This window comes from Acinetobacter sp. ANC 4910, assembly GCF_004331035.1.
Classification (GTDB): Bacteria; Pseudomonadota; Gammaproteobacteria; order Pseudomonadales; family Moraxellaceae; genus Acinetobacter.
This window is the reverse complement of the sequence record NZ_SJNT01000001.1, coordinates 115,344-346,029: the sequence shown is the minus strand read 5'-3', so window position 1 is coordinate 346,029 and position 230,686 is coordinate 115,344. Positions and strand designations below refer to the sequence as shown.

Sequence of the window (230,686 nt, the reverse complement as noted above, 5' to 3'; positions counted from 1 at the left end):
TTTGTATCACGACTTAATAATGTAACTTTAAAGCCATCTAACATTGCAAGCTTATTCGCTAATTCAATAGCTACACGTTCAGATCCAGATTTATTTTTTAGGGAATTAATTACAAAAAGTAAATTCATATTAAGTGAGCCTCAAAAATAAAATACAAATTAGCATAAAAGCTAAGGTTCCAATTGAAAATACATCAGGAATTGATCCCACCAGTAAAATAGCTTGAATTTTGTATAAAATTTGAAAGAAATGAAGCTAAATAACCCGAATCGCGGATAAGCAATTGACTTGAAAAATAGAAGAACTAGAGCCATCAGTTGAGTTACCACACCAAACCTAAAGCTCTAGTCCTAATGTTCAATAGTACCGAATTATTCTGCGTAATCGATGTCGATGATTTCTTTCTTAAATTTGAAGCAACTTATTGGAAATTTCTCAAACAAAGTCGTCACTCCGTAAGAATTCGACCAGCTCAATTGAGCCTCTCAGAAATCAATTTTATCACCATTTGGTATAAGTGTTCTCATATCAACAATTTCAAAGCATTCTTTTCATGGTTGAAACAGGATAAAAATCATTTATTTAAAAGCTTACCCTGCTACCAACGGATGATTCACCTCATCAATATGCATCAATTGGCACTACATGCGTTACATGTCGCCTTAATGAAAGGCCAACGTAGCCAATATTTATGGGTTGATTCAACCACTCTACCGGTCTGTAAAAATCAACGGATTCAACGCCATAAATCATTAGCCAAAATTGCATCACGTGGTAAAAGCTCGATGGGCTGGTTTTATGGCTGTAAATTACATATCGCGATGAATCAATTGGGTGAAATAGCATGTTCTGCTTTATCTAATGGACATGTGGCGGACATAAAAATGGTTGAGCATTTAGTTGATGGTTTAGAAGCAAAGCTTTATGCGGATCGTGGCTATATCAGCCAAGAATTAAAAAGCAAGTTAAAGAATCAAGGTATTGATTTGATTACCTATCATCGAAAGAATATGCAGTCTGTTCAACTCTGTGCATCAGATGAATATCACTTAAAACAGCGTAATAAAATAGAAACGTTATTCAGCTTATTGAAAGGTCAATACAATTTAGTGACGAGTAAAGCTCGTAGTATTCATGGATTTCTAAGAGGGATTTACGCATCGTTATGCACATATCAATTAACCCAACGAAATAAGCCAAAAATTCAAATTATGGAGTCATTGGCTTAAACAGGATTCAGGTTAAATAATAGATAACTTGCATAACTCATAAACCGAACAATCATTTGCTGTAATTCTGCACTGATATTTTTTGATATTTCATGCGTAATTTATGCATGAAATATATTGATATACAGAAACTGACTGATCCTCAGTTCAAACGCCTAACGGGAATATCTTGGTCTACTTATAAAGTGATGATTGATGTACTCAATCTTCATTTATCATCAACAGGGCGACCCTCTAAATTATCCATAGAAGACCAATTGCTTCTCTGTTTGAGCTATTGGCGTGAGTACCGTACTTTATTCCATGTTGGAATGACTTATGGTGTGTCAGAAGCAACAGCTTCAAGAATTGTTCGCTATACAGAAGACTGTTTAATCCGCTCTAAGAAATTTAATTTACCGAAAAAATTACCTGTTGGTGGAGGTTTAGATTGGGATGTTGTTATCGTAGATGCAACAGAAATAGTCGTACAACGTCCTAAAAAAACAGAAGAAAAGCTATAGCGGCAAGCAAAAGGCACATACGTTTAAAGTACAAGCGATCATTCACTATAAAACACAGCAAATCCTAAGTTTATGTATGTGCAAAGGTGCAGTACACGACTTTGAATTATTTAAAAGAAATCAGCATTTAATTCCAAAAGAATCGTTTGTATTAGCGGATAAAGGTTATCAAGGGATCTATGCGATTTATGAAAAAAGTTTAATACCAATAAAAGCAAAACGAGGATGTAAATTAGATCCTGTATTAAAACAACACAACCGTGAAATCAATAAAAGAAGAATAGGAATTGAACATGTATTTGGTGTACTCAAGACCTTCAAAATACTTTCAGAGCGCTATCGAAATAGAGGGAAAAGGCTCGGTTTAAGATTCAATTTAATTGCTGGAATTTACAACTTAGAATTGAATGAAAAATGAGTTATGAAAGAGATCTACTATTTTTGGCGGAACCTCTGAATTGGTTGCATTACAGTTCAAAAATATTGGACATGAAAACTTCTACTTTATCTATGTAACTGTTCTATGTGCCGTGTGTTTGATCTATTTTATTCGAATGAAAGATCAGCAAAAGAATAGTCGTATTCTCGAAGATTAAGATTTTTAATAAGCAAAATCATTCCAGTGGTAATGATTTTGCTTATATTTGAGCATTAATAAATGCCATTTTGTTGCATGGCTTATCTCAAACAAGTTTGTCCAGCAATATAATTACTCTAATGAATAAACTTAAATCTAAAAACCTATAATACTAAAAATAATTTTTCCCATGAATAAATTTTTAAATTTAGAATAAGTCTTAAAATAGATATTAATCCTCAAGCTTGTTAATTTGATTGAAATACAGCGGCTTAAAGCCTTATTTAGTCATTGTTTTGTAATAGCTAAGTCATAATTTCCCCTTCAATAAATTATCAATGGATATATAGCTCGTATTTAGATGCTTTAAATATTCTATTAAATTTTAAAAATTTAAATTGTGTATTGGTTCCTCAATTTAGGTTGCTTAAGCATCCTTAAGCTTTTAAATATTCGAAAAATTGCTGATCAATGCATTTCACTATGAATGGCAAACCGATCTGTTTAGTTTTTTTTTTCATTTCATAAAAAAATAATCAATTTTTTTTCCAATCGTCTTGTTTACATAATGGGCCTTTCCAAAAGTTAAGAGATTACTCTTCAGAAGAGGCGAGGATAAGGATATGAAACCATTAGAAGGATTATTAATCGTTGCGGTAGAACAAGCTTTAGCAGCACCTTTATGCACATCACGATTAGCTGATGCAGGTGCAAGAGTGATTAAAATCGAGCGGAAAGAAGGGGATTTCGCACGCGGTTATGATGAGGCTGCAAAAGGTGCTAGTTCATATTTCACTTGGACGAATCAAGGCAAAGAATCCATCATTCTTAATTTCAGAGAAGATGAGGATGTAGCCGTCCTCGAAAGTCTTATCTCTCAAGCAGATGTTTTTATCCAAAACCTAGCACCAGGTGCAATGAGTCGTGCTGGATTTGGATTTGACCGATTGCGTACAGATTATCCAAAGTTAATTACTGTTGATATTTCAGGCTACGGTGAGAGTGAATCGGTAAAGCACCTTAAAGCTTATGATTTTCTGATTCAAGCTGAAGCTGGCCTAACTGGAATTAGTGGCGGTGAAAATGAAATGGGTCGTATTGGAGTCTCAATTTGTGATATTGGTGCTGGTATGACGGCTCATGCAGCAGTACTTGAAGCACTTATAAAGCGTTCAAGAACGGGACAAGGTTCTGCATTAGCAATTTCATTATTTGATGTTGCTGCAGATTGGATGAGTGTGCCACTGATTCATCAAGAGTATGGGAATGGTGCACCTAAACGTGTTGGATTAAAACATCCAAGCATGGCGCCATATGGTGCTTTCCCAAGTTCAGATCAAGCTTTGACTTTAATCTCAGTGCAAAATGAACGTGAATGGGCACGATTTTGCGAGATTGTTCTAGGTGATCAGAATATTGCTGTTGATCATCGTTTTTCATCTAATAACCTGCGAGTTCAAAATCGAGACGCATTAGAACAGCTCATCACTTCAATAACTCAAGTCTTGACACAAGATGTTTTGAAACAACGCTTAGTGACTGCTGAAATTGCTTTTGGAGCAGTGAATAGTGTCGAGGATTTAGCAAAACATCCTGCATTGGTCCGTCGTCGTGTTTTGAATGAATTTGGAGATGAGGTTAGCATTCCACGATTACCGATTCGTTGGTTGGAAGAAGAAAAAAATCTGGTGAGTGAGCAACAAGTCCCTAAGCTTGGTGAACATACTCAAAAAATTAAACATGAGTTCAACTATGAGTTAGAGGTTTAAGGAAGAATTATGAATACACTCAATGTTATGGATTGGCTTGGGCGCGAAGAGATTTTTGAAGATACGCTTCGCTTACAACCAGCGCACTTTATGCAAGCAACTTTAGATCAAGATCCTAGTTTAAAATCAGGGGATACACTTCCTGCACTCTGGCATTGGATTTATTTTTTAGAAGCAAAACCAGCAAGTCAACTTGGTCGTGATGGTCATCCTAACAAAGGAGGGTTTCTACCTCCTGTAAGGTTACCGCGTCGCATGTGGGCAGGGGGACGATTTTCATTTATTGCGCCTATTTCCCTAGGAAGTGAAGTAAGAAAAGTTTCATCAATCAAAGATATTGCTTATAAGCATGGTCGCACAGGGGAATTGTGTTTTGTAACGGTACTTCACGAATTCTATGTTAATGACGTATTGGCTCTTACTGAGGAACAAGATATTGTTTATCGAGAAGATCCTCAACCCAATGTGAAACAGCCTGAACCTTTAGTCGCTCCAGATCATGCCGAGTTTTCTGAGACGATCTCACCAAACCAAGTTCTACTTTATCGTTATTCAGCATTAACTTTTAATGGGCATCGAATTCATTATGATGTGGACTATGCTAGAGATGTTGAAGGCTATGAAGGGCTGGTTTTTCATGGGCCATTAACAGCAACCTTACTTGTAGATTTAGCCACGAGAACATTTGGCCGCCAACCAATCGAATTTTCATTTAAAGGATTAGCACCGATTACTGCAAATCACGATTTTAAAATTGAAGGTATTCGAGAAGGGAATGTCATGCATTTATGGGCTCGACGCCACGATGGTGCGTTAGCGATGAAGGCGCAAGCCATCTTTTCCTAATGGAAAACTGCTACAACTTATTGAATGAGAGCTTAAAAGATGAATGTATTGCTACCTAGATCTTGGTTATATGTGCCTGGTAACAAGAGTGATTTAATCAAAAAAGCCAGTAACGGGACTGCTGATGCGATCGTAATTGATTTTGAAGATGCTGTCTTAGCAGCAGATAAACCTGTTGCTCGCAGCCAACTGATCCATCATGTTGAATTATTGAAAGCTCAAAAGAAATTGATTGCAGTACGAGTCAATGGACCTAAGGCGCTATTGGATCAGGATATTGAGGTACTACGAACTTGCGTACCAGATTATCTGATTCTGCCTAAAGTAGAAAGCCCTGAACAAATTCAATATGTTATTGATAAAATGAAAGATTTTGATATTCACATTATTGGTTTGATTGAAAGTCCAATAGGCGTATTGAATGCACATTTGATTGCTCAATCACATAAAAATTTAGTCGCACTGAGTATCGGCAGTGAAGATTTATCCTTTGAAATGCAGATGCAACCGTGTTGGGACAGCCTTTATGTTCCGAGTATGCAAGTAAATATTGCTTGTAAAGCTGCGGGTATTAGCTGTATCGGGTATATCGGAAGTATCGCAGAATTTCGAGAGCTAGATCGATTCAAAGCCACAGTAGAACGATCTGTTCCACTTGGTTTTTTGGGTGGTTTTGCAATTCATCCGGTGCAAATTGCGATATTGAATGAAGCATTTACGCCTTCATACGAGGAGCTTAAGCAAGCGAAACGTATTGTAATGGAGTTTTCAGCAGCTCAAAATGAATCTAAAGGGGTGATTGCCGTTAATGGGAAAATGGTTGATCTACCAGTTGCTCGACGAGCAGAGCAACTAATTGATCGATTTAGTTATTTGTTAGAGTAAAAAATGAAAACTGCCATGTTCAATACATGGCAGTTGTTTATTGTGTTTTTTATGGATCTAACATTCCATTTTTGATGAATAACAAGAAGTAAAGCAATGATAGAAAGCATCATTCCTATAAGCATGGACTGAATAGCCACCAAAACTCTAGCCACACATAACCAACTTTTTGGACTGCTACAGTTATCCTAAACAAATTTCATCTATTCTTGATGAGGCTTTTTATAATTGAATGCAGGGCCCTGATCATTCGAATTATGCTGGCGAACAATAGTAATGAATTTGCTGAAGTGGCGATGAATAGGCAAGATACTGTACAAAATAAGAACTTAAAATTGATTAATAAACGTTTTTTTAAATAATTTGGATGAAATAGCAAAGATATTTAAGGCTTATTCACCTTATTATGAAAATACATATTATTTTTTAAATTAAACTCTTTATAAATTATACGAATATATAATCATTGATTTGCTATAAATATATTAACGTTGAAAAAATATAAAGGGTTGCTAATAAAAATAGATAAGGAAAAGTTAAGTTGGAAGGTGGAGTAATTGAAATTATTGGCAGGTATTGAGCCGTAACAAAAATAGAGTAATTTAAAGATAATTAATATCATTTTATGAAACTAATCAGTGAAAAGTTTGTGTATAAGTTTGAGTATGATTTAATAGCTATAATTTAAATTTTGTTGTTGAAATTTTGTGGAAGTAATTATTTTTCTGGCAATTGGTGCTTTAGCAGGTTTTACTGCGGGACTCTTCGGTGTTGGTGGGGGCTTAATCATAGTTCCTATTTTATATGTCGTTTTTACCAAGATGGGCTATGAACCTTCAATTATTATGCACATGGCATTGGGAACCTCTTTGGCGACCATTATTGTGACCTCATTTAGTTCGGTGTCCGCACATCATAAGCAAGGTGCAGTGCTGTGGTCAGTGTTTCGTAACTTGGCGCCTGGGTTAATTTTAGGGTCATTTTTAGGTGCGGGAATTGCAGATTTATTTCCTGGGCAGGGCTTACAACTGATCATTGGTTTTTTTGCACTTTGGGTGGCTTATCGCATGTTTAAAGGGGCAAAAGTCCAAGTGGATACCTCTCAACAGCTTCCATCGACAGCAAAACAAATGCTGGTAGGAGGAGGCATTGGCATTGCTTCCGCCATTTTTGGGATTGGCGGTGGTAGCTTAACTGTGCCTTACTTAAACCGTCATGGGGTGGTCATGCAAAAAGCTGTAGCGACATCGGCAGCTTGTGGTTTACCGATTGCTGTGGCAGGCGCTTTAGGCTTTATGTGGTTTGGTGCCAAAGCGCAGGTGTCTGTGCCGAATAGCATTGGTTATATTCATGTTTATGCATTTTTAGGCATCAGTTTAATGAGCTTTATTACGGCTAAATTTGGTGCGAAAGTTGCACATCAATTGTCTGCTACCATGCTGAAAAGATGTTTTTCAGGATTATTAACCACAGTCGGACTTTATTTTATTTATCAAGGTTTTTCAAAATTATTCTAAAGATTTGTGATGACTTTTACTGTTTAAATTGGCTTTTTAGACATAATATTGTCAGACAATGACATGGTGCGGAATGGTTGAAATCAGTTAAAACTGTTGCGTGAGTCATGTGAAGTATCGTGAATTGCATCTTATAAAAACAAGATAGGAAAAGTATGCAACAAGAAGAAATAGAGAGCCTCTCGGAGCAAATTGCCAAACACATTAGTGAGCAGATCATTAGTGGCGAATTGGTCGAAGGTGAGCGAATTCAGGAATTAAGAATTGCCAAAGAACTCGATGTTAGTCGTGGTTCGGTGCGTGAAGCTTTGCTGCTGTTAGAGCGTACGCATTTAATTCAGATTTTCCCACGGCGTGGTGCGATTGTTTCTGAAATGTCAGCACAACAGGTGCGAGCATTATTTGACAGTTGTGCCATGCTGTCTGGGCAAATTGTGCAACGCATTGCGGAAACGTGGCGTCAGCATGAAGCAGAGCAATTCCAGCGTTTGATGGAGCAAATTCAAGAAGAATGCCGTCAGGGGCATACTGAAAAGTTTTATGATTTAATTTTTCAATATTTGGCGCGACAGCAAGATATGGTGGCAAATCCGTATCTGATGAATTTTTATCAGGAGCTGTTACCTTCCATGCGCCGTAGTTACTTCTTAACCCTAAATACTTCGCGTAGAGAGTTACAAGAGTCATTTGAGTTGTTTAAACTGGTGAGTGATGCAATTTTAATCCGAAAATCACAACAAGCCACTTTATTTATGGACGATTTTTGTCGACACTTGCGTAACTTGGTGTTGGAATCTCTAACACGTATGAAACAAATCGAATTAGCATGGGCGCGTCGTTCAAGACGTTAACAGGACATTATGCGTTTAAGCAGTTTAAAACTTTCAGGCTTCAAATCTTTTGCCGATAGCACGACTTTACAATTCAAAGCCAACCGTAGTGCGGTGGTGGGACCGAACGGCTGTGGTAAATCCAATGTGATTGATGCCATTCGCTGGGTCATGGGTGAATCCAATGCGCGCCAACTCCGTGGCGGTAGCATGCAGGATGTCATTTTCACTGGTACAGCCAAGCGTAAACCTGTGGGCGTTGCTAGTGTCGAACTCCGTTTTGAAAATACTTATGGCAAATTAGGAGGCGCTTATAATGCCTATAATGAATTGGCGGTTCGCCGTCAGGTCAATCGAGATGGCAAGTCTGAATATTTTTTAAACGGGACCAAATGTCGTCGTCGAGATATTACGGATATTTTCTTGGGGACAGGTTTAGGTCCGCGTTCGTATGCCATTATTGAACAAGGCATGATTAACCGTCTGATTGATGCCAAACCAGAAGAAATGCGGGTGTTTCTTGAAGAGGCGGCTGGCGTATCTCGTTATCAGGCGCGCCGTCGTGAAACCTTATTACACTTAGATCACACCACCCAAAATTTATCTCGTTTAGATGATATTGCCCAAGAGCTCAAATCTCAGTTAAAAACTTTAAAGCGTCAGTCAGAAACTGCAATTCAATATAAAGCATTAGAAAAAACCATTCGGACCATTAAAGTGGAAGTGCTGTCTTTCCAATGCGAACAAAGCAGTCGTTTGCAGCAGGAATATACGGTGCAAATGAATGAATTGGGTGATCAGTTTAAATTGGTACGCTCAGATTTAACCACTTTGGAACATGATTTAAGTTCGACCAGTGAGTTATTTCAGCGTCTGATTCAACAATCGACACCATTGCAAAATGAATGGCAGCAAGCTGAGAAAAAACTGGCTGAGCTGAAGATGACTTTAGAACAGAAGCAGTCACTTTTTCAGCAAAATACCTCAACGTTGGCACAACTCGAACAGCAAAAGGCACAAACCAAAGAGCGTTTGCAACTGATTGAATTACAGCTTGAAACCTTACTGCAACAACAGGAAGATCAAACTGAACAATTGCAGCAACAAGACGTTTTAAATCAGCAACAAAGTCAAAGTTATCAAGATTTAAAAGAGCAACAGCAGCAAGTGCAGCAGCAGTTTGAGCAGCTCAAAGTACAAGTGGAAAAGCAGCAACAGCAGAAAATGCAAATGCTGGCACAGTCTGAGCAATTAACTAAAAATATGGTGCGTATAGAACAACAAAAACAAACTTTGCAACAGCAAGCCGCTCAGATTCAAAACCAAACTCAGCATGAAGATATGCAACAACTGGAGCAAGATAAACAATTGCTTCAGACCCAGATTGCACAATCCGAGCAAATGATTCAGCAGCAGCGTCAGCAGTTAGAACAATTACAGGAACAATCTGCTCTGCAAAAGAGTCAGGTGCTGCAATTAAAATCTGAGATGCAGGTGTTGCAGTCTGAACAGAAAAACTTAACCCAACTCTTGGTCAAGCAAAGTCCTGAATCACACAATGCCAATGTACAATTGATGCAGACCTTGAAGCTGACAGAACAGGGCAAACCACATGCCCAGTTGATCGAGAAATTCCTTGCCAAGTGGCTGTCGGCGGAAGTGCTAGATGCAGAGACTGAATTTCAAGCGAGCATTGCACGTCAGCTTAAAATGAGCGTCGGTCGTAGTAAACTTGCAGTGGCTGAATTGCCATGTTTGGCCGATTGGATTGCATCTGCACAACATTCGTTGTGGAATCAGGTTGCTATTGCAACGACACTAAGTGAAGCTTTGTCTTATCAATCTCAGCTTCAGCATGGGCAGTCCATCTTAAGTTTAGATGGCTATCAGGTTGCGGCGGATTGGGTCATTGGCTTGCTTTATGATGAAAGTAGCCAAGCAGGACAAGGTGCACTGAGCCATCGGATTCGTTTAGAAAGCATTGAGATTGAGCTGAGTAATTTACAGGCACAGTATGAGCTGGCGGATCAGCAATTACCGAGTCTACAACAACAGATTCAGCAGCTTCAAACGCAGTTTAAAGAACAGCAAGTATTACTGAAACAGCAGCAACAGTCTTTACAACAGTTGGATGTAAATATTGCCAAGTTACAGAGTAGTGCACAGGCTTTTGCCATTCAGCAACAACAATTGCGTGACCAGTTACAACAGTTGGATGAGCAGCTTGAAGAAGATGCCATGCAAAAGGATGATCTGGAAATTGATTTGCATGCACTGACTTTAAAGCTGGAACAGGTCTTACCCCACTATAAAACCACGCAATTCCAACTCGATGAATTGACAGAACAATTAGAGTTGGCACAGCAACAGAGTTTACAGTCGCAACAAGAGCTCGAAGTGTTGCGCCGTCAAAATACACAAACGCAGCAACAGATTGAACTGTTGGGAAAAGATCGTTCTTTCCTGAAAACACAAAATCAGCAAATTGCTCAGCAAATGGAGCAGGCAAAGAAGTTTGTGGATCCTGTTCAGTTAGAACTTCCGAGTTTGGAGTCACAATTTGCCGAGCAATCTCAGCAAACCGAGAAACTACAAAAAACATGGCATGCATGGCAGCTTGAGTTGAACAGTGTGCAACAAAAGCAACAGCAAGTGACCGAGCAGCGCCATCAACAGCAACAGCAAGATGAACGTTTACGAACAGAACTGGAAGAAAAGCGTTTGTCATGGCAAGCAGCCAAGTCTGACTTCCAACACTATTCTGAACAGTTGAAAGCGATGGACAGTGAATTAATCACGGGCTTAAACATTGATTTAGTTGCACATCAGGCACAATTGGAAAAAGCTCAACAACAATTTGCTAAATTGGGCGCAGTCAATTTAGCGGCTTCAGAAGAATATGAAGAAGTGTCCAAGCGCTTTGATGAACTGAGTCATCAAATTGAAGACTTAGAAAAAACAGTTGCACAACTTCAAGCAGCAATGAAAAGTATTGATCAGGAAACACGTAAGTTATTTATGACCACGTTTGATCAGGTCAATACGGAGTTGCAGGAATTATTTCCCAAAGTTTTTAATGGCGGAGAAGCTTGCCTCACGTTAGAAGATGATTGGCAATCTGGGGTTAAACTCATGGCGCGCCCACCGGGTAAGCGCAATAGTTCCTTGGCTTTGTTGTCTGGAGGAGAGAAGGCACTGACTGCATTGGCATTGGTTTTTGCCATCTTCCGTTTAAACCCAGCACCGTTCTGTGTATTGGATGAAGTTGATGCCCCTTTGGATGATGCCAATGTTGGTCGTTTTTGTAATTTGGTAAAAGAGCTTTCTGAACAAGTGCAATTCATTTACATTACACATAATAAGCTAGCAATGACGATGGCAACTGATTTATTGGGGGTAACGATGCCAGAGCCGGGGACATCAAAACTTGTTAGCGTAAATTTGGAACAGGCAAAAGAATACGGTTTAGTCGCGGAGTCATAATATGGAAGTCACAACAATAGTCGGTATTGTTATTGCCGTTATCATTATTTTAATCGGTTTTCGCATGTTGTTTAAAAAAAATGCGAATGCAACACCTTCACTTGAGAGCGAATTGCAGGTGAACTCAGATAGTCAGCTTCCAATTATTCCGCGTCATGTACGCGATCAATTGCAGACCTCAACAGAAGGAACAGAACGAGTTGAGCCAACGCTGAATGATGCTGAAGTGGTTGCAGATCTCACAGAAAAGCAGAACCCTAAAGTTGCCAAAGAAAAACAACAAGCTACAGATTCAGTAGTCCATACAGATGTCAAAACCACGACAGAAGCGGCACAAACAGAGACTGTGATTGAGGCAAATATAACAGCCAAAGTAGAAGAAAATGCACCAGTTGAAAATGCAGATGAAGGTTTACATTTAAATGCACATCATATTGAAAAAGCAGAAATTGTTGAATTTAATGAAGAAAGTAGCATTTTAGATGAACATTTACACGAACAACAACGTGTCGATGAAGAAAGTGTTTTACAAACAGCTGAAGAGTTTATTGTTTTTAATATTTATCCAGAACGTCGTGTATTGACGGGTGACAAGACTTTAAAGGTGTTGCTTAAATACGGTCTACGCTATGGTGAAATGGCATGTTTCCATCGTTATGATGAAGAACATGAAAAGCTTTCATTCTCGGTTTTACAAATTACCGATGAGGGGCCTGCTGGGTTTGACTTAGAAACTTTAGCCAATGAGCAAGTCAAAGGTTTGGCATTTTTCTTGGCGTTACCACATCATGATGTGCAAAATGCGTTTGATACCATGGTCAGTATTTCCAACCTGATTGCACGTGAAATTGATGGCACGATTTATGATCAAAATCAGCAGGAAATGACCGCACAATTGCGTGAATTTTGGCGTCATCAAGCCATTGATTATCGTTCTGGTCAACAAGCAACGGTATAATCAAATTGAAAATGAGAGTCTGACTTTTATAATAGTTAGACAAGATTGTTGAAGGGCGGAGAAACCGCCCTTTTTTATGGTGAAACTATGACTCAGCAAAACACTGTTGTCGCACAAATGCGTCAACTGATTCAGATTCTGGCACAGCATAATCATGCCTATTATGTGATGGATCAGCCCACCATTGCCGACAGTGAGTATGACCAGTTATTTCACCAACTGAAGGCATTAGAACAACAATATCCAGAATGGGTTCAGACCGATACCCCGACCAATAAAGTCGGTGCTAAACCATTGGCAAAATTTGAATCGGTGACACACGTTGTGCCCATGCTGTCGTTGGGCAATGTGTTTAATCAAGAAGAACTATTTGCTTTCGCACGACGCATTGAAGAACGTTTACCGAATCAGAAGATTGAATACGATGTCGAATTAAAGTTCGATGGTTTGGCAATTTCATTGTGGTATGAAAATGGGGTACTCGTTCGTGGCGTAACTCGTGGTGATGGCGAAACAGGTGAAGATATTACCCAGAATGTTAAAACCATTCGTAACTTACCGAAAGTTTTAACGCATGCCTCTGGTGTGGTTCCGACGTTACTGGAAGTCCGTGGCGAAGTGCTCATGCCAAAGTCTGGTTTTGAAAAGTTAAATGCTGAAAATGAAGCCAAAGGTGAAAAAACCTTTGCCAACCCACGTAATGCTGCGGCAGGTAGTTTAAGACAGTTAGATCCGAATGTGGCTGCTGCACGTCCACTGGCGTTTTATGCCTATGGTATTGCACAGTGTGAACCAAGTCATGGCTTAGCCACTATGTCGGCAAGTTTAGATTGGTTGACTGGGTTTGGCTTTGCCGTCGGTGAGCGCCATTTCATTTGCGACAGCATTCAAGCGGTACAGCAAGCGTATGAAAAAATTAACCTTGAGCGTCCGAATTTAAGCGTCGAAATTGACGGCATGGTGGTTAAGGTTAACGATTTAAAACAGCAACAGCAGTTGGGTTTTTTAAGTCGGGAACCCCGTTGGGCTACCGCTTATAAATTTCCTGCGGTGGCGGCATTGACTACGGTAGACCATATTGACTGGCAGGTTGGACGAACAGGGACGTTAACCCCAGTTGCACGTTTGAACCCAGTCGCTGTGGGAGGGGTTACGGTTTCCAATGTGACCTTACATAATATTGGGGAAATTCATCGTCTAGATGTGCGTATTGGCGATACGGTCAGTGTCTATCGTAGTGGTGATGTGATTCCAAAGGTGGAAAAAGTCTGGCCCGAATTCCGTCCTGAAAATACCATTCAAGTTGAACTGCCTAGCCAATGTCCTGTATGTGAATCACCTGTGGTCATGCCTGAAGGTGAAGCTTTAGCGCGTTGCTCAGGCGGCTTATATTGTTCTGCACAACGGATTGAGGCAATTCGCCACTTTGTATCACGTAAGGCTTTGGACATTGAAGGTTTGGGAGATCGTTGGGTAGAATCTTTATTACATTTGGATTTACTTCAAGACGTCGCAGACATTTACCACTTACACGAACACCGCGAAAAAATGCTCACCATTGAAAAAATGGGTGAGAAATCGGTTCAAAACCTGATTGATTCAATTGAAAATAGTAAAAAAACCACCTTGGCTGCATTTATTTATGCACTTGGTATTCGCGGGGTGGGTGAAACCACGGCACGAATGTTGGCCAATACCTTCCAAACCCTTGATGCGCTCAGGGTCGCCGATATTGAGGCTTTAAAGAAAACGCCCGATGTTGGTGATATTACGGCAGAGTGGATTGTCGATTTCTTCCAAGCACCCCATAACCTTGAAGTGCTAGATCGATTGTTGGCTGCGGGTATTCATTGGGATGCGCCAGTCGCACCGACGCGCCAACCTTTAAATGGTGAAAGCTGGGTGATTACGGGTACGCTCAGCCAAATGGGGCGTGATGATGCAACCCAGATGTTACAAGCATTGGGTGCGCGTGTTAGTGGCAGTGTTTCAAGCAAAACCAAATGCTTGGTCGCAGGTGAAAAAGCTGGCTCAAAATTAGAAAAAGCTGAAAAGCTCGGTATTCATGTGATGAATGAAAGCGAGTTTATTCAACTGATGCAAGATTATGGTCAGTTAGAGGCTTAGATTTTTGATTTGGATCAAAAATATACTGTTCAGAGAATAGCGTTCAGTTAAAGCACGACTAAAACGACTTTTAATGATGAGTGGCTCACAGCAGAGTCTTACCGTATTAGCATCAAATACTTGAAGTTCGTAGGTTACTTTGGATTAGCCCAAAGTAACCAAAGGCATTAGTCATCAGCAAAACTCGTTCATTGCCATCAATGAGTAAAATTGTCGCAGAAACAATTTTTTTCGAATGTAGTGTTGTCGCGAATAGTTGCTGATGATATTTCGTGTCTCATATGCCCTCATCAATTTAGAAAAAGCATAATGCTCGTCAGCTATGAAATTGACTAGCATTATGCTTTTTATTTATTTTTAAGGAATATATTGTTTGATCACACCATCGTTGAGCAATTGTTGAAAGTGCTCAATCAAGCTTTCTTTGACATCGCGATACTGTAAACCTAATTCTTTTTGGCTCTTGCTCGCATCAAAATAAATAGGGTAACCCATATTCAGTTCAACAAATTCACGGCTAAAACCAATGAGCGGACCAATCACTTTAAAGGCCGCTTTGGGCAGTTCATTGCGTGGAAATGGAAATTTCCAACCAAAATGTGCTTTAAGTAATTGACCAATTTCAAGCAAACTTAAAGTATCGCCACTGACGATGTAACGGCCTGTTGCTTTTGGGTTAAATGCAGCCTGTAGGTGTGCTTCAGCGACATCTTGAACATCGACCACACCATTCCACATGGGTGGAACACCAGCGAGAGTTAAGCCATTGGTAAATTGTTGTAAGACCTCAATTGAACCTGACTGCGTATTTGGCGTTAATGAATGACCAAAGACCAACGCTGGGTTAATGCAAACCAATTGCCAACTGTTTTGTGCATCTGCCATTTCCCAAGCTTTACGTTCAGCCATCACTTTAGAATATGGATAAGGCTGATGGGTCTCTGAGCTGCTGGTATTCCAGTGACTTTCATCAAAAGTATTATGATCAGTTTTTAAAATATCCACGGCATCGCCATAGGTCGATGCAATGCTCGAAGTGAGAATGACGCGTTTGACTGACTCAGTTTCATTCACGGTGTTTAAAACATTTTCTGTACCTAAAACAGCAGGTTCAATGATGTCTTTCACCGCATCTTTATAGTTGGTAACGACAAAAGGTGACGCCATATGAAATACAATTTCACAACCCTGCATTGCCTCTCTAAATGAATTTGGTTCGAGCAAATTCGCTTTAAATAGTTTGAGTGTTCCTGTGCTGCTTTCTGCAATTTTAGATAAATGCGCGAAGCTTTGAGTTTTGTTCAGGTCACGGACAGTGGCATGTACGGTATAGCCTTGGGTTAATAATTTTTGAATTACCCAACTGGCAATATAACCCGAGGCACCTGTGACCAGTACTGGTGCTTGTGTTGCTAAGTTTGTCATAGATCAACCATTGTTGTTTTAAGTATTGGCATAGTGTAAGCGCGAATGTGATGAAAGTCTTTGCTTATGGGAAACAGGTATCTAACTTATGCGTCATTTCAACGTAGATGTTGATGCACGTTATAAAACCAAGTTGGTCGAGGTAAATACGATTTTATGAGTCAACATAGACAACGTTATCAATAAAAAATATTGGGAGGTGTATTTAACTCCTACTATGCAACAGTGGGGACTCGCAGCTCTAAATTGAGTGTAACTTTTTATTTTTAATAATAAAAAATGATGGTGTGATAATTTTAACTTCGTGATGTTTTAAAGATGTAGTGAAATAAGGATCATTTTAAATAGTTACAAATTTTAAAATAAGCAGAATTTTGAATGAAATAGCCTTTGTCCTAAGATGCAAAATACTGCAAAGGCTTATTTTATATGCGGAAAATGGCTTAAATTAAACTGCAAATGCGTATATTTCTCATTTTAATTTTATAAAAATCATAAACTTACAAAATTTAAATTTTGCAATCTTTTTCAAATGTCGCCATAATATTTGAAAAAGGTAGGGGTATAACGAGATGCGCGGCAATCCAGAAGTAGTAGACTATTTAAATATGTTGATTGGTGGGGAACTTGCAGCTCGCGATCAATATCTTATTCATTCACGTATGTATGAAGATTGGGGTTTAAGTAAAATCTTTGAACGTATTGATCATGAAATGCAAGAAGAAGCAGCACATGCAGATGCCTTGATTCGTCGTGTACTTTTCCTAGAAGGTACACCGAATATGCACCGTGATGATATCGATGTGGGACAAGATGTCGTGACCTGTTTAAAGGCAGACTTGGCACTGGAATATCATGTACGTGAGAAATTGGCACAAGGCGTGAAACTGGCAGAAGAAAAAGGTGATTATGTCACGCGTGAAATGTTACGTCAGCAAATGTCAGATACTGAAGAAGACCATACTTACTGGTTAGAAAAGCAAATTCGCTTAATTGAATTGATTGGCTTACAAAACTATATTCAGTCGCAAATGTAAGATTCAAATAAAAAAAACCCAGTAAATACTGGGTTTTTTCTAGTTTAAATTTCTTTTGATATCAAATTACAGCTTATTCTTGATGTTCAATCGTTGGATCAAGTTGCCATGATTGTGCCAATGTTTGAATGATTCGATCTTTCTGTTTTTTTGAAAAAAGAGATAAAGGGATTCTTTCTAAAGGGTTTGGATCTACTGCACTAACTAATTGTTTAAAATAAATATCTGTTTTATACAGCCAAAAATCTTGGAAAGTTTGTTTTAATAATTTACGTTGCCATTCATATTGTCTGAATTTTTTAGGATCAATCGTGAGACAAGGTGGTTGTTGCAATGTAGAAAGTTGAACTGTACGCTGGCGTAAAAACAGATGTGAAATGATACGTTGGTTGGTAATAATGATAGAGTCAAAAAATCTGAAAAAACTCAACAAGCATAATATAGCCAACATTATAAAATGTTTAGACTGCAACGGAAGTGCAAAAGAAACATATATTGCTATGATCATACATAGGAGAAATAGGTAAATAGAATTTATAGGCTTTGTTTTATATAAAATTTTTTCATTGTTTTGTAATTGCATTAGTGATTACCATTTTATTTTTTGAATATCTGCTAAAACCTGATTGGCATGGGTTTGTGTGTTTACACTGCTATAGTGATAGACGATTGTGCCTCGCGGGTCGACTAAGAAAGTTTCACGCTTGGCAATTTGTGCCACACCAAAATTACGGACTATGCCGAACTGACCTGCAAGTTGCTGTTTTTGATCGGCCAAAATTGGAAAAGGGAGTCCCAATTTGTTGGAAAATTTTTGATGAGATTTGACATCATCTAGGCTCACACCCAACACCACAGCATTTGCTTTTAAGAATTTTGGATAAAGTGCTTTAAATTGATTGGCTTCTTGAGTACACCCTGGCGAATCATCCTTTGGGTAAAAGTAGAGTACCACCCATTGTCCACGATATTGTTTGGACTCATGCCATTTGCCATTTTGATCTTGTAACTTAAAGTTAGGCGCTGCCTGTCCAACCCATTGTTTTTGGCTTGAGGTGGAAGAAGAAAAAATCGAAGTTTCGGCATGAGTTAAATGATAAGTCCCGAAACTACAGGTCATACCTATTAAGCTAACACGGAGCAATTGATTCAAAGTCATTTTCTTCTTTTTCGATGCTATGGAAGATTTATCTTAGCAAACTATGACCATCATCAGTGCAACAAAATCATAGAATGGCTGTATATGGTTTTTGATGCTCTGACCAAAATGTGATCTTAATGTGGAGTTGATTTATCAGGGAAACCGTGTGACTTTTCAGTTTTAGAATGATAGGAAATGCAGCTCAGTCGTAAAATAAAAGCCGTTATACTGCTGTACAAAGTTTAATTTTTAGAGCAAAACGTTGAACGCGAGTATTTTACTGATTACGGGTTGGGGTGGTGGAACACAGTTGTTGGAACCTTTACAGCACAAACTACAACAACAAGGACATCATGTTGAACTGATCAATATTTTTAATGCCTTGGATGCGGATATTCTGCAACACCATGTTGAACTGGCCCATCGCTTTGATGTGATTATGGGCTGGTCGTTGGGTGGACAACTGGCAACGCTATTGACGCAGCAACTACAACAACAATATCAAGAACAAAAAACCTTGATTACTTTGGCATCAAACCCATGTTTTGTTGCACAATCGAACTGGTCAACAGCGATGCCACAAGAAACATTTGAGCAATTCAAACTGTCTTTTCAGCAGGATGCGATTACGACTTTAAAGCGTTTTGGCTTTCTGGTTTGTCAGGGTGCAGATTCTGCCAAGAAAGATTTTATTCAAATGCAAAAACTGATTAAGCCACAACCAATTTCACTGTTACAACACGGTTTAGTCTTGCTAGAGCAGTTGAATTTAACCGAAACTTTGGCGCATTATACAGGACAGCAATTGCATGTGTTTGCACAGCATGATGCACTGGTTCCCGGCGAAATTATTCAAAATATGCCACAATTACTTGCAGAGAATGTAAAAGTTGTATGTATTGAACATGCCTCGCATGGTTTTCCTTGCTTCGAAGTTGAGCAGAGTGTGCAAATTATAGAAGATTTTATCAATACAACTTTTCAAGCTGTCTAGGAATGACCATTCTCGCAATGTTTTTTAGAAACTTGCAGGTTTAAGATAGCCCACATTGTAAAAAAGAGTACGCCACAGGAGTTATGGATGACCGATTTATTTGACCTTGAACATATCTGGCATCCTTATACCTCTATGACCAATCCACTGCCGACGTTCAAAGTAAAGAAAGCTTATGGGGCAGTAATTGAACTAGATGATGGACGCCAACTGATTGATGGTATGTCTTCATGGTGGTGTGCGATTCATGGTTATAACCACCCAGATTTGAATCAGGCGGTGACCGATCAGTTGCAAAATATGTCGCATATTATGTTTGGCGGTTTTACCCATGACCCAGCCATTGAACTGGGCAAACTGTTATTAAAGATTACTCCGCCTAGTTTAGACAAAATTTTCTATGCCGATTCTGGTTCAGTTGCAGTCGAAGTCGCTTTAAAAATGGCAGTGCAATATTGGACGGCACAGGGCAATACAGGGAAGACCAATTTTGTCACGCCACGCTCGGGCTATCACGGGGATACGTGGAATGCGATGTCGGTATGTGATCCTGTAACGGGCATGCATCAGATTTTTGGCAGCAGTTTACCCAATCGAATTTTTGTTCCTGCACCACAAGTCGGTTTTGATCAGACTTGGGACCCAGCGGATATTGCTGAACTCGCACAAACCTTGGAACAGCATCACCACAGCATTGCAGGTCTGATTATTGAGCCGATTGTGCAGGGTGCAGGTGGCATGCGTTTCTACCATCCTGAGTATTTGCGCCAAGCCAAATTGCTCTGTGAAAAATACCAAATTCTGTTAATTTTTGATGAGATTGCGACAGGTTTTGGACGTACAGGCAAACTCTTTGCTTGGGAACATGCACAAGTTGAACCCGATATTATGTGTCTAGGCAAAGGCTTAACAGGTGGTTATATGACGCTGTCTGCAACCTTAACCTCGAAGCATGTGGCTGAAACCATTTCTAAAGGTGAAGCAGGCGTGTTTATGCATGGTCCAACCTTTATGGCAAACCCACTGGCTTGTGCAGTGGCATTACGCAGCACACAACTTTTAGTGTCTCAAGACTGGCAAAGTATCATCCAGCGTATTGGCAACCAATTGCAGCAACATCTTGCACCATTAGCACAACTCAATTATGTGCAGGATGTACGCGTGTTGGGGGCGATTGGTGTGGTTGAGCTGAACTTTAATGTCGATATGAAAACGCTACAACAAGAATTTGTAAAACGTGGCATTTGGATTCGTCCATTTGGTAAGCTGGTCTACGTGATGCCACCGTATGTCATTTCAGAAACGCAGTTAGATATTTTATTGACTGAACTAGTAGATGTAGTTCGCCATATGCAAGAGGAAGCGGCATGAATTTGTTAGACCATTATGCTGCACAGTTGGATGAACTGAAACAGCAGGGTAATTTACGTCAATTTACCTCTAACACCCAGCAGGGGAAATGGATTGAAATTCAGCAACGCCGGATGTTGAATTTAGCTTCAAATGACTATTTGGGCTTGGCTTCCGATCTGAGCTTACGCGAACAGTTTTTTGATGAAACCCCGAATGCACGTCGTCTGATGAGCTCATCTTCTTCGCGTTTATTGACAGGGAATTTCCCTGAATATGAACAGCTCGAAGCCAGTTTAAGTCAGGCTTTTGCTGGACGTGCCGCGCTGTTATTTAACAGTGGTTACCACATGAACATTGGGATTTTACCTGCGGTCAGCGATGCCAAAACCCTGATTCTGGCGGATAAACTGGTGCATGCCAGTATGATTGACGGGATTCGTCTTTCCTCTGCCAAGTATGTACGTTATCGCCACAATGACTTACAGCATTTATCGCAATTGTTGCAGAAATATCATGACGATGAGGCTTTTGAGCGCATTATTGTGGTGACTGAATCCATTTTTAGTATGGATGGCGATGAAACTGATTTGGCAGAATTAGCTCGCATTAAGTCCCAATTTGCCAAAGTGATGCTGTATGTGGATGAAGCGCATGCGATAGGCGTGCGTGGTGAACAAGGTCTAGGTTGTGCCGAACAATATCAAGTGATTGAGCAGATTGACTTCTTGGTAGGGACATTTGGTAAGGCGATGGCCTCAGTCGGTGGCTACTTAATTTGCCATCCGATTATCCGTGAATTTCTGATTAATCGTATGCGTTCTTTGATTTTCAGTACCGCACAGCCGCCAATCTGTATGGCGTGGACCAACTTCATTTTCCAAAAAGTGTTGAGCATGAATGCCAGTCGTCAGCATTTACAACAATTAAGCAGTTATTTACAACAAGCGATACAGGCAAAAGGCTATGCTTGTCCATCAACCAGTCATATTGTGCCAGTGATTATTGGCGAATCACAAAAAACGGTAGATACTGCGGCACAATTACAGCAAGCAGGCTTTTATATTATGCCTGTTCGTCCACCGACGGTTCCTGTACAAAGTTCGCGTTTACGTATTTGTTTAAATACCCAATTTCAGCAAGATGAACTGGATCAGTTTGTCGTTTTGTTATGAGTTTTAGTGTTGAATCCATCTCAAATAGATAAATTTCGTGTTGCTCAGCGTTTTGCACAAGCGGGACAAAGCTATACTGAACATGCCATTGTGCAAAAGCAAATTTGCCAACATTTAATGCAATTGATGCTAGATTTTCTGCCTACATGTCATCAGGCGCGGGTCTTTGAAATTGGCTGTGGTTCTGGAAATTTGAGTCACCTTTTATTGCAAAATTTGCAAATGGATCACCTGATTCTGAATGATCTATATGTTGAGGTTGCACGCCATTTTCCGCAACTGCAACAGATTGAATGGCGAATCGGAGATATTGAGCAACTTGAGTTTCCAAAACAATTAAACGTGGTGACTTCCAGTTCTGCTTTGCAGTGGATGACAGATTTACAGGCAATTTTTACTAAAGTCGCCCATGCTTTAGTGCAAGACGGTTTCTTCTGTTTTTCCATTTTTGGACAGCAGAATTTAAAAGAAATTAAAACCTTAACCGGGCAGGGGTTGGAATATCACAGCATGCCTGAACTTGAGCAAAGCTTGATTCAATCGGGGTTCGAGGTTTTACACCTAAGTGAACAACTGACCACGCTGTACTTTACCCATCCCAAGCAGGTGTTACAGCATTTAAAAGCTACGGGTGTTACGGCGACCAATGCAGCGCATCGTTGGACCAAGCATTCGTTACAACAATTTTATCAAAATTATCAGCAATTTTCGGAGATGGATCAGCAAGGGCAAGTGCAGTACACACTCAGCTATCACCCGATTTATTGTATTGCACGGAGAATAACATGAGCGCAGACATCTATTTTATCAGTGGGATTGATACAGGCATTGGCAAGACCTATACCACAGGATACCTGGCAAAGTTATGGAATGAGCAAGGTCAGCATGTCATTACCCAGAAACTGATTCAAACGGGCAATGTCGATGTATCTGAAGATATTCAACAACACCGTGAAATTATGGGTACAGGTTGGTTGCCAGAAGATGAAAGTAAACTGACCATGCCAGAAATTTTTACCTATCCTGCTTCACCACATTTAGCCACCAAACTGGACGGTCGTGACATTGATTTTGCCAAAATTGAAGCTGCAACACAGCAATTGGCAGAAAAATTTGAGGTGGTTTTACTGGAAGGTGCTGGCGGTTTAATGGTGCCTCTCACGACAGAAATGTTGACCATTGATTATCTAGAACAGAAAAAGTTTCCTGTGATTTTAGTCAGTTCTGGGCGTTTGGGCAGTATTAACCATACTTTATTGAGTTTGGAAGCATTAAAAGCACGTGGTTTGTCTTTATATGCTTTGGCTTATAATTTAAATGATGAGTCACAAGATCCGTTAATTTCCAAAGATACTTCTGAATATCTGAAAGCTTATTTAGCCAAGCATTTTCCTGATGCGTTATGGATTGATATTCCTGTGTTGTAAATGTAAAAAGAGGAGTTATTTTTAAATAACTCCTCTTTTATTATTGGCTTAAAATTTAATTAATGCTTGGATAGTTGTTTTTAATCTGTTGAGCGATAAAATCAAAACTTGATTTATTAAATAGCGTATAACTTCCTTTGGAATCGTAGTTGACTAATTCGCCATTAAAAATCATGCCATATTCTGGAGAAAGTATGTCGCCTTTGACATCCCATTCTCCATCATAAATTTTTCCATCTTTGCTAATTGCAGGATCAGCACCAGCTTCATATAGAGGATTACCACTACTATCTACACTATATGCCACATCGAGATTAGAAACTTTACCAATCTTATAGGTATAATTTAATTGGCCATAATGTTTTTGAATCCAGTCATTTAAACTAGTTGCATCTGTTACTGTAGATTCGGAAAAGTAAAATTGATAATCATCATTAACAATAGATTTGGGAATATAAACATAAGAACCAGCTGGGAATGTCGCAGTGCTTGAAAGTAAGGCAGCTAAAGCATCTTTATTCCCTTTTAAAATCATGCCAACTTGATTGTGTAGGTAAATATAATCCTGAGTTTTAGGATATCCTGTGAGTATATTGGTCGGGAAAATATCTGCTATCGTTTTACCTGACAGATCAATCTTTTCAAAATTAAAATTTTGCTTTCCTGCATTTAGGCTACATTCATCATTAAATAATGCTGTTGAAACTTGTAGCCCTTGAGATGAAGATAGGTAATAGTAAGGCCATCCACTAGATTGTTTTTGAAGTGTTTTTTGAGTATAAAGCCCCTGACTATTTAATATGTAACCTTCGTAAATTTCTTCATTTTCTGCGGTACTTTTATCTAATTCTTCTGCACTAACATTATAAATGGGTGCATAGTTCACATAGAGCATTTGTCCATTTCTTTGAATCACGTCTGCATATAGTTGAGTTACATAATTTGGAGTATTTACACTACTTTTATATTCATAATCCAAATTGTATAAAGGCTCATCAAAAATAGTAGTTCCGGTAATTTGGGAATTCAAAAGAATTCCTCGATTACATGTTAACGTGGTCGATCCTCCAGAACTTGAATTTGAAGCTGATGGAGTTGTCGAGGAGGTGGAACCACCTGATCCTCCTCCACATCCACTTAAAACTGTAATAGATATAGAGAATGCTAAAGTTGTAAGTTTTTTCATTTGTGCCACTCTAGGTTTTAAATTATTGAATTATTAAGTTTTAAAGTTAGAAGCGGATTATATACAGAATGGTCTGTTCGGTGAATATTTTTTATTCTTACATGTGATGACTTATAAAATGCATCATGATGTTAAGGCGTGCATTTAAATGCCGAGCGTTTTCACACTGGATTTTAATGGCTAATTGACCAGTGAGTAAGTCGATTTTACAAACAAAAAAATCCGCATTTTATAGAGAGTGAAATGCGGATTTTTTTCGACAAGATTAAAGTGAAGCGTTACTCTCAATTCCAATTTTAGTGATATTTAGACGTTGTGCCATCGCCATGACCATCGTGACTTGTTTGTATTCGGTCATGCGGTCAGGTTGCAGTTTAATTTGATCTTGTTCAGACTTTTTTGCCACCGTCATAAATAAACTTTCTAAAGCCTGCTTATTTTCTACAGACTGACCATTCCAGAAGATTTTTCCTTGTGCATCTAATTTGAGATTGATGATTTCAGGTGGTTTTTCATTGCTTTGTGGTGGCGGAGCACCATTTGGCAAATTAATATTGATGGCATTATTGGGAATTGGAATGGTGATAATAAACATAATAATCAACACCAACATGACATCAATTAATGGTGTCATATTGACATCGAGTAGTACATCATCGTCATCATGTGAGCCAATATTCATACCCATAACTTGCTCCTTCTGAGTCGATTATGGTGAAGCTGGGGGAGTGGTCACAAACGCAATTTTGCCAATCCCAGCGTGTTTGGTTGCATTAATTACCTGATCAATCGCTTCAAAGTGAGTCTGCTGATCGCCACGAATATGCACTTCAGGTTGCGGACGTTTTTGCGCCTCGACTTGTAGGCGTGTCATCAGCGTGGCTTTATCTGCAATATATTTTTCATTCCAGAACACATCCCCATTTTTATTGACTGCAAGTTGAATATTTTCGGGTTTATTGGCATAAGGCGTATTTTTCTCTTCAGGTAATTTTACGGGTACTGTATGGATGGCGACAGGCACCGTAATGAGAAAAATAATCAGCAGAACCAGCATAATATCCACTAGCGGAGTTGTATTAATGGTTCCAATTACATCATCTTCACTGTCATCTGAACTGACCATCATGCCCATGGTTGATGTCCTCTTTTATTTATTCACGACTTTTTTATGATTTGGATTGCTGCTGATTTCACCACTGAGTAAAACTGTGTGTAAATCAGAACCAAAGCTACGCACATTTTCCATTACCGCTTTATTGCGACGGGTTAACCAGTTGTAACCAAGTACCGCTGGTACTGCTACAGCCAGACCAATCGCCGTCATAATGAGGGCTTCACCAACAGGACCTGCAACTTTATCAATTGATGCTTGACCCGACATACCAATGGCGGTGAGTGCGTGATAAATTCCCCAAACCGTCCCAAATAGACCCACAAATGGTGCCGTTGAGCCAACAGTGGCAAGGAAAGCCAGTCCGCCACTTAAATGACTTTGAATTTTGTCGATGGCGCGTTGAATGGAAATGGTCACCCAAGTATTAAAGTCGATACGTTCTAATAACGTTCCTTCGTGGTTTTTGGTCGAGTGAATGCCCTTTTCCGCAATAAAGCGGAAGACACTTTCTTTATCTAAGCTATCTGTTGCGCTTTCGAGTGTACTGGCATCCCAAAACTCAGCATCCGCTTTACGACCTTGCCCTTTGATTTTCGATTGTTGCAGCAGTTTGGTAATCATGATGTACCATGTGCCAATCGACATCATGACCAAAATAAACAGCGTGGTTTTGGCGACCATGTCACCTTCTTTCCACATGGCTTCTAAGCCATAAGGGTTGTATGCAGGGGCTTCTGATTTGGCCGGTGGTTGCGGTGCAGTGGTGGTGTTACTCGGAGTTACTGCTGTAGTCGTTACAGGGGCAGTATCTTCAGCAAATGCAGAATGAATCGGGAGAAAGGTACTTGCTACAACTAAGCCAGCAGTAGCCATTTTTTTTACAGGATTGATCATTTTATTCATCTATATGCTCCAATTTTTGTTTAATTCATTAGTCCAGTGCAAATTCATAAGGAATTTCAAACCAAGTTTCTTGCGGTTCACCATTTTTTAATGCGGGATTAAAGGTGCATAAGCTATAAGCTTTAGAGGCTGCTTTATCTAAACTCTTCACACCGCTGGATTTTTTCACTTTGACTTGTTTGGCTTTCCCATCTGTACCCACCAGTACCGAAATGGTCACTGCACCAAATTCACCATTCATTTGCGCTTCACGTGGCATTTCTGGTTGTTTACAGCCGCCGTCACCTTGCGATGCTCCGCGAGTTGCACCCGCTGGTTTAGATGCAGGGGCGGGTGCCGCTGCTGCCGCAACAGGTGTAGGAGCGGGCACTGGACTTGGTGAAGGCGCTACAGTAGGTGTCGGTGTGACAGCTTTTACAGGTTGAGTTGGGCTAACTGGTGCTGTTTTTTGCACACGTTCGACTTTTTCCACTGGTTTTTCGGGTACATGGTTTTTTACGACCTCTTTAACCATTTTGGGTGGTTCGGGTGGAATTTCTTTGGGTTTGGGTTTTTCGGGTTCAGGTGGTTTATCTTGAATAATCATCAATTCCACAATGGGTTCTTCTGGCTTATGTATGGTTTTGGATAAACCTGCCATAAGGGCATAGAAAATAATAAGATGCAGAAAAATGACTGCCCCAATACCAATCAGGCGTTTGGCTGAATTGTTCTCTAATGCTGTGAAACTCGTGCCCATGGTTACTCCTGAAATTTGAGACAAACAATAAATCGTTCACGCATCACTGCTTATGAAAGATGGACGGATTGACAGTATTTGTTGTTTGGCTAAATGAAGGATTAAATGTTTTGCCCATACTGTCTCGCTGGAGGATTTCAAGACAGAATGGGCAGAACGCCAATTAGAACTTGTAAGTCCCCCGCAAGAAGTAAGCGCGTCCAGTTGGGTCGCTATAGCGTGGGTCATAACCGTATTGGAAGTTATCCATCACATTCGAAGCAGCAGGCTCAGCATCAAACAGGTTTTTAATCCCCGCAGTCAGCTCTAGGTTTTTAAAGCCTTTATAGGTTCCTGACACGTTATAGAGGGTGTAGTCACTGACTTTGTGGTGGTCATAAGCATCATCGCCAATGGCATTTTGGTCGTCGTAGCCACGGTAGAATTCTTGCTCAAATATCATCTTCCAGTTTTCATAACTCCAATTAATGTTGGCAACGTGTTTCCAACGAAGAATTGCAGGGTCATCATAAGTTCCGACTTTGCCTTCCCATGCTCCGCCAGCTTCTTCTTGTTTGTCATATTTGATGATATAGGTGCCATCGATGCCGAAACCAAAACGACCTGTTGCGGTCATTGGAGTCAAATAGTTTAGGGTTAGATCGATCCCTTCGGTTTTAATCCCGCCCATATTCACCAGTGTGGTGTTGACGTATTTAATCCGACCTTCATTATCACGCACAAAACGGTCTGCATATTTGGTTGGATTTTCAAAAATCATGGCATCACTAATGGTGTCGATCAGACCATCAATTTCAATATTGTAATAATCGGCTGTGAACACTAAATTCTTGATGGGTTCGAGCACAAAACCCGCAGTATATGAGGTGGATTCTTCTGGTTGTAAATCGGGTGAACCACCTTGCATACGTTTGAACTGCACATTACATTCGGTTTGGTATTGTGTAGAAGTCGCTTTACCCCCTGGACAAAGCACAGGGTCATCATATCTTGCCCCAGTGTAGGTTTCACTTTGTGGTGCATTGATGTCATATAAGCTTGGTGCGCGGAAACCTGTACTGTAGGAGGTACGGAACATCAGTTGTTTGAGTGGTTCCCAACGGAAAGCAATTTTGGGGTTAAAGGTATCGCCAAAATCACTATAATCGTCGTAACGAGCAGCCAGTTGAGCCTCTAAAGTTTTGGTGATTGGAATATGTAACTCACCAAAGAAGGCGGTAATATCTCGGTCACCTTCGCTCAGCGGTTTATTCGGGTCTATACCACTACTCGGGACTTGACTCACAATGTCTGAATTAACTTTAGCTTCCCATTCTTGTTTACTGAAACTGCCACCGAGTGCTAAACCAACATCACCTGCGGGTAAGGTATAAATAGGTCGGCTCACAGTAAGGTCAACCGTGGTGGAATCTAATGAAGCAACATTCGACTCACCTGTGACCGAAAAAGAATTCCATAAATTTGAGTCTGGACTGGCACCAAAGGGATTGATCAAACCATCATTTAAAGCGGCTTGTAATTTGCTGCGGTTCAAATAACCACTAACAAAACTGTCGGTTGCTTCACTTTTTGCATAGGTCACGCCACCGTTCATGTCCCATCCGTAGGCTTCACCCTCAATACCAACAAAAGCACGGTGCGACTCATTGACAGATTGAGAAACACGGTTGCCCGCTTGTGAACGTAAATACAGTTGTAATGGCACACCGCTTAAACCATCTACAGACGGTGTAACTCCTTTACCAGGATAATAAGGACTGGTCTCAGGGAGAGTTACTGAGCGACTGTAGACATCGGGTGCAATGGAAGTGGTGACTTCATTGTGGGAATAGATATATTCACCGATCGCATTGAACGTGTCGCTAAGTTTGAATGTACCGCGACCCATTGCCGAAATGGTTTCTGTTTCAGGGGCAATGCCAATCAATGCTTGGGTGTTGAGATAACACAGCCCACCATCTGCGACAACATTTGGAGTGTTATTACAGTTACTATTGCCATAAGGATTGCCCAAAGTTCCTGTGGTCGGGTCATAAAAGTTGGCGGGGAAACCATTGGCTGAACTGGCATCAATGCCGAGTTCAGGTATTAAGCCACCGCGTTTACTGACTTTACGGTCTTTGGCCATAATGTCATTAGAACGACGGTAATCGACCACACCAAAGACGTTAAAACCTTGTTCATCTAAATCGCCGTAGCCACCAAAAATTTGGACGTCTTGTTTATCTCCGCCTGACTGCTCAGGTTGAAGAAAGCCACCACTGATGCTGAATCCCTCGTAGCTTTTTTTGGTAATTAAGTTAATGACCCCTGCAATTGCATCGGCACCATACACGGCAGAGGCACCATCACGTAGAATTTCAATACGCTCAATCATTGCCAATGGAATGATATTTAGGTTGGTGGTGGAGGTGCTAAATGCACTATAGGCCAGACGGCGTCCATTCAGTAGAACGAGAGTTTTGTCGGTTCCTAAGGCACGCAGGTTGGCAGATGAACCTTCGGTATTGCTTGCCCCGACGTTCTGTGAGGTCGAAAAGCCCGCTTGGTTGGCACTGACCTTGGTCAATGCTTCTTCGACGGTGGTAATCCCTTGATTGGTTAAGTCTTCGCCCTTAATAATTGTAATTGGAGAGGTACTTTGCGCGGCCACCCCCTTAATTGAAGATCCCGTTACTGTGACTTTGGCAACTTTTACGGGTTGCTCTTGTATTTCTGTGTTTTCTGTATCTTCGGCATGAGCTAAAGACAAGCACATCATACTTAAACTCAGCGTACTTAATTTAAGAATTGCTTTGCTAACCGATGGCTTGTCCATCGCCTTAGCAGATTTGTTCTTTATCATCGTAAAAGTAATCCTTTTTTTGTATTTAGCGAGATTGCTGTGTAGGTTTAAGCAAATCAGATGCCAATTTGATTTTTTATGCATAGCTAAAACTTAAATATTTGAAATATATCTAGTTATTAAATTTAAAATGTGAATTTACTCACAACTTTTATTGGCTATATAAGTAGAAATGTTGAAATGAATAGGGTGGGTGAAAATGCGTCAATTTGGAACTTAAAGTCATGTGCTATTTTGTGTATTTTAAATTTTTGTTTAAAAAATAAACTAAATTAACTATTTTCAATTGAATTATAAATTATTTTTATGAAATGTATAAATGTTAAAATATATATAAAACAACAAACTAAATATATTTTTTGTTATAAAAAAATGAGTCATGAGCCATTATGAATCATGTGTGTATTTTTTTTGTGCGTTATGTAAGTGTATGTTGTAGGCTTGGTTTATGTATTTTTTGGCCAATAAGATGGTGCAATGAGTTAGATAAAAATACGATAAATATCTAATAAAAAATAACTTTAAATAATGTGATTTTTTTAAATACTGGCAAGTTTTTCAGGATGGCACGAAATTCGCTTTAGCCTCAAATCATTGTAGATTCATGATTTAAGCAGAGGACGAATGACAAAGAATTTGCTTAAATGGAACATGAATAACAATAAACACTCAGTTTAAAAACAATGAATGACGCAGCGCTTAAGCGTGCAGCACAGGAAAGGTAAAAATTGGAAGCCAAAAAATTAAGAATAGCCATTTTAACCCTGTTGATTTCATCGGGCTGTATGCTGCAAGCCAATGCTGCGGCACAGCCCAACAAGATTTTACACGTGGCGATAGAAGCGCCTGATGATGGTTTTGATATGGTCAAAACCTACAATTTTTACAGTGGAAAAATCGCCGAAGTTATTTTTGAACCTTTGCTGAAATACGATTATTTAGCTCGCCCTGTGCAATTGGTGCCGAATACGGTACAGGCTTTGCCGCGTATCGAGCAAAATGGCAAGGTTTACACGTTTCAGATTAAGCCAGGGATTTATTTTTCACCCGATCCTGCGTTTAAAGGGCAGCGTCGTGAACTCAAAGCACAAGATTATATTTACAGTATCCAGCGTATTTTAGATCCGAAAAACCGTTCAACCACCTATTCATTCATTGATGGAAAAATTGTGGGGGGTAATCAAGCCAATGCACTGGCCAAGAAAACGGGAAAGTTTAATTACGATGCGCCGATTGCAGGCTTAAAAGCCCTTGATCCCTATACTTTACAAATTACTCTAACCCGTCCTGATTATAATTTTCAGTATATTCTGGCGTATGTCACCTTTGGTGCTACAGCACGTGAAGTAGTTGAATATTATGCTGATCGTATTGCACAGCATCCTGTTGGGACTGGGCCGTATCAACTGAGTAAGTATGTTCCGCGTAGCAAAATTGAATTGACCGCCAACCCGTATTACCGTGGTTTTGTCTGGAATTTTAAATCGACAGGTAGCGCTTGGGATAACAGATTAGTAAAAGAAATGTCAGGCAAACAGATGCCGCAAATTGGCAAAGTTGAGGTCAGTATTATTGAAGAAGAACAATCGCGTTGGTTAGCATTTAAAACAGGGCAACTCGATTTCGACAAATTAACTTCGAATGCTGTGCCGCAAGCACTGGATGGTCAGAAGCTCAAACCTGAATTGGTGAAGCAAGGGATTCAGCACTATCCCAATAAAGACCCCGAAATTACTTACACCATGTTCAATATGAAAGATCCTACTGTTGGTGGATTCAGTCTAGAGAAAATTGCCTTACGTCGTGCAATCACTTTGTCATTTAATCAAGACGAAGCGATTAAACAACTCTATAAGGGACAGGCGGTTCGGTCTGAAATGCTGGTTCCAGACGGTGTGCAGGGCTTCAATCCGAATTATCGCAGTAGCCTCGCCTATAACCCTATCTTAGCCAATAAATTACTGGATCGTTTCGGTTATAAAAAAGGTGCAGATGGTTATCGGACTTTACCCAATGGCAAAGCACTCACTTTAAAGTTTATGACGGAAAATAGTTCCAGTTCCGTGGTGCAATCTGAACTGTGGAAAAAGAATCTGGATGCAATAGGTATCCGCGTTGATTTTCAAGTGAGTAATTTTGCCGATAATTTAAAAGCCGCAACGCAATGCAAATATATGCTGTGGGGTGGTGCTTGGATTGCAGATTATCCAGAAGGAGAAAATTTTGCGCAGTTGCTGTATGGGCCGAATTCAGCACAGGGCAATTTAAGTTGTTATCAATCCAAAAGTTATGATGCACTGTATCAGCAAATGTTAGGTTTACCACCACAGCAACGCTTACCATATTATGAAAAATTAAGCCGTCAAATCGAAGCTGATAATCCATGGATTATTCATAGTAGCCGTATTCGCAACTGGTTGTTGCATCCACAGGTTCAGGGTTTTAAAGCTCATCCGATGATGAATAGCAACTGGCAATATTTAGATATACAGCCTGTAAAAAATAAATAAGTTTGGACGAAGAATGAAACAGTTGAATAAAAAAAATCACTATTGGCTCAAAGGGATATGGGCAGGTGGACTTTTAATCTCAAGCTCTATGAGTTTATTGGCACAAAGCCCTGCCGACCCGCACAAAGTCTTACGTTATGTGTTCCCTGTGGCTGAAACGGGTTTTGACCCCGCAGGCGTACATGATTTGTATTCGGCACATGTCAACGGTTCAATCTTTGAAACTTTGTTTACCTACGATTATTTAGCATCGCCTGCAAAGTTGGTTCCACGTACCGCAGTCGCCTTACCTGAAGTCAGTGCTGATGGTTTGACTTATACCATCCACATTCAAAAGGGCATTTATTTTGCCGCAGATCCAGTCTTTAAGGGCAAAAAGCGTGAGCTGACCTCGGCAGATTATGTGTATACCTTTAAACGCCTACTCGATCCAAACTTGCGTTCTCCGAACAGTTGGTTGCTGGATGGACGTATTTTAGGGATGGACGCCATGTTGAAGCAGGCGACTCAAACAGGTAAGTTTAATTACGATCAAGCTGTTGCAGGTTTGCAAACGCCTGACCGATATACCTTGGTGATACGTTTAACCAGTCCTGATCAAAACTTTCCGATGTTACTGGCACATCAACCTGCGGGTGCCGTGGCACGTGAAGTCATCGAAAAATATCGAGATAAAGCTGGATTTGTGATGGGACATCCTGTGGGTACGGGGCCGTATTTGCTAACTCGCTGGACGCCTGGTTCCCGCATTATTTTAAAAGCCAATCCTGATTTTCGTAGTTTTGTTTGGAACTTTAAGGCTTCTACGGCAGAAGATCAGAAAATTGTCAAAGCCATGCAAGGCAAAAAAATGCCGCAAATTGGCATGATTGATATTCAGGTGATGGAAGAAGGACAATCACGTTGGTTATCTTTTATTAAGGATGAAATTGATCTGTTTGCTTTGGATGGAGAATTAACCGTTCAAGCTTTGCAAAATGGCAAACTCAAACCTGAGCTGGCAAAAAAAGGCGTACACCTGTCGCGGATTACTGACCCTTCGATTGATTATCATTATTGGAATATGCAAAACCCAGTCGTGGGCGGTATGAGTAAAGACAAAATCGCTTTACGTCGTGCCATGGCGATGGCCTTTTCAGCCGATAACTACATTACTATTTTACAAAAAGGCGATGCACAACGCTTACAAGCCCCGATCCCAAATGGCGTGGTGGGTTATGATCCGAATTATAAAAGCAGTATTCCTTATTCGGTTAAAGCCGCCAATCTGCTGTTAGACCGCTATCACTATAAAGTCGGTGCAGATGGTTGGCGCACTTTGCCGAATGGGAAACCTTTGCAAATTGATATGACGATCTCGGGTAATAGTGCGCGGAGTCAACAACAGGCAGAATTTTGGAAGAAAACGCTGGATAGTATCAAAATTAAAATGAGCACCCAGTCCTTGCCATTTGCCGAAGCACTCAAGTTGGAAAAGCAATGCAAGACCATGTTTAAAAGCTCAGCTTGGATTGCCGATTATCCAGATGCCGACAACTTTATGCAGTTGTTCTATGGCAAAAATATCAATGTGACCAACAATGCTTGCGTAAAAATTCCTGAATATGACCGTTTGTATGAACAAACTCAAAAAATGCCGCCTGGTCCAGAACGAGATGCATTGTATCGGAAAATGTCACGCTTGCTCGAAGTGTATATGCCCGTACAAATTATTGGTGCGCGTTATCGCAACGTCTTGGCTCAGCCCCGCGTGATTGGTTTTAAAAAGCATCCGATTTTGCCTGCGGAATGGATGTACATCGATATTGATATGAAGAAATAGAAATTAAATAAAACTGGAGTAATGATGAATCACCCAACCTTCAAATTGACCGTACTCAGTGTTTTGACTTTTGCAGTACAGCAGTTCACTTTTGCAGATTCTCCCGCGCGTCAGACCTTGCCGCAATTTCAAGCCCAAGATATTCCTGCCTTGTGTGATACCAAAATTCAGGATATTCAACAGCAGCTTAAGCGTTTTGAAGCCAAGCCTATGACGGCACAGAATAATGCTGCACCTGTATTGGCGGAATGGGATCGTATTTTTGCCTCGTTTGAAGATTTTTATGGGCCTATTGGCTTATACAGCAATGTTTCTCCAGATGCAGCTTTGCGTAAAGCGGCAGAAGATTGTGAAATCAAGATTAGTCAGTTCCAAACCGATATTTATCAAAATCCAAAACTGTATCAACAAATTAAGAACACCCAAGCCAGTGATGCGATTGATAGCAAGTTTCGGGAAGATTTACTCAATGATTTTGAAAAAACAGGGATTCAGTTAAGTGCCGAAAAGCAAGCACGTTTAAAAGTGATTTTGGCAGAACTGGCAAAGATTGAGCAGGAATATGCACGTAATGTACGTGATAATCCGCAAAAGTTGGAATTTACGCCTGCCGAATTAACAGGATTGCCGCAAAGCTATATCGATGCCTTAAAGAAAAATGACCAAGGCAATTATTTACTCGGTTTTGAATATCCAGAATATCGTCCTTTCATGGAGTTGGCAGACAACGATGCTGCACGCCAGCGTTATCAAATTGCCTATACCCGCCGTGGGGGTGAGCGGAATTTGATCTTGCTGAAACAAGCCATGGATTTACGTTATGAATTGGCAAAATTGTTTGGTAAATCCAGTTATGCGGAGTGGGCGCTACATAAACGTATGGCAGAAACCCCTGAAATGGTAAACAAGTTTCTGTCAGAGGTGCATGCAACGGTTGCGCCGTTAGAGCAAAAAGAAGTGGACACACTACGTGAGTTTCAAGCGAAAACCTTAAATATCCCCTTAGCGCAAGCCAAGATTGAGCGTTGGAGTGAGGCGTATTGGAGCGAAAAGCTGCGTAAAGCCAAGTATCAGATTGACCAAGAAAAAATGCGGGAATACTTCCCAACGCAAGCGGCACAGGACTGGTTATTTGCCATTTCATCTAACCTGTATGGCATTGAGTTTAAACCTGCCAAAGTCGATGTCTGGCAAAACGAAGTTGAATATTACGATGTGACCGATCAGAAAACAGGACAGCTTTTGGGTGGGCTATATGTCGATAAATTCCCACGTGAAGGCAAATACGGACATGCTGCGGTATGGGGGGTATATGGGGGTAGCAGCTTAACGGGGCGTAAACCGATTTCAGCATTGGTGACTAACTTTAACCGCAAAGGCTTAAATAGTGATGAACTGGAAACCTTTGTACATGAGTTTGGACATGCCTTACACGGTATTTTGTCGACTACCCGCTATTCAGCCCAATCAGGCACATCGGTAGAACGTGATTTTGTTGAAGCCCCTTCGCAAATGTATGAGGAATGGGCAAGACGTCAAGAAACATTATCGAAAGTGGCAGATTATTGCCAACCTGCATGTCCACGAGTTGACGATAAGTTGATTGCCAAACTGAATGCAGTACACAGTTATGGTCGTGGCTTGCATTATGCCCGTCAAACTTTGTATGCCCAATATGATATGGCACTACATGGCAATAATGCTTTGAAGGTGCAGCCCTTAGATGTCTGGAAGAAAATGGAAGGTGCAACCGCACTGGGCTATGTACCCAACACAGAATTCCCTGGGCAGTTTGGACACATCATGGGCGGCTATCAAGTTGGGTATTATGGCTATATGTGGTCTGAAGTGTTGGCTTTAGACATGCTGTCTGCTTTTGGCAAGAATTTGAATAATCCAGAAGTGGGGCAACGTTATCGCCAAACCATTTTATCTCAAGGCGGCCAGAAACCCGCGGAAGACTTGGTGAAAGATTTCTTGGGTCGTAAACCTGACAATAAAGCCTTTTTTGATGAAATTACAGGCCAACGGGTTAAATAGGGGGGCATCAAGATGCTGGCATATATCATACGTCGCTTATGGCAAATGATTCCGACCATGCTCGGAGTTGTACTGTTAATCTTCTTTTTGTTTAACTGGGTCGGGGGAGATCCTGCTTATATTCTGGCAGGCAAAATGTCCAATCCAGAACAGATTGAAAATATTCGCCAACAGTTGGGCGTCGATCAACCCTACTATGTACAGTTGTGGATTTTCATCAAGCAGATTTTAACCTTTGATTATGGACTCAGTTGGAGTACAGGGGAGTCTGTTTCACAAATTATCACCACACGTTTAGGTCCATCGCTGACCTTACTTATTCCCCTCACGATTTTACAAACTGTGATCTCGATTATTTTGGCATTGGCGGTTTCTGCGGTGCGCGGCACTCTAACGGATCGTATGGTCATGATGATGTGTACCATTGGCATGTCGATCAGTATTTTGGTGTATATCATTGTTTTTCAGTATGTATTTGCTTATCAACTCAGTTGGTTCCCCGTGCAAGGTTGGAGTGATCGTTTTAGTGAAAACCTATTTAAATACGCCTTACTACCGATTTTAATCATGTTGGTGGTCAGTATTGCGCCAACCTTAAGACTCTACCGCAGCTTTGTCCTCGATGAAGTGAATCAGGATTATGTGCGTACAGCACGTGCCAAAGGGGTGGGAGAACGTCGTATTCTTGGCGTGCATGTGCTGCGGAATGCTTCTATTCCGATTATTACCGATGTTATGGCGACCTTACCTGCGTTGTTGATTGGGGCATTTTTGATTGAGCGTTTTTTTGGTATTCCGGGCATTGGACGGGAAGTGATTATTGCGGTCGAACGCAGTGATTTCCCTGTAATTAAAGCCATCACAGTTTATGTGGCAGCAGCCACCATGATTTTTAACCTGATTGCCGATCTGGTGTATAAGCTGGTCGATCCTCGCGTACAGTTGAAGTAGGTGAACTATGCTAAGTGTGATATTTAAAAGAAAAGCACTGGATACAACAGACACCACTTCTTCTGGACTTTGGCAACTGGCCATGCGTCGGTTAAAGGCAGATCGTATCGCGATGATCTCGTTGTTCGTGGTGCTGTGTTATTTCGTGATGTTGCTGCTGTCCATGACAGGGGTGATTGCCTCGAATTGGAATAAAGAAGTTGCTGTCAGCTATGCGCCACCCACCTTTATGGGGGCAGATTCTGTCCGCGATACAACTGAAAAAGTCGCTACTCAACCACAGGCTTTGCCTGAAAATCCTGTTGATCCTTTAAAAGATGTGATTCATGAACTGAATGCCGAAATTGCCAAAGAACAAAGTACTAGTGGCGCGATAGATTATTACGGCGTGGTTGATCCCTTAGCGGAGGACATGAAAGCGATCGATCAGCAATTGGATGGGCATTTGCTCGATCAACAGGCTGAATTAAAACAAACTCTTCCTTTTGGTGCGGATAAATGGGGACAAGATGTCCTGCAAAAAACCATTAAAGGTGCAGAAACATCCATTATTGTCGGGGTTGTGGCTGCGTTATTGGCAGTGTTGATTGGGACGGTACTTGGGGCAATTTCAGGTTACTTTGGTGGTTGGATCGATGATGTCCTGAACTGGTTTTATAACATCTTTACTTCTATTCCTTATCTGTTACTGATTTTAGCCATCGCAGCGGTACTACAGCAAAAAGGGATTGTCTCGATTGTATTGATTCTGGGTTTAACAGGTTGGACGGGTGTTTATCGTTTAATTCGTGCTGAGTATATGAAACATACCTCGCGTGAGTATGTACTGGCTGCCAAAGCCATTGGGGTCAGTCATTTTAGACGTATGTTTGTCCATATTTTTCCGAATGTTAGTCATATTGCTTTGGTGCAAATCTCGATTCTTGTGGTGGCCTTTATTAAGTCCGAAGTCATTCTCAGCTTTTTGGGTTTTGGCGTACCCGTAGGGGTTGTGTCTTGGGGCAGTATGCTGAATGAGGCACAAAGTGAATTGATTTTAGGTAAATGGTGGCAACTGGCGGCAGCTTCCGTCGCGATGGCAGTCTTGGTCACTGCATTTTCCATGTTTACCGATGCATTGCGTGATGCATTAGACCCAAAACTAAAATAAGAGGTACATGACATGACTGAACAGCATAGTGATCCAATATTGTTGAAAGTTGAAAATCTTAAAGTCAGTTTTAAAGACGAAAACAAGCAATATATTGAAACAGTTAAAGGCATTTCGTTCTCGATTCCAGCAAATACGACAGTGGCTTTGGTTGGTGAGTCGGGTAGTGGTAAATCAGTAACTTCTTTGGCAACCATGGGGTTGTTGCCACCAGAGCAAAGTCGAATTTCGGCAGAAAGTAAAATCATGTTTGAAGGCGTGAATTTACTAACCTTGTCACGTGCAGAGATGCGAAAAATTTGTGGCAAAGACATCGCCATGATTTTTCAGGAACCGATGTCTTCGCTAAATCCTGTATTTACTGTGGGGGATCAGATTGCAGAAGTGCTTAGATTGCATTTGGCTATGGGGCGCAAGCAAGCCAGAACGCGTACTTTGGAGTTACTCAAAGAGGTGGGGATTCCTACACCTGAAACCAAAATTGATGCTTATCCCAGTCAGCTTTCAGGTGGGCAGCAACAACGGGTGATGATTGCGATGGCAATTGCCTGTGAACCGAAGTTATTAATTGCGGATGAACCGACCACGGCACTAGATGTAACCATTCAAAAGCAAATTCTGGATTTATTACAAGACTTACAGCGACGCCGTAACATGTCGATGCTGTTTATTACCCATGACTTGGCTTTGGTGGGTGAAATTGCCGATGAAGTGATTGTAATGCGGCATGGGGAAATTCGTGAGCAGGGTGCAGTAAAATCAGTCTTGGAGCAGCCACAAGATATTTATACCCGTGCCCTATTACAATGTCGTCCACAACTTTCTCAGCGGCCATTTCGGCTGCCAATGATCAGTGATTTTATGCAGCAACAAGGTCAGATTTGGGTAGAAAAACAAGCTGCAACTGAACTGCATCGAGCACAGCGACAACGCGGACTGAAGGGCAATGAAGAAATTATTCTGGATGTTCGAGATTTAAAAAAATCATTTTATAGTCGTAAGGGACTGTTTGGAAAAGATGAGTTTCAAGCGGTAAAAGGGGTTTCATTTCAATTGGCGAAAGGCAAAACCTTAGGCTTGGTGGGGGAGTCAGGTTCGGGTAAAACCACGATCGGATTATTGCTCATGCGTTTACAGGATGCGACAGGCGGAAAAGCTCTGTTCGAGGGACAAGATATTTTAGCAATGTCAGAAAAAGAGTTTGTTCGGTATCAACGTAAGATCCAGATCATTTTTCAAAATCCTTATGCATCGCTCAATCCGCGCTTTACGGTAGGACAAATTCTACTGGAGCCGATGCAGGTACATGGCATCGGTGCCAATGATGCAGAACGGAAAAAAATTGCCTTGGATCTGTTAGAGCGAGTCAGTTTACCTGCATCTGCCTATCATCGTTATCCACATGAGTTTTCGGGTGGACAGCGACAGCGCATTGCGATTGCACGTTGCCTTACCTTAAAGCCTGAAATCTTGATCTGTGATGAATCGGTATCGGCACTGGATGTTTCTGTGCAGGCACAGGTGCTCAATCTTCTGCAAGATTTACAGGATGAGTTTGGCTTGAGTTATATTTTTATCTCACATGATTTGTCAGTAGTGAAATATATTTCAGATCAGATTATGGTTATGAATCATGGGGATATTGTCGAAATAGCCAATTCAGATGATTTGTATCAGTCACCACAGCATGAATATACCAAACGCTTACTCAGTGCTATTCCGCAGGGTGTGTAATCAATCGTTGAGTTTGGATAACTAAAACGCGCTTATTAAACTGCATCCACATCATATATAAAAAGAGCCACTCGAAAGTGGCTCAAATTTGAACGTCAATGATTAAAACTTTTTAAAGCTTTTATTTCCAAAAGGTTTACGTGGCGCATTTTCATCACGAGCATCGCGTTGACCATATGAGCCTTTGTTACCAAAGTTTTCTGGGCGACTGTCACGTTGTGCATAGCCAGAGTTTTGGCGTGGTTCACGTTGACCATAACCTGTTTGTGCATTGTCTTGACGACGTTGGCTATGACCATTTGGGTTTTCACGGCGTTCACGGTTGAAGGCTGGCTTCGCTTGTTGTTGACCTTCATCTTCATTGTCACGACGTTGCTGACGTAAGAAACCGCCACGACGTGCTACCAGTGGTTTTTCTTGCATACGTTCAGTACGGCGTTTTGCCATGCCGAATAAACCTGTACCTTGACGTGGCTTAAGTTCAACCGATTTGGTTAAATTGTCGATGTCGTTTTTGTCTAACTCCATCCAACGGCCAGTGCGGAGTTCGCGCGGTAAAATCACGGTGCCATAACGGGTACGTAATAGGCGGCTCACTTTTAAACCTTGAGATTCAAAAATACGACGCACTTCGCGGTTACGACCTTCTTTTACTACCACTTGGAACCAACGGTTAATTCCTTCACCGCCAATCTCAGAGAATGATTCAAATTTTGCAGGGCCATCGTCTAACACCACACCACGCAACATATTGTTTTTAATTTGCGGCGTTACTTCACCCATAACACGCACTGCGTATTCACGCTCAATTTCATTCGATGGGTGCATTAAGCGGTTTGCTAGTTCACCATCATTTGTGAACAGCAACAAGCCTGTAGAGTTAATATCCAGACGACCCACCATCACCCAACGATCATTGGTAATGCTCGGTAAGTTATCAAACACAGTTGGGCGTTGTTCAGGATCGTTACGTGAACAAATTTCACCTTCTGGTTTGTAGTAAATTAAAACACGACGGCGAATTTCATCTTCAATTTGGAACTGCACTTTACGACCATCGATGCGAAGCTCATCGCCTGGCTCAATACGTTCGCCCACTTGGGCAACTTGACCATTGACACTCACGCGACCAGCAGCAATCACTTCTTCCATATAACGGCGAGAACCGAGACCAACTCGTGCGAGCACCTTTTGCAATTTTTCACTCATGACAGCATAACCTTAGAAATTATCATCAACAGTTCACCTATTTAAGACCTCGGTGCTTGCGCGTCGAGAGCCATAAAAGCTTCCTTGGCATCCTGTAGGGGAGGCAATTGACCAACTGATGTTAGGCCAAAAGCATTTAAAAACTGTGGCGTTGTAACTAACAACGCGGGTCTTCCAGGGAGTTCCCTAAAACCAGATTCTTTAATCCAGTTCCAGTCGAACAAAGTTCTTAATATTTGACTATTATTCGAGACTCCGCGAATTTGTTCAATGTCCGCACGAGTCACGGGTTGATGGTAAGCCACCACCGCTAGAATTTCGAGCAGAGAAGGCGATAAGCGTGTTGGACGCTCAGGCCATGTTTGACTAATAATTTGACGATACTTAGCGCGTACTTGAAAGCGGAAACCTTGTGCAGTTTCTACCAGTTCAATCGAGCGACCATGTTGTAAAACCATGAGTTGTTGTATCAGTTGGCGCAGTTCAGATTTAGAATATTGATCTTGAAATGCTTCTTTCAGACGTGCCAAAGAAACTGGTGCATCACTCGCAAAAATAATGGCTTCCAGTTGCATCAACATTTCATGTTGAATTTCTGATTGAGAAAACAGATCCGCTTCACTCATAGGTGTGCTCCTTGGACACTAAGAGGCGCCTCTATACCTGAACCAATAATTTGAATACGCTGTTGACGGGTCAGTTCCAGCACGGCCATAAAAGTGACGACCACGCCCATACGACCCTGACTTGGTTTGAGTAATTCAATAAAATCTAAAATTTCACCGGCTTGCAGCTTTTCTTCAATAAATGCAATTCGTTCTTCAAGCAATACTGGTTCTTGCTCAATTTTATGGGTTACTGGCTCTGGGCGGTTAAACACGCAAAATAAAGCGTCATGCAAAAGATTGACGGAAAAGCCATCATGACGGGCAGCAACATCCCCAAGGCTGACATTGGTCTGAAAAGTATCTCGTTCTAAAATACTCATTTGGCCCAAACGCTCAGCCGCTTGTTTCACGCGAAGATAAGTTTCTAGCCGATCAATCAGTTCTTGTTTCGGGTCTTTTTCAACGGCAATACTGGTAGGCTTTGGCAGTAATAAACGGGATTTTAAATCAGCCAATAAGGCCGCCATCACCATATAGTCAGCAGTCAGCTCAATATTTAGTGACTTCATGGCATCCATGTAAGAAAGATATTGGGCTGCAATCGGGGCAATATCTAACTGTAATAAGTCGAAGCCATTTTTTTGAATTAAGTAAATTAAAAAGTCGAGTGGTCCTTCGAAATGCTCCAAGAGAATTTCAAATGCAGCAGGAGGAATATATAAATCCTCAGGGATGGAGTCTTGCCATTCATCTAGAACACGGATGTGCGGCGTTTCTTCCATAGCATTAGGGACGGATTGATTCATTACAGTTATTGGCCACGCGAATTTTCAAAGGCATGATTATGTGTTTTCGAATCAGTACTTAGGGGAGAAAGTAGAGGTGATTAAAAAATACATAATTTTAATAGGCCTTAGTGTAATGCATATTAGGAGATGAATAAATTACTTGGGGGTTCAAATAACAAAAAAGTATTAAATAAATATGGGGTATTTATTTGCGTGATACTCTGGATCCGCTTATGTTGTGGCTAAGCCTTTGTAAAAACGCCAGTTTTCAGAGATCATGGCATACTTAGGGCAGAGTCCTATCGTGTTAAAAAAAACGATGTATTGCAAATGGATGACTTGAGGATACTGGATTTACCTCAAAACAGTCTGTAATAGGCATGTAGTGAATGCTGAGAAGTGAAGCGCTGAAAGCTTGAAGCATTCAGCACTTCCTTAAACAGGAGACGCTGACGCCTCTTTGTTTGTCCTGTTGATCCCACTCAAATCATTGATTTAAAACCACAGGTATTTAGTCTTTCAGGTCGATCGTGACTTTGTCGATTTGACCTGTAAAAGGATAAGGCGCTTGTTTGCTGTAACGCGGTGAAACTGTTGAGCCTAAATCCATACCAATATCTAAGGTTTCAGTTGCTGAAAAACGATAAGGAACCACTTTTTCTACCTGACCTTGAGCAACCGTGTCGCCATTAACGCTGATGCTCACAGGCCCGCCAATACCACTTCGCCCTGTATTCGGAGTCTGTTGGTAGTCTACGACGATGGTATGTTTACCTGGTGGCAAGGCTTTTGTCGCAGCAATACGGTAGTAAGATTGAGTAAAAAAGTTGTATTCATACACAGGAATGCCATTTTCCAAATACAAGGAGAAGCCGCCTCCAGAACCGCCTTCAGCCATAATCACACCATTGGCACCGCCTGTAGGAATCGTAACTTCCGCAGTAATGCTATGTGAGCGTTGGTAAATTGGTGGAGCACTACCCTCAGGCAGACGCGTGGTACCTGAGGAATATGTAAATTGCTTCCGACCACGAATAAACGATGGCCGTTCTGGGTTAAAGGCACGCTCCACAAAACGGTCATCTAGAGGATAGACCCCAAATTTACCAGCTTCTTGATCAAATAATTTTTGCAAGCTGGCTAAACGTTCTGGTTCTTGGGCTGCTAAATCATGTGCTTGAGAAAAGTCTTTTTGAATATTGTATAGCTGCCATGGGTTATTTTTAAAGCCCATTGAACCACTCAGTTTCCATGGCACACCATGGAACGATGAGGCAACCCAACCATCGTGATAGATAGCGCGATGACCACCTGTTTCAAAGTATTGCGTATGACGTTGATCTTTGGCTTTTGCGTCATTAAAAGTGTAGGTCATGCTAATACCCGACATTGGCGTTTGTTTCACACCATCGACCATGTTGGGCTGAGGAATATTGGCTGCTTCTAAAATAGTTGGTGTGATATCAGACACATGATGGAATTGGTTACGGATGCCATGCGTGGCTTTAATTTTTGCAGGCCAAGAAACGATCATGCCATTACGTGTTCCGCCAAAATGCGAAGGCACTCGTTTCATCCATTGAAACGGCGAAGAACCTGCCCATGCCCAGCCTACAGGGTAGTGGTTTTCGTGTTTTGGCCCACCAATTTCATCAATATGCGGCAATTGGTTGGCAACGGTGTCAGGGAAACCATTTTGAGTCATCAGGCTATTTATTGTCCCCGTGATACTTCCCTCAGCACTGGCACCATTATCTCCTGCAATATAAATAATTAAGGTATTGTCTGCATCGGGAAGTTTATGGATAGCCTTAATCAAACGTCCCATTTCATGATCTGTTTGCGCGAGGAAGCCCGCAAAGACTTCTTGATGCTTTGCAAACAAACGCTTTTCATCTGCACTGAGTGCTGACCAAGCTTGGATACTGTCTGGACGAGGCGTTAAATCGGTATTTTTAGGTACAATCCCCATTTTTTTCTGACGGGCTAAGGTTTCTTCACGGACTTTGTCCCAACCTTGATTAAACTGATCTTTAAATTTATCAATCCATTCTTGATTCACATGTAATGGGGTATGGACAGCACCAGGCGCCATATAGACAAAATATGGTTTATCTGGAGAAACTGAGCGTTGGCGATTAATCCAGCCAATTGCATCATCGACCAAGTCAACATTCAGATTATAGCCTTGCTCTGGACGTTTAGACGGCTCTACAGGTGTCACCCCTCGGATCAGTTGTGGTTCCCATTGGCTGGTTTCACCCCCAAAAAAGCCATAGAAATATTCAAAGCCGAGTCCAGTCGGCCAACGTTCAAAAGGTCCAACGGGTGATGTTTCCCAGTCTGGGGTGTTATGCCATTTACCAAAAGCTGCTGTTGCATAACCATTGTCTTTAAGGATTCTTGCCACACTGGCACTTTCTTTCGGCCATATGGTGCTATAACCAGGGTAGCCTGTTGAAAGTTCAGTAATTGTACCTGCCCCAACTTGATGTTGGTTTTGTCCTGTTAAAAGGGCAGCACGTGATGGTGAACTAATTCCTGTGGTATGGAAGCGGTTATAAATCACACCATCATCTGCAAGTTTATCCATTTCAGGCGTCGGTACAGGTCCTCCGAATGTACCTGCCTGCCCAAAACCTAAATCATCTAGCAAAATCACCACCACATTCGGTGCATCTTTGGGGGCTTTGACGGCTTGTGGAAAATCTTGTTTAGAGCCTTCAAAGGTTTCTTTAATCACACCTTTAAATGCTGGTGTAGGTTGCGGTAAGACTAAACCCACTTGTTCTTCAGCCTGCGGAGAATTGCTTTGTGGTTCAGTTGCAGCTAAAGCTGCATGTGAAGATGCGATGGCTGCGGTCAAGGTAAGGATGCGTGTCAGTGGTTTGGTTGTTGGGCTAATTAGCCTGTTCTTATTCATAGATAATCCCTTTTAAGAGTTTCCTTGATGTGATGTTGAAAACAAAGTTGAAATTTAGAAAATGTGCAAAAAAGTACTCAGTAGGAAAAAGCAACCTACAGTTAAAAAGAGAAAGTTTTATGGTATTGGGGTGTGGTTTTAAGGGGCAGAAAGAGATCACTTCCATCCACTCAGTTTGATCACCGATAGGGGGTAAATTAGCTCTAAACTAATCAAAGCGATCCGCTTTGGTTATTGCGCCTAGTTATAAAAGTGCAATGCTCTTGATCTTTTGAAATGACCAACAGATGTCGTTTTTTTATAGTCACAGGATGTGGCATTTTTCTTCCTTTATTGATTCTGATTATTCAAGTGTTATTTCGCATGTGCTCACGACTATCCATAGCCAATGAGTGAAAAGTATATTTTTTGTTCTGGCTGTACAGTACCAAACTGCTTGGAATGATGAACCACTCAAAAGAATGGTCTTGGATATTTTTTCCACACTTTAAGTTTGGGGTGCTGTGCTGAGCGCGCGTATGGGCGATGTAAAAAAGCATTGTTTTAAAATGATTACTTTGTCGCGCAGAAGAGATGATATGGAGCTGGGCTCTAGTTCAAAAGTACAAAAACAATCATTCATGCGGATGAACGGAAGATTTATTGGTTTTTTTGTGCAAATTCGATGATGCGCTGACAGCTGTCTTGTAGGCAAACATTCTTGACTTCAAGGTATTTGAAATATTGTTGGATGGTAGAGATCGGTAGGAAATAGCTGTACCGATCTTCTCCCATCGTAATGCAGTTGATTGAAGTATGGCTTTGCACCAAGGTCTCGGACTCAAGCGTCCAAGGATGCAGCACGTATAAACTATGCTGCTTAGGAAATTGATCGAGATTGAGCAAAACCATAAACAGCGTCATGTTGATCTCTTAAGCATGTGAGATTTAGTTTCTAGTGAATAAATGCAGTTGCATCACTCAAATGCACTCACATCACCTACGCCTTTACGAATCACAACAGGACTCTCTCCTGATAAATCCACAATACTGGTGGTGCTTAAAGTCCCTAAACCGCCATCAATAAAGACATCAATGCGTTTTTCAAGTTGCATCTCAATTTCATAGGGGTCATCTAAAGGATCGTCAATACCCGGTAAAATTAGCGTACTGGTCAGTAGCGGCTCACCTAATTCTTTCAGTAGCATCTGACAAATTGGGTTGCTTGGAATGCGTAGACCAATGGTTTTCTTTTTCGGGTGCATGAGTCGACGCGGTACTTCGCTAGTGGCAGGTAAAATAAAGGTGGTTACAGCAGGCGTATTATTTTTAAGTAAGCGATACATGGCATTGTCGACTTTGGCATAAGTGGCAATGTCAGATAAATCTGAACAAATAATCGCGTACTGATGCTTTGGTCCTAAGCCACGGATCTGAGAAATACGCTCCATGGCATTCTTATTTCCAATCTGACATCCAATCGCATAAGCAGCATCAGTCGGATAAACCACCACGTCACCCGCACGAATGCGTTCCACTGCCTGACTGATTAAGCGCGGTTGTGGATTATCAGGATGTATTCTTAAGTGCAACATATTTTTCTCCTGATTTTTTATATATTATCTGCTGAAATTACAACATCTTGTCATGTAACTTTGATGAATTTCTGTAATTAGTCCAGCATTTCGCGTTGAAACTCGCCACTTTGTAATCTTTTGCCACCTCGTGTACACGTACAGACACAGTCAATAAAGTATTGGGCATCTCGTGGTAGCACCATTTCTCCAGAGCAATATCGCTGAACTTGTGCATATACATGATCTTTAAAAGTCGAACCATCACCCCCATCACCCGTCAGGTTATCTAGCGAGACACGGAATTTTCGACCAAAAGCTTTGGCAAACATCCATTCAATGGCTTGAGGCTTAATTTCCACTTGCTCAAATAAAGCTTGTTGTTCTTGTGTGCGACCATCAGGGGCATACCAATAGCCTAAATCGGGGAGTAGGCGGCGTTGTTCACCCGCAATGCTCCAATGACTAATTTCATGTAATGCACTATTAAAGAAACCGTGAGCAAATTGAATACGTGCAGGCTGTTGCTGCGTCGCTGGAAAATATTCAGGCTCGTGTTCGCCGCGAATCAAATTCACATTAAGGTGGGAAAACCAGTAATTAAAGTGTAAGATGAGCCAATCAACTTGTTCAGTTTCTGTCTGTAAATTCGCCCATTCCAAACGTTGCACTTGGTCTGGTGAAATGTCAAAATGAACAGTTGAAAGTGTGCTAATAAGTGATTTTTTATTCACTTCTGTTTGCGGCTGCAACAGATGCATGACTGTGTTACCCAAAATGGTCTGTCTAAATAAGTACAAAATTGTATCTTAATCTTTGACAGAGTACTGATGAATTTGTAGAATTGCCGCCTTAATTATGTCAGCAAATACCTTTCCGGCACAGATTGAGCCGTTTAAATGGGCTGAACAAGGCTTTACATGGTCAGGTACCCTGCCATTGTCTCGCTTTGCTCGTATCGCTCGTGAAGCTGTTGGATCAATTGATGATCAATTGATTAACATAGACTGTAAGCTATCAATGGATGCGTATCATCGCATTGTATGGCTAGATGGTCGCGTTGAAACGCAGGTTCCAATGGAATGCCAACGCTGTTTAGGCACGGTAACCATTGAACTCGTTTCAGATTTTCATCTAGCTCTAGTGGATGATGAGTCACTGATAGAGCGCTTGGATGAGGATGCTGATTTCATCGTCTTAGGTGAAAGTGAAGCAACGACGAAAGGTAGCTATGATGCGCCTGCGACGGCTGATTTACTTTCTCTCATAGAAGATGAATTGTTATTGTTGATGCCTTTGTCTCCTAAGCATGATGCTTGTGAACATAAGCACCAACCTGCCATTGAAGAGCTTGTTGAAGAGAAGCGGGATAACCCGTTTGATGTTTTGGCAAGTTTGAAGGGTAAACTTAACTAATTTTTGTGTTATACTCTTCCGTATAAGACAACTGAATTTGTTCTGATCCATATTTTTCGATTTGTAAGGAGCCATCATGGCCGTTCAGCAAAACCGTAAAAGTCGCTCTCGCCGTGACATGCGCCGTTCACATGACGCTTTAACCGAGAATGCATTAACTGTAGACCAAGCTACTGGCGAGACTCACCGTCGTCACCACGTATCTAAAGATGGTATCTACCGTGGTCGTCAATTATTCGCTAAAGCATCTGCTGAATAATTGATGAAGCATTAAGTGATAAGCTTAGTGAAAAAATTGGGAGCGTAAGCTCCCTTTTTTTGTCTTCGATTTTTGTTGTATTTCGCAATTACCAAAAACAAAATTAAGTGTTAAATTTCCGCTCCATGAATGAGCAGTGACTACATAAAGGATTTTTTATATGTCTGCTAGACCACTTGAACAAGCAGCTCAAGCAACAAAAACTGCATTTGTGTTTCCAGGTCAAGGTTCGCAAAAAGTCGGCATGCTGACTGAACTTGCTGAACAGTTTAGTGGTGTTCGTGACACTTTCGCGGAAGCTTCTGAAGCCCTGGGTTTTGATTTGTGGCATATTGCCCAAAGCGGTGAAGGCTTAGACCAAACTGAATTTACTCAACCTGTATTACTAACAGCCAGTATTGCTTTATGGCGTGTTTGGTTGGAGTTGGGCGGTGTGGTGCCTAAATATCTTGCTGGTCACTCATTAGGTGAATACAGTGCTTTGGTTGCTGCGGGTGCAATGTCCTTGGGCGATGCTGTTAAGTTAGTTAACTTACGTGGCAAGCTTATGCAAAGTGCTGTACCGCAAGGTCAGGGTGCAATGGCGGCTATTTTGGGTCTAGAAGATGCCAAAGTCCTTGAGCTATGTGCTGAAGTTTCAGCGCAGGGTCAGGGTTCAGTAGAAGCTGCGAACTATAATGCACAAGGTCAGGTGGTGATTGCGGGTGATAAGGCCGCAGTAGAAGCAGTCATGGCTATTGCAAAAGAACAATCTGGCAAGGCAATTGCACTTCCAGTATCAGTTCCATCACATTGTTCGCTGATGAAACCTGCTGCTGAGCAATTCGCGCATGCTTTGGAACAAACTGCCATTGAGCTACCTAGCATTCCTGTAATACAAAATGTCAACGCGGAAATCGCGACGGATGTAGCGCAATTACGTCAGGCATTGACTGCACAACTGTACCAGTCGGTGCAGTGGACAAAGACAATGCAGACTGTGCAAGATCAGGGCATACAATATATTGTTGAATGTGGTCCTGGTAATGTGCTTGCCAATCTTGCGAAACGTTTGCCAAATATAGAAAAAGCATTCCCAATCGATACGAAAGGTCGTGTGGAGGATGCGCTGAATGCCATTTTAGTGGCGGAAGGGAAAATTGCATGACACAAGAACGCAAAGTCGCATTAGTGACAGGCGCGAGTCGAGGGATTGGCGCTGCCATCGCTCAACAACTCATTCAAGACGGTTATTTTGTAGTAGGTACAGCGACTTCTGAGTCTGGTGCAGAAAAATTATCAGCAGCATTTGGTGAAAATGGTGCAGGTAAAGTGCTAGATGTACGTGATGGTACTGCAATTGATGCTTTGGTTACAGATATCGAACAAAATTATGGTCCAGTTCTTGCACTTGTAAATAATGCAGGGATTACCAAAGATAATTTGTTGTTACGTATGTCTGAAGATGATTGGGATGATATTCTCAATATTCATCTAAAAGCGGTATACCGCTTATCAAAACGTGTTCTTAAAGGCATGACCAAAGCGCGTTTTGGACGAATTATTAATATTAGTTCTGTGGTTGCACATTTTGCAAACCCAGGTCAGGCAAACTATTCAGCTGCTAAAGCAGGGATTGAGGCATTTAGCCGTAGTCTTGCAAAAGAAATGGGTAGCCGCCAAATTACTGTAAACTCAGTTGCACCAGGTTTCATCGCAACTGAAATGACAGAACAGTTAAGCGAAGAAATTCGTAAAAAAATGAGTGATCAAGTGGCACTTCAACGCTTAGGTGAACCACAAGATATCGCGAATGCTGTAAGTTTCTTGGCTTCTGAGAAGGCAAGTTATATTACAGGTACGGTTTTACACGTAAATGGTGGTTTATACATGAGCTAATTAGCTGATGGATTAACTTTCAAAAAATTAAAGTTTCAATTAAACTGATGGCATTTAAAAACGCCACAAGCAATGAGGAGAATTCCTGTGAGCGATATCGAACAACGCGTTAAACAAGCTGTTGCAGAACAATTGGGTCTTAAAGTAGAAGAGATCAAAAACGAAGCATCTTTTATGGATGATTTGGGTGCAGACTCTCTAGACCTAGTTGAACTTGTAATGTCTTTCGAAAATGATTTCGACATCACTATCCCTGATGAAGATTCTAACGAAATCACTACAGTTCAATCTGCAATTGACTATGTTTCTAAGAAACTTGGTTAATTGTTGATGTTCAGCGCTGCTGAAAGAAAAGCCACCTTTTAGGTGGCTTTTTTAATGTCTGTATGGGCTGTTGCTAGATGTATTGATATGAGAAATCAGTTTGATCATATGAATATACCAAGAAAAGGGGATAGTGCTTCTTCAGATTCAATTTTACTGTATTGAATACAAAATAATGAAAAGACTTAAAACTAGAAAAGTGCTCTACTTCATCATTAAAGTTGAGTATTTCAGTTGGTTTATTTGTAACAAATAATGTATATCAAGATACTTGGTTTTGCATGTCGATAAGTTTTGTTTAAAAGATAAGCAAAAGTGATAATAAGTAAATAAATGCATAATTAATATACATATGTATAAAAAAAAGATAAATATTAAATATTAGTTAACTAATGCACATTTTTCCTGCAAATTAATTCCTCTATATTTATTAAACTTATTTTAATATACTTAATGAATAAGAAATTCATTTGTCTATTTTTTATGATTGTTAATATTATCTTAATAATTTTCAGCATGTTTTACTTTGTAAATATTTAATTAACTTATTGAATTTAATTGCTAAAATTGCCAAGAGATACAAGTCGCAGTGTTCTGTGTATATAAGAAAGATCTAAAGTAAAAATATGAGAATACGAAATAAACAAGTACAACAAATGACTTGGCATAAAAGAATTACTTTATTGATCACATTATTATGTAGTAGTTCGGTTTATGCGGTTCAGTTACAGACGTTGTTAAAAACAGCTTTGGAGCAAGACCCAATGATGTTGGAAGCACAAGCCAATGAAGAAGCCGCGTTAAGCAAGGTCAAAGAGTCGAAATCGCTACATTATCCAACCTTAGCTTTGACGGCTAACCAAATTCTGGATCAATCTCACGAGAGTAGATATGACTATGCGAGTGAGGATTTTACACCAGGGGTAAAAGGCAGCCTGAATTTATATTCCTTTGGTGCAATTAGTGCTCAGGTAGATCGTGATGAAAAAAAATCTCAATATTTTGAACAAAAAATTGATGAGACCGCGGAAGAGCTAGGTTACAACATTGGTTCTGAATATTTAAAAGCTCTAAATGCACATGAAGCGCTAGCTGTACAGATGCGAAGTTTGGAGCGTCACAATAAGTTTACGCATGATATTAGTGTGATTGTGCAATATGATGCGGGTCGTCGTTCAGAGCTCACACAAGCACGTGCACGCCAAATGCAGGTAGAACACACCATTAGTAGTTTGCAGCGTGAATTGGGTTTTGCGCTAAGTCATCTTAAGAAATATTCACCTGAAGTGATTGATCAAGACACGCTAAGAGATCCATTTATCGGTCTGGCACCATCTCAATTTATATCGCGTTATCAACTGGGAGAAGTTACGCAACATCCTTCTTATTTGGCTCAGGAGGCGGAGCTAGAGAGTATTCGCTCTGAAGTGAAATATCGTAAAGCAAAGCGTTATCCAAGTATTAACTTGGAAGGTAATGTGACTACTGAAGACCGTGAAGTCTATTTGAATATGTCGTGGGATTTGTTGAATCGTGGAGCGAAATATTCTGTGGAACAAAGTGGACAATCTGCGGTAGCAGCAAAAGCACGACTTGATCAAATTCAACGGGACATTGAGGAGCGTGCACGTACTGCTGAAATTGATATGTTTCAAAGTCAGCAAAAAATGAATATTTCACAGGAGCAAATTTTAGCATCCCGTAAAGTGGTGAGTGACAACGAAAAACAATTCAAAATTGCGCGAAAAAGCTTAATTGATGTGCTCAATGCGTATAACGAATTAGCAGGTGTCGAAATGGCTTATGTGACGGCACAGAATGATTATCGAATGGCAGCGCTCGCTTATTTACGTGCTCAAGCCAACATTAGCAATTGGGTGAAGCAGTAACAAAAAACTGCTGATCCAAAGTGGATGTGGATCATGCGTAATTGACTTGAAGGTCAAATAATTAAAATAGGATGACATAACGAGAATGAAATCCATAATAGAGCATATCGCATTGGTAACCCGACTGTTGGGGAGCCCTCTACCTGTCGCAACCTTGATGGCACAGGTAACGCATGACCAAAATTTGAATGTCAATTATCCCTCTTTAGTTGAAGTATTAAAAAGTCATGGCTTTGAAAATACGTTAAGTAAAAAAGTACTCAATGAAATTCCTGTTTTAGCCGTGCCTGTGGTGATTGTTTTGCTGCAAAATGAAGCTGCGGTGATTACTCAAATTCATGGCAGTGGGACAGATCGAGTTTATGAATTACAACAAATTGACGGTTTAAAGCAAAGAGTTAATCATGAGCAACTATCGGCGTTGTACTTGGGGTACTGTTGGTTTATTAAACCGAAATTAGCCAGCGACTTGCGTTCTGAATTGCCAGAATATCACTTACCTAAAGCATGGTTCTGGAAGGTCATTTGGCGTTTTCGAGCTTATTATTCGCAAGTCATCTTAGCGACATTCATTATTAATTTCTTGGCATTGGTCAGCTCGCTTTATGTCATGAATGTCTATGATCGCGTTATCCCGAACAAATCTTATGAAACCCTTTGGGTACTTAGTATTGGCGTGATCTTGGCTATTGGCTTTGAGTTCGCCGCAAAAATGATCCGTGGACATTTAACTGATATTGCAGGTAAAAAAGCGGATTTAATTATTAGTTCGGCTATTTTTCGTCGTGTGATGAGTTTGGATTTAGCAGAACGACCAGTGTCATCGGGTTCTTATGCCAATAACCTGCGTGAATTTGAATCTGTGCGGGAGTTTATGACCAGCGCCAGTCTGTTGGTGTTGGTCGATTTACCATTCCTTTTACTTTTTATTACTGTAATTTGGATGATTGGCGGCACACTGGCAATGGTTCCCTTGATTTTAATACCAATCGTGATGCTGGTTGGAATGTTGTCTCAGAGACCTTTAGCACGCTATATCAGTGAATCAATGAAAGAGTCTTCGCAGCGCCAAGGTTTGGCGGTAGAGGCTATAGAAGGGATCGAAACATTAAAAGCCAATAATGCAACCAGTTGGGCACAGCAAAAGTGGGATTATTACACCGCTAAAAATGCGGCCTCGAGTACCAAAACTCGTGACTTGAGTAATTTTGTGGTTAATTTTTCTGTGGCCATACAGCAATTAAATACCGTGATTTTGGTGATTGTTGGAACTTATCTCATTCACAGTCCAGATCCAAACCATAAAATTACCATGGGGGCTTTGATTGCTTCGGTCATTTTATCTGGGCGTGCATTGGCGCCATTGGCACAAATTTCGAGTTTAGCGATTCGTTTTCAACAAGCCAAAATTGGCCTACAAGGGCTGCAAAGCATTATTGAGCGTAAAATTGAACGTCATCCAGATCGGCAATATATCAGCTTAGATCGGGTCAATGGCGAACTTAAATTTCAAAACGTGTGTTTTAAATATCAGAAAGATATTCCTCCTGCACTTAAGGGCTTAAATCTGACTATCGCACCTGGTGAAAAGGTGGGAATACTCGGGAAAATCGGCAGTGGTAAAACGACAACTTTAAAGCTCGCCAGTGGCATGTTTGAACCACTAGAGGGAAATGTGACGCTAGATGGTGTGGATTTACGTCAGTTGGACCCTAATTATTTACGTAATCAGGTTGCTCTACTCGGACAAGCACCACGTCTTTTTCTTGGGACGCTACGTGAAAATTTGGATTTGTCGAGACAAGATGGTTTTTCTACAGATCAAGAGTTGTTACAGGCTCTGAAGCGCTTTGGTTTGGACAGCTTAATTCAAAATCATCCGCGTGGTTTAGACATGCCTTTGGGTGAGGATGGTTTGGGGCTTTCGGGTGGGCAGAAGCAAATTATAGCGTTGGCTCGCTTAACATTGCGTTCTCCGCGTGTGGTGTTATTGGATGAGCCGACCAATGGTTTGGATCAGTTAACTGAACGACAAACCCTGACCGCATTGCATCAATGGTGTAAAGACAAAACTTTGTTAGTGGTGACGCATCGGACTCAAGTTCTGAGCATTGTGAGTCGCGTTATTGTAATTGACCAAGGACAGGTGGTCATGGATGGCCCTAGAGATGAAGTGCTGAAAAAACTTGCTTTAAATGAGCAGACCAAATTGACCACACAACAGAATTCTACAGTTGCGACAGGACAAACAAGTTCTGCTGTGGCTGCGGGGCAAAAAGAAGGTCGTACCATCGTGATCAAACCCGATCATGCATCGACGGTGCAGAATCACTCAAACAATACGCAATTAGAAAAAATAAATGTTGAGTAGTCGTGTGTAGCAAAGCGACATCAATGTAAGTGAGGCATATGGAAGAATATCGAAACCCACCCGCAGATCGGGTTCAGTCGAAAGACTTGAAATTGTTAAATGACTTGAATGCCGCCTTACAAACGGAAAGGCATACGGGTCTGTTTTGGACAATTGGGTTGCTTTTTGTATTTTTGATTGTGTTTGTTTTTTGGGCGTATCACAGCCATGTAGAAGAAGTGACGCGCGGTCAAGGTAGTGTTATTCCGACCAGTCGCGAACAAATTTTGCAAAGTTTAGATCCAGGAACCATCAAGAAAATGCTGGTGAAAGAAGGAGATGTTGTTGAAAAAGGACAAATCTTACTTCGGCTAGATGATACTCGAAGTTCCGCAATCTTAAGGGAAAGTGAGGCAAAAGTTGCCAATCTGGAAGCAATGTCAGCCCGTTTAAGAGCGGAATCTTATGGAACGGAAATCCAGTTTCCCAATGGAATTAGTGAATCTTTAAAACATCGTGAACGCGCAGCATATGTTGCACGTCGTCGTGCAGTAGATGATGCTGTTGCAGGGTTGCAAACCAGTAAAGCCATGTTGGATCGTGAAATTTCAATTACTTCACCAATGGTGGCAGAGGGGGTGATGTCCGAAGTTGAGCTGCTACGTATGCGACGTCAATCTTCTGATTTAGCTTTACAAATAAATGAAAAGCGAAATCAATATGCCGCAGATGCGAATAATGAGTTGGTTCGAGTCGAGTCAGAATTGGCACAAGCCAAAGAAAATATGGCGATGCGTGCTGACCCTGTAGATCGTTCACTGATTCGCGCGCCCTTAAGAGGGATTGTTAAAAATATCAAGATTAATACGGTGGGTGGTGTAGTACAGGCTGGACAAGACATTATGGAAATTGTACCGCTCAATGACAAATTATTGGTTGAAGCTTATATCCGTCCTCAAGATGTTGCATTTGTTCACCCTGGGCTTGGCGCGATTGTAAAAGTGACTGCTTATGACTATGCATTGTATGGTGGCTTAGAGGGCAAAGTGACTTTAATTAGCCCTGACACATTAAGAGATAAAACACGACCAAGTGAACTGAATTTAAATCCAGATGAGGCGTACTACCGTATTTTGGTTGAAACAAACCAGAACTCACTAACTGATAAAAATGGTAAAACCATGCCGATTATTCCCGGCATGATTGCCAGTGTGGATGTAAAAACAGGAGAAAAAACTATATTCCAATATTTAATAAAACCAATCACTCGAATGAAGCAAGCTTTGCAAGAGCGATAGAAATATTCTGTTGGCAGAAACTCTATATTTTAATAGGGTTTTTGTTATTAAAATAAATGGGCCATAATTTGGTTAATAGCTTATTGTTTTAATGAAATAATGTGTATTTTGGATATATGTTGTATGGCATTGATTTTTAGATCTTGTTTATAAAGCTAAGTTTTCTAATTTTTATTCTAAAAATAATAAATATAAAAATATAATTAATCTATATTAAAAAATGTGTGAACCAGTTCAATGTTTTTTTAAAAAAATAATTAATGCTATTGTTTTTTTAATATTTTTTAATATTCTCTTATATAAGTATTATAAAAATCTATCACATAAATGCTTAATTTTTTTAAGGGTTTTTGTGGAATAAAATAATCCCCCTCAGTTAAATAGGTGGGGAAATGAAATAGAAATAAAAGAGGTGGGTATTATGAGTGTTAAAAGATTAATATTGATGGTTGGATGTTCATTGTTTTGGACGGGATGTTCAACAGCAAATAAGAAGCCACCTTTTGAACATTGGAATCAATTCGGTTCAAAACCCTACTTACAGCCTAAAACTATTAAAGAAGGGCATACACAAGTTGTATTTATTCGTGATAAAGAAGGATTAAAAGGGCCGGCAGCCAATGTATTTGTTGAAGGGCATTATTTAACGTCATTATTGCCTAATTCATTTAAAGCAATGCAGTTATGTGCACATCCCACCCGTATGAGTGCAATTTACACGCAAAGTACTGTGAACTATACCAATGTACGTCGATTGAACTCGACCCAAACACTCACAGAAGGTTCGACACAATATTTCAGATTAGTTGATGGCAGTAATCAGGCAATACAAGTACAAGAGCTTACAGAGATACAAGCTCAATCTCTGCTACCAAATTTGAAAGAGGCGGTTGGGACAATGTCTCGTGTAAAAGAAATCGAGGAATGTGCACAGCCTGTCTATGTTCAAGTGCCTGCCAAAACAGTACTCAAAAAATACACCTTACAAGCCAGTACATTATTTGATTATGCGAAGTCTGGTCCAAATGATTTGACTTCTCAAGGCCGCAAAGAAGTTGCAGAAATCGCTAATGAAATTACGCAGGATCAAGAAACCATTAGCCATATTGCTGTTATTGGATATACAGACCCTGTTGGTTCGGATAATTCAAATCAGCAACTCGCACAGCGTAGAGCAGAAACAGTACGAGCACTGTTGGTTCAAGATGGAGCAGTGAAAAAGAATATTTTGGTTGAAGGGCGCGGTGAGCAAGAGCTTGTGGTGAGTGATTGTGATCAGAAATATGCCAAGGATAAAGCAGCGCGTGAGCAATGTAACTTGCCCAACCGACGGGTAGAAATTGTGACCTATGGAATGAAAGCTGAATAAACGTTGTTCTATATTTATTCACAATTTTAAAAAACAAGTTATAAGAAAAGGATAAATAAAATGCCAAATCAAACAGTCACTATAAAATTACATGATGCGAAAACCATTATTTCGGCTTTGCAAGTTACTAAAAATCACGATCAGCCTGTTACGATTAAGGCGCAAAAAGGCATTAATTACGAGTTGATTGATGATGCAACTCAGTTTGCGCCAGAAAATATCAAAATTCAGCGTGTAGGTAATGATCTATATATCGGTTTTGAAGATGATGGTGTGAACGCACTTGATCCTGATCTTATTATTCAAGGTTATTACGGAACAGATGGAACTACAACCAATCTGCTTATTGGTTTGCATGAAAATGGTAGTTATTACGCTTATGTCCCTGAAACAGGTGCACAGCAGCATGCAGTCAGTATGCTGGCTGATCAAGTCAGTGTTGGACAAGCCTTGGGCGGAGAGCTTTTAACTTCGGCATCCTATGAGTTTAACCCGTATTGGTTACTGGCTTTAATTCCACTAGTAGGTTTAGCCGCTGGAGGAGGTGGGGGCGGAGGTGGAGGTGGGACACCAGCACCATCTGCGGACAAACCCGATGTGGTGGCTTTAAATGGCGGTGTAGTTACAGTTAAACCTGGTTCAAATAATGTTAAACAAGTCATTACCTATACCGACGAATCTAATAATGCCGTGACCTTAACTGCATCAAAGGGTTCGGATGGTCAATGGATTCTAGACAAAACGCCAACAGGTGTAAGCATTGATTCATCAACAGGCTTAGTGACTATTGGTATGGATGCCGTGAAAGATGGCAGCACAGTGACTTCTACGGGCACTAACACTAGCAATAATACGGCTACTGATAACGATACAGCGAAGATAGATGATAGCACCCCAACTTCAGCAGATGCACCTGATGTTGTGGCTTTGGCGACTGGTGCTGTTGCAGTAAAACCAGGTGCAGATAATGTTAAGCAGGTTGTGACTTATATAGATGAATCCAATAATCCTGTGACCTTAACGGCAACAAAAGGAGCTGATGGTAAATGGAGTCTAGATAAAACGCCTAGCAATGTTGCAATTGATCCTACAACGGGTTTGATTGCGCTTGGTCCAGATGCGGTCAAAGATGGTTCAAATGTTCAATCAGTGGGAAGTGATACTTATAATAATACTGCGACAGATAGCGATACAGCAAAAGCTGATGAAACAGATACTCAAGGTTCAGATTTAATTGCTGATAAGCCTGATGTATTGGCGCTGGTTGGGGGTTCGGTTACAGTTACGCCTGGTGTAGATAATGTTAAACAGGTGATCAGCTATACCGATGAAAGCAATACGCCAGTGAGCCTGATAGCAACCAAGGCCGCGGATGGGACCTGGAGTTTGGATAGTACCCTGACAGGTGTGAGTATTAATCCTGCAACGGGTGTTGTGACCATAGGAATGGAAGCTGTAAAAGATGGTAGTGTTGTTACTTCTGTGGGTTCAGATCAATTCGACAATACTGCGAGCGACAGTGATACAACGTATTTAGATGTTACAAGCTACACCGTCACCTTCGACTCAATCACCAACGACACTGGCAGTTCCAGCAGTGATTTCATCACCAATGACAATAGCTTGCTGTTTAAAGGCACGGTGGATCTGGGAGATGGCAATGTTCTGAGTGTGAGTGTCGGTGCGACCACCTATACCACGGCTGATCCACGCCTGACTGTCGATGGTTTAGGCAACTGGACCCTGGATATGAGCGGCACCAACTTGGCTGATGGCAGCTATGCGGTGGTGGCAACCGTCACCGATACCGCGGGGAATAGCTTAAGTACAAGCAGTCAAGATGTGGTAATTGATACCAAGATCGATACGGACAACGACGGTCAGACCGTGAGCTTCGACTCGATCACCAATGACACTGGTACCGCAGACGACTTCATCACCAATGACAACACCTTGCTGTTTAAAGGTACGGTGGATCTGGATGATGGCAACAGCCTCAGCGTCAAAGTCGGCAGCACGACCTACCTCGCCACAGATCCACGCCTGACTGTCGATGGTTTAGGCAACTGGACCCTAGATTTAACGGGTTCGGCATTACTCGATGGTACCTATGCGGTGGTGGCGACCGTCATCGACACTGCGGGCAACACCGCCAGCAGCACCAGCCAGAACGTGGTAATTGATACCAAGGTCGATACGGACAACGACGGTCAGACCGTGAGCTTCGACTCGATCACCAATGACACTGGCAGCTCAGCGACCGACTTCATCACCAATGACAATACTTTGCTGTTTAAAGGCACGGTGGATCTGGGAGATGGCAATGTTCTGAGTGTGAGTGTCGGTGCGACCACCTATACCACGGCTGATCCACGCCTGACCGTTGATGGTTTAGGTAACTGGACGCTGGATCTGAGCGGCACTAGCTTGGCTGATGGCACTTATGCCGTAGTGGCAACCGTCACCGATACTGCGGGCAACACCGCCAGCAGCACCAGTCAGAACGTGGTAATTGATACCAAGGTCGATACGGACAACGACGGTCAGACCGTGAGCTTCGACTCGATCACCAACGACACTGGCAGCTCCAGCAGTGACTTCATCACCAATGACAACACTTTGCTGTTTAAAGGCACGGTGGATCTGGGGGACGGCAACAGCCTCAGCGTCAAAGTCGGCAGCACGACTTACCTCGCCACAGATCCACGCCTGACCGTTGATGGTTTAGGCAACTGGACGCTGGATTTAACGGGTTCGGCATTACTCGATGGTACCTATGCAGTGGTGGCGACTGTGACCGACACAGCAGGCAACACTGCCAGCAGCACCAGCCAGAACGTGGTAATTGATACCAAGATCGACACGGACAACGACGGTCAGACCGTGAGCTTCGACTCGATCACCAATGATACCGGTACCGCAGACGATTTCATCACCAATGACAATACTTTGCTGTTTAAAGGCACGGTGGATCTGGATGATGGTAATAGCCTCAGTGTAACGGTAGGTGCAACCACCTACACCACTGCCGATCCACGCCTGACTGTCGATGGTTTAGGCAACTGGACCCTGGATATGAGCGGCACCAACTTGGCTGATGGCAGCTATGCGGTGGTGGCGACCGTCACCGATACTGCGGGGAACACTGCCAGCAGCACCAGCCAAAATGTGGTGATTGATACAAAAGTGGATAAGGATGGTGATGGAGATATTGTAACCTTCGACTCGATTACCAATGACACTGGCAGTTCCAGCAGTGACTTCATCACTAATGACAATACTTTGCTGTTTAAAGGCACGGTGGATCTGGATGATGGCAATAGCCTCAGTGTAACGGTAGGTGCAACCACCTACACCACTGCCGATCCACGCCTGACTGTCGATGGTTTAGGCAACTGGACCCTGGATATGAGCGGCACCAACTTGGCTGATGGCAGCTATATGGTAGTGGCAACAGTGACCGATACAATGGGGAATACTGGTAATTCAATTAGTAGAAATGTGGTAATTGATACCAAGATCGATACGGACAACGACGGTCAGACCGTGAGCTTCGACTCGATCACCAATGATACCGGTACCGCAGACGATTTCATCACCAATGACAATACTTTGCTGTTTAAAGGCACGGTGGATCTGGATGATGGCAACAGCCTCAGCGTCAAAGTCGGCAGCACGACTTACCTCGCCACAGACCCACGCCTGACTGTCGATGGTTTAGGCAACTGGACCCTGGATCTGACTGGCACTAGCTTGGCTGATGGCAGCTATATGGTAGTGGCAACAGTGACCGATACAATGGGGAATACTGGTAATTCAATTAGTAGAAACGTGGTAATTGATACCAAGATCGATACGGACAACGACGGTCAGACTGTGAGCTTCGACTCGATCACCAACGACACTGGCAGTTCCAGCAGTGACTTCATCACCAATGACAATACTTTGCTGTTTAAAGGCACGGTGGATCTGGATGATGGCAATAGCCTCAGCGTCAAAGTCGGCAGCACGACCTACCTCGCCACAGACCCACGCCTGACCATCGATGGTTTAGGCAACTGGACCCTGGATCTGAGCGGCACCAGCTTGGCTGATGGCACCTATGCCGTGGTGGCGACCGTGACCGACACCGCGGGGAACAGCTTAAGCACAAGCAGTCAAGATGTGGTGATTGATACCAAGATCGACACGGACAACGACGGTCAGACCGTGAGCTTCGACTCGATCACCAACGACACTGGCAGCTCCAGCAGTGACTTCATCACCAATGACAATACTTTGCTGTTTAAAGGCACGGTGGATCTGGGGGACGGCAACAGCCTCAGCGTCAAAGTCGGCAGCACGACCTACCTCGCCACAGACCCACGCCTGACCGTTGATGGTTTAGGTAACTGGACCCTGGATTTAACGGGTTCGGTATTACTCGATGGCAGCTATGCGGTGGTGGCGACCGTGACCGATACCGCGGGGAATAGCTTAAGTACAAGCAGTCAAGATGTGGTGATTGATACCAAGATCGACACGGACAACGACGGTCAGACCGTGAGCTTCGACTCGATCACCAACGACACTGGTAGCTCCAGCAGTGACTTCATCACCAATGACAATACTTTGCTGTTTAAAGGCACGGTGGATATGGGGGACGGCAACAGCCTCAGCGTCAAAGTCGGCAGCACGACCTACCTCGCTACAGACCCACGCCTGACCGTCGATGGTTTAGGCAACTGGACCCTGGATCTGAGCGGCACCAACTTGGCTGATGGCACTTATGCCGTAGTGGCAACCGTCACCGATACCGCGGGGAATAGCTTAAGTACAAGCAGTCAAGATGTGGTAATTGATACCAAGATCGACACGGACAACGACGGTCAGACCGTGAGCTTCGACTCGATCACCAACGACACTGGCAGCTCCAGCAGTGACTTCATCACCAATGACAATACTTTGCTGTTTAAAGGCACCGTGGATCTGGATGATGGTAATAGCCTCAGCGTCAAAGTCGGCAGCACGACCTACCTCGCCACAGACCCACGCCTGACCGTTGATGGTTTAGGCAACTGGACGCTGGATTTAACGGGTTCGGCATTACTCGATGGTACCTATGCAGTGGTGGCGACTGTGACCGACACAGCAGGCAACACTGCCAGCAGCACCAGCCAGAACGTGGTAATTGATACCAAGATCGATACGGACAACGACGGTCAGACCGTGAGCTTCGACTCGATCACTAACGACACTGGCAGCTCAGCGACCGACTTCATCACCAATGACAACACCTTGCTGTTTAAAGGTACGGTGGATCTGGATGATGGCAACAGCCTGAGTGTGAAAGTCGGCAGTACCACTTATCTTTCTACCGACTCACGTTTAACGGTTGATCCAGCAGGGAATTGGACCCTCGATCTAACAGGGACCACTTTGGCTGATGATACTTATGCCGTGGTGGCCACGGTGACCGATACCGCAGGCAACACCGCCAGCAGTAATCAGAATGTAATAGTAGATACAGTTGCTGATGCACCAGATGTCATTGCAGTATTGGGCGGTTCAGTGGGTATTGTTCCCGGTGATGATAATCTTCAACAGGTCATCACTTATAAGAATGAATTGGATGTTGATGTAACTTTAACTGCGACTAAAGCACCTAATGGAACTTGGAGTTTGGATACAACTCCATTGAATGTCAGTATTAATAGTACAACGGGTGTAGTCAGCATCGGGCGTGATGCCGTAAAAGATGGCAGTCTTGTTACTTCCATTGGTACAGACTTTTTAGGCAATACTGCTCAGGACAGTGATACAACATATCCAGATGATACAACACCATCGGCTGCAGATCAGCCCGATGTGGTTGGATTGGATGATGGTTCCGTCACTGTAACTCCAGGTGCAGATAATGTTGAGCAGGACATTTATTATACGGATGAAGAAAATACTCTTGTTGTCTTATCTGCATCACAAGCAGGCGATGGTACGTGGAGTATTGTCAATAATCCAATACCATCACCATTACCAACAGGTGTAAGTATAGATTCAATTACAGGTGTGGTTACGATTGCTCCTGATGCAGTAAAAGATGGGAGTGTAGTTACTTCGTATGGTTTTGATGTTTCAAATAATTTTGCATTAGATAGTGGTACCGCCAAAGGCGATGTCGTGATCGTCTCCGTCTCAGAAGAAGGGCTTGCAGGTGCAAATGCTGATGCTGTTGGCAACCCTGAGGATACAACCAATGCGACGTCTATTACAGACACTCTATATTTAGGTACTCTAACTTCAGTTGCCGTAGCAGGACCATCAGGTATTATTTCTGGAGGCCAGACGGTGACTTGGAGTGGTTCACTTACAGCAGGTGTTTATACATTGACAGGAACAGCAGGAGGGAAAGAGGTCGCGGTACTGACACTTTCAACTTCAGGGGCTTATACCTTTAGCTTGAAACAGCCGATAGACCACTCAATGGCTTCACTTGAGAATATTTTAGGTCTTGGTTTTACCATTGCTTCTACTGATGCTGTTGGAACAACCAATTCAACTTTAGTCATTAATGTTGAAGATGATTCACCAATTGCTGCTCCGAGTACTACATATGGTGTTGATGTACAGCCTGCTGCTGTGGAGGGAGAGTTAGTCGTTAGTTATGGCGCAGATCATGGTCATGTACAAAGTGTCACGGTCGATGGTTATACCTTAAGCTATTCATCTGTAACAGATTCAGTTTCAGCTTTAGGAGCTGCAGGTTCAATTACTTACAGCTTCAATGCTGTAAATGATGAGTTAACCATCAACAAAGGCACGGGGGAAGTTCTGGTCGTCGATATGTTGACGGGGCATTATAGTTATTCCTCATTAGCGATAACAACAGCAGCTCAAGCACCAATTGTTGGCATTAACAAATCAGCCAGTTTGTTAGGATTGGTAAATGCAGAGGCCTTAGATTTGATCGGGATTGGTACTAACCAACTTTTAACGGCGGTTGATCCAAATAACGATATTAAATCAGTTGTAGTCAATGCAGGTGCTGCCATTAGTATTGGAGTCTTAAATTACTACAAATTAGATTGGTCTGTTGATATGGCCGCAGAGTTTGGAATAAAGGTTGTAGAAAATAATGACATTGTAAATTTACTGTTAGTTACAACCCAATCTTATTCTAAACTCACCATTACATCGTTAGATGGTGGGCCAATTGATAACTTTAAATTGAATGAATTTTTAGCAACGGTTTACGTTCATCAATATGGTATAGATCTAGTATCACTAGGTCTAGCACCGACAATTTCTATTTCTGCAACAGATAGTCAACCCGTGACATCAACTACCTCTTATACCGATTTGCTTGGTGTAAGCCTATTAGATCCGAGTAACGACCCAGCAGGTGTGGTAGAGGGCACAAGCGGTATAAATACGCTCAACGGTACTAATGGTGATGATCGGTTATATGGCTATGCTGGAAATGATAATTTAACGGGTAACCAAGGGAATGATTTACTTCGCGGTGGGGCGGGTAACGATACTTTAAGTGGTGGTGCTGGTAACGACATTTTAAGTGGTGGTACAGGAAATGACACACTTACGGGTGGTTCGGGCAATGACACCTTCCTTTGGGAGAAAGGGGATCAGGGCACTGTTGTAACACCAGCCGTAGATACCATTACTGATTTTTCTAAACAACCTGTTGCGGGTGGTGGAGATATTCTGGATTTACGTGGCTTATTGGTCGGTGAATTGGCGAAGGGTACAAGTATTGGAAACTTGGCAAATTATTTATACTTTGTCTTTGATGGCACCAATACAATTCTTTATATCAGTACTGCGGGTACGCTTTCGGCTGCAACACCAACGACAACTTCTGATCAGCACATTACATTTAGCAATGTAGATTTAGTCGGTAGCTATACTACTCAGCAAGAGATTATTTCGAATTTACTCAAAAATGGAAATCTCTTGGTTGATCAGGCAACGACCTCAACGGATTTAAATGGTTCCTCATCCTTCGATGTTGTGATTGTGGATAATGATGGTGATACTGCTTCAACCAATATCACGTTTGACTCAACTTCACCATCTACCTCGGCACAACCGAATGTAGCACCGATTGCACAGGCTACTGATGCAACTTTACTGGGCTTAATTGGTGTAGATGCACTTGGTATTATTGACTTGAATCAACAGGCTTTTATTGCAGTCGATCAAAACCAAAACTTGCGTTCAGTAGAAGTAAAATTTAATGGTCTACTCACGGTAAATTTAGGAAGCTTGAGCTTCTCTGCTTCTGCTCAATTAGCAGCAGATTTGGGACTCGAAATTCATATTAACAATACATCGGGTGTGTTGGGGGTTGTTGGTGCAACGTCTACCATAACGATCACTGCGCTAGATGGTGGAAACATTGATAATCTAGCAGTGAATGAATTGTTAGCCACTATTCAACTCAATTCCGATGTAAATTTACTCAGTTTGGTTACGGGCTTAGATGTTAGCGCTTTGGGTAGTTTCAGTGTGACTGCAAAAGATAGTTATGGTGCAACAGATTCAGACAGCTTCTCATCGTTACTGAATGCTCAGGTACTCCAGAACTTGTTAGGGTCTGGAGGAAATCCCGATATTATTCAAGGAACTTCAGCAAACGATACATTAAACAATAGTGCATCAGGCACCATTCATGAGCGTCTTTATGGCTACGATGGTGATGATACGCTAAATGGTAGTTCTGGAAATGACTTACTCCGTGGTGGTGCAGGGAACGACACCTTAAATGGTGGTGACGGTAATGACCTGTTAATTGATGGCAATGGTGCGGATACTTTCAATGCGGGTAATGGTAATGACGTGATGATCATTTCAGGTACGGGCTTTGTTTCTATTGATGGCGGTGCAGGTACAGATACTTTAACACTATTGGATGGCATAGATTTAGATTTAACCACATCGAATAACATTACCAATATCGAACGTATCGATTTGGGTAATGGTGCAGAAGGTTCGAAATTAACGTTGACTGCCGCTGATGTTCTAGAAGTTACTGGAACTTCTACACTACAAATTTTTGGGGATTCGCATGATCAGGTACAAATGATTGGCGCGATTAAAGGTGCAGAATCTACCATTAATGGTGTAACGATGACGCAATACACAATCGGTGCAAACACGGTGTTTGTTGATAATGACATTGTGAATGGAATGGGGGTGATCGTCCTGTAATTGATCAGTAATTTATCTAGATTGACTTAAATTACATAATGAACCTCTCCGATTTATCGGGGAGGTTTTCTTTATTGAGTTTGAATCATTAAAGTTAGAACTATCTAATGTAAAAATCCCGCCATCAAGGCGGGATTTTTTGCGTCACACGACTCATCCTTTGTCATTATCGAATACATAAATTCAAAAACTTATAAATTCTTGCGACATATAATGACAATAAACAGTGACGCAACCTATGTCATTTTTGGGATAACACGACACAACCTATGTCAATTTCTGAAAATGTGTTTTCAAGAAGGAGTAAAATATGATCCCATTGCAAGAATTCCACTTTTATTTAACTACCGCAAAAAATCAGCCATTCGCTATTATGACTGAAATTAAGAAAGCCGATAGTGGTCAATTTAGTGCATGGACTGGGATGCCACAAGAATTACCAACAGATATTATTGTAGATATAAGTCAATCACCTCTATCATCAGAAATGCATGATACAGCTCTTAATGCTTTTGAGGCTTTATTCGCTAATATTGTAAAATATGCCGAAAAATATAATTATAACTTTACCCAAATTAATAATCCTTGTAACTGCGAGCTTTTATCAGTTGAAAAACAGAAAAATTTATTAAGTCAATTTAATATTGATGCAGAAGTAACAGTTAATAATCCTCCATCACTTACAGCGCCATAATTTTATATTAATTAATATAAAGAGAGTTGAATGCAAGTAAAGACAGGGAGATGGGCCATACCTATATAGTTCATACGAGAAAGCCAGAGAGGATGTCTGGCTTTTTTATTGTCTATATTTCAGATGTGTAGTAAGGAAGAATATGACCATAAAAAATCATCGTCGGCTATTTCATAGATTAATACTATGATTCCCCAAATAACAACTTACCGATCCACCAAATAGACTGGCCAAAATTTGAAATAAGTTGTTCACCTTGTCTAAGATAAGACCTATTTTCATCAATTCCAGCTAGCTTCAAAGCATCTCCAATCTTAGAACTCGTCTGATGTGCATCACCATTTCGCATATCATAGACTCCAGCAATCACTCCAAAAATCTCACGAGCTTTATCGTTTCCAACCTTATCAGCTAAGATACTTTCAAGAAGTTTATTTGAACCTAGCTTCTCTTTATCTTTATGCGTTGAAAGCTTACGGAGTTGCTCCTTATTCAAACGCTCAGAGAAAAAACGGATAACTTCCTTTGCTAATCTTAATAATGATGTCTGATCCTTACTCGAAAAACGAGAGATATCCTTAAAAAAGTTTGTATCACTTATATCTTGTGAAAATAACTTAATTCCATATTCATTATGGAACCCTGCTTCTAACAACTTGGTACATTCAAATAGCATAGTTTCAGCAGCGTGTGTAGAAGCAGGTTTTGCCTTAACCTGTGACATCAGTAATTCAGAAGAAACCTTTCCATCTGGGGCTGTGTTATGGCCAGCCCAAACATGTTGCTCCCATGCTTCTAAACGGGCTATATCATAAGCATATACAGTAATGAAATCGGACGAGTTCACTCCAAAATGTATTCTATATCCAGAGGTCGAATGAATAGCTCCAGTTTCTGCCGTATACCATTCAAGAAAAAAACCTCTATAACTAAGCAATTCATTAACAACACCAGAACGAAACCATAGCCAACGACCTATATCTTCATTGTTTAATGAAGCAGCATTCATTCTTGTCCCATCAGTTTCTACAACGAAATTTGGTAATGTATCGTTTTGATCTCTACGAACACGTATACTTTTTCTTTGATGATGAATCCATTCATCCTTCCAAAACTCTCCTTCTACTCGTACACCTTGATATCCACCTTTATGACCTTTTGAAGTTTCATAGTCTGTATTGTCATCATTTTCAGGCCCCATTACTGGTGCATCTTCACCTTCATCTACATCTGTTCTCCAAACTCTAAAAGATGCCCATCCACCTCCAAAAACATCATTTAGATTGCGAATAAGTAGCTCAAACCTTCCATAGTTTCGCTGTTTGAATAGCCACCAAAAATTTAGACACACATAGCCCGATTGAAATGGGCTTTTTCATACTCTAATGGAGAACGTTGACCATTAGAACCATGTCTGCGTTTTGAATTTTAGAACAAAACCATTCAAGTTTTTAAAGAGTACACATGAAGTTTGAAACAATTGTAATTGACGGAAAGATAAAATATTACACTTCTATGAGAAGTATCTTTATTGCTTGCATAATTGTATTCCTAGTGAATTTCTTCATGGCTGTGAAAATTAGGCTCGACATAGCTCATATAGGTAATTTTGACGGTTATACAACGAATCAGACTCTAGTAACCTATTTTGCATGGTACGCAAAGTGGGGGGGATTGTTAGCTATTTAAGCTTGATGATCTTTACCACGGGCTTGTTTTATACCTTTTCCAAGATTAAGCTCTAATAGAATGCTTGATGAAAATCAGACGGAACAACCAAACAAAGTAGTGCTTGATAAAGGGTCACATGTTTCTGAAATTAGGAAGAAAGAAAAAAAATACGAGATAATTAGAGTTTGTTGCTATGTTTTATTTATGGCTAGTGGGATGTTCTTTTTAATGTATGACATACACTCTAATGTGCTTGATACCTTTCAAGGTAAACCTAATGCAATAAGTAAAGCATTTGATTTCACAGCTTTATTTGTGGCACAGGTTTTTGCAGCCAGTTGGATATTGTCATTACTAGCATTGTTTGGCGTAAGAAAAGACTTAAAGAATCTAAGAGTTAAGTATTGATGTTGATTAAAGTATAACTGTCGAATATTTAGGGGGTAACTTGAAGTATATTTTTTTGCTTGTAGCACTGTCGATTTCTTGTACGCACGCTGCTGAGAAAAAAACAACGCCGTTGGATGGGAGAGAGCACCGCAAGTTCAATTTAATCGTACCATTTACGGCAAACGTCTTAAGGTATTTAAAGGCGCAATAAAGATCAAAACTGATGCTCAAGGTAATGTTGAATTTGCAGAGATAACTAAAAGTACGGGTAATAAAAAAGCTGATATTGCAGTTAGATATGCCACGTTTCACGCAAAAATGAAGCCTTATTATGAAAATGGTGTAGCTATGCCTATTATAGCTGTGCAACCTTTTGAGTTTGAGAACCCGTATTACGAAGAAGGCACTTATTATCAATGTAAGTGGGAAGTTGAATCAGCACACTTTGCGGCTCAGGAAAAGTATAAAACTTTTGATGATGCTTTTAATGAGATGGATTTTGTATATTTGAAAAAACCTTCAAATATTAGAGAGTATGAGTCTACGGACAACACCAATCAAATAATGGGAAAGTACAACGTTAAGTTCAGCTCTAAAGAAGGAAAAATAGAATCTTATGCTCAGGTTATAGATCCACCGAATCTTTATGGATATTTTGCTATTGATGCAATTAAAAGCACGGAAGTTAGATCTAAAAAGAAAATATGGCTATCTGATTTTATTAATCATCAGGATCAGATAACGATCTTTAAAAAATGTGAATCAGATCCGATAATTTAAATAGGAAACTGGTTTACAGCAATTAAGCTATAAACCAGTTTTGTTGGTGAATAGCAGTTAAGCTATAAACCTATTTTATTAGTGAATAGCAGTTAAGCTATAAACTTATGTTATTGGTGAATAGCAATTAAGCTACAAACCTTTGTTATTGGTAAATAGCTACTCAGCTATAAACCTCTTGTATTAGTAAATAGCACCTAAGCTATAAACCTTCTGTGTAATAAGCTGATGAGTTTTACACTTCTCAGCTATTTTTAGTGTTCACAAAGCTTCAAATTGCGTTGCTTCACTAATGGCGTACTTGCAAGCGTTAAAAGCATAATTGCAGTGCCGAGTATAGGGTTAGAACCGCTTTCACATGTATATAGTGGGACATGCTAGTTACTTGCTCTGTATTCAAATCATCTGTATTCGATTCCTATGTCAAGCACAGAAATTATAGATGACATTAAAGCACAGTATTACCTTTGAATCTAAATTCGAGAGGTCCTTTGTGCTTTAGGAACGTATACATGCGTGTTTAATGGCATGCATTGTAAGTGTTCCAGTATGTATATTGATCATAAATAGTGTTCATTCAATGAATGATAAAGAAACTAAAACTGATCAATGTTTTCAATTAGCACCCTTTTGAGGGGATCATGCTACAACTTAATTTTCGCTATTCCTGTATGGAAAAATACCATTAGAAAAATAGTAATAAAATTAAGTATCGAAAGGTATTAACCTGATTTTTGGTCAGGAGTAGTAGCCTTCTCAATGAAATCACCAAGAGCAACTTCGGCTGCATTTTTAGCAATAGTGGTAATCATTTGAGTTGGCCCACCTTGTTCTTTTACCAAGTTGTTAAATGCTGCTGCACCATGAATTACACGACCATCAGGCAGTGTTCTTGATGCATAAAGTGGATCAGACTGCTTTTGGCGAGAGGGGTGTGAATTGATTGGAATCACAGTGGCAGGGGTTGAAGGTGGTTTTGCATTATTGTCAGGATTGTTCATGACTAGACTCCTAAATAATGCTTATGGACGATCCATAAGCTGCATGGATTACAGCACATCTAAAGTGTTTTAAAAAGATGTATTTAGCCATTTCAATGAAACAAAAAATGGTTTAAAGGTCTAATTTTGTTAGATGTAAAGGTACTTCTTGATATTTAACAGGGATTTATAAATTTCCTTATTTTTGATATTGTTACGCTTTATATACAAAATATACATTATATCCACTTATGAATTATGTTGAACGAGATGCATCATTAAGATTATTAACGCTAAGAACTGAATATTTAAAAGCAAATTTGAAAGGGCTTGTAAAGAATATTGAAAAGCGAGTTCTAAAGAAAAATATCTGCGCTAAAAGTAACCATGTTGATGTTAGTTGGGATGATTGGATTTTTGCGGCTTTAGATTGCTTTGAACCTAATTGGCATAAGAAACTGACACCTAATGAACCGATACCTACGGAAATCTTAAATCGGTTGCCTATCCCAAATGGTGAACTTCTGTCACTTGGTAATTGGATGTTGACTAAAAATATCTATCGATTTGATGATTTGGTAGCGAGAGAGCTATCTAAGAGTGAATTTGATGAAATGTTACGGAACAGGAATGACTGGTACACTACGAATAGGAATGAATGGTACATTAATACAAGAATATGCATATAAAAGACCACTTTAATAGGTGGACTATATATTTGAATCTACTAAGTATTAAGCACTACATAGGATCTTAAGGATAATTAACTCCGAATCCGGATGCTTGTGAATCTATCTAATTTTTCAAATTTATATTCTTTATTAATTTGCAAGTAATTCAGTTCTTTACCCTTGTTTAACATTTGAAGATGGAATAAAGGTTGTAAAGTAGATAAGTGCCAGTACCATTGAGCAGTAAAGTCTGTTGCACTTTCATGCCAATTGTTATCAATGTCAGAGATTTCTTCAATTTTCTTCTCAATCATAAAGCTAATTTTTTCATCAGAAAATGTGTTTTTATAATATTTCACAACCGCATAATCTAATAAGCAAAATTTTATATCAAATAGATAACCATTTTGGGGAATATCAAATTTCCATGCTGACCAAACGTGGAATGCTTTTTCATATAAACTATATTTAAGCTTACTGGAAGCGAGTCTTTCAAATTCTTCGAGACATACCCTTATACACTTTCTTCCTTCATCATTAGAACTAAGAGGGTACAGATATAGAGAATTAATATAAATATTAATAAAGGACTCATTATTTGCGATGGCTAAAGCTTTGCCTAGAGCTTTTTGTAAAGTTGGTACTCTTGATGGGTAAGTATTGAATATTTTTAGTATTTTACAAAAAAACTCCTTTTCATAACTACACTTACATAAAAGTTTGGCTACAAATTCCTCCTCATTTTCTGTTAAAGGATGTTGTTCTCTATGCTCAAATGGGAATAAAGAAGACAGTGTGCAGAATATTACATGATGATCGTTAGAGTCATATGTAAGATTTAAAAGGAGAGATGGATCAATATTGGAAAATATCCCCCATAGAGTAGGTATATCTCTAACTTCGCTAATAAGTTTATATAATTCTGATTTATTTTTTAGTTGTACAAGAATGTGAAAAGCATAAATCGAAGAAAAATTTATGCAATGTTTAAGCTCAGTATGTGCTAAATGAAGTGATGAATAAATTTTTTCCCAATCCTCACTTTGTATAAAAGTACTAATGTTTTCTAAATTATGCCGTAATCTAAAAGTATGTTGTTTATTGATTTGTGTATTTCTAAATAGGTTTTCAATAAGAATAATATTTTGTGGGTGAATTTGTATGTTGTTTGATTCTAGTATTTTTATAATATCTCCTTTATTGAACTTATAAATGATATTTAAAATATTTATGATTTTATCTTCACTAGTTGGGGTTCTTAATGTTGATATAATCCAAAAAATTAATAAGTATTCAATATTCTTGGTGGGTAGTTTAAGGCTTAGATCATGAATAATATTATCTAAAGTTTCATACCTACAAAAGCTTTGTAAGATATGAATATCCTCTTCCGTGATTGGATATTGAAGAGCACTCTCAATAAGGTTATTACTAATTTTCATATCAACTACGCCATATTAAATATTCATCATTTTGAAGTGATTGCCAGAACTCATCAAAAGCATCAGCAATCATTTGTCCATCGGTTACTTTTTGTAAGATATGATGGCTTTTACCAAAACCATTCACGGATGTCCCTAAAGACCAAGCTAAAGTACCTTGTTGTGTATGAGGAAAAATTATAAATCGGTCATGGAATTTACCATTATTTACATTTCTTGTAGTACGAAACTCTAAATTTATGGATGATTTGAATGCTGTATCATATTGGTTGAAATTTGCTTTAATTTCACTTAAATCCTCATATGATTCTCTAGAAAATTGATTTTTACATTCAGAACATAATAACTCATTGCATTGTGTACATATTGAATTCGATGGGCTATATGATGCTGTAATTGCTCTCATTTGGCTATTCAAATAAGAATTTCGGAATAGAGTTGCTTTTAAATCTTCATGGGATAGATATGGATCCCACAACCAAACTGCCATATGTCCATACTTCTCTATTAACCAATGAATGTCTTTAAGAGCTTCTTTATGAGCTTCATTTTTACTTATTGTAGGTGCGGTTCTATACTGAATAAATTCTCTGTTGGTTTTAGATTTTTCAATGTCATTTTTATAGATTCTTTGCTTTGTCCAGTCAAAAATTGGTGCTTCATATTCAGGTGATCGCAAAGGCAGCCTTATTTCAGTACCATCTGAATTAATAAATTTTCTTATGTGAGTAGAACTATAATCTCCTACTATATGAGTTTTAATATGTATTGTATTAATGAAGCTGGTTGGTTTTGTGCTACATAGAATTAGATTTTCATTATAATCAATAATATTTGAGATGAACGGCAGATCAGAGTGAAAGGGAATTATAAAATCATTTAAATCGGGAGATGTGAGAACTACATTTTTTTGCTCTAATAATTCATCTTCTTGGAGGTTTTCACAAATAATTGCTAAAGGGCGTGGAGTAGTTTTAGGATGCCATGCTATTTCGCAATGTAATTCTCTAGTACTTTTTTCTTTATAAAAATTAATACTTAAAATATCAATCGGAATTTGGAAAATATAGTTTCCAATCTTATCTGAAAGTTCAGATATTTGTATAGGAAGATTATTTTGTTGAATTTTACTTGATAGTTCCTGAAGAATTGAAGGATTTTCTAACAAAAATTTTAATTCATTTTTTGTAGTATTGACCCATTCATAAATATAAGATCCATTGAAAAAATTATTTTTGAGTAGACTGTTGATAGGTACTTTGTCAAAGCTATCAGGAGCCACAAATTTTTTGTCTTCTAATTTTAATTTGGGTACTGAGCAATGATATTTTTTATCATTCGACATTGTCCATACGTTTTTATCTGTTAGATTTCTGATGTTTAAGATAAATGAGTCAATGCTTTTATAGTATCGTTTAATGCCTAATTTATAATTTTTATAGTTAATTTTGACTAGGCCTTCTGTAAGGTATTGGTCTGTATCAAATTGAACATTTTTCTTATCAGATGCTACCGCGAGTGTTAATACATTTACAATGGATTTATCTATTAATAGGCCTATCTCAATAATTTCTATACAATTAAAAAAACCTAGTAAATTTGGTTGTAGAAGATATTCCATATCTTTGTAATAAAGATTGAATTTATCTTCTTCAGTAAGTTGATGTTCTATAGTTAAAGTTGATTTCATTGGTAGTGGAATATTGTGTTAATTGATGAATTTTAATCTAAAGTGGCTTTGTTGCATAAATTTATTCGTAAGTTATCACTTAGCAATATAATTCTCAGATGACTAGGCCGATACCTAAAACTTATCAAACAATCCATTTTCCTTCGTACAACCATGTTTTGATTAGTCGTGGAAATTTTGTGATTTGGTTTGATCCTTAAATTTATTGGTATGCTAAATTAGGCAGACTTCATAGAAGTCTTATAACTTAAATTTGGATAGTTTTGAAATATTTAGCTTTTGGATGTTTATTTAAAAAGTAGAATAGACTATTTGTTAAAAACACGTTTGAATTTTTTATATTAACCCATATTTATCATTTTATAATTAGTAGTTTATAGGGGGGCTGTGGCTTTTTTTACAAAGGATTTTATATCAAACTATTCGGACAAAACGAGAAAATATTCTTTTGAGTCTTATAATGATCTTTTAAATGAATCGGTAAAGAAAAAAAACTCATTAAGCAATTATGATGTTTTTCTTTCACATTCTGTCAAAGATGCTCAAATTGTCTTAGGTGTCAAAAACTGGTTAGAAGAAAATGGAATGAAAGTGTATGTTGACTGGATTGATGATAAACAATTAGACAGATCTAAAGTTACAAGTAAAACAGCTGAGATTTTACGTACTAGAATGCGGCAATCATCATCTTTAATTTATATAGCAACAGATAATTCATCTCAATCAAAATGGATGCCTTGGGAATTGGGATACTTTGATGGTTATAGCTTCGGAAAAGTAGCCATTCTACCTATTTTAATTTATGAAAATCAAAGTTTTAGTTGTCAAGAGTATCTTGGTTTATATCCATTGGTTCAAAACTTTGAAAATTTAGATAGAAAATATCATGGTTTAAATAAAGGCTATATTTACTCCAATAATAAAATTGTATTTTTAAGTGATTTCATTAAGCAGAGTCCTAATCAATGGTAATAACTAAAGCAGCTTTAATTAAAAATTTAGTCAAGGAATTACAAGCAGATAATTTAGCAATTTTTGCGGGTGCAGGTTTATCTAAACCAGCAGGATTTGTAGATTGGAAGAATTTGCTTAGAGAAGTTGCTGAAGAACTTGATCTTGATATTGATAAAGAAGAATCAGATTTAGTTGCTTTGGCTCAGTATCATGTTAACTCGAAGCGAAATAGGACAAAAATTAATCAATTAATCATTGAAGAGTTTTCGAAGAATATTGAAGTAACAGAAAATCATAGGATTTTAGCAAGACTTCCAATTAATACATTTTGGACTACCAACTATGATAATTTAATCGAAAAGGCGCTAGATAATGCAAAAAAAGTGGTTGATGTTAAACATGATCCTGAGCAGTTATTAACATCGCCTAAAAGACGAGATGCTGTTGTGTATAAGATGCATGGGGATTATCAACATCCAAAAGATGCAGTTATTATCAAAGATGACTATGAGCGTTATGCTTTAAAACGTAATGAGTTTTATATAGCTCTAAGAGGTGATCTGCTCACTAAGAAATTTTTATTTTTAGGATTTAGTTTTGCGGATCCTAATATCGATTATATCTTAGGAAGAATTCGCGCTTCTTATACTGAGAATCATCAAACGCATTATTGTATTTTAAGAAGAGTACAGAAATTTTCAGGAGAAGATCTTGCTGACTTTGAATATAGGGAAAAAAAGCAAAAGTATTTTATTGAGGATTTACAACGTGTTGGAGTTGAAACCTTATTGGTTAAGGATTATTCAGAAATTACTGAAATTTTAAAAGAAGTAGAATCAGCATTTAAGAAAAGAACAATTTTTATTTCTGGTGCAGCCCATGACTTTTCACCTTATTCTAAAGAAGAGGTTGAGAAGTTTATTTTTGAACTATCTAAAGAAATTATAAAATTAGATTTTAGAATTGTTACTGGTTTTGGGTTGGGAATTGGAAGTTCAGTGATAGCTGGTGCTATTGAAGAGTTGCTTTTAAGCGGAAAGCGAATTACTGAAGATGAATTAATACTAAGACCATTCCCTCAGACTACCTCAGGTGAAAAAAATTTATTAGAGCTATGGAGTGCTTATCGAAATGATATGATCTCTTTTGCTGGAATATCATTATTTATTTTCGGAAATAAACTTGATCAGAAAACAGGTGGAGTTATTGATTCTAATGGAATGATTGATGAGTTTGAAATTTCTAAAGCAAATAATTGTGTGCTACTTCCTATAGGTGCGACAGGTAGTATGTCGAAAAAGTTAGCAGAAAAAGTTATAGAAGATAAGCTTCAGCCAACTATTTCATTAGAGAGTATTACTAATGAAATAGCTGATCTAGAAGTTTTAAAGAAAAATATCTTAGATATTTTAAAATCACTTAAAAAGTAGTATTTAAAATCACTTAAAAAGTAGTATTTAAAATACTAAATCGTCGGATAACATTTTACTGATATCAAAATCTTCAATAATTTCACGTTTTCTAGTGGCATTATCTAGATAGATGGAAGGATTTTTAATAAAATCCTTCCATTTTACTGATTCAATATATGAGTGATCTCCAGTATATACAGGGGAACTACTATGTTGATCACAGTCCGATTCAACCTTTTTTTTGTGGTTGAAAGTATTTTTCTTCAATATTGGAAACAAGAAATTGGTTTTTAAAGTTCTGCATTTACAATAATTACATGTATTATCTTCAATATAGTAATCATATTTCCCATTTTGATTTGGTAGTACTACCATTAACATCCCATTAGGCCGACTTACTCGATCTCCAATTTTTTTATTTCTCAAGGAATATGCAACCTCCCAGGGGATCCATTGCTCTTGTTCACTTTCGTAAATATTCTTCATATTGGGTGATATGAATACAACAGTAAGGCTGCTATCGAAAATTTTCTTTTTTAATTTGGTTTCGATTGTGCTATCAGCAAAGTCACTTAGATCTTCACCGTCATTTTCACCTTTATAAATTTCATCATTCTCATTAAGAATCTCTTGTAATTTGGTTACATAATCTCGTGATTTGGTTGTTTCCCAGATGTTATCCGTAAGGGATAAGACATTAGTATCTGCATATTTATATGAAACAAAAATTTTTCTACTCATGAATTTTCCAATATTCTAATTTTAAAAAGTATATTTTGAAAAAAAGAGCCTAATATTTAGGCTCTATTTCATCGAGCTTATAATTGTGGTTGATGTAACAATCTCGAAATATGTGTCAAAAATCTCACATCAACTGTCATTCAGCGCTTTGGCCGTCATGCGACACATTGTTTGTCATTTCTAGATTATGAACTTCAATAACTTAGAAAGCCTTGCGACACATGATGACAAAGGTCAGCGACGCAACCTATGTCATTTTTTTGATAAAACGACACAACCTATGTCATTTTTTGAAATGATGAAACTCTCTACGAAGTAAATCTCAGATTAAGCAGGAAATGATAAAATATAATTTCTTTACTTTTTCTAAATCTTTTTTCTTTAGCAATCCATAACTGGTCGTTATCTTCGAGAACATTAATTTCATGAATTTGTGGTTTAGAAAAAGAAACATATTCTTTCCTATTTATTAATGCCTTGTATCCATCAGAGAGCGATTCAAAGCTAGGTACATCACAATAAGCCATAATAAATATCGGGCTTAAAGCTTCGTTGTCGTATCCTGCAATTTTATCTAAATGCTCTTCTATCACTGTTGTATCAACTGAAAACAAGCGAAAGGCCTCAAAAAGGCTAATTCTAGTATTGTCAGAACCTGTTATATATCCATCAATTTCCCCTGGACTTTTGGCGGAAGAAGATTCACCTCCACGTTTCTGATCTCGAAAACCAATATGAGCTTCAGACATACGTTTATCAAATAAAGAAGTAAACCAATCATTTATTAAATCTTCTTTTGTAATCCTATAGTTAGTTTTTTGTGATGAAGAAATACTATGAATGTTTAAATTCTTCTTTCTAAGTAATAGCTCAAGGCTAATATCTTGGATAATATTTTTCAAAAATTCATGAGGTTCTGTGTGACTGGAAATGATAGAAACGTAGGTATTGAAATTAGATGAAATTATTTGGCTATAATGGTTCGAAAGTTGAGCTGGTGTTCTTTCTTTTGATTCCATAAGAGCAATCATGAGTTGTGATTTTGCTTCCGTTGTTTGTGCATGGAACAGCTCCATTGTTAATTCGTCAAGATTGAGCTCATGAATTTTTAAGTTGTTTAGTAAACTGTATTTATTAATTATTTCTTGAGCGATTAATGCTCTATCTCTTTTAATTAAAGATTTACAGTATAAGTATAGAATTTCTTGAATATATTGATGATTTGGACTGAGTTTTGACCAAAAAATATCAATATCGGTATCATTATTTAAAAGTGTATAAGACTCTAAAATTTTAATAACCCAATTAATACTCAACTCAGCAGGATGGGTGTTACTTTGCTCTGTTAAGCAAACTTTTAAAATATGATCTAGATTTTCAGATTTTCCTGTTTTTTTAGATAAAGATATATTGCTATCTAATAGCAGAAGTAAATGATGAGAACTCTGAGTTTCTTTGTATAGAGCTTCAATGATATCTTTAGATTGTTGTGGATTACTATCAACATAGCTGGCGGCAATCAGATATCTTCTAAATTGCTCACATTCTTTCTTATGAGCTCTATTTATTTCGGATCTATGATTATTTTCTATAGAAGGAATTTCAATTAGATAAACATGCTTCTGAAATTCTTCTGGATCACTGTTTGATTTTTCCAGTAAATTCAATAATTCCCACTTATAATTATAGCTTGACCATTTTGTCTTAATTTCGATTGCGAATTTATGCTTCGGATTATTAAACCGTGGCTGAGACAAAATTGAATTAACTTCGTTTAAAATTTTTTCTCTAATATCTTTATCAGATGGTCGCCATGCTGATACAAAAGCCTCTTCTAATTTATCTAATGAAAGGTTCTCATTAGTGGTTAATCGGTTCGCTATTTCTTCCTGATATAAGCGATTTCTTGAGATTATGATATTGTTCTCAATTAGTATATATAATTGATCTAAAGGAATTATTTTTAATGTGTCTTCAAAGAAGTCATCAAGTTTGTTATCGTCAACAATGTTAAGATAAATGCAAAATTGAGTCCAAATATCAAATGCATATTCTCCAGAATGGTATTTTTTATCCATTATAGGGAGGAAATCCTCATCATTTGTAAAACCCATTAAATTGATAATTTTTATAATTATTTTTTGAGCCATATCAGACTCTAGGTTTTGGTTAATTTTTATTAGTACTTGTATGTATTGTCTAATATTTCTAGCAATATCAAAATATTCATTTTTATTTGAATATTTTAGTAAATCTATCCAATTTTTGTATCCTTTTGAAATATCTAAGATAAACTGTAAATTATCATTGGAAACAAGTTTCCCCCAATTTAAATCGGATAAAAATTTAGATGGATGAATACTTTGATAAGGATTTTTTAAAGCATATTCAAAATTTAACTTGTAGTAATTTAAAAGTTTATCCGATATTTTTTTATAATTTTCAGTAGGTTGATTCTCTATTAGCCAAAAACCTAAAAGATACCAATAATTTTTGAAGATTAAGCTATCCCCATCCTCTTTTAAAGATATAAAGTTTTCAAATAGTGTACTAAGTTCTAAAATTTTTTTGTTATTTAATTGAGATAAAAATATTTTTAGAGTTTTATATTCATCTTGGTCAGTATAGTTTTTATTGTTTAAATGACATCTTTCTCCAAGAAAACCAATTATTATTAAGAGATGGTTTTCAGTACATTCATTTGGAAGACTTGAAAAATATTCATTACAAATTAATTTTTGATAGCCACTACTAAAATAATTATTATAAGAGTCAGCACTCTGATTGAAATTGTTTTTAAAATAATAATTTTGGATTAAATAATAGAAACCTATGTCACAAAATTCAGAGTGAGATATTAACCAAATTAAATAAATAGTGGGACTATATCTGGGTATTGAGACAAGTAGAATTGCTTTCAGAATAGGGCGGGTCTTCGCAATTAAAAATAAATCATCAATAATTTGATAAGAATGTAAACTTCGACCACTGATCGTTATATTATCTTCTATAATTCCCCAAATTAAGCTTGTATAAAGATATTCAGGTTCTCTCCAGTGACGAGTAACATTCATATCACGTACAAATTGAAAATTTTCAGTAATATTGATGTCTTGAAGATTATAGTGATGGCCAAATTGGTCAATCGTAGGATTTGGTAACTTCTGATTTTCTATTGTTTGTGTACTATTTTCAGAATTACCATCTATTTTTATATGCGTTGTATTTCGTACTGGAGATATAATCGAGTAAAAATAATCTTTATTTATTGATTGTTTCTGGAGAACTTTTATCGGATGGGCTAAAGCAAGATCATCTTTAATATACTTAACCATTTCATCACAAAATTCAGAATAGAGATCATCACCTAAAATATCTTTATTGGGTATGCATGCTCGATCTCCATTTGAACTAATGAAAAGAAGCCACTTTTTGAGTGCCATTTCAGGTTTTACTAGATTTCTTAATTCACTCCAAAGATATGTGATAACGAGTTCATCAAAATTTTGATTTCCTGGTGTTAAATAGAAATATTCATCTTGAAGTGTAAATGTAGTAAGAATATTAGTAATATCAGTCCTTTTAAATTTTTCCCAAAAAATTAACTCGAGTTTGACCTTGCTACATTTCAATTGAGGCTGAGTGTAACCATTATGCCCCCACCTAATATCATTGAGAAGTTCAAGTGTTTGAACCAAAGGAACAATGCTTTCATCAATTTTATCTAGTTGTATAGCCTCATTAGCATGAATCTGACACCAATCAGCATAAAATGATAATAGCCCATGTTCTTCAAAAAATTCTAAGGAGATTGATACACCTTTAAATGGCTGATCTCCATTGGAATTTGGCCATTCAAGGGTTCCATTAATCACAGCTGCAACATTATTTCTGCTTAAATCAGGTGTTGATAATTCAGAATTTGCTAAAAAGTGCGAAAGCGCTTGAGCATGAATGTGATCCTGATATGTATAGGTTGTTTGTAAGCTTTTTGTGGAGTAGCCATTTAAAAGAGCTTCTAAATGTGGATAGTTATCAGAGAATTTATTCATTAGCACTTCTAATTAAATTAAGTAATTAAACTTTTATAGTTATCTAATTTTTTATTAGATAAACTAGTTTATTGATATTTAATGTATTATATCTGATAGATATTAAACTATTAGATTTTTATTGAGGATAATGTGGGTCAAAAATTAATTCAGTTTGGTTTTGATATTCATTTTGATATGTCATTGGATGAAATCATACAGGCATTGAGATTCTGCCCAATTTCTTATGACGTGGAGCAATTAGATTACCAACGTTTCTTTTTTAAAGTTGAAAATTCTTATCAAAAAAATCTAATTCTTAATTTCCTAAGCGATTTTAGATTGCGTCAAGAGTTAAACAAAAAAATTAGTCCACAACAAAAGTCCTTTGTTGATGCAATTATTTTAGCAAGTATAAGTAAATAAAATGATTTTTGAAAATGTGGAACTAATGCCATTTAACTTTAAACGAATGGCAGATGATAATTATCTCATAACAAGTGTTACGGGCGATTTTGAGTTTATTTCTCAAGATAATTTAAAAAAGATCATTGCTAAAGATGAATCATTAGATATGGATCTCTATCTCAAATTGAAATCCAAATTTTTTCTGATGAGTCAAAATGCTATTGGTTCAAAGCGAGCCCTGGCCTCAAGGTTACATGCAAAGAAATCAACAATTTTAGAAGGAACTTCACTACATATTATTGTTGTGACGATTCAATGTATGCACTCATGTTCTTACTGCCAAGTCAGTCGCCAACAAGCAGGAGATGAGTTCACTATTTCCAGAAAAGATTTACTCTTAGCCTGCGACACTATCTTTGAAAGTACATCTGATACTTTAACTGTTGAGTTCCAAGGGGGAGATCCTTTAATCAAATATGATTTAGTAAAACTTGCGATTGAGTACATTACTGAAAAAAACAAAGAGCACAATAGATCTATTCGTTTTGTAGTAACTACAACATTGCACCAGTTAACTTCTGATATGTGCTTATTTTTCAAAGAACATCAAGTGGTGTTATCAACAAGTATTGATGGTCTTGCAGACTTACATAATAAAAATAGACCAACTGCTAATCGAGATGCTTATGAAAGAACTATTACAGGCTTAGAGCTAGCACGTAAAGAATTAGGTCAAGACTCGGTTTCTGCATTAATGACGACTACACGTAAAAGCTTGGATTATCCTAATGAGATTGTAGATGCATACGTTAAATTAGGATTTAAGGATATTTTTATCCGTGGTTTGAGTGATTATGGATTTGCTAAGAAAAACTCAAAGCGACTTGCACCAACTCATGCTGAGTTCTTAGATTTTTATGAGAAAGCATTGGAACGTGTTATTCATTGGAATGATAGAGGATATGAACTAATAGAAGTTCATTCCGGAATCTTATTAAACAAAATACTTTCTCCATTTGATCAAGGTTATATTGATCTCCAGAGTCCATCAGGCGCCGGACTGGGGTGTATTGTCTATAACTATGATGGATACGTATACCCTAGTGATGAATCTCGTATGCTAAAAGAAACAGGAGATACTTCTTTACGCTTAGGTAAAATTGGTGAACCTTTATCTCAATTGTTAAGCTCTGATCTACAAAGAAATATCATTACTTCGAGTTTGAATTTTAATGATCCGAGTTGTAGTCAATGTGCTTATCTACCGTATTGTGGGCCTGATCCTATCAGTGCTTATAACGAATTCAAAACGATGACTCCACCAACACATTTAACCAGTCATTGTAGGCGTTACATGGGTTTGTTCGATTTGATATTTAACAAGTACCAAAATTCTGACAAGTTCAGGAAGTTAGCAAACCGATGGGCTTTTAGTAAGTAGATAAACGATGAGAAAAATAAAACTAGAGTCAGTTACAGAACATACACCACAAATCTTTAGGGTACTTAGTCTTAATAATTTCGATGCGGAGTGGTTGCCTAATCAATCTATTTTAGTGCCACTTAATAGTGTCCAGGAAGTTGAAATCTTTGATCGATATATTCAGGCTGGGCTAGATAATCTTTATTCAATTTATAGCTCAGACTTGCTTGAAAGGGTTGGTGCAAATAATCTCTTTATTCCAGAACAACAAGCACTAGAATCAAATGACGTGGTTGCTATTGATCCATATAAAAAGAACCTAAGCGTACTTTTGAGAGCAAGTGATACTCACCATACTTTGTTTTTAACCAACAGATGTAATAACTATTGTATCATGTGCTCTCAGCCGCCTACTAAGCATGATGATTCATGGTTAGTACAACAAGCACTAGAAATCATTGATCATCTCAGCTATGAACCAATGAATATTGGCTTAACGGGTGGTGAGCCATTACTACTTGATGAACAGTTAAGACTAATCATCGATACCATTCATAATAAATTTCCTTCAACTGAGATTGATGTATTAACGAACGGTCGCTTGTTTAGTAATCCTAAGATAGCGGAATCAGTGTTATCTAATCTTGAAACGAAAGTGAATTGGCTTGTCCCATTATATGGTCATGCAGATCTCTTACATGATTTTGTGGTGCAGCAACATTCGGCTTTTGAAGAAACATTAGAAGGTCTATATATCCTCCAGCATTACGTACAGCCGATACAATTAAGAATTGTTTTGGTTAAGCCTGTATTAGAGAACTTAATTGATCTTTTTGCCTATATACGAACCAACCTTCCATTTGTAAAAGAGGTCGCTCTGATTGGATGTGAACCTATCGGTTTTGCACTTGCCAATAAGGAACTTAGCCAAGTTGATATTAAGGATTGGTGGGATCAATTAAATGCAGCGGTAGATTTATTGCTAAGTACTAAAACTCGATTAATTTTGATGAATATTCCACTATGCTGTTTACCTCAAAGCTTATGGCAATATGCAGCAAAAAGTATCTCTGATTGGAAAAATACATATGATGATGTATGTAATAGTTGTGAAATTAAAGCTGATTGTTGTGGACTATTTAGTTGGTATAAATCTGGGTGGATGCCATCTACGTTAGCGCCAATTAAACTTGTTGATATTATGAGCACATAAATTGCATAATATATTTATTAATTAGTATCTTATTATTTTTTGGGGCGGTGGAAACTTGAGTAAATTTATAAAATCATTAGCTCTTTTTGCAGTATCTGCTCCAATCGTTCATAACAAGACAGAAGCAATGACGAATGTGACTGTTGATTCTTATGATAACTTAGAGCCTGTATCAATTCGTCCTCTCAACTATGAGTACGAAAATATGTTTGCAGCACATCGAAGCCATTCAAGTCATCGAAGCCATTCGAGTCATTACTCTGGTTCAGGTTATTCGAGTTCAAGAGCTCCAACGTATTCTGTGCCAACATATACGACACCAAGCACAGGTAGTTCCTATAGTGGAACTTCATCAGCAGCCAAAAGAAGTTCAAATATAACTGTAAAAACATATAGTAATGTTCCTACAAGGACGGATACAACAGCTAACCCATTTTATGGTAACTCTACTGATTTGATTGATGTTGGATCAAGTGAAGATCCTGTATTAGCTCGTGTGTTACAGGTGAAGCGTGTACAAATGTCTTTACTACGACTGGGATATTATTCTGGAAAAATTGATGGTGATTTGGGTAAAAACACAAGAAAAGCTATTGCAAATTATCAAGTTGATAAAGCATTAACAGTTAATGGTCGAATGACTACAGAATTATTAAATAGTCTAGGAATTCCAGCGGTCAATTTTGTTGAAGACTCTTACTAAGAATTTAGATTCAAAAATAAAAAATGTCAGAATTTCTTAAATTTCTATTCTTGAAGATAGAATGGCTAATAGGATTTAGTGGGCTAATTACTAAGTTTATCATTGGTTTTGGTATATGCCTTATACTTTGCTATTTTATTTATATTGATTATTTTCCAACAGATTTGTCGTTGGGGGATGGTCTTTTATTCTTTCTTATCACAGTTAAATTTTGTTTTGTGTATTTGTTGTTTTTAGGGTCACACTATGCTCTCGGAAATGCTTTAGTTGGTATATTAAGTGTATTGCAAAATATATGTATCACCTTGTTTTCTTTTAGAGAAAAGTTAGCTAAAAAATTATTGAATCTGTTTTTTATTAAATTAGATTTCAAAAAAAGTATTGATAAAATTGGAAAATTTTTTATCAAGTTTTTACTTTCTCTCTTTGGCTTGGTCTTTGTTTTTGTCTTTTATGGTGGGAAATCATTGAATTTAATGATAATGATTTTTTTAAGTTTATTGCTAAAAGTTTGTATAGATAAATTCATAAAGCATTTAAAAATAGAAAAATTAAATAATGAAGAATTAACTGAAAGTGAGAAAGATGATAAAAATAAAAATCTTTTAATAATATTGCTTTATATATTAATTGTACCTAGTGCTGTATATCTTTTTTACGCAGGAAAAGAGACCAATTTTTTGATTACTAATACACTAGGTTCTGTACGAGAAGATGATAAAAATAGCCTTATTTATATCAAATTAGTATTCAAAGATTTTTTTCCTGAAGCCAGAGTTGGAGAGAAGAAAGGTGAATACATAGAAATTAAAGATGCTGAAGTCTTGTTAAGAGGTGTTGGGAAAAATGCTTTAGTCCAATATATATCTAAAGCTAAAGATCAAAATGGGAATATGGTTCCTATTAAGGTGAAAGTAGAAATTCCAAATGATTCACTTTTAATTATACGAAGAACGCATAATCAAAAGTGATAATCAATTTTATAGATTCTATAATTTAAGCCATTAAACCTAATACATCAGAACGCTTAAAAAGCCTAATTTTTTTATCAGTTTTGCCAAAATAGTAAGGAATTATAAGACTTTGCGTTTGTAAATTCGTGATGTGAGAATGACGCATTCCAAGGAGTGAACTAGCTTCAGCTCCAGTTAGATATTCTTCTTTCAATTTAATGATTTCATATAGTTGACTCTTTTTAACAAGTTTCCAATAAACTAAATCTTTAATTTCTAAAAAGCCTGTTTTACACCAATATTGATTGAACCAGTTCATTCTACAACTGAGTTTTTCTGATGCATTTTGAAGCGAAACATACTCCTCACTTTCAAGCATATTTTTTAGTGCATCTAGTGAGATACGTTTGATTTTAATGGGGGTTAAAAACTCGTTATCGCGATCCAAAATTTTTAAATGGATCAAAGTCGCAACTTGACTAGGGCTAATTTTTAATATTGATGCTGCTTCATTCAATGAGTAAAAATCATAATTAGTTTTTCTCTTAAAGTTTGTTTTTTTTCTCCCTGTTTTTGTCTGGTATTCTTTAATCTGATCTATGTGTTCTTTAGTAATAAGTTGAATGGCATCTTTAGAGAAAATATTTACAGGAAGTTTATCTATATGAGGACCGCTAATAGGTTTAATACCGATACTTGTCATTTTCTCAACAAAATTTCCAGGATTGACATTTAATTTTTTTGCAAGAGTAGAGGCAATTACATATTTTTTTTGAAAATTTTCTAGTTTATGGATTGGGATTTGTAGTGGGGTGGTATTCCTTTTTTTTGCATCATCGAGCCAATGCGATTTAGCTAATTTTCTTATCGTATCCAAATTTGTATTTAGTATTTCAGCGGCTAATCTTATCTCTACTGTTAATAATCCATTTTGCCTGTTAGAAATAGAAACGGGGAGCTTTTCTATTTCTAAACTCTTTTCTCCGATTAAAAACATTTCAATATCAATGCTAGATAGAAGCTGTTTACTATGATTATTTTCCACACGCTTTAATAAATTAGAAGCTAGCAAATTGGTTAGCTTAAGGCGTCCAATTCCAAGTATAAGCCTTGATTCTTCAGGTGTTAATTGAAAATTTTTACTTTTAGTATTAGGTAAATAAGGAATACAATTTTTCTCAATATTTGAGAGATAATTCTCTTTAAACCTAACAGTCTTATTTTCTTTGTAAAATGATAATAGTTGAATTCTTGGATGGGCTAAATTAATTCTACTGTTAATCCAATTACTCATGGTGAGTATGGAATGGTGAGTATTTTCGAAATATTCGTATAATATTTTTAAGTAATCTTCATCTGAGCGCGGCTCATCCAATGCTGCAAATTTTTCTAACGCAAACCAAAAAGATGTAAATTCATGAAATAACTCATTCGAGTTTTGATTCAAAATATAGATAAACCAATGAATCAAAAAGTTTTCCGAATAGTGTATTTGTTTAGCCTCTCTTAAATCAGCAGAACAGTTTGAACAGTTTATAATAGATCCTGACTGTAAATTAATCGCATGTCCGCATCTGTAACAATTGTCTAAAAGTAAAATAGAATGAATAGGACAAGAGTAAACAGGCCTTAAAAGCCATAGTTTTCTGAAATATGATTGTTCCTTTAAGCATTGTGGGCAATATGAATAGCTTTTTGATTTAAATAAACTAAGATCAATAATCACATTTCTATAGATTCTAGGTGCTCTGCTAGTTAATTTATCTCGATCAAAAGCAAGAGCAATATAATCAGGTTTAAGACTTAAAGTCTGTAATACATGTTTAAAACGATGTTGATCCATAAAGGTGTAATTAGGAGCCAATTTAGTCAAAAAACTAAATTTTTCTTTCCCAAATAATTGATAGACTGATGTGTGACCATTTAATTCAGCAGTTCTCAGTAAGTAACTCGTAGCTGATTCGTCTGGATAAGGCGTTGCTTCAATAAGAAGTCGTATGTTTTTATTCATATTTGACCTCTTACTTGCATGGTTAATTGTGACAGAGACATTTTAAAAGGGTTAGAGTTGGGTTTAGAAATATGATCAGTTATTCCTAATTCCCAAGCCTTACTAAAATCATTATTGTTGACGATTATCCTTCCTTCATTCAATGCATTAACAATACTTTCTCTAATCAAACTAATGATATACGAGTGATAACCTCTAGTCGCAGTGTAAATTTGCATACCCATGAGTGGAGTGTCGAGAGGTGGTGAAAATGAAATATTTTGCTGCGCTATTTTACGAGCAATTTCACTTAGAAAAGCATAGATTGTGCCATGACCTTGGGTAGACTCAATGTAAAGTGGATTTAAGGTATAGATAAATGGAAATCTTCGGGCAATTTGGCTATCGACTTGTAATAATTCTGCAAATTCTGGAAGACCGACTAAGCAAAAGCTAATTCCTGTTTGATTAACAAGTGTTTTCAGCCAATTTCCTATAGTTACGTTCATTCGTGTATACGATTGTTTACGCTCAAATAAATGATGAAATTCGTCTAGGAATACGAGTTTAGTTTCACACATACCGAGTAAATAGCTCAATCTGTCAGTCAAGTAGGATGTTGTACCAGTGTTATAAGTTGGATCACCTAATTCATGTAGCATAGTGATTGCTAGTGATTTAACAGTGGCTGGAGAAGGAACCTCAACATAAAATGCTGGAATGATTGTTTTTTTATGATCCTCTTCAATTCTGATAGATTTAGGCATTTGGCTGACAATAGTTTTACACAAAGTCGTTTTCCCTAAACCACCTTTCGCAAGAAGCATGCTTCCTATTGGCTCTTTATAAGCTATGCTCCTTTTCACACAATTTTGTATTCCTTGAAATGCTGTCATAAACTCATCTGAAGTGACTACGATGTTATTAATCGAGCTAATTTGTTCAAAAACGTTATCAAATTTTTCCATTTTTCATCACCTCAATTGATCCAAAACTCAAACTATTTTTTTTGTTATCACAAGGTGCTTCAATATTTGGTTCCTCTTGAATCTCTACAATAGGTGATAAATTTTTTTCCATATTTTGAAGGATGAGAGGAAGCTCAAGTTTGATCGGCTTTAGCTTTGGCTTTTTTCTAATTAGATCTGATTGAATTTCATGTAAGAGTTTGTAGAGGCCGAATAAATCTGAAAACTTTCCTAATTTTTGTTGATCGTGTTTAGATAGTTGTTTTTTTCTTTTTTGAATCTCTATATGAATTGTCCTTGATAATCCAGAAGTGTAGTCAGGGTTGGTAGAGTCTGCTTGTATGACAACATGCATATCATTGGGATCAATGATATAAACTACATTTAAGTCAAGATCATCAACGAGCACTGTGACTTTTTTAGAGCCTTTTGCTTGTAAAGTAGTTAAGGCGTGAGAAAAATAACTTAATCCATCAACTTGAACTTGCCCATGATGAATTGTACGTTCGATGGGTTTTCGACATAAAATTTTTGCATCAACTTCAGAAATATGACTGGGCTTGATATCTCTAATAGCATCTTGCCACATGACAAATGGTGAGCGACCAGTCACGCTATGAATTGAGCGGTGATAGACATCGCTGATCCACATATCGATATATTTTCTTAGCTGTTCTATTGTAAATTGAACATTTTTTGTAGAGTTGTAGCTTCCTCTATCGGATGGATTTGAAAAGGTTGTTCCTGATAATTTTTGAATAATACCGTGCGTAAGGGTGCTAAAAAACCTTTCAATATGTGGTTTATTATTTGGTGTACCAATTTGAGAAGGTGTTAAAGTAATTTTTAACTGATCACAGACTCTCGCAAGCGAATTATTCTTAAATTCGACTCCGTTATCTGGAATAATAATGCTAGGAATACCTCCTGGTAAGTCTTGATTTGGTCGAGTAATCATATCTTTTATGACGGCTAGAGTCGTTGTTGTACTTGGCGGATACATGCTGATATACCTGCCTACGATTGCGCGAGTGTGGACATCAATTGCACATGCTAAAAAAGGACGACCAAGAGCGACGTTTGTTTTCGGATCGATCACGATGACATCGAGATAGTGGGTGTCAATTTCGACCATATATAAAGCAAAAGGGCTGATAATACTTCTACCTGACGCTTGAAATGATTTTTTGGCTACACGACTTCCTTTTTTAGATTTTAAAATCAGGTATGGATCAAGCTTTTTAATATGCCTTTGTATGCATCTGAGGCTAGGTAAATGATTTAGAGCAATTCCTTGTTCTACTAATTTGCCAAGCATACAGGCACGAACATCATTGCTCGTTCGAAATTCTGGTTTTAGATAAACCTCTTCAATGGTCTGATTGAGAATTTGATAAATTTCAGCTGAAAAACGTAATGAATGATTTCCCTTGCGCTCATTTTTTAAGAAGAGTTTATTGTAAGAATAATTTTTATATTTAAAAATCCATCTTGCCACTGTTCTAGGTGAAGGAGGGGACTTATCATCTATCAAAGTCGCAATTTCTTGAATTAATGGTGAGAGTTGGTCAAGGCTTGTAGGGTATTCTAACTGCTGAAGTGCAGATAAAACATAACGTTCTTTTCGATGGATATCCTGACTACATTGAGGATTTAGAACAAGCTTCTCAGGTGCAAAACTACAAATGATTTCACCAGATTTATAGCGACTCTCAAATTCATTTAGATTCAAGGTACATATTTTGCCTCCCACTGTTGCAGCATAACGAATTGTGTTTAATGCAATTGATGCTATTTCAAAAATATAATCTGGATGCTCGGCAAAATAAAAGCGATACCCTGGTTGAGGGAGAAAAAGCGGATTTTCCATATTAAAAAATTCCTTGATGATTATATTTAGGCGAAAATTCTTTGAATTTATTGTGGAAAAATAGGTAATCGCCTAGTTCTTGTTTGAATCCAATCATTTCAAGCTCTTTGTAGATTTGAATCGGACTTTCAGGTCGCTTTTTTTTTAAATGGTCTAAAGCGTATTCAATTTCAAATTTACTCCAATCAAAACGATGCCCTCTTTGATACCAGTAAAGAAGTTGTTGAAGTTCTTTCTCTTTAGGAAGTTCCGTTTGATCAATAAGTTTGAATGTAATGCCAACTGAGCTAAGTAATGATGCTAGGCGATCGAAACGGACATATTCATCTAAGGCTAATGATGCAACTGATGGTTTTACCTCATGTACTTCATAGCAGCCGTCAATCGTTTGAATTAGAAAATCTGGATAGCAATATTGCTCATGTGACAGTTTGATTTTTAAAGCTTGGGATCTGTAGTTGATTACAGAGGGATTTCGCTCAAGACAAACAGCATGGGCTAGTTCAAGACGACTTTCTGTAGGAATAGCGCCACCGCATTTTTTGCTTGGAAATAGGGCGGTTCTACGACCATAACAACCTTGAAAAATTTTACGTTGTCCGTGAATGGTTGCTGCAATATTTGGCTCAGTTGAAAAAGCCATTTTTATTTGTTCAAAAATATAATGGTCAGATTTTGTCTGCTCATGGTTCAAGTTAAGGAACATAAATGTATATCCAGTATTTCTGAACACCCTAAATTTAGGGTGAGTGAAATTTCTTGTTGCTTAAAATTTAGCAACAAGGCTTGACTGGTGGCCTAATACAGAAGATACTTTGAATGCTAGGTCTTTATATCTTTATATAGAGCCACCAACGGATCCTTTTAGGGTCCGTTTTTTATTGCAATCATATAATTTTCATAGTGTCTCCTTATGATTTAAATCTTTAAGCCACTTTGCTACATCGCTTGTGTAGGCAAATTTTCCTTTACGATTCTCTATTGAGAAAATAGGTATTGATATTTGATTTCTAGCAAGTGCTTGCCTAAATGAAGCAGTTGATCTATAGCCCATTAATTTTGCTAAATCGTAACCTCCTATCAATTCTCCATATCTTTCTTTTAATTCAATAACTTTTTCATCGCTGTGATTTTCAGTTTGCATATTGATAATTCTTAGTAGCGCACTGTCACTATATTAGTTCGTAAAATATGTGTTACAACACTGCATGAAATAACTTAATTTCTTGCAGTGTTGACAGAGATAATAATGATTGAACCCAAAAAAAGAGGTCGAAAGCCTAGGCATCCAATTGAAAGTTTGAAGACAATAGTTTGGGTTGAATACATCAAGCAATCGGCAAGTGTTTCAGCATACTCAGTCGAGCTAATTCTGCGAGACAAGCCCATTGAGCCATTAGAAAAATTGTATCGTTGGGACAAATACCAGAATGGACTTCATTCACCCAAACCTGAATATGTAGATTTTGTAAATCAAAAATTCTCTGGATCTAAGGATATATATGATCATGTTCTTTGGGATGTTCTAGTTCAAGATGCTCTGAGCTATGAAAAAATTGATCAATATATTAGTTTAATGAAACCTGAAATTTACTTTTTATTGGTCAGAGCTGTTGAAAATTTTGGTTTAAAAAGAAGACCATTTAATGATGAGATTGTTGAAGTTCTAATCAATAGAGGTGAAGTAGACTGCTTAGTTGTTGCGATTCTGATGCTACATGAATCGACACACTTGTGTTCACCAGACTTAAGACAGTTAGCTTTAAATTTATACTTCGGGTTGACACCTAAGATCGCAGCGCATCCATTGTATTTTAAAGTTCATCCAGATCTATTTGACTTTATTGATTCTACTTTTAAACATCATGTATTTTTAGCACCGAATATAAGGCTCGATATGGTTGTTTTTTGGCGATCTTTCAGAGATAACTATTGGTCTAATGATTTAAAAGTTGCTTCTCAACATTTGGAAGAGAAGAGTAGCAGTAAAAATAGGGTTGGATCCTCAAAGACTCGTATAGAGTCTTTGGATGGTAAGTCTTACTATGATACTTAATTCATGCCTCTAATCTTTTTGATAATTTTTCTTCAGCATACATCTGTTTTAAAACGAAATTTTCCTGCTCTAACTTATCTAAACGAGTGAGAATTTGCTCACTTACGTCTAAATAGTTTGCTTTCCAGCGATAGAGAGTTGCCACACTAATTTGATATTCCTGACAAACCTGTTCGATAGTGGCACCTGCTAAATGTTTTTTAACAATGCTATTGATTTGAGTTACAGAAAATTTTTGCTTCACATTGAGTTCCTAAACTATCGTTCAATCATTATCCAAAATAAAAAAATCAATAAACATATGGGGTTAAATGAAAATATCCTATTTTGGGATATTTTTAATTGTAACTGATATTGAGCCATGCGCTCAATACACGATCCTAGGTATCAAGACCTAATTAAGAAACTTATAGAACTTCGTGAGTCCAAAAATGTGACTCAGGTTGAGCTTGCACGTCTTTTGAATAAGCCCCAATCGTATGTTTCTAAAGTTGAAATATTGGAAAGAAGACTTGATGTGATTGAGTTAATAGATTGGTTGAAAATTTTAGAAGTTGAACTAGTAAACTTTATAAATCATTAAAATCTAGCTTACTTTTCCCTAAATTTTACTAAGTCCTTATGAACAACTATAGTAGGAAAAATTTTTATTTTTATTAAAATTTCAAAGCTCAATTAAGTTTTTGTTTTTGATATTATCCTATTAACTATAAATTTAAATATTTTTAATGGATTGCAAAGAATGAGAAACTTACCTAAAGATAGCCGTAGCCAAGAAATAGGTAGATTAGCTGCGAGAGCTTTAGGTGGGAAGTTGCCGAAATCTTGGATAGAAACCCCATTAGCTGGTGATACTGATTTCGGTATTGATTACACAATTCAATTAAAATCTACTGAAGACTATGTGAATTATAGCTTTTACCTACAATTAAAAGGTACTACAGTCCCATCCTACAATACAGATAAAGAGTTTATCTCTCATGACTTTGATGTCTCTACTTTAAATAACTACTATCAACAAGAACCTTTAGTTATGGTTGCTATAGTTGACTTAAGTGAAAATGAAGATAACTTATCTGATTGCCCAATTTATTATTTTTGGTTAGAGGAAGAATGGTTTGTAGTTAATAAAGATAAGTTAGAAACACAAAAGACGATTGCTGTTAGAATTCCAACAACTAATATTTTGACTCCATCTTTAAATATTTATGATTATTATTCAAACCGAATTTCAGAAAAATTTGCAGTTGCAGAATTAAAGAAGAAAATTCAGATTCCAAATAAAACATCTCTAGAAAGTATTGAAATATTTACAAATGCAATAGTTGATAAACCCCTTATATTGAAAAGTATCGAAAAACAAAGTGAAGCGCCATGGATTGATAATCCTAAAGGGGAAGTATCAACAGATTTGAAGAATTGCTCAGATTGCTTATCAAATAATCGTATAAATGATGCGAAAGAAATCTTGAATAAGCTAGATCATAAAAAGTGTCTATTTAGTGAACATGAGTTAGCAGAATTCTATTACCAAAAAGGTAATATAATGTCTTGTGAAGGTTTTTTTGATGATGCTGAAACATACTTTGAATTAGCATATAAGAAAAACTTCAAGAATCGTTATCGTCTTGCTTACTTAGAATCTAAATTTAAACTGGATTGCATGCCTTCACATGTTGAGCTTGAAAAGCTTATTGAAGTTTTAGATGAATCTGATTTTCATGAATGTTCCCTCAAAGCTAAATCACTTTCAATTATAGGTAGATCCTCAGAAGCACTTTCAATACTTAAAAAAAGTCATCCCAATGAAATCATGATGCAAATGGTCGTTTGTACTATTGGTGAATTGTATGATGATCTCGACAAATTAATTGAACAAAATATTGTTTCTGAATTTGATGATGAAAGAAAAAAATATATTTTTAACTCATTAATAGCTAGAAGATATTTTCATAAATCTACAAATCAAGTAGGTGTTCATGGTGAAGTTCTCCCTTTCCATGGTCACCCGGAGTACGATGTTGAAGGGATGAAATTGTCTCTGACTTTTATGCAAAGAGCATGGGGTTCTGCAAGAAAATTAGGTTATCCAAGTGATGTAACGATGCTAATAGATATTAGTTGTTTAGTTTATGGATACTTTAATAAATCTTCAGAATTATGTTTTTATCTAGAAGAAATTTTGGTCGAAAGACCAAATCATGTAGAAATTATACGGCAATACATTCGTTTGTTGTTTAATTCCAAAGAATATAAAAAAACAATTGAGTGGCTTGGTAAATTAGGCACTTTTGATGTGGATGAATGTGGAATACATCTTCTTTCCTTCTATTATTCTGGGAAATCGAATCAATTTTTAGATTTAATACAGAAGTATGAAAGCACTCTATTAGGTAACGTAAGAGACAATACTGCATTAATTTTTTGTATAGGAATTGAAATCGCTGAAGCAACTTTCCAAAAAGCTTTAGTTGAAAGATATGAAAATATCATTAAATCATTGCCAAATGGAGAAGCTTTTATTTCTATCCAAAAGTTTGTTTCGCAATCAAATTTGGATAAAACTCGGGGCAATGAGTTTGTCCAAGAATTATATCAAGCTTATATGAAGTTAGGTAAACCCTTAGTTATTGCTGAACAGTTATTGAAATATTTAAACCCTCAAGATAGTTTAACTGCCCCCCAATATGTTGAACTGGCTGAACATGTATTAAGTGTTAGTGAGCTTAGTAAGAATAGAAGTTTGGATTTAGCTCAGGCTTTTTTTACTACTGAACGGTGGGAGAATGCTGAAAAATTAGCGGAAAAAAATATAGCTAAGGGTGTATCAGTTTGTAGATGGAAATTAGTGCAATCAATTTCTTTGAAAAATCAAGGTAAAGTTGGAGTTGCTTATAGCATTATTAAAGATGTTATAAAATCAGAAGATATAGATAATTCAGAAGGTGTAGGAAAGAAAGAACAAGACTTCTTTATTTCCTTATCTCTTTCTCTTGGTTTTATTGATAATGTAGTGGATTTTCTTGAAGAAAATTTAATCAATTCGACTAGTATTGAAGATAAAATTTTAATTACTAGACAACTTATAGCGGTCTATCTTAATAGACCTAAGTATGAATTAAAGCTCAAGACTGCGATTTTAAAATATGGATATTTGATAAATCAAAATAACTGTAGTCAAGAGGGTGATTATTTACATTTGTGTATGTTATATAATCCTTTTGAAAATGATGACCAAATTAGTAATTACCATGAAAGATGTAATAAATATTTTGAAAATTTTCCAGATTCTGAAGTCTTAAGAAGAGCAAATATAAATATTGAAGGTAATGGTGAAGCTTTATTAGCTTCTTTGCGAGAATTGACGGGAGTTACCCCAGAACATGAAAAATTATGGGAAAGTAACAAACAAAAATTAAGAAGTAAGGTACTTCCTATACCGTTTAGTATGCGTGGAAATTTTTTACAAAATACAAGAGATGTTTACACGACATGGATATTATCGAAATATTCTAAAGATGAAGAGCTAGAGTTTAAGATCTTACATGCTCCTCAGGAAGAAGAAGATAAATTTTTTGAATTGATTCATAGTTCAAATATTATTTTACTTGAGGAAACAACTTTATTAATTTTAAATGATTTGAACTTGTTAGATAGTTTTCTTAAAGCATTACCAAAATTTTCTATTCTAGAGTCAGTATTTAAAAAAATAAACCTTACTACTCATGAGCCAGTATCAGTTAATAGTCAGATATCTGGGGATATTTTAAAAGTAATTCAGAATAATATAGAAAAATTACAATTAATTCATGATGAAGAGAAAGAGTTTAAATATGATTGTGATTTGAATGATGAAAGTGTTTTATTATTAACTGATGACTTATATTTAACTTGGTTAGTGAAACAAAAAAATCTAGATGTTGCATTTGGTAATATTTTTAATATATTAGAGTTTCTTCACGCTAAAGATACTTTAAGTGAGCAGGAGTTTCATAAAATAATAGGTGATTTTTTTGAACTCGGAATTATTGATATAAATTTTCGATACGATTTTTTGGGAGAGTTAATTAATTATCATTTAGGGAAACCTGATGTTGATAATTATGAAGATACAGGTTTTAAATATATTTTTGATAAAATACTTGTACAAAGAAGTAACTTTAGAGATAAACAAAAGTTATTTTTAGATATGTTTAGTTGGGTTGATATAAGTGATTTATCACCTAATACTTTGATAAGTTTGATTAGAAAGTTATTAGAGGATCATCCCATGTTTGATCCTCAAAAGGTTGTAAACACTTGGTTTGTGTATTGTGGTTTGCAAAGGGAAATATTAAAAGATGCTGATACGTCAGTAAGTAAAATACATGAAGATTTATGGATGAAATATAAACAAGTTATAGAGGTTTTAAATAACACTAAGTACTCAAGCGAGATTTTATTAAGACATATTATTGGAGTAATTGGAAGTTTGGATGAAAATATTTGTGAAATAGCACTCAATAATTTAAAAGCTTCTTTTTCCCCAGATACAAATGAATATAAATATCTAGAAACTATAATTTAAGTACGAATAAGAAAAATAGAGCCATGAGGCTCTATTTTTATCAATGACAACTTATGTGTCGCTCAATGACATTTTATGTGTCGCAAATGACAACTTATCTGTCGCGTGACGTTGGCATTTACTTACCAGCTTAACGCACCACCAGTTTGGTAGTCTGTTACGCGAGTTTCAAAGAAATTCTTCTCTTTACGTAAGTCCATCATTTCAGACATCCACTGGAATGGGTTATTCACACCAGCAAACTGTTCAGGTAAGCCTAACTGACTTAAACGACGGTTACAGATAAACTTCAAATATTCTTCCATCATCGCAGCATTCATACCCAATACACCGCGTGGCATCGTGTCACGTGCATATTCGATTTCAAGCATGGTGCCTTCAAGAATCATTTGAATAATTTCTTCTTGGAATTCGGCTGTCCAAAGGTGTGGGTTTTCAATCTTGATTTGGTTAATCATATCGATACCAAAGTTCAAGTGCATTGATTCATCACGCAAAATGTATTGGAATTGCTCAGCAACACCGTTCATCTTGTTACGACGACCCATCGATAAAATTTGGCTAAAACCGCAATAGAAGAAAATTCCTTCAAGTACACAGTAGAAGGCGATCAAGTTGCGTAGCAAAATTTGGTCGTTTTCAGGTGTACCTGTTTGGAAGGTCGGGTCACTCAACGATTGAGTATACTTTAAGCCCCACGCCGCTTTACGTGCTACAGATGGAACTTCACGGTACATGTTGAAGACTTCGCCTTCGTCCATACCTAAAGATTCGATACAGTATTGATAAGCATGCGTATGAATCGCTTCTTCAAATGCTTGACGTAAAATATACTGACGGCATTCAGGGTTGGTAATGTGACGGTAAATCGCCAACACCAAGTTATTTGCAACCAATGAATCCGCAGTCGAGAAGAAACCTAAAGAACGCATCACAATGGTACGCTCATCTTCAGTTAAGCCATTTTCAGACTTCCAAAGTGCGATGTCATGGTTCATGTTGACTTCTTGAGGCATCCAGTGGTTTGCACAACCATCTAGATACTTCTGCCAAGCCCATTCATATTTGAATGGTACAAGTTGGTTCAAGTCAGCACGACAGTTAATCATGGCTTTATCGTCAACTTGTACACGTTGTGCACCCATCTCAAGTTCTTCAAGACCAGGGGCAACATCTAAAGTTTCTAGAGCGTTAGATGCTCTTGCCAACGGATCGGCTGGATCTGTTGCTCGCACTGAACGGGTTCCAGCGGATTGTGCAGTTGCCACATGCGACGATGATTGCTCTGCATTAGATACCAACGGCGCAGCAGGCGCTTTTTGCGGTTCGACGGGCGCAGACTTGTGTTCAGGTGCAGCCGGTTTTTGCGAATCATCTTCTAAATCGTCCCAACTTAGGATAGACATATCAATTCTCTCTTCGTTGCTTTATATCTTTTATGAAGACATCTCAACCAAGAAGATGTCCTACTATACGCTTAATTTGTGTAAGCAAAATTAAGTTTTGTCGATAAATGCTCTAATTTTGTTCGGTAGAGCAAGTGTCCCCACTACTTATTTTGCTTACGCTGTTGATTGCGAATGGCAACAAATGCGTAGACCATCGGCACGTAAAAGAAAACAAAGGAAAAAACCAGAACCGCGAGTCCTAACAGGTAGTTATGAGTCATATGGAGCATGGTAGATTCCTTTGTAAAGTTGTAGACTCCAAGGTTTCCCAGAATCTACATCCAAGTTATTTGACTTTACGAACTTGTTTGATAGTCGTTTTAGGGTGAGATAAAGCATAGGCTTTAGTCACGAAGCGACCATCAATAGCACTTTTATAAAATTCGCGCTTAGACATCATCTATTCTCCTTGAGTTGGGAAAATGACTTATACTGGCTCGATAAAGAATTCAGTGTTACAATTCGTCTCGCATTTGCTAATGCCAGCCTCGTTGTGACCATTTTTGTATCACTTCGAGATTGAAAGCCTTCTAGTTAGTTTTGACGGACGCTAGAGGGCTTTTTTATTGCCTAAATTTTTAATCTCCCTAAAACCCTCTTTGAAAAGAGGAGCTTTTCTCCCTCCTTTTTAAAAGGAGGGTTGGGGAGGATTAATTATTACTGACAAGCCTCACAATCTGGGTTGTCAATTGAACATGCCATTGGTACTGGAGCTGCTTGACTGAAGTCTTCTTCTTCAGCAACCACTTCAGGTTTAACTTCCTGAGCAACTGCTGCAACAGGCGCTGCTACTGTTGTTGCTTTAACCGCATTCAATGCACCCGTGTTAATGGTAGATTTCTCAGCAGAAGTTGCACCTAATGCACGGAGGTAATATGTAGTTTTTAAACCACGTAACCATGCCATCTTATAAGTGATGTCAAGTTTCTTACCATTTGCACCAGCAATGTAAAGGTTAAGCGATTGCGCTTGGTCAATCCATTTCTGACGACGTGATGCAGCATCCACAATCCAACGTGGTTCAACTTCAAACGCAGTTGCAAAAATTGCTTTTAGCTCTTCTGGAATGCGTGAAATCTTTTGAACTGAACCTTCAAAGTGTTTCAGATCATTGACCATCACAGAATCCCAAAGACCGCGATCTTTCAACGCACGTACAAGGTACGGGTTGATTACTGTGAATTCACCAGAAAGGTTCGATTTCACATATAAGTTTTGGAAAGTCGGTTCAATTGATTGCGACACACCACAAATGTTAGAGATGGTTGCAGTAGGTGCAATTGCCATCACATTCGAGTTACGCATACCGTCTTTTTGAACTTTGGCACGTAAAGTGTCCCAGTCCAAACGTTGTGTACGGTCAACTTCGAACATACGTTCAGGGCGTGTTTTAGCCACAAGGTCAAGCGAGTCAATTGGCAGGATACCTTGATCCCAAAGTGAACCTTTAAATGTCTCGTAAGTACCACGTTCAACAGCCAAATCACTTGATGTTGAAATTGCGTAGTAGCTAATCACTTCCATCGATTCATCAGCAAAATCGACAGCAGCATCAGAACCGTATGCCATACCCATTTCATATAAAGCATCTTGGAAGCCCATGATACCCATACCCACTGGACGGTGTTTCAAGTTCGAGTTTTTCGCTTGTGGAACCGCGTAGTAGTTAATGTCGATCACGTTATCGAGCATACGAACTGCTGTTTTCACAGTACGTGCAAGTTTCTCACGGTCTAATACGCCACCTTGAACGTGTTGTACAAGGTTAATCGAACCTAAGTTACATACTGCAATTTCATCTTTGCTTGTGTTTAATGTGATTTCTGTACACAAGTTAGAAGAGTGAACTACACCGACATGTTGTTGTGGTGAACGTAAGTTACATACGTCTTTGAATGTGATCCACGGGTGACCTGTTTCAAACAACATCGACAGCATTTTGCGCCACAAATCTTTTGCACGGATTTTCTTGTGCAACATATTTGTTTCTTTCGCAATCGCTTCATAGTGTGCATAACGCTCAGCGAATTCTGCACCCATTAGGTCGTGTAGATCTGGAGTTTCAGATGGCGTGAACAGAGTCCATTCTGCATCTTCAAACACACGTTGCATAAACAAGTCAGGAACCCAGTTTGCTGTGTTCATGTCATGGGTACGGCGACGGTCATCACCAGTGTTTTTACGTAGCTCTAGAAATTCTTCGATGTCCAAGTGCCAAGTTTCTAGGTATGCACACACGGCACCTTTACGCTTACCACCTTGGTTAACCGCAACAGCAGTATCGTTCGCCACTTTAAGGAATGGAACAACACCTTGTGATTTACCATTTGTGCCTTTGATATACGAGTTCAAGGCACGAACAGGTGTCCAGTCATTGCCTAAACCGCCTGCCCATTTAGACAACATTGCGTTATCACGCATCGCGCCATAAATGTCATACAGGTCATCATCAATTGTGGTTAAGTAGCAGCTTGATAACTGTGGACGTAGCGTACCTGAGTTAAATAACGTCGGGGTAGACGCCATGTAATCGAAGCTCGACAATAAGTTATAGAACTCGATTGCACGTTCTTCACGGTTTTCTTCGTTAAGGGCAAGACCCATCGAAACACGCATGAAGAATAATTGTGGTAATTCGAAACGTACGCCATCTGAGTGGATGAAGTAACGATCAAATAAAGTTTGTAGACCTAAGTAAGTAAATTGATTTGAGCGTTCTGGTTGAATCGCCGCTGCCAATTTTGCAAGGTCAAAGTTAAGAAGTTCTGGTGAAAGTAGCTCTAGCTCAATACCTTTTTTAAGGAAAGTTTCTAAAGCATCGCCTTCAACGGTGTCTTCAGACAAACCAAGAAAGGTTAAACCTGTTGCAACCAATTCATCACGAAGTAGGCGAGCAGTCACGTAGGTGTAGTTTGGTTCTTGTTCAATACGGGTACGTGTCGCCATCATCATCGTAGTTGAGATGTCTGACTCTTTTACACCGTTATAAAGGTTTTTAATGGTTTCATCGATAATCGCTTGTGCATCAATGCCTTCTAAACCTTCAGCCGCCTTAGTAACTTTAGCTTGGAGCGCGCTCAAGTCTAATGGCTTAAGTTGACCGTCTTGTGCAGTGATTTGTAAAGTCGGATGATGGTGTGCACCTGTTTGCTGACGAGCAGATGTACGTTGTTCACGGTAAATCACATAGGCACGTGCAACTTTCTGTTCGCCAGTACGCATTAGTGCCAATTCCACTTGATCTTGGATTTCTTCAATATGGATTGTACCGCCAGAAGGTAAACGACGGTTAAAGGTGTTCATCACCATTTCAGTTAATTGTGAAATGCGGTCATGAATACGGCTAGAGTCAGCGCTTTGTTGTCCTTCTACCGCTAAAAAGGCTTTACCAATTGCGACAGAAATTTTTTCGGCATCAAAAGCTGCAACATCACCAGTTCGTTTAATCACCTGAAGTTGCCCAGGGGTGGATGTGATTACGCTCATGTCAGCATAGCTCCATTGTCATCTATTGTTATGTTTATGGACCATTTGAACTGGGCAAAAAGTGTGCCACAGTGTTTGAGGAATAAACACAAGACTTAGTGGTTTAAAATTGAATTGAACACAAGATACGGGAAAATTGAGGGTAGATCAATATTGACATTTTACTAAAATTTTTTCTGATTTTTGCCAAAAAAAAATAGCTCAAATTTCCGGGTTTTTTATGTTTATGGTTTAAGCCTTATTAGACAAGGGCATAGCATAGCAAAGCTCTATTTATCTGCTTATAGATAACCTTGTGGATAAGTGAAAAAGAATAAAACTGATCAGACAGTTTATGATCAATTGTCTGATTTGATTAATAATTACTCATTTTGTAATAAGACATGTTGAATCGAGCCAAAAAAAGTGCAAACTGAAAAAGCCAATTAATTCAACGATTAAAAAATATTACAAAAAGCTACTTAGATGTATCAGTTTCGTGAATAGCATCTTGTTTACAATGTAAACGTGTGTATATTGCAAAATTATATTACGTCGTATCTGTAGGATTTTTAAAAGATACGCTTCATCCTATTGAAGGGGCAGTTTATGAGCCAAGAAGAAAAGTTACCGAAAATTTTAATTGTAGAAGATGATGAGCGTCTTGCGCGTTTAACCCAAGAATACTTAATCCGTAATGGATTGGAAGTCGGGGTAGAGCCAGATGGTAATCGTGCCATTCGTCGTATTATTGCCGAGCAACCCGATTTAGTTGTGCTAGATGTGATGTTACCTGGTGCAGATGGTTTAACCATTTGTCGTGAAGTACGTCCACATTATCATCAACCAATTTTAATGCTTACCGCTCGTACTGAAGATATGGATCAGGTACTTGGCTTGGAAATGGGTGCGGATGATTACGTCGCTAAACCCGTTCAACCACGTGTTTTGCTTGCGCGTATTCGTGCATTATTACGTCGTACCGACAAAGCGCCTGAAGATGAAGTGGCACAACGCATCGAATTTGATGATTTGGTGATTGATAATGGTGGTCGTTCTGTAACTTTACATGGCGAGTTGGTCGATTTCACCAGCGCAGAATATGACTTGCTTTGGTTGTTGGCTTCTAATGCTGGTCGTATTTTATCCCGCGAAGATATTTTTGAGCGTCTACGTGGTATTGAATACGATGGTCAAGACCGTTCAATTGACGTGCGTATTTCGCGTATTCGTCCAAAAATTGGCGATGATCCAGAAAACCCGAAACGAATTAAGACTGTGCGTAGTAAAGGCTATCTTTTTGTTAAAGAAACCAACGGAATGTAATTTACATCTCTATTGATTCACACAGGACATTTTCGTGTTTAAACACAGTATATTCTTGCGCATTTATGCAGGTCTGGTTGTGCTGGTTGCAATCGTGGCACTGTTTGCTTATTTGCTGGTGCAAATTATTAATTACCAGCGTGCGCAAGAATATCGTGAGTCTTTAACTGATGGTATTTCATTTATTATCAGTGAGGGGATTGCGCGTCAGCAGACAGTCCAACAAAAGGTGGACTGGATTTCTGATGCTTCAGACTTGTTGGAATTGCCCATTTATTATGTCGATGCCAACAAAGTTGACCTTTCAAGAGCTGAACAAAAACGTATCAGTCAGCAAAAGGCTGCTGTGCGTTATGATGCGCAAAACTCAATTGCTTATATTATTATTGGCTTAAAAAACGACACTAATCATTATCTCTATGTAAAAGTAGATAAAATTGGTGAACGCCAAATGAAAGCGCTGCCTATTTTTATTCTGGATTATCTGGTGTATTACCCAGGACAGGAAAAAGAATATCTAGCGAAAATTCAGAAGCATTTTTCCTATCCAATTGAAATTGAAAAAGTACAAAATCTTCCTTTAGATTCCGAGCAAATTGGGCGTTTACGCTTAGATCATAGCATTATCTTATATCGTGATAGTGCAACTGTGCGCGGTACGACCATTTCGATTGTTTCTCCTCTTCCAAGTACGCCATCCGAGGTTTTGGTGCTGGGTCCAGTGCCTTTGTTTAACTGGATGCCATTCCAGTTGGCAGCAGGGATTACCTTACTGAGTTTATTTGTCTTGAGCTTGGGGGTTTATGGTCTGATTTTGCCTATGCAGCGTAAGATTCGTGAAGTGAACTATGCATTAAATCGCATGAAATCCGGCGATTTAAGTCTGCGCTTACCCATTGATGGTACCGACGAAATGGCAAGTTTGGCATCAAGCTATAACAGTATGTCAGACCATATCCAGCGTTTGATTGAAGCACAGCGAGAGTTAATGCGTGCGGTATCGCATGAACTCAGAACACCCGTGGCACGTATTCGATTTGGTATGGAAATGTTGGCAGAGGAAGACGATTATGAATATCGCATACAGCAAGTCGACATGATTGATAAAGATATTGAGGCGCTAAACACCTTAATTGATGAAATTATGACCTATGCTAAGTTGGAACAGGGCACGCCTTCGCTCGATTTTGAAAAAATTGTGTTAGCCGAGGTGCTTGAGCAAGTTGCGACCGAAACTGAAGCATTGAAAACCCAAAAAGAAATTATTGTAGAAGCCCCCTTGCCAAGCGTCATCGCAGATGCGGAGCGTCGTTATTTACATCGTGTGGTGCAAAACTTGGTTGGAAATGCAGTACGTTACTGTGATCATAAGATTGTGATTAGTGGTGGTGTTACAGATGCAGGCATGGCTTACGTTTGCGTTGAAGATGATGGTCCGGGTATTCCTGAAGAAGATCGTAAACGCATTTTTGAAGCTTTTGCACGTTTAGATGATAGTCGTACCCGTGCCTCTGGTGGCTATGGTTTAGGGCTTTCTATTGTGAGTCGGATTGCTTATTGGTTTGGTGGACGAATCGAGGTTGATGCAAGTCCAACCTTAAAAGGTGCAAGATTTACCATGAGTTGGCCTGCAACGCGTTTCGCGAAGAGTAATAAAAAGAAATTAGGGGCTAAAGAAGGTTTGGATAATTAATTTCTTATAGTTATAGTTTTTAATTTTTGATTAGCCCAGTATTGCTCTTGAAGGGAGTTAAGCTGGGCTTTTATCTATTTGTATCTAGAGTTTTTTAATCCAAAATGCTGGCATCAGGTTCGATAATTTGTTTACCGCTCTTTAGGCTTTCTAAGGCATCTTGATTGAAATCAACCAATAATGAATTGTTCACAGTGTCGATAGAATGACCTGTAATTAATTTTTGGTCTCCGTTCAGTGTTTCTACTTTATAGCCATCTACAATGTTGAATATTCCGTCTAAATTGGTGGTGGTTGAAGCACGATCTTGTCGGAATAATTCATAGATATCACGCAGATCAAATATTGCATTATTTGCATCGGGATGCTTTGCAATATAATTTTCAATATGGCGAATGAGCAGCTGTGCAAACAAGTAATAATTGGGTTTATGTGTGAATTCTAGATCCATGTGTTTGCTCCTTATTATTTGTTTTACATGATGATATAGGAATACCATAATCATGATCTTTGCGAAATTTAGTCGTGTAGCAGTGTTGTAAATAAAATAAAGAATTCTTTTAAAAATTATCCTGCAATCTTGAGGATTTTTAACCCAAATTCATATGATACGTAGATTGCGATAGTGAATTATTTATAGATGCTTGCACTGTGAAAATTTGCGGCTTAACTAGATAAATAAAGGATTTCAGCAATAAAGCCTTGTGCAGAAATCAGCATTAAATGAAAGCCATGTTGAAAAAAATGATGGAATTTTATTTTTTCATTCAATAAAGCGATAGTGGGGTGGGTTTCAGTGTTTTATGTGCGGAAATATGGAAAAAAGCTCAAAAAATCATCCAAAAGACTAAGACCTATAAACTAGCAAGTGAAATCATAAATCAGGTACAATTACCCGGATTAATTTTGTGTTTGGTGTATTTGAAGGCCAATACATACATTCTTTGTTAATAAATAGGCCTGCCAGGAGTTATCCCCGCATGAGTGCCATTACTCCATACGAATGGGCAATAATTGCCTTCGTGATCGGCGTTACATTTCTTTGTGCTTTTATGCTCACAGTTCCATTACTCCTTGGGGGTAAGTCATGGGGCCGTGCTAAGCAGGAGCAGTTTGAGTCAGGCGTAGTGGGTGCAGGTGGTGCACGTATTCGCTTGTCTGCTAAGTTCTATTTGGTTGCTATTTTCTTCGTGGTTTTTGACTTAGAAGCGCTTTATCTTTACGCATGGTCTACCTCTGTACGTGAAGTGGGCTGGTTAGGTTTTACAACTGTTGTAATTTTTGTGGTCGATTTATTGATTGCTTTAGTTTATGCAGTTTCTGTTGGTGCATTAAATTGGGCACCTACAGATCGTCGTAAAGCTGCTGGTAAAGTGATTAAAGTTGGCTCTCCAAATATGAATATTGCTGACATTACACGTTTTAACTCTATTGAAGAATTGGTAACAGACCCTACGGGTCATATTCCAGCTCAATCATCTGGTCGCGTGAAAGCAAAATCACCGACTGTCTCATTTAAGGAGTAACTCGGGATGAAATATACCTTAACCCGTGCGAATCCGAATGCTGATCAATATCCACTTCAGGAGCGCCAGATCGTTACGGATCCGCTTGAAGAAGAAGTGAATAAGAATGTGTTCATGACTCGTTTAGAAGACGTGTTACACACAGCAGTAAACTGGGGACGTAAGAACTCAGTTTGGCCGTTTAACTTTGGTACATCTTGCTGTTACGTAGAGTATGCAACGACCTTAACGGGTGTGCATGACTTGTCACGTTTCGGTGCTGAGGTAATTCGTGCTTCACCGCGTCAGGCGGATTTGATGATTGTAGCAGGCACATGCTTTGTAAAAATGGCGCCTGTTATTCAGCGTTTGTATGAGCAAATGTTAGAGCCTAAATGGGTGATTTCAATGGGTGCTTGTGCAAACTCAGGTGGTATGTATGACATCTACTCTGTAGTGCAAGGTGTCGATAAAATTATTCCTGTCGATGTGTACATCCCAGGTTGCCCACCGCGTCCAGAAGCATTAATCCAAGCGTTAATGTTACTACAGGACCAAATTCAATTAGAGCGCCGTCCACTATCTGCCGTAATTGGTGATGATCTTCAGCCAGTATATAAGCCAAAGATGATGCCAGAACGCGATCGTAAGAATGCACAGCGTATTGCAGTGAAAAACTTACGCTCTATGGATGAAATTAAATAATTTTAACGATGAATGTTTGATGCACCCGAGATGGGTGTAATTGTCGTTAAGGTTGACTGAATTTGTATTAAATAGGAAGCCAAGCTAATGGCTGAAACTGACATTGCTATGCCAGAATCAACAGCAGTTGATTCACGCCCAGCATTTGCAATTATAGAAGAACTCAAAACCAAATTTGGTGAGAACTTCTATGTGCAAACGACTCGTGAAGATTTTCCAACGGTCTGGGTTGAGCGCGCACGCGTACAAGAAGTTTTAATGTTCTTGCGTACAGTGTCACGTCCTTACGTGATGCTGTTTGATTTGTCTGCGGTAGATGAGCGTTTACGTACTCACCGTGACAGTTTGCCTGCGTCTGACTTTACAGTGTTCTACCACTTATTGTCATTAGAGCGCAATACGGATATTCGTATTAAAGTTGCATTGAATGAGAGTGATCTCAACATTCCAACTGCGACCAATATCTGGCCAAATGCAAACTGGTATGAGCGTGAAGCTTACGATATGTTCGGGATCAATTTCGAAGGGCATCCAATGCTCCGTCGTATTTTGTTGCCAACCTATTGGGAAGGTCACCCGCTACGTAAGGAATATTCTGCACGTGCTACGGAATATACACCGTACATGCAAAACCAAGCGAAGCAGGACTTCGAACAAGAGCATTTACGTTTTGTCCCTGAAGATTGGGGTTTAAAACGTGGGAATGCTGACGAAGATTTCATGTTCCTAAACTTAGGTCCAAACCACCCATCTGCACACGGTGCATTCCGTGTAATTTTGCAGTTGGATGGCGAAGAAGTGAAAGACTGTGTGCCTGATATCGGTTATCACCACCGTGGTGTGGAAAAGATGGCTGAACGTCAAACTTGGCATTCATTCATTCCGTATACAGACCGTGTGGACTACTTAGGTGGTTGTGCACAAAACATGCCATACGTGATGGGTGTTGAACAGCTCGCAGGGATTCAAGTGCCTGACCGCGCGCAATGTATCCGTGTCATGATGTCTGAATTGTTCCGTATCAATAACCACTTGTTATATATCGGTACTGCAATTCAGGATGCTGGTGGTATGACGCCAGTCTTCTATATGTTTGCTGACCGTCAAAAAATCTATGACGCGATTGAAGCGATCACGGGTTACCGTATGCACCCAGCGTGGTTCCGTATCGGTGGTACAGCACATGACCTTCCAAACAACTGGCAGCATTTGATTCGTGAAATTCTTGAATGGATGCCAAAACGTTTGAAGGAATACCATACAGCAGCACTTAAAAACTCTGTATTTGAAGGCCGTACACGTAATGTTGCACAATACGATGCAAAATCTGCATTGGCTTGGGGTGTAACAGGTACAGGTTTGCGTGCAACAGGGATTGACTTTGATGTGCGTAAATACCGTCCGTACAGTGGTTATGAAAACTATGACTTTGAAGTTCCAGTAGAGTACGAAGGCGATGCGTATGCACGTGTTATCGTTCACTACCGTGAAATCGAACAATCATTGAAAATCATCAAACAGTGCTTGGATAACATGCCATCTGGTCCATATAAAGCGGATCATCCATTGGCTGTTCCACCACCAAAAGACAAAACATTACAAGATATTGAAACCTTGATTACGCACTTCTTGAGCGTATCTTGGGGTCCTGTAATGCCTGCTGGTGAAGCTTCTGTTATGGCTGAAGTGGTAAAAGGTGCGAGTAACTACTACTTGACTTCTGACAAGTCGACCATGAGTTATCGTACCCGTATTCGTACACCAACTTTCACCCATTTACAGCAAATGCCTTCCGTGATTAACGGCAGTCTGGTATCTGACTTGATCATTTATTTAGCGACAATTGACGTCGTAATGGCTGACGTGGATCGCTAAGGGGTAACGCATTATGATGATTTTGACTGATAAAAAGCCACGTGTGAATGTTGAAGGGATTTTGACTGCGGAAGAAATCCACGATATTGAACATCACATTGATCACTATCCATACCCACGTGCAGCCTGCCTTGATGCGCTGAAGTGTGTACAACGCCGTAATGGTTGGGTAGATGATGCGCAAATGAATGCGATTGCGCAAATGCTAAGCATGAGCGTCGCAGACCTTGAAGGTGTCGCAACATTCTATAACCGTATCTACCGTCAACCTGTAGGCCGCCATGTAATTTTGCTCTGTGACTCGATTGCGTGCTTCTTAATGGGTGCGGAAACTTTAGCTGAAGCATTCCAGCGTGAGCTCGGTATTCAGTTTGGTCAAACGACAGCAGATGGTCGTTTTACATTGTTACCAATTTGCTGTTTAGGTAACTGTGATAAAGGTCCGACGCTGATGATTGATGAAGACACGCACGGTCTAGTTGAAGTGACTTCAGTGAAACAGTTATTGGAGAAGTATGTATGAATACCGAACCAAAACCAATTTATGGCGACGGTAACCCAGAAACTCATCCATTAACTTGGCGCTTGAGTAAACAAGAGTTTGTCCGTAGTGCCGATGACTATGAAGCATTGGAAGGTTATGCAGGCTTTAAAAAAGCTTTGACTATGCCACCAAAAGACGTGCTTGAAGTCATTAAAGCTGCAACCGTTAAAGGTCGTGGTGGTGCAGGCTTCCCAGCAGGGATCAAATGGTCGTTGATGGCACCAAATGATGGTGGTCCACGCTATTTGATCTGTAATGCCGATGAGATGGAACCTGGTACCTTTAAAGACCGTTTGTTGATGGAAAAACTTCCACATCAATTGATCGAAGGAATGCTGATTGCGGGTTATACCCTTGAAGCAACCCATGGTTATATCTTTATCCGTGGCGAGTACATTGAAGCTGCTGCTTATTTAAATGAAGCACTAGAGCAAATCCGTGCTAAAGGTTACTTGGGTGAAAACATCCTTGGAACGGGCTGGAACTTCGAAATGCACGTGCATACGGGTGCGGGTCGTTATATCTGTGGTGAAGAAACTGCATTGATTAACTCGCTTGAAGGTCGTCGTGCAAACCCACGTACGAAGCCGCCATTCCCGCAAGTTGCTGGTGCTTGGGGTCGTCCTACGATTGTCAATAACGTAGAGACCTACAACAACTTACCTGCAATTTTGCTGCGTGGTCCAGAGTGGTATATCAATCTTTCTGCTGGGAAATCGAAAGATCCAGGCACTAAGATTTATGGCGCATCAGGCAAGGTGAAATTCCCTGGTCTTTGGGAGCTTCCATTTGGTACAACGGCACGTGAAGTGATTGAAGACCATGCTGGCGGTATGCGTGATGGCTTGACATTAAAAGCATGGTTACCGGGTGGTGCATCAACTGACTTCTTGGCAGCCGAACATATTGATCTACCAATGGATGCGGAAAGCATCATGAAAGCAGGTTCGCGTTTAGGTACGTGTTTGCTGATGGTGGTGGATGAAACTCAATGTATGGTTTCGGCGACACGTAACTTAGAAGAATTTTTTGCACGTGAATCATGTGGTTTCTGTACGCCTTGTCGTGATGGTTTACCGTGGGCGGTAAAAGCACTGAAAGCCTTGGAAGATGGCACAGGCAAGAAAGAAGATATCGACCACTTACAAGAACTTACTCGTAAGCTTTGGATTGGTAAGACTTTCTGTGCACATGCTCCTGGTGCAATGGAACCGTTGATGGGCGCACTCAAATATTTCCGTGGTGAGTTTGAAGCAAAAGTAGTGAATGCTGCTGCACAAACTCGCAACGTAGAACAAGCTTAAGGAATTCGACTATGGCTACAATTCATGTCGATGGCAAATCGTACGAAGTCAATGGCTCAGAGAACTTGCTGCAAGCATGTTTGTCTTTGGGTATTGATATTCCGTACTTTTGTTGGCATCCATCCTTAGGTTCTGTCGGTTCATGCCGTCAATGTGCTGTGACTCAATACGCGAATCCAGAAGATACGCGTGGTCGTTTGGTCATGTCATGTATGACACCTGCATCTGACAATACCTACATCTCGATTGAAGACAAAGAAGCGACTGATTTCCGTGCGTCAATTGTTGAGTTCTTGATGACCAACCACCCGCACGACTGTCCAGTCTGTGAAGAAGGTGGTCACTGTCATTTACAGGATATGACTGTAATGACGCAACATGACCGTCGTCGTTACCGTTTCACCAAACGTACGCATTACAACCAAGAGTTAGGCTCATTCATTTCTCATGAAATGAACCGTTGTATCGCATGCTACCGTTGTGTTCGTTACTATAAAGACTATGCAGGCGGTACGGATTTTGGCGTGTATGCCAATGCATCGCGTGTATACTTTGGTCGTCCAGAATCTGGGACTTTAGAATCAGAATTCTCAGGTAACTTGACTGAAGTATGTCCAACGGGTGTATTTACCGATAAGACTCACTCTGAACGCTACAACCGTAAATGGGACATGCAGTATGCGCCAAGCGTATGCCAAGGCTGTTCTTCAGGTTGTAACATTTCACCGGGCGAGCGTTATGGTGAATTACGTCGTGTAGAAAACCGTTTTAACGGTGAAGTGAACCAATACTTCTTGTGTGACAAAGGTCGTTTCGGTACAGGTTATGTGAACCGTGCAGATCGTCCACGTCAACCACAATTCCGTGACGGTGCTGAAGCAACTCCTGTTTCTGTAGATCAAGCATTAGATACCGTGATTGCAAATATCCAAGGCAAAAAAGTATTGGGTATTGGTTCACCACGTGCATCGCTTGAATCGAACTACGCATTACGTGAGTTGGTCGGTCAAGAGAACTATTCAACAGGTATGTCTCAAAAAGAGCAAAACTTGGTTGAATTGGCGGCTTCAATCATGCAAACCGAGGGTGTTTACAACCCGAACATGCGTGAAATCGAAAGCTATGATGCCGTGTTGATTTTGGGTGAAGACTTAACTCAAACTGCACCACGTATGGCATTGTCTGTTCGTCAAGCGGCGAAAAACAAAGCCAAAGAAATGGCTGCTGAACGTCGTACGCAAGATTGGTTGGCAGAGCCTGTGCAACGTATTGCACAAGATGCGAAGTCACCAATTTATATCTTGGCTGCAACTCAAACGCGTTTAGCGGATGTTGCGACAGGTGAAGTAGTTGCTTCTCCAAACGACATTGCACGTTTAGGCTTTGCGATTGCTGCGGCAGTGAAAGGGGATGCAATTCTTGGTTTGGCCGATGATGCGAAAGCATTTGCTCAAACGATTGCGGACACTTTAAAAGCGGCGAAGAAACCATTAGTGATTTCGGGTACAAGCTTACAAGATCCTGCGATTATGGAAGCTGCTGCACAAGTTGCACAGAATCTTGGCAATGCAGGCTTAACCTTGACTGTTCCAGAAGTGAACTCAATGGGCTTAGCAATTCTTGGTGGTCAAAGCTTAGAGCAAGTATTTGCACAAGACTATGACACCGTGATTGTGGTTGAAAACGATCTTTACCGTCGTTTACCTACAGCTCAGGTCGACGCAGCTCTTGCAAAAGCAAAAGATGTGATCGTACTTGACCACTCTGAAACTGCAACCGTTGTGAAAGCATCGATTGTACTTTCTGCTGCAAGTTTCGCAGAAGGTGATGGTACTGTCGTGAGTCAAGAAGGCCGTGCACAACGTTTCTACCAAGTGTATGACCCAAGCTACTACAAGCCTGAATATGCGATTAAAGAATCTTGGCGTTGGTTACATGCCATTGAAACTGGCTTAAAAGGCAAAGCAATTTCTTGGACATTACTTGATGATGTAATTGAAACAGTTGCGAAAAACGTTCCAGCATTACAAGCGATTGAAGATGTTGCACCAGATGCAGGCTTCCGTGTACATGGTTTGAAAATTGCGCGTGAACCACGCCGTTATTCAGGTCGTACCGCGATTCGTGCACCGTTATCGATTCACGAGCCAAAACAACCGACTGATATTGACTCAGCACTAACTTTCTCGATGGAAGGTTATGTGGGGACACAAACTCCGTCTGCACTTGTGCCATTTGCATGGTCAGCAGGTTGGAACTCTCCACAAGCATGGAATAAATTCCAAGACAATGTGGGCGGTCATTTAAAAGGTGGTGATTCGGGTGTGCGTTTATTTGATCGCTTACCGAAACGTCCAGCACGTAGCTATGTTGCACCTTCAGCGGTTGTTGTTAACCCTGAAAGCTTCCGCCTTGTGCCGATGCATCACATTTTTGCTTCTGGTGAATTCACAGTGAAAACACCTGCTATGCAATCTCGTATTCCTGAAGCAATGTTTGCGGTAGGTGAACAAGATGCAGCACGTTTGAATGTTCAAAATGGGCAGCAAATTACGGTGAAAGCAGGCGAAACCAGCATTAGCTTGCCAGTTCAAGTCATTGAATATTTACCAGCAGGTTACATCGGTTATCCAATTGGTCTTGCACCGACTGTTTCTTTAGCAGAACCAGTTTCAGTCGCGGTAGGAGTGTAATTCATGAATCAAGAAATTATACGTCAAACACCGCTCTGGGCTGAAAATTGGCCAATTGCGTACTCTGTTATTCAAGCCATTGTCATTTTATTGGTGGTGGTTTTGATCGCAGCATTGATGTCATTTGTCGAGCGTCGTTTGCTCGGCTTATGGCAAGACCGTTACGGTCCAAACCGTGTTGGTCCCGGCGGTATGTTCCAGATTGTTGCCGACATGTTGAAAATCATGTTTAAGGAAGACTGGACACCAAAGTTTGCGGATAAGTTAACTTTCCGTTTAGCACCAGCAGTTGCGATGGCAACTGCGGTACTGTCGTTCATGGTGATTCCTGTTAGCCCATATTTGGGTGTGGCAGACATGAGCATTGGCTTATTGTTCTTTATGGCAATGGCAGGTATTGCAGTTTATGCAGTGTTATTTGGTGGTTGGGCTTCAAACAACAAATATGCATTACTTGGCGGTCTACGTTCTGCTGCACAAACCATTTCGTATGAAGTGTTCTTGGGTATTTCACTGATGGGTGTGGTTGCGATTGCAGGCTCATTCAACATGCGTGAAATTGTAGAAGCACAAAAAGATGTATGGTTTGTGATTCCACAGTTCTTAGGTTTCTTAATCTTCGTGGTTGCGGGTGTTGCGGTAACGCATCGTCACCCATTTGACCAACCCGAAGCAGAACAAGAATTGGCGGAAGGTTACCACGTAGAATATGGCGGTATGAAATGGGGGATGTTCTTCGTTGCTGAATATGTCAACGTGGTGCTGATTTCTGCATTGATCGTAACGCTATTCTTCGGTGGTTGGTTAGCGCCATTCAACCTTGAAATTCCGTTTATTCCACCCGTATTCTGGTTCATTATCAAAACAGCATTTTTTGTGATGATGTTTGTATTGGCGCGTGGTTCATTAATGCGTCCACGATATGACCAAGTAATGAACTTTGGTTGGAAAATTTGCTTGCCATTGGCATTGGTCAACTTACTTGTGACTGGTGCTGTGATTCTGATGAATCAGGCCTAAGACGGCAGGGAGAACAAAATGTTTAAGTTTCTAGCTGGAGTTGGGTCAATTGTACGTTCATTGTGGATGGTATTCAGCCACGTGACGCGTAAACGTGACACGATTTTATATCCAGAAGTACCAGCTGAAGAAATCGTACCACCACGTTTCCGTGGTCGTATTGTATTAACGCGCGATCCAGATGGTGAAGAGCGTTGTGTGGCATGTAACTTATGTGCTGTTGCGTGCCCAGTTGGCTGTATTTCATTACAAAAAGCTGAAAAAGAAGATGGTCGTTGGTATCCAGAATTCTTCCGTATTAACTTCTCGCGTTGTATTTTCTGCGGGATGTGTGAAGAAGCCTGTCCAACTACGGCAATTCAGATGACACCTGATTTCGAATTAGGCGAGTACGTTCGTCAAGACCTTGTATATGAGAAAGAGAATTTACTCATTTCAGGTCCTGGTAAATATCCAGACTACAACTTCTACCGTGTTACAGGTATGGCTGTAACAGGTAAAGAAAAAGGTCAGGCGCAACGTGAAAGCGCACCTGTTGATGTACGGAGTCTATTACCATGATGTGGCCGTTTTATTTGATGGCACTCGTGGCCATCGTTTCTACGGTTCGTGTAGTTACTAACGCGAACCCTGTACATGCGTTACTTAGCTTGATCGTGTCTTTACTTGCTGTTGCAGGGATGTTCATGATTGTGGGTGCACCATTTGCAGGTGCACTGGAAATTATCGTTTATGCTGGCGCGATCATGGTGTTATTCGTGTTCGTGGTGATGATGCTGAATCTTGGTCAACATACTGTTGATCAAGAGCGCAAATGGTTAACGTCATCTGCTTGGGCATATCCAGCACTTATGAGCTTCCTAATGGGCTTGATTTTAGTTTGGATGTTAGGTTCAGACTACACCACAGCAGGTCCAGTAATGGGCACTGAAATTGTAGGTCCAAAAGCCGTTGGTCAAGCACTCTTTACTCACTACTTATTATTGGTAGAAGTTGCCGCGATGTTATTGCTAGCAGCCTTGGTTGCAGCATTCCACTTAGGTAAACGTGAGCCAAGTGCAGAAGAGGACAAACAATAATGGGCAACATCCCTTTAGAACATGGTTTGATCGTTGCGACCATTCTTTTTGCACTGGGTTTTTACGGTGTAATGGTGCGACGCAACCTATTATTTATGTTAATGAGCCTTGAAGTCATGATGAATGCTGCTGCGTTGGCATTCGTTTTGGCTGGTAGTGCTTGGGTGCAACCAGATGGGCAAATTATGTTCATCCTGATTTTGACCCTTGCTGCGGCAGAGGCTTGTATCGGTCTTGCGATTGTCCTTCAGTTTTATCATCGCTTCCATCATTTGGATGTGGATGCTGCTAGTGAGATGCGCGGATGAGTTATTTATATTTAACAGTTTTATTTCCGCTAATCGGTTTTATTTTATTAGCGGCAGGGCGCCAGAATTTACCTGAGAAAGTTGCAGCGATTATTGGCGTTGGGGCTGTAGGTCTATCTGCTTTATTTGCCCTTATTGCGGGGATGGATTTCGTTAACAACGGTTCTGTGGCGCAAGTACAACACTTGTGGACATGGTTCAATGTTGGCGGTCTTGCACCAGGCATTAGCTTACACCTTGATGGCTTGTCATTATTGATGATGGGTATGGTGACTGGTGTTGGTTTCCTTATTCATATCTTTGCTTCATGGTACATGCGTGGCGAAGAAGATTTTGCACGTTTCTTCTCTTACTTCAACCTGTTCGTTGCGAGCATGTTGTTGTTGGTATTGGGCGATAACCTAGCGTTATTGTTCTTAGGTTGGGAAGGTGTTGGTCTTTGCTCGTACTTGCTAATTGGTTACTACTACCAAAACCCAGAAAACGGTTTTGCTGCAATCAAAGCATTTACAGTAACACGTGTCGGCGATGTGTTCTTACTGATTGCATTGTTCTTAATTTACCAACAGTTCGGTACATTAAACATTGCAGAAGTGGTTGCTGCGGCACCAACGGTATTAACGCAAGGTTCATCTATGGCCATCTGGACAGCATTGATGTTGTTCTTGGGTGCTGCGGGTAAATCTGCACAGATTCCACTACAAACATGGTTAGCAGATGCAATGGCTGGTCCTACGCCAGTATCTGCCTTGATCCACGCAGCGACAATGGTTACTGCGGGTGTATACCTTTGTTGCCGTATGCACACTGTATTTGAAATGGCACCTCAAGTGATGATGTTCATTTCAATTACAGGTGCTGTGACCTTATTGGTTGCAGGTTTTGCTGCATTGGTACAAACCGATATTAAACGTATCTTGGCTTACTCAACTATGAGTCAGTTAGGCTATATGTTTATGGCAGTAGGCGCAGAAGCTTACCAAGCCGGTCTGTTCCACATGTTGACTCACGCATTCTTCAAGGCATTATTATTCTTGTCTTCTGGTGCGGTGATCTTGGCTTACCACCACGAACAAAACATTTTCAAAATGGGCGGTTTGTTCTACAAGAATAAATTCCTATTCGCTTGCTTCGCCATTGGTGGTGGTGCGTTGGCTGCAATTCCATTCATTACCGTTGGTTTCTTCTCGAAAGATGCAATCTTGGGTGCTGTATGGATGAAGGGTCAGGCAGTAGCATTATATGACTGCTTGTACTGGACAGGTGTTGCTGGTGCTTTCTTAACTTCAATTTATACATTCCGCTTAATTTGGGTTGTATTCTTTGGAAAAGAAAATACACCATATCATGCAATCAAAGGCATTACTTACTGGGGGCCTTTGTCAATTTTAGCGGTTCTTTCAACTTTCGTGGGTGCTGCACTTAAAGCACCTGTAGAAAGTATTTTGAATGCTGCAAAAATTCCAGCGGTCATTATTCCAGAAGCGATGGAAGCGGGTGTACACGGTGCAGAACATATGGCTGTAGGTATCGCACTTGCTGGTCTTGTGATTGGTGTGATCTTATTTGCTTTTGCTTATGGTACTGTGAAAAGTTTTGCGAAAACTTCATTGGGTGCAGGTTTGGCGAATATTTGCCGTAATGCACTGGGTTTCGATACCTTATATGATCTTATCTTCGTAAAACCATATTTACTGATTGCTAAGATTTGTGGTCGTGATCCAATTGATGGTTTATGGCTTGTATTACCTGCAATTGTGAAAGCTGGTAACGGCTTTACAAGTTCACGTCAAACGGGTTCATTGCGTGAGTACGCTTCGAGCATGTCACTGGGCATTGTGGTTCTACTGATGATCTTAGTCGTGATTCAGGTCGTGGGGAAATAAGATGGAAATCACAAACAATTTGGTTTTGCCCGCGCTGATCCTCGTACCGTTCATTGCAGGTTTTTTATGTTGGGTGGTCGATAAAATCGACCAACAACTACCACGCTATATCGCACTCGTGGGTATGCTCATTACTTTGGGTTTAACGATTGCTTTATGGCAAACGGGTACTTACAACTATGAATTGGGTGCAAAAGTCCCAACATGGTCTGCAGAGTTCTTCTTGCCGTGGATTCAAACCCTCGGTATCAATATTCACTTGGCAGTTGATGGCTTATCATTATTAATGGTTGGCTTAACCGCATTGTTGGGTATTTTGGCGATTGGTTGTTCTTGGGGTGAAATTCAAAAGAACGTAGGCTTCTTCCATTTGAACCTTTTATGGTCATTGGGCGGGGTCATCGGTGTATTCATTTCGATTGATATGTTCTTGTTCTTCTTCTTCTGGGAGATGATGCTTGTTCCAATCTACTTCTTAATTGCTCTTTGGGGACACAGTGGCGCAGATGGTAAATCACGTGTTTACGCTGCGACTAAGTTCTTCATCTATACCCAAGTTGCTGGTTTAATCATGCTCATCGGTATTCTAGGCCTTGTGGTTTATGGATACATGATGACAGGCATGATCGGCTTCGACTACAACTACTTATTAGGTGTGGCGAATACGCTTGATGCTCAGCTTCCAGCTGTGGCTTATGCCTTCATGTTGTGCTTGTTTGTTGGTTTTGCGGTTAAACTTCCTGTGTTTCCATTACATGGTTGGTTACCCGATGCACATGCACAAGCCCCTACAGCAGGTTCTGTAGACTTAGCGGGTATCTTAATTAAGACAGCTGCTTACGGTTTACTCCGTTTTGTTATTCCGTTCTTCCCAGCAGCATCTGCACAGTTTGCCGATATTGCAATCATTATGGGTTTAATTGGTATTTTCTACGGTGCTTGGTGTGCTTTCCAACAAACCGACATGAAACGTCTGTTGGCTTATACCTCAATTTCACACATGGGCTTCATCTTACTTGCATTGTATGCAGGTAACATTTTGACCTTCCAAGGTCTCATGATCATGATGTTAGCGCATGGCTTATCATCTGCTGCACTGTTCATTATGTGTGGTCAGGTTTATGAGCGCTTACATACACGTGACATGCGTTTAATGGGTGGTATTCGTGGTCAATTCCAATACCTTTCATTCTTCCTGATGTTCTTCGTGGCAGCGTTAGTGGGTATTCCAGGTTTAGGTAACTTCATTGGTGAGTTCTTAATCTTGATGGGTTCTTATGCCAAGTTCCCTGTATTCACTATTTTGGCTGCAATCAGCTTAGTATTCGCTGGTCTTTATGGTCTGATTTTGATTCACAAAGCTTTATTTGGTACGCCAAATGAAGCGCAAAAACAACATTACGCAAGTCCACTGAAAGATTTGAATGCGCGTGAAGTCAGTATTTTGTTAATTTGTGCATTTGGTCTGCTTTGGCTTGGTATCTACCCGCAATCCTTCCTTGATATTTCAAATTCAAGCATAGCGTGGTTAGCAAACAGCTATATTCCAGTTCAAGAAGTCGTTGACGTTGTGCATCAAGCATCTGTTCAACTCGAAAATGTGGAGATGCAATAAGCCATGAACTTCACAATGTCTTTTTCTGAGCTTATGCCATTAGCTCCTGTAATGATCGTGGCATTGACCGCGGTCGTTGTGATGATCCTCACTTCGATTAAACGTAATCATAATTTAATCGCAACAGCGTCTGTGGTTGGCTTAAACCTTGCTGCGGCAAATATTTTATTCAACATGTTTGGTGGACAATTCGTACCATCAAACGTGATGGGTATGTTCATGGTGGATCCGTTCACCATGCTTTACCAATTGGTGATCTTAATTGCATCACTTGCATGCTGTACGTTGTCACATGCGTATATTGAATCTTATAAAGATAACCGTGAAGAACTGTATATCTTGATGCTGTGCTCGGTTTCGGGCGCAATGTTAATGGTGGCAAGCTCGCACTATGCATCTTTCTTCATTAGCCTTGAGTTAATGTCGATTCCTGTCTACGGTATGTTGGCTTATACACATCAACGTGCAAACTCATTAGAAGCGGGTATTAAATACTTGGTTCTTTCTGCAACAGCTTCGGCTATGTTGCTGATGGGTATGGCATATATTTATGCTTACACAGGTTCATTGTCTTTCTATGAATCTTTCCAAGCATTAATGCAAAATATTCATCAACCCATGGTACTTCTTGGTTTAGCGCTGATTATTTTTGCAGTTGGCTTTAAGCTTTCACTTGCACCATTCCACAAATGGACACCAGACGTTTATGCAGGGGCACCAGCTCCGATTGCAACCTTCCTTGCGACAGCAGCGAAAGTGGCGACGATTGGTCTATTTGTACGTTACTTGCTGACTTCAGGCGCAATTTTAGTTGAGTCTTTAGTTACAATTATTACCATTATTGCAGTGCTTTCAATTTTAGTGGGTAACTTCTTGGCAGTACGCCAAGTTAATCTGAAACGTATTCTGGGTTATTCATCAATTGCACACTTTGGTTACTTGTTGATTGGTTTAATCAGCATGACCTATGCAAGCCTTGGTAATGTATCGGTTTATGTCATCACTTATGTGTTAACCACGATTGGTGCATTTGGTGCTGTGGCATTGATGTCTAGCCCATACAATAACGTCGATGAAGCAGAAAGTCTGGCTGACTACCGCGGTTTATTCTGGCGCCGTCCAGTATTAACAGCGACGTTAACTGTGATGATGTTGTCTTTAGCGGGTATTCCGTTAACAGCGGGCTTTATTGGTAAGTTTTTGGTCGTGATGGCTGCTGTAACAACGCAACACTGGTTCTTGGCTGCAATGATTGTGGTCGGTTCGGGTATTGGTTTGTACTATTACCTCCGTGTAATGGTTGTGATGTATATGACTCCGCCAGAAACTCCACGTATTGATGCTGTTGATCACTGGGGTCAAAAAGTGGGTGGTATCATGGTATTGCTCGCAGCACTTGCAGTATTGGTGATTGGTATTTATCCAGATCCAATTATTAAAATGGCCTTACAAGCTGAGATTTTATCTCCATTGCATTTCATGTTAACGCGTCAATAATTTAAAAAATTATTGTGTTAATTAAAAAGCCTCCGCCAGTCGGGGGCTTTTTTTTGTTATAAGATTTATAAAAAACATTTATAATAAGATGAATATTTTTTTGATTTTTTAGGTGTACTCCCGTGGCTATTCATGAAATTCGTCATCCTCTGATTCGACATAAACTTGGTTTATTGCGTCGCGCTGATATTAGTACAAAGAATTTCCGTGAATTGGCACAGGAAGTAACGATGTTGCTGACTTATGAAGCAACCAAAGATTTACCTGTAGTAGATCATGAAGTAGATGGTTGGGCGGGTAAAGTCACGACACAACGTATTGCGGGTAAAAAAATTACTGTAGTGCCTATTCTTCGTGCAGGTATTGGTATGCTGGATGGTTTCTTAAACCTTATTCCAAGTGCCAAAGTATCTGTATTGGGTTTGGAACGTGATGAAGAAACTTTAGAAGCACGTACTTACTATAAAAAATTGGTTCCAGATGTGCAGAACCGTATTGCCATGATTATTGATCCAATGTTGGCGACAGGTGCTTCATTGGTGGCTGCGATTGACGTTTTAAAAGCCAGCGGTTGTAAAGACATACGTGTCATGGTATTGGTTGCTGCACCAGAAGGCATAAAAAGAGTGGAAGATGCACATCCTGATGTGACCATTTTTACTGCTTCTGTTGATGACGGCTTAAATGCACAAGGTTATATCGTGCCGGGTCTAGGCGATGCTGGTGACAAAATTTTTGGTTCAGTACAAAAAGATTAATCTTGAGCCCCAGCAAAAAGGGGCTTTTATGGCCTCTTTTTTATATACTAAAACAAAGCGTGTACATATAGGATCTGTTTATGAAGGCCGAGCAATATCAAGGCAAAGTTAAGCAATATAATGCCGACAAAGGTTTTGGTTTTATTTCCTCATCTGAAGGCGATGTATTTTTTCATATCTCGGATTTTCCTGCAGACTCAGGCGAGCCGAAACGCAATGAACGTGTGAAGTTTAATGTGGTTGAAAATGGCGATCGCTATAAAGCAATTAAGATTGAGCGTGTTGAAGATAATTCTGCTAAAGCCAAGAAGTCGAAAGTATCAACGCATAATAAATCGATTACATCCACTTTATTGACAAACTTTAGACGTTGATCACGAACAGTTTGATTTATTTCATTTCAAATTGAAGAAAGAGACTTTAGGGTCTCTTTTTTATTAATTACAATTAATAAAATAAAAAAGATTAGGGCGAATTATGTTTATTGAGGGGAAGATTAAAAACTACAATTCGGAACGTGGTTTTGGTTTTATTTGTACCGCAGATGAATCGGAAGATATTTTTTTTCATATTAAAGATTTCCCGAGCTGGCACATCAAGCCAAATATGGGAGAACAATTGAAGTTTAGAGTTGTGGAGGAACAAGGAAAGTTTAAAGCCTCAGATATTGTACGTTTAGATCTAAAGCCAGAGGATGATTACTCCTTGATGGAGCAGCATAGCTTTGTGTACCAGACTATTCCAATTTCAGAGAAAGTCATTCTGCCAAAGAAATCGGTATCGCGCTTAAAATATATGATCTTGTTTATGCTTATTTTAGTGACTGGATTGGGTTTTGTCGGCTATCAAAAAGTTCAGGATTATCGTATAGCAAAACAATTGAAAGCAGAGCAATTAATAAAACAACAAAAACGCATTGTAGAACAGCAGCGAGAAGCATTGGGTTATTTACCTGATCGAATTCTTTCGGCTCAGGGACGCAAGAATTTAGATACGGTTGGCTATGCAGTGAATGCACAACAGGTGAGTACCACCTCATCGGCAGCGTTTGAAGCACCAAAATTAGCCGTTGTACAAAAAAGTGAGCCGATTGCTCATTTTAAATGTGACGGGCGTACTCACTGTAGTCAAATGCGATCTTATGAAGAAGCCGTATTTTTCTTGCAGCACTGTCCGAGTACTGAAATGGATGGCAATCATGATGGTGAGCCATGTGAGAAGCAGTTTAGAAGATAAATTCTGAAATAAAAAAATGCTCCTATCTAGGAGTAGGAGCATTTTTTACAATTGGGGTTAGCCTTCACAGAATTTCATAAAGGCTTTTAAACCTGGTCCTTGATATTTTTGGCGATGTACCAACATGAATAATGGTCGTGAGAGTTGCCAGAATGGTGTATTTAGTACCACCAAATGTCCTTTATCTTGTAAAGGTTCAATCGCGAGTTTAGAAATACACGACATGCCTAAACCGCCCGCAACAATTTTAAGAATTGCTTCGTTGTGCCCAAGGGTAAGGCGAATATTGGCATCTGGTAAGTCTTGTAAGATAGCATTATCAAAGACTTCACGTGTACCTGAGCCTTCTTCACGTAGAATCCATTCTACATTGTCAAAGTCGGCAGGACTGAGTTCACGATTTAAGCGTGCCAAAGGGTGGCTAGGTGCACAGCACACTGCCAGTTCATCATCACGCCAATGGATACATTGTAACTGAGGTAAATGACAAGAACCTTCAATCAAAGCAAGATCTAATTGGAATTGATTCACTGCTTCAATCATTTGGCGCGTATTTCCAACCTGAAGTTGTAAATGCGCTTGTGGTTGAATTTGTAAAAAATTAGCCATCAGGTCAGGCATTAAGTAGTCGCTAATGGTTAAGGTTGCCCCTAAACGCAAATCGATACTTTGTAATTCGCCTTTAGCGGCTTGTTCAAAGGCTTCGCAGCGCCCTAAAATTTCAAGCGCTTGTGGCAATAGAAAACGACCTAAATCATTCAATTGCAGACGTTTGCCTAAACGGTCAAATAGCGGAGCCCCTAAACCATCTTCTAGATCTGCCAGTGCCATACTTGCAGCACTTTGAGTCAACTTCACCGCGTCGCTGGCTTTGGTCACGGTGCCTTCTTGAGCGACTGCTACAAAAACAGCCAATTGGCGTAAAGTCATGCGCATGAATGTAGCCTTAACATTTAAAAAATATTAATAAATTATGCTGTCATGCTAACATGAGCACAGTCTTTGATGCCACGTCGAAATCATGTCAATTGAAAAATTTAGCGTAGAAAAGGTTTTATCTGTACAGCGTTGGACCAATACTTTATTTAGTTTCACCATGACACGTCCTGCACATTTTAAGTTTACCGCAGGTCAATTTGCCCGCATTGGCTTAAAAGTGGGTGATGAACTGGTGGTACGTGCTTATTCAATAGTGTCTTCACCCTTTGACGAAACCTTAGAATTTTTTTCAATTGTAGTGCCAGATGGAGCATTTACGTCTAACTTGCAGCATTTAGAAGTGGGCAATGAACTGTATTTAGAAAAAATTCCTTACGGATTTTTAACCCTTACCCGTTACCAATTGCCCTTACCGCAGGATTTATGGCTATTGGCGACAGGCACAGGCTTGGCACCTTTTGTTTCCATGCTGCAAGACTTCGAAACGTGGAGCAAATATCAAAAAATTCATTTGGTCTACAGTGTCCGTACTGCTTCCGAATTGGCTTATGTCGAACGTATTCAAGAGATTGCAGAAACTTTCGGAGAAGGGCATACAGGTTTTAAATTTGTGCCTATTGTGACCCGTGATCCGCAAGCCACGTTGCATGATCGTTTGCCGATATTGATCGAGAATGGTGCATTGGAACAGGCTGTTGGCTGCGAACTGAATCCTGCGACCAGTCATGTAATGTTGTGTGGTAATCCACAAATGGTGGAAGATACCAAAGAAGCATTAAAAGCACGGGGTTTAACGATGAATCGCCGTGGTGAAGGCAATATTGCAGTCGAAAATTATTGGTAAAATCATTCTATTCGATCATGAGTAGATTGAATGAGAAATAAAAAATCCTCCATTTGGGAGGATTTTTTTGTCACTACAATTTAGTGCACGAACATATCCATAAAATCACGAATTTCATAAATGGCACTGTCTAAATCTGTACTGAGCCAAATGGGTTCAAACAGACCTGCATAATATTCCAGACGGTCTTGTGGAACCACTAATCGCACAGGACAATCCTCTTCCAGTAAGCGCCAAGGCAGAATTGGAACTTCATTGTCCAAGAATGCGGCAATATTGCGAATATCAACAACCATGGCATTTACACATTCTGGAAAGGGCATGACTGAAAACTCTTCAGTGCGACGACGAAAATATTCTAAATCGCCCCATTTCAGCACATAGCTAGGTTTGGTAAATTCAATAATACCAATCAGATGCTGATCACGTGTGTAGTGTAGTGAACATTGATGTGTGACGTCGGTGTCAAGATCAAGTGTGACACTTTGTTGACTATACGCCATAAAGATTAGGAGCATTTAAAATGAGGTGGATAATTATACTCTAATTTCACTTTAATGCGGCAGATTGGTTACATATTCTTTGAAGTGCTCTTAGTCTGTCACCATGCTTGGAACTACGCTAAGAGGCTTCCTTTTTTAAGCTAAATAAGCTGCTGTTTTTATAAATAAATACAAATCATTTTGAACTAAAAGTCAAAATTGGTATGGCTTATGCATTTGTGTTTAGCATCAAGCGAGGGCGAGGTGCTTATGTCAGATGTTAAAAGTGTAGTTGCAGAAGCCAATTTAGATCATCATTCCAATACAGAATATTTTGCCCAACGCAAACTCAAGCAGGGTGCTGTCGGATGGCTGCTACTTATTGGGCTGGGCGTTGCCTATGTTATTTCTGGGGACTTTGCAGGCTGGAACTTTGGCTTGGCACAAGGTGGATGGGGTGGGATGTTTATTGCCACCATTGTTGTCGCGATCATGTATTTATGTATGTGCTTAGCCATGTCGGAAATGTCGACCATGTTACCTACAGCGGGAGGAGGTTATAGTTTTGCCCGAACTGCTTTTGGACCATTGGCTGGATATTTAACAGGAACCGCAATCCTGATTGAATACGCGATTGCACCTGCGGCAATTGCGGTATTTATTGGTGCTTACTGTGAGTCCTTGTTTGGGATTGGCGGATGGTTTGTGTATTTACTTTGCTATCTGTTTTTTATGGGGATTCATCTTAAAGGTGCGGGAGAAGCCTTAAAAATTATTTTTGTTATTACCGCCGTGGCTGCCGTAGCATTAATGGTCTTTATTGTGGCGATGTTGCCACACTTTGACAGCCAGAATTTACTCAATATTCCTGTCAAAACTGATGCAATTGGGGCAAGTGCATTTTTGCCTTTGGGCTACTTAGGCATTTGGGCAGCAGTGCCTTATGCCATTTGGTTCTTTTTGGCGGTAGAAGGCGTGCCTTTGGCGGCTGAAGAAGCCAAAGAACCACATAAATCTTTACCACGAGGCTTGATCGGTTCAATGCTGATTTTAGCCGTGTTTGCCTTAGCCATTTTATTTTTGGGTGCGGGTGCCGCAGGCGCAGATACCTTAAAAGAATCAGGTGCACCATTGGTGGATGCGTTAAAAGTGGTCTATGGTGAAAATACTTGGTTGGCAGGTTTTGTTAATTTTGTCGGATTGGCAGGTTTAGTTGCGAGTTTTTTCTCGATTATTTATGCCTATTCACGTCAGATTTTTGCCTTGTCTAGAGCAGGTTATTTACCCAAGAAACTTTCATTAACAAATAAAAACCATGCACCGCATTTAGCCATCATTATTCCTGGCGTGATTGGGTTTATGCTGTCTTTATCTGGTGAAGGCGATTTGCTGATTTTGATGGCAGTGTTTGGTGCCACTATTTCTTATGTGCTAATGATGATGGCATACATCAAATTAAAAATTGCAAAACCCAATATGCCACGTCCTTACAAAGCTCCTGGTGGAATTGTCACCGCTTCGATTGCCTTGGTTTTAGCGGCTACAGCGACGGTTGCAGGTTTTGTGGTGGATCCGAAAGTGTGGTTTATGGCAGCCGCAATTTATGCGGTGTTTATTCTTTATTTCTTATTGTATAGCCGTCATCATTTGGTCGCAGGCACCCCAGAAGAAGAATTTGCCAATATTCAGGCAGCAGAACAAGAACTTAATACATAAGGAGTGTGGGCCGTGATTTATCGGATTGATGTTGCTCATCAACATTATGTTTTTTCAGATTTAAAAACGCTGATGGCAAAGGCTACACCTGAGCGCTCGGGAGATCAGCTTGCGGGTATTGCAGCCCAGAATGCAACCGAGCGTGTTGCTGCACAAATGTGTTTGGCAGATGTGCCTTTAAAACAGTTTTTGAATGAAGCGCTGATTCCGTATGAACAGGACGAAGTGACCCGTCTGATTTTAGATGAACATGATGCCGATGCATTCTATCCAATTTCGCATTTTACAGTAGGTGACTTGCGTAATTGGTTGCTGAGTGCTGATGCTACTACGGAAAAATTGACTGTGCTACAAGCTGGGTTAACGCCAGAAATGGTGGCCGCCGTCAGCAAGATTATGCGGAATCAGGATTTAATTTTGGTGGCAAAAAAATGCCGCGTGATTACCCAGTTTCGCAATACCATTGGCTTAGAAGGACATTTATCCACACGCTTACAACCGAATCATCCCACCGATGATGTTTTGGGAATTTCTGCCAGCATTTTGGATGGGCTGATGTATGGCAATGGTGATGCGGTGATTGGGATTAACCCCGCGACCGATAACTTGCAAAACCTGTCTGAACTATTAAAGCTGCTAGATTACATTATTCACGAATATGATATTCCAACCCAATCTTGCGTACTGACGCATGTAAGTTCAGGTATTCAACTTGCCAACAAAAACGTTCCGATTGATTTGATGTTTCAGTCAATTGCAGGGACCGAGCAAGCCAATAGCGCCTTTGGGATTAATTTAGCTTTGCTACAAGAAGGCTATGACGCTGCACTCAGCTTGAAGCGGGGAACCGTTGGGCAAAATGTCATGTACTTTGAAACAGGTCAGGGCAGCGCGCTGTCGAGTCAAACTCATCATGGGGTAGATCAACAAACCATAGAAGCCAGAGCTTATGCAGTGGCGCGTAAGTACAAGCCATTTTTAGTGAATACAGTGGTGGGTTTTATCGGCCCTGAATATTTATATAACGGTAAGCAAATTATCCGTGCGGGCTTGGAAGACCACTTCTGTGGAAAATTGCTTGGCGTCCCAATGGGCTGTGATATTTGCTATACCAATCATGCCGATGCAGATCAAGATGATATGGATATTTTGCTCACTTTATTAGCCAATGCAGGCATTAACTTTATTATGGGCATTCCAGGTTCAGATGATGTGATGTTGAATTATCAAACCACATCGTTCCATGATGCTCTATACATTCGTCAACTTTTAGGACTCGCGCCAGCACCTGAATTTGCCTATTGGTTAGAGCAGCAGGGTATATTAAAACAGCAATGTTCAAAGCTGGAATGGCCACAGCACATGCCTGAAAAATTCTCACGTTTGCTGATGTCTTAGTTTGGGGAGATATGGATGAAGTTACATTATGATGTTCAGTATCCACAGCAATTTGAACAAAACAGTTGGGAACAACTGAAACAGTTTACCGATGCCAGAATTGCCTTGGGGCGCACAGGAGGAAGTCTTCCGACTCGTCCTCTTTTGGAGTTTCAATTGGCGCATGCCCAAGCCAAGGATGCTGTACTAAAACCTCTCAATATCGCCGTGTTAAAACAGCAATTTGAGCAGCAGAGTCTGACTTTTGTACAAGTCTGTAGTTGTGCAGTCGATAAAGATACTTATTTGAAACGTCCAGATTTGGGGCGAGAACTTTCGGCGACTTCACGGCAAATGCTTACAGCAATCCAATCTGAGCAAACACAATATGATGTATTAATTGTGGCAGGTGATGGCTTATCTGCACGTGCCATTGAAGATAATGCCGTAAGTTTTATCTCGAAAATGTTAGATGCGTGTGCCCAGCAAGGTTGGTCTGTGGCACCCATCGTGGTTGCAACGGGAAGCCGAGTTGCTTTGGGAGATGAAATTGCCCAAATTTTAAATGCACAAATGTTGGTCATGCTGATTGGAGAGCGCCCAGGCTTGAGTTCTCCAGATAGCATGGGTATTTACTATACATGGCAAGCTCAAAAAGGCTGTCATGATGCCATGCGTAATTGTATTTCTAATGTGCGCCCAGCAGGTTTGGATGAAGTGACAGCGGTACAACGCCTGATTGCCCTGATGTCTAAGTCAAAACAATTACAATTCTCTGGTGTGAATTTAAAAGATGAACACGAAATGGTGATTGAGCAGGGGCAACCCCAATTGCTGCATGGTATTTTCTAAAAGAGCGACATTAGGCTAAACCAAAATAAAAGCTAAGCTGCTCGTTCTATGGAAAATTTACAAGCGCTCACGATCACATAATGCTTTGTCACACAATTTCATACTTTTTGTTGTTAGTATAAAAATTCAACAAGGAATGAATTGAGTGAGGGGAACATGGTACATGATTTCAATAAACCGCCTCATGTCGCGAGTGCTGAAGAAATAAGACAAAAAAAACGCTTACCAGTGTACATGCTAATCTTAGTGGGTATTTTTTTCTTGGCACTTGTGGTGTATATGCTTTCAAGCGGAACGCCAAGTTAAGAATGTGCAACGGGGAATGTCTTTGAAGCAATACTAGGAGACGGGGTTCGATCTAACGATTCAGGGTAAATTTGCTTGAGTTGAAACGGATAATTTAACTGAATGATGTCTATAAAATAAAAGCTCTAGCTTAATAAGCTAGAGCTTTTTTGCTATTGGAATGTGCCCTTTTGTTGTAATTCTGCACATGCTGTTGATTAAAAAAAATACAAATTTTATGGTAATGAAGTACCTCCATACTTTTATGAATACAACAATCAAGCTCTTGATGGAATCAGTCATTAACAGAAATAAGAAGAGGGAATAGACATGAATGAGTTTTTTGAAGGGGGAATGAGAACCCCTGAAATGAATGGGATGTATTATTGGGATCAGTTACATCCGATTTTGTCTGCTGTTGCTATTTTGCTCATTGGTTGGGTGATCGCTTTAGTGATCGCTGCTGCGGTGAAGAAAGTATTATCTAAATTAGGCACCAATCAAAAGCTTTCTGGTGCAACGGGACATCGTTCCAATATTGAAAACATCGTGTCTAGAATTGTCTTTTGGATTGTGCTGCTGATAGCCATAATTGGTGCATTGAATGTCTTAAATCTGACCAGTGTCAGTGGGCCATTCAGTAATATGATCCAGCAGTTCTTGTTATTTATTCCTCAGCTTTTGGCAGCGGCAGCGGTGGCTTTTATTGGCTGGATTTTTGCCAACTTGGTGAAAGTCGGGTTGAAAAAATTACTGGATCGAACTCAGCTCGATGAAAAACTGAGTGAAGATGTCGGTGTCAGTCCAATCAGTCAAAATATCAGTGAGATTGTTTACTGGCTAATCTTGTTGTTATTCCTGCCAATTGTACTTTCGATTCTAGGTTTAAATGGTTTGCTGTTCCCAATTCAAAATATGTTGAATGAAGCCATTTCATATTTACCGAACTTGTTTATTGCCATTGTGATTGTATTTGTGGGCTATATTTTGGCAAAAATTGTTCGAGGCATTCTCGAAGGACTGGTGCAAGGTCTAGATTTGCAGAAGCAAGCACAAAAAATCGGACTGTTTAAGAACTCGAATTTGGCTCATGTCCTAGGCTCATTTGTATCTGCAATTATTATTATTACTGCCTTAATTATTGCATTTGAAGCGTTGGGTATTGATTCAATTTCACAACCAGCAACAGCCATGTTGTATGAAATTATGAATGCAATTCCGCAAATTATTGCAGCTGGGCTAATTTTGATTATTGCCTATGTGGTTTCGCGGTTTGTGGCAAATTTGGTGGTGGATGTGGTCTCTGGGACAGGTGTTGATGATATTCCTGCCAAACTTGACCTACAGCGCTTTTTAGGCACCACGAAAATTTCCTGCGTAGTGGGTTATTTCATTGTATTTTTTACCATGTTGTTTGCAGTATCAGAAGCAGCCAATCGATTGGGTTTAGAGCAAGTCAGCCTACTGATTTCCATGTTTATTCAGTTTGGTGCCAATATTCTATTAGGTGCGGTTATTTTAGTCATTGGATTTTGGTTGGCAAACTTGGTGGCAAATATTGTGCAACGTGGTGAATATCAGAGTTCGCTTTGGTTAGCCAATTTGGTTCGTGTGCTGATTATGGGATTAGTCATTGCTATGGGCTTAAGGGCGATGGGAATTGCTGATTCGATTGTGAACTTGGCTTTTGGTTTAACCTTAGGGGCTGTCGCTGTGGCATTTGCACTCGCCTTTGGCCTCGGCGGGCGTCAGCCTGCGGAACGTATTTTGACGGATTTGATTGATTGTGCGAAAAAGCAGGCGAAGCAACCTAATCCACAACCCAAAACACCGAGTTCTACGGTATCTGCACACGTGACGGAACACACCCCTGTAACACCGCATAATGATTCGGTTGTCCCAGATGATCTACTGGTTGACCCTGAGCATAAGCCTTTAAATAATCCATACGGTTCTACAGGTGAAGCTGAAGAGGATATTGATATTCAGCCAAAAGATGACCCGAAATAACGTGTTGAATTTTGTCGAGATCGATCATGCTTAGACTGGTCGATCTTACACATGAGGAAAAATGATGAAGAATAAGGCACCGAATAAGATTATTGCCCCAATCATTATTGCGGGAATCACTTTCGGATTTTTAGTCAGTGCGTATAAATTTATTTTTGCACAGCAGTCGGCACACCCCAATGCTAATCAAACAGAGGATTCAACAAAACACAAGGGCTAATACTTTATGCTGAGAGAGTCGCATTTTAAATTTTATTGTGTTATTGATATAAAATATTCAGCATCATTTAGTATTTAGTTTAATACGGCTGACATATTTCTGAATTAAATTTTTAGAACTAAAAAGATAAAACGAAAGGAATTCCAATGTTAAAATTTTTGTTGACACGTTTAAATGTATTAACTGATACAGAACAAAGTTTAGATCAAATGCAAAAAGCCATTCAGCGTGTGCATGCCAATCCGCAAGTACATTTATTGCGTACCGACTATTTAGAATAACGGCTGAGATTTCAGTCTATTAATGATAGGCTGGCTCAAATAAAAACAGGCAATGTAAATTTACACTGCCTGTTTTTTTATATAAAACGATTAAACATATTCTGATGCGGCATGCGCAGATGACCATGCCCATTGGAAGTTAAAGCCGCCCAAATGTCCTGTAACATCCAGTATTTCACCGACGAAGTACAAGCCTTTTTGCTTTTTACTTTCCATGGTTTTCGACGACACTTCAGTGGTGTCTACGCCACCTAAAGTGACCTCAGCAGTACGGTAACCTTCGGTTCCTGATGGTTTGACTTCAAATGCATGTAAGCGCGTGGCAATGTGCTCCAGTTTTTCATCCGAAAGCTGACCTATCGCTGTTTCAGCTATTTCAGGCCAAATCAGGTTTTGCAGTTCAACCACCACACTTTTCGGGAAATGTTCACCCAGTAAAGTGCGAAGTAGGGCTTTGGGTTGACTGTGCTTCTTGGCTTTTAAGTAGTCTTGCAAATCCACACTTGGTATGAAGTCAATTTTGAAGCTTTGTCCTACATCCCAATAATTCGACAGTTGTAGCGAGCTTGGCCCACTGAGTCCACGATGAGTAAATAAAAGGGCTTCAGTGAAAGCGTTTAAGTCATTCGATAAAGTCGCATCGACCGCGTTGCCACTTAAGCGTGTGGTCACTTCTTTAAAGCTATCTGAAAAGGTAAAAGGCACCAAACCTGCGCGAGTTGGATATACATGGTGGCCAAATTGTTTGGCAATTTCATAGCCAATCCCTGAGCCGCCTAAGGTCGGAATAGATAAACCACCCGATGCAATCACCACAGATTCGGCTTCAAAATACCCTAGTGTTGTGGCAATTTGAAAACCCTGCTCTTCTAGTGCAGTGATGGCTTTTACTTCACAGTTGGTTTTAATGTCGACCAAACCTGTTTTTTCACACTCGCTCAATAGCATGGCTAAAATTTCTTTAGCGCCATTGAGGGTGAAGAGCTGACCATGTTTACGTTCTTCATATTCAATGCCGTACTCACAAACGAGACCAATAAAGTCCCAATTGGTATAGCGGGTCAGGGCTGAAATTACAAAGTGCGGATTATGTGAAATAAAGTTGCTTGGCTCGACATAAAGGTTGGTAAAGTTACATTTACCGCCACCCGACATGAGAATTTTTTTACCGACTTTATTGGCTTTTTCTACCACCACCACTTTACGTCCGCGTTGAGCTGCCATATAGGCTGTCATTAAGCCAGATGCACCTGCACCTAAAACTAAGACATCATATTGATTTGTGGACATGACACACTCACGGGAGAATAAAGCAGGGCATTATAGACCATCTTTTTTGCTTTTTCAGGACTATCTAAAGCGTGGCTAAACGACCTTGCAGCCCACCTGAATGAATCACCAAAATGCGATGATCTAGTGCAAATGCACCTTGTTGAATTAAATCGGTTAAGCCCAACAGCATTTTGCCTGTGTAAATCTGTTCCAGTGCAATGTCATATTGCTGCTCAAAGTCTTGAATAAATTGCAGTAGTTCAGGCGTGGTTTTGGCATAGCCCCCACAGCAATATTGGTCGGTGATTTGCCAATTCCTTTTTTCGGTCAGTTGTTCGACTTCGGTGCTTAGGAAATCGCCTTTGAGTGCGGAGAAGCCCAAAATTTGCTGTTGTGAAGTACTGGCTTCAATCAGACCTGCAATGGTGCCACCCGTCCCCACAGCGCAACAAATCAGATCGTAATTTTGTCGATCTTCATCAGAAAGAATTTCTGTGCAGCCTTGAATGGCAAGGGAATTCGTCCCTCCTTCAGGAATCACATAATAGTCAGGATAATCTTGTTGTAACTGCACTAAATATGCTGGGCTTTGCTTTTGTCGATAGGCTTCACGGGTCACAAACTGCAACTGCATGCCGAATTGCTGTGCTGTATTTAGAGTTGGGTTTAAGGGTTTACTGGCTAGCTCTTCACCTCGAATAATGCCTAAACTTTCAAATCCAAATAACTGCGCTGTATAGGCCGTCGCGGCAATATGATTGGAATATGCTCCGCCGAAGGTCAGGAGTTTTTTATAGCCCTGTTGCTGTGCCGCCAACAGATTGTATTTCAGTTTAAAAAATTTATTGCCTGAAATGTGTGGATGGACCAAGTCCAAACGTTTGATGCTGATATTGATCCCACCAACGCTTATGTGCTGATAGGGAATGGACTGTGCAATCTGGTCAAACATAGGATTTTATCAACTTGGCTCAGAGCATAGTGTAAGTGAAAAGTCGTGGTTTCTGTACAGGGTTAATGCTGTGCAGATTGAGTATCGACCGAACTAATTACGGACATGCCGGGGCGTAAATTTTCAATGCCCGTTTGATTCGGGTCAATCGCAATCCGTACCGCAATGCGTTGCACCACTTTGGTAAAGTTACCCGTAGCATTATCAGCTTTAAGCACACTGAACTCTGAGCCTGCCGCAGGGGAAATTTGTTCGACATGACCTGTAAATTTCTGATGATTTAAGGCATCTACCGTGAACCATGCTTTTTGCCCAATTTTCATATTGGCAATTTGAGTTTCTTTAAAGTTAGCCGTGACCCAAGTCTGTTGTGGAATCAGATAGAGCAATTGTGTACCTGCTGCCACATATTGTCCCACACGCGGATTGACTTCACCCAGTTGCCCATCCATCGGGGCGATAATACTGCTGTAGTTTTTGGTGGTTTGGGCTTGATCCAGTTGTGCCGCGGCATTGGTTACTTGCGCTTTGAGTCCTGTTTCAGCCACTTGCGCGGTTTTGAGCGCTTCTTTTGCCACCAATACATTGGCCTGTGCTTGTTGCAGTAAGGCTAAATTATTTTGGGTATCGGCAAAGGCTTTGTCTTGTTCCGATTTAGACGCTGCACCTGTGTCTCCCAACTGTTGATAGCGCTGTTGTTGTGCTTGTGACAATTGATACGCTGCTCGCGCTTGTTCGACCTTGGCTTCTGCCGCGATAATATCGGCTTTACGCTGTGCAATATTTTGGGTTTGATTAGATAGGTTATTTTGCGCTTGATCCACTCCTGCTTCAGCCTGTGTGACTTTTTGGTCATAGGTGGTGGCATCGATATGCATCAATACCTGTCCTTTTTTGACGTGATCAAAATCACTGACCAACACATCTTTGACATAGCCGTTAATTTGCGAAGAAAGCACCGTGGTTTTGCCTTTGACATAGCTGTTGTCGGTTGACTCAACGGTACTGTCAAATGGCCCAATTTTCCATGCCCATAAAATGATCCCAATCCCGATGATGAGTACTAAAAACATCAAGATTAGCGTACGTTTCGCTGTTGGAATCAGTTTGCTCGAAGGTGGCGTAACCGTTGTTGCTGTTGCCGTCGGCTGTTCAGCCTCAGCCGCATTTTCAGAAGTTTCGGTTGTTTCAGTCGGAGCTGCTGGTTTTTGATCTTCAGACATAACAATTTCTCAATAAATAGGGAGCAGTGGCATTAGGTATGACCGATTTTCGCTTGTTGGCGCAGTTGGTATTGATTCCGTGCAATCAGTAATGTTCCCCACAGCAACAGCAGCATGGCCACGACGCCATTGAAGCTAATCACATCGTTATAGGCACGCACTTGAGCCTCTCGGGTTACCACCTGATTTAGATTTTTTAAGGCTTGTTGCTGCTCTAACTGCTGATCGAGCGTGTAGCTATGCGAACTTTGTTGATACGCTAAAAGACGCTGTGCAATCAATGGATTGGTTTCGGGCAGTTGTTGAATCATTTCGGCACGGTAGTTTTGAGTTCGAACCTGTTGATAGGTGGAGTAAAAGGATGAACCGACTAAGCCACCAAAAGTTTGGGTCGCTGAAAATAAAACAATAAACGTGACAATATGGGTGGGACCTTTTTGCATGGCGCTTAAGATCCCTGTGATCAAGAGTGGGCCAATAAAAACACCACTGGCAAAGCCCACCAAAAACTGACTACCGTAAAAGTTGGAAGGACGAATATCGCTGGTGAGGTGAAAATCCAACCCACAAGCAATCAACACCAAAGCTTCTGCTAACAGCAGGTGCCAAATAATCCGTTCACGTGAAAAAGTGATGGCACTAAATAAGGTTCCAGACACGATGCCGAAAAAGATCACCACATAGAGCGGAACAAATTGATCGGGGCCCATGCCCATAGTTTTGAGAAAATTTACCGCAGCATAGCTTTGCTCCGACATTAAGAAGCGAATTGCAAAGGCACCGATAATAAAACGAAGCGTAGATGATGTCCCCAGCCAACGCGTCATAATCAGAGGATTGACCCGATAATGCTCGTAGACCAAACCAATCACAATTAGGCTGAACCCTGCAATTAAAAGGTACGCCAACCACTTTGCTTCAAACCACCACAAGATTGGTCCTTGGGTCAGCACAATACACAAAAAGGCAAAACCAGGTGCAAGTAGTGCAAAGGTGAAGAAGTCCTGCTTTTCAAAAACAGCAATTCTTAAACTGCGCGGCAACTTAAGCGACACCACCATTGCGAAACAGCACAGGGCTAACCCAATTTCAAAGGTATACAGGACATTCCAGTTATTCACGTCAATGAGATAGGGAGAAATGATCCATGCTAAGGGAATACCGAGCTGTTGAAAGCCCAAAGCCAAATAGATACTGCGACCAAAATTTTCTCGCTTAAAGGCCTGCATAATGTAATACATGCCTAAGGAACTGAGAGGTGCTGCAACCATGCCGCTAATAAAACGTACCAATACCGCCATTTCAAAGGTATGCACAAAGACGTGTAAAACCAAAACCGCAATAAAAATCAGTAGACCAATTTCAGAAAATAGACGCAGACCATATTGCTGACGGGCTTTAAATAGAATTAGGTTAGCACTGACATTTGCCATGACATAAGCCGCAGGAATCCATGCCACCTCAGAAGGAGTGAGTCCATATTCACCCTGAATTAAGGGCAAATTTGCAGTAATAAAACCATTACTAAGACTCGCAGACAATGCGACAAATAAGCCAATAAAAAAATATATGAAGCGCTTAGGTGTGGAGTGTGCGATCACGGCAGGAGAGCCGGGCAGGGTTGGCTTTTCTTCGGGGGTCCAGTTTGGCGCGGGTTCAAGTAAACGCGGAGGCTGTGTCATGAGTTGTGACCTCTACTTTATGCCCGAATACCATTGAGTAACAGCTCAATTGCACGTTGTGCAAGTTGCTGTTGTTCTGTATCGGTCAGTCCCTGAAATGAAGTCCTTAAAATAGCCGTAATCATGGCGTAATCTTGGGTGGTTAAATCGGGGCGACACACGCCGTGCTGAATGGCTTGATCAATCAGCGGTTGCAAAATGGCATCGCGACGCGCGTAGATATCGACCATGACTGGATCATCACGCTCAATCACCCGCCAGTATTCCATCAGTGCAGTCAAATACGGTAAGTTATAGACATGGTTTTCAATTAAACGAATAAAACCATCTTCATATTGAGAAAACGCTTCTGCACGAACTGCGAGACGCTCTAAGGCTTGTTCCATCAATGCAATCACCAACGCACGACGGTCGGCAAAATTACGATAAAACGTCGCACGACCAACATTGGCTGCATCAATCACCATTTGCAATGGCGCATTAATGCCTTGAGTACGAAAGACTTGAACCGCAGCTTCCAATAATTCTTCGCGGTTTTGGGCAGCGCGTTGTCGGCGAATGGTCATGATGAGCACGTATCTTTTAGCAAGGCTGTTGTAATATTTAACGGACAAAAGTGTCCGTTGTAAATATTCAATCCTGTAAGATTTTGTAAATTACTTTATATTCTTCGAGTTAAATCTAATTTCGAGAAGACATAGGCGACTCGGAAACGGCATCTGCAACCTGCATGGGCTGAATAAGATAATGTGTATTGGTTATATTTGAACAAATCCAAAAATGAACAGGTTTTACAGAAGACAATGGTTTTGCCTCAACAAAATTAGGACGAGCCGCAGGCTGATGAAGAAATTGAATAAAACAAGATAAGACGCCGTCAAGATAATTTTTTTCAACACATCGAATAAATATTTAAGTCGAATTTGGGTTCACTTAAATCATTCATGTTATTGTTTTATCTGTGAATAATTGAAGTTTTTTAAAATAAATAAAATACGTGCAGAACCATCATGTGGATGGATAAAAGTTGTAACAAAGTCGATAGGATTGGAAAAATAAAAGTGCTATGCTGAAAGAACAATAAGAATGAAAAAGAGGGGATGTGATGAACAAAATATCCTTCGTGTTGATTTGTATTATGGCAGGGTTGCTTACGGCTTGTGATGCAAAGGATGATCTGAATAAACCTCAAACGATGGTTAGAACCATGGTGATAGGGGGCGTACCTGTGGCTGATCATGATTATCAGTCGATGGCTCGTGAGCAAAAGCCTCATGTCGATCATTCGCAACCTTAGTGTTATCGGATCTTGATGAATTTCACTGAACTTGAGAAGGCAATAGTGATTCAAAGCAGATTAAATAAAAAAAGAGCATCTGAGTGACGCTCTTTTTTTCATTCAAGTGATTAGTGGAAAACTGCTTCTAAAGCTTTTAATCCAACTTTAGGATCGAGTAAACCATTATAGATTTCAGGTATGTCTCGTTCTACACCGAAAAACTCATAGATAGCAAGCATGGCACCGCGTACTGAATATTCGACGGTAAAGACCACATCATCTTCAATTTCTACAAATTGCCCCAAGAATGCAAAATTCTGTGCTCCTTTTGGAATCACTAAAGGACGATCTCCAGGTTTGCGGCAGGCAAATAGGGCAGAGGCATACGGCATCATGACCGTTGTGACATTGGTGGTTGCCAAAACATGATCCAAAATGTCGTCAAAACCTAACTGTTTGATCAGCTCCGTTAAGATTTCCTGACCAGTGGCTTCGGACATGGGTTTTTTGATGTAATCGCCAATATGATCGATTTGGAAACCGTAACCCCAGAGGGTAAAACTACCTTGTGGTAAATTGGCAAAGTGGGGTTGTGCAGGCACTACAATGGACAAATGCCAACCAGACTCAAACCATGTCATTAATGCACCTGTGCCGGGTTCATTACCTGTATAGGCAACAATACGTTTCAGTAGCACATCATCTTTCATGGTTAGTGTGAAAGACTCCCATTTGTGTTCATCCACATTGCCATAGAAGCTCATAGGTCGGCCAAAATCAGGTGCTTTTTTGGAAAGCGTTTCCCATAAACGCCAGCCATGATCTTGGCGATCTCGAATTAATGCGGGAACATCATCGTTGCCGGCATAACGTGAGTCGGCAGTAATTGACCCTAAGGTGAAAATAGCAAGATCATGCGGTTGTAGCTCTATTTCTTCTTTGCCTTCAGGTAATGTGACATAAAGTTTGGTCGCACGACGCTCTTGTGTGGTTTCATCCGTACGAAAGTCCGCATCAGTGACATAATTACCAAAGCGCACATCAACGCCTTGTTCAACTAACCAACGCTGTAAAGGTAGAATCATCGAATCATATTGATTGTATTTGGTTCTTTTTACGCCAGCCAAAGTATGAATGCGAGGCAGTTCTTGAATAAAGCGTAAGAAATAACGTCTTAATTCAGCCGCACTATGCCATTTTTGAAATGCGAAAGTGGTTCGCCACATACGCCAAAAATTACTTTGGAAAAAAGAGTCATCAAAAAACTCATCAATACGGCGGCTGCCAATGCGCTCTTCTTTTGATGCCAATAAGCGTAGCATTTGTGCGCGATGTAAATTGCTTAAACCTAATTTTTCCGCATCCAAAATATTGTGCTTAGCATCAATTAATCGTGCATTGGCGTGGGTTTTCACTTTCTCATTAAACTCGCGACATTCTTCACGTACAGAAATGTCTGGATTTTCTAAAGAGGGAATAGTCGAAAATAAATCCCATAAACATAAATAGGTTTCATCGGTCAGCATCCGTCCACCGCGTGTAACCCACGCATGTGCAGCTTCAGGTGTTGCACCGCCATCCATTGAGCCACCCGTAATATTTAATTCTTCTAGGATATGAATATTTTTGGCAGGGACTTGTGCATCACGAATGGCAAAGGCTGCTGCCGCCATACCTGCAATGCCACCTCCAACGAGCCAGAGATGTGTTTGTTTGGCGTCGAATGTTTTATTCGGCATGATGAACCCTCTTGTATCATTTTTATCAGAAAGTAAAATAAAACCATGTTTTTAGTATGTGATTGTGCGTGTAAAAATACTATGAAAAAAATGTGAAAATTTAATGTGAAATTTTGATCAAAAAAAAGTTTTTATGGAGAAAAAAGTTATCAAATTACAATGAAAAATTCATGTGGTATAATTCTAAATGTATGATAATAAATATTATATTGAATAATTGCTCTAATTAAGCCCGTCTTTTAGGCGTTCTTGAAATACTTTACAGGTGTATTTAAATAATAACCTTGAACATAACTGAATCCATTTGGATTATGCGATTTAAAGCATTTTTTATTGTGCTAAGCATATTTTTTGATAGGTTTTGGTGCAAATTTTGTCTAAAATGATGCACCCATTTTTATCCCAATGCATCGAGGTGCTCTTTGGAATCGCTCATTATATTAGGTTCAATTACCTTAGCTTTAATGTTAGGTGCAATTAGCCCCGGGCCAACCTTTATTTATGTGGCGAAAAACTCAATTGCGATTTCGCGTAAACACGGTTTGTTTACCGCATTGGGCACAGGAACAGGCGCCGCGTTGTTCGGTTTATTGGCGGTAATGGGTTTGCAAGCTATTCTATTGGCAGTGCCTTCGGCGTATCTCGCTTTAAAAATCTGTGGCGGTATCTATTTACTTTGGCTGGCATTTAAAATTATTAAGCATGCTAAGGAGCCAATGGAAACCACGAATGGTGAAGCAGCTCCAATGAGCTATAAACAAGCGTACCGATTGGGGTTAATTACACAAATGAGTAACCCGAAAATTGCGATTGTGTTGGCGAGTATTTTCACGGCTTTATTGCCGAAAGATATTCCTACCTATTTCTATGTTGTATTACCTATGCTGTGTTTCTTTATTGATGCAGGTTGGTATTCACTGGTTGCGGTTGCTTTATCGGCAGAAGGCCCACGTAAAGTTTATTTAAAATCGAAAGCTATTTTTGACCGTGTAGCGGGTGGGGTGATGACTTTACTTGGGTTAAAACTTATTTTTGGAATGAAGTAATACCTTTTAGAACAACAATATTTAATTTTGTATATGTAACCAGAATGTAACTTGTTATAATTCCACTGATTTTTAATAAATATCAGTGGGATAACTCTTGAAAAAAATTATTTTTACAGCAGTATTTAGTGCTTTAACATTATCTGCCTGTTCAACAACAGAAACCTCAAAAACAATTCAAGCTCCACAAGTGACAGCGGCAGTGGCGACAGTCAAATACACTGGAACTAAAACCCCTGTTTCTGTAGGGAAATTTGACAACCGCTCGAGCTACATGCGGGGCATTTTTTCAGACAATGTTGACCGTTTAGGTGGTCAAGCGAAAACCATTTTAGAAACGCATTTACAGCAATCAGGCTATTTCTCTGTCCTAAACCGTGACAACCTTGCTGAATTACAACAAGAAGCTGGCTTCACCAAATCTTCTCAAGCCATTAAAGGCGCACGTTATGTATTAACAGGTGACGTGTCTGAATTTGGTCGTAAAGAAGTCGGCGATCATCAGCTTTTTGGCATATTGGGCCGTGGTAAAACCCAAATTGCTTATGCCAAAGTGAACTTAAATATTGTGGATGTGAAAACAGCAGAAATTGTCCACTCTGTGCAAGGTGCAGGTGAGTATGCACTGAGCGAACGTGAAATTTTAGGTTTTGGTTCTACCGCTTCATATGATTCAACTTTAAACGGTAAAGTATTAGATTTGGCTGTACGTGAAGCGGTCAATAATTTGGTGTTGGATATTCAAACCAATAAGTGGTCTGTGCAGTAATTGGTTTGAATCAATGAAAAAAATCGTATTAGTTTTAGGTGCAATCTGCACCATGACTTTGGTGGGCTGTGTTTCAGCGCCAAAAACACTCTACAGCTGGGGCGAATACCCGCAGCAAACTTATTTGATGTTGAGTCTGCCAGAAAAGACGTCTCCACAAGAACAGATTGGCAAACTCGAAAAAGATATTGAAAAAGCCAAAGCCAAAAATGCAGCAGTGCCACCGGGCTTGTATGCACATTTGGGTTTATTGAACCTAAATATCAATAATGGGCCACGTGCCGTTCAGTATTTTGAGCTTGAACGCCAAACCTACCCAGAGTCGGCAGTATTAATGGATCGTCTTTTGAAAAAAATGACCGCTCAATCTGCTGTTGGGGGTGCGAAGTGAAAAATTTGAAAAAACTATGCGTACTTGGGCTTGCAGCGATCTTGCTTACGGGGTGTGTTACGGCACCAAAAAGTAAACGTGACTTATCTGTATATCATGCCAATATGCCAAAATCTATTTTGGTATTGCCGCCTGTAAATGAGTCACCCGATACACGGGCAACCTATGGATATTGGTCTACCGTAACTTTACCTGTGGCAGAAGCTGGTTATTACGTGTTTCCCATTTCTGTGGTGGATACGCTATTTAAAGAAAATGGCGTAACCAATGGTTATGATGCACAGCAAATTCCAATTCAAAAACTTAATGAAATTTTTGGAGCGGATGCTGCACTGTATATCAAAGTCAAAGAATATGGTTCTAAGTATCAGGTGATTCAATCCGTTTCGACCGTCGCGGTCGAGGCAAAATTGGTGGATTTAAAAACGGGAGTATTATTATGGGAAGGTCAGGAAAAAATCCAACAGGCCAATAATAATAGCAACGCGGGTTTGGTGGGGATGTTGGTTGGTGCTTTGATTGACCAAATTTCAAATCACTTATCGGATAAAGCTTATATGCTTTCTAACAGTGTGAGTACGCAGTTATATGCTCCGCAGTTGGTACAGCAGAAAGGTTTATTATATGGGCCGCGTTCTCCGAATTTCGTACAAAATTCGATGAGCCCACAGCAGTAAAAAATAATCCCCTCGCATGAGGGGATTTTTATGATTCAACCTGCTTATAGGGGGATGATTTTTCATTCTCAGCCCTTTTGGAATAGTATTATTTATCCCAACGGAAGAAGGCTTATTTAAGAGTTAATCCTGAAAATGCACAGGAATCCACTGATAACTTTTTCCATCTGCTGAATAGATGTGTCCAATTCCGGGAAAAGGTAAATGCGGTGCTGCAATGGTTTGTCCATCTTTTGCATATGCAGCAAATTGTTTTAAGCGAGTTTGCACTGCCTTTTTCGGGTCGATATCATAATCAATCGCTGTTTCTGGTTTGTCGAACTGCACCGTATGCGAGTGTACAATATCGCCAATAAACACCACCGTCTCATCTTTGGTTTTTAGCGCATAGCTAAAATGTCCCGGTGTATGCCCCGCAGTATTCATCACTTTAAAGCCCTGAATCTCATCGCCCAACGTGTAGGTTTTGAAGCGTTGTTTGGCTTGATAAGGGGCTATGGCTTGCTTAATTTTTTCCACAGTGCCGACATAACCAGCTTGTTTATCTTTAGGAATTTTGTCGATTTGTTTCGGGTTTAGCCAATAGTTGGCTTCATCATTCGATACATACACTGTGGCATTGGGGAAGTTGGCAACGCCATTTTGACTAATTCCACAGACATGGTCTGGGTGTAGGTGGGTCAGTAAAATGGTATCGACTTGTTCTGGTTGATAGCCAGATGCTTTTAAGTTGTTTAAAACTGAACCTAAATGTGTGCCAAAACAGCTTGCTGCACCACTATCCACTAAAACCAGTGAATTGCCTGTATTGACCAAAAAGGCATTGATGGAGGTTTGTACGCCTTTGGCTTGGTCGGCAGCATATTTCTTTAAAATGGCATGCACTTCTTTTTCTGGAAGATTTTGAAATAGCTTCGGTGACATGAAATTGGTGCCATCGAGCAGGGCTGTGATTTGCACGTCACCCGCTTGATATTGGTAATAGCCTGCGATTTGTTTTTGCTGTTGAATTGGTGCGGGAGGTGAAGTGGCAAATGCAGCATGGCTGATCAAACTTGTGCAGATGAAAGTCGCAGCAATATATTTATTCATTTGGATTCATATATAAAATTATAAAGTCTTTTATTTTTAACATGTAAATGATTCCGCAGCAATTTTCTGGCTCTGTTTTAGACATTAGCTTTTAAAATTTAAAGAAATAAAGGTGGATGTTTTGTTTTGCTATTAAGGGATAAAGCCTAATTTATATTCACATAAAATCAGTATGCGTTGAGCCCACGCTAAGCAGACGTTGGATGACTACGTTCATTTAAAGACATTAATAGCTTTAAAAATAGCAGAATCGTTCAAGACTCAAAGAAATGGATGGTAAAGAATGTTTTTTAAGAATGAATTGTTTCTGATATAAGCCATAAAAGTGTCGATGGACAGATGCTGAAATGACGAAGAAACGAGAGATTCATTTTAAGATGAGGTAAATGAAAGCATACATGACAAACCTTATTTCAAAATAATGGTTTGACACGATTTTTTCTAATTTACTCAAGTATGCGTCAGCGATATAAAACAGGGATTAAGTGATGACAAGTTTACAAGCAATGAAAAGTCTAAAAGATGTCGTATCTGCAACGGAATGGGAAGCACGTTGCCAACTTGCAGGGTTATACCGCTTAATTGCACATTTCCGTATGACGGATTTAATTGATACGCACATCAGTCTACGTGTGCCCAACGAAGAAGGTCATTTCCTCATTAATCAATATGGTATTCCATTTGAAAAAATGACAGCTTCTCATTTGGTGAAAATTGATTATGACGGTAATACTGTTGCAGATTATGACCAAGGTAAAATGGTCAATACCGCTGGCTTTGTGATTCATTCAGCCATTCATCATGCACGTAAAGATGTGCATTGTGTCATTCATACTCACACTGCGGATGGTATTGCAGTTTCTGCTCAGAAACATGGATTATTGCCACTTTCTCAACATGCCTTAAAATTCTATAACAAAGTGAGCTATCACGAATATGAAGGCGTGGCATTGTGCACAGAAGAACGTGAGCGCTTGGTAAAAGATTTGGGTCAAAACCGTGCCATGATTTTACGTAATCATGGTCTATTAACCGTGGGTGATAGTATTCAGCGTGCTTTCCATGAAATCTATTTCTTAGAGCGCGCTTGCCAAGCACAAATTAAAGCGATGGCAGGTGGCTCAGAATTACATTTTCCATCAGAAGCCGTACGCCAACATACCACTCAACAATTTGAAAGCGAAATTATTGAAGTGGTGATGTTGAAAGCATGGAATGCTGCGCTTTCTCTGATTGAAAACCAGCATGATGAATACTGTTCATAAATCTTAAAAAATACGGGAAGCTTTTAGCAAACTTATTCATGTTCTGGTATTTCAGGCATGAATAAGTTTGCGTTAAAGTGATGAATATATATGAGTAGATATTTGAGAATAAATTAGGTTTATTACGCTTGTTGATATCTGACTTCAAATATTTCACGTTCAGCGAGCAATCACCAATCCTACATAATATTAAGAGCATTAGCTTGTCAGGACTCAAGTTATACACTTTGCTGGTGGCCACACAATTGAGGGTATCTTCTTATTTTTTCATGTTAATTTTATATCCATAATTTTGGGTATTTAAAAAATTTACGCAAAATTTACGCGCCACTCGTTTTTCAATATAGAGAATTTACGCCCTTAATTTCCATACTAAAGCTGACCTATTTTTAAATGGCATTTGCTATGTGGGAATTTATTACTGTATTTGTCCTTTCATTGCTGTTGGCTTATCCGCTTGGTGCTTATCTTGCGGATGTCATGCAAGCCAAACCAATGAAAAGCGACGCTTTGTTTAAATGGATCGAACAACCGATCTATGCTGTGCTCGGTGTCAAGCGCAGTGGTATGAACTGGCGGCAATATTTGGGTGCTTTTGTTCTGAGTAATGTTCTGTTGCTTGGAGCAAGCGTCACAATCTTGATGACACAGGCATGGTTACCTTTGAATCCTGATCATATTCCCAATATGAATTGGGACTTGGCTTTACACACCACCATTTCCTTCCTGACCAATACCAACCAACAGCATTATTCGGGGCAAGCGCAACTGTCTTATCTATCACAAATGACCTTGATTGTAGGATTGCAATATTTGTCGCCAATTATGGGACTTGCCTTACTGGTCGCCATGTTAAGAGCATTATTTTTACAATCAGCTCAAGCAGAAGACTCAGATCAAAACAAATGGAATCGTATTAATCTGGGCAATTATTGGATGGATATCATCCGCCCCTTATTTCGATTCTTCATTCCTTTAGGATTTATTTTTTCTTTGCTGCTCACTTTTCAAGGCGTCCCTGCAACATTATCTGCGGGTCCAACAGTGCAAGTCTTAGAGCAAAGCACAGAAGTCAAAACTCAACATATTCCATTGGGTCCCGTTGCACCGATGGTGGCGATTAAACAACTCGGTAGTAATGGCGGTGGCTGGTATGGGCCCAACAGTAGTGTGCCTTTAGAAAATCCTACCCCATTGTCCAATGTGATTGAGATGATCGCGATTTTACTGATTCCACTCTCTGCGGTGTTCATGGTTGGGCGCTTTATTCAACGTAAAAAACTCATGTGGATGATTTTTGGAACCATGTTGTTGATGTCTCTATCTTCAACGCTATTCACTCTGTGGACTGAACAATCTTCGCTAATTCCAAATACGGCTTTGATGGAGGGTAAGGAAACTCGCTTTGGTGCTGAGGCATCCGCACTATGGGGAAGCCTGACCACACAAGTGAATAACGGCTCAGTCAATATGATGCATGATTCGGCTTCACCACTCACTGGACTGGTTGAACTGTGCAATATGCTGATCAATGCCATTTGGGGCGGGATTGGTTGCGGTCTATTACAGTTCTTTATTTATCTATTTCTGGCGGTATTTATCGCAGGTTTGATGACAGGACGTACCCCTGAATTGTTTGGGCGAAAAATTGAAGTGACTGAAATTAAGTTATTGGCGCTGGTGATTCTCTTACAACCTGTGGTGATTCTTGGTTTGACGGCCATCGCCATTGCATTCCCATCCATTACAGGGAATTCAAATCCAGCTTTTCATGGCATTAGCCAAGTGTTTTATGAGTATGTTTCTGCTTATGCCAATAATGGTTCGGGTTTTGAAGGCTTAGGCGATAACACTTTATGGTGGAATCTGAGTGCCAGTGTCGCTTTATTGGCAGGCCGTTATAGCGTGTTGATCATCCCTATTTTGATTGCTGTGAGTTTAGCAACCAAACCGCAAGCAGCAGAAAGCAAAGGAGCTTTACAGATTGAATCGCCAACCTTTGCGTTGACCTTAATTGGGATCGTGCTGATTCTGACCTTGTTGCAATTCATGCCAGTGTTGGTGATTGGGCCAATTGCTGACTATTTGTCGATCAAAGTTTAAGCGTGGAGCAACAACAATGAAACATTCAAATGCGACACAACAGATGGATATCTTGAATAAAGAAATTATTCAGCAAACTTTCCATAAATTGCTGCCTCAACACGCTTTTAAAAATCCAGTGATGGCATGTGTGTGGGTGGGAACAATTTTAACCCTTATTGCGACTTTGATGGGTAATGCCAGTTTAGGTTTTGGTTTAGTCCTGAGCTTGATTTTATTGGTCACGGTCTTATTTGCCAATTATGCCGAGGCGGTTGCAGAAGCCAAAGGCCGCGGACAAGCTGCATCTTTACGTCAGGCACGTGAAAACTTAACTGCAAATCGTATTGCCGATCTGAATGCTGTGCCGACTGTGATTTCTGCAAATATACTGAAAAAAGATGATCTCGTCATTGTCAAAGCAGGTGAAATTGTTCCTGCGGATGGTGAGATTATTCAAGGTTTTGCGACCATCAATGAATCAGCCGTTACAGGTGAATCTGCGCCCGTACTGCGTGAAGCCAATACCGACCGTTCAGGTGTGATTGGTGGGACTAAGGTTTTGTCAGATGAAATTATTATTCGAGTCAGTAATGAAGCAGGGCATAGCTTTTTAGACCGCATGATTGCCTTGGTAGAAGGTGCTAATCGCCAGAAAACACCGAATGAGATCGCACTCAGTATCTTACTGAATATTATGACCATCACTTTTATTGTAGTGGTGCTGACCTTACCTGTTATTGGTTCAATGGTCGGGATCAAAATCAGTGTGGTCTTACTGATTGCACTATTGGTCTGTTTGATTCCAACCACGATTGGCGGCTTGTTGCCTGCGATTGGGATTGCGGGAATGAACCGTGCTTTAAAAGCCAATGTCTTAGCAAAATCAGGGAAAGCGGTTGAAGTTGCGGGTGATATTGATGTGTTGTTGTTGGATAAAACAGGCACGATCACCTATGGAGATCGCCAAGCCACTGCTTTTTATCCATTGGCAGGTGTGACACCAAGTGAGTTACGCCAAGCAGCAATGCTCACTTCTTTTGCCGATCCAACGCCTGAAGGGAAGTCGGTCATCAGCCTTGGGAAAGAGTTAGGTGAAAGTATCCAAGAGCCAAAAGATGCCGAATTCATTCAGTTTAGCGCCTCAACACGGTTATCGGGTGTGGATTTAGTCACAGGACAAACGATTCGTAAGGGAGCTGTCGATGCCATTCTTCATTTTACCCATCAAGAAATTAAGGACAATATTGAGCTGAAAACTCGGGTAGAACAAGTCGCTTCGAAAGGTGCAACGCCATTGGTGGTGGCTTCGAATCACAATATTTTAGGCGTGATTGAACTTTCGGATGTGATCAAACAAGGTATTAAAGAACGCTTTGCGCTGCTACGTGAGATGGGCATCAAAACCATTATGGTCACGGGAGACAACCCACTAACTGCGGCTGCGATTGCGGCTGAAGCAGGGGTGGATGACTATATTGCGGAGGCGAGACCTGAGGACAAATTGGCTTGTATTCGTAATGAGCAAGCAGCAGGGAAATTGGTCGCAATGGTGGGTGATGGTACCAACGATGCACCTGCCTTGGCGCAGGCAGATATTGGTTTAGCCATGAACTCAGGTACTCAAGCAGCCAAAGAAGCAGGCAATATGGTGGACTTGGATTCAGATCCAACCAAATTGCTAGACGTGGTCGAAATTGGTAAGCAGCAACTCATCACCCGTGGCGCGTTAACCACTTTTTCATTGGCAAATGACGTCTCCAAGTATTTTGTTATCTTACCTGCCTTGTTTGCGGTAGCGATTCCTGAGCTTAGTGTGTTGAATATTTTGCAACTCAGTAGCCCAAGTAGCGCGGTGATTTCCGCTTTGATTTTTAATGCCTTGATTATTCCAATGCTGATTCCATTGGCCCTCAAAGGTGTTCAATTCAAACCTGCCAGTGCGTTGCAATTGTTACGCCGCAATATGCTGATTTATGGAGTTGGTGGGGTCATTTTTCCGTTTATTGTCATCAAGTTAATTGATCTTGTTGTGTCATTGTGGATTTAGGAGCGAGCGATGAATATTTTATTAAAGCATGAACAATTGAATCAACAAAATTCCCAATTATCGAATTCAGTTCATTCAGTTTTACGTCCAAGTCTTGGTTTGGTTGCGGTTGGTTTCTTGATTGCGGGCATGTTGTACGCTACAGCAAGTGTGTCGATTGCACAGTTGATCTTTCCCAAACAAGCCAATGGCAGTGTCATTGAACTGAATGGCAATGTTGTGGGTTCAAGCTTGGTGGGGCAAAATTTTGTCAGTGAAGCATATTTCCATGGGCGACCGAGTGCGGTAAGTTACAGTGTAGATGGTATGGCAGGTAGTAATTTGGCAGTTGCTAATCCTGATTTGCAAAAACAGATCAAGGAACGAACTGCTCAGTTTGCACAGAACAATCAGATTACTGAGCAGCAGGTGCCAAATGAGATGGTGACGGCATCAGGAAGCGGGATTGATCCAGATATTTCACCTGAAAGTGCTTTCTTACAGGTGAAACGAGTGGCACTGCAACGTCATTTACTTGAGCAACCAGTCCGTGATTTGGTACAACAACAGATTCGGCCTGCACAGTTTGGCGTATATGGGCAAGCACGAGTGAATGTGTTGCAGCTGAATTTAGCCTTAGATCAATTGTCATCTACACCTCGTTGATAGAGCCTAATTATGCAGATTGACCGTAATAACAAAGCAGATGCATGGTTGGCACATAGTCAACGTGAACAATCTGGACGTTTGACTATTTTCTTGGGTGCAGCACCAGGAGTAGGGAAAACTTATGCCATGCTGACCCGAGCGCATGAATTGATGCAACAAGGGCAGCATGTGGTGGTTGGGGTCGTAGAAACCCACGGTCGATCTGATACTGAAGCTTTGATTCAAGGACTGCATGTTATTCCAAGAAAGTCTGTGGAATATCAAGACCGTGTTTTGCAGGAGATGGATCTTGACCAAATTCTGAAGTTAAAACCTCAAATTGTGCTTGTCGATGAGCTGGCCCATCGGAATGTACCCAATAGTCGACATGAATACCGTTGGCAAGATGTCAATGAGTTGTTGGATGCAGGCATTGATGTCTATAGCACCTTAAATATTCAGCATTTGGAAAGCCTCAATGATGTGGTTTACCAAATTACTGGGATTCGGGTGAGTGAAACCGTCCCCGATGCTTTACTAAAACGATTGAAAGATATTCGACTGGTTGATTTATCCGTTCCCGAACTATTAGAACGCATGAATCATGGCAAGATTTATTTCGCCGATGTTGCACCCCATGCATTACAAGGTTTTTTTAAAGCTGCAAATTTGACAGCATTACGTGATCTGGCAATTCAAACTGTTGCAGGACAAGTCGATATTGATTATCGAGAAAAATTTGTTGCACAAGGGCAGATTATCCCGATTCAAAATCATGTCATGTTGGCGATAGATGGTTCTGAGTTTTCAGAAGATTTGGTACGCCGTGCACATCGGATTGCGGAAAGGCGCAATGCAACGTGGAGCGTCATTTCGATTCAAAAAAGTAAAGCCGAAACGACGCAAATTTTTACGGTGACGAAAGCTTTTAACCTAGCGCGTAAGCTCGGTGCAGATACCTATTTGTTGTATAGCAATCATATTGCATCGACCATTTTACAAGCGGCTTATGATTATGGTGCATCCAATATTTTACTCGGCAAGAGCCCTCAAAAATCGCTATGGCAACGCTTATTTTCAGATCATATTGCCGATCAACTGTTAGAGAAACAGCACCCTTTTGAAATCACCTTTGTTCAGCCTTTAAAAGCTCAAAATAATCAGACCAGCCCACAGAACGATGCAGCTCATTCATCTTGGCGAGAACAAGGCTTGGCTTTTAATCGACGTGAAGTATTCGAAAGTATCATCATTGTATTGCTAGGACTGATTGTGGCGGCAATCAGTGATCATTTTATTGGGTATAGCGACTTAGCCTTAATTTTTATTGTGACTGTATTATTGGTTGCGATACGTGCCCGAATGTTGATTACAATTATCAGCGTATTCATCTGTTTTTTACTCTACAACTATTTTTTTATCGAACCTCGATTTACCTTTATGATCAGTGCTGAACGTGGGGTGATTACCATTATCACGTTCATTATTTCAGCCTTACTGGTGGGTCGCTTAGCTAATCAATTACGTGCTCAAGTGTTGAGTTTACGCGCTGCAAATTCAGTGTCGTTACAGTTACAAGAATTAGAGCGCAAGCTATCGACCTGTGTAGATATTGAACAGGTATTAACCGTCGCCAAACAACATTTGGAAACTTCATTAAATGCCACGGTTTGGTTAAAAGTTGAAAATCAGTCTTTAGGTGATGTCTCTGCTTTAAATGAAAAAGATCAGATTGCCGCAGATTGGACGCAGAAGAATGCGAAACCCTGTGGACGCTTTACCAATACGTTAACCAATTCTGAATGGTGGTTTATTCCGTTAAATTTGGTGAAAGAATATGGCGTGATTGCAATTCGGTTTAATCAAAATGCTCAAAGCATCAGTTTTGAATTGCAACGTTTAACTGAGTTGATGATTGAAGATATTGCACAAACTGTTGCTCGGGTACAACTCTCTTTACAGTTAGAAAATTCTCGTGTGGTGGCTGAAACGGAAAAGTTGCGTTCCGCCTTACTTTCTTCAGTATCGCATGATTTACGTTCACCCTTAGCCGCGATGATTGGCTCAGCAGATACGCTTAAATATTATGGTGAACAGATGCCAGAAAACGATCGGCATGAATTATTAGACACCATTCACATCGAGGGCGAACGACTCGATCGTTATATTCAAAACCTGTTGGATATGACTCGATTAGGTCATCAAGGTTTGACTTTAAGTCGTGCTTGGATTGGTGTAGATGAACTGATTGGTTCGGCAACGCAACGACTGAAACGCTATCAGCCTGAGGTAAAAATCGAAGTTGCTTTGGCGGAAGAACTTCCGCAATTGTATGTGCATCCTGCTTTGATTGAGCAAGCCATTTTTAATGTCTTGGAAAATGCCGCCAAGTTCTCACCAGAGAATGTTCCAATTGAAATAAAGATTCAGCAAGAGGAACAATTTCTGCAAATTGACATTATCGATCGAGGGATTGGTATTCCCGAAGATGAACGTGAACAAATTTTTGATATGTTCTATACCATGCAGCGCGGTGATCGAGGCAAAACGGGGACAGGTTTAGGGCTGGCGATTGTCAAAGCCATTATTGGCGCTCATATGGGCAGTATCGAAGCTTTTGGCGGAACAGATGGTCAAGGCACCTTAATTCGCATACGATTACCGTTACATCAGGGTTAAAATGAACTTTTATGCCGCAAACAATCCATCCAAATGCATCAATTCTGATTATTGATGATGAGCCTCAAATTCGAAAATTTTTGGACATTGCCTTACGTGCACAAGGCTATCAGGTACATGTCGCTGAAAATGGCATGCAAGGCTTAGAGACCTTGGCAACCCGTGGGGCGGATTTACTGATTTTAGATTTAGGTTTGCCTGATATGGAAGGGCAGCAGGTGTTAACCGAGATGAGACAGTGGTCAAACATTCCTGTGATTGTGTTATCTGCACGTCCTGATGAAAATCAAAAAATTAAATTGCTGGATGCAGGTGCAAATGATTATGTGACCAAGCCGTTTAGCATTCAGGAATTATGTGCGCGTATTCGGGTGATGTTTCGCAATAAACCGCAGCAGGCTGAACAGAATATTGTATTTGATGATGGTCAATTATCTGTGGATGTGGCTGAACATGTGGTGAAGTTCGCAAATGAAGAAATTGCCCTCAGCAAAAAGGAATTTCAACTGTTAGCCCTGCTGATTCGACATCAGGGTAAAATTGTGACGCAAAAACAAATTATGACGGAGTTATGGGGCATTACGCATGAAGAAGATACCCATTATCTGCGAATCTTGGTGAAAAAACTCCGCAGCAAAATTGGCGATTCTGCGGTCACTCCAAAATATATTTTTACCATTGCAGGGGTTGGTTTACGTTTTCTGGGGGAATCGTATGGATCACCTTGAACATAGCGTCATAAGAATATGAAGGACTTAAAAATAGTGTGGGATTGATTCAATCAAATCCCACAAAAGAAGAGCTTCATTCAACTTCTTATATACATTAAAGAAATGTAAAACAAACTAAGCCAATTAATGCTGAAGCAGCAAGGACATACATCACTTTAAGCTCAAAATAGAACAGTCCAATCAGGGCTGCAAGTGCGATTGAAGCAGCAACGATATCAAAAGAGCCGCTAAATCCAGTCGGCCAGAGTACGTGATAACTAAAAAATAGCGCAAGATTGAGAATCACACCAACAACCGCTGCTGTAATGGCCGTTAATGGTGCCGTAAATTTCAGCTCATTATGCGTTGACTCAATAATCGGTGCACCAGCCAAGATGAAAATAAAGGAAAATAGAAAAGTAAACCAAGTGACGATTGTTGCTCCAATGGCGCCTGCCAAGAATAGATGATCTGGACCTAAGAGGGCTTGGTTAAATGCCCCTAAAAAGCCAACGAATGCGACCACCATAATCAAAGGGCCAGGGGTGCTTTCGCCTAATGCCAAGCCATCGATCATTTGAGTCGGACTTAACCAGCCGTAATAGTTTACTGCCCCTTGATAAACATAAGGTAAAACGGCATATGCACCGCCAAAAGTAAGCAGCGCGGCTTTAGTAAAGAACCAAGCCATTTGAGTATAGGCATGATCCCACCCAAGCATTAAGCTTAGACTCAGGATAGGAAGAAACCACAGTAAACCACCGATTAGCACAATACTGCCCAAACGTTTCCAGCTAAAGATCGCATGCGCTGGTGTGGGAGTATCATCATCAATGAACGCACGCCCATAATCTTTTTTACTCTGCTGATGAGCTTTGCCACCAGAAAATAGCATTGGATATTTTTTACTGGTCAGATATCCAATCATTGCCGCAGAGAAAACGATTAAAGGAAAGGGTAAATTGAAGAAAAAAATTGCAATAAATGAAAGCGCTGCAATCAGCCATAAGAATTTATTTTTGAGTGATCGACTCCCAATACGATGTGTTGCATGAAAAACAATGGCAACAACTGCGGGTTTAATACCGTAAAACAGTCCAGCAATAATAGGGACATCACCAAATTTGACATAGACCCATGAAAGGCCGATTAAAATAAAGAGCGATGGGAGTACAAAAAGAATGCCTGCAACTAACCCCCCAGCCGTCCTGTGCATTAACCAGCCGATATAAGTCGCCAATTGTTGTGCTTCAGGCCCGGGCAAGAGCATGCAATAGTTCAGTGCATGTAAAAAACGCTTCTCAGAAATCCAACGCTTTTGTTCAACCAGTTCTTGGTGCATGACCGCGATTTGACCTGCGGGACCACCAAAACTAATAAAGCCTAATTTAAGCCAAAACAGAAAAGCCTGCCAAAATGAAACCGTTTGTATTTCTGCTTTTGGCGACATACTCAGTTCTTGTTCCATGATTATTCTCTGGATAGATTGGCATATAAGCCATCGAAAATATGATTGGATAATGCAAATAATTGGTCATCATTGTTGATTTGGCTGCGAAGACCTTGCATGACTTTTTCAATACCCATTGCTTCGGGTGGTTCAATCCCGCCGATATCAAGGTAATGCACAATTTCAGCGATTTTCTTGAGTGCGGGTGTTTCTAAACTAAAACTATGTAACAGAACTTCAAAGGTGACCCAGTGATTCACGTGGCTGAACCTCGCGCCATCAAAATCGAATCCTAATGCTGCCTCAGGGCAATCATCGGGAGTTTCTAACCAAATAAATGTAGGTTTAGAATCAATGAAAGTCTTAATCAGCCATGCGGAGGCAAGGCGATCAATCCACGGTCTTTTTCGAGTTGCCCAAATTTGGTTTTGATAATCTGTTTTGTCTAAAAGTTGAATGTGGGTTTGTATTGCTTGGGGTTCGTTAACTTCACCGAGTCGGGCAATAGAGCATTCTAATAATTCAAGTTCATTTAGCACTTGTGCTTGAGTCTCATCAGGATAATAGTCAATTTCTACAAGCGCATTGCTATTTTTTCTGAGTCTACGAACTTGCTTGAGCAGTTCTTTCTTTTCATCTTTGGTCAAGCGGTCTTTTAGCGCTCTAAGTTGTTTATAAAGGGCATCGTATTCCTCTTTTCGACTGAAAATTGTCGAAAGATCAAGATTTGAAGCGGACTCCGCGTGAAATACATAAGCAGTTCCTTGTTCTGAAATGACATCATGAGCAATAGGATCAAATTTCTCGCGATGAGCAATTGGAAGTAAATAGACGCCATCTCTAAGGGTTGCAGCGCCACTTGCCTTCAGAGATCGCCATACCCTCATACGAGTGGTCGTATTCTGTGTTGGAAGTGAAGAGATGAGTAAAGATATATTCATGTTATATACTCAACATATTTTGTTTAGTATATTCTATTTTTTAAATTGTTAGATCATAATTTCTGCAAAGAATATATACCAAATGGATATGAACCAGAGATGACTTTGTTGCATAAAGCCTTTAAAGATAGAGCGTTTCTAAGTCACTCAAATTTAAGTGACAATTTGGGCATGAGGTCGGCCTAATTCTGCAAACTTATTGAGTACTGCTATACGGGCATGAGTCTTATTCACTTGATTATCGAAGTTTCTAGCATTGAGTTTAACCATCCTTAAAGAAAGTCTAAATAGAGATTTGATCATCAAACAACATTGAATAGCAGTATCGGAATAGGTCTGATTTCGACCATGCTTGCCGTGTGGCTGAGCATAGCATTGCATTTTGGGATCAAACCAAATGGAAATGTTGCCTCGATTAATTAAAGCTCGGTTATAGGAGGACCAATTGGTTTGTACGATAGATTTTCGGTGCAGCCTTCTTCATTTTGAAATTATATTGCTGAAGAAATCTTTAAGAATAGATTTTTGCAACAAGGCCACATTAAGTTAGAATCTTATAGACTAATCTAGATATTTTTTTTAGATAATATATTGAATTTTATTTATTTTTAATAAAACATTGGAACATTAAAGATTAAAACAAACAATAAAGTGGTGCGCCCTGCGCGCCTAGAACTATTGACTTAAGTTGTTGATAATAAAATATTATAATAATTCTATCTTTGTATTGGGTACTCATATAGGTACTCATTTCTGAAAATGCCTAAACCTAATGCTATTTGAATGTCGGTGTGAGTCCCTATTTAAGATTCGAACTGATGTATGCATTGAATGAGTTGTAGCGTATGAAAATTGGTGAAGATGGTTACTCACGTGAAGGTAAGTACGATTACAAGTACAGCATATTGCAGGTAGATCTATTTTTGGATGATGGTGGATTTTGTAATCAGTTTATTGAAGCATTACATCAGGAGATTGGGAGTGAAATTGGAGGTGAAAAATCTCCAATTTTGGTTATAATCTCGGCAAAAATTTACTTGATAAGATTATGTGTATATTTGGATGGATTGGTCAGCAGATATTGATCATAGGGGATTTCATCTGTGCAGGATGGGCATTACTAGGGGCTAATTCGGGGCAGATTCAGACTGTTATCGGGGGAGTTGCTTTTTGGTTAGCCTATAAGGGGTATGCGAAATTATTAGAACATCGATCTGTAGACTCCAAAATGGTTTTTATAAATTTATTGCATGAAGCATATAGAGAAAATATTAAATATTTGCAATTAAGTAGAAAATTGGATGGTATGAACAAAATACTAAAAGAAATAGATGAGTTAACTAAAGAGGAACTTGCAATCATTGATCGGTATTTACCGTATCTTCAGAGTTTTAAAAAATCTTTAAAGAGCATAAAAGTTGAGTTAGAAAGAATATATGGATTACCTGATCAATTAGGAGTCGAAGATTTAGAGAAATATAGTTTTTCTCTAAACCAGAAAATGAAGGAATTTGTAAAAGCATCTAATGGATTTAATGTTATCGAACTTGAGTTTCAAAAAATTTTAGACAAATATAAAAATTGATGTGAATAAATCACCCAACAAACCGCAAGACATAACCTCACCAGTAGCCCTATCAATAACGATGGGGTTTTATTTTACTAATCTCTTATTCTTTTACTTGAATGAAATACCGTACTTCTCAATTTTTACCAATGACGAAGGTTAGAACAAGAATACATTTCTCTACTTTTGCCTTGTTGTACCTTATTCAATTATGGAGTTTTTCAAACTTTTCCTTGATGTACCTTGATGAAATTAACATTATGGAAAAACTCTATATCCCCCGATGTATATGGTCTTGATATTGCTTTAAGGTGTATTTTGAGTGATATCCTTCAAGGTAAATATCCATCCTTATACTAGTGGGATACCCCCATACAGATACAAAGGTGAGCCTATAAATTCGTATTGGGTGAGGTATAAACTGGATTTCAACGTACGTTCACAGAGTGTTAATCCAATCAGCTATTTTTCAATAAACTTTTCTATTTTATCCATGAATGCATTATGGAATGCTATAGCAGCAGCATTAGCTTTACGTTCATACATATCATGCTTCTCAACTATGGCCTGAAATGTCTTTTTATTTTTATTAAGTGGCTTATAGACCCTTCTTAAAAATGGTATCGCTTCACGATCTAATGGCCATCCAAGCTTTATTCGCATTCGCTGCATATTAATTCTTGCTACATGCTCCTTGTTGCACTGCTGAATGAGGTAGTTAAGCTTTTGGCATTTCCTGCATTTAAATTGGCTATCAACCAAATATAATTTTGCTACCTGGTTGCCACAATCATTACCAGGACATATGAACCAGTACCGATGATTACCATAATGGCACGGTGTAGTAGTCACCTCGATATGCTGACAGTGATTGGTACCATTCTGCATAAAGGACAGAATTAAAGCGCCGTGACGATACTCATAGCTCATAGATGAGCTAATTTCGTTATCTTGTTTCCACCCCCAAATACCAGAAGCACCATCTACAAATGTATTGGATCTAGCCATAGTTCGGCTATCTATATTCAAACAATCTTCAACCGTACCCTTACTTTCTCTTTTCATGCATAAAATCCGCAATAATTGCCAAAAAATTCACAGGCAGATACCCCTCAATTGCATTTTTAAGACCGTTCTAAGCATAAAAAATGCATAAAACAGCTTAAAAACCACATCAATCACCCTTATTTATACATAAAACACCATGTTTTGAAGGATGTATGTCAAGGTAATTAAAAATCAATTTACTTAATATTAATCAATATATTAGATCAAAAACATGCAAAACACGTTGCACTATTTTACTAATGATTTAGGTTAGAATTGAATAAAAAAATGGTAGCTGCTCAGAGAAAACACATAAAACATAACTATAGATGAATACATGCATCTGGTATTCGTTACTTGATGGGGAGTGATTCTTGTTGTACCGGTGCGGTGATAATGGCCGCCCAGCTATCGTGAAAACTTGGTCACATTTGAATACTACCAAGAACCATTTGATTATTTACCTTGATGTACCTTGATGAAATCGGTAATCGTCAAATTAGACGTAAACCTTGCTGTATATAGATTTGAGGTCATTTTACTAGGCTTTCTACTTGTGTCCCATCAAGGAAACTGAGCATACTAAGAGATATACTAGGTCTGGTAATTCAGTCATAGTAAAGAATAGATTTTTCATTAGTGACAAGAACTTAGAATGCCAAGGTATTGGGGATACTTTAAAGGTGCTTGAATAAACGAGGCCTACTTAAACATGAAAAAGTAATTGTTTTTAGTGACAAATTAGGCAATAGAATATTTAATATATGCTTTATATAACAATTACTTAAAATACATCTGCTTATTAAAAAGTTGAGGGTTGAAATGCGTTTTACTGCAACGGGTCCAAATATTCCAAATGAACTAATAGATGCTCAAAAGCGTGGAGAGTTGCTATTTTTCTGTGGTGCAGGAGTTTCTGTTCCAGCTGGTTTGCCTTCATTTGAAAAATTAACCAAGAATGTTGCTGAAAAATTATATGCCCTTGATAGTGATGACAATGAGATATCGAAATTACTATTTAATAAGGAATTTGATAGAACTTTTACTGCCTTAAAGAGAATTTATGGAGATGAAATCGTAGACTCAGTTTTATTGAATGAATTGAAACTGCCTAAAGGCCCACTTTTAGATAATCATGAAAATTTATTAAAACTTTCAATAAATGAAGAAAACGAACCTTTTATTATTACGACAAATTTTGATTTGCTCTTTGAAAGAGTCAATAAAAAAATTCGATCATTTGTTCCCCCATATCTACCAGATATCCAATCAAAAGAACCGTTATCAGGTATTGTGTATCTTCATGGAAAATGGATTAATCCTAAAAAAAATAAACTCAATAATTTAATTATTTCTTCTCAAAATTTTGGTAGTGCTTATTTATCGCATGGGTGGGCAACAAAATTTCTTTCAAATTTATTAACACGCAGAACTGTCGTACTCATTGGCTATTCAGGAGATGATACTTTAGTGCGCTATTTGCTTGAGGGGTTAAATTCAGAAGGGTCAAATGCAAATAACATTTATGCCTTTGAACGAGGGGAACAGGGTTATATAGAGACCAAATGGTCCCAACTCGGTGCAACAGGTATTTCATATCCTGACCACAATGATCTATGGAATACGATCGCAGAGTGGGCAAAATATGCAGGGGATGAACAAAAGTGGGATGAATATATTAGACAATTATCTCAACAATCTCCAAAAGATTTAGAGCCCTTTGAAAGAGGAATTATTACTAACTATATTTCCACAGCTGAAGGTGCATATAAATTTATGGGATTACAGCCTACACCAAGTTCAGAATGGATTTATGTATTTGATAAGAAAATAAGATTAGGGCAAGTGGAGGAAATAAAAAATACTAGTGGTGAAAAACTGGCAATTGATCCTATTGATTTATATAGAACCGATATAGATCCAAGTCGTAGTGAGCTGGATTCTTTAAAAGAAAATCTGAAATACAAAGTTGGTAAAGATTATATAAGTGTTTTCTCTGATGAACATGGAACAATCTTAACTGAGGGTCTGTCAAATATACGTTATGAAAATTTATGGAATGTTCAATCAAGAATATATGCTTTAGCAATTTGGTTTTCAAAGGTTGCAGAACAACCTGCTGCAATATGGTGGGCACAAAAACAAACCAATTTACATCCAGCAATCATAGATCAGGTAAAGAAAAGAATACTAGATACTCCAGAAGTTTTTCTAGACCGTGATTTGAATTTTTGGATCCAGAATATAACAACTCATGTTGATAAGAAAAAATTTTCTAATCAACATGAGTGGTATGCAATAAAAAGAGTTTTAGAAAAAGACCAGAATCCTTTATTGGATTTATATTTTACTTATCTGAAAGATGTTCTAAGTCCAATATTATCGATGCAATCAGAATATAATTTAAAGAAATCATACATCCCTACCAGAACAAATGAACAATATTTATTTTCTAAATTTGAAATAGATTTTCCTGAATATAGATCAGAAAATATAAAAATACATAATGACAATCTTCAAGATGTCATTAAAATTCTTTCTGAAAAATTTATACAATATATTAATCTTGTTAATAACTTAAATGATGAGTCAATTAAAGTTCTTTTTCACAGCCTTTATTTCCCACCAATTAATTTTGATAACCCACTAAAACCACAAAGAGATGTCCATAAAAAAATTGGAAAATTAATACTATGGATGTGTGATCTTTTAAAAAAACTATCAATATTTAATGAAGCATTCTTAATAGAAATCGTTGAAGAGTGGCCTAAAAATGATGAGTTAATTTTCAGCAGATTAAAGTTATTTGTTTGGGCAAATTCTAAAAGCATTGATAAATGGCCTATAGATGAAGGTATTAAATGTCTATCTGATGATTTCTTTTGGAACAGATACATTGAGTCTGAGATTATATCTTTCATATCCAATCAATGGGATAACCTTGATGAAGATAGTAGATCGCTCATTGAGCATAAAATCATTGGTTATCGACAAATATCTGATCATGAAACTTGTGAAAGTTTTGCAGATTACAAAAATTATCAGGTCGGGCGTCTATTACATAAAATAGCCCAAACGAAAGTAGGTCTATCTAGTTATGCATATAAAGAGTTTACAAAAATTAAAAGTACTGATAATTGGCAAGAAGATTATGTAGAGCAAGAGAGTTTAATAGCTGGAGTTCAAAGTGGTTGGATTTCAATCAACACTTCCAGTAAAGAGTTGGATGCAATCAATGATAGTACTGAATTTTTTGAAAAAGTTGAGTTATTAGAATCAGATAGAAGTATTCGGTTTAAACAAAACAAGCCTTTTATTGAATTTATAGAAAAGAAATTAAGTGAATCGTTAAATAAGCTTTTAGAAGAATTAGAAAGGAATAATAATCGAGAAAAATACTGGCTACAATTATTTGAGAATATCCCTTCAGATGCAAATTCAGAGAATTTAATTGCAATTGGCAACGCCGTTTTAAAATTGCCAAAAGAAATTATTTTTACATGTCGCTTCTCTTTGACCAGATGGTTAGAAGGGAAATTTATTGATGCTTGTAAAAATCAACAAGATCTTTTTTGGAGAGTATGGGACTATATTATTAATACATTGAATCTTATTGGTTTAGAAGCCAATGATAGTGCATTTGGAGATACTTACGAACAGGGACGTCAAGTTAAAAAATCAAGGAAAACATTTGAACATGCTATAAATTCTCCAGTAGGCCAACTAGTAGAGGCTGTTTTTAATATTTATTCTGCTTGGGAGCTCTCGCCTCTTGAATTCAAAAATGCAGTCCTGTGGAGATTAGAATTAGCTATCCAAAGTAAAGGAGAAGGATCTCACCATGCTATCAGTATGATTATTTATAATTTTAATTTTATGTATGAAAATTATGAGTCATGGTCTAAATATCATTTAATACCTATTTTTAATCCAAATAATAAGAATAGTGAAGCTGCTTGGCAAAGTTTCTTTTACATACATGGTAGACCTTCAAATCAATCAATTTTGACTTTAAAATCATTCTTTATTGATTTATTCGAAAAAAAGCCAGAATGGACAAAAAGTGAGAGCTTGAAAAATAATTTAGCATCATTGTTAATACAGTTTTGCTATTTCTCCTACCCTAAACAGACATTATTTACTAATGTAGAAATCAGAAAAATTTTAAGAAAGTTCGATAGTGATATGTTATCTCATAGTCTATGGATACTTTCAGATATAGTTCATAAAGAAAATTCCTGGTTAAGTTTTGGCAGATTTTTCTTTAAAAATATCTGGCCTAAAGAAAATTTTTGTCAAACGTCAAAAACATCTGAAAGGTTATTAGATTTGGCTATAGAAACATCCGAGCATTTCACAGATATCGTTAAAAATATTGAACCATATTTAAGAAACATTGAACCAACTTCAATTTTCCTATACCAGTTAACTAACAATGAAGATAAATATTTACTGACTGAGAAGCACCCTCAAGAGGTCCTTCTTTTGTTAGACAGAGTGATTGGCCAAAGAATTGAGTCTTATGATAATTCGTTAGCTAAAATACTAGAAAAAATAGTCAAGGAAAAACCTGTACTTAAGAATTCTATAGCTTGGCAGCGTCTTCATAAAGTAGCAATTAGTGTTTTTTAATTTTGACTCGGCTATTTAAATTTATATTTATCTATAGAAGCCCTGCGATTCTGCGATTTCACTCTATAGTCCTTATGTAGTAAGGCTTTCACTATCGCAGCCATATTGTTTGCGGTTTTGCGATTTGCGATTCCTCGTATCAATCGCAAAGGAATCGCAGCCTATCGCAGTGCTATCGCAAGCCATTTGCGATTCTTAACCCCTTATATAGCGAGGGGTACAGCCTAAAATCGCAAAATCGCGCTTATTTCAGTAGTAAAGGGTTTAATTCAATGTATGTGGATTTGTTGATAGTGACCAATCGAACATAATTAAATTCGATCAATTCATTGATACAAGGGTCAAACTCCTTGGCTTTTCTCAGATGTGACGGCGCACCTTTCATGGCCAAGGTTTTAGAAAGGCTACTGGTCTTTTGTTCAGCACATTTCCGCACCAGCCACTTAATCAGACGTTCACCATCACTTTCCGCTTTGACCTCAATATCTGCATACATCGCCCATTCATTCAGCGAGTGTTTAACGACCTCACAGGCCCCTGTTAAGGTTTTGGCATCTATCCACTGTATGCCCTCAAAATAAGCGAATACAGTCGCTAAACGCCGTGCTAATTGACTGGCTCGACTGGCAAATGCCTGTAGGTACTCATAACGCTTACCTTTGCCTTGTAGTTCCTCAAACATGTTGTAGAACGATGCATCTATTTCCTTTGCCTCATCGTTCATAGGAATAACATAACGCCCATTATGAAGTTCTTGCCCTCCTTGTGGTCTAGGGCAGTCATCCAGTAGGTATTCACACCGTGTCCAGTAAGCGATAAGCCGATGGTCATGATTGGCGTTCTTAGATCGGTAAATAGCATCTTGTAGGCGTGTCCCTGCCAAGTTCTCAGGGATGGTTAAAATAAAGCGAGGCAGGAAGCCTTGACCACGTAACACAGGATCTTTAAGGGCTTCGGATAACACTTCATGCTGCCCCTGTAGATTGAAGGTCAAACGAACGTCATAAGCACGACCACTACCGTTTAAATTCGATTTTGATCGGGTACGCTCCACAAAACCATCATCAAATAGCTTGGCATAGCCTCCAATAGCTTGCGTCCTTGTGTCTCCTTTCATGGTATAGCCACCAAAGAATTGTCCAGCTTCATCACTGGCAATGGAGGCATTATTCAACACACCATCAACATAAAGCCCTGCAATCGATTCCAGCGTGATATCGCTATATAAAGTACTCGGGTCATGTGGTGGGGGATTTTCAGCGCAATAGGCTTCTTTATCCTTCTTATTTAAAGAGGCTTGGCCACTTTTCCATTGCTCCAGCTCACGGCGGTATTGCTCGTATTGTTTCCGTTCATGCTCAATAATGGCTCTGTCTGCCATGTTTCGACTGGTACTCTTACGGCTTCCACTTTGCCCCTCAGTGAGTAGATAGAGGCTACATGGCTCACCATGAGGGCTAAATGGATGTGGTGCATTTACATGGGCTTGGGCAATATGTGACATGGCACCGATGACACATTGAGCTGTCATACCAATTGGCGCTTGTACATGCTCAGCAATTGCTATCACGGCATCCCTTGCCAGTGGTGGCAGGGCATGAATGGGATAAGGGCTATTTAACGCCGTACCGGCTTGCTCCAGAGGTAATAACTCACCCCATTGGTTTAATGATGGTAATTGCTCAATGGCATAATCAAGAAAAGCCTGTACTTCCTCTGCATCATCATCCTTTAAAAGCTCAGTTAAAAACTCACTTTCACCAGCTTTCTGAAATTGATTGAGCAATTGAACAGGGCTATTTTTCTCAAGGTTTTGGAATGCCTCGAGCTGTATATGCTCAGGGCGTACTGGCATATACAACCTGTCAAAACCTGACTTTGAAAGCTGATTAATCACGAACTGCATTTGCTCAAAATCAAATGGCTTTAACTCGATTTGATGAGCATCACATAGGCTTGGTAATACTACCAATACCACGGCGTAGCCAGTTTGAGCAATCTTAAAGAATGCCTCTAGGCTGTAGGTGATGATGACAGGTTTATCCTGGTGTAACTCCCCCAACACAGCAAAGCCTTTGGCCACTCCATCGGGGATGACTCGTAAGGGTTGTTTATCTTGTAATACGGCACATTGAACAAGCTCTAATTGAGCGTTATAGATCGGCTGAATTAAAGGATTATCATAGCTCACGCCGTTGATATCTACATGGCACTGGTCCACATAGATCGGCTGTAAAGGACTGCCAAAACGCTGAATGACTGGATGATTGATATAGGTATCATCCAGTGGATTAAGTAATGTGCAATTTGCTAAGATGGTGTCGGGTTTGATGGAGGTGGTGTTATTCATTTGGCACCACCTTTTTCACTTTCTTGCCATTCAAAAGCCAAAGGCAATATCTTCTCAATCATTTCTAATTTGGTTTGGATTTCAAAAATCAGGTTTGCAACAATTTCACCGTTAATGGTTAATTCCTTACCATTTTCAAAACAGTTGAAAGTAACGGTTGAAATGTCTTTAGCACTTCCAACAAGGTTATGAATAACATCTTGAGCATTGAGATGGTTTGCATCTTTATGTGGTGTGAAAAATGCGCTGGTACAGCTTAGAGATGGGAAATAATCGTTATTAATTGATTTCGATTTTTGATTTGAGTTAGGCATGATTAATGCGCTCCTTTGTAGATTGGAGCTTTGCCATTCACGACCAAATGAGGGTGGCAAAACTGAAAGGGGTTGGTCGACTGGCTACAAAGGAACCCAGCACACTCGAAAGTGTCCCCCTCCAGCTCTGCCATAACGATATGCAGGCGCATAGAGATATAACGCATAAAAAAAGCCCTGAGCGGACTATATGCGCCTTTATAGTAATAGCCGACCAAAGCTAATTCACCATGTGGGTGAACGCCGTAAGCATAAGCAAAACGTCCATAGCTTGCAACAAGAAAAACAGTTATTACCCAGACTAAAAACAGTTTGAGGGGGTTGTGAAAGAGCTCTTTCATGCCTCGAACTCCCTTAATTCATAACGTGCGTGTGAGCCTTTATTATTTAGGTTGGGTTCAGCATGGGTCACAATGTCATAACCTTGCTTACGTAGGCGTTCTACAACCGCACTAAGACGGAAACAATCGTAGTAATGAATTGCCTCTGCTTGTGAGAGGGTTTTGCCTTGCTTGAGGTGGTTGAGGACTTGGGTTTGATGGTTATTCATGCTTTAAGCCTCCAATACTGCAAGGCTTTGCATTTGCTTGTTATGCCATTCAACAAGCTGGGCGTAGTCGAAATACACAGGAGCTTGACGAGTAGGACCAGCTTTATACGGTTTTGGAAACTCTGGGTCATTCAATGTAAGTTCACGTAAAGCATTGCGCTTTATGCTCAATAACTCACAAGCCTGATTGTAAGTAATTCGGATGGGTTGCATGTGTATAACTCCACATAGTTGTATATCGTGGAGTTAGTATGTTTATGATTTTGATTACTTTGTTCTAGTTAGAATCATTCCAATTCTAGTTAGAATGACTTACGTTCTAGTTAGAATCCCTAGCCTTTTTTAACCAATCTGCGACTGTGTGCTTACTTGGAATATCTATATTATTTTGAGCTGCATGGACATCCATCATATTAAATGCCTTGAAATGTTCTGGCGGTAAACCTGCCATGCCAGACAAAATCGAAATAATTTTGAGAATATTATTTCTTTGTCTTGAATTAGGGATTTCCTGTTCTGGACTTAATTGAACATCAGAATCTATTGACTTGGGTTGAGCAGCTTCAAGTTCTGTAATTCTAGCTTTTAGCTGGTTGGTCTCAGATAGCGAGGATTGATTATCTAAAATGAGTAATGATGACTGAAGTTTCTCTTGCTCTAACTCACTTTTGAGCTGCTTGAATTCTTTTAACAGTTGAGAGCGTTCTTTTTGATAACTTTCTGGTGAGGCATATCCAATTGATGGGTCTCCATACCTTGGCAGAATTAATAATGGTTGATTGTCGTTAAAACCACTAATTACATGATTACGCTCACATAGAAATCGCTGTAATGATGCTCTTGGTATCATGCCATCATTTTCTATATCAAGTTTGTTCGCTCTAATGCCATTTTCAATTATTTTTACTGCTTGCATATGCTCACCATAATTCCAAGCGTTATAGGCTAAATTTCCAGAATCTATATGTGTCTGCATTTTTTCAGGCTCATCAAAAGAGATGAAACAAGCCGATTCGACAACTGTGAAATAATCATTCATTGCTAAAATTTTGATATGCAGCGGTAACTGGTTGTCTAATTGCTTTGTATTATTTTCATTTTGAGACAGAGTCTCTTTACTTTGTATTTGACTGGTTGTATTTGAATCTTCAAAGTCAAAATTTGCACCTGAGAAAAAATCTGGATCAATTGTTTTTATATTGGGCATATCATCTTTCAAGATATTTAGATATTGAACATCCCATATAGGAGTTAAGTTCTGATTTAATGGAATTTGATCATCATCAAGCAAATTTAAAGACTTAATAGGATATGCATCAAAGAACGCCTCTTTGTACCAATAGACATTTTCAAGGAGTTTTAAATTACTGTCACAAATAAAAGCAGAGTTCCAATAATCCCAGTGAGCTGTGTATTTCGCTATAGTTTCCCATGTTGTACCATTAGATAATTCAGCAATATTGGTTAGATATTCAAAAGCCCAATCTTTGCCATATGGTCTAAAAACTCCATAACTAAAATGTTTACCACTAGAAATTTTTATTTTGTAGTCAGAACCTCTTACAAGACAAGCTAGTTCTTCTGGGACTTCTTTGTTTAATAAATAGATAGCTACTTCATTTATAGCCCAATTTGTTTTCTCAACTAAAAGGGATATTGCTTCTTTTAGTGAAATATAACTACTGGTATCACTATCAATATAGTCCAAAAATCTCATACATGCCTCCCACAGCATCCCCAATAAACAGCTAAGCCAATCGAATTGGGTATCCGACTTTCGGGAGCAAACCTAGACTTAGCAAACTGAATATAAATGATAAATAACCATATATGTGCATATAAGCTCATTACAGCGACAAATCACGGCGTTATAAAATGGGGGAATCGCAGCGCACCGCAAGTGAATCGCAAATAGTTTGCGAAGTCCAAAGTCTTATGCAGCACTGGTGGTAAAGCCAAATCGCAAAATCGCAGGGTTTCTAGGGGAAATATATTGATTAAGCCATTATGCCAGTACATTTTCTATAGCATTGCTTAATGGAGTAGCTTGTCGTATAAGGGATTCAAGCCTATTAAGCCATTAAGCCGCTTTTCTAAGTAAGATAGGGTTTATTTACTTGGTCTTTTTAAACTGAATGAGATTATCTTGCTCAATGTTTTTGATTTCCTGACCATAGTCATAAGCACTGATATATTCGCTCTTATTCTTATCAAGATAATTACTCCACCAGTTCATCATCTTTTTACGTTCATCTAAGAACTCAACATGATGTGTATAAGCTAAGCGCACTTGGTCGCGTTCTTGGTGGCTCATTTGCTTCTCAACGGCTTCTTCAGTGAATAGCATACTTTCAACTAAGGCACCGCAAGCCATGCCTCTGAAGCCATGCAAACACACATCTTCATTGGTATCGTAACCGATACGTCTTAATGTATTGTTTATGGTGGTTTCACTGATAAAGCCGTAAGGGTCGCCGTGTTTAGGGAATACATTTTCATACATGCCGCTGTAGGCTTGTAACTCTTTTAAAATGGCTAAGGCTTGAGGGGAGAGCATGATTAAATGCTCAGTTTTCATTTTTGCTCCACGATGAGCATACTTGCTACCCTTCGATGCTTTCCGTTCAGGGGGGATAATCCATTGTCCCTTTTCTAAGTCAAATTCAGACCAGCGCGCAAAGCGTATCTCACTTGATCGGGCGAAAGTGTGTAGGGCGAACATTAAGCACAGCTTAGTAATTGGATAACCTTTATCAGCTTCTATCTTCTGTAAAAACTCAGGTAATCGGCTCAGGTGTAGTTTAGGGTGGTGCTTAGTTTTACGTGTCACTGTTATGGCATCTTTTAAACTAGATGCAGGGTTTAACTCTATTAATCCTTTAGAAATGGCATAAGCAAAAATACTGACAAAACGCTGGCGTGTCTTTTTGACCACTTCAAGAAAGCCTGTTTCTTCAATTTGGCTCAGGACATAATTGAGGTCTTTAGGCTTGATGCTGTCAATCGGACGGGTCCCAATAAGAGGGAATACATATTTCTCTAGGTTCTTTAACGCACGTTCCGCCGTTTCTTCGCCCCATTTACCACTTGCTTTGTAGGCAACATGCCAAGCCCTTGCTATAGGTTCAAAGTGATATTTATTGTCTTGCTTAGATTGTTCAATCGCTATTTGCTCTTTAGGGTCCAATCCGTTGGCCAGCATGGTTTTATATTTTGCTCGATGCTCTCGAGCTTTTGCTAGTTTGATAGCCGGATAAGTACCTATTGTGATGATTTGAGTACCCAATAGATTTTTATATCTATATCGCCAGGTCTTTGTGCCCGATGTGCGTACAAGCAATATCAACCCATCACCATCAAATAGGGTGTAATCCTTATCTCGTGGTTTTGCAGCCCCACATTGAGGGTCTGTAAGGGGTTTAACCAGTTTAGCCATGAGAATGAGTACCTGAAAGTTGATAGAATCGGGCTAGGTACTCATTAAGGTACTTATTTTTTAAGGCTATATCAAGTTATATAGAGTTAAGAAAGACCATGATTGTTGTTTAAGTTATTGATTTTTATTGACTGTGGTGTAAATAAAGTTATATGCGTTTAATGATTTGGTGCGCCCTGCGGGACTCGAACCCACGTCGGTCGCTTAGGAGGCAACTGCTCTATCCAGTTAAGCTAAGGGCGCTAAAGTGGAAATAATGTACCTGATTTTAAAGCAAAAAAAAAGTTATTGCCAAAACAATAACTTTTTTTAATTCAACCCAAAGTTGCTTAGCTCTTGGCTGGTTTGATCATTTTAAAGAAGATCAGCATCAAGACAATCCACACAGGAATCATCAGTACAGACTCTTTAAAGCCTTGCGTCCACATAATGTATAACACAGTCGCAATAAAGATCAGGACTAAATAGTTACTTACTGGTGACCAAAGTGCAGGGAATTTAGTTTGAGTTGATGTGGCTTTCATGGCTTGACGGAATTTTAAATGTGTCAAACTAATCATTGCCCAGTTCAATACCAATGCACCCACAACAATATACATTAAATGACCAAGCGCATCTTCAGGTACAAAGTAGTTCAACAATACACAACCGAAAATGAGCAATGCCGAGAACAATACCGCAGGAATTGGCACCCCTTGTTTGTTCACTTTCAAGAAAACTTTTGGCGCATTTCCTTGTTCCGCTAAACCAAACAACATACGGCTATTTGCGTACATACCACTGTTATATACAGATAAAGCAGCGGTTAAAATAATGAAATTCAGTAAATGTGCAGCCCATTGAATGCCCATTTGGCTAAAAATCATCACGAATGGACTTTTGTCCAAACCACCTAAATCCAATTGGTTCCAAGGCACTAAAGACAACAGAATAGTCAATGAACCGATATAGAAAATAAGGATACGGAACACAACTTGATTGATGGCTTTAGGAATAGTTTTTTCAGGATCTTTCGCTTCTGCCGCTGCCATCCCAATCAGTTCAATTCCCCCAAAGGCGAACATCAGGAAAGCCAACATATAGAATAGACCTTCAAAGCCATTCGGGAAGAATCCACCGTGTGTCCAAAGGTTACTAAATGAAGCCGTTGAGTTTGCGTCTGCGGTAAATAATAAATATAAACCGAATACGATCATGGAAATTACTGCAGCAACTTTAATAATCGCTAACCAGAATTCCGACTCTCCATAGAACTTTACATTACCCAAGTTAATGAGGGTAATGACAACGAAGAAGAACAGTACCGAAGCCCATGCAGGAATAAAAGGCCACCAGTAATTAATATATTTAGCGACTGCGGTAAGCTCAGTCATCGCCACTAAAATATATAGAATCCAGTAATTCCAACCAGCAAGGAAGCCAGGGAATTTGCCCCAATATTGATAAGCAAAATGACTAAATGAACCTGCAACAGGTTCATGGACAATCATTTCCCCCAACTGACGCATAATTAAAAATGCAATTAAACCACCAATGGCATAACCTAAAATGATGGATGGACCAGCAGATTGGATAACCTGTGCGGAACCTAAGAATAAGCCTGTACCAATTGCGCCACCCATGGCGATAAGTTGGATGTGACGGTTCTTTAAGCCACGCTGAAGTTGTGAAGAGTTATTGTTCAAAGTTCTCAGCCCGACAATGAATGTATATGGATTGTAAAGGATTGATTACACTTAGCCTAGTAGATGAACGATCGGTCAAATCATTTCGCTATGTGTATTTCTTTTTTAACATATAAAATTGAATGATGAATCAATTGTTTAGATTTATTTAAAAAATGACTCTATCGTTCTGCATGCTGTAAAAAAAATGATCGAACGTTGATTTTTTATACTTAAGTCCTGCAAGACAAATTTTTTTCATAAAAAGCAGTATGATGGATAAGGCTTAAATGAAGTAATTCGTTAAAAAAATGAATCAGGAAGGATAGAAGCACAATGATTTTTGCTCCTCAAATTAAAATTCCAGCGACTTATATGCGTGGCGGTACCAGTAAGGGTGTATTTTTTAAACGCGATGATTTACCAGAAGCTGCTCAGGTGGCAGGTAAAATTCGTGATCAAATTTTACTGCGCGTGATTGGTAGTCCAGATCCGTATGCAAAACAAATTGACGGGATGGGTGGAGCAACATCAAGCACCAGTAAAACTGTCATTTTAGCGAAAAGCACGCAAGCTGAGCATGATGTCGATTATTTGTTTGGACAAGTGTCTATTGACCAACCGTTTGTGGATTGGAGTGGTAACTGCGGTAACTTAACCGCTGCTGTGGGCTCATTTGCTATTTCGAATGGTTTGGTGGATGCAGCACGTATTCCTGAAAACGGCATATGTACGGTACGAATCTGGCAGGTTAATATTCAAAAAACCATAATTGCCCATGTACCTATGACCAATGGACAAGTCCAAGAAACGGGTGATTTTGAACTCGATGGCGTGACGTTCCCCGCGGCAGAAGTCCAAATTGAATTTTTAGACCCTGCGGATGATGGTGAAGATGGTGGTGCCATGTTCCCAACTGGAAATGTCGTGGATACCTTGGACGTACCTGAGATAGGCTCTTTTCCTGCGACTTTTATTAATGCGGGTATTCCAACCATTTTCTTAAATGCAGAAGATATTGGTTACACCGGCACAGAGTTACAAGAGGCCATTAATGGTGATGCTGCTGCATTAAAGCGTTTTGAAACCATTCGTGCCTATGGTGCCAAACAAATGGGATTGATTCAGGACATTTCAGAAGCGGCAACACGTCAACATACCCCCAAAATAGCTTTTGTTTCCAAACCGAAAGCCTACGTATCTTCAAGTGGTAAAGCCATTACCGAAGCGGATAGCGATTTACTGGTTCGCGCATTGTCGATGGGTAAACTACATCATGCCATGATGGGGACTGCTGCGGTTGCCATTGGTACAGCGGCTGCCATTCCAGGGACATTGGTGAACTTGGCTGCGGGTGGCGGCGCGCGTGAAGCGGTACGTTTTGGACATCCTTCAGGCACTTTGCGGGTGGGTGCACAAGCTCTATTGGAAAATGGTCAGTGGCAAGTGAAAAAAGCCATGATGAGTCGCAGTGCTCGTGTACTCATGGAAGGCTGGGTACGTGTGCCCGAAGATTGTTTAAAATAAGCTATTTCTAGCACCTCATTTAAGCCCTTATCTTTTTGATAGGGGCTTTTTTATTGGCTATTACTTAAATACGAATAAGTAATTCATAAATTCATATATATTATATTTTTATAAGCTATTCATTTTATATTTGAATGAAGGGAAAACAATTTTTGATAGCATTTTGCGTAGCTTTAACCTAAAAAAATGTATGTACTATGGATGCACATTCTATTCAAAATAACCTGAATATCGATACCCATGAAGTGTTAGATTCTTTGCCTTTGGCAACAGCATTACTCTCTCCTACAGGAGATATTTTGTTTGCCAATCGCTTTTTCGCGAGTGGCTTTAATGTTTCAGTTGAGCAGATGTATTTACAAAATCTCGCACAGTTTTCTGAAGCATGCTTTCAGGTGTTTAGCCAAAATGTGCTACGTTTTAGACAAGGACTTTCAGTAGAACCTTTTGAATATCAGGTGTTTGGTCGATATTATTGGGTCATGTTGAAGCCGAATTATAGTGTAAATGGTGAAGTTCAATCCATTTTATTATGTAGTTCAGATATTTCCAATTTAATGCACAAGCAAATCCAGTTTGAGGCGAGTCATTTGGAACTTCGGCGTATCAGTGAAAAGGACCATTTAACGGGTTTGGCGAATCGTCGTACTTTTGATTTGAAATTAAAACATTATTTGCATGGCATGACGCAGCATGCAATATCCGAACTGACTTTATTGCTGATTGATATCGATAACTTTAAACACATTAATGATCTTTATGGGCAGAGTTTGGGAGATAATGTGCTCAAAGCTTTGGCAAGAACCTTATTCAATGTAAGCCCGATTGAAGTTTCACAGCATATTTATCGTATTGGCGGAGAAGAGTTTGCAATTTTGTTGCCGAACTTTTCCTTACAGCAAGGTTGTGAGCAGGCAGAAGTTTATCGAAGTGCAGTGGAGATTTTAGGACAGCATTTCCGAGGTCAAATTTTGCATGAGTTGTCTATTTCAGTTGGAGTGGTGAGTACTCGGGAATTTATGTTTGCTCGCTCATTTTATGAGTTGGCAGATCAAGCCCTGTATTGTGCTAAAAAAGGACTTAAAAACAGTGTGTATTATAGCAACCATACTGAATGTTATTCCTATCCAAAACAGCAGCGATGTCAGGAAGGTGAGTCGTGTTTATGAGCGATAGGGTTAAATCTTATGTGTGAAAACACATGGTCTTAGGTAAAGAATACTTTAAGTTGATTGGCTTAAATGAAGCATACAGCCTATCGCATCGCGCTTTATAAAATTAACTTGCATCAAATCTAGATCAAGGTGTATGGCAGGCTTCGCATTTAGCGTACAATCACGAGCAATCCGAACTTTGATGGTCATGCAGCATCTTTGTGGCGCTGTATAGCAAAAATACTCGAGGCAAATGTGTCATCTTTAACTGACGTACAAAATAATACGTTGCATCAAGCGCAACAGCAGATTCAGCAAGATCTTCTTGCCGCATTACAGGCTTTTTCTTTACCTGAGCCTTTAAAAAGTGCAGTACATCATGCGGTGATGTTGGGCGGAAAACGAGTACGTCCAGCCTTATGTTATGCCACAGCAGCAATTCGTCCAAATCAGAATGGGGCGGCAGTGCGCCGCGCCGCCGTTGCGGTAGAACTCATTCATTGCTATTCCTTGGCGCATGATGATTTACCTTGCATGGACAATGATCAGTTGCGTCGTGGTCAACCCACCTGTCATGTCGCGTATGGGGAAGATACTGCGCTTTTAGCCGGTGATATTTTACAATCTATGGCATTTGAAGTTTTGGGTAGTCGCTTATTTGACCAAGGTGAAGCAGTTGACCCGTCTATCGTGCTTAAGCAAATGCAAATTCTGGCGACAGCTTCATCGAAAATGGTCTGTGGGCAGGTTTTAGATTTGCAGGCTGAAGGTAAGCAAATTGATCAGCAGGCTTTAGAAACGATTCATCGTAATAAAACGGGTGCTTTAATTACTGCGGCAATTATGATGGCAGCGGTGACGATTTTTCAGGGCACGGATCCTGCAATTCCGCAATTACGTCAGTATGGGCAAAATATTGGTCTGGCTTTTCAAGTCCAAGATGACATCTTAGACATTATTGCCAATACAGAACAACTCGGTAAGACCGCAGGTAAAGATGAGCAAGTCGATAAGTCGACTTATCCTGCATTGATGGGCTTAGAACCAGCCAAAGCTTATGCACAAAAACTACATGACCAAGCTTTTGCAGCTTTGCAGTTTTTTGAAGGGCAAGCGCAAGAATTGCAGCAAATTTCTCAGTTCTTATTGGCTCGTCAATTTTAATGACATGTATTGAACATAAGTTTTAAAGACATTTGAAATGTAAAAACGCTATATCTTTGAAGATATAGCGTTTTTTTACAGCAATTATTTAGATGCTTTGTAAAGCTCATCAGCTTGTTCAAAACGATCAGTGATGTCTTGTTCAGGCGCTTTGCTGAATAGACTGACCACAATAATCGCGATTGTTGCACAGATGAAACCTGGAATGATTTCATAAATACCGGTTGCAGCAAAAGCATTCTTCCACACAATAACCATAACTGCACCTGTAAGCATACCTGCAAGTGCGCCCGTTAAAGTCATGCGTTTCCAGAATAAAGACAAGATAATCAGTGGACCAAATGCAGCACCAAAGCCAGCCCAAGCATAAGCAACCAGTCCTAATACTTTGGCATCAGGATTACCAGCCATCCAAATGGCAAGCACAGAGACCAATAGCACCATGAGGCGACCAACCCAAACCAATTCTTTTTGCGACGCATTTTTACGCAAAAAGGCTTTATAAAAGTCTTCAGTTAAGGTACTTGAGCACACTAATAATTGGCAGCTTAAGGTACTCATGACTGCCGCTAAAATTGCAGCAAGCACAATACCTGCAATCCATGGATTAAACAGAACTTTGGTTAACTCCATAAATACAGTTTCGGGGTTGGCACTGACGACAGCAGCATATTCTGGATGTTGCTGGAAAAAGGCAATCCCGAAGAATCCCGCAGCGACAGCACCACCTAAACAGAAGATCATCCATGTCATACCAATACGACGAGCATTTGGAATTGATTTCACAGAGTCCGCTGCCATAAAGCGTACCAGAATGTGGGGTTGACCAAAGTAGCCTAAGCCCCACGCCATTAATGAAATGATGGCTACAATACTTAAGTCACCAAAAAGGTTCATGGCTTGTGGGCGTGCAGCTTCAAGAGCCATGGTCAGTTGTTGCGTATCCGTAAAACTCAATACGGCAACAATAGGCGTGAGCACGAGGGCAAAAATCATTAAAGTTGCTTGAATGGTATCTGTCCAGCTAACTGCAAGGAAACCACCAATAAAGACATAACTAATTGTTGCAATGGCACTGACCCAAAGTGCGGTTGTATAAGACATGCCAAACATGTTTTCGAATAATCGTGCACCAGCCACCATGCCAGAAGCACAATAAATCGCGAAGAAAATAAGAATGACGCAGGCAGAGACAATACGCAGAACTTTCTTATGGTCATTAAAACGATTGGAAAAATAGTCGGGAAGGGTCAATGCGTTATATTGCACTTCGGTATGCACACGTAAACGTCCTGCGACCAATAGCCAGTTGAGCCAAGCACCAATAATTAAACCAATACCAATCCACATTTCAGATAAACCTGATAAGTAAATTGCACCAGGTAGACCCATGAGTAACCATCCGCTCATGTCGGATGCACCTGCCGAAAGTGCAGTTACAAAACTTCCTAAACTACGACCACCCAAGATGTAATCATCAAAATTGGTGGTTGCGCGGTATGCCATCAAGCCAATAAAAACCATGGCAATGATATAAAAGAAAAAAGTGATTAAGGTCGGATTCAGTGAACTCATACGCTTATCCTTGGGAGTTAAATCACGAACTAGAATGTAGCTTTTTGCTAAAATAGTTACAAAAAGCAAACAATATGATGAAAATAAGGGCGGGATTTAAACATAAATTCACAAAGTTTTCTGTTTTTTTTGTTTTTAAAAAAAGAATAGGCAGTCATAAACTGCCTATTTATTTGAAACACAAAAGGATATTATTGGTCTGAATTAATTGTTACGACCCATGACACCGCGAATAGTATTTAAAACATCCGCAGGTAATACCACAGTCTTGGCATTATTCGATTTCGCCATCTCTTGCATGGCTTTGACATACTGTTCACCGAGCAGATAAGCCACAGGAATTTCTTTATCTCCCACGGCTGAACTCACCATTTCAATGGCACGTTGTGAAGCTTCGGCCAAAACCACTTGTGCTTCTGCATCGCGGCGCGAAGCTTCTAAACGTCCATCGGCTTCAAGAATAGCTGCTTGTTTTTCACCATCGGCTTTGGTCACTGTTGCACGACGTTGACGCTCGGCGGCAGCCTGTGCCTCCATGGCAGATTGCATGGTTTGTGAAGGCTGAATGTCTTGGATCTCGACGGTTTTTAAGGTAATGCCCCAATCTGCAATGTCATCTGAAATAGCTGCTTTCAGTTTGGCTTTAATATGATCGCGTGAAGAAAGTGCATCATCTAAATCCATCTCACCGACAATTGAACGAAGTGAGGTTTGTACCAAGTTTTGAATTGCCCACGTGTAATTTTCAATCCCGTAGACTGCTTTTTCAGGTGTAGTTAAGTTAATGTAGGCAACCGCATTCATCAGAATTACCGCATTATCACGGGTAATCACTTCTTGTGATGGAATATCCAGCACAATATCTTTGGTGGTGACTTTGTAAGCCACTTCATCTACATATGGAATAACAAAGTTAAGACCAGGACTTAAGGTCGTATGGTATTTACCTAGACGTTGTACAATCCATTTGTAGCCTTGGGGAACTATACGAACCCCCTTAAAAATCGTGATGCCGACAAAGGCCAACAACGCAATAACAATAATAGATCCCGCTGACATAGTTTTACTCGCTTTTATTGATTGTCATGATTTGGACGATGTGGTTGTACCACAAGATCATTCCCCAGAATATCGACCACGCGTACTCGATCGCCTACATTGACGTGAGCAAGGGTACGGCAGTTCCATTCATCGGAGCCTAAAACAGGCATTGGAAATCGTACACGGATTTGTTCATGTTCCATATTAACTTGAATCACCATCCCAACTTGACCAAGAGTGGCTTCACGTGAAAGTCCAGCTTTGGTTTTATCAATGGAGAGTGGTTTTATGAATTTAAACCATGCGACGGTACAAAGAATGGACAGAATCATCCACAGCACCAATTGGGCTGTTGAGTTGAGGGCTGGAAAAAGCCACAATAAAATACCCACCAAAATTGCGCTAATTCCAAACCATAACGCTGCAAAAGCAGTCAGGACTAATTCAGACAGCATTAATAAAACACCGAGGACAAACCAGTGCCACGGTTCAAAAACAAATTCCATACATCTACTCGTGTATTGTGTCAGTGAATAGTGCTTATAAAGGCATCACTATTCACTGTAACAGATGTCTAAGATGATGAAAATTAAAAAAGTACTTATTTAAAATTTTGCTTTTGGCGCAGGTTTAAATGCTGCGGGTGACTTTTTAAAGTTACTAATAGCCGTTTCAATGGCTTTAATTTTGAGTTGTGCTGCTTTTTCGCCTTCAAGGATGGACGCATTGCTGGCTTTCAAGTCTAAAGTACCAACATGACCGACTTTGGGTTGAATCACAATATTGGCCTGATTCAGCTCGGTATTAATACTTTGCTGTCCCATAATGTTAATGGTTTGGTCGAGTAAGCCCCACATATTGAGTGGTTTATTGCCGACAGGGCGGGCAGAAATATCAACCGCAATGACAATATCTGCACCCATGGCTTTTGCGGTAGTTACAGGAATAGGACTGACCAAGCCACCATCAACATATTTGCTGCCACGAATGGTTGTAGGAACAAAGACATTCGGAATACTGCACGAGGCGCGCACAGCTTGACCCGCATTACCAGAAATAAAATCCGCCTTTTTACCATTGTCTAAGCGTGTTGCAACCGCGGCAAAGCGTATTGGGAATTTTTCAATAGGCTGATTACTTACATTTTTATTGACGTAGTTCTGTAATTTTTGCCCCAATACAATGCCTTGACTATTTAAGGTTAAATCACGCAGGTCTGACTCTTGCAATTGCAGTGCGAGCTGTTGCAATTGATAGGGGCTTTTGCCACTGGCATAGATGCTGCCAACAAAACTACCTGCACTGGTGCCTGTGACAATTTTGGGTTTAATGCCATGTGACTCTAAGACTTTGAGCACGCCAATATGGGCAAAACCTTTGGTACCACCGCCACCGAGAGCAATCGCAATTACAGGTTCGCGAGCCTTGATTGGAGTGGTTACAGGTGGTTTGGTTGCGGTTTTATCACAACCTGCGAGGGTAAAACCAAGTAAGCCAATTAAGCCATATTGAAAAAAGCGTAGCTGAGTCATTGCACTCTAAACAGGATAAAAGTCCCGCACATCAGATCAAATTTTGACACATATTACCAGTCACTTTTTGACGAAAGTTTGTAACGGTTTTGCCAGCCATTCAGGATTTTTCGCAGAAAATTGCCCTGCATAACAGGCTAAAATTTTAGGTAAATCTTGATTAAAGTCACCACTTGGATAAAACACACCTAAACAACGAATAGTTTTCTGATCATAATCAAAGGCAAACATGACAATTGGAATATTGGCAGCGACCGCGATACGATAAAAACCACTTTTAATGCTAGTGGCACTTTTTCGTGTACCTTCGGGTGCCATGCCCACCCAAATCTGCTCTTTTGCTTGAATGATTTCAACAATTTGCTCTGTTAAACCATGTGGGGAGGTGCGATTAACAGGAATCACGCCAATCCATTTTAACAGTGGTTTGAGCGGTGTTTTAAATAAGGTATGTTTACCAAACACTGTAATTTGAATGCCTAAACCTAAGAGTGCAGTAAAGCCATGCCAAGCATCAATATTGGAGGTGTGCGGTGAAATAATGGCGACCGCTTTGGGTAAATCTGGAAATTCACCAGAAAAAGACCAGCCTTGCGCCAGAAAAAGCTGCCGAAAAAAACGCTTGCTTAATGTGCTACCTCGTGTGGGGACGTGAGGGGGAAGCACAGGGAAATATGAAGCGGACATGGGCTTGTCATCCTGACAAATATTCTTGGTTTTTCTTGATATTACGCTTTCAGAATTAGGGCTTCATTGGCAAAATGTAAGCTTCGATGTGCAAAAATGCTCACTGCGGTACATCATGGACCCATCGTAGGATTACTGTTGATGCCGATTACACAAAATGTTTATCTTTTGCTGTTCTCTTTGTATTGGGCACAAGGTTTGCCTGTGGGATTTATGACCCATGCACTTCCTGTCATTCTGCGTGCAGAAGGCGTCTCACTGGCACATATTGGTGGTTTCGGCTTGTTGATGCTGCCTTGGTCAGTCAAAATTTTTTGGGCGCCGTGGGTAGATCATTTCGGAAATCGTCAGCAGGGGCATTATCGGAGTTGGATTATTCCTACACAGTTGCTCACGGTCATGGCATTGATCGCACTGTCCTTTTTACCCATTCATGCATTAGATCAACCTCAATATTTATTTTTATTTTTTATTGTCTTAATGAGTTTGAACGTTTTAGGTGCGACGCAAGATATTGCAACAGATGGTCTGGCGGTTCGCATTTTAAAATCTGAACAGCAACATTGGGGCAATACCTTTCAGGTGATCGGTTCTCGTTTGGGTTTTATTGTCGGTGGCGGAGCCATGCTTTGGATGCTGGACTGGCTTGAGTGGCGGAGCACCTTTGGGATAATGGCGGTGATAGTTCTTCTGAATACCGTGCCCATTTGGCTGTATCAGGAACGTTCACATCATCGGGTTCAACATCCAATTTCAAGTTCAAGACAGCAAAAATGGAAAGCCATGACCGATTATGTCGTCTATTACCGAAGTAGCCCTGTGTTATGGCGTTGGCTCTGGGTGTTATTGACGTTTAAAGTCGCAGATGGGCTTGCTGGCCCCTTACTTAAGCCATTAATGGTTGACTTAGGTTTAAGTTTTAGTCAAATAGGTGTGTATGTGACCATGTTGGGCGCAATAGCAGCTTTATGTGGGGCTGGTTTGGCAGGGATGTTACTCAGAACGATGTGCCGTGCTCAAGCATTATGGTTTTTCTCTTGGCTTAAAATTATGTCGTTAGCGGCCTATGCTTGGTTGGCTTATCAATATGAACAGCAACAGGCCGTGGCGCCTAGGGTGATTTATGTCATTAACGCTGCTGAGGATTTGATTGCTGCATTGTTGTTAGTGGTGATGCTAACGGTCGTGATGCAATATAGTCGTGCTGAGTACGCAGCCACAGATTTCACCTTTCAGGTTGCAGTTATGGCAACGGTGAGCGGGATTTTATATAGTGTCAGTGGCGTGGTTGCTGATGCTTTAGGCTATGCAAATTATCTATTTTTGATCGTTTTTATAGCGATTTTCTGCCTTGTTACAATTTTCCGATGGGCAAAGTATGAAAAATAATATTACAATTCAGCTGCTTAGTTGTAGTTAGCCTAAAGTATTAAAACATATATATAAATAAAAATTTAATCCTTTTGTAATATGTGACTGCAATGTAATATTTGTAACAAAATTAACACCAGGGAAATGATTTAATGAAAACCAAAATTGCAGCAGCGATTGCTTTAAGTTTGTTAGCGGGTTCAACTTTTGCGGCACCAACGTTTTATGGTGAGATTGATGCGAGTGTGGACTATTTACCAGAAGATAATGCTTCACCTGTTTCTGATAAAGATGTAGTCGAAGTCAGTTCAAACAGTTCTTACCTTGGTGTCAAAGGTGATGAAAAATTAAATGACCGTTTAAGCGCGGTGTATTTAGCTGAATGGGCATTTAACGCAGATGGCGAAGGGACAGATTGGTCTGCACGTAACCGTTATGTCGGTTTAAAAGATGCCAAATTGGGTACTGTGAAAGTTGGTACGCATGATACTCCATTGAAACAGCTTTCAAGTGTTGTCGATACGTTCAATAACTATGTTGCGAATAAAGCAGATGTCACAGGCATTATGACGGGTGAAGTACGTCTTGCGAATGTTGTGGTCTATGAAGCGCCAGCACTGACATTACCTACAGGTGCAATCAAATTTAATGCTTTACTTGCAACTGGTGAAGACAGTGGTATTGCAAAAGGCAATGGTGCTTCTAAAGCAGCGGGTCGTGGTTTAGGCGATACTTGGTCTGCATCTTTAGTCTATGACAGCCCAGTTGTTGTGGCGGGTGTAGCATATGATAAAGCGGTTCCAACGACATTTGCAGGTCGTGGTATGACAAATGCATCTGTACCAGAAGTCACGAGCGGTGTAGCAGGTACAGCTTTTGCAGCAGCAAATACTTTACGTGCGATTGGTCGTTTAAATGTGCTCGACAACAGTTTGGCTTTGAAAGCGTTGTATCAAACGTCTGAAGTTGAAGCTGCGAATGGCAATGATGCAGCAGCAGCGGATATTGATAAGTCTGATGGTTGGTTAGTGGGTGCAGAATATAACATCCCATCTGCAAAAGCATGGACTGTTAAAGCACAGTACAGTGCAAACACAACTAGTTTCAAATCGAGTAAAAATGACTATGATGCTGACCAAATTATGGCTGGCGTAGATTATGCATTCAGCAAGCAAGTGAAGTTGTATGGTTACGGTGGTTACTTAACACTTGAGCAAGCAAGCAATAAAACTAAACAACCTGTAGTTGGTACTGGTTTAGAATTCAAATTCTAAGTGTAAATAAAAAATCATCCAAAAGGACGGTGCAAAAGTAGCGTCCTTTTTTTATTTTAAGTCAGTTTTAAGTTTTAATTTATATCTTAGTCTAGCTAGGATTTTCCTTTTTTTGATCGTGATGATTATGTTACTGCAGAAACTCAAAATAAAGTCGATGTCTTTACTTACGTTTAACCTATTGTTGGCAATATGGTTAGCCGCTGTTCTAAATGTACCATTTTATGAGCGAATCCAATCGCTTACCCCATATACAGGCATAAAGTCTAGTTTATTTATTGCGGCTTCAGTTTGCGTTCTGGTTGCTGCATATACATTCATTTTTCAAATTTTGAATTGGAAATGGACTGCAAAACCGATTGCGATTGCCTTGGTATTTATTGGGGGTTTTGCATCTTATGCAGTGAGCAGTTTAGGTGTTTTAATTACTCCAGATCAGATCCAAAATTTGATGCAGACGGATATTTCTGAAGCAAAGGATACATGGTCATGGCATTTAGTGGTTTGGACTTTGGGAATGACGGTTTTACCGATCATTGCTATTTTAATGGTTAAATTCAAACCAGAGCCTATTCTTCGTCAAATCGTTAAGAAAGGTATTGCTTCAGTTGTTTCTATTGCAATTGTATGTAGTCTGTTATTTGTGTTTTACGTTGATTTTGCAGCGATTTTTCGTGGAAACCGCGATTTGAAAGCGATGATTTCTCCACAAAATATGATTGCATCATTTATATCGTATTATAAAAAGAAAGCACCAAAAGAAAATTTACCCTTAGTGACCTATGGGACTGACGCACATCGAGTCATTAATACCAGTAAGCAAGCAATGCCAAAATTAATGGTACTTGTAGTGGGTGAAACAGCACGTGCGGAGAGTTTTTCCTTAAATGGTTATGCGAAAAACACCAATCCAGAATTGTCTAAACAAAATGTCATTAACTTTAGTCAGGTGAGTTCTTGTGGTACGGCAACTGCGGTATCGGTGCCTTGTATGTTCTCTGGTATGCCACGTAAGGATTATGATGAGCGATTGGCAAGTCACCGTGAAGGTTTACTCGATATTGCACAGCGTGCAGGCTATAAAGTGACATGGATTGATAATAACTCGGGCTGTAAAGGGACTTGTGATCGCGTGCATAAGTTTGAAATTCCAGCACCATTAAAACAAAAATGGTGTGATGCAGAAGGTGAGTGCATGGATGAGGTCTTAGTGGATAGCTTGAAGTCATATTTGGCTAGCATTCCAGCCCAAGATAAAACACCACAACTCATTGTGTTGCATCAGATGGGAAGTCATGGTCCGGCTTATTACAAGCGTTCTACGGAACAGTTCCAGCCCTTTAAGCCAATGTGTTCAACCAATGCCATTCAAGGTTGTAGCCGAGATGAATTGTTGAACAGTTATGACAACTCAATTGTGTACACAGATCATGTTTTAAATCAGGTCATTCAAACCATTAAAGATGTGCCAAATTATCAAACAGGATTTTGGTATTTATCGGATCATGGTGAGTCGACAGGTGAAAGTGGCATGTACTTGCATGGAGCACCGTATGCTATTGCACCAATTCAGCAAACTCACGTGCCGATGATGATGTGGTTTTCACCAGCTTGGCAACAAGGTAATTCATCTCAAGTGAACTGTTTACAACAGCAAAAACAAGCTGTTCGTAGTCAGGATAATTTATTTCCGACCTTATTGTCGTTGCTTGAAATTAAAACTCAAGTGATTGATGATAAAAATGATATGTTAAAACAATGTCAAATCAATCCAACAGGAAAGGCATAAATCAGGATAAGCAGAATGACCACAATCTTAATGATCGAAGATGACTTCATGATTGCAGAATCCAGCAAGACTTTGTTGAAATTGCATGATTTTCAGGTGGAGTGGGTGAACAATGGGCTTGATGCATTAAAACTTTTACAGCAGCAAAGTTTTGATGTGGTGCTCTTAGATTTGGGCTTACCTATGATGGATGGCATGCAGGTATTGGCAAAAATTCGGCAAAGTTTTCCGAGTTTACCTGTACTGATTATTTCTGCGCGTGATCAGGTGCAGAATCGTGTCGATGGTTTGAATCAGGGCGCAGATGATTATCTGGTCAAGCCTTATGAATTTGTAGAACTTTTGGCACGTATTCAAGCTTTATTGCGTCGCACTACTCAAGAAGCACCCTCAAGTGAAACATTGATGCTTCGTTACGGTGATTTGGTGCTAGATGTTGAGCAACACATTGCTTTATTACATGGGCAAGAGTTGGAACTTTCCAATCGTGAATGGGCAATTCTGGTGCCGTTGGTCAGTTATCCGAATAAGATTTTTTCCAAAGCCAATTTAGAAGATAAGCTGTACGACTTCGATAGCGAAGTAAATAGCAATACAATTGAAGTTTATGTTCATCACCTGCGTGCAAAATTGGGTAAAGATTTTATCCGCACAATTCGTGGTATGGGTTATCGCTTAGGTAAATTGGATTAGGGGTTTTATGCAGCAATTGCACGCAATGCCAACACAAACATCTTTAAAGAAAAGATTGCTGATTTTTGTTTCGGGGTTTAGCTTGCTGTTGGGAGGTGTGTTAATTGCAACGGCATACTGGATTTCATTGGGTGAACTGGATGAAATTCTTGATGCACAAATGAAAAATCTTGCGGAACGTGTTGCTGTACATGATCCCACGCCAATCAAAAGCCATTTTGATATTCATAAACGCTATCATGAAGAAGACTTGTTTATTGATGTCTGGGAAAAACAGGAACATCCTCAACATCAATTTAATTTGTTATTACATAATGTAGATCAGGCAGGTTTTTATGACCGCTCCACCACGCAAGGGGTGTGGCGCATGTATGTATTACCAACAGAACATTATCAAATTCAGGTCAGCCAGCCTTTTTCTGCAAGAAGCCATTTAGCTTTAGAACTAGCCACCAGTATGTTTGTACCATATCTGGTGATGATCCCGTTTATTTTATGGGGTTTGGGCTGGGTGATTTTACGCAGTCTAAGACCAATGGATGAGTTTAGACAAGAAATAGCCCGCCGTGATCTAGATGAATTAACCCCGATTAAATTGAGTCGTTATCCTGTTGAGTTAATTCCCACCATTCAAGAGATGAACTATTTATTTGAACGGATTGAGTCGGCACAACAAGAGCAGCGTCAATTCATTGCAGATGCAGCACATGAGTTAAGAACACCAATTACCGCGCTTAATTTACAAATGCAGATTTTATTACGTGAATTTCCAGAAAACACGGCATTGGAAAATTTGAGCCAAGGTTTAATTCGTATTCAGCATTTAATTAGCCAGTTACTTGATTTAGCCAAGCAAGATGCAAGTAGCTTACATACCATGCAGCAACAGCCATTTTACTTAAACCAAGTGGCAGTAAACTGTGTAGAACAATTGATTCATGTGGCTTTGCATAAAGAGATTGATTTGGGTATGGAGCGCCAAGAGGAAGTATTGGTTAAGGGTTTAGAGTCTGCTGCACGCTCAATTATTTATAATTTGATTGATAATGCGATTAAATACACGCCTAAAAATGGCGTGATTAATGTCTCGATTTTTTCACAAGGCAATGAGGCCATTATTCAAGTTGAAGACAGTGGGCCCGGAATTGATCCTGCTTTATATGAACAGATTATGAAGCGCTTTTATCGCATTCATCATCATTTAGAGATGGGAAGTGGTTTAGGTCTCTCGATTGTGCAAAAGGCAGCGGAACATTTAGGTGGGAAAATTCAGTTTGGTAAGAGCCAAACTCTGGGTGGTTTATTTGTGCAAGTGCAGTTCCCTAAACAGGTGAAGTCAGATCAATGATTGCTGTAATTTGGCAATTGGCTTAACTCGTGCAAAAGTTAGTTGAGATTGCTTTTAATAAATTTTTTTCAGTTCGAACATACTTCAAAGTGTGCTGTTATTTTTGAATGAGGCACTTATTCAATAGGTGGTCAGTACGAAAAATACATGCTGACTTGAGCGAATTGAAGGGTCTAGAGACATCATTAATTTGACAGTTGTATCATAATTACAATTATCGTTAGAAAGGATTTTAAGCTGCTTCTTGAGAGTTTACTGTTTCAGGTTGTTGAGTAATAACAGAAGGTTGCTCTGACTCTAAAGTTTGAGCAGGAACCAATCGTTTATAAAAGAATGGATAAAGTGCGACGTTACAGCCCCAAATGACCCATGCTGTCCATAAATTATGACTGAGAAAGTGAGCACCACGCATCATTTGTGCCCAACCCATGCCAAAACCTAAAATCAAGCCTGCAACAAGATAGAAATAAGCCCGTTTAGGCGCTGTTTGTCTGAAGGCAAAAAATCCTGTCATTAAGGCAAACCCCGTTGCTGCATGTCCGCCAGGAAAACAGTGACCATGACTAAGAGTGAAATTCCAGAGAAAGCCAGTTGCTGTGGATTCTGTCATATTCCAAGGGCAGGCATGCTCCGACTGTGATTTAAGAATACCCACCACACTGGTACTCAAAATTAAAATCCAGAACAGATAAGCATACTGCCAGCGTTTTGCTGCCAAACGTTCAATTTTAAAACTCGCAAGCCAAAGGCTAACAAAGCTGATATCACAGAGAATGAGCAGATTTTTAACATATTTATGATTCAGCTTTTCCAAGAACCAGTCATAACGCCATGGAAATTGTCCATGAGTGCCTGTCCACGGTTGGATCAACATTTGGTCGAGTTGTCCGCCAATAGGAAACCAGAACTGTAAAAGAATAAAACAGCCTAGCAGAATCAATCCTTGTTTTAGGCTAAAGCGTTGTAATTCAGACATGGTCGTACAAACGAGATTTGGATGACTCTGATTAGAGCAAAGCAAACTTAAATCGGACTTAATTGAATCTTAAAAGCAGGTAGATGAGCTGATATATTTAACAGATTTGATGTAGAACTTAGCAGATAATCTGTAATGTAAACATGTTCTAAAATGCTAGATTAAAAGGCAAAAGTCACCCGAGAATGTTATGCCTATTCGTGCCGTATTATTTGATTTGGATAATACCTTAACCCACCGTGACCAAAGTATTCAGCGCTATAGTGCATATGTGTTACAGCAGTTTGACTCAGCTTTATTGCGCCCAGACTTACAAAAAATTCAAGACATTATCCGCCGAATTGATAATGGCGGCTATCCTAAAAAAGAACAACTGACTCACCCGAGCATTGGGGCATCGGTTGCATTTACTTTATTGCAAGAATTGGAATGGAAAACAGAGGTGGATTTTGATGATTTAACCGATTTCTGGTTTCAGTATTTTGGACAGTGTGCCGTTGCCATGTCTGGAGCATTAGAGTTGTTACAAAGCTTGAAGCAGCAAGATTACGCTTTGGCTGTGGTGTCGAATGGTGGACATGCAACTCGCTTGAATATTTTAACTGGACTTGGCTTCAAGGACTATTTTGATGTGATTGTGAGTTCTGAGCAGGCAGGAATGAGTAAGCCCCATCAGCAGATTTTTCTGCATACTGCGGAAAACTTGGGGGTACATCCGTCAGAATGTTTGTTCATTGGAGATCATCCTGTAAATGACATTCGAGGCGCGCAACGAGCAGGGATGCAGGCTATCTGGTTGCAAGGTTTTCACCCTGAAGATGAACGTTTACACGTTCCCCGTATTCAACAGTTACATGAGTTATATGCTTATTTAGAGTAATTATAAAATCTAAAGCATAAAAAAAGCGATTCCTGAGAATCGCTTCGTAATATGCGAAAATTGAGAAAACTTAAAACATACTGTCGTCCGAATTTGCTGAAATTTTGTGAATGGACAAATCAGCACCTCGGAATTCATCTTCTTGCGATAAGCGAATACCGATGCAGGCTTTTAAACCACCATACACCGCGAATCCACCTACAAGTGCGACCACAATCGCGAATAGGGTGCCAATGATTTGTGACATCATGGACACGCCACCAATACCGCCTAACCATTGTTGACCGAATATACCCACTGCTAGCCCACCAAAGGCACCGCAAATTCCGTGTAATGGCCAGACCCCTAGTACATCATCCACTTTGAGTTTGTTTTGGGTATAGGTAAAGAACTTCACAAAAATAATCCCAGCAATGGCACCAATCACAAGCGCACCAAAAGGATGCACAATATCGGAGCCTGCACAGATAGCAACCAGACCAGCAAGTGGCCCATTATGCAAGAAACCTGGGTCATTTTTACCCATCATGTTGGCCGTAATGGTTCCGCCCACCATAGCCATTAATGAATTAATGGCAACCATGCCTGAAATGGCATCCAAACGTTGTGCACTCATGACGTTAAAGCCAAACCAACCGACTATGAGGATCCAAGAACCTAGGGCAAGGAAGGGAATGGATGAAGGCGGATGTGCACTGACGCGGCCATCTTTTTTATAACGACCATGGCGTGCGCCCAGTAAAATTACAGCGGCTAAAGCAATCCATCCACCCATCGCATGGACAACCACCGAACCTGCGAAGTCATGGAATGGTGCACCAAATGTGTGCTCTAACCATGTTTGAATACCAAAATTACCATTCCAAACAATGCCTTCAAAGAATGGATACACCAATGCGACTAAGAGTAGTGTGGCCAGTGCTTGGGAACGCATTTTGGCACGTTCTGCAATACCACCAGAAATAATCGCAGGAATAGCGGCAGCAAAAGTCAGTAAAAAGAAGCAGCGCATCAGGTTATAGCCGTGATCTGCCGCCAAAGTTGCTCCCATATGGAAGAAATGATGTCCATAGGCGATGTAGTAACCTACGAAAAAGTAAGCCATTGCTGAAAGCGCAAAGTCTGTCAGAATTTTACTTAAGGCATTGACCTGATTTTTATGTCGAACTGTTCCTAGTTCTAAAAATGCGAAACCGGCATGCATTGCCAGTACCAACACTGCTCCTAGCAGCAGAAAAAGTAAATCGATATCTTGCATAGTTTGCTCGAAAAAAGTGCTAAATACGACTTTAGGTACAAATTTGGGAAGAGGATTTGCACCAAAATAGTTTAGTAAATCTAAAAATTGGAGTTCAGCAACCAAATACTCCGTTCATGCATATAATTAAGCAAAAAATGCACCAATTCAGATAAAATCATGAATTATTCGGTGGAAAATAGTGCATATCGGCTTAAAAGAGTGCTCTATGTTGCAATTAAAAATAATGCAAAATTGTCATTTCTATTTAATTAAATTAAAAATCATAGATATAAGTTGAATGTTTGTTCAGAATTTTTCGGGTCACTTAAATTCGCCAGATCAGCAGATTGAAGTGCATTTTTATTGATCAAGGATGAGAAAAAAAATTCATCAAGCGGGTTGAGTCCCTCTTGATGAATGTGCACGAAATTAATGCAAAATATTTTCTAAGAATTGTTGTGCCCTTTCACTACGCGGCGTGGTAAAGAATTCATCTTTGGAACAATCTTCGACAATTTTGCCTTGATCCATAAAGATAATTCGATTCGCCACTTGGCGTGCAAAGCCCATTTCATGAGTGACGCACATCATGGTCATGCCTTCTTTTGCCAGACCGACCATTACTTCGAGTACTTCATTAATCATTTCGGGGTCGAGTGCGGAAGTTGGTTCATCAAACAGCATGGCAATCGGGTCCATACTCAAAGCACGCGCAATCGCGACACGTTGTTGTTGCCCCCCAGAAAGTTGTGCTGGGAATTTATCCGCTTGCGAACTTAATCCGACACGGTCTAGGTAAGCCAGTCCTTTTTTCTTCGCTTCGTCCGCACTACGCCCTAAAACTTTAATTTGGGCAATGGTTAGGTTTTCAGTCACACTTAAATGTGGAAATAACTCAAAGTGTTGGAACACCATGCCTACACGGCTACGCAGCTTATTTAAATCGGTTTTGGGATCTGCAATGGGGATACCATCCACCAAAATTTGACCCTTTTGAAAGGGTTCTAAACCATTGACGGTTTTAATGAGGGTTGATTTGCCTGAACCTGAAGGTCCACAAACCACCACGACTTCACCTTGGCAAATTTGCGTGGTGCAATCGGTCAGGACTTGAAACTGTTGATACCATTTACTGACATTTTGGAGATCAATCATTATTTTTTGGTCACTCATACTTTTAATCTCCTTTGAATTTTTTTCACAATAAATGTTGCCAAGAGACTGATGCTAAAGTAAACCAGACCAGCAAATAGAATGTACTGGGTCAATAATGACATCAGGTCGCCACGAACATAGTTGGTACGGAAAAAATCGAGCAAGCCAATTGCATACACCATGGTCGAATCTTGGAACAAGATAATGGTTTGTTGAAGTAGTAATGGCGTCATTTTCCGAAAGGCTTGCGGCAGAATAATGAGACGCATGGATTGACCATAACTCATGCCTAGTGCATAAGCTGCGGCGCTTTGCCCTTTGGGAATAGACTGAATACCTGCACGGACAATTTCTGAAAAATAGGCTGCCTCAAACAGCATAAAGGCAACAATACTCGAAACCAAAGCGGTATCGATGGTCAAATACTTGCCTGTAATTGCGGTATAGAAAAACGGAACCGCAAAGTAAAACCACATCAGTACCAACAGCAGGGGAATAGAGCGGAATAAATTGACATAGGCTTGTGCGATTAGATTCAATATCCGAATTGAAGATAGACGCATTAAAGCCAGTAACGTCCCAATAAAAATCCCCCCGACGGTCGCTATGCTGACGACTTTCAAGGTAATACTGAGACCGTGCCATAAGGCAGGTGCAGAGAGCTGTAAATCTTGAATAAATGCAGTGAGCCAGTCCATTATTTATCTCCTGCAATCGTGCCAGGAATACGCAAGCGTTTTTCCAGAAAAGTCATGAATTGAATTAAGCAGATGTTAATCACAATAAAAATAATGGTGACGTAGGTATAAATCTCGATGGTGTTTTGCGTGTACTCACTGATTGTTTTCATCTGTGAAATAATTTCAGCTACACCCACCAGTGACGCGACCGAGGTGTTTTTTACACAGTTGGTCAGTTCGGAGCTGAGTGGAGGTAAAATGGTACGGAAGGACTGCGGCAATATAATGTAACGGTATAATTGTGCAGTACTGAACCCCATGGCATAGCCTGCATTAATTTGCCCATTGGGCAAGGCTTCAATCCCTGTACGGACTTGTTCGCAGACCCGTGCAGCCGTAAAGAGTCCCAAGCCAATACTGGCAGAAATCAGGGCACTGGTACTGGCACTTAAATCATTGATCCACCAATCTTTCAGTCCCGCAGGTAAAAAATTAGGTACTACATAAAACCAAATAAACAGTTGTATTAATAAAGGAATATTACGAAAAATGGTCACATAAGCCGTGCCTATAGCACGCGCTGTTTTATTTGGAAGCGTACGCATAATACCGAGCATACTGCCCAAGACAAATGCGATAGACCATGCCACGATGGCAATAAACAGTAACCAACCTAAGCCTGTTAAAATCCAGTTGAAATAGCTACTGTCACCGACACCTGTAGATTGAAATAGTACGCCCCAGTTCCAGCTATAGTTCATAGGAGCTCCATATTCTTAATCAGGTAGGCGAAAAGCACTACCTGAGAATCATTGAGAGAATGATCAGCATAAATTACTGATCACGGTCATGTGGTGATGCTATCAGGGCTTTTAATTGTTCTGACATTGCAAAGTTCAGGTTGATATTTTTAGGTGGAATAGGTTGTTCGAACCATTTTTTATACATGTTATTAATTTCACCTGAGCTATAGACTGCTTTAATTGCATCATCTACCACTTGTTTAAATTCAGTGTCGCCTTTTCTGAGCATACAGCCATAAATTTCATGAATAGGTGCAGTGCCCACAATCACCCATTGATTTGGGTCTTTGGCTTTTGACTTTTCCCCTGCAAGTAAAATGTCATCCATCATAAATGCTGCAGCACGTCCGTTTTGTAGCATGAGGAAAGATTCAGCATGGTCTTTGGCAGAAATAATTTCACCAATCCCCAGTTCTTTTTCATGTTGGCGAATATAACGTTCTGAAGTGGTCCCTGCGGTGGTTACCAGTTTTTTGCCTTTTAAGTCGGCAAAGTCTTTAACCCCAGAGTCTTTAGCGGTAAGTAAGCGCGAACCCACTTCAAAATATCCCACAGAAAAATCAACTTGTTGCTGGCGTTCTTTGTTGTTGGTGGTCGAACCACACTCTAAATCGACTGTACCATTAGAGACCAATGGAATACGGTTTTGGCTGGTGACCAAGTTATAGCGAATTTTTAAATCGGGCATATTCAGTTTTTGTTTGACTGCATCTACAACTTTAAGTTGTAAATCATGTGCATAGCCCACAGGTTGATTCGGATTATCGGCTATATAGGAAAATGGAATGGAAGAGTCACGATAGCCCAATACAATGGTACCTGACTGTTTAATTTTTTGTAGCGTTCCCGATGTGGAACCTTCTTTGCCCGCAGAATCACTACCACTTGGTGTCTTGTCGCCACTACAGGCACTTAAACCGAATACCAACGTACTGGCACAGAGCAGGGAAGTCAGGGGCCGTTTTAATAACATAAGTCAAACTCCTTGTGTTTTGTTCTCATCATTCACTTTATTTATTGACTGAATATCCATCAGCTTATTTGTTTTTGCATTATTGGCTGCTTGTTTAACAAACAGATTTAACTTCATCTTAGCGCGAGTTTTAGTCAGTTGTGCAGGTCAGATTGTTGATGCTTTGTTAACGATAAATCTTTAAGTTTTAAACAAATTTAAGACCAATAGATAGAATCTAGAGTGAACAAAGCAGAATCCGTGCCTGTGCAGCATTGTATGATTTAATAAAATACTGTGTTTAATAAAAATAAACAATTTAGTGTTGGAACATTCTAGAGTGATAAATAGATTCTGGATTTTAACTTAAATATAATTATTTGATTTTAATGTGCTTTTTTTAAATATTGGAGTTACTTACACGCGTATATATGTATAGGTCACTGTTCGGATAAAAACAGATGAGAACAAGATCAATACAACGATCTACCTATGATATTTAAAACCCATTATTGGTATGTCGCACCATGCAAGGTACTGTGATTGTGCATTTATTTCTGTTGAAGTAAATCAATGATTTAGATTGGGCGATATCGGGGATGGACATTCTATCATCGGGGTAATCTTGTTATAGTGCTTTTATTTTGCAGCGTGTGGATGAGTATGTCCTTCAATCTCAAAATCAGCTTAGAGCACAGGGCTGAACAGTCTCCACAACAGAAAAAATTAAATCGCTTAATTGATCAGATTGAACAACAAAAACAAGAACTGGCGACATGGCAAAACGCCAAAGCCGACATTCAAAACTATACGCGCAGTAAGCTTTTACCTGTTTATACAGAGTTAAATACGATTTTATTTGAACAGCTCGATACCCTATGGAATCACTTAGCCAGTGATGCTTTTAGCAAAGCAGACTTGGCACAGATTGACACCAAAATAGCCGCTTTAGCCAAGATGCTAAAAAAATCACAGAGGCTAACTTCCGTGCAACAAGAACAGGTAGAGAAAATTGACACTTTCTATAAGCAGCACGCAGAGCATGTACGCGCGAAGAAAGCTAAAGCGAACTCAATACAAAATCATGACCGCGCTGAAACGGTAGAACAAAACGTGGATGTAGACTGGGAAAATTATGAATATAATTCTGCCCAGTATGAAGCAGAGCGAGAACGTGCCAAGCAGTTAAAACAACAAGAAAAACGTGAGCAAGCAGCCAAAATGGCAGCGCAGTCGCTGAAAACCGTGTATTTAAAAATAACCGCCATGATTCACCCTGACCGTGAACCTGATGAAGAGAAGAAGTTAGAGAAGACCGAACTTTTGCAGAAGGTCAATGAAGCTTATGCAGAGCAGGATTTATTTTATTTACTGAAACTTCAATTACAGCTAGAGACCAATAAAGGCTTAAGCTCAAAAGCTTTAAGTTCTGAGCAAGTGAAGTTTTACCAGTTGTCTTTGGAAGCACAGAGTCAGAACTTACAAAGCCAGTTAGAGGAGATATTTGCATCTTTTCACTTGAGTAGTCATATCAACACTAAACAGCTCAAAATGAGTGATGTGTATAAGGTGATTGATAAGGATGCTGCTGAGTTAAAGCAGCAGGTGAAGTGGGAAAAAGAACGTTTAAAGCATATGAAAAAGGTGAGTGGGGTGGAGATGTTGTTGGGGCATGGGGTTTTGTAAGCCTTTAAAAGCACCTCTCCCTAACCCTCTCCTAGAAGGAGAGGGAACGTTGTGTATCGAATAATTATTAAATACACAAAGGATGCTCCCTCTACCTATGGGAGAGGGCTGGGGTGAGGGTCATATGACAGTAAATTTATTCTGAAGTGGTATTCGACTTTAAATCATCCACAAACTCAGTATGTTTAAGGTTTTTTAATGCTCTGTTAATAAAATCGATGATTGCACTCGTACTTCTTGAGGAAATTTTATTTGCTAACTTTTCCCAATTGTATGAGATATACTCTTCATAAAACTGCTGATAGAACTGAGCGCTCATTTCGATTTTCCACCCATATTGTTTACCTAAATTATATAAGCACCAAAATTCTCTTATTTTTTCAATACTGTATTTTTGTAAGAAAACTTTATTTTCTATTTCTAGAACATCTGATTTAAGGAGAAGTTCCAATAGTTTTCCACTAGGAATTATTCCAAGTTCATCATCAGATTCGTCAAATTTTAGTCCATTAATAATAGTGCGAATTTCTTGTATAGTTAGGTACAAAAAATCTACTTTAGGAGAAATACTTAATCTTTCATATTTAAAATCAAAAGGTAGTGTATTTGCTTTAGGAATTTCTCGATAGCTCAAGAAGCTTTCACAAAAATACTTGTCAAATTCCTCAAAGCAGGAAAATTTTTTATTATGACGTCCATCATACGTGGAGCTTACCTTATTATACCAACTATCATTTTTTACGAATAAAAAACTACCTTTATGAACAAAGGTTATTCTTGGTGAGTTTTCAGGAAGCGGTTGTTCTTCGAATAAATTGTACTCCCAATGCTTGGCATCAGTGATGAAATCATTATTGATAAGAGTGTATTCAGTAGTTTCGGATTGAGAGTAATTTTTAATATTGGGTATTGTGTTGGTTTCTAAATATATGTAGTTATTCGTAATATCTGCTGAGAAATTTCGATAAACTAATCTTTTAGGCTTAATCCATGTTTTAAAGCCACTCATGTTAATAATAATAAATTTTTGTTCTTGTATTTCATATAATTCAATACCGTGAATATCAAGTCCACCACCATTAGGGAAAAATGCATGATGTAAATCAGGTTCAAAACTATAAAATGTATTCAGAAAATTATATATTGCTTGTATATCTGTAAGCTCAACTTTACAAGCTTGGTAAGGGTTTAATTTATTGCATACATCGTTCCATTTACCATCTATATATTTAGAATAATTTTTCAGTGATTCCTCTACTTGATTTAATATATAAATTATTTCTTCTAAAGCTATGCGTTCCGATGGGTTGGTTTTAGTACACCTTTCTATAATTATGTGAATGTTAGTCAAAATAATTTTTTCTTTAAATAAAATCTGTTCTAATTTTTCTCTTTGAGAGGCTGAATATTCACCATCAAATCCATGTTCATCTTGAGTTAAAATCATCCAAATTGTTACGCCAATAGAATAGATGTCTGATTTCTTATAATCTTCTGTTTCTAAGTCCTTATCAGTTTTTCGCATTTCAGGGGCAATTGTTTGGTAGTTCCCCATACGTGTTCCATGAGGAGTAATCCCTGTAGTCTCCTGTGGATCTGTCACTAAACCAAAATCAGCTAAATATAATGTATTGTCCAAAAATAAAAGATTATTAGGCTTTATATCTCGATGACAATAATTTTTTGAGTGTAAGTGTTTAATATCATTACATACTTTAATAATAAGTTGAATTTTTTGTAAAAATGCTGTTTCAGAAATACCTTCATCAAATGTTTTTGCTAAAGGTAATCGTACCCAAGAGTAATCATTTTCATTTAATGAATAATCAAAAATGGGCAATACACTATATTTTTCTTGAGATTGGTAGAGAGCGGTATGGACCTCAAATTCTCTTCTTAATCGTGAAAATTCAATTGGACGGTTTGTTTTAGGTAAAAATTTAAATACACATATATGGGATGGATTATCTTGCTCATAAGCTGTCCAAATTAACCCATTTCCGCCACTATTGATTTGCTTAATTAGTTTCCAGTGAATTTCATTTGATTCAATTATTTTATTTGGTTGTGGTTTTAACGACATAAAAAATCCCCTCTAATTAGAAGGGATTTTAGTTTAATTATTAATCACTTGAAAGCATCAAAGCGCAGCAATTTGCTCCATATTCGCTTTAATTTTCACTAACTGATCAGCAAACTCAGCCAGTTTCACTTTCTCACCTTCAACCACAGCCGCAGGTGCTTTCGCTACAAAACCTTCATTAGAAAGTTTGCCTGCAATGACGTCATGCTGTTTTTGCACTTTGTCTAAGTCTTTCTGTAAACGACCTAATTCCGCTTTCGGATCAATCAAACCCTTCATTGGAACAAAGACAGACGCATGTCCAACCACAGAAGAAGAAGACAATGGCGGTTGTTCAGCATCAGCCAAGAACGTAATGCTTTCCACTTTCGCCAAGGCTTTAAACAACGCTTCAATACGTGTGATCTGTGCTTTTTCTGCTTCCGTCGTGTTTTGTAGAAGCACTGGTAATAAACGCGCATTACCTAAGCCCATCTCACCACGGATGTTACGTACCGCACCAATCAAACCTTGAAGCCATTGCATATCTGCTTCAGCCTGTTCATTTACACGCTCAGGGTTAGCAACAGGGTACTGCGCCAGCATAATGGTTTCGCCAGAAATACCAAGTTTCGGTGCAAGCGTCTGCCAAATTTCTTCCGTCAAATACGGCATCAATGGATGTGCAAGACGTAAAGACGCTTCCATCACCGCAAGGAGTACACGACGAACTTCAGCTTTACGCTCAACCGACACGTTTTCATCATTCAGAACAGGTTTTGTCAGCTCGACATACCAGTCACAGTATTCATTCCAAATAAACTCATAAATCGCTTGTGCAGCCAAGTCTAAACGGTAAGTTGCGAAAGCTTGTTGTACCGCAGCTTCTGCTTTTTGCAAACGGCTTACGATCCACTGTTCAGGCAATTCCCAAAGGTCTTGACGAACTTCGCTACCAATTTCTTGATTTTCACAGTTCATCATTACGAAACGGGTTGCGTTCCAGATTTTGTTGGCAAAGTTACGGTAACCTTCAACACGTTTCATATCGAACTTAATGTCACGACCTGTGTTGGCAAGCGCGCAGAAGGTGAAACGCACTGCGTCCGTACCATAGGCTTGAATGCCTTCTGGGAACTCTTTACGGGTTGATTTTTCAATCTTCGCCGCTTGTTTCGGGTTCATCAGACCTGTAGTACGTTTTTGTACCAAAGTCTCAAGGTCTACACCGTCAATGAGGTCTAAAGGATCAAGCACGTTGCCCTTAGACTTCGACATTTTTTGACCTTCGCCATCACGAACTAAACCGTGAACGTATACCGTTTTAAACGGTACTTGTGGCGTACCATCTTCATTCTTCATAAAGTGCATCGTAAACATAATCATACGAGCAACCCAGAAGAAGATGATGTCAAAACCAGTCACTAACACATCCGTTGGGTGGAAAGTATTGAGGAAATAGTTTTCCGCATCTTTCTTGGCATCGCCAGTCCAACCAAGGGTTGAGAACGTCCAAAGCGCAGAAGAGAACCAAGTATCGAGTACATCTTCATCTTGACTCAGCGCAACATCAGCAGGGATGTTGTTTTTGGCACGTACTTCAGCTTCGTCACGACCCACATAGATATTGCCTTCAGCATCGTACCAAGCTGGAATACGGTGACCCCACCAGAGTTGACGAGAGATACACCAGTCTTGAATGTTGTTCATCCACGCCATGTACATGTTGCTGTACTGCTCAGGAACAAACTTGATGTCGCCATCTTTCACCGCTTTAATAGCTGGCTCAGCAAGCGGTGCAATTTTTACATACCATTGGTCTGTCAATAATGGTTCAACGATTACGCCTGAACGGTCACCGCGAGGTGGTTTGAGTGTATACGGTTGAATTTGGTCTAACCAGCCTTCAGCTTCAGCTTGTTCAACCAATTTCTTACGTGCAGCAAAACGCTCTAAACCAATATAGTCCGCAGGAGCAGGGATGGTTTTAGAAATTTGCTCGCCCGCTTTCGCGATGTATTCAAACTCTGCCAACACTTCTGCATTTTTATTGAAGATGTTGATGATAGGCAGCTCACAACGCTTACCGACTTCATAGTCGTTAAAGTCGTGTGCAGGGGTGATTTTCACACAGCCTGTACCGAATTCTTTATCAACATATTCATCTTTCACGATAGGAACGGCACGGCCTGTAATTGGCAGAATGATGTTCTGACCCACAAGGTGTGTATAGCGTTCATCATCCAGTGCCACAGCAACGGCTGTATCACCTAACAATGTTTCAGGACGAGTCGTTGCAACAACGATGTGATCTTTGCCATCGTGCGTACGTAGAGATTTGTCTTCAAAGAAGTATTTGAAGTGCCATAGTGAACCTGCTTCTTCTTTATCCGACTCAACTTCGAGGTCAGAAAGTGCAGTTTGTAGCTTAGGATCCCAGTTCACCAAACGTTTGCCACGGTAGATCAAGCCATCTTCGTGTAATTTCACGAATACTTCTTTCACGGCATTGGATAAACCTTCATCCATGGTAAAGCGTTCACGAGACCAATCTACAGATGAACCTAAACGACGGATTTGACGGGTAATGGTGTTACCTGATTGCTCTTTCCATTCCCAAATTTTTTCAATGAATTTTTCACGGCCAAGGTCATGACGACTGACACCTTGAGCACCCAACTGACGCTCAACCACCATTTGCGTGGCAATACCCGCATGGTCTGTACCCGGTTGCCATAAGGTATTTTTGCCTGACATACGGTTGTAGCGTGTGAGGGCATCCATAATGGCATTGTTAAAACCATGACCCATATGCAAGCTGCCGGTGACGTTTGGTGGTGGAATCATGATACAGAATGACTCACCTTTTTCAGAGGGCTTGAAATAGCCACGCTCTTCCCAAGTTTGGTACCATTTTTTCTCGATCTCAGTCGGATCGTAAGTCGTAGCAATGTTTTGCGCAGAATCAGTCATAGTCAGAACAGATAAAAAGTGAATAAAAAATTGCAGCTAGTGTAGCAAAAAAATAACTGCTTTGGGATGTTCGTCAAATGCTTTGTTTCTGCAATTGTCACAGCAAGTGAGAGGTTTTATGATGAAGCTTGTATAACGACCGCGTACAAGATCGTAGAACTTGATAAAAAGGAAAAAATAGAATGAGTTATGTTATTTCACTTAAGTTGAAATCAGCAACCCATCAACGTTTTCAGGATATTCATCAACAACTCAATCAAGGGCAAACTGAGAGTTTGTCTAAAGCATTGGGTGAGGTGCTGGCAGATATTTCCTATGAAGTGATTGATCAAGTTTTTGGTGAGATTACCCGCGTTTCGCATTCGGGGGATAATGAGTCTGCCAAAGTAATTCAACACATTATGGAAACCACGCGTAAATATATGCCATGGTCGGTGTCATTTTTTGGTAATGAACGCTTGCTGCCGATGGTGAATTATCTGCACGAACTGATGTATCAAAAACAGGGTGAATTTTATTTGTCCTATCCAGTCGATGAAGACAGTGTTCAAGCTTTGCTCAGTTGCGCCGAAGAAATGCAACAAGGCAATAATTCCGCGGTGATTCCAGCTTTACAGGCATTTACTCAAATTGTGGATCAGGGGGTGACGCATTTAATTCGGATTCCGAAAAAAATGCTGAAATTTAATGTAGTGGTGGATAAGACCTTGAACGGGGTCATTCATGTCACTACACAAATGGGCTATAAGCGTTTTGATAAATTGGGCACGCAATATGATGCCAAAACCATGAGTCATTATTTCAATCATTTTCTTGTTTTTTTAGGAAATTCAACCAACAATTAGGCACTCGCCGTAATTGAATCAGGGTAGACAACAATGGCCAAGCTAGACAGTTTAGAAAATAAAGTGGTATGGATTACTGGGGCATCTTCAGGTTTAGGTAAGGCCTTGGCACAAGAGTGTGCATTACAAGGTGCACAAGTGGTGTTGACCGCTCGCCGCATTGACGAATTGGAAAAGGTTCGTGTTGGATTGTTAAATCCAGATTTGCATCTTTCTATTTGCGCCGATATTACCAACGAAGCTCAAGTATTACATGCGTATGAACAAGTCTTAGCGGCCAAAGGACACATTGACTGGCTCATTAATAATGCGGGTTTAAGTCAGCGTGCCCTGATTGCAGAAACCACCATGCAAACAGAACGCACCATTATGGAAGTCGATTACTTTTCACAGATATTTTTGACCAAAACTGTTTTACCCACATTCTTAAAGCAAAAGTCAGGGCGGGTGGTATTTGTTTCGAGTATTGCTGGACTCTTAGGGACGCAATATCGTGCCTCTTATTCTGCGGCAAAAGCAGCCATTCATATGTGGGCAAACAGTTTAAGAGCAGAAGTGGCAGAGAATGGGGTGGATGTTTCGGTGGTTTTCCCTGGTTTTGTAAAAACCAATGTGTCCATTAATGCTTTAAATGGAGCGGGTCAGGCACAAGGTTTTGATAATGAAGCAACCGCCAATGGTTTAGAAGCAGATGAATTTGCACAGCACACAGTCAAAGCATTGATGCAAGGTGATGAATATATTGTGATTGGTGGGCGTAAAGAAAAATTAGGCGTGCTGGTTTCACGTTTATCACCAAGTGCACTGTATCGTATGATTCGTAAAGCGAAAGTAAAGTAAATGGGGAACTATGGGGGAAAGCAATGCTTTCTCCTTTTTTGATCATAACTATAAAAACCAATGAATGATTTATTGATTGATTTTGTTTAAATAATTTAACAACAATTCTGCATTTTTGCCACGAACTTGCCAAGACATACAACGTACGCCGCCACCCATATGACACACATTTACGGACTGTACTGGCACAACAGTACGTTTCGTCATGCTCCGAATTTGTTTTAAAGCTACGGCATCTGCTTTAATACCAAACTGCGGAAAATAAATCCGTTCAGGCGTCACCAGCATATTGGTATACAGTCCACAAGCTGATCCAAATTTTTCATCGTAGATTTCACTGCCATCATAAGGAGTAATGATTTCATGAATTTTGAGATTCGGAATACCGCGTTTTAAATCCGCCTTAAGTTGTTTGGCATAGTCAGGATCTTCAGGATAGGTGTTAATCACCAAAGTATTTTGATCGATAAAGCTGACCACACCATCGGCATGTTCCAAGCCACCTTGTTCATCAGCTTCAATGAAGGCAATCTGCTTTGCACCTGTTAATGCCATTAATTTCTTACGAGCTTCATTTTCAGTGAGCTTATTGTCGGTTAAAAATTTGGTGCTCAGTACGACATTGCCATAACCGTCTTCAACCCAATTACCGCCATCATTTAACAGCTTACTTTGAGTAAACTGTAAACCCGCTTTCTGACTATAGGATTTAAACTTGTCTTGTACCTCATCTGAAATGGCTTGTCCTTTTTTTCCTCCGCCTTGCCCTGCGGCAGTGTAGCGAAACATGATAGGTTGAGCAGGATTAGCACTGCTGAAATCGCGCATCCAAATGTCCTGCATTGGGGCAATTGCGACATGCTTTTTGCCCAAGGCTTTGACATAGTCGGGGTAGAGCTGTTTATCGGTTAGAACAATGACATCATCTCCATTTTTAATAATTTTTTTTGCATAATCGACGTGAAAGTCGAAAATATCATCCATCACTTTTGCATAGTAAGCATCATGATTTTGCGGAGAGGCCAATACAATTAATTCAGCTTTGGCTACAAGTGGAATCATGCTGAATGCAGCCATACTTATTTTCAGTACTAAAGATTTCATGATCTGTGACCTATTTGCAGGGTAGGTGATATCCATTTTATTTTTGTTCAGTGTAGAGCGTTATACGCTAGCGAGTAATCTATCATGCCAAATGCACAATAGTCGGTGAGAGAAGAGCATGAGTTATTTAGAAAGCTCATGCTGTTTGAGTTTGGTGAATGTGGAAGATGATTTACGACTTCAAAATAGCTGTGCCATAAGCAAAAACCTCAACCATGCCGCCTTGCATACCCATTTCGGTAGTCGCCAGTCGTATACAAGCGATATGCGTTGCGCCGTATTTCTCTGCTTCCAATTTGAGTCGGACAATGGCTTCACGACGGGCACGATCCACGACACTTTCATAGCTTGTGAGTCTACCCCCAAAAAAGTTTTGTACGGTGGCCAGTACATATTTGAAATAATCGTGAGAAATTACAACATTGCTGCTGATCATGTGCCCAGACTGTTCGAAACTTACTTTGCGTAAATTCCCTACGGTAATGTAGGCAAGGCGCTTTTCATTGTGTTCCAGTTCTGCCAAATGTTTGCGTTCGTTATAACGACCAAAGCCAAAACCGACACTAAATAACACCACAAAGATGAGTAACTGGAAAATTAAACTTTCCATGTGTTAAGCCTGTGTTGGAAATGGATCAGGGAGATGGTTGTTTAATGGGGTGACACGGACGGCAGTGCCATAAACAAATAATTCTGAAGCGCCTTGGGCAATATTTGAGGTTGAAAAACGGATTCCTACGATGGCATTGGCGCCTAAAGCTTGTGCTTTTACAATCATACGATTCATGGCTTCTTGACGTGATTCTTCTAAAAGCTCGGTATAGGCAGTGAGTTCACCACCAACAATATTTTTTAAACCTGCCAGAAAGTCGCGCCCCACATGTTTACTCCGAACCGTACTGCCATAGACCACATCAAGTTGTTGGGAAATCGTATGTCCAGGAACAGACTCAAGGTTACTTAAAAGCATAATATTCAATATTTAAATGATTTGATTATGTTTGAAGATAGGAAAAAGCCTGCCAAAAAGCAATAAAAAAGCCCACCGAAGTGAGCTTTTCATGGCGTAAACCTTAGTTTGCAGTTTTGTTGTATTTCACATCTGAAGAAGAAGGTTGTTTCACCACTTGATCCGTCGTGTTGGCTTTTACACCACCACCTAAAGTTTTATACACTTCAACTTGGTTGTTTAAGTTTGCTTGCTCAAGCAATAACAAACCTTGTTCCGCAGCGTAAGATGTACGCTGTGCATCCAGTACAGTGAGGTAGTTGTCGATACCTGCACGGAAGCGAGCAGTTGAAAGCTTATAGGTGGTGTTGGTTGCATCTACAAGACGGCGTTGTGCCGCCAAACGGTCACCAATATTTTCACGTACTGCCAAGGCATCATTCACTTCACGGAAAGCCGTTTGAATGGTTTTTTCATAATCTGACAACGCAATTTTTTGGTCAGTTTCTGAAATCTTCACATTGGCACGACGCGTGCCCCAGTCAAAGATTGGAATGTCCAAGCTTGGGCCGAGTGACCATACAAAGGCACCTGATTTAAACAAGTCGCTTAAATCTGTCGATGCATAACCCGCTGTGCCCGTTAAGCTGATGGTTGGGTACAATTTTGCTTTTGCTGCGCCAATGTTGGCACCCGCAGCAGACAATTGATATTCCGCAGCGCGGACATCAGGACGGTTATTTAATAAGTCGCTTGGCAAGCCCGCTGTCAACGCCGTACTTTGGGTAACGCGTTTAACAGGCTGAGGAGACAATAAGTTTGCAGGGACAGGCTGACCTACCAACAGGTTTAACAGGTTCTGTGCTTGTGCAACTTGAGTCTTGTAGTTAGCAACATCATTACGTGCGGTTTCAACCGAAATTTGCGCTTGGCGTACAGGGACTTCGCTGTCGATACCCACATCAAAACGTTTTTTGTTCAAGTTGTACGATTCAAGCTGTGCTTTTAAGGTTTGGTCTGCCAGTTTTAAGTTGGCATTGGCAAACGAATAGCTTAGCCATGCTTGTGCAACCTGACCAATCAATGAAATTTGCGTTGCATCACGTGCACTTTGAGTCGCCAAATAACTGTCTAGAGCATTATCTTTTAAGCTACGAACACGACCCCAAAAGTCTAACTCATAAGCAGTGACACCGAGGCCAACATTATAAGTTGTCATCGGTTTGTTGCTGCTGAAGGTATCTTGGCGAAGTACACTACCACTTGCGCCAATGGTTGGCAGTTGGTTGTTTTCGCTAATTTGATACGCTTGCTGTGCACGTTGGATGTTCAGCGTTGCGGTACGTAAGTCACGGTTATTCGCTAAAGCCATTTCTATGACTTGTACCAATCGTGGATCAGCAAAAAAGTCTTTATAGCCTTGTTCCGCAACAGAAGGGCCTGCTGTTGAACCAATGTATCCTGTTGGGATATCCGCTTGAGCGACGGGTTCTGGACCACGCATGCTTTGACATGCAGTCAAAGCAAGCGCAAGTGCAGATACCGCAATGCTACGACCTGAAATAGACCATACTTTTTGCATCACGATGTTTGCTCCTGATTATTTTGTTTCTTAGGTTTGTATTTAAAGATACTACGAATCCAAACAAAGAATACTGGAATGAAGAAAATACCCAAAAGTGTAGAACTAATCACACCACCAAGTACACCAAAGCCGACAGAGTGCTGACTTCCTGCACCGGCACCTGTAGAAAGCGCAAGTGGAAGTACACCAAAACCAAAGGCAAGAGTGGTCATGATAATTGGGCGTAAACGCATTTTTGCAGCATGTAAAGTTGCATCAAATAGATCTTCACCTTTTTCCTGCAATTCTTTCGCAAATTCTACAATCAAGATGGCATTTTTTGCTGAAAGACCAATTACTGCAACAATTGCGACTTGGAAATAGATGTTAAACGATAGGTTTGGATCGCCTTTAATGATCATACCCAACCACGTTAAAGTAAATGCACCGATAATACCCAGTGGTACAACCAGCAATACTGAAACAGGAATAGACCAGCTTTCATATAATGCTGCAAGACATAAGAAGACAATCAGCATCGAAAGAGCAAGTAGAGGACCTGTTTGACTACCTGAATCACGTTCTTCTAAAGATAAACCTGTCCATTCATAGTCAAAGCCTTGTAAGCCCATAGATGGTAATTTGCCAATGATTTCTTCCATCGCTAGCATCGCATCACCAGAACTTACACCTGGTGCAGGAGTACCCTGAATGTTCACGGAAGATATGCCGTTATAACGTTCTAAACGTGGCGAGCCATACGTCCATTGTCCAGTTGCAAATGCTGAGAAAGGAACCATCGTACCGACGTTATTACGCACGTACCATTTGTTCAAGTCTTCAGGCATCATGCGTGTACTTGCTTCGCCTTGAACATAGACTTTTTTCACACGACCGCGGTCAACGAAGTCATTAATATATGAACCACCCCAAGCCATGCTCATGGTGCTATTAATATCTGCAATACTGACACCCATTGAGCCTGCTTGTGCTTGGTCAATGGTAATTTGGTATTGAGGGGTATCTTCCTGACCATTTGGACGTACGCCTGCAAGACGTTTATCTTGTGCAGCCATGCCCAAAATCGCATTACGTGCAGCAATCAGTTTGTCATGTCCCTGACCACTTGCATCTTTCAACTGAACATCAAAACCAGATGCTACACCTAATTCAGGCATTGCTGGTAATTGCAATGGGATGATGTAAGAGGCATCTTTGATCATATTTAATGACATACCGCGTTGAATAATTGCACCAATCTGAGATTCTGGAGAAGTACGTTCGTCCCAGTCTTTGAGCTTAATAAATGCAAGACCTGCGTTTTGACCTACACCAGTGAATGAGAAACCAGAAACGGTAAAGATTGAAGCTACATTTTCTTTTTCTTTATTCAAGAAGTAGTCTGTCATGGTGGTTATGACTTTGTCGGTACGTTCAAGGCTTGCACTTGGTGGAAGCTGAACTAGAGTCATAACGACGCCTTGGTCTTCATTTGGTAAGAACGAAGAAGGCAATACTTTGTATAGACCTACTAAACCTGCAATCACCAATACATAAACCGCACCCGAGAAGACTTTATGATGGGTCATACGATTGACACCACCTTGGTACTTCAGGGCAACTTTTTCGAAGCTGTTGTTAAACCAACGGAAGAAACGCGCAAAAATATTGTTACTTTCCGGTTTATTCGGATCGTGTTGTTTTAACAAGGTTGCACACAGGGCAGGGGTAAAGGTTAATGCCACAATCAGTGACAAAATCATCGCGGTCACAAGCGTGATGGAGAACTGACGGTAAATAACCCCCGTTGTACCACCAAAAAATGCCATTGGAACGAATACCGCAGTTAACACACTGGTAATACCCACCAAGGCACCAGAAATCTGTTGCATTGATTTTTCAGTTGCAGCGACAGGATCGAGATGTTCTTCTTGCATTACACGTTCGACGTTTTCGACGACTACAATCGCATCATCGACCAGAAGACCAATCGCTAAGACCATCGCAAACATGGTGAGCGTGTTGATTGAGAAACCGAAAATATTAATGACTGCAAATGTACCCAATACCACAACAGGTACGGCAAGCGTCGGAATAATGGTTGCACGCCAGTTCTGTAAGAACAAGAACATCACAATGAATACCAAGAATACGGCTTCAATTAAAGTATGTACTACACTTTCAATTGAAAGCTTAATAAATGGTGTGGTGTCATAAGCCAGTTGATCTTTTAAACCGTCTGGGTAGTTTTGACGAAGTTCACTTAAGCGTTTTTCAACAGCCGCGGCAGTATCGAGTGCATTGGCACCTGTTGCCAGTTTAATTGCAACACCGCCAGCAGCTTTACCATTAAATTTAGAGTCAAATTGATAGTTATCTGAACCGAGTTCAACACGTGCAACATCACCTAAGCGAACTTGGGCACCTGAAGCCATATTTTTCAGAAAGATATTTCTAAACTGCTCAGGCGTTTGCAACATACTTTGAGCATTCACCGTCGCATTCAGTACTTGACCTTCTACAGATGGTGAACCGCCTAACTGACCAACCGCCACTTGAGAGTTTTGTGCATTAATGGCAGCAGCAACATCACTCGGTGTGATTTGTAAGCTGGTCATTTTGGCAGGATCAAGCCAAATACGCATGGCGTATGAACCACCAAAGACTTGCACTTCACCGACACCTGCAACACGGCTTAGTGGTTCAGAAATGTTGGAGTTCACATAGTCTTTAATGTCGGCAGCAGATAAGCTTCCATCAGGAGAGTAAAATGCAAGAACCTGCATAAAACTCGCACCTGACTTGGTGACTTTTACCCCTTGACGTTGTACATCTTCAGGTAAAAGCGCTGTTGCCGATTGTAGTTTGTTTTGTACTTGAACTTGTGCAATATCAGGGTCAATCCCTTGCTCAAAGTTCAAGTTGATGGATGCCTGACCATTACCCGCACTGTTAGATGAAATATAACGTAAACCATCCAAACCATTCATTTGTTGCTCAATGATTTGAGTGACTGTGTTTTCTACAGTTTGTGCAGATGCACCAGGGTAAGTCGCAGCAATTGTCACCGTTGGTGGTGCAATCGTCGGATATTGGGCAACGGGCATTTTGGTGAGGGTTAGAATACCCGCCAGCATAATGACCAGTGCAATCACCCACGCAAAAATGGGGCGATGAATAAAAAATTGAGCCATTCAGTCTACCCCTTATGCGTGTGAAGTAGCTTTTTGTTCAGTGTTTGATTCTGCTTGTTTCGCTTGCGGTTTTTCAGCAGATGCTGGCGCAGATGCTTTTGGTGCCTCAGTTTGAGGTTGATATGGTTTCGCAGAAACGGATTGTCCCGGTTTTACTTTCGCAACACCATCCACCACAATTTTTTCACCTGTTTTAATGCCTTCAGTCACAATCCAATCCTGACCTTGAACACCCACAGTGGTTACAGGACGTGACTCAATTGCACCTTTCGCATCCACAATCATCGCCATCGCTTGACCTGTTGGTGTACGCGTAATTGCCGCTTGAGGGACTAAAATTGCATTAGGAATCACACCTTGTACAATTTGTGCATTGGCAAACATACCTGGTAATAGCAAGTGATTTGGATTTGGGAATACCGCACGAATTGTGACTGTGCCTGTTTCTGTATTTACACTGGCATCAGAGAATGCTAAACGACCTTCAATTGGGTAGTAGCTACCATCTTCAAGTTTCAGCTTCACACGCGTGTTGTTACTGCTGTCCAAACTGCCTTTGCTAAGTTGCTGGCGTAGACGCAATAATTCGGTGCTAGATTGGTTAATATCCACATAAATTGGGTCTAACCGTTGAATCGTCACCAATGGATCTACTTGATTTGCAGTGACAAGCGCACCCGCCGTTACTGTTGAACGGTTGGTTTGACCAGAAATAGGAGAACGAATAGTTGAATAACCTAAGTCCACTTCGGCATTTTTGACTTGTGCACGTCCAGCCGCAACTTGTGCATCAGCAACTCTAACTTGCCCGACTAAATCATCATATTCTTGTTTCGAAACGGCATTGCTTGAAACCAGCTGTTGATAACGATTGAGCTTTGTTTTAAGAGAACTTAAGTTTGCTTCTTGTTGTAAGAGTGCTGCTTTTGCATTGTCGAGTGTAGCTCGGTTGGTACGAGAATCTAACTCATACAGTGCCTGACCTTCACGGACATAACTTCCTTCTGCAAATAAGCGTTTCAGAATAATACCACTGGTTTGCGGGCGGACTTCTGATACTTCAAATGCTATGGTTCTGCCAGATAACTCTACAGATTGTTCGACGCTTTGCGGTTGTGCAACAATAATACCAACTTCCGTTGGTGGCATTTGTTGAGATGCACCAGCCTGCTGCACATCTTTTTGATCTTTGCTACAACCAACAAGTGCAATACTTGTTGCTAATGCACAAGCGGTGAGGGCTGGAGCCCAAAGCTTTGCAGACATCATTGTTCCACCTCAGTTAGATTATTATCTAAAATTAATTTATTTTTTGCTGAATAGTGTGTTGTAACACTATATATAGCAGGGTAATCCAAATAAAACTTATGCCCCAACCTGCAAGAACATCGGAAGGGAAATGTACGCCCAAATACACTCTTGAGCACCCCATTAAAACGAACCATATAATTGCAAAACAACAAATATATGAATATTTGGAGTGTTCACGGTATACATAAATAACCAGGCCACTTAAAGCAGCAGCATAAACACTATGCGCGCTTGGAAAAGAAGAACCATAACTTTGAACCAAATGAAATATTTCAGGTGGGCGTGGTCTTGCAATCCCGTATTTAAGTAGCCAAGCAAAGGCTCCGCTTCCAATCAGTCCTAAACAAATTAGTAATATATCAGTGTATTTTTTATACCAAGTTAGGTAGGAACTCCATAAAGTGGTAAAAAAAAGTACAGCTGGCATCCCCCCAATTGCTGATAGTAGCGTTGTTATTTGGTTCAGATTCTCAGTACGATGATGACTTGCCCATTCGACTATAGCCAAATCGAATGAAAGCAGAGTGGGAGTGTTTAAAATCAAGACACTGAAAAATAACAAAAAACAACCAATAATAAGCAACAAGTACGGCATGCATTAACCTCTTGTTCGTTTAACCGGGCCTCCTCCCAGTTAATATCTGGGACAAAGTGTACTAGCCAGTACACTTTTTTTCAAGTCTGTGTGAACTCGGTTAAATTTTTCTATAGTAAGGTGGAAATATAACAAATCATTTACTTAAAGTTTTGTGAGAATTTGTAGTTTCGTCAACGACTAAAGGCGATTTTGGTGGCCAAAAGAAATCACTTGGACGCGTTAAAAAGTGGGTCAGTACTAATTTTGCCAACGGTTTCCATTGCTCAAAACGCACGCGACGCGCCCTCAAAGCAACAATAATGGTCAGTGTGAAACTCACAAATAAGTTAGTCAAACCAATTAAAAGGACACCTAAAAAAGATACAATAATTAGGCCAATATCAGGGCTATCATTAATATTTATGAGACCTTGTATAAAATTGGCAGAGGCAAAGGCAATATGTCGAATATCTAAGGGCAGACCTAAAATAAAACCTATAGTGCCCATGCTGCCGAGCATGATCCCAAAAATAAAATTACCCGCGAGCGCACCTAAATTCCGTTCTACATATTCTGCAAATTTATTCAGGCGTTCTTGTCCTAAGTATGATTTCAACTGCTGATGTGCTTTAAGTCTGGGTCCTACTTTTCGGTAAACTGCCATATTGTCGAAGTATCCCGCAATTAAGCCAGATAGAAAAAGACAGATCCCTGCAATAGCTGCATGTGGAATAGCTAAAGACGTAAATGGATTTAAATCATGTAATGTCTTTGCCGCTTTGGCATGATTCATTAACGGTTCATGTAGTCCAGTTTGCCATAACCAAGCAATCAATGCCGCTGTTGGAATGGCTATAGAAATATTGCCAATAATTGCAATAAATTGGGTGCGAATAATATTAATAATTAAAGCTGCTAACTCAGCAATTTGTGCCGTCTTAGAGCCTTTACGATGCTGTACCGTTGACGCGAGTGCTGCTGCTGTCATCGCAGGTTGCTTAGTTGCGACAGTACAATGCACAATATGAATAAGCATGAAACCAAAAGAATAATTCATGCTATACACAAACGCTTGCATGATGGGTGCCATCACGACACGAGATGCTAGGGTTTTTAAAGTGGCCATGATGGCAATAATTACCCCAGCACCTGCAGCAGAGCGGTACATAGACCAAAAACTTTTTTTATCCGTACTTACATAGTGTTCACCTGTTTTACTGGCGTTTTCAGTCACTTGTAAGGCAATCAGTTCGCTGTTATTGGCCAATAATGCACGGACACTGCGTTCATTATAAATCGCTTGGCTAATATTGGTGAGTAGGCTACCTATAGCTTGGTAACGAACCTTATCTTCTTCAACAATCAATTGCAGAAGCAGTTCTATTCGATCAAGGCATTGCTCTAATAAAGAGAGCAAATAGGTGAGACTAATACTCACCCCAATCCTTTTGGTGGCACGTCGAATTTTTAAGACCACTTCTCGACATTGATCAATCATGACCAAGGCTTGTGAAGCATCGGGTGGCGCAATAACAGCAAATTCATCCCGATTTTGATGCAATTTTTTATAATGCTGAATAAATTCAATAATTTCACGATTTTGTTCTAAGAACGGAGATTCGTATTCAGTCAGTTCGGGTTGTGCATTAATAAATTCAGGGTATAAGCCAATGCCACTAATTCGATATGAAATCACGGTAATCGCTTTAATCAGCTCATGTTTAATTTTGAGCTTTTCTTTCTGATTGCTATGACCTTGGTTTAAGAGTTGAAATAACTGCTGCCAATTTTTTTCAGAAATTTGATCTAGCCAGTAGTGATCACTTGGTTGATGAAATACTCGTCGAACCAATTCTTGGAGTTGGGTTCCATCATGGATTAAGGGTAAAAAGTGAGCGCCTACGCGCTGAGCCAACTGATTCCAAAAACCATCAAGCGATAAAATCCCTGTATCAGCAAATAAGCTGGTCTGTTTATATTGATTGATCAGGCGCAGAAGGAAACTTTGTAAAGTAATTGCAGCATGTGGCGTAAGTAAAAGAGTTTGAATAAATTGCTGAAATTTTTGTTCTATTTCGTCTATGTTTTTACTGTCACTGGGTCGAATGTGATTCACCAGCTCAATCAGCAGAAGATCATCAACAGCCTGAGGAAACTCAAGCTGTTGCTGCATGTTCCGCAATACATCATTAAATTGTATATGCATAAGCAAATAAGCAAGTCTACTTTATTGAATTCGGTGTAAGGCTAATTGTGCCAAGTTTGATAATGCTTGACGATACTGTGTATCAGGCAAAGCCATAAGTGCTGCCAACGCAGCTTCAGTTTCTTCAGTAGCACGTTTACGACAATAATCCAAAGCGCCAGACTGTTGCACAATTTCGATCACTTGTTCGAGTTGTGTAGTACCACCTGTTGCAATACTCTTACGAATTATTTGGTGTTGCTCGCCTGTGGTGTGTTGTAGTGCAGAGATGAGTGGCAAAGTGGGTTTACCTTCCATTAAATCATCACCAATATTTTTACCCAGTGTTTCAGCATCAGATGTGTAATCTAAAATGTCGTCAATAATTTGGAAGGCATTGCCAAAATGACCAGCAAATTTTCTAAGAGGTTCACGGTATTCTGGTGTACCTGTCAGGATTGCAGCCCCTTCAGTCGCCAGCTCAAACAAACGCGAAGTTTTGCCATGAATAATATCTAAGTACGTTTGTTCGTTGGTATCGGGTTGGTGTTGAGCTTGCAGTTGCAATACTTCACCTTCAGCAATTTCACACGTTCCTGTAGAAAAGTCTTTTAATAAGGTCATGTTGTTCAAATCGACCAGTAAGTCGAAAGAACGTGAAATTAGAAAATCACCAACTAAAACCGCAGTCTGATTGTTCCATGTTGCATTTGCGGTCGGGCGGCCACGACGTAAACCAGATTCATCTACAACATCATCATGCACAAGCGTTGCGGTGTGCAACATTTCAATAATGGCAGCCAATTTTCGTTGTTGTGCTAAATCTTCAGCACCGCAGGCTTTGGCTGCAAGTAAGCACATAATTGGGCGCATACGTTTTCCGCCTGCTTCAACCACATGTTTACTGACGGCCATCACTAATGCAACTTTAGATGTAATTCCTTCATTAATAAATGTGTCCATCTCAGCAAAGTCTTGAGCTACAGGGGCGAGAATATCTTGCTTAAAATCGATAGACATAGGAATAGAAACCTCTATTGGTTAAGTGATGTTTTCAACGGTAGCGTCGTTATTTGTAGTGTAATCAAAAATTAGAATCAAAAAAATGACACAGTAAACAAGGTTGCTGATGTGCGATCATTTGGACTGATTGACTACCATAGACACCTAAACGACGTTTTGGATGACATCAAAAATGTATCTGCTGACTATAGTAGCGAATTGATTTTAAAAATCTATTGTTTATTACACAGTCGTATGTGTTTCATTCTATTTTAATTTAGCATGTAGGGGCTTCAAACCAAACTTAGGGCTAAGTTTGGTTTTTTTTGTGAAGATGGCTTGTTGTTTATGCAATAATCACTTAAAATCTGTCCCCTTATATAACCCCAGTGGCGGTCGTTTTAAGCTCGATATATCCCTTTATCGACACGGCGACACGGGCAAGTTGGAGTACATATGTACGCAGTAATCCAAAGCGGTGGTAAACAGCACCGTGTAGTTGAGGGTGAAACCCTTAAAGTTGAATTATTGAAAGCTGAAACTGGCGCGACTATTACGTTTGATGACGTATTAATGGTTGTGAATGGCGAAAGCATTCAAATCGGTGCTCCAGTTGTAGCTGGCGCGAAAGTAACTGCAGAAGTGGTTGGTCATGGTCGTCACGACAAAATCCGTATTGTTAAAATGCGTCGTCGTAAACATTACCGTAAACAACAAGGTCACCGTCAATGGTTTACTGAGTTGAAAATTACTGCGATTGCAGGCTAATCACTAGGAGTATATAGACATGGCATCTAAAAAAGCCGGTGGCTCGACTAAGAACGGTCGTGACTCAAATCCTAAGATGTTAGGTGTTAAAATGTACGGTGGTCAAGCTGTGACTGCTGGTAACATTATCGTTCGTCAACGTGGTACAGAATTCCACGCTGGTGCAAATGTTGGTATGGGCCGTGACCATACTTTATTTGCTACTGCTGACGGCGTAATTAAGTTTGAAGTGAAAGGTCAATTTGGCCGTCGCTATGTAACTGTTGAAACTGCATAAGTTTTAAAAGTTCCGAAAAAACCCGCATTTTATGCGGGTTTTTTTTTATATTTTTAAGATGAATTTTTCTAGAAATGATTTAAGCCAAAAGATGAACCAGTGCATTGTTCTTTACCGTACTCTGTCTTACTAAAATATTATTAGTCACAAAATACCAAAAAATAGTGATGTACGTCACATTAATTTGGGCGTGTAATAGATGAAATAGGAGAAGGATAAGGAAGAAGGACATGAAAAAATTAAATCAAAATGTCTTCGGTGTTCCGAATAGTCAAATGACGAAAGCCTTAGAAAATAAGCTACAAAAAGAACAAACCCATATTAGTGCTGCCGTATCTGCTGCAATGAATCTACAAACACTTGAGCCAAACCGTTATCTACGTAAACAAAAGTTTGCTGTGCAAGTGCTTCTTTTAAGTGCAATTTTAATGACAGCGAATACAAATGTTTTTGCAACTTCATGTAATTCTAATCAAGACACAGGTAGTTGTCCTGAGAGTGGAATACCAGGACCAACTGGTCCTGCTGGGGCTGATGGTTTAAGTGCATATGAAGTTGCTGTTGATAGTGGTTTTGTAGGTACTGAAGAACAATGGTTGGCATCACTTGTCGGAGCCACAGGCGCAACGGGTGCTCAGGGTGAACAAGGTATTCAAGGTGAAACGGGAGCCACAGGTGCTACCGGAGCTACAGGGGCAACTGGTGAAACGGGTGCTACAGGGGCAACGGGTGCTACAGGCGCTACTGGAGCAACAGGTGCTCAGGGTGAACAAGGTATTCAAGGTTTACAAGGCATTCAAGGTGAAACGGGAGCCACAGGTGCTACCGGAGCCACAGGTGCTACAGGGGCAACTGGTGAAACGGGTGCAACTGGAGCAACAGGTGCTCAGGGTGAACAAGGTATTCAAGGTTTACAAGGCATTCAAGGTGAAACGGGAGCCACAGGTGCTACCGGAGCCACAGGTGCAACAGGTGCTCAGGGTGAACAAGGTATTCAAGGTTTACAAGGCATTCAAGGTGAAACGGGAGCCACAGGTGCTACAGGGGCAACTGGTGCTCAGGGTGAACAAGGTATTCAAGGTTTACAAGGCATTCAAGGTGAAACGGGAGCCACAGGTGCTACCGGAGCCACAGGTGCTACAGGGGCAACTGGTGCTCAGGGTGAACAAGGTATTCAAGGTTTACAAGGCATTCAAGGTGAAACGGGAGCCACAGGTGCTACCGGAGCCACAGGTGCAACTGGAGCAACAGGTGCTCAGGGTGAACAGGGTATTCAAGGTGTAACTGGTGCGACAGGGGCTACGGGTGCGATAGGTACTCAAGGTCTAAATGCCTATCAACAAGCTGTAGAAAATGGCTTTGATGGTACGGTTGTTGAGTGGTTGGCAAGTCTTAAAGGGGTAAATGGTACTACAGGAACCAATGGTATTAGTGCTTATCAGCTAGCATTAAACAATGGTTATGCTGGAACTATTACTCAATGGCTAGCAAGTCTTAAAGGTACAGATGGTGCCGATGGTACAAATGGTATCACTCCAGAGGAAATGGCTGCTGCGGATACCACTATCTTGAACCAAGCCAAAACTTACATAAATCAAGTTGGTCAGCAAACTCTGAATGATGCGAAAGCTTATACTGATAGTCGAGTGAATGCATTGAATCGAGACATGCGAGATTTGGAAGATCGAACATATGCTGCTGTAGCTTCTAGTATCGCAATCGCTTCTTTACCACAACCTACTGAAGCAGGCATGAGTATGGTGAGTGGTGGTGTTGGATTCTGGGAAGGTGAGCAAGGTTATGCTTTCGGTGTCAGTGGTGTAACCGCAAATAATAAATATGTCTATAAAGTTGCTTTGACTGGCAATAGCCAAGGTGACTTTGGTGGCGGTGCTTCTGTAGGTTATCAATGGAAGTAAGTATAAATTGATCTTAGTAGCTCAAGCAGAAAAGCTCCTGAACTTCAGGGGCTTTTTTGCATATGAGCTAAAAAAATGATCTTCATCATGATGGATGTGTTACTACATTAAACATTAATATTTATACAAATCTTCTTATTTTCTCAATTATTAGCCATTGGATTTGGTTTAATATGTGGCTTTCAATAGATTGCGAAATAGCAAATAAAAAAGGTGATGACATGAATATGCTTCGTAAAACCATGTGTGCTATGGCATTGGGTGCAGCGACACTCGCACCGATGATGAGTACTACTGTTTTTGCAGCACCTGTAGCGGCATCGGAGCAACAAGCAACTGCAAACTTGGTTAAGCAGTTAAGTGGTATTCAAAGTTTATCGGCTAATTTTGAGCAAACAACAAAAGCTTCAAGTGGTGCGAACAAGGCGCAAAAAAAAGGTTTAACTGCACAACACATGAATCAAACCTTTAAAGGGACAATGAAAGTTGCACGCCCAGGAAAATTCTATTGGGAAACGACAACACCTGCAAAACAAACTATCGTAACTTCAGGTAAAACGGTATGGATTTATGACCCTGACTTACAACAAGCAGTTCGTCAAAGTTTAGATGAGCAAGTTGCAAATACGCCGGCGTTGTTATTATCGGGTAATACCAACCAGATTATGAAGTCTTACCGTGTTACTCAACCGAATAAAGGAAAAACCTATTACACCCTTTATCCAAAGAGTGATGATGGTGCCTTCCAAAGCTTAACTATTAGTTTTGGTGTGAATAAAGCTCCGAATTTGATGATCTTACAAGATTCCTTGGGTCAAACCACTTATGTGAAATTTAATAATGTTAAGGTGAATGCGGCAATTCCTGCATCAACTTTTAATTTTACTCCACCGAAGGGTACAGACATTATTGATCAATAAATCTGAAAATCTCCATCAAATGACGAGTGATAAAAAATGCAGCCTAAGTGCTGCATTTTTTTACATTAATAATCCAATAAATGATTCCGATTGAAATATTCATCAAAATATGTAGTCAATACGTCGGGCTACATTTTGTAATTTCATCTTAAAGTGAGAGTTTGTATAGTGAAATACATCGTTTGAAGATACCGAATATAAGGTTTATTTATGAACACTTTCCAATTAAAACAACGAAATTTGGTTTTGCCATTACTCTGTTCAATGGTTTTATTTGTGGGTTGTCAGCCTAAAGACACCTCACAGAACTCTGCGGAAGCCAAAACTACAGCACCGAAAGCATCGACGGCTCAAATTATTCCTGCAATTCAGGCAAAAGTAGTCGCAGTCAAATTGGCTAAACCCGAAGCGTGTGAAACGGAAGGGTGTACGCAATATGATATTCAAACGGTTGCAACCAATTTTAAGTGGATTGATCAGTATTTTATGGATCGGCTTAAAAAAGCCGATCCAATTGCATTTTCGGATCAGCCCAATCAAAAAGTACGTATTGAAGAAGGTGCTCAGCCGGGTTTGAATCAAAGTTCAACCTACGTACGTTATGTAGGGCAAAACGATAATTTCGCAACGTTTGCCATGCAGAGTTATAGCTATTCAGCAGGCGCGGCACATGGCATATACCATCAGGAATTCGTGAATTTTGATCTGAACAAGAAAAAACGTTTAGCCCTGCAAGATGTTTTAATTAAAGGTGTTGATGCACAAGTTTTAGATGCGCTGTATGACAATAATATAAATTGGCTGCAAGAACATAATATTGAAATGGCAAAATTACAGCTCAGCGATAACTTTTATTATGGTGCAAATGGTTTGGTATTTGTGTATCCACTTTATGAGTTAGCGTCTTATGCTGAAGGAATGAGTGAGTTGACACTACCGTACTACAGCTTGAAAAAATTTGTACGCCCTGAATATTTACCAAGCTTGCCGCAATATCCTGAGCATTAAAATACACATGAATAAGCCTAATTGATGGATTATTACCTGAATGTGGAGGCGCTTGAACGTTGCCGACTGTATTTTTTGGTATGAACAGCTTACACTATAGCCAGTTTTTTTCTTTAGCAAAGACTGGCTATGATCGACCCGAAATTAATCAGAACAAATATTGAGGCTGTAAATTTAGCCTTGGCAAAACGTGGTATTCAATTGGATGTAGCCGAGTGGGCATCATTAGAAGCTCGCCGTAAAGATTTACAATCCAAAACTGAAGCGTTACAGGCTGAGCGTAATGCGGGCGCAAAACAAGTTGGTCAAATTAAAAAAGCGGGCGGTGATGCATCCGAAATCATGGCGCGTATGGGCGCTATTGGTGATGAAATTAAAGCCGCTGAAGTTGCTTTAGCAGAATTACAAGCGGAACTTGAAGCAAAATTACTTTCAATTCCAAACATGCCACATGAGTCTGTGCCAGAGGGTAAAGACGAGAGTGATAATGTTGAAGTATATACATGGGGTACACCACGTAGCTTCGATTTTGAGGTCAAAGATCACACCGACCTTGGCGAATGGATGGGTGGTTTAGAGTTTGAAACGGCAACCAAATTAACAGGTTCACGTTTTAGCGTTCTGAAAGGACCATTAGCACGTTTACAGCGTGCATTAACTCAATTTATGCTCGATACGCATACCTTAAAAAATGGTTATACCGAAGCGTATGTACCATATTTGGTGAATGCTGATTCTTTGCGTGGTACAGGGCAACTTCCTAAATTTGAAGAAGATTTATTCAAATTACAGGGCGAAAAAGAATACTACTTAATTCCGACTGCTGAAGTGCCAGTTACTAACTTTGTGCGCGATGAAATTATTGATGCAGATCGTTTGCCATTAAAATATGCAGCGCATACGCCATGTTTTCGTAGTGAAGCAGGCTCTTATGGTCGTGATACGCGTGGTTTAATTCGCCAGCATCAGTTTGATAAAGTTGAAATGGTGCAAATTGTAAAACCTGAAGATTCAATGCAAGCCTTAGAAGAATTAACAGGCCATGCAGAAGGTATTTTGCAAGCATTGGGCTTACCTTATCGTAAAATCACGTTGTGTGGTGGCGATATGGGTTTTGGTGCAGCAAAAACTTACGACCTTGAAGTTTGGGTACCAAGTCAAAATACCTATCGTGAAATTTCTTCATGCTCAAACATGTGGGATTTCCAAGCACGTCGTATGAAAGCACGTTACCGCGCTGATCAGAAGAAAACAGAGTTTGTGCATACTTTGAATGGTTCTGGATTGGCGGTAGGACGTACCTTGTTGGCTGTGATGGAAAACTATCAACGCGCTGATGGATCAATTGAAGTTCCAGCAGCATTACGTCCATATATGGGCGGTGCCGAATACATCGATTAATTAATTTTTCGATGGGTGTGCGTTTGTGCACGAAAATTGCTTTAAGACGATCAGATGTAAATATTAGAGGTATTCCGTGGAAATATTTCCAATCTCTTTAAAGCTGCAACAGCAACCCTGTCTGATTGTCGGCGGTGGGCGTATCGCCTACCGTAAAGCGGTTTTATTAGCCAAAGCAGGGGCAATTTTGGATGTAATTGCGCCTGAAATTGAACCTGATTTATTAACATTGCTTGAGCAAACTCAAGGTCAGTATATTGCTGAAGATTTTCGGCAACAGGTCAATTTACGCGATTATCGCCTCGTGATCGCTGCAACGAATGATGCTTTTGTGAATCAGCAGGTGTTTGAAGCCTGTGAAGCTGAAAAGGTGTTGGTCAATAGTGTAGATGATCCACCCCATTGTCGTTTTATGGTCCCTGCCATTATTGATCGCTCACCACTGATTATTTCTGTAGCGAGCAATGGCACATCTCCTGTTTTATCTCGTCAAATTCGAACGCAGTTGGAAACCCTAATTCCACATGGTATGGGTAAACTGGCGCAGTTTTCGGGTAAATGGCGTGCGACGGTTAAACAGAAAATTATCAATCCTGACGAACGACGCATTTTTTGGGAAGATTTGTATGCAAGTCCACTCAAAGAGCAGGTGTTTAATGGCAATGAAGCTGAAGCCGATCAACTGATTGAGCAGGCACTACAAGAATGGAAAACTCCGAAAGGGGAAGTCTATTTGGTGGGTGCTGGACCTGGCGATCCTGAATTATTGACCTTAAAAGCATTACGCTTAATGCAACAAGCGGATGTAGTCATTTATGACCGTTTAGTGTCACAGCCGATTATGGATTTATGTCGTCGTGATGCAGAAAAAATATATGTAGGCAAAGCTCGCTCTCACCATTCAGTACCTCAAGACGGTATTAATGCGTTATTGGTCAAGTACGCGAGTCAAGGTAAGCGTGTTTGTCGGCTAAAAGGCGGTGATCCTTTTATTTTTGGTCGTGGTGGCGAAGAAATTCAAGAGCTGTTTGATGCAGGCATTACCTTCCAAGTTGTACCTGGTATTACTGCGGCATCAGGCTGTTCGGCTTATGCAGGTATTCCGCTGACGCATCGTGACTATGCCCAAAGTGTCCGTTTTTTAACAGGGCATTTAAAGGAAGGTTCACCTGAGTTGCCTTGGGATGAGCTGGTCTATGAAAATCAAACCTTAGTGTTGTACATGGGCTTGGTTGGGTTGGAAAATACCTGTCAGCAATTAATTGCTCATGGACAACGCCCCAATATGCCTGTTGCCTTGATTTCTAAAGGTACAACACCAGAGCAACAAGTGGTTGTAGGTACGTTGGCGGATATTGCGAGTAAAGTGAGCGAACATCATATTCAAGCACCGACTTTAACCATCATTGGTGAGGTGGTGAGTTTACGCGAACAATTACAGTGGCAGTAATATGATTGCCATTGTTTCATTCCATCTGCTATTTATCGAAGATTGAATTGTTCTGATATTGAACGGTTCATCTAAGGTAGAGCAAAATTATTAAGTTGAGAAATGTTGTGATCCATGTTGTTTTATACGAGCCTGAAATTCCTGCCAACACAGGAAATATCATTCGTTTATGTGCCAATACTGGAGCGCAGCTACACTTGGTCAAACCTTTAGGTTTTGAGTTGGATGATAAAAAACTCAAACGTGCGGGTTTGGACTATCATGAATGGGCACGTATGCAAATTTGGGACAACATTGAACAATGTCTTGAATTTTTGGCAACGCAAGGTGTGGACAAAGAAGCCATCTATCCTTTAACCACTAAAGGAACTGAAACACCACATACTTCTAATTTGAATCGACCAGTTGCATTATTAATGGGACCAGAAACACGTGGTTTACCAGAACATGTGCGTTTAATGTTTCCACAGCAACATTGGATTCGTTTACCGATGGCAGCTAATTCGCGCAGTTTGAATTTATCTAATGCCACTGCGGTAATCGTTTATGAAGCATGGCGTCAGCAAGGCTTTAAGCAACTAGTAGAAGAATAAAGTAATAAAATGGCAGAGTCGATTTAAACGGACTCTGCTTGTTCTTGACGTTGATCAAATCCATGTCTAGATTTTAAGACTTTCCCCATATTGGCTTCGACCCAATCTTTCATTTGATAGGCATTTTGCACAAAATCTTTGCCTATTTCTGTCAGTGCATATTCAACGCGGATGACATTGTCTTCGTGAATAGTGCGCGTTAAAAATCCATCGCGTTCCAATATTTTCAATTTCTGCGAGAGTACTTTAGGTGAAATTCCTAAGATATTTTTTTTCAATTCGTTGAAATGCTGAGATTCCTGATCCAGCGTATATACAATTAATAAGATCCATTTATCTGCAAATTTTTCAAAAAAAAGTCGCGCAGGACAATCAGGGTGAAAAATATTAAATTTCAGTGGTTTATTCATAAATTTACGACCTCATTGCTTACATTTCACCACTTTAAATATCAATTTCTATACCAGTTACCTTGTGGTAACTAATTGATACTAGGTTTCATAAGTGTATCATGAGTAAATGAAGATTGCGCTGCTGTTGTGAATAGAGGCTGTATTGCGATCACCAATCATTTTGGGGATGGGTCATGCAATGAACATTACAGATGCCGTTGTTTTTGTTACAGGTGCTAATCGCGGGCTAGGTTTGGCAATTGCACGTGAAGCACGTAAACAAGGTGCTAAAAAAATATATGTCGCAATGCGCCAGATCGTTGGGTTTCAAGAAGAAGGTTTAATTCCTGTTCAACTTGATGTGAATGATGAACAGTCTATCCAGCATGCAGTTCAAACTTGTGCTGATACGAATATATTGGTCAATAATGCAGGTATTGCACTGTTAAATACGCATCCTGTAGATGTCAATATTATTGAAACAACACATAAAATTTTAGAAACCAATTTGTTTGGCATGATGCGGGTCTCACAAATATTTTCACCCATTTTGCAGCAAAACCGACAGGGTTATGTGGTGAATATTTTGTCGGATGTCTCTTGGGAACCCAGTACGTCATTAACAGGTTATGCAATTTCTAAAGCGGCTGCGTGGTCTTATACCAACTCCAGTCGCCAATGGTTATCTCAGTTTCATATTCAGGTGATGGGAGTGCATGTTGGGTTTATTGATACAGATTTAACACGGGGTTTACCTATTGCTAAGTTTAGCCCTGAGTTTGTTGCGGAACAGATCTTTGCGGGGATTCAACAAAATGCTTATGAAGTTCTGGTGGGGGAGAGAACACAAAGTTTAAAACAAGGTTTGAGTGCTGTCGTGGCAAGTTATGTCAAACTCGAACCCGATCAGATTTAGTGAACAGTAATTGTGTGGCTTCATGATTGTAATGAAGTCTCAAAATGTTTGATTTAAATAGAGGAAAACAAGATGTCTAATATTTCGGTGGTTTATTTTTCTGGTTATGGTCATACCAAAGTGATTGCACAAACTTTTGCTCAGGAAATTTCAGCAAATTTAATTGAAATTGATGCAAATGGTGATATTCAAGAACAGGATTGGGAGACACTCGATCAATCGGATGCGATTGTATTTGGTGCCCCGACCTACATGGGAACTGCACCTTGGCAATTTAAAAAGTTTGCTGATGCAACGTCAAAAAAATGGTTCACTAGTGCATGGCAAGATAAAATTTTTGGTGGATTTACCAATAGCGCCAGTTTAAATGGTGATAAACAGGTTACGTTAATTCAGTTACAAACCCTTGCTTCTCAGCATGGCGGAATTTGGGTGAGTTTGGGCTTATTGCCTGCAAATAGTAAATCAGCGACCCGTGAAGATGTGAATAATTTAGGTGGTTCCGTTGGCTTATTGGTCCAAACACCTTCAGATGCGAGTGTTGATGAAATTCCTACTGGTGACCTCAAAACTGCTAAAGCTTATGCACAGCGTATTGCCAAGATTACCAACAAGTTTTTGGCATAAACCAACATAAAAAAAAGACGCATAATGCGTCTTTTTTTTATGAGAATTAATGATGATGATCATCAAATTCATTATGTTGCGGAGCAGGTTGTTTGAAACCTTTGGTTTTATAACCTAAGTATAAAATACCAAACATTGCCCACCACAAACCATATTTCAAAGCAGTTTCTTCAATTTCAAGCCACATAGCAAAAATGCTCAGGAAACCAAGCATTGGAATAACCACGAAGTTCATAATTTCTTTGGTTGATTTCGTGCGACCATCACGCAGTGCATAACGTGAAATCACCGATAGATTCACAAAAGTGAACGCGGTTAAAGCACCAAAACTAATCATTGAAATCACAATATCAAGGTCCATAAAGCCAGCAGTTAAAGCCACTAAACCGACAATTAAAATATTGTAAGATGGGGTATATGTTCTTGGGCTGATATGACCAAATACTTTTTTATTGATGACGCCGTCACGACCCATAACATACATTAAGCGTGATACGCCCGCATGTGCAGAAATACCCGATGCCATTACCGTCACAATCGCAAAATACAGTACCGCTGTTTTGAAGGCGACACCACCTACAGCTTGTAAGATATCTGGTTGAGTTGCAGCAACATCTTCAAAGTAAGTTTTTGGATCATTCGGGAAGTAAATTTGCATGAAATAGGTGCTGATGATGAAAATCACACCTGCAAATAATGCCGTCATGAAAATAGCTTTAGGTAGCGTTTTTTCAGTATCTTTGGTTTCTTCTGCCAACGAACTTAAAGAGTCAAACCCTGTGAAAGAGAAGCAGAGTAAAGTTGCACCTGTAATTAATGCACCAACAGTGGTCATCTCGTTCCAAAATGGTTCAAGGCTCCAAAGCTGATATTTCGCATTGACCAGCGTGCCATCTGCATTCACGCCACCAGCCAGTAATTGATACACCATCCATGTAAAGTATGCGATTACCCCCAACTGAACGAAAACAATCAGACTGTTAAAGTTAGCAACAAAACGCGCACCGCGTAAGTTTACCCCTGTCATCATTGCAGTCAGACCCACAACCCAAACCCAATGGTTTACATCTGGGAATAAGGCCTCTAAATAAATTACCGCCAGAACAATGTTGACCATTGGCGATAATAGATAGTCTAACCAAGATGACCAACCCACCATAAAGCCGACATTCGGGTGAATGGATTTTTGGGCATAGGTATAGGCGGAACCTGAGGATGGGTAGCGACGGATCATGTGTCCGTAACTAATAGAGGTAAATAGAATTGCAACCAAGGCAATAATATAAGAGGTTGGAACATGATAATGGCTTTCTTCCGATACTAAACCAAAAGTATCAAACAAGGTCATTGGCTGAATATATGCTAAGCCAATAATGACGATGTGCCAAAATCCAAGCGTTTTTTGCAGTTTAGCTGCCGATTGAGTCCCAGAGTTATTTGTCAACGGCGTTATCCTCTTAATCGTTGATCAAGGATCAGTCATGTTTATAAGGATCGTTTGAGACGAACGATCCCCCCTATGAATAAAATAAAGTGCGCCAATCTATCCTAAATCGATGTCACTTGTCAGTATTTTTGTAGAACTTTTAGCAAATTCTCTGCCAAATAGGTAAAAAATAAATGACCAATGTGTCATTTATGAAAAAGCCTGATGTTAGAACATCAGGCTTCATTATTTATTGCATTTTTACCATGCTTTTTGAAGAATAGATCTTAAGTCTTCAAAAGATGCTTCCTTCGGATTATAAATGATGGAACCATCATTTAAGGCTTTTTCGGCCACTTCATCTAGTTGAGCTTCGGTGACTTTACCTGTTTCTTGTAGCGTTCTTGGTAGTTTGGTCAGACTGAACAAACGATCACGCATGGCTTGAATGGTCATGATAGCTTTATCTGCACGTAAATGTGCTGGGGTTTGTGCATAAATATCAGCTCCTGCAAGCGGAAGCAGTAGGTCTGCAATTTTATCGCCATTTATTTCTTTGTTGTATTCCAACACATATGGCAGGAATAGATTCATGCATAGACCGTGGGGCAGGTGAGCTACAGCACCCAGTGCATGTCCTAAAGAATGAACCAGACCGACCATAGAATTAGAGAAGGCAATGCCTGCCATAGTAGATGCTTGCGCCAGTTCTAAACGACCTTGTGAATCATTAAGGTTATCTAAAACATTAAATAGATTAGCGCTAATTTTCTTAATCGCAGCCGTTGCATAAGCATCACTGATTGGGTTGGCTGCCATGCATGTGTAGGCTTCAATTGCATGAGTAAGTGCATCCATTGCCGTCATCGCAGTTAAATGCGGTGGCAAAGTAAGCGTCATGCGTGGATCAAGAATTGCAGCATGCGGCATAAGGTAGTATGAAGCAAATGCCATTTTTACATTCTTGGAAGTGTCGGATACCACCGCAACCATGGTCACTTCAGAACCTGTACCTGATGTGGTTGGAATCACAAAGAACGGTTTTAACGGCTTAGGTAAGTTGTGTGCGCCTGAATATTGCAGTAAATCATCACCGCCTTCACTGACTAAAATATTGGTAGCTTTAGATGTATCAATCACAGAGCCACCACCAACGGCAATAATCGCATCACATTGGTTTTCACGATATAAGGCAGCAGCTTGACGTACTGTATCTAAACTTGAATCTGGCGGTACATCATCAAAAATACAGCCAATCACTGCATCGGTCGATTCAAAAGCCGCTTCAATGGGTGCCAATAATTGGTTACCACGCACGCCTTTGTCGGTAATGATCATGGGGCGTTTGGCACCCAATGTAGCAAGTTCAAAAGGAATGTGCTCTAACGCGGCATTACCTGCAATAACTTTAACTGGGCAAAAAAATTCGTAATAAGGCTTTGCCATGTTATGCACTCCGTTTGAAATATGATTGAGCCACTTTAAGATAAATATTGGCTGCGCCTGTAAGCTTTTCTTTTAGGTTAAGTTCGTGTGGGTATTGTTTAACTGCAAGTTCAGCCAGTAATTTAGGTAAAATCAATGCTTCCATTTTATTCAAGCAACGAACCAAACGAATGGCATAAGACAAATCACCATCCGCAATCATTCGGTCATTGGCAAATGCTTGGGCTGTACTTTCCTGAAAAGAAAAGACTAAAAAGGCATGACTGAGATGTTTGAAGGTAATGGTAAGGTCTGGTTTTTGCTCAGTGTCGTTCAATAATAACAATTGATGATTATCGGTGACTTTGGCAATAAAAGCGGGACCATGCGGGAATACCTTCATGGACAATACGAAATTTGCAGGGAATTTTGCAACTTCCTGCCGAACTTCATCATCCACCTGACTTGCCATAACCAATCCTCTGCCAATCACATCCATCATGAGTTTGACATAGGCGAGCTGTAAAGCAGGTTTTACTGATTTTTTTAAAATCACTTGCTTATCCCTTAGTTTAAGAGTCTTTTATTTTATTTAGAGTAAATACTCTAATTTATTTCGCTATGTAAAGTAAAGTGCTTATTGTTGAACAATTTGAACTTTATTAAAGTACCCGCTGTTTTGTAAAGTTTCAATGATATCGACGCATAAGTTTTCAAAACTTGGTGGGTTTTGTTGAATTAAGTCATGAATGCGTACCATTTCTAGGCCTGCATAACCACATGGATTGATGGTGTGAAAACCAGCTAAATCACAATTAATATTGAGTGCTAGTCCGTGGTAACTGCGCCCACGACGAATTTTAAACCCCAAAGATCCTATTTTGCGTTCATTTACATACACGCCTGGTGCATCGGGTTTGGCATAGGCGTTAATCCCGTATTTTTTCAGTAACTCAATCATCAAGTTTTCTGCATAGGACACTAGGGTTCGCACATTCCAACCAAGACGATTTAAATCAAACATGAAGTAAGCCACCAATTGACCTGGGCCATGCCATGTCACTTGTCCCCCTCGATCTGTCTGTACCACAGGAATGTTTGAAGGAATTAAAATGTGTTCTGGTTTACCTGCTTGACCTTGAGTGAGTACATCGGGATGTTGTAATAGCCACAGTTCGTCAGGCGTTTCAGCCTCGCGCTGTTCAGTCAATTGTTTCATGTCCTGAAAGCGATCGGCATAAGGGGTAAGCTGATTAAATTGACGAATGATTAAAGTCGGTTTGAGTACAGCATCAGTCATGTCGACAGCACCCTTAACAAGATTTAAATGTGAGTTAAATTATAAGCCGTACTGAATAGGATAGGGAGATATATCTGAAATGGAATAAAAATTGATATAAAAAAACACGCAGTTCGCGTGTTTTTTTTGAGTACTTATAGTGCAGTTTTAATTAACGGACAAGCCGCAAGATCTGCATATAACTGATGGACTTGTTCTAGTTCTTCAAAGCGTAATTGTGCAGTGAGAGAGTGATATTTACCTGTCCGTGATGGTTGTACTTGGATCGAATCACCATCAAATTCAGGGAAATGTTTTACTAAAATTTCAACTACAGCAACATGTAACTCAGTGCCAGCAAGACCTATGAGTTTAATCGGGTAGTCCATTGGGAACACCCAAAGATGTTCTTGTAATTCACGAGATGGTGTGCGGTCTAACATAGTCATGAGCGTCAGTCCCCCTTATTTCAAACGCCTGCGAAACTGCAGGCGTTAGGTGTTGCTCTTAAATACATAATGGAGACTCGTAATTAAATTTCAAGTCTCCATTGTATCTATACAAATTAGTCGTTTTCTAGGAATGAACGTAAATGTTCAGAACGAGAAGGGTGACGTAATTTACGAAGTGCTTTGGCTTCAATCTGACGAATACGTTCACGTGTCACGTCAAACTGTTTACCCACTTCTTCCAAAGTATGGTCGGTTGGCATATCAATACCAAAACGCATTTTCAAGACTTTCGCTTCACGTTCAGTC

At 39.8% G+C, this 230,686-nt stretch carries 188 protein-coding genes, 1 tRNA gene and 2 pseudogenes (2 of these 191 only partly in view); 107 read left to right on the top strand and 84 right to left on the bottom strand.

Annotated elements, in window-relative coordinates; translation table 11 throughout:
* Window positions 1-128: the start of a glycosyltransferase family 4 protein gene (locus tag E0H82_RS01495; protein ID WP_131262672.1), read on the bottom strand. Its footprint begins 907 nt before the window's first position; the window shows 128 of its 1,035 coding nt (coding positions 1-128); the start codon lies at window positions 126-128; its stop codon lies beyond the left edge, outside the window.
* Between the two features lie 225 nt (window positions 129-353).
* Between E0H82_RS01495 and E0H82_RS01490 the strand changes: the two genes are divergently transcribed.
* The 11 genes and pseudogenes from E0H82_RS01490 (at window position 354) to ligA (ending at window position 14,724) form a co-directional block, all read left to right on the top strand.
* The gene (locus E0H82_RS01490) at window positions 354-1,229 is read left to right on the top strand and encodes an IS982 family transposase (protein ID WP_131262671.1); all 876 of its coding nucleotides are present in this window, start codon (window positions 354-356) and stop codon (window positions 1,227-1,229) included.
* Between the two features lie 92 nt (window positions 1,230-1,321).
* Entirely contained in the window at window positions 1,322-1,732 is a 411-nt protein-coding gene (locus E0H82_RS16600) for a transposase family protein (protein WP_213073947.1), read from the top strand.
* 34 nt (window positions 1,733-1,766) lie between these two features.
* A pseudogene (locus E0H82_RS16595) lies at window positions 1,767-2,150 on the top strand (transposase); the annotation flags it as partial.
* 782 nt (window positions 2,151-2,932) lie between these two features.
* Window positions 2,933-4,078, top strand: coding sequence for a CaiB/BaiF CoA transferase family protein (locus tag E0H82_RS01475; RefSeq protein ID WP_131262670.1), 1,146 nt, complete (start codon window positions 2,933-2,935; stop codon window positions 4,076-4,078).
* Between the two features lie 9 nt (window positions 4,079-4,087).
* Window positions 4,088-4,924 carry an FAS1-like dehydratase domain-containing protein gene (locus tag E0H82_RS01470; RefSeq protein ID WP_131262669.1) on the top strand — a complete coding sequence of 279 codons (837 nt, stop codon included), beginning with the start codon at window positions 4,088-4,090 and terminating at the stop codon, window positions 4,922-4,924.
* 39 nt (window positions 4,925-4,963) lie between these two features.
* Window positions 4,964-5,809: an HpcH/HpaI aldolase/citrate lyase family protein gene (locus E0H82_RS01465; RefSeq protein ID WP_131262668.1), complete on the top strand. Its 846-nt coding sequence runs from the start codon at window positions 4,964-4,966 to the stop codon at window positions 5,807-5,809.
* Between the two features lie 707 nt (window positions 5,810-6,516).
* A complete protein-coding gene (locus tag E0H82_RS01460; protein WP_131262667.1) occupies window positions 6,517-7,326 on the top strand; it encodes a sulfite exporter TauE/SafE family protein in 810 nt (269 codons plus the stop codon).
* A 155-nt stretch (window positions 7,327-7,481) separates the two neighbouring features.
* On the top strand, window positions 7,482-8,177 hold the full coding sequence (locus E0H82_RS01455; protein WP_116760132.1) for a GntR family transcriptional regulator: 696 nt from the start codon (window positions 7,482-7,484) through the stop codon (window positions 8,175-8,177).
* Window positions 8,178-8,186: 9 nt separating this feature from the next.
* Window positions 8,187-11,639: a chromosome segregation protein SMC gene (gene smc / locus E0H82_RS01450; protein WP_131262666.1), complete on the top strand. Its 3,453-nt coding sequence runs from the start codon at window positions 8,187-8,189 to the stop codon at window positions 11,637-11,639.
* Window position 11,640: 1 nt separating this feature from the next.
* On the top strand, window positions 11,641-12,597 hold the full coding sequence (locus tag E0H82_RS01445) for a cell division protein ZipA C-terminal FtsZ-binding domain-containing protein (protein ID WP_131262665.1): 957 nt from the start codon (window positions 11,641-11,643) through the stop codon (window positions 12,595-12,597).
* An 87-nt stretch (window positions 12,598-12,684) separates the two neighbouring features.
* Window positions 12,685-14,724: an NAD-dependent DNA ligase LigA gene (ligA, locus tag E0H82_RS01440; protein WP_131262664.1), complete on the top strand. Its 2,040-nt coding sequence runs from the start codon at window positions 12,685-12,687 to the stop codon at window positions 14,722-14,724.
* A gap of 357 nt (window positions 14,725-15,081) precedes the next feature.
* Here ligA and E0H82_RS01435 read toward each other — a convergent pair whose 3' ends face one another.
* A complete protein-coding gene (locus E0H82_RS01435) occupies window positions 15,082-16,149 on the bottom strand; it encodes an SDR family oxidoreductase (protein ID WP_131262663.1) in 1,068 nt (355 codons plus the stop codon).
* A gap of 572 nt (window positions 16,150-16,721) precedes the next feature.
* Here E0H82_RS01435 and ftn point away from each other — a divergent pair.
* The gene (ftn, locus tag E0H82_RS01430; RefSeq protein WP_131262662.1) at window positions 16,722-17,186 is read left to right on the top strand and encodes a heteropolymeric bacterioferritin subunit Ftn; all 465 of its coding nucleotides are present in this window, start codon (window positions 16,722-16,724) and stop codon (window positions 17,184-17,186) included.
* Between the two features lie 73 nt (window positions 17,187-17,259).
* Here the strand turns inward: ftn and E0H82_RS01425 are convergent, their stop codons facing one another.
* Window positions 17,260-17,769, bottom strand: coding sequence for a hypothetical protein (locus E0H82_RS01425; RefSeq protein ID WP_131262661.1), 510 nt, complete (start codon window positions 17,767-17,769; stop codon window positions 17,260-17,262).
* Between the two features lie 6 nt (window positions 17,770-17,775).
* Window positions 17,776-18,306: a peroxiredoxin gene (locus E0H82_RS01420; RefSeq protein ID WP_228258609.1), complete on the bottom strand. Its 531-nt coding sequence runs from the start codon at window positions 18,304-18,306 to the stop codon at window positions 17,776-17,778.
* Window positions 18,307-18,589: 283 nt separating this feature from the next.
* Between E0H82_RS01420 and E0H82_RS01415 the strand changes: the two genes are divergently transcribed.
* The 5 genes from E0H82_RS01415 to bioD all read left to right on the top strand — a co-directional run bounded on the left by E0H82_RS01415 (window position 18,590) and on the right by bioD (window position 23,273).
* A complete protein-coding gene (locus E0H82_RS01415; protein ID WP_131262659.1) occupies window positions 18,590-19,321 on the top strand; it encodes a hydrolase in 732 nt (243 codons plus the stop codon).
* An 87-nt stretch (window positions 19,322-19,408) separates the two neighbouring features.
* Window positions 19,409-20,692, top strand: a complete 1,284-nt coding sequence (gene bioA / locus E0H82_RS01410) for an adenosylmethionine--8-amino-7-oxononanoate transaminase (protein WP_131262658.1) — start codon at window positions 19,409-19,411, stop codon at window positions 20,690-20,692.
* Entirely contained in the window at window positions 20,689-21,846 is a 1,158-nt protein-coding gene (locus E0H82_RS01405; protein WP_131262657.1) for an 8-amino-7-oxononanoate synthase, read from the top strand. Before bioA ends, E0H82_RS01405 begins: the two co-directional genes overlap by 4 nt.
* Window positions 21,847-21,855: 9 nt before the next feature.
* The gene (gene bioC / locus E0H82_RS01400) at window positions 21,856-22,635 is read left to right on the top strand and encodes a malonyl-ACP O-methyltransferase BioC (RefSeq protein ID WP_131262733.1); all 780 of its coding nucleotides are present in this window, start codon (window positions 21,856-21,858) and stop codon (window positions 22,633-22,635) included.
* Window positions 22,632-23,273 (top strand): dethiobiotin synthase, encoded by a 642-nt coding sequence (gene bioD, locus E0H82_RS01395; protein ID WP_131262656.1) that lies wholly within the window; start codon window positions 22,632-22,634, stop codon window positions 23,271-23,273. The genes bioC and bioD overlap by 4 nt, the downstream gene beginning before the upstream one ends.
* Before the next feature lie 55 nt (window positions 23,274-23,328).
* Here the strand turns inward: bioD and E0H82_RS01390 are convergent, their stop codons facing one another.
* The 6 genes from E0H82_RS01390 to E0H82_RS01365 all read right to left on the bottom strand — a co-directional run bounded on the left by E0H82_RS01390 (window position 23,329) and on the right by E0H82_RS01365 (window position 30,063).
* Window positions 23,329-24,459, bottom strand: coding sequence for a hypothetical protein (locus E0H82_RS01390; protein WP_131262655.1), 1,131 nt, complete (start codon window positions 24,457-24,459; stop codon window positions 23,329-23,331).
* 265 nt (window positions 24,460-24,724) lie between these two features.
* A complete protein-coding gene (locus tag E0H82_RS01385) occupies window positions 24,725-25,147 on the bottom strand; it encodes an ExbD/TolR family protein (protein WP_131262654.1) in 423 nt (140 codons plus the stop codon).
* A 21-nt stretch (window positions 25,148-25,168) separates the two neighbouring features.
* Window positions 25,169-25,594: an ExbD/TolR family protein gene (locus E0H82_RS01380; RefSeq protein WP_131262653.1), complete on the bottom strand. Its 426-nt coding sequence runs from the start codon at window positions 25,592-25,594 to the stop codon at window positions 25,169-25,171.
* Window positions 25,595-25,609: 15 nt separating this feature from the next.
* Entirely contained in the window at window positions 25,610-26,479 is an 870-nt protein-coding gene (locus E0H82_RS01375) for a MotA/TolQ/ExbB proton channel family protein (protein ID WP_131262652.1), read from the bottom strand.
* Between the two features lie 28 nt (window positions 26,480-26,507).
* Window positions 26,508-27,218 (bottom strand): energy transducer TonB, encoded by a 711-nt coding sequence (locus tag E0H82_RS01370; RefSeq protein WP_131262651.1) that lies wholly within the window; start codon window positions 27,216-27,218, stop codon window positions 26,508-26,510.
* A gap of 163 nt (window positions 27,219-27,381) precedes the next feature.
* Entirely contained in the window at window positions 27,382-30,063 is a 2,682-nt protein-coding gene (locus tag E0H82_RS01365) for a TonB-dependent receptor (RefSeq protein WP_131262650.1), read from the bottom strand.
* 785 nt (window positions 30,064-30,848) lie between these two features.
* Between E0H82_RS01365 and E0H82_RS01360 the strand changes: the two genes are divergently transcribed.
* The 6 genes from E0H82_RS01360 to E0H82_RS01335 are packed head-to-tail and all read left to right on the top strand — an operon-like array spanning window position 30,849 to window position 40,270.
* Window positions 30,849-32,573: an ABC transporter substrate-binding protein gene (locus tag E0H82_RS01360; RefSeq protein ID WP_131262732.1), complete on the top strand. Its 1,725-nt coding sequence runs from the start codon at window positions 30,849-30,851 to the stop codon at window positions 32,571-32,573.
* 13 nt (window positions 32,574-32,586) lie between these two features.
* On the top strand, window positions 32,587-34,395 hold the full coding sequence (locus tag E0H82_RS01355; protein ID WP_131262649.1) for an ABC transporter substrate-binding protein: 1,809 nt from the start codon (window positions 32,587-32,589) through the stop codon (window positions 34,393-34,395).
* Window positions 34,396-34,419: 24 nt separating this feature from the next.
* Entirely contained in the window at window positions 34,420-36,435 is a 2,016-nt protein-coding gene (locus E0H82_RS01350) for a M3 family metallopeptidase (protein ID WP_131262648.1), read from the top strand.
* A gap of 12 nt (window positions 36,436-36,447) precedes the next feature.
* Complete coding sequence (locus E0H82_RS01345; protein ID WP_044739329.1) at window positions 36,448-37,386, top strand: ABC transporter permease; 939 nt, start codon at window positions 36,448-36,450, stop codon at window positions 37,384-37,386.
* A gap of 7 nt (window positions 37,387-37,393) precedes the next feature.
* Window positions 37,394-38,536 carry an ABC transporter permease gene (locus E0H82_RS01340; protein ID WP_131262647.1) on the top strand — a complete coding sequence of 381 codons (1,143 nt, stop codon included), beginning with the start codon at window positions 37,394-37,396 and terminating at the stop codon, window positions 38,534-38,536.
* A gap of 12 nt (window positions 38,537-38,548) precedes the next feature.
* Window positions 38,549-40,270: an ABC transporter ATP-binding protein gene (locus E0H82_RS01335; protein WP_131262646.1), complete on the top strand. Its 1,722-nt coding sequence runs from the start codon at window positions 38,549-38,551 to the stop codon at window positions 40,268-40,270.
* A gap of 102 nt (window positions 40,271-40,372) precedes the next feature.
* Here the strand turns inward: E0H82_RS01335 and rluB are convergent, their stop codons facing one another.
* The 7 genes from rluB to E0H82_RS01300 form a co-directional block, all read right to left on the bottom strand.
* Window positions 40,373-41,479 (bottom strand): 23S rRNA pseudouridine(2605) synthase RluB, encoded by a 1,107-nt coding sequence (gene rluB, locus E0H82_RS01330; protein WP_131262645.1) that lies wholly within the window; start codon window positions 41,477-41,479, stop codon window positions 40,373-40,375.
* Between the two features lie 41 nt (window positions 41,480-41,520).
* The gene (scpB, locus tag E0H82_RS01325; protein WP_131262644.1) at window positions 41,521-42,105 is read right to left on the bottom strand and encodes an SMC-Scp complex subunit ScpB; all 585 of its coding nucleotides are present in this window, start codon (window positions 42,103-42,105) and stop codon (window positions 41,521-41,523) included.
* Window positions 42,102-42,893: a segregation and condensation protein A gene (locus tag E0H82_RS01320; protein WP_131262643.1), complete on the bottom strand. Its 792-nt coding sequence runs from the start codon at window positions 42,891-42,893 to the stop codon at window positions 42,102-42,104. Before E0H82_RS01320 ends, scpB begins: the two co-directional genes overlap by 4 nt.
* A gap of 493 nt (window positions 42,894-43,386) precedes the next feature.
* The gene (locus tag E0H82_RS01315; protein ID WP_131262642.1) at window positions 43,387-45,798 is read right to left on the bottom strand and encodes an arylsulfatase; all 2,412 of its coding nucleotides are present in this window, start codon (window positions 45,796-45,798) and stop codon (window positions 43,387-43,389) included.
* A gap of 639 nt (window positions 45,799-46,437) precedes the next feature.
* Window positions 46,438-46,701, bottom strand: a complete 264-nt coding sequence (locus E0H82_RS01310; protein ID WP_131262641.1) for a hypothetical protein — start codon at window positions 46,699-46,701, stop codon at window positions 46,438-46,440.
* 53 nt (window positions 46,702-46,754) lie between these two features.
* On the bottom strand, window positions 46,755-47,372 hold the full coding sequence (locus tag E0H82_RS01305; RefSeq protein WP_131262640.1) for an L-threonylcarbamoyladenylate synthase: 618 nt from the start codon (window positions 47,370-47,372) through the stop codon (window positions 46,755-46,757).
* Between the two features lie 77 nt (window positions 47,373-47,449).
* Entirely contained in the window at window positions 47,450-48,112 is a 663-nt protein-coding gene (locus E0H82_RS01300) for an elongation factor P hydroxylase (protein WP_131262639.1), read from the bottom strand.
* 97 nt (window positions 48,113-48,209) lie between these two features.
* Between E0H82_RS01300 and E0H82_RS01295 the strand changes: the two genes are divergently transcribed.
* The 11 genes from E0H82_RS01295 (at window position 48,210) to E0H82_RS01245 (ending at window position 68,032) form a co-directional block, all read left to right on the top strand.
* Window positions 48,210-48,767 carry a YceD family protein gene (locus E0H82_RS01295; protein WP_131262638.1) on the top strand — a complete coding sequence of 186 codons (558 nt, stop codon included), beginning with the start codon at window positions 48,210-48,212 and terminating at the stop codon, window positions 48,765-48,767.
* A gap of 76 nt (window positions 48,768-48,843) precedes the next feature.
* Window positions 48,844-49,026 (top strand): 50S ribosomal protein L32, encoded by a 183-nt coding sequence (gene rpmF / locus E0H82_RS01290; protein WP_004279227.1) that lies wholly within the window; start codon window positions 48,844-48,846, stop codon window positions 49,024-49,026.
* A 160-nt stretch (window positions 49,027-49,186) separates the two neighbouring features.
* Window positions 49,187-50,173, top strand: coding sequence for an ACP S-malonyltransferase (gene fabD / locus E0H82_RS01285; protein WP_131262637.1), 987 nt, complete (start codon window positions 49,187-49,189; stop codon window positions 50,171-50,173).
* On the top strand, window positions 50,170-50,904 hold the full coding sequence (gene fabG / locus E0H82_RS01280; RefSeq protein WP_131262636.1) for a 3-oxoacyl-ACP reductase FabG: 735 nt from the start codon (window positions 50,170-50,172) through the stop codon (window positions 50,902-50,904). The genes fabD and fabG overlap by 4 nt, the downstream gene beginning before the upstream one ends.
* A gap of 87 nt (window positions 50,905-50,991) precedes the next feature.
* On the top strand, window positions 50,992-51,228 hold the full coding sequence (gene acpP, locus E0H82_RS01275; RefSeq protein WP_016166057.1) for an acyl carrier protein: 237 nt from the start codon (window positions 50,992-50,994) through the stop codon (window positions 51,226-51,228).
* Between the two features lie 626 nt (window positions 51,229-51,854).
* On the top strand, window positions 51,855-53,117 hold the full coding sequence (locus E0H82_RS01270) for a TolC family protein (RefSeq protein ID WP_131262635.1): 1,263 nt from the start codon (window positions 51,855-51,857) through the stop codon (window positions 53,115-53,117).
* Between the two features lie 85 nt (window positions 53,118-53,202).
* Window positions 53,203-55,488 (top strand): type I secretion system permease/ATPase, encoded by a 2,286-nt coding sequence (locus E0H82_RS01265; protein WP_131262634.1) that lies wholly within the window; start codon window positions 53,203-53,205, stop codon window positions 55,486-55,488.
* Window positions 55,489-55,526: 38 nt separating this feature from the next.
* Window positions 55,527-56,765 carry an HlyD family type I secretion periplasmic adaptor subunit gene (locus E0H82_RS01260; protein WP_131262633.1) on the top strand — a complete coding sequence of 413 codons (1,239 nt, stop codon included), beginning with the start codon at window positions 55,527-55,529 and terminating at the stop codon, window positions 56,763-56,765.
* Between the two features lie 421 nt (window positions 56,766-57,186).
* Window positions 57,187-58,134 (top strand): OmpA family protein, encoded by a 948-nt coding sequence (locus tag E0H82_RS01255; protein ID WP_131262632.1) that lies wholly within the window; start codon window positions 57,187-57,189, stop codon window positions 58,132-58,134.
* A gap of 60 nt (window positions 58,135-58,194) precedes the next feature.
* On the top strand, window positions 58,195-67,338 hold the full coding sequence (locus E0H82_RS01250) for a beta strand repeat-containing protein (protein WP_131262631.1): 9,144 nt from the start codon (window positions 58,195-58,197) through the stop codon (window positions 67,336-67,338).
* Window positions 67,339-67,648: 310 nt separating this feature from the next.
* Window positions 67,649-68,032 carry a hypothetical protein gene (locus E0H82_RS01245; RefSeq protein WP_131262630.1) on the top strand — a complete coding sequence of 128 codons (384 nt, stop codon included), beginning with the start codon at window positions 67,649-67,651 and terminating at the stop codon, window positions 68,030-68,032.
* 184 nt (window positions 68,033-68,216) lie between these two features.
* Here E0H82_RS01245 and E0H82_RS01240 read toward each other — a convergent pair whose 3' ends face one another.
* Window positions 68,217-69,383, bottom strand: a complete 1,167-nt coding sequence (locus E0H82_RS01240; protein ID WP_228258605.1) for a hypothetical protein — start codon at window positions 69,381-69,383, stop codon at window positions 68,217-68,219.
* 398 nt (window positions 69,384-69,781) lie between these two features.
* Between E0H82_RS01240 and E0H82_RS01235 the strand changes: the two genes are divergently transcribed.
* Window positions 69,782-70,111, top strand: coding sequence for a hypothetical protein (locus E0H82_RS01235; protein ID WP_131262629.1), 330 nt, complete (start codon window positions 69,782-69,784; stop codon window positions 70,109-70,111).
* 330 nt (window positions 70,112-70,441) lie between these two features.
* Complete coding sequence (locus E0H82_RS01230) at window positions 70,442-70,873, top strand: hypothetical protein (protein WP_131262628.1); 432 nt, start codon at window positions 70,442-70,444, stop codon at window positions 70,871-70,873.
* Between the two features lie 722 nt (window positions 70,874-71,595).
* Here E0H82_RS01230 and E0H82_RS01225 read toward each other — a convergent pair.
* Window positions 71,596-71,874, bottom strand: a complete 279-nt coding sequence (locus E0H82_RS01225) for a hypothetical protein (protein ID WP_131262627.1) — start codon at window positions 71,872-71,874, stop codon at window positions 71,596-71,598.
* Window positions 71,875-72,104: 230 nt separating this feature from the next.
* Between E0H82_RS01225 and E0H82_RS01220 the strand changes: the two genes are divergently transcribed.
* Window positions 72,105-72,542: a hypothetical protein gene (locus tag E0H82_RS01220; RefSeq protein WP_131262626.1), complete on the top strand. Its 438-nt coding sequence runs from the start codon at window positions 72,105-72,107 to the stop codon at window positions 72,540-72,542.
* Window positions 72,543-72,616: 74 nt separating this feature from the next.
* Here E0H82_RS01220 and E0H82_RS01215 read toward each other — a convergent pair whose 3' ends face one another.
* Together E0H82_RS01215 and E0H82_RS01210 are read right to left on the bottom strand one after the other, a co-directional pair.
* Entirely contained in the window at window positions 72,617-73,966 is a 1,350-nt protein-coding gene (locus E0H82_RS01215) for a hypothetical protein (protein ID WP_131262625.1), read from the bottom strand.
* 1 nt (window position 73,967) lies between these two features.
* Complete coding sequence (locus E0H82_RS01210; RefSeq protein WP_131262624.1) at window positions 73,968-75,656, bottom strand: VPA1262 family N-terminal domain-containing protein; 1,689 nt, start codon at window positions 75,654-75,656, stop codon at window positions 73,968-73,970.
* A 387-nt stretch (window positions 75,657-76,043) separates the two neighbouring features.
* Between E0H82_RS01210 and E0H82_RS01205 the strand changes: the two genes are divergently transcribed.
* Entirely contained in the window at window positions 76,044-76,628 is a 585-nt protein-coding gene (locus tag E0H82_RS01205) for a toll/interleukin-1 receptor domain-containing protein (RefSeq protein WP_131262623.1), read from the top strand.
* Window positions 76,622-78,040: an SIR2 family protein gene (locus E0H82_RS01200; RefSeq protein ID WP_131262622.1), complete on the top strand. Its 1,419-nt coding sequence runs from the start codon at window positions 76,622-76,624 to the stop codon at window positions 78,038-78,040. The genes E0H82_RS01205 and E0H82_RS01200 overlap by 7 nt, the downstream gene beginning before the upstream one ends.
* 27 nt (window positions 78,041-78,067) lie before the next feature.
* Here the strand turns inward: E0H82_RS01200 and E0H82_RS01195 are convergent, their stop codons facing one another.
* Together E0H82_RS01195 and E0H82_RS01190 are read right to left on the bottom strand one after the other, a co-directional pair.
* On the bottom strand, window positions 78,068-78,763 hold the full coding sequence (locus E0H82_RS01195) for a TIR domain-containing protein (protein WP_131262621.1): 696 nt from the start codon (window positions 78,761-78,763) through the stop codon (window positions 78,068-78,070).
* A gap of 308 nt (window positions 78,764-79,071) precedes the next feature.
* Window positions 79,072-82,815, bottom strand: coding sequence for a hypothetical protein (locus E0H82_RS01190; protein ID WP_131262620.1), 3,744 nt, complete (start codon window positions 82,813-82,815; stop codon window positions 79,072-79,074).
* Between the two features lie 132 nt (window positions 82,816-82,947).
* On the opposite strand from E0H82_RS01190, the gene E0H82_RS01185 reads away from it, so the two are divergent.
* Genes E0H82_RS01185 through E0H82_RS01165 form a run of 5 tightly spaced genes read left to right on the top strand, consistent with a single transcriptional unit; the run spans window position 82,948 to window position 87,512 of the window.
* A complete protein-coding gene (locus E0H82_RS01185; RefSeq protein WP_131262619.1) occupies window positions 82,948-83,220 on the top strand; it encodes a hypothetical protein in 273 nt (90 codons plus the stop codon).
* Between the two features lies 1 nt (window position 83,221).
* Complete coding sequence (gene hxsB / locus E0H82_RS01180; protein WP_131262618.1) at window positions 83,222-84,643, top strand: His-Xaa-Ser system radical SAM maturase HxsB; 1,422 nt, start codon at window positions 83,222-83,224, stop codon at window positions 84,641-84,643.
* 7 nt (window positions 84,644-84,650) lie between these two features.
* Window positions 84,651-85,838: a His-Xaa-Ser system radical SAM maturase HxsC gene (gene hxsC, locus E0H82_RS01175; protein WP_131262617.1), complete on the top strand. Its 1,188-nt coding sequence runs from the start codon at window positions 84,651-84,653 to the stop codon at window positions 85,836-85,838.
* Between the two features lie 55 nt (window positions 85,839-85,893).
* Window positions 85,894-86,541 carry a His-Xaa-Ser repeat protein HxsA gene (gene hxsA / locus E0H82_RS01170; RefSeq protein WP_086212682.1) on the top strand — a complete coding sequence of 216 codons (648 nt, stop codon included), beginning with the start codon at window positions 85,894-85,896 and terminating at the stop codon, window positions 86,539-86,541.
* 23 nt (window positions 86,542-86,564) lie between these two features.
* Window positions 86,565-87,512, top strand: coding sequence for a hypothetical protein (locus E0H82_RS01165; protein WP_131262616.1), 948 nt, complete (start codon window positions 86,565-86,567; stop codon window positions 87,510-87,512).
* A 25-nt stretch (window positions 87,513-87,537) separates the two neighbouring features.
* On the opposite strand, the gene E0H82_RS01160 is transcribed toward E0H82_RS01165, so the two are convergent.
* The 5 genes from E0H82_RS01160 to E0H82_RS01140 all read right to left on the bottom strand — a co-directional run bounded on the left by E0H82_RS01160 (window position 87,538) and on the right by E0H82_RS01140 (window position 93,466).
* Window positions 87,538-89,505, bottom strand: coding sequence for a TniQ family protein (locus tag E0H82_RS01160; RefSeq protein ID WP_131262615.1), 1,968 nt, complete (start codon window positions 89,503-89,505; stop codon window positions 87,538-87,540).
* A complete protein-coding gene (locus tag E0H82_RS01155; RefSeq protein ID WP_086212679.1) occupies window positions 89,502-90,452 on the bottom strand; it encodes a TniB family NTP-binding protein in 951 nt (316 codons plus the stop codon). Before E0H82_RS01155 ends, E0H82_RS01160 begins: the two co-directional genes overlap by 4 nt.
* Window positions 90,439-92,322: a Mu transposase C-terminal domain-containing protein gene (locus E0H82_RS01150; RefSeq protein WP_131262614.1), complete on the bottom strand. Its 1,884-nt coding sequence runs from the start codon at window positions 92,320-92,322 to the stop codon at window positions 90,439-90,441. Before E0H82_RS01150 ends, E0H82_RS01155 begins: the two co-directional genes overlap by 14 nt.
* Window position 92,323: 1 nt before the next feature.
* Window positions 92,324-93,028, bottom strand: a complete 705-nt coding sequence (locus E0H82_RS01145; RefSeq protein ID WP_131262613.1) for a hypothetical protein — start codon at window positions 93,026-93,028, stop codon at window positions 92,324-92,326.
* 192 nt (window positions 93,029-93,220) lie between these two features.
* Entirely contained in the window at window positions 93,221-93,466 is a 246-nt protein-coding gene (locus E0H82_RS01140) for a hypothetical protein (protein ID WP_131262612.1), read from the bottom strand.
* Between the two features lie 105 nt (window positions 93,467-93,571).
* On the opposite strand from E0H82_RS01140, the gene E0H82_RS01135 reads away from it, so the two are divergent.
* On the top strand, window positions 93,572-94,378 hold the full coding sequence (locus E0H82_RS01135; RefSeq protein ID WP_131262611.1) for a hypothetical protein: 807 nt from the start codon (window positions 93,572-93,574) through the stop codon (window positions 94,376-94,378).
* A 1-nt stretch (window position 94,379) separates the two neighbouring features.
* Here the strand turns inward: E0H82_RS01135 and E0H82_RS01130 are convergent, their stop codons facing one another.
* Window positions 94,380-94,622, bottom strand: coding sequence for a transposase (locus tag E0H82_RS01130; RefSeq protein ID WP_131262610.1), 243 nt, complete (start codon window positions 94,620-94,622; stop codon window positions 94,380-94,382).
* Between the two features lie 117 nt (window positions 94,623-94,739).
* On the opposite strand from E0H82_RS01130, the gene E0H82_RS01125 reads away from it, so the two are divergent.
* On the top strand, window positions 94,740-94,961 hold the full coding sequence (locus tag E0H82_RS01125; protein WP_131262609.1) for a helix-turn-helix domain-containing protein: 222 nt from the start codon (window positions 94,740-94,742) through the stop codon (window positions 94,959-94,961).
* Between the two features lie 159 nt (window positions 94,962-95,120).
* Window positions 95,121-98,945: a DUF4365 domain-containing protein gene (locus tag E0H82_RS01120; RefSeq protein ID WP_131262608.1), complete on the top strand. Its 3,825-nt coding sequence runs from the start codon at window positions 95,121-95,123 to the stop codon at window positions 98,943-98,945.
* 122 nt (window positions 98,946-99,067) lie between these two features.
* On the opposite strand, the gene E0H82_RS01115 is transcribed toward E0H82_RS01120, so the two are convergent.
* The 3 genes from E0H82_RS01115 to E0H82_RS01105 form a co-directional block, all read right to left on the bottom strand.
* A complete protein-coding gene (locus E0H82_RS01115; protein ID WP_131262607.1) occupies window positions 99,068-100,351 on the bottom strand; it encodes a ribonucleotide-diphosphate reductase subunit beta in 1,284 nt (427 codons plus the stop codon).
* Between the two features lie 143 nt (window positions 100,352-100,494).
* Window positions 100,495-100,623, bottom strand: coding sequence for a hypothetical protein (locus E0H82_RS01110; protein ID WP_016166034.1), 129 nt, complete (start codon window positions 100,621-100,623; stop codon window positions 100,495-100,497).
* A 427-nt stretch (window positions 100,624-101,050) separates the two neighbouring features.
* The gene (locus E0H82_RS01105; RefSeq protein WP_131262606.1) at window positions 101,051-103,879 is read right to left on the bottom strand and encodes a ribonucleoside-diphosphate reductase subunit alpha; all 2,829 of its coding nucleotides are present in this window, start codon (window positions 103,877-103,879) and stop codon (window positions 101,051-101,053) included.
* A gap of 588 nt (window positions 103,880-104,467) precedes the next feature.
* On the opposite strand from E0H82_RS01105, the gene bfmR reads away from it, so the two are divergent.
* Together bfmR and bfmS are read left to right on the top strand one after the other, a co-directional pair.
* A complete protein-coding gene (bfmR, locus tag E0H82_RS01100) occupies window positions 104,468-105,184 on the top strand; it encodes a response regulator transcription factor BfmR (RefSeq protein WP_116762477.1) in 717 nt (238 codons plus the stop codon).
* A 34-nt stretch (window positions 105,185-105,218) separates the two neighbouring features.
* Window positions 105,219-106,877, top strand: coding sequence for a sensor histidine kinase BfmS (gene bfmS, locus E0H82_RS01095; protein ID WP_131262605.1), 1,659 nt, complete (start codon window positions 105,219-105,221; stop codon window positions 106,875-106,877).
* Between the two features lie 94 nt (window positions 106,878-106,971).
* Here bfmS and E0H82_RS01090 read toward each other — a convergent pair whose 3' ends face one another.
* Window positions 106,972-107,328 (bottom strand): hypothetical protein, encoded by a 357-nt coding sequence (locus E0H82_RS01090; RefSeq protein ID WP_131262604.1) that lies wholly within the window; start codon window positions 107,326-107,328, stop codon window positions 106,972-106,974.
* 529 nt (window positions 107,329-107,857) lie between these two features.
* Here E0H82_RS01090 and ndhC point away from each other — a divergent pair.
* The 16 genes from ndhC (at window position 107,858) to E0H82_RS01010 (ending at window position 124,902) form a co-directional block, all read left to right on the top strand.
* Window positions 107,858-108,403 carry an NADH-quinone oxidoreductase subunit A gene (ndhC, locus tag E0H82_RS01085; protein WP_131262603.1) on the top strand — a complete coding sequence of 182 codons (546 nt, stop codon included), beginning with the start codon at window positions 107,858-107,860 and terminating at the stop codon, window positions 108,401-108,403.
* A 6-nt stretch (window positions 108,404-108,409) separates the two neighbouring features.
* Window positions 108,410-109,087 (top strand): NuoB/complex I 20 kDa subunit family protein, encoded by a 678-nt coding sequence (locus E0H82_RS01080; protein WP_016166027.1) that lies wholly within the window; start codon window positions 108,410-108,412, stop codon window positions 109,085-109,087.
* 87 nt (window positions 109,088-109,174) lie between these two features.
* Window positions 109,175-110,962: an NADH-quinone oxidoreductase subunit C/D gene (gene nuoC / locus E0H82_RS01075; protein ID WP_131262602.1), complete on the top strand. Its 1,788-nt coding sequence runs from the start codon at window positions 109,175-109,177 to the stop codon at window positions 110,960-110,962.
* A 13-nt stretch (window positions 110,963-110,975) separates the two neighbouring features.
* Entirely contained in the window at window positions 110,976-111,485 is a 510-nt protein-coding gene (gene nuoE, locus E0H82_RS01070) for an NADH-quinone oxidoreductase subunit NuoE (protein WP_016166025.1), read from the top strand.
* Complete coding sequence (nuoF, locus tag E0H82_RS01065; RefSeq protein ID WP_116762488.1) at window positions 111,482-112,810, top strand: NADH-quinone oxidoreductase subunit NuoF; 1,329 nt, start codon at window positions 111,482-111,484, stop codon at window positions 112,808-112,810. Before nuoE ends, nuoF begins: the two co-directional genes overlap by 4 nt.
* Window positions 112,811-112,821: 11 nt before the next feature.
* A complete protein-coding gene (nuoG, locus tag E0H82_RS01060; protein WP_131262601.1) occupies window positions 112,822-115,503 on the top strand; it encodes an NADH-quinone oxidoreductase subunit NuoG in 2,682 nt (893 codons plus the stop codon).
* A gap of 3 nt (window positions 115,504-115,506) precedes the next feature.
* Complete coding sequence (gene nuoH, locus E0H82_RS01055) at window positions 115,507-116,523, top strand: NADH-quinone oxidoreductase subunit NuoH (RefSeq protein WP_116762492.1); 1,017 nt, start codon at window positions 115,507-115,509, stop codon at window positions 116,521-116,523.
* 18 nt (window positions 116,524-116,541) lie between these two features.
* On the top strand, window positions 116,542-117,084 hold the full coding sequence (gene nuoI / locus E0H82_RS01050; RefSeq protein WP_116762494.1) for an NADH-quinone oxidoreductase subunit NuoI: 543 nt from the start codon (window positions 116,542-116,544) through the stop codon (window positions 117,082-117,084).
* Window positions 117,084-117,602 (top strand): NADH-quinone oxidoreductase subunit J, encoded by a 519-nt coding sequence (nuoJ, locus tag E0H82_RS01045; protein WP_171458246.1) that lies wholly within the window; start codon window positions 117,084-117,086, stop codon window positions 117,600-117,602. Before nuoI ends, nuoJ begins: the two co-directional genes overlap by 1 nt.
* Window positions 117,602-117,910 (top strand): NADH-quinone oxidoreductase subunit NuoK, encoded by a 309-nt coding sequence (gene nuoK / locus E0H82_RS01040; protein ID WP_039621332.1) that lies wholly within the window; start codon window positions 117,602-117,604, stop codon window positions 117,908-117,910. Before nuoJ ends, nuoK begins: the two co-directional genes overlap by 1 nt.
* Window positions 117,907-119,796 (top strand): NADH-quinone oxidoreductase subunit L, encoded by a 1,890-nt coding sequence (gene nuoL / locus E0H82_RS01035; RefSeq protein ID WP_131262599.1) that lies wholly within the window; start codon window positions 117,907-117,909, stop codon window positions 119,794-119,796. Before nuoK ends, nuoL begins: the two co-directional genes overlap by 4 nt.
* Before the next feature lie 7 nt (window positions 119,797-119,803).
* Window positions 119,804-121,411: an NADH-quinone oxidoreductase subunit M gene (nuoM, locus tag E0H82_RS01030; protein ID WP_171458245.1), complete on the top strand. Its 1,608-nt coding sequence runs from the start codon at window positions 119,804-119,806 to the stop codon at window positions 121,409-121,411.
* 3 nt (window positions 121,412-121,414) lie between these two features.
* Window positions 121,415-122,908 carry an NADH-quinone oxidoreductase subunit NuoN gene (gene nuoN / locus E0H82_RS01025; protein ID WP_131262597.1) on the top strand — a complete coding sequence of 498 codons (1,494 nt, stop codon included), beginning with the start codon at window positions 121,415-121,417 and terminating at the stop codon, window positions 122,906-122,908.
* A 122-nt stretch (window positions 122,909-123,030) separates the two neighbouring features.
* Window positions 123,031-123,666 carry a uracil phosphoribosyltransferase gene (gene upp, locus E0H82_RS01020; RefSeq protein WP_131262596.1) on the top strand — a complete coding sequence of 212 codons (636 nt, stop codon included), beginning with the start codon at window positions 123,031-123,033 and terminating at the stop codon, window positions 123,664-123,666.
* Between the two features lie 80 nt (window positions 123,667-123,746).
* The gene (locus tag E0H82_RS01015; RefSeq protein WP_116762507.1) at window positions 123,747-124,040 is read left to right on the top strand and encodes a cold shock domain-containing protein; all 294 of its coding nucleotides are present in this window, start codon (window positions 123,747-123,749) and stop codon (window positions 124,038-124,040) included.
* 103 nt (window positions 124,041-124,143) lie between these two features.
* The gene (locus E0H82_RS01010; RefSeq protein ID WP_131262595.1) at window positions 124,144-124,902 is read left to right on the top strand and encodes a cold shock domain-containing protein; all 759 of its coding nucleotides are present in this window, start codon (window positions 124,144-124,146) and stop codon (window positions 124,900-124,902) included.
* Between the two features lie 57 nt (window positions 124,903-124,959).
* Here E0H82_RS01010 and gigC read toward each other — a convergent pair whose 3' ends face one another.
* A complete protein-coding gene (gene gigC / locus E0H82_RS01005; RefSeq protein ID WP_131262594.1) occupies window positions 124,960-125,838 on the bottom strand; it encodes a LysR family transcriptional regulator GigC in 879 nt (292 codons plus the stop codon).
* Window positions 125,839-125,923: 85 nt separating this feature from the next.
* Here gigC and E0H82_RS01000 point away from each other — a divergent pair, with 85 nt between their 5' ends.
* Window positions 125,924-126,685 carry a ferredoxin--NADP reductase gene (locus tag E0H82_RS01000; RefSeq protein ID WP_131262593.1) on the top strand — a complete coding sequence of 254 codons (762 nt, stop codon included), beginning with the start codon at window positions 125,924-125,926 and terminating at the stop codon, window positions 126,683-126,685.
* A gap of 80 nt (window positions 126,686-126,765) precedes the next feature.
* Here the strand turns inward: E0H82_RS01000 and E0H82_RS00995 are convergent, their stop codons facing one another.
* The gene (locus E0H82_RS00995) at window positions 126,766-127,188 is read right to left on the bottom strand and encodes a hypothetical protein (protein WP_131262592.1); all 423 of its coding nucleotides are present in this window, start codon (window positions 127,186-127,188) and stop codon (window positions 126,766-126,768) included.
* A 249-nt stretch (window positions 127,189-127,437) separates the two neighbouring features.
* On the opposite strand from E0H82_RS00995, the gene eat reads away from it, so the two are divergent.
* The 6 genes from eat (at window position 127,438) to E0H82_RS16735 (ending at window position 133,908) form a co-directional block, all read left to right on the top strand.
* A complete protein-coding gene (eat, locus tag E0H82_RS00990; RefSeq protein ID WP_131262591.1) occupies window positions 127,438-128,883 on the top strand; it encodes an ethanolamine permease in 1,446 nt (481 codons plus the stop codon).
* Between the two features lie 12 nt (window positions 128,884-128,895).
* Window positions 128,896-130,281 carry an ethanolamine ammonia-lyase subunit EutB gene (locus E0H82_RS00985; protein ID WP_131262590.1) on the top strand — a complete coding sequence of 462 codons (1,386 nt, stop codon included), beginning with the start codon at window positions 128,896-128,898 and terminating at the stop codon, window positions 130,279-130,281.
* 15 nt (window positions 130,282-130,296) lie between these two features.
* Complete coding sequence (gene eutC / locus E0H82_RS00980; RefSeq protein WP_131262589.1) at window positions 130,297-131,112, top strand: ethanolamine ammonia-lyase subunit EutC; 816 nt, start codon at window positions 130,297-130,299, stop codon at window positions 131,110-131,112.
* A 615-nt stretch (window positions 131,113-131,727) separates the two neighbouring features.
* Window positions 131,728-133,407: a mechanosensitive ion channel gene (locus tag E0H82_RS00975; RefSeq protein WP_131262588.1), complete on the top strand. Its 1,680-nt coding sequence runs from the start codon at window positions 131,728-131,730 to the stop codon at window positions 133,405-133,407.
* Between the two features lie 61 nt (window positions 133,408-133,468).
* Window positions 133,469-133,627 carry a hypothetical protein gene (locus tag E0H82_RS16490; protein WP_165492901.1) on the top strand — a complete coding sequence of 53 codons (159 nt, stop codon included), beginning with the start codon at window positions 133,469-133,471 and terminating at the stop codon, window positions 133,625-133,627.
* Between the two features lie 146 nt (window positions 133,628-133,773).
* Window positions 133,774-133,908 (top strand): hypothetical protein, encoded by a 135-nt coding sequence (locus tag E0H82_RS16735; RefSeq protein ID WP_265937160.1) that lies wholly within the window; start codon window positions 133,774-133,776, stop codon window positions 133,906-133,908.
* A gap of 90 nt (window positions 133,909-133,998) precedes the next feature.
* Here the strand turns inward: E0H82_RS16735 and E0H82_RS00970 are convergent, their stop codons facing one another.
* From E0H82_RS00970 to E0H82_RS00950, 5 genes are all read right to left on the bottom strand, one after another.
* Complete coding sequence (locus E0H82_RS00970; protein ID WP_131262587.1) at window positions 133,999-135,198, bottom strand: NAD(P)/FAD-dependent oxidoreductase; 1,200 nt, start codon at window positions 135,196-135,198, stop codon at window positions 133,999-134,001.
* Window positions 135,199-135,262: 64 nt separating this feature from the next.
* Complete coding sequence (locus E0H82_RS00965) at window positions 135,263-136,132, bottom strand: 1-aminocyclopropane-1-carboxylate deaminase/D-cysteine desulfhydrase (RefSeq protein WP_005399951.1); 870 nt, start codon at window positions 136,130-136,132, stop codon at window positions 135,263-135,265.
* 62 nt (window positions 136,133-136,194) lie between these two features.
* Window positions 136,195-137,355, bottom strand: coding sequence for an HlyD family secretion protein (locus tag E0H82_RS00960; RefSeq protein ID WP_131262586.1), 1,161 nt, complete (start codon window positions 137,353-137,355; stop codon window positions 136,195-136,197).
* Between the two features lie 32 nt (window positions 137,356-137,387).
* The gene (locus tag E0H82_RS00955; protein WP_010326227.1) at window positions 137,388-139,037 is read right to left on the bottom strand and encodes an MFS transporter; all 1,650 of its coding nucleotides are present in this window, start codon (window positions 139,035-139,037) and stop codon (window positions 137,388-137,390) included.
* A gap of 17 nt (window positions 139,038-139,054) precedes the next feature.
* Window positions 139,055-139,603, bottom strand: a complete 549-nt coding sequence (locus E0H82_RS00950) for a TetR/AcrR family transcriptional regulator (RefSeq protein ID WP_131262585.1) — start codon at window positions 139,601-139,603, stop codon at window positions 139,055-139,057.
* 539 nt (window positions 139,604-140,142) lie between these two features.
* On the opposite strand from E0H82_RS00950, the gene E0H82_RS00945 reads away from it, so the two are divergent.
* The gene (locus E0H82_RS00945; protein ID WP_131262584.1) at window positions 140,143-140,334 is read left to right on the top strand and encodes an NF038215 family lipoprotein; all 192 of its coding nucleotides are present in this window, start codon (window positions 140,143-140,145) and stop codon (window positions 140,332-140,334) included.
* Window positions 140,335-140,444: 110 nt separating this feature from the next.
* Here E0H82_RS00945 and E0H82_RS00940 read toward each other — a convergent pair whose 3' ends face one another.
* The gene (locus tag E0H82_RS00940; protein WP_265937184.1) at window positions 140,445-142,058 is read right to left on the bottom strand and encodes an oleate hydratase; all 1,614 of its coding nucleotides are present in this window, start codon (window positions 142,056-142,058) and stop codon (window positions 140,445-140,447) included.
* A 461-nt stretch (window positions 142,059-142,519) separates the two neighbouring features.
* Between E0H82_RS00940 and E0H82_RS00935 the strand changes: the two genes are divergently transcribed.
* The 4 genes from E0H82_RS00935 to E0H82_RS00920 all read left to right on the top strand — a co-directional run bounded on the left by E0H82_RS00935 (window position 142,520) and on the right by E0H82_RS00920 (window position 144,938).
* Entirely contained in the window at window positions 142,520-143,101 is a 582-nt protein-coding gene (locus E0H82_RS00935) for a LysE family translocator (protein WP_171458244.1), read from the top strand.
* A 97-nt stretch (window positions 143,102-143,198) separates the two neighbouring features.
* Window positions 143,199-143,870 carry a CsgG/HfaB family protein gene (locus tag E0H82_RS00930; protein WP_131262581.1) on the top strand — a complete coding sequence of 224 codons (672 nt, stop codon included), beginning with the start codon at window positions 143,199-143,201 and terminating at the stop codon, window positions 143,868-143,870.
* 13 nt (window positions 143,871-143,883) lie between these two features.
* Window positions 143,884-144,261 carry a DUF4810 domain-containing protein gene (locus E0H82_RS00925; RefSeq protein WP_131262580.1) on the top strand — a complete coding sequence of 126 codons (378 nt, stop codon included), beginning with the start codon at window positions 143,884-143,886 and terminating at the stop codon, window positions 144,259-144,261.
* Window positions 144,258-144,938, top strand: coding sequence for a DUF799 domain-containing protein (locus tag E0H82_RS00920; protein ID WP_131262579.1), 681 nt, complete (start codon window positions 144,258-144,260; stop codon window positions 144,936-144,938). Before E0H82_RS00925 ends, E0H82_RS00920 begins: the two co-directional genes overlap by 4 nt.
* A 123-nt stretch (window positions 144,939-145,061) precedes the next feature.
* On the opposite strand, the gene E0H82_RS00915 is transcribed toward E0H82_RS00920, so the two are convergent.
* Window positions 145,062-146,030, bottom strand: a complete 969-nt coding sequence (locus tag E0H82_RS00915; protein WP_131262578.1) for an MBL fold metallo-hydrolase — start codon at window positions 146,028-146,030, stop codon at window positions 145,062-145,064.
* Between the two features lie 488 nt (window positions 146,031-146,518).
* On the opposite strand from E0H82_RS00915, the gene E0H82_RS00910 reads away from it, so the two are divergent.
* From E0H82_RS00910 to E0H82_RS00885, 6 genes are all read left to right on the top strand, one after another.
* Window positions 146,519-147,295, top strand: a complete 777-nt coding sequence (locus tag E0H82_RS00910) for a class II aldolase/adducin family protein (RefSeq protein WP_131262577.1) — start codon at window positions 146,519-146,521, stop codon at window positions 147,293-147,295.
* 405 nt (window positions 147,296-147,700) lie between these two features.
* The gene (kdpA, locus tag E0H82_RS00905; protein ID WP_131262576.1) at window positions 147,701-149,398 is read left to right on the top strand and encodes a potassium-transporting ATPase subunit KdpA; all 1,698 of its coding nucleotides are present in this window, start codon (window positions 147,701-147,703) and stop codon (window positions 149,396-149,398) included.
* 16 nt (window positions 149,399-149,414) lie between these two features.
* A complete protein-coding gene (gene kdpB / locus E0H82_RS00900) occupies window positions 149,415-151,427 on the top strand; it encodes a potassium-transporting ATPase subunit KdpB (RefSeq protein ID WP_131262575.1) in 2,013 nt (670 codons plus the stop codon).
* 9 nt (window positions 151,428-151,436) lie between these two features.
* Window positions 151,437-152,072 carry a potassium-transporting ATPase subunit KdpC gene (gene kdpC / locus E0H82_RS00895; RefSeq protein WP_131262574.1) on the top strand — a complete coding sequence of 212 codons (636 nt, stop codon included), beginning with the start codon at window positions 151,437-151,439 and terminating at the stop codon, window positions 152,070-152,072.
* Window positions 152,073-152,084: 12 nt separating this feature from the next.
* Complete coding sequence (locus E0H82_RS00890) at window positions 152,085-154,733, top strand: sensor histidine kinase (RefSeq protein ID WP_131262573.1); 2,649 nt, start codon at window positions 152,085-152,087, stop codon at window positions 154,731-154,733.
* Window positions 154,734-154,744: 11 nt separating this feature from the next.
* Window positions 154,745-155,461: a response regulator gene (locus E0H82_RS00885; protein WP_131262572.1), complete on the top strand. Its 717-nt coding sequence runs from the start codon at window positions 154,745-154,747 to the stop codon at window positions 155,459-155,461.
* Window positions 155,462-155,558: 97 nt separating this feature from the next.
* Here the strand turns inward: E0H82_RS00885 and chrA are convergent, their stop codons facing one another.
* The 3 genes and pseudogenes from chrA to E0H82_RS00870 all read right to left on the bottom strand — a co-directional run.
* Complete coding sequence (chrA, locus tag E0H82_RS00880) at window positions 155,559-156,911, bottom strand: chromate efflux transporter (protein WP_131262571.1); 1,353 nt, start codon at window positions 156,909-156,911, stop codon at window positions 155,559-155,561.
* A 2-nt stretch (window positions 156,912-156,913) separates the two neighbouring features.
* A complete protein-coding gene (locus E0H82_RS00875) occupies window positions 156,914-157,834 on the bottom strand; it encodes a chromate resistance protein ChrB domain-containing protein (protein WP_131262570.1) in 921 nt (306 codons plus the stop codon).
* 264 nt (window positions 157,835-158,098) lie between these two features.
* Window positions 158,099-158,318: pseudogene (locus E0H82_RS00870) on the bottom strand (transposase); the annotation flags it as partial.
* A 564-nt stretch (window positions 158,319-158,882) separates the two neighbouring features.
* Here E0H82_RS00870 and E0H82_RS00865 point away from each other — a divergent pair.
* Window positions 158,883-159,419 (top strand): hypothetical protein, encoded by a 537-nt coding sequence (locus E0H82_RS00865; protein WP_131262569.1) that lies wholly within the window; start codon window positions 158,883-158,885, stop codon window positions 159,417-159,419.
* A 444-nt stretch (window positions 159,420-159,863) separates the two neighbouring features.
* On the opposite strand, the gene E0H82_RS00860 is transcribed toward E0H82_RS00865, so the two are convergent.
* Window positions 159,864-160,466: a hypothetical protein gene (locus E0H82_RS00860; protein WP_131262568.1), complete on the bottom strand. Its 603-nt coding sequence runs from the start codon at window positions 160,464-160,466 to the stop codon at window positions 159,864-159,866.
* An 804-nt stretch (window positions 160,467-161,270) separates the two neighbouring features.
* Here E0H82_RS00860 and E0H82_RS00855 point away from each other — a divergent pair.
* Window positions 161,271-165,080: an SIR2 family protein gene (locus E0H82_RS00855; RefSeq protein ID WP_131262567.1), complete on the top strand. Its 3,810-nt coding sequence runs from the start codon at window positions 161,271-161,273 to the stop codon at window positions 165,078-165,080.
* A 244-nt stretch (window positions 165,081-165,324) separates the two neighbouring features.
* Here E0H82_RS00855 and E0H82_RS00850 read toward each other — a convergent pair whose 3' ends face one another.
* The 9 genes from E0H82_RS00850 to E0H82_RS00810 all read right to left on the bottom strand — a co-directional run bounded on the left by E0H82_RS00850 (window position 165,325) and on the right by E0H82_RS00810 (window position 173,415).
* Window positions 165,325-167,430: a DUF3987 domain-containing protein gene (locus E0H82_RS00850; protein ID WP_131262566.1), complete on the bottom strand. Its 2,106-nt coding sequence runs from the start codon at window positions 167,428-167,430 to the stop codon at window positions 165,325-165,327.
* Window positions 167,427-167,744, bottom strand: coding sequence for a hypothetical protein (locus E0H82_RS00845; protein WP_131262565.1), 318 nt, complete (start codon window positions 167,742-167,744; stop codon window positions 167,427-167,429). Before E0H82_RS00845 ends, E0H82_RS00850 begins: the two co-directional genes overlap by 4 nt.
* Window positions 167,745-167,746: 2 nt before the next feature.
* Window positions 167,747-168,085 (bottom strand): hypothetical protein, encoded by a 339-nt coding sequence (locus E0H82_RS00840; RefSeq protein ID WP_131262564.1) that lies wholly within the window; start codon window positions 168,083-168,085, stop codon window positions 167,747-167,749.
* The gene (locus E0H82_RS00835; RefSeq protein ID WP_131262563.1) at window positions 168,082-168,294 is read right to left on the bottom strand and encodes a helix-turn-helix domain-containing protein; all 213 of its coding nucleotides are present in this window, start codon (window positions 168,292-168,294) and stop codon (window positions 168,082-168,084) included. Before E0H82_RS00835 ends, E0H82_RS00840 begins: the two co-directional genes overlap by 4 nt.
* Window positions 168,295-168,297: 3 nt before the next feature.
* Window positions 168,298-168,507, bottom strand: coding sequence for a helix-turn-helix transcriptional regulator (locus tag E0H82_RS00830; protein WP_131262562.1), 210 nt, complete (start codon window positions 168,505-168,507; stop codon window positions 168,298-168,300).
* A gap of 106 nt (window positions 168,508-168,613) precedes the next feature.
* Window positions 168,614-170,011 (bottom strand): hypothetical protein, encoded by a 1,398-nt coding sequence (locus tag E0H82_RS00825; RefSeq protein WP_131262561.1) that lies wholly within the window; start codon window positions 170,009-170,011, stop codon window positions 168,614-168,616.
* Between the two features lie 396 nt (window positions 170,012-170,407).
* The gene (locus tag E0H82_RS00820; protein ID WP_131262560.1) at window positions 170,408-171,730 is read right to left on the bottom strand and encodes a tyrosine-type recombinase/integrase; all 1,323 of its coding nucleotides are present in this window, start codon (window positions 171,728-171,730) and stop codon (window positions 170,408-170,410) included.
* A gap of 167 nt (window positions 171,731-171,897) precedes the next feature.
* Window positions 171,898-171,973 (bottom strand) — tRNA-Arg (locus E0H82_RS00815).
* Between the two features lie 86 nt (window positions 171,974-172,059).
* A complete protein-coding gene (locus tag E0H82_RS00810) occupies window positions 172,060-173,415 on the bottom strand; it encodes an amino acid permease (protein WP_131262559.1) in 1,356 nt (451 codons plus the stop codon).
* Between the two features lie 315 nt (window positions 173,416-173,730).
* Between E0H82_RS00810 and prpF the strand changes: the two genes are divergently transcribed.
* The 3 genes from prpF (at window position 173,731) to E0H82_RS00795 (ending at window position 177,239) form a co-directional block, all read left to right on the top strand.
* The gene (prpF, locus tag E0H82_RS00805) at window positions 173,731-174,921 is read left to right on the top strand and encodes a 2-methylaconitate cis-trans isomerase PrpF (protein ID WP_131262558.1); all 1,191 of its coding nucleotides are present in this window, start codon (window positions 173,731-173,733) and stop codon (window positions 174,919-174,921) included.
* 197 nt (window positions 174,922-175,118) lie between these two features.
* Window positions 175,119-176,090 carry a GGDEF domain-containing protein gene (locus tag E0H82_RS16775; protein WP_131262557.1) on the top strand — a complete coding sequence of 324 codons (972 nt, stop codon included), beginning with the start codon at window positions 175,119-175,121 and terminating at the stop codon, window positions 176,088-176,090.
* 240 nt (window positions 176,091-176,330) lie between these two features.
* Window positions 176,331-177,239, top strand: coding sequence for a polyprenyl synthetase family protein (locus E0H82_RS00795; RefSeq protein WP_131262556.1), 909 nt, complete (start codon window positions 176,331-176,333; stop codon window positions 177,237-177,239).
* An 84-nt stretch (window positions 177,240-177,323) separates the two neighbouring features.
* On the opposite strand, the gene putP is transcribed toward E0H82_RS00795, so the two are convergent.
* From putP to E0H82_RS00770, 5 genes are all read right to left on the bottom strand, one after another.
* Window positions 177,324-178,814, bottom strand: coding sequence for a sodium/proline symporter PutP (putP, locus tag E0H82_RS00790; protein WP_131262555.1), 1,491 nt, complete (start codon window positions 178,812-178,814; stop codon window positions 177,324-177,326).
* Window positions 178,815-179,018: 204 nt separating this feature from the next.
* The gene (locus E0H82_RS00785) at window positions 179,019-179,873 is read right to left on the bottom strand and encodes an SPFH domain-containing protein (RefSeq protein ID WP_131262554.1); all 855 of its coding nucleotides are present in this window, start codon (window positions 179,871-179,873) and stop codon (window positions 179,019-179,021) included.
* A 14-nt stretch (window positions 179,874-179,887) separates the two neighbouring features.
* Window positions 179,888-180,361, bottom strand: coding sequence for an NfeD family protein (locus tag E0H82_RS00780; RefSeq protein WP_131262553.1), 474 nt, complete (start codon window positions 180,359-180,361; stop codon window positions 179,888-179,890).
* A gap of 99 nt (window positions 180,362-180,460) precedes the next feature.
* Entirely contained in the window at window positions 180,461-181,387 is a 927-nt protein-coding gene (locus E0H82_RS00775; RefSeq protein ID WP_131262552.1) for a patatin-like phospholipase family protein, read from the bottom strand.
* A 60-nt stretch (window positions 181,388-181,447) separates the two neighbouring features.
* Window positions 181,448-182,074 (bottom strand): 1-acyl-sn-glycerol-3-phosphate acyltransferase, encoded by a 627-nt coding sequence (locus tag E0H82_RS00770; protein WP_131262551.1) that lies wholly within the window; start codon window positions 182,072-182,074, stop codon window positions 181,448-181,450.
* A 141-nt stretch (window positions 182,075-182,215) separates the two neighbouring features.
* Here E0H82_RS00770 and E0H82_RS00765 point away from each other — a divergent pair, with 141 nt between their 5' ends.
* The 5 genes from E0H82_RS00765 to E0H82_RS00745 all read left to right on the top strand — a co-directional run bounded on the left by E0H82_RS00765 (window position 182,216) and on the right by E0H82_RS00745 (window position 188,549).
* Complete coding sequence (locus E0H82_RS00765; RefSeq protein WP_131262550.1) at window positions 182,216-183,463, top strand: MFS transporter; 1,248 nt, start codon at window positions 182,216-182,218, stop codon at window positions 183,461-183,463.
* Between the two features lie 134 nt (window positions 183,464-183,597).
* A complete protein-coding gene (locus E0H82_RS00760; protein ID WP_131262549.1) occupies window positions 183,598-184,719 on the top strand; it encodes a porin in 1,122 nt (373 codons plus the stop codon).
* A gap of 127 nt (window positions 184,720-184,846) precedes the next feature.
* Window positions 184,847-186,508, top strand: coding sequence for a phosphoethanolamine transferase (locus E0H82_RS00755; protein ID WP_131262548.1), 1,662 nt, complete (start codon window positions 184,847-184,849; stop codon window positions 186,506-186,508).
* A gap of 15 nt (window positions 186,509-186,523) precedes the next feature.
* A complete protein-coding gene (locus E0H82_RS00750; protein ID WP_131262547.1) occupies window positions 186,524-187,201 on the top strand; it encodes a response regulator transcription factor in 678 nt (225 codons plus the stop codon).
* A 25-nt stretch (window positions 187,202-187,226) separates the two neighbouring features.
* Window positions 187,227-188,549, top strand: a complete 1,323-nt coding sequence (locus tag E0H82_RS00745; protein WP_131262731.1) for a sensor histidine kinase — start codon at window positions 187,227-187,229, stop codon at window positions 188,547-188,549.
* A 232-nt stretch (window positions 188,550-188,781) separates the two neighbouring features.
* Here the strand turns inward: E0H82_RS00745 and E0H82_RS00740 are convergent, their stop codons facing one another.
* Window positions 188,782-189,525: a phosphatase PAP2 family protein gene (locus E0H82_RS00740; protein ID WP_131262546.1), complete on the bottom strand. Its 744-nt coding sequence runs from the start codon at window positions 189,523-189,525 to the stop codon at window positions 188,782-188,784.
* A 190-nt stretch (window positions 189,526-189,715) separates the two neighbouring features.
* Between E0H82_RS00740 and E0H82_RS00735 the strand changes: the two genes are divergently transcribed.
* On the top strand, window positions 189,716-190,405 hold the full coding sequence (locus E0H82_RS00735; RefSeq protein ID WP_131262545.1) for an HAD family hydrolase: 690 nt from the start codon (window positions 189,716-189,718) through the stop codon (window positions 190,403-190,405).
* Window positions 190,406-190,475: 70 nt separating this feature from the next.
* Here the strand turns inward: E0H82_RS00735 and E0H82_RS00730 are convergent, their stop codons facing one another.
* From E0H82_RS00730 to E0H82_RS00710, 5 genes are all read right to left on the bottom strand, one after another.
* On the bottom strand, window positions 190,476-191,663 hold the full coding sequence (locus E0H82_RS00730) for an ammonium transporter (protein ID WP_131262544.1): 1,188 nt from the start codon (window positions 191,661-191,663) through the stop codon (window positions 190,476-190,478).
* A gap of 411 nt (window positions 191,664-192,074) precedes the next feature.
* Window positions 192,075-192,800 (bottom strand): amino acid ABC transporter ATP-binding protein, encoded by a 726-nt coding sequence (locus E0H82_RS00725; protein WP_171458243.1) that lies wholly within the window; start codon window positions 192,798-192,800, stop codon window positions 192,075-192,077.
* 14 nt (window positions 192,801-192,814) lie between these two features.
* Window positions 192,815-193,498 carry an ABC transporter permease subunit gene (locus tag E0H82_RS00720; RefSeq protein WP_131262542.1) on the bottom strand — a complete coding sequence of 228 codons (684 nt, stop codon included), beginning with the start codon at window positions 193,496-193,498 and terminating at the stop codon, window positions 192,815-192,817.
* Window positions 193,498-194,241: an amino acid ABC transporter permease gene (locus tag E0H82_RS00715; RefSeq protein ID WP_131262541.1), complete on the bottom strand. Its 744-nt coding sequence runs from the start codon at window positions 194,239-194,241 to the stop codon at window positions 193,498-193,500. Before E0H82_RS00715 ends, E0H82_RS00720 begins: the two co-directional genes overlap by 1 nt.
* Window positions 194,242-194,314: 73 nt before the next feature.
* Window positions 194,315-195,256, bottom strand: coding sequence for a transporter substrate-binding domain-containing protein (locus E0H82_RS00710; RefSeq protein WP_131262540.1), 942 nt, complete (start codon window positions 195,254-195,256; stop codon window positions 194,315-194,317).
* A 642-nt stretch (window positions 195,257-195,898) separates the two neighbouring features.
* Between E0H82_RS00710 and E0H82_RS00705 the strand changes: the two genes are divergently transcribed.
* Window positions 195,899-196,921, top strand: a complete 1,023-nt coding sequence (locus E0H82_RS00705) for a molecular chaperone DnaJ (protein WP_131262539.1) — start codon at window positions 195,899-195,901, stop codon at window positions 196,919-196,921.
* A 136-nt stretch (window positions 196,922-197,057) separates the two neighbouring features.
* On the opposite strand, the gene E0H82_RS00700 is transcribed toward E0H82_RS00705, so the two are convergent.
* Window positions 197,058-199,004 carry a protein kinase domain-containing protein gene (locus E0H82_RS00700; protein WP_131262538.1) on the bottom strand — a complete coding sequence of 649 codons (1,947 nt, stop codon included), beginning with the start codon at window positions 199,002-199,004 and terminating at the stop codon, window positions 197,058-197,060.
* Between the two features lie 57 nt (window positions 199,005-199,061).
* A complete protein-coding gene (locus E0H82_RS00695; protein WP_131262537.1) occupies window positions 199,062-201,956 on the bottom strand; it encodes a valine--tRNA ligase in 2,895 nt (964 codons plus the stop codon).
* Between the two features lie 182 nt (window positions 201,957-202,138).
* On the opposite strand from E0H82_RS00695, the gene E0H82_RS00690 reads away from it, so the two are divergent.
* Complete coding sequence (locus E0H82_RS00690; RefSeq protein ID WP_131262536.1) at window positions 202,139-202,801, top strand: hypothetical protein; 663 nt, start codon at window positions 202,139-202,141, stop codon at window positions 202,799-202,801.
* Between the two features lie 33 nt (window positions 202,802-202,834).
* Window positions 202,835-203,641, top strand: coding sequence for an SDR family NAD(P)-dependent oxidoreductase (locus E0H82_RS00685; RefSeq protein ID WP_131262535.1), 807 nt, complete (start codon window positions 202,835-202,837; stop codon window positions 203,639-203,641).
* A 69-nt stretch (window positions 203,642-203,710) separates the two neighbouring features.
* On the opposite strand, the gene E0H82_RS00680 is transcribed toward E0H82_RS00685, so the two are convergent.
* The 9 genes from E0H82_RS00680 to sdsA form a co-directional block, all read right to left on the bottom strand.
* Window positions 203,711-204,745, bottom strand: coding sequence for an agmatine deiminase family protein (locus E0H82_RS00680; RefSeq protein WP_131262534.1), 1,035 nt, complete (start codon window positions 204,743-204,745; stop codon window positions 203,711-203,713).
* 172 nt (window positions 204,746-204,917) lie between these two features.
* On the bottom strand, window positions 204,918-205,355 hold the full coding sequence (locus E0H82_RS00675; RefSeq protein WP_131262533.1) for a YbjQ family protein: 438 nt from the start codon (window positions 205,353-205,355) through the stop codon (window positions 204,918-204,920).
* 3 nt (window positions 205,356-205,358) lie between these two features.
* Entirely contained in the window at window positions 205,359-205,715 is a 357-nt protein-coding gene (locus E0H82_RS00670) for a YbjQ family protein (RefSeq protein WP_131262532.1), read from the bottom strand.
* Window positions 205,716-205,818: 103 nt separating this feature from the next.
* Entirely contained in the window at window positions 205,819-207,276 is a 1,458-nt protein-coding gene (gene adeK / locus E0H82_RS00665) for a multidrug efflux RND transporter AdeIJK outer membrane channel subunit AdeK (protein ID WP_131262730.1), read from the bottom strand.
* A complete protein-coding gene (locus tag E0H82_RS00660; protein WP_131262531.1) occupies window positions 207,276-210,452 on the bottom strand; it encodes an efflux RND transporter permease subunit in 3,177 nt (1,058 codons plus the stop codon). Before E0H82_RS00660 ends, adeK begins: the two co-directional genes overlap by 1 nt.
* A 12-nt stretch (window positions 210,453-210,464) precedes the next feature.
* Window positions 210,465-211,721 (bottom strand): efflux RND transporter periplasmic adaptor subunit, encoded by a 1,257-nt coding sequence (locus tag E0H82_RS00655; protein WP_131262530.1) that lies wholly within the window; start codon window positions 211,719-211,721, stop codon window positions 210,465-210,467.
* 31 nt (window positions 211,722-211,752) lie between these two features.
* A complete protein-coding gene (locus tag E0H82_RS00650; RefSeq protein ID WP_131262529.1) occupies window positions 211,753-212,358 on the bottom strand; it encodes a phosphatase PAP2 family protein in 606 nt (201 codons plus the stop codon).
* A 136-nt stretch (window positions 212,359-212,494) separates the two neighbouring features.
* A complete protein-coding gene (locus E0H82_RS00645) occupies window positions 212,495-214,546 on the bottom strand; it encodes a site-specific recombinase (RefSeq protein ID WP_131262528.1) in 2,052 nt (683 codons plus the stop codon).
* Between the two features lie 21 nt (window positions 214,547-214,567).
* Window positions 214,568-215,545, bottom strand: coding sequence for an All-trans-nonaprenyl-diphosphate synthase (gene sdsA, locus E0H82_RS00640; protein ID WP_131262527.1), 978 nt, complete (start codon window positions 215,543-215,545; stop codon window positions 214,568-214,570).
* A 438-nt stretch (window positions 215,546-215,983) separates the two neighbouring features.
* Here sdsA and rplU point away from each other — a divergent pair, with 438 nt between their 5' ends.
* The 8 genes from rplU (at window position 215,984) to E0H82_RS00600 (ending at window position 223,863) form a co-directional block, all read left to right on the top strand.
* Window positions 215,984-216,295: a 50S ribosomal protein L21 gene (gene rplU / locus E0H82_RS00635; RefSeq protein ID WP_010113102.1), complete on the top strand. Its 312-nt coding sequence runs from the start codon at window positions 215,984-215,986 to the stop codon at window positions 216,293-216,295.
* A gap of 19 nt (window positions 216,296-216,314) precedes the next feature.
* Window positions 216,315-216,572, top strand: coding sequence for a 50S ribosomal protein L27 (rpmA, locus tag E0H82_RS00630; protein WP_016165771.1), 258 nt, complete (start codon window positions 216,315-216,317; stop codon window positions 216,570-216,572).
* A gap of 230 nt (window positions 216,573-216,802) precedes the next feature.
* A complete protein-coding gene (locus E0H82_RS16770; RefSeq protein ID WP_165492904.1) occupies window positions 216,803-218,491 on the top strand; it encodes a YadA-like family protein in 1,689 nt (562 codons plus the stop codon).
* Window positions 218,492-218,712: 221 nt separating this feature from the next.
* Complete coding sequence (lolA, locus tag E0H82_RS00620; protein WP_131262526.1) at window positions 218,713-219,411, top strand: outer membrane lipoprotein chaperone LolA; 699 nt, start codon at window positions 218,713-218,715, stop codon at window positions 219,409-219,411.
* Between the two features lie 210 nt (window positions 219,412-219,621).
* Window positions 219,622-220,419 carry an RsiV family protein gene (locus E0H82_RS00615; protein WP_171458238.1) on the top strand — a complete coding sequence of 266 codons (798 nt, stop codon included), beginning with the start codon at window positions 219,622-219,624 and terminating at the stop codon, window positions 220,417-220,419.
* Between the two features lie 129 nt (window positions 220,420-220,548).
* Window positions 220,549-221,820, top strand: a complete 1,272-nt coding sequence (serS, locus tag E0H82_RS00610) for a serine--tRNA ligase (RefSeq protein WP_131262525.1) — start codon at window positions 220,549-220,551, stop codon at window positions 221,818-221,820.
* Window positions 221,821-221,896: 76 nt separating this feature from the next.
* Entirely contained in the window at window positions 221,897-223,270 is a 1,374-nt protein-coding gene (cysG, locus tag E0H82_RS00605; protein WP_131262524.1) for a siroheme synthase CysG, read from the top strand.
* A 107-nt stretch (window positions 223,271-223,377) separates the two neighbouring features.
* Window positions 223,378-223,863: a tRNA (cytidine(34)-2'-O)-methyltransferase gene (locus tag E0H82_RS00600; RefSeq protein ID WP_131262523.1), complete on the top strand. Its 486-nt coding sequence runs from the start codon at window positions 223,378-223,380 to the stop codon at window positions 223,861-223,863.
* 23 nt (window positions 223,864-223,886) lie between these two features.
* Here the strand turns inward: E0H82_RS00600 and E0H82_RS00595 are convergent, their stop codons facing one another.
* Complete coding sequence (locus E0H82_RS00595; protein ID WP_131262522.1) at window positions 223,887-224,273, bottom strand: winged helix-turn-helix transcriptional regulator; 387 nt, start codon at window positions 224,271-224,273, stop codon at window positions 223,887-223,889.
* Between the two features lie 181 nt (window positions 224,274-224,454).
* Between E0H82_RS00595 and E0H82_RS00590 the strand changes: the two genes are divergently transcribed.
* Both E0H82_RS00590 and E0H82_RS00585 read left to right on the top strand, forming a co-directional pair.
* Entirely contained in the window at window positions 224,455-225,171 is a 717-nt protein-coding gene (locus E0H82_RS00590; RefSeq protein WP_131262521.1) for an SDR family NAD(P)-dependent oxidoreductase, read from the top strand.
* 72 nt (window positions 225,172-225,243) lie between these two features.
* A complete protein-coding gene (locus E0H82_RS00585; RefSeq protein WP_131262520.1) occupies window positions 225,244-225,798 on the top strand; it encodes a flavodoxin family protein in 555 nt (184 codons plus the stop codon).
* A 46-nt stretch (window positions 225,799-225,844) separates the two neighbouring features.
* On the opposite strand, the gene E0H82_RS00580 is transcribed toward E0H82_RS00585, so the two are convergent.
* The 6 genes from E0H82_RS00580 to rpoD form a co-directional block, all read right to left on the bottom strand.
* Entirely contained in the window at window positions 225,845-227,242 is a 1,398-nt protein-coding gene (locus E0H82_RS00580) for an APC family permease (protein ID WP_131262519.1), read from the bottom strand.
* Between the two features lie 243 nt (window positions 227,243-227,485).
* Window positions 227,486-228,670 carry an iron-containing alcohol dehydrogenase gene (locus tag E0H82_RS00575; protein WP_131262518.1) on the bottom strand — a complete coding sequence of 395 codons (1,185 nt, stop codon included), beginning with the start codon at window positions 228,668-228,670 and terminating at the stop codon, window positions 227,486-227,488.
* Between the two features lies 1 nt (window position 228,671).
* The gene (locus E0H82_RS00570) at window positions 228,672-229,205 is read right to left on the bottom strand and encodes a hypothetical protein (RefSeq protein ID WP_131262517.1); all 534 of its coding nucleotides are present in this window, start codon (window positions 229,203-229,205) and stop codon (window positions 228,672-228,674) included.
* 81 nt (window positions 229,206-229,286) lie between these two features.
* Window positions 229,287-229,949, bottom strand: coding sequence for a lipoyl(octanoyl) transferase LipB (gene lipB, locus E0H82_RS00565; RefSeq protein WP_131262516.1), 663 nt, complete (start codon window positions 229,947-229,949; stop codon window positions 229,287-229,289).
* Between the two features lie 134 nt (window positions 229,950-230,083).
* Window positions 230,084-230,371 carry a YbeD family protein gene (locus E0H82_RS00560; protein WP_131262727.1) on the bottom strand — a complete coding sequence of 96 codons (288 nt, stop codon included), beginning with the start codon at window positions 230,369-230,371 and terminating at the stop codon, window positions 230,084-230,086.
* 122 nt (window positions 230,372-230,493) lie between these two features.
* A protein-coding gene (gene rpoD, locus E0H82_RS00555; RefSeq protein WP_131262515.1) for an RNA polymerase sigma factor RpoD crosses the window boundary here: on the bottom strand, window positions 230,494-230,686 show its 3' portion. 1,697 nt of this gene lie beyond the right edge of the window; 193 of the gene's 1,890 nt are visible here — the last part of the coding sequence; its start codon lies beyond the right edge, outside the window; it ends in the stop codon at window positions 230,494-230,496.

Excerpts from the sequence above, each read along its gene's own strand:
- E0H82_RS01490 (WP_131262671.1), top strand. The coding sequence starts at position 354 with ATGTTCAATAGTACCGAATTATTCTGCGTAATCGATGTCGATGATTTC.
- E0H82_RS16600 (WP_213073947.1), top strand. The coding sequence starts at position 1,322 with ATGCGTAATTTATGCATGAAATATATTGATATACAGAAACTGACTGAT.
- E0H82_RS01475 (WP_131262670.1), top strand. The coding sequence starts at position 2,933 with ATGAAACCATTAGAAGGATTATTAATCGTTGCGGTAGAACAAGCTTTA.
- E0H82_RS01470 (WP_131262669.1), top strand. The coding sequence starts at position 4,088 with ATGAATACACTCAATGTTATGGATTGGCTTGGGCGCGAAGAGATTTTT.
- E0H82_RS01465 (WP_131262668.1), top strand. The coding sequence starts at position 4,964 with ATGAATGTATTGCTACCTAGATCTTGGTTATATGTGCCTGGTAACAAG.
- E0H82_RS01455 (WP_116760132.1), top strand. The coding sequence starts at position 7,482 with ATGCAACAAGAAGAAATAGAGAGCCTCTCGGAGCAAATTGCCAAACAC.
- smc (WP_131262666.1), top strand. The coding sequence starts at position 8,187 with ATGCGTTTAAGCAGTTTAAAACTTTCAGGCTTCAAATCTTTTGCCGAT.
- E0H82_RS01445 (WP_131262665.1), top strand. The coding sequence starts at position 11,641 with ATGGAAGTCACAACAATAGTCGGTATTGTTATTGCCGTTATCATTATT.
- ligA (WP_131262664.1), top strand. The coding sequence starts at position 12,685 with ATGACTCAGCAAAACACTGTTGTCGCACAAATGCGTCAACTGATTCAG.
- E0H82_RS01435 (WP_131262663.1), bottom strand. The coding sequence starts at position 16,149 with ATGACAAACTTAGCAACACAAGCACCAGTACTGGTCACAGGTGCCTCG.
- ftn (WP_131262662.1), top strand. The coding sequence starts at position 16,722 with ATGCGCGGCAATCCAGAAGTAGTAGACTATTTAAATATGTTGATTGGT.
- E0H82_RS01425 (WP_131262661.1), bottom strand. The coding sequence starts at position 17,769 with ATGCAATTACAAAACAATGAAAAAATTTTATATAAAACAAAGCCTATA.
- E0H82_RS01420 (WP_228258609.1), bottom strand. The coding sequence starts at position 18,306 with ATGACCTGTAGTTTCGGGACTTATCATTTAACTCATGCCGAAACTTCG.
- bioA (WP_131262658.1), top strand. The coding sequence starts at position 19,409 with ATGACCGATTTATTTGACCTTGAACATATCTGGCATCCTTATACCTCT.
- E0H82_RS01405 (WP_131262657.1), top strand. The coding sequence starts at position 20,689 with ATGAATTTGTTAGACCATTATGCTGCACAGTTGGATGAACTGAAACAG.
- bioD (WP_131262656.1), top strand. The coding sequence starts at position 22,632 with ATGAGCGCAGACATCTATTTTATCAGTGGGATTGATACAGGCATTGGC.
- E0H82_RS01390 (WP_131262655.1), bottom strand. The coding sequence starts at position 24,459 with ATGAAAAAACTTACAACTTTAGCATTCTCTATATCTATTACAGTTTTA.
- E0H82_RS01385 (WP_131262654.1), bottom strand. The coding sequence starts at position 25,147 with ATGGGTATGAATATTGGCTCACATGATGACGATGATGTACTACTCGAT.
- E0H82_RS01380 (WP_131262653.1), bottom strand. The coding sequence starts at position 25,594 with ATGGGCATGATGGTCAGTTCAGATGACAGTGAAGATGATGTAATTGGA.
- E0H82_RS01375 (WP_131262652.1), bottom strand. The coding sequence starts at position 26,479 with ATGAATAAAATGATCAATCCTGTAAAAAAAATGGCTACTGCTGGCTTA.
- E0H82_RS01370 (WP_131262651.1), bottom strand. The coding sequence starts at position 27,218 with ATGGGCACGAGTTTCACAGCATTAGAGAACAATTCAGCCAAACGCCTG.
- E0H82_RS01365 (WP_131262650.1), bottom strand. The coding sequence starts at position 30,063 with ATGATAAAGAACAAATCTGCTAAGGCGATGGACAAGCCATCGGTTAGC.
- E0H82_RS01360 (WP_131262732.1), top strand. The coding sequence starts at position 30,849 with ATGCTGCAAGCCAATGCTGCGGCACAGCCCAACAAGATTTTACACGTG.
- E0H82_RS01355 (WP_131262649.1), top strand. The coding sequence starts at position 32,587 with ATGAAACAGTTGAATAAAAAAAATCACTATTGGCTCAAAGGGATATGG.
- E0H82_RS01350 (WP_131262648.1), top strand. The coding sequence starts at position 34,420 with ATGAATCACCCAACCTTCAAATTGACCGTACTCAGTGTTTTGACTTTT.
- E0H82_RS01345 (WP_044739329.1), top strand. The coding sequence starts at position 36,448 with ATGCTGGCATATATCATACGTCGCTTATGGCAAATGATTCCGACCATG.
- E0H82_RS01340 (WP_131262647.1), top strand. The coding sequence starts at position 37,394 with ATGCTAAGTGTGATATTTAAAAGAAAAGCACTGGATACAACAGACACC.
- E0H82_RS01335 (WP_131262646.1), top strand. The coding sequence starts at position 38,549 with ATGACTGAACAGCATAGTGATCCAATATTGTTGAAAGTTGAAAATCTT.
- rluB (WP_131262645.1), bottom strand. The coding sequence starts at position 41,479 with ATGAGTGAAAAATTGCAAAAGGTGCTCGCACGAGTTGGTCTCGGTTCT.
- scpB (WP_131262644.1), bottom strand. The coding sequence starts at position 42,105 with ATGAGTGAAGCGGATCTGTTTTCTCAATCAGAAATTCAACATGAAATG.
- E0H82_RS01320 (WP_131262643.1), bottom strand. The coding sequence starts at position 42,893 with ATGAATCAATCCGTCCCTAATGCTATGGAAGAAACGCCGCACATCCGT.
- E0H82_RS01315 (WP_131262642.1), bottom strand. The coding sequence starts at position 45,798 with ATGAATAAGAACAGGCTAATTAGCCCAACAACCAAACCACTGACACGC.
- E0H82_RS01310 (WP_131262641.1), bottom strand. The coding sequence starts at position 46,701 with ATGACGCTGTTTATGGTTTTGCTCAATCTCGATCAATTTCCTAAGCAG.
- E0H82_RS01305 (WP_131262640.1), bottom strand. The coding sequence starts at position 47,372 with ATGTTGCACTTAAGAATACATCCTGATAATCCACAACCGCGCTTAATC.
- E0H82_RS01300 (WP_131262639.1), bottom strand. The coding sequence starts at position 48,112 with ATGCATCTGTTGCAGCCGCAAACAGAAGTGAATAAAAAATCACTTATT.
- E0H82_RS01295 (WP_131262638.1), top strand. The coding sequence starts at position 48,210 with ATGTCAGCAAATACCTTTCCGGCACAGATTGAGCCGTTTAAATGGGCT.
- rpmF (WP_004279227.1), top strand. The coding sequence starts at position 48,844 with ATGGCCGTTCAGCAAAACCGTAAAAGTCGCTCTCGCCGTGACATGCGC.
- fabD (WP_131262637.1), top strand. The coding sequence starts at position 49,187 with ATGTCTGCTAGACCACTTGAACAAGCAGCTCAAGCAACAAAAACTGCA.
- fabG (WP_131262636.1), top strand. The coding sequence starts at position 50,170 with ATGACACAAGAACGCAAAGTCGCATTAGTGACAGGCGCGAGTCGAGGG.
- E0H82_RS01270 (WP_131262635.1), top strand. The coding sequence starts at position 51,855 with ATGAGAATACGAAATAAACAAGTACAACAAATGACTTGGCATAAAAGA.
- E0H82_RS01265 (WP_131262634.1), top strand. The coding sequence starts at position 53,203 with ATGAAATCCATAATAGAGCATATCGCATTGGTAACCCGACTGTTGGGG.
- E0H82_RS01260 (WP_131262633.1), top strand. The coding sequence starts at position 55,527 with ATGGAAGAATATCGAAACCCACCCGCAGATCGGGTTCAGTCGAAAGAC.
- E0H82_RS01255 (WP_131262632.1), top strand. The coding sequence starts at position 57,187 with ATGAGTGTTAAAAGATTAATATTGATGGTTGGATGTTCATTGTTTTGG.
- E0H82_RS01250 (WP_131262631.1), top strand. The coding sequence starts at position 58,195 with ATGCCAAATCAAACAGTCACTATAAAATTACATGATGCGAAAACCATT.
- E0H82_RS01245 (WP_131262630.1), top strand. The coding sequence starts at position 67,649 with ATGATCCCATTGCAAGAATTCCACTTTTATTTAACTACCGCAAAAAAT.
- E0H82_RS01235 (WP_131262629.1), top strand. The coding sequence starts at position 69,782 with ATGCTTGATGAAAATCAGACGGAACAACCAAACAAAGTAGTGCTTGAT.
- E0H82_RS01230 (WP_131262628.1), top strand. The coding sequence starts at position 70,442 with ATGCCTATTATAGCTGTGCAACCTTTTGAGTTTGAGAACCCGTATTAC.
- E0H82_RS01225 (WP_131262627.1), bottom strand. The coding sequence starts at position 71,874 with ATGAACAATCCTGACAATAATGCAAAACCACCTTCAACCCCTGCCACT.
- E0H82_RS01220 (WP_131262626.1), top strand. The coding sequence starts at position 72,105 with ATGAATTATGTTGAACGAGATGCATCATTAAGATTATTAACGCTAAGA.
- E0H82_RS01215 (WP_131262625.1), bottom strand. The coding sequence starts at position 73,966 with ATGAAAATTAGTAATAACCTTATTGAGAGTGCTCTTCAATATCCAATC.
- E0H82_RS01210 (WP_131262624.1), bottom strand. The coding sequence starts at position 75,656 with ATGAAATCAACTTTAACTATAGAACATCAACTTACTGAAGAAGATAAA.
- E0H82_RS01200 (WP_131262622.1), top strand. The coding sequence starts at position 76,622 with ATGGTAATAACTAAAGCAGCTTTAATTAAAAATTTAGTCAAGGAATTA.
- E0H82_RS01195 (WP_131262621.1), bottom strand. The coding sequence starts at position 78,763 with ATGAGTAGAAAAATTTTTGTTTCATATAAATATGCAGATACTAATGTC.
- E0H82_RS01190 (WP_131262620.1), bottom strand. The coding sequence starts at position 82,815 with ATGAATAAATTCTCTGATAACTATCCACATTTAGAAGCTCTTTTAAAT.
- hxsB (WP_131262618.1), top strand. The coding sequence starts at position 83,222 with ATGATTTTTGAAAATGTGGAACTAATGCCATTTAACTTTAAACGAATG.
- hxsC (WP_131262617.1), top strand. The coding sequence starts at position 84,651 with ATGAGAAAAATAAAACTAGAGTCAGTTACAGAACATACACCACAAATC.
- E0H82_RS01165 (WP_131262616.1), top strand. The coding sequence starts at position 86,565 with ATGTCAGAATTTCTTAAATTTCTATTCTTGAAGATAGAATGGCTAATA.
- E0H82_RS01160 (WP_131262615.1), bottom strand. The coding sequence starts at position 89,505 with ATGAATAAAAACATACGACTTCTTATTGAAGCAACGCCTTATCCAGAC.
- E0H82_RS01155 (WP_086212679.1), bottom strand. The coding sequence starts at position 90,452 with ATGGAAAAATTTGATAACGTTTTTGAACAAATTAGCTCGATTAATAAC.
- E0H82_RS01150 (WP_131262614.1), bottom strand. The coding sequence starts at position 92,322 with ATGGAAAATCCGCTTTTTCTCCCTCAACCAGGGTATCGCTTTTATTTT.
- E0H82_RS01145 (WP_131262613.1), bottom strand. The coding sequence starts at position 93,028 with ATGTTCCTTAACTTGAACCATGAGCAGACAAAATCTGACCATTATATT.
- E0H82_RS01140 (WP_131262612.1), bottom strand. The coding sequence starts at position 93,466 with ATGCAAACTGAAAATCACAGCGATGAAAAAGTTATTGAATTAAAAGAA.
- E0H82_RS01135 (WP_131262611.1), top strand. The coding sequence starts at position 93,572 with ATGATTGAACCCAAAAAAAGAGGTCGAAAGCCTAGGCATCCAATTGAA.
- E0H82_RS01125 (WP_131262609.1), top strand. The coding sequence starts at position 94,740 with ATGCGCTCAATACACGATCCTAGGTATCAAGACCTAATTAAGAAACTT.
- E0H82_RS01120 (WP_131262608.1), top strand. The coding sequence starts at position 95,121 with ATGAGAAACTTACCTAAAGATAGCCGTAGCCAAGAAATAGGTAGATTA.
- E0H82_RS01115 (WP_131262607.1), bottom strand. The coding sequence starts at position 100,351 with ATGTCTATCCTAAGTTGGGACGATTTAGAAGATGATTCGCAAAAACCG.
- E0H82_RS01110 (WP_016166034.1), bottom strand. The coding sequence starts at position 100,623 with ATGCTCCATATGACTCATAACTACCTGTTAGGACTCGCGGTTCTGGTT.
- E0H82_RS01105 (WP_131262606.1), bottom strand. The coding sequence starts at position 103,879 with ATGAGCGTAATCACATCCACCCCTGGGCAACTTCAGGTGATTAAACGA.
- bfmR (WP_116762477.1), top strand. The coding sequence starts at position 104,468 with ATGAGCCAAGAAGAAAAGTTACCGAAAATTTTAATTGTAGAAGATGAT.
- E0H82_RS01090 (WP_131262604.1), bottom strand. The coding sequence starts at position 107,328 with ATGGATCTAGAATTCACACATAAACCCAATTATTACTTGTTTGCACAG.
- ndhC (WP_131262603.1), top strand. The coding sequence starts at position 107,858 with ATGAGTGCCATTACTCCATACGAATGGGCAATAATTGCCTTCGTGATC.
- E0H82_RS01080 (WP_016166027.1), top strand. The coding sequence starts at position 108,410 with ATGAAATATACCTTAACCCGTGCGAATCCGAATGCTGATCAATATCCA.
- nuoC (WP_131262602.1), top strand. The coding sequence starts at position 109,175 with ATGGCTGAAACTGACATTGCTATGCCAGAATCAACAGCAGTTGATTCA.
- nuoE (WP_016166025.1), top strand. The coding sequence starts at position 110,976 with ATGATGATTTTGACTGATAAAAAGCCACGTGTGAATGTTGAAGGGATT.
- nuoF (WP_116762488.1), top strand. The coding sequence starts at position 111,482 with ATGAATACCGAACCAAAACCAATTTATGGCGACGGTAACCCAGAAACT.
- nuoG (WP_131262601.1), top strand. The coding sequence starts at position 112,822 with ATGGCTACAATTCATGTCGATGGCAAATCGTACGAAGTCAATGGCTCA.
- nuoH (WP_116762492.1), top strand. The coding sequence starts at position 115,507 with ATGAATCAAGAAATTATACGTCAAACACCGCTCTGGGCTGAAAATTGG.
- nuoI (WP_116762494.1), top strand. The coding sequence starts at position 116,542 with ATGTTTAAGTTTCTAGCTGGAGTTGGGTCAATTGTACGTTCATTGTGG.
- nuoJ (WP_171458246.1), top strand. The coding sequence starts at position 117,084 with ATGTGGCCGTTTTATTTGATGGCACTCGTGGCCATCGTTTCTACGGTT.
- nuoK (WP_039621332.1), top strand. The coding sequence starts at position 117,602 with ATGGGCAACATCCCTTTAGAACATGGTTTGATCGTTGCGACCATTCTT.
- nuoL (WP_131262599.1), top strand. The coding sequence starts at position 117,907 with ATGAGTTATTTATATTTAACAGTTTTATTTCCGCTAATCGGTTTTATT.
- nuoN (WP_131262597.1), top strand. The coding sequence starts at position 121,415 with ATGAACTTCACAATGTCTTTTTCTGAGCTTATGCCATTAGCTCCTGTA.
- E0H82_RS01015 (WP_116762507.1), top strand. The coding sequence starts at position 123,747 with ATGAAGGCCGAGCAATATCAAGGCAAAGTTAAGCAATATAATGCCGAC.
- E0H82_RS01010 (WP_131262595.1), top strand. The coding sequence starts at position 124,144 with ATGTTTATTGAGGGGAAGATTAAAAACTACAATTCGGAACGTGGTTTT.
- gigC (WP_131262594.1), bottom strand. The coding sequence starts at position 125,838 with ATGCGCATGACTTTACGCCAATTGGCTGTTTTTGTAGCAGTCGCTCAA.
- E0H82_RS01000 (WP_131262593.1), top strand. The coding sequence starts at position 125,924 with ATGTCAATTGAAAAATTTAGCGTAGAAAAGGTTTTATCTGTACAGCGT.
- E0H82_RS00995 (WP_131262592.1), bottom strand. The coding sequence starts at position 127,188 with ATGGCGTATAGTCAACAAAGTGTCACACTTGATCTTGACACCGACGTC.
- eat (WP_131262591.1), top strand. The coding sequence starts at position 127,438 with ATGTCAGATGTTAAAAGTGTAGTTGCAGAAGCCAATTTAGATCATCAT.
- eutC (WP_131262589.1), top strand. The coding sequence starts at position 130,297 with ATGAAGTTACATTATGATGTTCAGTATCCACAGCAATTTGAACAAAAC.
- E0H82_RS00975 (WP_131262588.1), top strand. The coding sequence starts at position 131,728 with ATGAATGAGTTTTTTGAAGGGGGAATGAGAACCCCTGAAATGAATGGG.
- E0H82_RS16490 (WP_165492901.1), top strand. The coding sequence starts at position 133,469 with ATGATGAAGAATAAGGCACCGAATAAGATTATTGCCCCAATCATTATT.
- E0H82_RS16735 (WP_265937160.1), top strand. The coding sequence starts at position 133,774 with ATGTTAAAATTTTTGTTGACACGTTTAAATGTATTAACTGATACAGAA.
- E0H82_RS00970 (WP_131262587.1), bottom strand. The coding sequence starts at position 135,198 with ATGTCCACAAATCAATATGATGTCTTAGTTTTAGGTGCAGGTGCATCT.
- E0H82_RS00965 (WP_005399951.1), bottom strand. The coding sequence starts at position 136,132 with ATGTTTGACCAGATTGCACAGTCCATTCCCTATCAGCACATAAGCGTT.
- E0H82_RS00960 (WP_131262586.1), bottom strand. The coding sequence starts at position 137,355 with ATGTCTGAAGATCAAAAACCAGCAGCTCCGACTGAAACAACCGAAACT.
- E0H82_RS00955 (WP_010326227.1), bottom strand. The coding sequence starts at position 139,037 with ATGACACAGCCTCCGCGTTTACTTGAACCCGCGCCAAACTGGACCCCC.
- E0H82_RS00950 (WP_131262585.1), bottom strand. The coding sequence starts at position 139,603 with ATGACCATTCGCCGACAACGCGCTGCCCAAAACCGCGAAGAATTATTG.
- E0H82_RS00945 (WP_131262584.1), top strand. The coding sequence starts at position 140,143 with ATGAACAAAATATCCTTCGTGTTGATTTGTATTATGGCAGGGTTGCTT.
- E0H82_RS00935 (WP_171458244.1), top strand. The coding sequence starts at position 142,520 with ATGTTAGGTGCAATTAGCCCCGGGCCAACCTTTATTTATGTGGCGAAA.
- E0H82_RS00925 (WP_131262580.1), top strand. The coding sequence starts at position 143,884 with ATGAAAAAAATCGTATTAGTTTTAGGTGCAATCTGCACCATGACTTTG.
- E0H82_RS00915 (WP_131262578.1), bottom strand. The coding sequence starts at position 146,030 with ATGAATAAATATATTGCTGCGACTTTCATCTGCACAAGTTTGATCAGC.
- E0H82_RS00910 (WP_131262577.1), top strand. The coding sequence starts at position 146,519 with ATGACAAGTTTACAAGCAATGAAAAGTCTAAAAGATGTCGTATCTGCA.
- kdpA (WP_131262576.1), top strand. The coding sequence starts at position 147,701 with ATGTGGGAATTTATTACTGTATTTGTCCTTTCATTGCTGTTGGCTTAT.
- kdpB (WP_131262575.1), top strand. The coding sequence starts at position 149,415 with ATGAAACATTCAAATGCGACACAACAGATGGATATCTTGAATAAAGAA.
- kdpC (WP_131262574.1), top strand. The coding sequence starts at position 151,437 with ATGAATATTTTATTAAAGCATGAACAATTGAATCAACAAAATTCCCAA.
- E0H82_RS00890 (WP_131262573.1), top strand. The coding sequence starts at position 152,085 with ATGCAGATTGACCGTAATAACAAAGCAGATGCATGGTTGGCACATAGT.
- E0H82_RS00885 (WP_131262572.1), top strand. The coding sequence starts at position 154,745 with ATGCCGCAAACAATCCATCCAAATGCATCAATTCTGATTATTGATGAT.
- chrA (WP_131262571.1), bottom strand. The coding sequence starts at position 156,911 with ATGGAACAAGAACTGAGTATGTCGCCAAAAGCAGAAATACAAACGGTT.
- E0H82_RS00875 (WP_131262570.1), bottom strand. The coding sequence starts at position 157,834 with ATGAATATATCTTTACTCATCTCTTCACTTCCAACACAGAATACGACC.
- E0H82_RS00865 (WP_131262569.1), top strand. The coding sequence starts at position 158,883 with ATGTGTATATTTGGATGGATTGGTCAGCAGATATTGATCATAGGGGAT.
- E0H82_RS00860 (WP_131262568.1), bottom strand. The coding sequence starts at position 160,466 with ATGAAAAGAGAAAGTAAGGGTACGGTTGAAGATTGTTTGAATATAGAT.
- E0H82_RS00855 (WP_131262567.1), top strand. The coding sequence starts at position 161,271 with ATGCGTTTTACTGCAACGGGTCCAAATATTCCAAATGAACTAATAGAT.
- E0H82_RS00850 (WP_131262566.1), bottom strand. The coding sequence starts at position 167,430 with ATGAATAACACCACCTCCATCAAACCCGACACCATCTTAGCAAATTGC.
- E0H82_RS00845 (WP_131262565.1), bottom strand. The coding sequence starts at position 167,744 with ATGCCTAACTCAAATCAAAAATCGAAATCAATTAATAACGATTATTTC.
- E0H82_RS00840 (WP_131262564.1), bottom strand. The coding sequence starts at position 168,085 with ATGAAAGAGCTCTTTCACAACCCCCTCAAACTGTTTTTAGTCTGGGTA.
- E0H82_RS00835 (WP_131262563.1), bottom strand. The coding sequence starts at position 168,294 with ATGAATAACCATCAAACCCAAGTCCTCAACCACCTCAAGCAAGGCAAA.
- E0H82_RS00830 (WP_131262562.1), bottom strand. The coding sequence starts at position 168,507 with ATGCAACCCATCCGAATTACTTACAATCAGGCTTGTGAGTTATTGAGC.
- E0H82_RS00825 (WP_131262561.1), bottom strand. The coding sequence starts at position 170,011 with ATGAGATTTTTGGACTATATTGATAGTGATACCAGTAGTTATATTTCA.
- E0H82_RS00820 (WP_131262560.1), bottom strand. The coding sequence starts at position 171,730 with ATGGCTAAACTGGTTAAACCCCTTACAGACCCTCAATGTGGGGCTGCA.
- prpF (WP_131262558.1), top strand. The coding sequence starts at position 173,731 with ATGATTTTTGCTCCTCAAATTAAAATTCCAGCGACTTATATGCGTGGC.
- E0H82_RS16775 (WP_131262557.1), top strand. The coding sequence starts at position 175,119 with ATGGATGCACATTCTATTCAAAATAACCTGAATATCGATACCCATGAA.
- putP (WP_131262555.1), bottom strand. The coding sequence starts at position 178,814 with ATGAGTTCACTGAATCCGACCTTAATCACTTTTTTCTTTTATATCATT.
- E0H82_RS00785 (WP_131262554.1), bottom strand. The coding sequence starts at position 179,873 with ATGTCAGCGGGATCTATTATTGTTATTGCGTTGTTGGCCTTTGTCGGC.
- E0H82_RS00780 (WP_131262553.1), bottom strand. The coding sequence starts at position 180,361 with ATGGAATTTGTTTTTGAACCGTGGCACTGGTTTGTCCTCGGTGTTTTA.
- E0H82_RS00775 (WP_131262552.1), bottom strand. The coding sequence starts at position 181,387 with ATGACTCAGCTACGCTTTTTTCAATATGGCTTAATTGGCTTACTTGGT.
- E0H82_RS00770 (WP_131262551.1), bottom strand. The coding sequence starts at position 182,074 with ATGTCCGCTTCATATTTCCCTGTGCTTCCCCCTCACGTCCCCACACGA.
- E0H82_RS00765 (WP_131262550.1), top strand. The coding sequence starts at position 182,216 with ATGCCGATTACACAAAATGTTTATCTTTTGCTGTTCTCTTTGTATTGG.
- E0H82_RS00760 (WP_131262549.1), top strand. The coding sequence starts at position 183,598 with ATGAAAACCAAAATTGCAGCAGCGATTGCTTTAAGTTTGTTAGCGGGT.
- E0H82_RS00755 (WP_131262548.1), top strand. The coding sequence starts at position 184,847 with ATGTTACTGCAGAAACTCAAAATAAAGTCGATGTCTTTACTTACGTTT.
- E0H82_RS00750 (WP_131262547.1), top strand. The coding sequence starts at position 186,524 with ATGACCACAATCTTAATGATCGAAGATGACTTCATGATTGCAGAATCC.
- E0H82_RS00745 (WP_131262731.1), top strand. The coding sequence starts at position 187,227 with ATGCCAACACAAACATCTTTAAAGAAAAGATTGCTGATTTTTGTTTCG.
- E0H82_RS00740 (WP_131262546.1), bottom strand. The coding sequence starts at position 189,525 with ATGTCTGAATTACAACGCTTTAGCCTAAAACAAGGATTGATTCTGCTA.
- E0H82_RS00735 (WP_131262545.1), top strand. The coding sequence starts at position 189,716 with ATGCCTATTCGTGCCGTATTATTTGATTTGGATAATACCTTAACCCAC.
- E0H82_RS00730 (WP_131262544.1), bottom strand. The coding sequence starts at position 191,663 with ATGCAAGATATCGATTTACTTTTTCTGCTGCTAGGAGCAGTGTTGGTA.
- E0H82_RS00725 (WP_171458243.1), bottom strand. The coding sequence starts at position 192,800 with ATGATTGATCTCCAAAATGTCAGTAAATGGTATCAACAGTTTCAAGTC.
- E0H82_RS00720 (WP_131262542.1), bottom strand. The coding sequence starts at position 193,498 with ATGGACTGGCTCACTGCATTTATTCAAGATTTACAGCTCTCTGCACCT.
- E0H82_RS00715 (WP_131262541.1), bottom strand. The coding sequence starts at position 194,241 with ATGAACTATAGCTGGAACTGGGGCGTACTATTTCAATCTACAGGTGTC.
- E0H82_RS00710 (WP_131262540.1), bottom strand. The coding sequence starts at position 195,256 with ATGTTATTAAAACGGCCCCTGACTTCCCTGCTCTGTGCCAGTACGTTG.
- E0H82_RS00705 (WP_131262539.1), top strand. The coding sequence starts at position 195,899 with ATGTCCTTCAATCTCAAAATCAGCTTAGAGCACAGGGCTGAACAGTCT.
- E0H82_RS00700 (WP_131262538.1), bottom strand. The coding sequence starts at position 199,004 with ATGTCGTTAAAACCACAACCAAATAAAATAATTGAATCAAATGAAATT.
- E0H82_RS00695 (WP_131262537.1), bottom strand. The coding sequence starts at position 201,956 with ATGACTGATTCTGCGCAAAACATTGCTACGACTTACGATCCGACTGAG.
- E0H82_RS00690 (WP_131262536.1), top strand. The coding sequence starts at position 202,139 with ATGAGTTATGTTATTTCACTTAAGTTGAAATCAGCAACCCATCAACGT.
- E0H82_RS00685 (WP_131262535.1), top strand. The coding sequence starts at position 202,835 with ATGGCCAAGCTAGACAGTTTAGAAAATAAAGTGGTATGGATTACTGGG.
- E0H82_RS00680 (WP_131262534.1), bottom strand. The coding sequence starts at position 204,745 with ATGAAATCTTTAGTACTGAAAATAAGTATGGCTGCATTCAGCATGATT.
- E0H82_RS00675 (WP_131262533.1), bottom strand. The coding sequence starts at position 205,355 with ATGGAAAGTTTAATTTTCCAGTTACTCATCTTTGTGGTGTTATTTAGT.
- E0H82_RS00670 (WP_131262532.1), bottom strand. The coding sequence starts at position 205,715 with ATGCTTTTAAGTAACCTTGAGTCTGTTCCTGGACATACGATTTCCCAA.
- adeK (WP_131262730.1), bottom strand. The coding sequence starts at position 207,276 with ATGCAAAAAGTATGGTCTATTTCAGGTCGTAGCATTGCGGTATCTGCA.
- E0H82_RS00660 (WP_131262531.1), bottom strand. The coding sequence starts at position 210,452 with ATGGCTCAATTTTTTATTCATCGCCCCATTTTTGCGTGGGTGATTGCA.
- E0H82_RS00655 (WP_131262530.1), bottom strand. The coding sequence starts at position 211,721 with ATGATGTCTGCAAAGCTTTGGGCTCCAGCCCTCACCGCTTGTGCATTA.
- E0H82_RS00650 (WP_131262529.1), bottom strand. The coding sequence starts at position 212,358 with ATGCCGTACTTGTTGCTTATTATTGGTTGTTTTTTGTTATTTTTCAGT.
- E0H82_RS00645 (WP_131262528.1), bottom strand. The coding sequence starts at position 214,546 with ATGCATATACAATTTAATGATGTATTGCGGAACATGCAGCAACAGCTT.
- sdsA (WP_131262527.1), bottom strand. The coding sequence starts at position 215,545 with ATGTCTATCGATTTTAAGCAAGATATTCTCGCCCCTGTAGCTCAAGAC.
- rplU (WP_010113102.1), top strand. The coding sequence starts at position 215,984 with ATGTACGCAGTAATCCAAAGCGGTGGTAAACAGCACCGTGTAGTTGAG.
- rpmA (WP_016165771.1), top strand. The coding sequence starts at position 216,315 with ATGGCATCTAAAAAAGCCGGTGGCTCGACTAAGAACGGTCGTGACTCA.
- E0H82_RS16770 (WP_165492904.1), top strand. The coding sequence starts at position 216,803 with ATGAAAAAATTAAATCAAAATGTCTTCGGTGTTCCGAATAGTCAAATG.
- lolA (WP_131262526.1), top strand. The coding sequence starts at position 218,713 with ATGAATATGCTTCGTAAAACCATGTGTGCTATGGCATTGGGTGCAGCG.
- E0H82_RS00615 (WP_171458238.1), top strand. The coding sequence starts at position 219,622 with ATGAACACTTTCCAATTAAAACAACGAAATTTGGTTTTGCCATTACTC.
- serS (WP_131262525.1), top strand. The coding sequence starts at position 220,549 with ATGATCGACCCGAAATTAATCAGAACAAATATTGAGGCTGTAAATTTA.
- E0H82_RS00595 (WP_131262522.1), bottom strand. The coding sequence starts at position 224,273 with ATGAATAAACCACTGAAATTTAATATTTTTCACCCTGATTGTCCTGCG.
- E0H82_RS00590 (WP_131262521.1), top strand. The coding sequence starts at position 224,455 with ATGAACATTACAGATGCCGTTGTTTTTGTTACAGGTGCTAATCGCGGG.
- E0H82_RS00585 (WP_131262520.1), top strand. The coding sequence starts at position 225,244 with ATGTCTAATATTTCGGTGGTTTATTTTTCTGGTTATGGTCATACCAAA.
- E0H82_RS00575 (WP_131262518.1), bottom strand. The coding sequence starts at position 228,670 with ATGGCAAAGCCTTATTACGAATTTTTTTGCCCAGTTAAAGTTATTGCA.
- lipB (WP_131262516.1), bottom strand. The coding sequence starts at position 229,949 with ATGACTGATGCTGTACTCAAACCGACTTTAATCATTCGTCAATTTAAT.
- E0H82_RS00560 (WP_131262727.1), bottom strand. The coding sequence starts at position 230,371 with ATGTTAGACCGCACACCATCTCGTGAATTACAAGAACATCTTTGGGTG.